This window comes from Pseudomonas sp. 22189 (assembly GCF_052045635.1).
In the GTDB taxonomy this organism is placed as follows: domain Bacteria; phylum Pseudomonadota; class Gammaproteobacteria; order Pseudomonadales; family Pseudomonadaceae; genus Aquipseudomonas; species Aquipseudomonas parakoreensis.
Genome location: NZ_JBQEPG010000004.1, coordinates 112,988 through 322,269 on the forward strand (window position 1 = coordinate 112,988; position 209,282 = coordinate 322,269).

Consider the following 209,282-nt stretch of genomic DNA (forward strand, 5'->3'; position numbering starts at 1 on the left):
TCGCCTCTCCTCGGCGCAATGCCACTACGCCCAGGGCGCACGCTCCTACGATTGCCAGCACTAGCCAGGGTAAGTGGCGTAGCAGGCTATTATTATTTTTCATTTTATTATTCCAGCCAGGGTGGACAAGAAAGACAGCCACCCCGAGTTTAGCGCTACTGGCGGTAAAGACCATACCCCGACATTGGTCTAGACGCCTTGTCGATTGGCAGCCACCCGCCGGTCGGGTCTATAGTCAGCGAACGCTTCCGAGGATTGCGCCATGAGCGAACAACCAGCCAATCGCCGTCGCTTCAAACGTATTGCGTTCGATGCCAGAACCGAGCTGAGTCAGGGCCAATTCATCTGGCCGGTGAAACTGATCGATCTGTCCCTCAAGGGGCTGCTGATCGAGCGGCCGGAGCCATGGCTGGGGGATAAGGAGCAGGATTTCTTCGTCGACATTCATCTGAGCGATGACGTGGATATTCAAATGAATGTGCATCTGGCCCATGAGGATCACGGGCAACTGGGGTTTGTCTGCCGGCATATCAGCCTGGAATCGATCCAGCGCTTGCGGCGGTTGATCGAACTGAATCTGGCGGATGAGGCCGAGCTTGAGCGCGAACTGGGCGCTCTGATCGAAATCTAGCCCCCAAATCGACCTGTGGAAACAACCGTGTGGTGAGGGGATTTATCCCCGATGGGNAAATTCGGGTCTGCTGCGCAGCCCATCGGGGATAAATCCCCTCACCACAGGTTTTCATTCAATCAAGGGAATGGCAGCTATTCGAACAGTGCGTCGAGCGCCTGCTCCAACCGGGTCACGGCAATGATCTGCAGCCCCGCCGGCGCCTCTTTCGGCGCATTGCCTTTGGGCACAATCGCGCGTTTGAAGCCATGCTTGGCCGCTTCCTTCAAGCGCTCCTGACCGCTCGGCACCGGGCGTACCTCGCCGGACAAACCGACTTCGCCAAACACCAGCAGATCATGCGGCAGCGGCCGGTTGCGCAGGCTCGACATCACCGCCGCCATCAACGCCAGGTCGGACGCGGTTTCCAGCACCTTCACCCCGCCGACCACGTTGAGGAACACGTCCTGATCGTGGGTCGGGATGCCGCCGTGCCGATGCAATACCGCCAGCAACATCGCCAAACGGTTCTGGTCCAGACCCAGGGTGACCCGGCGCGGGTTGGCCAGATGACTGTCATCGACCAGCGCCTGCACTTCCACCAGCATCGGCCGCGTGCCTTCCCACGTGGCCATGACCACACTGCCCGGGACTTCCTCCTGGGCACGGGTGAGAAAAATCGCCGACGGGTTGGAGACTTCTTTCAGGCCCTTGTCGGTCATGCCGAAGACGCCGAGTTCGTTGACCGCGCCGAAACGGTTTTTCACCGCCCGCAGCAAGCGCAAACGCCCGTCCGATTCGCCTTCGAAATACAGCACGGTATCGACCATGTGCTCCAGGACTCGCGGGCCGGCGAGCGCGCCTTCCTTGGTGACGTGGCCGACGAGGAAAATCGCCGTGCCGCTCTGCTTGGCATACCGCACCAGCAACGCCGCACTCTCACGCACCTGCGAGACGCCACCCGGCGCTGATTGCAGCTGTTCGGTGAAAATGGTCTGGATCGAGTCGATCACCATCACCTTGGGTTTTTCCTGGCGGGCGGTGGCGATGATGGTTTCGATGCAGGTTTCGGTCATCACCCGCAGTTGATCCTGCGGCAGCCCGAGACGGCGGGCACGCATGGCCACTTGTTGCTGGGATTCTTCGCCGGTGACGTACAGCGCCGGCATGCTCTTGGCGAGGTTGCACAGTGTCTGCAACAGGATCGTCGACTTGCCGATGCCCGGGTCACCGCCGATCAACACCACCGAGCCGTCGACCAGACCACCACCCAGGACCCGGTCCAGCTCACCGGACGCGGTAGAGAAACGCGGAATCTCTTCGATGCTGACTTCGGCCAGGGTCTTGATCTGCGCCTGCTGCCCGGCCCAGCCGGTACGCCCGGTGGGCGCCGTGGCGCCGCCGCTCTCGATCATGGTTTCGGTCAGGGTATTCCAGGCGCCGCACTCGCCGCACTGGCCCGCCCATTTGGGAAAGGTTGCGCCGCATTCGGTGCAGCCGTACATGCGCTTGGCCTTGGCCATCTGGATCCCCCGGCAAAAACCGCGATGATAACGCAGCCACCGCTCAGCGCGGCACGGCGGTGCGGATTTCGCCGTTGGCCAGACGCGCGGCGCTATTGCCCAGCGGATCCTCGGCATTGAGGTCGGCGCCCTTGGCCTTGAGCGCGTCGAGCAGCTCGATGCGCTTGAACAACCCGGCGTACATCGCCGCAGTCTGGCCGGCGCCGTTGCGCTGATCGGGGCTGCAATCGGTGGCCATCAACCGTCGGGCAATCTGCATCTCGCCCTTGAAGATCGCGCCCATCAGCGCCGTATTGCCGCGTTGATCCTGCGCACAGGCATCAGCCCCCGCCGCCAGCAGTCGCTCAACTGCCGTCCCCTGGCCGTGATACGCCGCCAGAATCAGTGCGGTGTAGCCCTTGCTGTCGCGGGTATCGAGGGAATAACCGGACTCGATGAAGGTCTCGAGCATCGGCACATCACCACGCCGGGCCGCATCGAAATAGTAATCCTGCAACTGGGCCTTGATCGCCTCGGGGTTCTGTTCGGCCAGCGCTGTACATGACAGGCAACCGAGCAGCAATAACAGACAAAATCGCATCAGCCTTCTCCTTGAGCAGAACGGGGCCTGCATCAGGCCCCGCGTTGCATGGCGTCGAGATCAGTCGACCAGTTTCGCTGCCAGCGCCTTGACCCGGCTCAGGTCACCCTTGGCCACTTTCGTCACGCCAGTGCCGTATTCCGGATCGGCCTTATAAAGGAAGGACAGGATGATGTGCTTGCTCTCGTCATCGGTGGTGGCCAACGAGCCGCCGAAGCTGGCAATCAGGTCCTGACGTTCCTGCTGGCTGAACGAGCGGTACAGATCACCGGCCTGCTTGAAGTTCTGCTCGCGCTGAATCTTCGCCTGCTGGGTGCTGCCGGACAGCGCCAGCTGGCTGTAACGCGCGCTTTGCGGCTCTTCACGCGGTTGCAGGCGGCTTGGCTGATAGTTCACGCCAGACTGCGTGGCTGCGAAGTTCATCGCACCGTCCTGATTGCCATTATTGACGGCAACTTTGGGCGCGTTGATCGGCAACTGCAGAGCATTGGCTCCCAGACGATACATTTGCGTATCGGCATAAGAAAACACTCGGCCTTGCAACAGACGATCTTCCGAAGGTTCGATACCCGGCACAACATTGGCCGGGGCCATCGCAACTTGTTCGGTTTCCTGGAACACGTTGGCCGGATTACGGTTCAACACCATTTGTCCAACTTTTCGCTCAGGAACATTTGGCCAGATCTTGGTAGCGTCCAATGGATCGAAATCAAACTTGGACAAATCTTGCGGATTTAGCACTTGGATGTACAAGTCCCATTTCGGAAAATCGCCCTTGTTAATATGGCTGACCAGATCATTAGTCATATGACTGTAATCCTTGCCCTGAACTTTCTCGACTTGTTCAGGTGTCAGGTTTTTGATGCCCTGCAAACTTTTCCAGTGGAACTTCACATAGTGCACTTCGCCCTTGGCGTTGACCAACTTGTAGGCATGCACGCCATTACCGTCCATCTCCCGATAACTGGCTGGAGTACCCGAATTGGAATACAGCTCGGTCAGCGTGCGAGTGGCTTCCGGCACGTGGGAGAAGAAGTCGAAACGACGCGAGTCATCGTCCAGGTTGGTGCGTGGATCGGGTTTGAAGGCGTGAACCATGTCCGGGAACTTGATCGCATCGCGGATGAAGAAGGTCGGGAAGTTGTTGCCCACCAGATCCCAGTTGCCATCGGCGGTGTAGAACTTGGTGGCAAAACCCCGTGGATCGCGCAGGGTTTCCGGGGAGTGGTTGCCGTGCACCACGGCGGAGAAACGCACGAAGACCGGTGTGACCTGGCCAGCGGCGAATACTTTGGCCTTGCTCAAATCGCTGAGGTCGTTGGTCACGGTGAAGGTCCCGTGAGCCCCGGTGCCGCGGGCATGCACCACGCGCTCGGGAATGCGCTCACGGTCAAAACGCTGAAGCTTCTGGATCAGTTGCACATCCTGCAGCAACACCGGGCCGGTGGCACCGGCGGTCTGCGAATTCTGGTTGTCGCCGACCGCGGCACCGTTATCACGGGTCAGGGGTGCAGCGTGCACGGAGAAAGTCAGCAAGCTGGCGGCCAGCACGCCGAAAGTACGGCGATGGGGAAAAGCCCCCAGTCCAAGAGTGGAGTTCATATCAGGTTCCTCTGGTTTTTTTGGGCGCATCCAGGTGCGCAAACCAGAGGCTAGAGGGCTATGGCGGTGAACATAAATAGAAAGTTCGTAACTCGACGATTGAAAAAAATGGCTTTGTGATCAGCGATTTACGGCGTATTTCGCGCGCGATTAGTGGCACTTTGCAAACTAATCGTTGATTCATGTGTCGATAAAAACGGGCATTGTAAGAAGGTGTTTCGCGCAGGACGCGTTTTGCTGATTTACACTGCGTACACCAACCTCATCTGTAACAAGGAAATAACCTATGGGCGTGCTAAGTGAGTTCAAGGCCTTCGCGGTCAAAGGCAATGTGGTCGACATGGCCGTCGGTATCATCATCGGTGCAGCCTTCGGCAAAATCGTTTCGTCGTTTGTCGGCGACGTGATCATGCCGCCAATCGGCCTGTTGATCGGTGGGGTGGACTTCAGTGATCTGGCCATCACGCTGAAAGCCGCCGAGGGCAACGCCCCAGCCGTGGTACTGGCTTACGGTAAATTCATTCAGAGCATTCTGGACTTCGTGATCGTCGCCTTTGCGATCTTCATGGGTGTAAAAGCCATCAACCGCCTGAAACGCGAAGAAGCCGTGGCCCCTTCCCTGCCGCCGGTTCCAACCAAAGAAGAAGAGTTGCTCGGCGAGATCCGCGATCTGCTCAAGGCGCAGAACAATCGGCCTTGACGGCTTCATGAATGAAAACGGCGCCTGATGGCGCCGTTTTTTTTACCAGTAATTTTCCACCGCCACCTGACCGGGCCGCCGCGCCAGGCTCAGGCTCATGTGGCGTTTCTTCAACAACGCGCGGGTGTCATCGATCATCTGCGGATTGCCGCACAGCATGACGCGCGAGTGCTCGGGGGTCAGTTCCACGCCGGCCTCACGTTCCAGTTCGCCGCTTTCGATCAACGTGGTGATGCGACCGTGCAAGGCGCCAGGCCAGCGTTCGCGGGTAACCGTGGGGATAAACCGTAATTTATGGGCATGCTCTGCCAGGTAATCACGTGTGGAAAGCTCAGCGATCAATGATTGATAGGCCAGCTCCCTTGCCTCGCGCACGCTGTACACCAGAATAATTCGCTCGAAACGCTCCCACACTTCGAAGTCTTGCAGGATCGACAGAAACGGCGCCACGCCGGTCCCTGTGGATAACAACCACAGATCCCGGCCGTCGACAAAACGATCCAGCGTCAGGTAACCAAAGGCCTGGCGCTCCACCAGCACGGTATCGCCGACCTGCAACCGGCTCAGTTCACTGGTGAATTCGCCACCCGGCACCACGATAGAGAAGAACTCGAGAAACTCGTCGAAGGGTGAAGAAACCATCGAGTAGGCACGCCACACCGTGCTGCCATCCGCCTTGGTCACGCCCAGGCGGGCGAATTGTCCTGCGCGGAACCTGAATCCCGTATCGCGCGTGGTGCGCAAAGTGAACAGGCTGGGGGTCAGGGGCTGCACGTCGAGCAAGGTCTGGGCAGTAAACTTTTCTGCACTGACAGTCATGGGCCACTCCACTGTAAAGAACCCAGACAGTTTCGCGCAAACTGACACTGTAAACACCACTGTTTTTGTAATGTCTTTTCATTTAGCGAAGCCAATGAGAAACAAACTCAGATACAACCAATGGAGAAACTTTCATATCTCAATCTGAAATTGAATGACACCTTGAATACAACGCTCTACTTCGGACTAATAACATTCTTGCAATCAAACTTCTTTGCAAAGAGCAAAAAAGTTCAACGCCAACTGTAGGACATGTCCTACACTCGATTGCGTGATGGATTCATTGGATCCAAACAGCCCAGCGCGTAAAACGACTCACGGAGAGTTTGTGATGGAAATGTGGAAGGAGTCGCAATTAAAGCAACTGACTTTCGCAAGAGAAATAGAGACCGCTTATCCGATCCTGCTGAGATTCGCTCAAAACATAGGCTTCAACTTTTGTGCCATCTCTTTGACATCAAACAATCGGACCGCTGACTTTAAAGCCTTGCAAATCAATAACTATCCCAAAGAATGGAATAATCTCTATGAACAGAAAAGCTACAGCAAAGTTGACCCGGTAGTCATACACTGCAACCAGTCAATGCTGCCGATTGTCTGGACCGAAAAGTTGTTTGCGCCGACTCCACAGTTGTGGGACGCGCAACAGGAGCATGGATTGCGCCACGGTTGGTCCCAGTCGTTTCACCATGAAGCCAGCGGGCTGTGCAGCACACTCAGCCTTGTCAGGAAAAATGGTCCTCTGAGCCCGCTCGAGTTGTACGAGCATTTTGGCTACATGTTTTACGCGACCAGTCATCTGAGTGATCTGTTTGCCAGAACCCTGCCCACAGCCCCGAAAAAACCCCAACAACCGCACCTTTCACCACGGGAACTGGAAGTGCTGAAGCTCTCGGCGCTCGGCAAAACAGCCTATGAAATCGCCAGGATCCTCTGCCTGAGCGAACGAACCGTGAATTACCACGTGCAAAACGTGATTATCAAACTGAACGTCTGCAACAAAATCTCCGCCGTCATCGCCGCCAGCCGCTGCGGCCTTCTCGACGCCCCCTCCGCCTAAAAGCCACGGGTATTTCAACAGAAAAAAACGTACCATTTGAGGCCTTCCCGAGTGATGACGTGAGCAGTGACGTCGTATTGCACTCGGACGGTTCCGCCGCACATTCCCTTGGCCGCGGGCCACCCGTTGATTATCCAGAGTCCCCGCCCCATGCCTTTGCTCGACACGCCCTTTGCCCAACTCGACCTGATCCGCCAGCCCGAGCAGCAGAATGAACCTCTGCAAGCCTTCGACGCGGCTGACGAGTACCTGCTCAATCATCTGGCCGCGCAACAGCCGGCCGCAGAAACTCGGGTATTGGTACTCAATGACAGCTTCGGGGCCTTGGCAGCGAGTCTGGCGGGCAAGGTTCAGGTCAGCAGCAGCGGCGATTCGTTTCTCGCGTTCCAGGGTCTGGAAAAGAATCTGGTACGCAACGGACTGCCATTCGATGCGGTGCGCGGCGTTGCGGCGAGTGAGCCGTTGACCGGGCCGTTCGACAAGGTGTTGATCCGCGTCCCCAAGACGCTCGCACTGCTGGAAGAGCAACTGATCCGTCTGCAAGGGCAACTGGCCCCCGGCGCCGAAGTGGTGGCAGCGGCCATGGTCAAACACTTGCCGCGCGCCGCCGGTGATCTGCTGGAGCGTTACATTGGCCCGGTACACGCTTCACTGGCGGTAAAAAAGGCTCGCCTGCTGATCGCGACACCCGAGGCCAAAGCCCCGGCGACCTCGCCCTACCCGTCGCGCTACCAGCTCGACGAGCCGGCCATCGAGTTGCTCAACCACGCCAACGTGTTCTGCCGTGAAGGTCTGGATATCGGCACCCGGGCCTTTCTCCCGCACCTGCCCAAAAACCTCGGCAGCGCCCGGGTCGCCGACCTTGGCTGCGGTAACGGCGTACTGGCCATCGCCAGTGCTCTGCACAACCCTGACGCACACTACACGCTGGTCGACGAATCGTTCATGGCCGTGCAATCGGCTGCGGAAAACTGGCGCGCCGCGCTCGGCGAGCGCGAAGTGATCGTGCGCGCCGGCGATGGTCTGGCCGGGCAGGAGCCGCAATCGCTGGACGTGGTGTTGTGCAATCCGCCGTTCCATCAGCAGCAAGTGGTCGGCGATTTCCTCGCCTGGCGCATGTTCCAGCAGGCCCGCGAGGCGCTGGTGGTGGGCGGTGCGTTGTACATCGTCGGCAACCGTCATCTGGGCTATCACAGCAAACTGGCGCGGCTGTTCCGTGGCGTCGAACAAGTGGCGGCCACACCGAAATTCGTGATTCTCAAAGCCCGCAAGTAAAGCATCAGGCAAAAAAAACCCTCCGCGGTACAGAGGGTCATAAAACCGTGCCCAAGGGCAACGGGACGGGATGTCTCAGTGTGTGGTCAGGCCGGCCGCGCTCATGAACAGGCGCATCAGACTGGCGGCAATGAACAGCGCGCCGACGCTACCGATCCAGATCAGAGCCAACCAGCCGAGCCGCTGCCACAGCGGCTTTTTTTCGGCTTCTTCAATCTCGTGCAGGGAATGTTTGCCGTTCATTGCATCGTTCCTCCATCAGGCGATGGCGTCGCCAGGGACGCCATCGCGAGCAGGTTCGCTCCCACAGGTGTGCGGGGCGGCAGTCTAGTGGTAACCGTCTTCATGGGTGACCTTGCCGCGGAACACGTAGTAGCTCCAGAAGGTGTAACCCAGGATGAACGGGATGATGAACAGCGTACCGACCAGCATGAAGCCCTGGCTTTGCGGCGGTGCGGCGGCGTCCCAGATCGAGATCGACGGCGGCACGATGTTCGGCCACAGGCTGATGCCCAGACCGCTGTAACCGAGGAAAATCAGCACCAGGGTCAGCAGGAACGGCATGTAGTTGGCGTTGCGTGCCACCGCGCGGATCAGCCCGTACAAGGTGACCAGCACCAGAATCGGCACCGGCATGAACCAGAACAGATTCGGCATGCTGAACCAGCGAGTGGCAATTTCCGGATGCGCCAGCGGCGTCCACAGGCTGACGATACCGATCACGGCGAGCAGCACGAACGCCAACGGCCGCGCCAGGTTGTGCATCTGCTCCTGCAACTTGCCTTCGGTCTTCATGATCAACCAGGTACAACCGAGCAAGGCATAGGCCACCACCAGCGCGGCGCCGCAGAACAGGGTGAACGGTGTCAGCCAGTCCAGTGAGCCGCCGGCGTATTGCCGATTGACCACCGGCAAGCCGTCGATGAATGCCCCAAGTGCCACGCCCTGGAAGAACGTCGCCGCCACCGAACCGCCGATGAACGCCTTGTCCCACAGGTGACGTTTGTCGTCCTTGGCCTTGAAGCGGAACTCGAATGCCACGCCGCGGAAAATCAATCCGATCAGCATGAAGATCAGCGGCAGGTACAGCGCCGACAGCACCACCGAATAGGCCAGCGGGAACGCGCCAAACAACGCCGCACCGCCCAGGACCAGCCAGGTTTCGTTGCCGTCCCACACTGGGGCGACAGTGTTCATCATCACGTCACGGTCGGTCTTGCCCGGGATGAACGGGAAGAGAATCCCGATCCCCAGGTCGAAACCGTCCATGACCACGTACATCATGATGCCGAAGATGATGATCACGGCCCAGATCAGCGGAAGATCAATACCCATGAGTCAAATCTCCTTTTCCAGGCTGCGCGGCGAGTCAGCGTCGGCGCCTTCGTCATCGGCGGCGGACAACGGCCGCGCCGGGGTGCGTTTCTGGCCGGGACCCCCTTCGTTGGTCTCCTTGCCTTCGTCGGTTTTCGGCCCTTTGCGCACCAGGCGCATCATGTAGCCGAGCCCCGCACCGAACAGCGCGAAATACACCACGACGAACATGATCAGGGTGATGCTCATCTGCATGAAGCTGTGATTGGAGGACGCATCCGCCGTGCGCATCAGCCCGTAGACCACCCACGGTTGACGACCGATTTCGGTGGTGAACCAGCCGGCGAGGATCGCGATCAGGCCGGACGGCCCCATCCACAACGCCAGATACAGGAACGGGCGTGAGGTGTAGAGCGTGTCGCGCTTGCGCAGCCACAGACTCCACAGACCGGTAAAGATCATCAGGAAACCGAGGCCGACCATGACCCGGAACGACCAGAACACGATGGTCGAGTTCGGCCGGTCTTCTGGCGGGAACTCCTTGAGCGCCGGCACCTGCTTGTCCAGCGAGTGGGTCAGGATCAGGCTGCCGAGGTACGGGATTTCCACGGCGAATTTGGTTTTCTCTTCTTTCATGTCCGGCCAGCCGAACAGGATCAACGGCGTCGCTTCGTTGCCTTTGTTTTCCCAATGGCCTTCGATTGCGGCGATTTTCGCCGGCTGGTGCTCAAGGGTGTTGAGGCCGTGGAAGTCGCCGATCACGGCCTGGATCGGCGCGACGATCAGTGCCATCCACATCGCCATCGACAGCATGGTGCGGATCGCCGGGTTGTCCCTGCCGCGCAGCAAGTGCCAGGCCGCTGACGAGCCGACGAAGAACGCCGTGGCGACGAACGCCGCCGTCGCCATGTGCATCAGGCGATACGGGAACGACGGGTTGAACACGATGGCCAGCCAGTCGGTCGGGATCACTTGACCGTTGACGATCTCGAAGCCTTGCGGCGTCTGCATCCAGCTGTTGGACGCGAGAATCCAGAACGTCGAGATCAGCGTGCCGATCGCCACCATCACCGTGGAGAAAAAGTGCAGTTTTCGTCCGACCTTGTTCCAGCCGAACAGCATCACCCCGAGGAAACCGGCCTCGAGGAAGAACGCCGTGAGCACCTCGTAGGTCAGCAACGGTCCGGTGACGGAACCGGCGAAGTCCGAGAAACGGCTCCAGTTGGTACCAAACTGGTAGGCCATGACCAGACCAGAGACCACACCCATGCCGAAGTTGACGGCAAAGATCTTCGACCAGAAGTGGTACAGGTCTCGGTAAGTGTCGTTATGGGTTTTCAACCACAGCCCTTCGAGCACCGCCAGGTAGCTCGCCAGACCAATGGTGATGGCCGGGAACAGGATGTGGAACGAGATGGTGAATGCGAACTGAATTCGGGCGAGATCGAGCGCCTCTAAACCGAACATAAGTCTTCCTCTGTCAGGTAATACCGGCGATGGGGCTTGTGGCCCCTGCACCTACTGCCCCCACGGATATCGAGTGCGGCGAATTCTGATTCGTTCTTTTTTAATAACCATCGCAACGCAGGGAGTCTGGCCGTCGGGCCACCAGACCATGGCCCGGGAGGGTCTTGATCTGGATCAAGCAACGTTAAAAGAGTAGTCCCATTTCCGACGAAGAACGGCGTGGTCGTTTGCCGCGTGACAAGTTGCCTCAGCGCCTGAGTAACGCTCTGAAATACATCCCCCAGAGCGGCACGACCTGTAGCGAGGGGATTCATCCCCGATGGGCGGCGAAGCAGCCCCATAGACATCGTGCCTTTGGTGGCATCGTCAATGTTTTACGCCTGCTGCGCAGCCGATCGGGGATGAATCCCCTCGCCACAATGGAATGAGGAGTGCAGGGAACAATAGATGTTTGGCTAACTAAATTTTTCCTCATGGCAACTTCCTGTTACAGACTGGTGATAACCTCACCGTTCCGCCCCGAGCCAGACCTGCCTTCAGATGCCCAGCCAAGAGCCCCTGCTGTTACGTCACCATCGTCCTTTTCTTGCGTTCTGGTTCGCCCGGATCTTCACCGCCAGTGGCTTTCAGATGCTCACGGTGGCGATCGGCTGGAATCTGTATCAGTTGACCGGCAACGTGCTCGACCTGGGTCTGGTCGGTCTGGTGGAATTCGCGCCACGGGTGCTGTTCATGCTGCACACCGGTCACGTCGCCGACCGCTATGACCGGCGCCGGGTCGCGGCCATCTGCCAGTCGTTGCAGGCGTTGATTGCCCTGGCGCTGGCCATCGGCAGTGCGACCGATCACGTGACCCGGGAAATGATCTTCGTCCTCGCCTTCCTGCTCGGTGCGGCGCGCTCCTTCGAAATGCCGACCACCCAGGCGCTCCTGCCAAGCATCGTGCCCAGCGCCCTGTTTCCCCGCGCGGTCGCCGCAGCGCAATCGGCTCAACAGTCAGCCACCATCGTCGCCCCGGCCCTCGGTGGCTTGCTTTACGCGTTTGGCAGTGTCTGGGTCTACGGCCCGACGGTGTTGCTTTACGTCATCGCCTGCACCTTGATGCTCAACCTGCCCGCGCGACAGACGCCATTGAACAAAGGCAAAGCCACGCTCGACTCGTTGCTGGCGGGCATCCGTTTCATTCGCAGCCGCCCGGACATTCTCGGGGCGATCTCGCTGGACCTGTTCGCCGTGCTGCTCGGCGGCGCCACCGCGTTGCTGCCGGTGTTCGCCAAGGACATTCTGCTCACCGGGCCGTGGGGCCTGGGCCTGCTGCGTTCGGCGCCGGCGGTCGGCGCGCTGGGGATGTCGCTGTTTCTGGCGCGATTCGCCGTCGAGCGCAACGTCGGGCGCGTAATGTTCACCGCCGTCGGCGTATTCGGCGTGGCGACCATCGCCTTCGGCCTGTCGACCTCGTTCTGGTTCTCACTGGCGGTGCTGGTGGTGCTCGGCGCGGCGGACATGATCAGCATGGTGATCCGCGCCTCCTTCGTGCAACTGGAAACCCCGGACGAAATGCGCGGCCGGGTCAGCGCGGTGAACGGCCTGTTCATCGGCGCCTCGAATCAGCTGGGCGAATTCGAATCCGGCCTCACCGCACACTGGTTCGGCACCGTCCCAGCCGTGGTGATGGGCGGGATCGGCACACTGGTGGTCACCGGGACGTGGATCAAACTGTTCCCGACCCTGGCCAAACGCGACCGGATGCATGTGCCGGTGGAAGAGGTGAAGGTCTGAGGCACATCAGCCAAATCAACACGCCAAGCACAAATTGATCGAAAAGGTGCGGTACATAGTTACCGCACAAAGTGTAATGTATCGCCTTACACTCGCCGCCATGATCAAATCCTTTCAGCACAAAGGCCTTCGTGGTTTCTATGAAACAGGTTCGACCCGCGGAATTCGCGCCGATCACGCAAAACGGCTGGCGCGTATGCTGCAGTTCATGGATCGCGCAGCACTTCCCGCAGACCTTGATCTGCCGGGTTGGCGCCTGCATCCACTGAAGGGTGAACTGTCCGAATATTGGTCGCTCAGTGTTTCAGGCAACTGGCGGGTTATCTTTCGTTTTGTCGGTTCGGACATCGAATTGGTCGATTATCTGGACTACCACTGACAGGAGGCAGGCTCATGCCCATGCACAACCCGCCACACCCCGGTGAAACGCTGCTCATGGATGTCTTGCCAGAGTTAGGCATCAGCGTGAGTGAGTTGGCCAGACATCTGGGCTTCGCCCGCCCTCACCTTTCCCGCGTATTGCACGGCCATGCACCGATCAGCCCGGATCTGGCAGTAAGGCTGGAGCGAGCAGGTATCGGCAAGGCGCGTGTGTGGCTAGGCGTTCAAACCGATTACGATCTGTGGCAAGCAGAGCATCGGGAGCAACCAGCCATTACGCCTATCGCTGCCCACGCCTAAAGCCATCACACCTACATCTCCCCCGCCACTTTCGCCCGCAATGCCTTGCCACCAAGCTGCTCCACCAACATCAGGGCAAAGTCCAGTGCGGCGCCGGAGCCCTGGGCGGTGATGCAATTGCCGTCGACCACCACCGGTTGATCAACAAACGTACAGCCCGACAGTTGATGACTGACACTTGGCAGGCAGGTCATGCGTCGCTGGCGCAATACGCCAGCGGCTTGCAGGGCGATGGCCGGGGCTTCGGCGATGGCGGCGAACAGACGTCCGGCGCTGGCCTGATCCTTGAGCAATTGTTGCAGCGGCTGATGCGCCGCCAGATGTTGAGAACCGACAGCCCCGCCGGGCAGGACGATCAGGTCAAACGTCTGCGCCAGCACATCGACCAGCATGCCGTCCGCCGTCAGGCGCGTACCGCGTGCACAGGTCAGCATGCGCCGGCCTTCGATGCTGGCCGCCACCACTTCAATGCCGGCACGGCGCAGCACGTCGATCAGGGTCACGCTGTGCAGATCATCGATGCCCTCGGCGAGGGTAATCAGGGCTCTAAAGGTCATGGGCGCCATCCGCTGAGTGATCTTTAAAGCGTAGTCAGCTTTGCCTTGCCCTGTTCGATGACAGCCGTTACTTGATGTAAAGCTGGGTCGACATCGTATTGCGTGGCGCGTTGATCGAGGTGTTGCTGAAGCTGAACGTACCTTCCTGCTTGCCCGCCAGATCGAAGGTATACAGCGAGCCGACCGTTTTGCTGCCGGGGGTGCATTCGGTCAGATTGCCGGTATCGAAAGCGCACACCGGGGCGCGGGTGCCATTCACTTCAAAACCGTCCAGCGTGGCGTGCGGCTGGTTCTGGCCATAGCCGATTTCCAGCACATACACCTTGATGCTCGGGCCGCTGTGATTACATTGGGTTTGCGGCTGGTTATCGCCAATGTCTTCCAGGCCACAGGCCGGCGACTGGACCTTGATCACTTTCACCTCAGTCAACGGTGGCGCCGAGGCTGCCAGCACCGCCGTCGACCCGGCCATCAGCCCTGCCATTAACCCGAAAGCCTGCATCCAGCGCTTGCCCATGTGATCGCGTTTCCCTGAAAAATTCAGCGCGCAGTATGGCGCAGATAACCCTGCTACAAAACTTCGACGACGTTCGGCACCAACAACCGCCATATTCCTCACGCTGCTGGTATGATGCGCGGCTTTTTCCGGCCCACCACAAATTCCCAGGCGCTTGCGACGGTCTGTGCTTTGCTGTTGAGGTCGATACATTCACGGCGCCACGCGCGCCACGGGGAGCAGACATGCTGGAAAGGCTGTTTCAACTCAAGGCACACAACACCAACGTGCGGACCGAGATTCTGGCGGGCGTCACGACTTTCCTGGCCATGGCCTACATTCTGTTCGTCAACCCGAGCATTCTCGGCGAGACCGGCATGGACAAAGGCGCGGTGTTCGTCGCCACCTGTCTGGCAGCCGCCATCGGCTCGACCATCATGGGCCTGATCGCCAACTACCCGATCGCCCTCGCCCCGGGCATGGGCCTGAACGCCTTCTTCACTTACACCGTGGTGCTGCACATGGGCCACACCTGGCAAGTGGCGCTGGGCGCGGTGTTCATCTCGGCGGTGTGCTTCTTCCTGCTGTCGATCTTCCGCATCCGCGAATGGATCATCAACAGCATCCCGCTGCCCCTGCGCTCGGCGATTGCCGCCGGTATCGGCCTGTTCCTGGCGCTGATCGCCCTGCACAACGCCGGTATCGTGGTCAGCAACCCGGCGACCATGGTCGGCCTCGGTGATCTGAAAGCCCCGGCCCCGATCCTCGCCACCCTAGGCTTCGCCCTGATCGTCGCCCTCGAAGCGCTGAAAGTGCGCGGCGCGGTACTGATCGGCATTCTGGCGGTGACCATCATTTCCATCGCCATGGGCTTCACCCCGTTCGGCGGCGTGACCTCGATGCCACCTTCGCTGGCCCCGACCTTCATGCAACTGGATATCAAGGGCGCCCTGGACATCGGTCTGGTCAGCGTGATCTTCGCCTTCCTGTTCGTCGACCTGTTCGACAACTCCGGCACCCTGATCGGCGTCGCCAAGCGCGCCGGCCTGATGGGCAAGGACGGCCACATGCCAAAAATGGGTCGTGCACTGATCGCCGACAGCACCGCGGCGATGGCCGGCTCGCTGCTGGGTACTTCGACCACCACCAGCTACATCGAATCCGCTGCGGGCGTGAGTGCCGGCGGCCGTACCGGTCTGACAGCGATCGTCGTGGCGATCCTGTTCCTGTTGGCGCTGTTCTTCTCGCCACTGGCGGCCAGCGTTCCGGCATTCGCCACCGCACCGGCGCTGCTGTTCGTCGCCGTGCTGATGACCTCGGGCCTGGCGGAAATAGACTGGGAAGACATCACCGTTGCCGCACCGGTCGTGGTCACCGCGCTGGCGATGCCGTTCACTTACTCGATCGCCAATGGCATTGCCTTCGGTTTCATCGCCTGGACCGTGATCAAGCTGCTGTCGGGCCGCGCCCGTGAGCTGAACCCGGCGCTGGTGATTCTGTCGATTCTGTTCGTGATCAAGTTGGGTTGGTTCAACGCATGACTTTCGATTCCCAGGCCTACGCCACTCAGCTCGAAGACAAGGTCACGCGTTTGCGTGACCTGCTGGCCCCGTTCGATGCGCCAGAGCCGACCGTGTTCGACTCGCCGCTGCAGAACTTCCGCCTGCGCGCGGAATTTCGCCTGTGGCGCGAGGCCGGCGAACGGCACTACGCGATGTTCTCCCAGGACGACAAACGCACGCCGATCCTGATCGAAGAGTTCCCGATTGCCAGCCTGCGCATCAACCAGTTGATGCCGCAGCTCAAGGCCGCGTGGCAGGCCAGCGCGGCGCTGAGCCACAAGCTGTTCCAGGTGGAATTCCTGACCACCCTGGCCGGCGACGCGATGATCACCCTGTGCTACCACCGTCCGCTGGATGAGCACTGGCATGCGGCCGCGTCGAAGTTGGCGGCTGATCTCAACGTCAGCGTCATCGGGCGTTCCAAGGGCAAGCGCGAAGTCATCGGCCACGATTACGTGGTGGAGAAACTCGACGTCGGCGGTCGCACCTTCAGCTACCGTCAGCCGGAAGGCGCGTTCACCCAGCCCAACGGCACGGTGAACCAGAAAATGCTCAACTGGGCCTACGAAGCACTGGGCGATCGTCCTGACGATCTGCTGGAGCTGTATTGCGGCAACGGCAACTTCACCCTGCCGCTCGCCACCCGCGTGCGCAACGTGCTGGCCACCGAGATCAGCAAGACCTCGGTCAACGCCGCACTGAGCAACCTCAGCGAAAACGCTGTGGATAACGTCACGCTGGTACGTCTGTCCGCCGAAGAGCTGACCGAAGCACTCAACGAAGTGCGCCCGTTCCGTCGCCTGCAGGGCATCGACCTGAAGAGCTACGAGTTCGGCAGTGTGTTTGTCGACCCGCCGCGCGCCGGCATGGACCCGGACACCTGCGAGCTGACCCGGCGCTTCGACAACATCCTGTACATCTCCTGCAACCCGGAAACCCTGGCGGCCAACATCGCCCAGCTGCACGACACGCACCGCATCAGCCGCTGCGCGATGTTCGATCAGTTCCCGTGGACGCATCACATGGAGTCCGGGGTGTTGCTGACTCGGCGTTGATGGCGAATGCCGGATACGAGAAAGCCGTCGTGATGACGGCTTTTTTGTGGCTGCGATTTCTTGATCTGTGCGATCACCGAACATAAAACGTCGGAGGCAACGCCGTTCAATTGACCATGGTAACCATCTGGTACATTTTACCTCCACAGGCTGAAACCCTCAGCCCAAGCCAAAAACAATAAGTGGAGTTTGCCCCCATGCCCCCTATCGTTCTGGTGCTCAACGGCCCGAACCTGAACCTGCTCGGCACCCGTGAACCGGCAACCTACGGTCACGAAACCCTGGCTGATATTTCTGCTCTGTGCGGCCGCGCTGCCGAAGAATTCGGCCTGGCCGTGGAGTTTCGCCAGACCAATCACGAAGGCGAACTGCTCGACTGGATTCATGCGGCACGCGGCCGTTGCGCCGGAATCGTGATCAACCCGGCAGCCTGGACGCACACCTCGGTGGCGATCCGCGACGCCTTGGTCGCCAGTGAGTTGCCAGTGATCGAAGTGCATCTGTCCAACGTGCATGCCCGCGAGCCATTCCGCCATCACTCGTTCGTCTCGGCCATCGCCACGGCGGTAATGTGCGGCTTCGGCAGCCATGGCTATCGCCTGGCTCTGGAGCATTTCAGTCAGCGACTGAAGGGGCGCGCAGCATGACCCGTAAACCGGTAATACTGGCTGGCCTGATCGGCGCGGGCATTCAAGCCTCGCGCACGCCAGCCCTGCATGAACACGAAGGCGATGCCCAAGGCTTGCGCTATCTGTATCGGCTGATCGACCTCGATCAGTTGCATCTCGACAGCAATGCCCTGCCCGACTTGCTGCAGGCCGCCGAACGGATGAACTACACCGGCCTGAACATCACCTTCCCGTGCAAGCAGGCAATCATCCCGCTGCTCGACGAACTGTCGCCGGAAGCCCGGGGCATCGGCGCGGTCAACACCGTGGTGCTCAAGGACGGCAAACGCATCGGCCACAACACCGACTGCCTGGGTTTTGCCGAAGGTTTTCGCCGTGGCCTGAAAGACGCTGCGCGTGCACGTGTCGTACAGATGGGTGCCGGTGGCGCAGGGGCGGCGGTGGCCCATGCGCTGTTGACCGAAGGCGTGCAGCAACTGAGTATTTTCGACGTCGATCGCGAGCGCGCCGAGAGTCTGGCGAACAACCTCAACCAGCATTTCGGCTCAGGTCGCGCGGTGGCCGGGCGCGATCTGCCGAGTACGCTGAATCAGGCCGATGGTCTGGTGAACACCACGCCGATGGGCATGGCCAAACTGCCGGGCATGCCCGTGCCGGTGGAGTTGCTGCGCAAGGAATTGTGGGTGGCGGAGATCGTGTACTTCCCGCTGGAAACCGAACTGCTGCGCAACGCCCGCGCCTTGGGCTGCCGCACGCTGGACGGCGGCAACATGGCGGTGTTTCAAGCGGTGAAGGCGTTTGAGCTGTTCAGCGGCGTGGTGCCGGATGCGCAGCGCATGCTGGCGCATTTTCAAAGCATGAACGTTTAAAAGATCAAAAGATCGCAGCCTTCGGCAGCTCCTACAGGGCCTTGTGTAGGAGCTGCCGAAGGCTGCGATCTTTTGCTTGTCACGGCTGCAAGTAGCGCAACACCGACTCGCAGATCATCTCGCGATGACGCTGCTTGATGCTTTCGTCCGGCAGGTCGATCTGAAAGATCTCACCGAAGGTGTGGCGGTTCGAGACGCGGTAGAAGCAGAACGAGCTGATCAGCAAGTGCACATCCAGCGCGTCGAGCCCGGCGCGGAACACCCCTTCTTCAGCACCGCGGCGCAAAATCTCGCCCAGCGAATCGAGGATCGTATTGTTCATCGCCTTGATCGCGTCCGAACGCTTCACGAATTCGGCGTTGTGGATGTTTTCGATGCAGACGATGCGCACGAAATCGACGTTGCGGTCATGGTGGTCGAAGGTGAACTCCACCAGTCGGCGGATCGCCACCACCGGCGGCAACTCGGCCAGGTGCAGGCGGTTTTCGGTGCTGCGGATATCGCCGTAAAGCTTCTCCAGCACCTCGACGTACAACTGCTCCTTACTGCCGAAGTAGTAATAGATCATGCGTTTGGAGGTATGGATACGCTCGGCGATCGCGTCAACTCGGGCACCGGACAAACCCTGCTGGACGAACTCGACGATCGCCTCCTGCAGGATGTTCTCGCGGGTCTTTTCCGGGTTGTTCTTGCGACTCTTGCGCGGCTCGATGCCGGATACGACGGAGGCGGCGGGGAGTTCTGAAGTCATTGTCATTGCGGGCTCACGGCCATCACTGCACAGGTGGGCGATTATGGGCCGCGCTGCACAGTGAAGGAAGCCACGCGGCCCGTGTTTAATCCCGCGTTTACGAAATTCCTACAACTTCGCCTGGCGCACCGCGCCGCTGCGTGATTTGGCCATCGCCGCCAGACGTACCGCGACGTTCGCCGCACCATAACCGGCATAGCCGCTTTTACGCTGGATGATCTCGAAGAAGAAGCGTCCCTCGAACGGCTCGGTATAGACGTGGAACAACTCACCGCCCTGGGCATCGCGGTCGTAGAGCACGTTGTAGTACGCCAGTTCGCTGAGGAATTCGTCGTCGAAATCGAAGCGCGCAGCGAGGTCGTCGTAATAGTTGAGCGGAATATCCAGCAACGGCACGCCAGCCTCTTTGGCGCGGCTGACTTCAGCGAAGATGTCGTCACAATCGAAGGCGATGTGATGCACACCGGAACCGCGATAACTCGACAGTGCGTGAGAAATCGCGGTGTTGCGGTTCTCCGAGATATTCAGCGGCAAGCGGATCGAACTGTCGCGGCTGCGCAACGCGCGGCTCTTCACCAGCCCGTACGGATCGGGCAGCACCACTTCATCGTCGGCCTCGAAATCCAGCAGGCTCTTGTAGAACAGCACCCAACTGTCGAGGCTGTCGGCCGGCAACGCCATGGCCATGTGATCGATGCGCTTGAGGCCGCCACGGGCCTGAGCGTTCGGCAGCAGATTGAAGTCGGTGCCATAGACATCCGCCGCTTCATCCACCAGATAAATCAGGCTGCCGTCCGGTGCACGCACCGCGGCCAGTTCCAGTTCGTTGGGGCCGACCAGGCCGCGATAGGGCTGGCCCTTGTAGGCGACGGCGCGGGCCAGGGCGCTAGCGCTGTCCTTGACCCGCACGGCGGTGGCGCACAGCGACGGGCCGTGCGCCTCAAAGAAACTGTGGCCGAACGAATACGGTTCGGCGTTGAGGATCAGGTTGATATCGCCCTGACGCAGCAGGCTCACGCTCTTGGAGCGATGCTGCCCGGCCTTGACGAAGCCCAGGCGCTCCAGCCAATTGCTCAGTTTGGCGCCGAGGCTTTCGTCGACGGCGAACTCGAGAAACTCGATGCCGTTGTACTCGCTGGCCGGCGGCGTTTCGAAGAGGATCTCGCGGTTGGCCACCGGCGTCGGTTGCTGCTCCAGCCGCTGACGGGTCTTCTCTTCCAGGTACAACAGCGAACGCAGACCATCGGCGGCATTCGCTCGTGGTGGCGCGGCACGGAAGCCGTCGTTGAAAATTTCCAGCGACAACGGACCGGTGTAACCGCTCTGGATGATCGGTGCGAGGAAGCCGGGCAGATCGAACTCACCCTGCCCCGGGAAGCAGCGGAAATGCCGGCTCCACTCCAGCACATCCATGGCGAGGATCGGCGCGTCGGCCATTTGCACGAAGAAGATCTTGTCGCCGGGAATGTCGGCGATCGCGCTTGGATCGCCTTTCAACGACAAGGTGTGAAAGCTGTCGAGCAGCACGCCAAGCGCCGGATGATCGGCCTGACGGACGATGTCCCAGACCTGTTGATACGTATTGACGTGCCTGCCCCAGGCCAGCGCTTCATAGCCGATACGCACCCCGCGCGCGCCGGCCCGTTCGGCCAGCAGGCGCAGGTCATCGACCAGAATCTGCCGGTCGCCGACGCTGTCTGCCGAGGCGTTGCTGCAGACCAGCACCAGGTCGGTGCCCAGTTCCTGCATCAGGTCGAATTTGCGCTCGGCCCGCTCCAGATTGCGCGCCAGCCGATCACGCCGGCAACCTTCGAAATCGCGGAACGGCTGGAACAGCGTGATGGCGATCCCCAGGTCAGCGCACATCTGCCTGATTTCCCGCGGACTGCCGTCGTAATACAGAAGATCGTTCTCGAAAATCTCGACGCCGTCGAACCCGGCGGCGGCAATGGCTTCGAGCTTTTCCGGCAGGGTGCCGCTCAGGGAAACGGTGGCAATGGAACGCTGCATGTTTCTACTCCCGGACTTCGCCGCGCTTATCTTTAAGGTAGGAGCTGCCGAAGGCTGCGATCTTTTGATCCTGGTCCTGAAAAGCAAATTCAAAAGATCGCAGCCTTCGGCAGCTCCTACACAGGATGTTTTTTATCGTTGGGAAATTATTGGCTGCATGACTGCGCACAGCAATTTAAAGTGTACCAGCCGGTTAGTTTTGCGTGCGATTATCGAACACTATGGCGTTTCGACGAATTGACGATTTTTCGTCCACTGCCCACCATCGACTCCACATTGAGTCCGGATATGAACCTTCGGTCGCAGTGCGTGCAAACAACACCACATAACAAATTCAAAAACGGGTGGAACAATGATTCCTTCACAGACTTCCCGCATGGCTCCGGCCATGAGCACTGCCACGGGTGGCATCGGCGACAAGATCCGCGGCGCCATGGCCGTCGGCAAGACCCGTTGGGGCATGCTGGCGCTGGTGTTTTTCGCCACGACCCTGAACTACATCGACCGCGCCGCCCTCGGCGTCATGCAGCCCATTCTTGCCAAAGAAATGAGCTGGACGGCGATGGATTACGCCAACATCAACTTCTGGTTTCAGGTCGGCTACGCGATCGGCTTCGTCCTGCAGGGACGCCTGATCGACCGGGTCGGCGTGAAGCGCGTGTTCTTCTGCGCGGTGCTGCTCTGGAGCCTCGCCACCGGCGCCCACGGCCTGGCGACGTCGGCCGTCGGCTTCATGGTCTGCCGGTTTATCCTCGGCCTGACCGAAGCGGCCAACTACCCGGCCTGCGTGAAAACCACGCGCCTGTGGTTCCCGGCCGGCGAACGCGCGGTGGCCACCGGCATCTTCAACGCCGGGACCAACGTCGGCGCCATGTTCACGCCGATGCTGCTGCCGCTGATTCTCCACGTCTGGGGCTGGCAGGCAGCGTTCCTGTGCATGTCGGCACTGGGCGGGATCTGGCTGCTGTTCTGGGGCTTGAAATACTTCAACCCGGAAGACCATCCGAGCGTCAAACAGTCGGAGCTGGAATACATCCAGAAAGAAGTCGAACCGGAACAGGCCCGCGTCCCGTTCTCACGCATCCTGCGCATGCGCGGCACCTGGGCGTTCGCCCTCGCCTATTCGCTGACCGCGCCGGTGTTCTGGTTCTACCTGTATTGGTTGCCGCCGTTTCTCAACCAGCAATACAACCTGGGCATCAACGTGACCCAGATGGGTATTCCGCTGATCATCATCTACGTGACGGCCGACTTCGGCAGCATCGGTGGCGGCATTCTGTCTTCGTTCCTGATCGGTCGCGGCATGAACTCGATCAAGGCGCGACTGCTGTCGATGTTCCTGTTCGCCTGCTGCATCATCGGCGTGATCATGGCCGCCGGTTCGAGCAATCTGTGGGTCGCCGTCGCGGCAATCTCCCTGGCGATCGGCGCGCATCAGGCCTGGACCGCGAATATCTGGAGCCTGGTGATGGACTACACGCCCAAGCACATGATGAGCACGGTGTTCGGTTTCGGCGGCATGTGCGCAGCGATTGGCGGGATGTTCATGACCCAGATCGTCGGCCACATTCTGACCGTCACCAACAACAACTACACGGTGCTGTTCACGCTGATCCCGGCGATGTACTTCATTGCGCTGACCTGGATGTACTTCATGGCCCCGCGCAAGATTCCTGACGTCACCGAGTAACCGGCCTACCCTGTAGGAGCTGCGGCACGCTGCGATCTTTTGNTTTTAAAGATCAAAAGATCGCAGCGTGCCGCAGCTCCTACAGGGTTTTGTGTTCGGCAAAAAGCTGAGTTCTTTTCACCTACGGCTCTGCTGCCACGCCGCCGCCAGGCCGCTGCAACAGATCACCACAATGCCGATCACCGTCAACAGGCTTGGCGTGTGATTGAACACCACCCAGCCCAACAGCCCGGCAAACACGATCTGACAGTAACCGAACGGCGCCAGCAATGCCGGCGCGGCGTGCCGAAACGCCTGGGTCAGAAACAGGTGCGCGGTCATCCCGCAACTGCCCAGCGCCAGCATCAGTGCGGCGTGCGTCAACGTCGGCACCTGCCAGAAGAACGGCACCAGTGCACTCATCACCAGCGTGTTGCACAGACCGGCGAAGAAGTTGCTGGTGGTCGGGCTATCGACCTCACTGAGCTTGCGCGTCAGCAGTTGATAGAAGCAGAAAAACAACGCCGAGCAGAACGGCAGCAGCACCGCTGGAGTGAACAATTCACCGCCCGGGTGAACGATGATCAGCACGCCGATGAATCCACAGATCACCGCAATCCATTGCCCGCGCGTTACCCGTTCCTTGAGCAACGGCACCGACAATGCCGTCACCAGCACCGGCGCGAGAAAGTTGACCGCCGTGGCCTCGGCCAGCGGGATATACAGCAGCGCCGTGGTGAAAAACAGACTGGTGCCGAGCAGACACAGCGCCCGCGCCAACTGCCACAACGGCCGTTTGGTACGCAACACCCGAAGCCCCGATTGTGGCAGGAAGATCCCCGCCATCAGCAAGGTGTGCACCAGATACCGCGCCCATACCACCATGACGATCGGGTAGAAACCCGAGAGGTATTTCGACAGCGCATCGTGGCTGGAAAACAGGAAGGTCGCCACGACAATCAGCAAGATCCCCTTGAAGGGTTGGTTGACACCGGAGAGCGGGGTGCTGACGGTCATTGGATATCTCTGAAGGAAAAATAAACAGTGGTGGGGACGCTGGCGCCCCGCCACCCACACTGACTTACAACTGCGCCAACAATTCCCGCGTCCTGTCGAGCGCCATCTGCGCTCGTTGCAATCCGCTGACGCCCTGCTCCAGCAGTTTTACCGTGGGGATCTCCAGGCTCAGGGGAATATTAGCTGGCAGACTGCGCAACAAACCGTGCAGGTCGCAATCGCCCTCGCCGGGAAACCGCCGCTCGTTGCGAGCCTGACGCAAGATCTCGGCCATGTCCGCCGGTCTCGGCCCCGCCACATCGCACAATTGCGCATAACGCAGGCGCGCCGGTGCGACGCTGGCCAGATCCTCCAGCCGTGAGCCGGAGCGATCGAAATGAAAGGCATCGACCAGCACCGCGGCATTTTCCCGGTCGGCATTGGCAACGATGCGCAACGCCTGTTCGAGGTTGCACGCATCGGTCCAGGGCATGAACTCCAGATGCGGATGCAAACCGTAAGGCGCCGCCAGATCACACAGCGCGGCAAAGTTGTCGGTGAGCCGTTGCTCGTCAGGATCATTGCCGGCGATGAGTAATTCACTGGCGCCAAACTCCGCGCCGACGGCCAGCAGCTTCTCGAAATCGGCGACCACGGTGTGCGGTTTCAGGCGCAGGATTTCCACATCGAGCACCGCGATGCCAGTGTCGCGCAAACGCCTCAACGTCTGACGCCGCAGATCACCATCAGCCACCAGCGGAAAGTGATATTCCTCCGCCGTCGCCGGTTCCAGGCGCAGGCCGACATGGCTGTAACCGGCACGCGCCGCGACCTCGACCATTTGCGGTGGCGACAATTCGAGCACGGTGAGACTGGCCAGGGACAGGATTCGTTCGTTCATGCTCAAGCCTCGACCGCTGCCGGGGAACAGGCACGGCCGCTGGCCGCCGCTTCACGAATCGCCTCGACCAGTGCCAGGGTTCGCGCGGCATCGGCGGCACTGACTAAGGGTTCGACTTCACGCCGCGCGACCTGCACAAAATGTTGCAGCTGCAAACGCAACGCGTCCCCGCCCTCACACGGTTCTTGCAGCGCGATCAGCGGTTCGTGCCAACCGGCATCGACTTGATCGGCAGCGTAATGCCAACGCTTGAGTTGCGGAATGCTTAACGCTCCGGCAGTGCCCGCCAGCAAATAACACGGCTGATCGGCCTGACGCGGGTAAACCGGGTTCTCTGCGGAATTCAGCTCCCAGCTCCATGGCGCGGCGACCGCATCGGAACCGCTCAGCGTGCCCAGTGCACCGCCGGCAAATTGCAGTAACACCGCGACGCTGTCTTCGTTGGCAAAACCCCGCACCGCGTTGTCGGTGACGGCCTGTACCGACTGCACCTCCCCGCACAGGTGACGCAGCAGATCGAGGTCGTGAATCAGGTTGGTCAGCAACAGGCCCGCGCCCGGCTCACGGCGCCACGGGACCTCGAAATAACGGTCGGGTTTGCGTAACTGGAACAGCGCAGTAACCATGGTCAGCCGCCCGAGCGCGCCGCTGCGCAGCAATTGGTGGGCACGCACGATCAACGGATTGTGCCGCCGATGATGGCCGACCAGCACCGGCACGCCGCTGCGTTTGACCGCCGCCACCAGTTTGCGCACCTCATCCCTGTTCACGCCCACCGGTTTCTCCAACAGCACCGGCACGCCAGCGGCGAGGCAATCCAGCGCCGTGCTGACGTGCTGATTATTCGGGTTGGCCACGATCACCGCGTCGGGCCTCACCTGCTCCAGCATCTGCCGGTGATCGGCGAAATTCGCCACGCCCCACTGCGCCGCCAGCGCGGGAGCCTGCGGGCCGGGATCGGCCACTGCACACAACCGGGCTTCATCGAGGGTTTGCAAGTGCTGGTAATGCTGCTGGCCCATGTTGCCGGCGCCGATCAGGGCGATACGAAGGGGCGGAGTCAAGGCGCGATCCTCTTGTGATTGTTGTTGGAAATGTCACTCCAGTAACAATTTAGAATCGAGTTCCATAATCAAACACCCGCTAATGGAAAATCCGTGCGAACACCGCACAACTTCGTACACGACGCTCAACCTGTAGGAGCTGCCGCCGGCTGCGATCTTTTGCTCTTGATCTGAAAAACAACGTCAAAAGATCGCAGCCTTCGGCAGCTCCTACAAAGATCGGCGCGGGTCAGACAAACAATTCGGACGCCAGACTCGCCGCCGACAACTCCTCGGTGAACTTCATCAGCAACGGCGCCAATTCATGCAGCCGCGCGCCGGGCATCCGTGCGCTTGGCCCGGCGATGCTCAGTACGCCGATCACCCGTCCGTCAACGGGATGCTTGACCACCGCGGCAATCGCCGAAGTGCCCACCGCCGAACTTTCCTCGACGCAGGCATAACCCTGCTCCCGCGCCAGCCGCAGGCGCTCGAGCAACTCGATATTGGAGCGCGGCGCATTCGGCCCAATGCCCACCGGCACTTCCGCGCCCTGGCGCTCGACCAGCGACAACGCCTCGGCATCGCTCATGCAGGCCAGCCACGCGTGCCCGGAAGCGGTGTAGAACAACGGCGCGTCGCGGCCCATGTCCGGGTCATAACGCAGGCCCGTCCGGGCGCCCTGCGCCTTGGCGATCCAGGTCTGGCGCTCGCCATCGATCACCCCCAGACGCACCAGCTCACCGGTTTCCTGAGCCAGTCGATCCAGCACCGGTTGCACGATGTCGGCACCGCTGCTCGACAGGTACTGAAACCCCATCGCCACCAGTTTGGTCGACAGGTGATAGCGCAAAGTCTCGGCATTCTGTCGCACGTAGCCCAGCCGAATCAGCTCCGCGAGCATGCGGTGGGTGGCACTTTTCGGGATGTCCAGTTGCTCGGCCAGGGTCTGCATCGGCAGCCCGCGCGGCTCACTGGTGAGGCTTTCCAGCACACTGAAAACCCGTTCGATCTGACTGCCGGCCATGGGAAGATCCAAATGAAATTTCGCCGATTCTAAAAGACATCCGAGACAAAGCGAAATCCGGAACTGGCCGTGCGATAACCGCCCACTTTACTGAACCATGCCTTGTTGCAGCTGCACTTCATTGGTTAATTTCTGGAATCTAATTCCAATAAACCCAGTTGCGGAGCTTTGCCTGATGCCTGCCGAACTTCCCGAAATCGACTGCGACGTTCTGGTCGTCGGCTCCGGTGCCGCCGGTTTATCCACAGCGGTCACTGCCGCATGGCACGGTCTGAAGGTCATCGTGGTTGAAAAAGATCCGGTGTTCGGCGGTGCTACCGCGTGGTCCGGCGGCTGGGCATGGGTACCGTGCAATCCGCTGGCCCGACGCGCCGGCATCGTCGAAGACGTCGAGCGACCGCGCACTTACCTGCGCCACGAACTCGGTGAGCATTACGACCCGGCCATGGTCGACGCCTTCCTCACTGCCGGACCACACATGGTCGCGTTTTTCGAACAGCACAGTGCTTTGCAATTTGCCGACGGCAACGCCATCGCCGACATCCATGGCGATACGCCGGGCGCTGGCACGGGCGGGCGCTCGGTCATCGCGGCGCCTTACGACGGACGACAAGTCGGACGCCTGCTCAAGCGCCTGCGTACAACGATGCGCGAAACGTCCTTCATGGGCATGCCGATCATGGCCGGCGCCGACCTTTCGGCGTTCCTCAATCTCACCCGTTCGCTGAAAGCGGCTTGGCATGTAACCCGTCGTTTTACCCGACACTTGCTGGATCTGGCGGTACACGGCCGGGCCATGCAACTGGTCAACGGGGTGGCGCTGGTCGCAAGGCTGGCGAAATCCGCCGAGGACCTTGGCGTCCTGTTATGGGAGTCGGCGCCGGTGAGCGAACTGCTGCGCGATGAATCAAGGGTTTGCGGCGCCGTGGTCAACAGCGCAAAAGGCCCGATCCGCGTCCATGCACGCAAAGCCGTGGTGCTGGCCGCCGGCGGGTTCGCCAATGACATCGAGCGGCGCAAGGCCTTGTTTCCGCGCACGCCCACAGGTCATGAACACTGGGCACTGCCACCGCTGGCGGTCAACGGCGATGGCCTGCGTCTGGGCGAAAGCGTCGGTGCCACGGTCAACACCGACGTGGCGTCGCCCGTGGCCTGGGCGCCGGTCTCGCAAGTGCCCCATGCCGACGGCAGCATCGGCCATTTCCCGCACATCATCGAACGCGGCAAACCGGGAATCATCGGCGTACTGCGCAACGGCCAGCGTTTCGTCAATGAAGCCAATGGTTACTTCGACTACGTCAGCGCCATGGTTGCCGCCACCCTGGAAGGCGAGGAAGTCGCCTCGTGGCTGATCTGCAGCCGCGCCTTTCAACGGCGTTATGGCCTGGGCATGTCGCGGCCCTTTCCCGTTCCGCTGTCAGGATTTATCCGCAGCGGCTATCTGAAAACCGGCAACACCCTTGAAGAATTGGCCAGCGCCTGCGGTATCGATCCTGGCGGGTTGCGCCGCACTGTTGATCACTACAACTCGCATGCGCGCCTTGGCGAAGACCCGTTGTTCGGTCGCGGTGCAACGCCCTACAACCGCAAACAGGGCGATCCGGCGAACCTTCCCAACCCCTGCGTTGCCCCAATAGAGGCCGGCCCCTTCTATGCCGTGAAAGTGCAACCGGGCTGCTTCGGCACCTTTGCCGGGCTCAAGGTCAACCCGCAGGCGCAAGTGCTCGACGCCCATGCCCGGCCCATCGCCGGGCTCTACGCCGCCGGTGGCGACATGGCCAGCATCATGGGCGGGCACTATCCGGCAGGCGGGATCAACCTCGGCCCGGCGCTGACGTTCGGCTACATCGCCGCCCGGCATATCGCCGGCATCACTGCTTTCGAACAGGAGATCGACCATGCAGCACATCGTTAACGCCCAAGGTTTGAACATGCCGAAACTCGGCCTCGGCACCTGGCCGATGCTCGGCGACGAATGCACCCGTGCCGTCGAGCAAGCACTGGAACTCGGCTACCGGCACATCGACACGGCAGCGGCCTACAACAACGAAGACGCGGTCGGACAAGCATTGGCGAATACACCGACACCCCGCGAGCAGATTCATGTCACCACCAAGGTCTGGTGGGACCAGTTGCAACCCGACGCCATGCGCCACTCGATGGAACGAAGCCTCAAGGCTTTGCGCAGTGAGTATGTCGACCTGTTCATGATCCATTGGCCGAGCATTGACTGGGACTTGCCGCGCACGATTGAAACCCTCGCATCCTTCAAGGAGCAAGGTCTGGCTCGCAACATCGGCGTGGCGAATTTTCCGCTGCCGCTGCTGCGCAAAGTCGTCGAGGAATACGCCATCCCTCTGTCAGCGATCCAGGTCGAGTACCACGTCTTGCTCGGACAAAACGCCCTGCTCGACTATGCCCGCCAACACGATTTGGCACTGACGGCCTACACGCCATTGGCGCGCAACAAGGTCTCGGAGATTCCACAGATTCAGCAGATTGCCGAAAAACACGGCGTGCTGCCGACTCAGGTGGCGTTGAAATGGCTGCTGGATCAGAACAACGTGGCAGCGATTCCCAAAGCCAGCAGCCGGGCCAATCAACTGGCGAACCTGGCTTCACTGCAGGTTGAACTGGACGCTGAAGACCGCGCACTGATCGCCGCACTGCCGAAAAATCAGCGTCAGGTCAGCCCGGATTTCGCCCCGGTGTGGGACGCCTTCGATCGCTGACGCACAGTGCGAAAGGAGAAATCCGCCAACGGATTGAATTAGTCGCGCACACGCTCGTCAATAACAGGCCCGCCCTCGTCACCCGAGGCCGGGCCTGCTTGCGTGTGCGCCAATGGACGGACGACCGGACTGGCGCCACACTCACACACCAGCAACACTCATCACCACGTACAGATAGAGGATTCCCACATGCTATGGAAAAAAGGCCGACGCAGTGACAACGTCGTCGATGCCCGTGGCGATGATAGCGGCGGTGGCGGCGGCATGCGTTTCGGTGGTGGCAAAGGCCTGAGCCTCGGAGCGATCCTGCTGATCGTCGGCATCGGCTGGATCACCGGGCAGGACCCGCTGCAGATCCTCGGCCAGCTCACCGGGCAAATGACCGAACAATCGGCACCGGCCTCGACGCAAACCCGTCAGGCGCCACCGGCCAACGACCAGCAGGCCGAATTCGTGCGTTCGATCCTCGGCGATACCGAAGACACCTGGGGCGCGATTTTCCAGCAGGCCGGCCGCCAATATAAGGACCCGACTTTGGTGCTGTTCAGCAACCGGGTGAATTCCGCCTGCGGTCTGGCGACTTCGGCGACCGGCCCGTTCTATTGCCCGGCGGATCAGAAAGTCTATCTGGACATGGCCTTCTTCCAGGAAATGGCCCAGCGCTTCAAGGCTGCCGGCGACTTCGCCCAGGCCTACGTGATCGCGCACGAAGTCGGCCACCATGTGCAGACGCTGCTCGGCGTCTCGGCGAAAATTCAGGCAGCCCGGCAGCAGGGGCGGCAGATGCAGGGCGACGGCGGTTTGCTGGTGCGTCAGGAATTGCAGGCTGACTGCCTGGCTGGCGTCTGGGCCTACCATGCGCAGCAGCGCCTGAACTGGCTGGAACCGGGTGACGTCGAAGAGGCCTTGAACGCGGCCAACGCCATCGGTGATGATCGCCTGCAACAACAGGGTCAGGGTCGAGTGGTGCCGGACTCGTTTACCCATGGCACGTCAGCGCAAAGGGTGCGCTGGTTCAAAACCGGATTCGCCCAGGGCCAGGTCGGCCAGTGCGATACCTTCGCGGCGAAAAACCTGTAAATGCACAAATGGCTTTTGGCGTTACTGATCATCGGCGGCAGCGCACACGCGGCGGGCGTCGATGCCATCAGCTCCGGGCGTCTGCAACTCAAGGCCGGCGAAATGGCCGTGGGCATCAGCCCCGCACCGGAAAAAATCGAGCGGGTGCTGATCGTCATTCACGGCCGTCTGCGCAACGCCGAAACCTACCGCAAGAGTGCCGAGCACGCCACGGAATTGGCCGGACAAACTGCGCACACGCTGGTGATCGCGCCGCAGTTTCTCAATGAAAGCGACGTCGCCCTGTACTCGCTGCCCAACACGTTGCTGCGCTGGAAAGGCAACGAGTGGATGGGCGGCGGGTTATCCACAGGGCCGAATCCGCTGAGTTCCTACGCCGCGCTGGATGAAATCGTCGCCCGGGTCAGCGACCGCAAGCAGTTTCCGGATGTGAAACAGATTGTGATTTTCGGCCACTCGGGTGGTGGCCAAGTGGTGCAGCGTTATGCCCTGCTGGCAAAGGATCAACCGGCGCTGAAGGCCAACGGCATTCGCCTGCGGTACGTGGTGGCCAACCCGTCGTCATACGCGTATTTCAACGAACAGCGGCCAGTGGCCTTCGATCACGCACAGTGCCTTGGGTTTAATCGCTGGAAGTACGGCCTGAGCGACATGCCGGTGTACGCCGGCGGGCAAACGCCGTTGCAGCTTGAAAGCAGTTACATCAAGCGCGAGGTGATTTATCTGCTCGGTCAGCAGGACACCGACCCGCAGCATCCGGCGCTGGACAAGAGCTGCGCCGCCGAAGCCCAGGGCGCGTATCGACTGGAACGCGGCAAACTGTTTTTCGGCTACCTGCTGCGCCGGCATCCGGAAGGGGTGAATCAGCGGCTGGTTGAAGTGCCAGGGGTCGGGCATAACGGCGATGGGATGTTGACGTCGCCGGAGGGGCAGAAAGCGCTGTTTGATCAGTAATTCTTGCGCTGGCCGTTCTGGCCTCATCGCGGGCAAGCCCGCTCCCACAGGGGAATGCATTTCAAATNGCTTGCCCGCGATGGGGCCCTTTCAGGCGCTAAAGAACTCAGGCCAAAAGCATCCGCCGCAACTCGACACAATCCTGCGCATGCCAGTCGGTCAGCTCCGGCCACGGGTTGTCCGGCAGATTCACCAGCACCGTCCGCGCCCCGGCCGCCCGCCCGCAATCCAGATCAAAGCGGTAATCCCCGACCATCACCATCTCGCGCGCCGGCACGTTCCAGGCCTCGGCCAGTTTCAGCAACCCGCCGGGATGCGGCTTCGGCGGTGCTTCATCGCGGCCCAGCACATCGTCCACAGCGAAGCAGTCGGCCAGACCGATGGCTTCGAGCGTCACATGCGCCAGCTCCCGCGCGTTGCGCGTCAGGATGCCCAGGCGATAGCCCCGCCCGTGCAGATCGCGCACCAACTCCACCGCACCGGCAGCCGGTTTCGAACCCAGCGCCAGATCGCGCTCATGCTCCAGCAGCCAGGCATGTTTCGCCGCCGCTTCGTCGGCCGGCAGCGCCGCGAGGTGGGTGAGAATGTCGTCCTCGGGCGGAATCGCCAGCGCCACGCGGATCGCCGCAAAGTCATGCACGGCGACGGTCAGCGTGCCGTCCATGTCGAACACCCAGTGCTTCACATCGCTCAGGCTCATGCCCAGTCCTTGCGGTGACGAATCAGGCCTTCCTGGGTCACCGACGCCACCAGTTGCCCGGCGCGGTTGTACACGCTGCCACGGGAGAACCCACGGGAATTACCGGCCCACGGGCTGTCCATCGCGTAGAGCAGCCAGTCATCGGCGCGCAGATCATTGTGGAACCACAGTGCGTGATCGAGGCTGGCGACCTGCATGTCTTTCTGCCAGACCGACTTGCCGTGGGGCAGCATCGAAGTGGTCAGCAGACCGAAGTCCGAGGCGTAGGCCAGCAGGTATTTGTGCAGCGCCGGAATATCCGCCAGCGCGCCATCAGCACGGAACCACACGTACTTCACCGGATCGGCCGGCTGCGGGTTGTACGGGTCCTTTTCGGTGACCGGGCGTACTTCGATCGGTTTCGGGCACAGCAGTTTTTCGCGCATGTGTTCCGGGATCAGGTGCGCGCGCTGCTGGGTCAGTTCCAGCTCCGACGGCAGGTTTTCCGGACCGACCACCACCGGCATCTGGCTCTGGTGCTCGAAGCCTGCCTCGTCGTACTGAAACGACGCGCTGCAGGTAAAAATCGGGTGGCCCTTCTGGATCGCGGTGACCCGCCGGGTGCTGAAGCTGCCGCCATCACGCACGCGATCCACCGAGTACACCACTGGCAATTTGGCGTCGCCGGGGCGCAGGAAATAACCGTGCATCGAATGCACATGGCGCGCCTCTTCAACCGTCTGACTGGCCGCCGACAGCGACTGGCCGAGCACCTGCCCACCGAACAACTGACGGAAACCCAGGTCCTGGCTGCGGCCACGGAACAAATTTTCCTCGATCGGCTCCAGGGTCAGCAGGTCGACCAGATCTTCCAACACTTGGCTCATTCAGACTCTCCTCACACAACGCTATGCCGCGCAGTCTTGGCTGCGGCGGCCCATTCAGGTTCTGGCGCGAGCCATTGTCGCGCCATTGTAAACGTCCGTGTCGGCTTAGCCATGCAGGGTTTGCAGCCATTGCTCCCTGGTAATCCGGTACAACACATGCCGGCGCAACGGGTGATCGACGGCAACTTTGGGGTGATCGAAATCATCGGCCGGATCGTGCTGCATGCCAATCGCTTGCATGACTTTCTCCGAGGGCAGATTGCTTTGGGCGGTGAAGGACACGATTTCCTTCAGCGACAACCGGTCAAAGCCGCAACGCAGAGCGGTCCATGCCGCTTCACTGGCGTAGCCCAGCCCCCAATGCTCGCGGGCCAGGCGCCAGCCAATTTCCACCGCTGGCGTGAACGGGGCATCGAAACCGACCACACCCAGACCGGTGAAACCGATGAACTCGCCGCTGTCCTTGCGCTCCAGCGCCCATAATCCGAAGCCGTGTTCGGCAAAATGGCCGCGCACCCGACCAATGAGCGAAGCACTTTCCAGGCGGCTCAAGGGCTGTGGAAAGTAACGCATGACCTGCGGATCGGCACACATCGCCGCAAATGCCGGCAAATCCTCGTCCTGCCATTGGCGCATCAGCAATCGCGCACTTTCCAGTTGCAGTATCGGCTCCATCATGCCCCTCCGTTTCCATGCCGCAAGTCTACATCGCTGGTAGGATCGTTCACTCTTTCCATCGTTCCTACATGAAGTCGCCATGCCACTGCCGTTGATCTACCACGAAGACTACAGTCCCGAGTTTCCGGCGGATCACCGCTTTCCGATGGACAAGTTCCGTTTGCTGCGCGACCACCTGGTCGACAGCGGCCTGACCCGCGACGCCGACCTGCTGCGCCCCGAGATCTGCCCCAACGACATCCTCGCCCTGGCCCATGACCGTCGCTATATCGAACGCTACATGAGCGGCGAGTTGTCCCGCGAAGACCAGCGGCGCCTTGGCTTGCCCTGGAACGAAGCGCTGGCGCGGCGTACGGTGCGGGCGGTCGGCGGTTCAATTCTGGCGGCAGAAAAAGCCCTGGAGCATGGTCTGGCCTGTCACCTCGCCGGCGGCACCCATCATGCCCACTACGATTACCCGGCCGGCTTCTGCATTTTCAATGACCTGGCGATCATCAGCCATTACCTGCTGCAAAGCGGCCGGGTGAACCGGGTGCTGATCTTTGATTGCGACGTGCATCAGGGTGATGGCACCGCACGCATCCTCCACGACACGCCGGAGGCGATCACCGTTTCCCTGCACTGTGAAAAGAATTTTCCGGCACGCAAGGCCGAAAGCGATTGGGACATTCCGCTGCCTAAAGGCATGGGCGATGGCGACTACCTGAAGGTGGTGGATGACACACTCAACTACCTGCTGCCGCTGTATCAACCGGACCTGGTGCTGTACGACGCCGGGGTCGATGTGCACAAGGACGACGCCCTCGGTTATCTGCAGCTGACAGACGAAGGCGTCGCCGCCCGCGATGAAAGCGTGATGCGCCATTGCCTGGGCCGCGACATCCCGGTGGTTGGCGTGATCGGCGGTGGCTACAGCAAGGATCGCCACGCCCTCGCCCGCCGCCACGGCATCCTGCATCACAGCGCGCAACGGGTCTGGACGTCACACGGTTGTCACTGAGCTGTGCTGCGTTACCCACAATGGCTGTGGAACGGCCTGTGGATAACCTGAGCGAAAGGGACTACAGCCCGCAGCGAACACGGTGTACAGCGCGATGGTTGTTTTTTAACCAGGCCACCAGATTTACCGTCGATCCCCCTGTAGGAGCTGCCGCAGGCTGCGATCTTTTGATCTTTGTTTTCTCAAGGCCAAGATCAAAAGATCGCAGCCTGCGGCAGCTCCTACACGGATCCCGGCTGTTAGAATGCGCGCCTTATCCCGCCATACCGCAGCGCACGCCATGACCCAGACCTCCGCCCCCCTCCCCGCTCACGTCGCCATCATTGGCGGTGGCCCCGCCGGCCTGATGGCCGCCGAAGTGCTGAGCCAGGCCGGCGTGCGCGTCGATTTGTACGACGGCATGCCCTCGGTGGGGCGCAAATTCCTGCTGGCCGGGGTCGGCGGCATGAACATCACTCACTCCGAGCCTTACCCGGCGTTCCTCGCGCGCTACGCCGACCGCGCACCGCAGGTCGCGCCGTTGCTGCGCGGCTTCGACGCCGACGCGTTGTGCCGCTGGATTCATGAGCTGGGCATCGAGACCTTTATCGGCAGCTCCGGCCGGGTATTCCCCACCGACATGAAAGCCGCGCCGTTGCTGCGCGCCTGGCTCAAGCGCCTGCGCGACAGTGGCGTGGTTATCCACACCCGCCATCGCTGGCTCGGCTGGGATGCACACGGCGCTCTGCGCATTGCCAGCCCCGATGGCGAAATCACCGTCAAACCCGACGCCACCCTGCTCGCCCTCGGCGGTGGCAGCTGGTCGCGGCTGGGTTCGGATGGCGCGTGGATGCTGCCGCTGGAACAAAAAGGCGTAGGACTGGCTCCGTTACAGCCGAGCAATTGTGGTTTCGAAGTGCAGGCCTGGAGCGAGTTCCTTGTCAGCAAATTCGCCGGCGCACCGCTGAAAAATGTCGCCATCGGTTTGAACGACGATGTGCCGCGCCTGGGCGAATGCGTGATCACTGCAACGGGCGTTGAAGGCAGCCTGATCTACGCGTTGTCAGCGCCGATCCGCGAGGCGATCAACGCCCACGGCTCAGCCACGGTGCACATTGATCTGCTGCCCGGCCGGCCTGTGGATAAATTGCAGGCAGCGTTGAGCAAACCGCGCGGCTCGCGCTCGATGGCCAAGCATCTGCATAGTCAGGTCGGGATTGATGGGGTGAAAGCGGCGTTGTTGCGCGAGCTGAGTGACGCGGCAACCTTCAATGATCCGGCGCTGCTGGCGCGGGCGATCAAGGCGTTGCCGTTGACCCTGGTGAAAACCCGTCCGCTGGACGAAGCGATCAGCAGTGCCGGTGGCGTGACGTTCGAGGCGCTGGATGAGCGCTTGATGCTCAAGGCCTTGCCGGGGGTGTTTTGCGCGGGGGAGATGCTGGATTGGGAAGCGCCGACGGGCGGCTATCTGCTGACCGGGTGTTTTGCCAGCGGGCGGGCGGCGGGGTTCGGCTTGCTCGAGTGGCTTCAGCACAAATCCCTGTAGGAGCTGCCGAGTGAAACGAGGCTGCGATCTTTTGACCGTTAAAAACAAGATCAAAAGATCGCAGCGTGCCGCAGCTCCTACAGGGAAATGCATTCCCGACGTACCAGCGAAGGTGTCCTTAGCGATGCCACATCATCAAGGCTTGCGCTTGCGCGGCCCGGTATTGAACACCGGCACTTTACGCACAGGCTTGATCGACGGCTCCGGCGCCTGGGTGTCGCCACTGTCGACCCACTTGCCCAGATTGCGTTTGCCGCCACCGCCACCGGAGGTCTTCGGCTTTTTCGGTTTCTTCGGCTTCTTGATCACCTGACCGCTGGCATCGGTCTCCGGCACACGGTGCTCAGGTTCGAAGTCCGGCTCGTTCTGGCGCTTCAAGGTCTGACGGGTGAGCATCTCGATTGCCGAGAGCATGTTCACTTCATCGGCACACACCAGCGAGATCGCCTCGCCCGTTGCACCGGCACGGCCGGTACGACCGATGCGATGGATGTAATCCTCGGCCACGATCGGCAGGTCGAAGTTGACCACCAGCGGCAAATCTTCGATATCCAGACCCCGAGCCGCGACGTCGGTCGCCACCAGAATCTGCACTTCACTGAGTTTGAAACGATCCAGCGCGCGCTGACGGGTCGCCTGCGGTTTGTCGCCGTGAATACCGTCGGCGTTCACACCGAGGCCCTGGAGTTTTTCCACCAACGCGTCCACGCCGTTGCGGGTCTTGGCGAACACCAGCACCTGCTTCCACTTGTTCTTGCGCATCAGGTGCACGAACAGTTCCGGCTTGCGCTTCTTGTCCACCGTCACCACCCACTGCTTGACGGTGTTGGCCGCGACGTTGCGCGGGCTGACTTCGATGCTCAGCGGATCGTTGAGCATCTGCCCGGCCAGCAGGCGGATGTCATCGGAGAAGGTCGCGGAGAACAGCAACGTCTGGCGCTTCTTCGGCAGCGCGCGATAGATGTTCGCCAGCTCTTCGGAAAAGCCCAGGTCGAGCATGCGGTCGGCTTCGTCGAGCACCAGGGTTTGCAGCTGATTGAATTTCAACGCGTTCTGGCGGAACAGGTCGAGCAGACGGCCCGGGGTTGCCACCAGCAGGTCGACGCCGCCGCGCAGTTTCATCATCTGCGGGTTAATGCTGACACCTCCATACACCGCGTAAGTGCGCAGCGGCAGGTTTTCAGCGTACTGGCGTACGGATTCGTGAACCTGCTCGGCCAGTTCGCGGGTCGGTACCAGAATCAGCGCACGCACCGAGTTGGCGGTGACTTTCGGCCCTTCCATGGCCAGCAACTGCAGCAGCGGCAAAGCGAAACCGGCGGTCTTGCCGGTACCGGTCTGGGCCGCAGCCATCAGGTCGCGACCGGCCAGCACGGCCGGAATGGCTTGCGCCTGGACCGGCGTCGGGGTCTGGTAGCCGAGCTTCTCAAGGGAGCGCAGCAAGGGTTCGATCAGGCCAAGGGTGGCGAAAGTCATGGGAGTACCGTAGGAAAAATCAGCGCGGTTGCGCAAAACAAGGGTGCAATGGCGCGCAGTTTACCCTAATTCACACGCGGTTCTGCTGGAACGGCGGTCTTCGGCGGCTCCGCGACCAGCGGCTGCGCCGGCCGCCGCCATTGCGGCAGACCGATCAGCACCACGGCACTGATGATCACCAGCATCGCCAGCGCTTCTTCCATGCCGATGGTCTCGCCGACAAACACGATCCCCAGCAACACCGCCACCGCCGGGTTGACGTAGGCATAGCTGGTGGCCGCCGCCGGACGCACGTGTTTGAGCAGGTACATGTAGGAATTGAAGGCGATGATCGAGCCGAAGAAGATCAGATACCCCAAGGCCAGCCAGCCTTCCACCGGTGGCAAGGCTTGCAGGTGTTCGCCGCTGACCGCGCTGCCGATCAGCAGGACCACGCCGCCCACCAGCATTTCCACGGCACTGGCCATCGCCCCTTGCGGCAGCGGCAGATGCTTGCTCCACACAGAGCCGAAGGCCCAGGTCGCCGCCGCAAAAATCAGCAACGCCGCGCCCAGCGGACTCGATTGCAGGTTGGAACCCATGTTGAGCATGGCAATGCCGACGATCCCCAACGCCACCCCGGCCCACTCCAGCCGCGTATTGCGCGCGCCCCAGAAATACCCGAAGAGCAACGTGAACAACGGCACGGTCGCCACCGCCAGTGCCGCCACGCCGGACGCCACACCCGTGTGCTCGGCGACACTGACCGCGCCGTTACCGAAGCTGAGCAACAGAATCCCGATGATCCCCGCCGCTTTCCACTGCACCCAGGTCGGCGCCGGCGCGCCACGCCAGCGCAGGAAGGCGTACATCAGGCTGCCGGCAATCACGAAGCGCACCCCGCCGAGCATCAGCGGCGGCCAGTATTCGACGCCGAGGCGGATTACCAGATAGGTCGATCCCCAAATCACATACAGCGCGAAAAACGCGGCGATCAACGGCAAGGAAAAACGGCGCAAGGCAGGCATGGGCAGCTCGACAGTCAGAGACAGGGTGAGGATTATTCTAGAAAGGCCCGTGAGCAAAAATAAGTTACAAAACCTGTTTATCGCGCCGGTACACTTTTGAAACAACGGAGATCGACGGGATAAGCCGTGATTTCGAAAGTCTGGCATTTTCAGGAGTCCGGCCTTGGACAAATACGACCGCATGCTGCTCAGCGCCCTGTTGGAAAACGGTCGCGCGTCCTACGCCGATCTGGCACGCAAGGTGAACCTGTCCGCCCCGGCAGTGGCCGAACGGGTGGCCAAGCTTGAGGCGTCCGGCGTGATCACCGGGTATCAGGCGAACATCGACCTGTCGAAAATCGGTTTGCCGATCCAGTGCATGATCGAATTGCGCCTGCACCAGAACGGCAGCCAGAAGGTCTACGACGAACTGGTGAAAATCCCGCAACTGACCGAATGCTTCCGTGTGACCGGCGATCCATGCGTGATGATGAAGGGCGCGGTGGGCTCGATGACCGAACTGGAGGAACTGATCAATCACGTGGCGAAGTTTGGCTTCAGCAAGACCTCGATCGTGTTGTCCAGCGCAATCGAGAAGCGCGTGCCGCTGAGCCATATAGAAGCCAACGGCAAATAGTTCGGGCCAACCACAAATCCACTGTAGGAGCTGCCGAAGGTTCGGGCCGCGTTCGGACGATCTTTTGACTTTGACTTTTAAAAGCAAGATCAAAAGATCGCAGCCTTCGGCAGCTCCTACAAAGGTTCTGTGTTGGTCTCGGGATCAGCGGTAGCGCTGCAGGTGTTCGCTGACTTTGGCCGCCGGGACTTTCTGCAGTTTGCACAGCAAGTCATGGTTCAGCTCACGCACGCCATGCTTGTGCCGCAGCTCTTGCGCCAGATGCGCCATCAGATTGGCCGCCATCTCGGCATCCGCCATGGCCCGGTGCGCCTGGCCGGTGTGCGGCAGGCGCGCAAATGCGGTGAGCGTACCGAGCTTGTGATTGGGTGCCGCGGGCATCAGGCGGCGGGCCAGCAGCAGTGAACAGGCGAAGTTCTGCAGACGGGTGCGTTTGATCCGTCCCAGTTCAAAGTCCCAGAATTTCTGGTCGAACGAAGCGTTGTGCGCCACCAGCGGCGTGCAGCCGACGAATTCGTTGACCTCTTCCATTACCCGCTCCGCCGCAGGCGCGGTACGCAGCATGGCGTTGCTGATGCCGGTCAGTTGTTCGATGAAGGCCGGGACGCGCACGCCGGCATTCATAAGGCTCTGGTAACGCTCGACGATACGGCCGTTTTCCAGCATGACCACGGCGATTTCCGTGGCGCGACAGCTGCTGTTCGGCGACAGGCCGGTGGTTTCAAAGTCGATGACTGCAATGCGTTCCAAACCGGGTTCAACTCCGTTCAAATCAATTTTTCAGCTTAATTCTTCAGCAACAACGCGCCTTCGATCGGCACGTAACGGCTGGCGGCGCGGATCAGCGAGTTGGCGGTCAAGCCGGGCACGCCGTAGGCGACTGCCTGTACGCCGTGCTTGCTGATGATGCGTTCGAGCAGCATGTCGAAGTCGCCGTCACCGGAGGCCAGGACGATTTCGTCGACGTGGTCGGCGGCGTCCATGATGTCGAGGGTGATGCCCACGTCCCAGTCGCCCTTGGCCGAGCCGTCGCTGCGCTGGATGTAGGGTTTGAGTTTCACGGTGAAGCCGAGGTTGCGCAGGATCTGCTGAAACTGCTGCTGCTTGCTGTCGCCACGGTCGATGGCATAGGCATAGGCCTCGACGATCTGCCCCTGTTTGCTGATGTCAGCCCACAGCGCGGCGTAGTTGAAATGGCAACCATAGGCCTGACGCACGGTGTAGTAGAGGTTCTGCACGTCGGCGAACACTGCGATTTTTTTCACCGGGATTCCTGTGAGCGCATAGCGCACGAAGCGGGATCAGGCGCCTGGCCCGAAAAAGGCGCTCAGTATGCCAGTCCACAGGAAGGTGGCGCGAATAATCGACCCACCACTCCAGACGGATGGTGGACTGTGGCGAGGGGATTTATCCCCGATGGGCAGCGCAGCGGCCCCGAAAATGGGACTGCTGCGCACTCCATCGGGGATAAATCCCCTCACCACAGGTTTGATACTGGCGGGCTGATCAGTCAGACAAACGAATCGTCGTCATCGAAAAACGACGAGCTGTCATCGCTGTAGTCCGTGTCGGTAAACCCGCCCTGGTCATTGCCAGAGAAACCGTTATCGGCCACACGCTGGTCATTGCCCCAGTCATTGCCGCTCTGGTCGGCCACCTGCGCCGGCTCTTCCTTGATCACTTCAACGATTTCTTCAGGCTGCTGGTTGTGATGGAACAGGCTGCTGATGCCCTGTGCCAGCATCACTCCACCGGCCACGCCAGCGGCGGTTTTCAGGGCGCCGCCGAGGAAGCTGCTGCCCGCAGCCGGGGCGGCTTGCTGCGCGTAATTGGGCGGTGGTGCGGCATAGTTCTGTTGTGGCGCTGGCGCCGCATAGTTCTGTTGCGGTGCCGGTTCACGCCAGCCGCCGGTGGAGGCCGGAGCGCTCTGGGTCGGCGCCGGACGCGAGCTGCTGCCGCCGAAGATGCTCGACAGGAAACCGCCACCGCCGCTTGGCGCCGGGGCCGCACTCTGAGCCTTGGCCGCTTGCAGTTCAGCCTGCAATTGCTGGACTTGCTGGGTCAGCAGCTTGTTCTGTTCGTCGAGGCTCTTGATGGCCGCCTCTTGCACCAGAATCGCCTGGGTCATGAAATAACCTGCCGCCGGCTGGCGGGTCAGGTGTTCCTTGATCCGCGCCTCGGCCTGGGCGTCGCGCGGGGCTGCCTCCGTTTCGGCCTGTTGCAGCCGGGAAAACAGTCCATCGATCAGGGTTTGCTCTTCGCTGTTCATGGCGACCTCGTAGATTGCCGGGGATAACGTTGCCCGTGCCCACTGCGGACATGGCGCACCTCTGTAATGGAGGCAGTGACAGGATGTTTCAACGACCTTTACCGAATGTTTACGTTTGTGTCGGCCCACGCATCATCGGTTAAAGTGAGCCACTGTTTTCCACCTGCGATACCGACTGATGAATGCCTTCGATGTACTGCGCGACTCTCTGTATTTTTTCAAACGCCACCTGAGCAGCATCGTGCAGCTGTGCCTGCCGCTGGTGATCTTCGAGGCGGCGCTGCAGCAAGTGGTGGACCATGTCACCGACCCGGACAGTTTCTCCGCCGCCAGCGTGGTGGTCGGTCTGCTGGTGTATCCGTTGTACACCGCCGCGCTGATCCTGTTCCTCGACGCCCGCACCCGCGGCGAAGCTCCGCGCAATCTCGATCTGCTGGCGATGTCCGCGCGCCTGTGGCCGCGTTTCGCCCTGCTCACGGCGCTCAATACCTTGCTGATTCTGCTGGGGCTGTCGTTGTATTTCCTGCCAGGCTTGATGCTGATGGTCATGCTCGCATTTGGTGAGTACCTGCTGGTGTTGCGCGGTATGGGGCCGTTGCAGGCGATGAAGGAAAGCCTGCGCCTGACCCGCGGGCATTTCTGGCGGATCCTGCTGTGCATTCTGTGTGTGATGGGGCCGTTGTGGCTGCTCAAGGGCGCGACCCTGGCGGCCTACCCCGACCCGCAGAATCCGCTGATCGCGGTAATGATCGACAGTGCGCACAGCTTCCTGCAGCTGTTCACCAGCGTGGTGCTGTTCCGTCTGTTCATGCTGATCAGCGAATTGCCTGACAAACGTAGCGGAGCAGTCTGACTTCAGGAGACTTGGGCCAAGCGTCTGCGGTCGGGTATGCTCGCAAGCACTTTTGTAACGCGATAAGCCGAGCCATGCCCCGTCTGCTGCGCTACTCCCTATTGTTGATCGTGCTCGCCATCGCCCTGATCGGCGGGCTGATCTACAGCCTGACCTGGCGCCCCGGCGCGCGCGAAACCTTGCCGGTCACCTGCACCGGCACCCCACCGACACTGGTGCCCGGGCAGGCACTGAAAGTCATGACCTGGAACGTGCAGTACCTGGCGGGCAAGCGCTACGTGTTCTGGAACGACCTCGCCCAAGGCACCGACGAAGCGCCAACCCCGGAAGACATGGCCTTCAGCCTCGACGAGGTGGCGCGGGTGATCCGGGACGAGCAGCCCGACGTGGTGCTGCTGCAGGAACTGGATGACGGCGCCAAGGCCAGTGATTACCAGAACCAGCTCAAGTTGCTGCAGGAACGGGTCACCGACCTCTACCCGTGCAGCGCTCACGCGTTCGACTGGAAGGCCGATTTCGTTCCCGACCCGCACATTTTCGGCAGCGTTGGCCGGCAATTGGCGACCCTCAGCCGCTACCGCATCGAACACGCCGAACGCCTGCAATTACCGGTGCCGCCGGCGAATATCATCGCTCGACAGTTCGCACCCAAGGATGCGTTGCTCGCCACCAAGCTGCCGCTGAGTGACGGCGGGCAACTGACGGTATTCAACACCCATCTGGATCGCGCCAGCCAACCCGACGAGACCTTGCAGGCGCAAGTGACGGCGGTGGCCAAGGTGCTCGACAAGTATGAGAGCCAAGGCCTGGCGTGGCTGATCGGCGGCGATTTCAACCTGTTGCCGCTGGGCCAGTATCAACGCCTGCCCGCTGAACAGCGCACGCCCTACTCCGTCGACAGCGCCCTGCATCTGTTGTGGGACAAGTACCCGATGATCCCGACCAACAACGAGGCCAGCGGCGTCGACCGCGCCCACTGGCTGACCCACTACCCCAACGACCCCGGCCTCAACGGTCCGGATCGCACCGTCGACTACCTGTTCTACAGCCCGAAAATCAAACGGGTCGAAGCGAACGTGCGCCAGGACGATACCTTGCGCATTTCCGATCATCTGCCGGTGATTGCGCGGTTCCTGCTGCCCGCGGCTCCCTGATCACCAATGACCCCTGTAGGAGCTGTCGAGTGAAACGAGGCTGCGATCTGTTGATCTTCAAAAAACAAGATCAAAAGATCGCAGCCTGCGGCAGCTCCTACAGGGGACTCATGTGATCAATGGACTTCTTCCAGGTCGTCATGCAGCAAGCCGAAAATCTCCCGCTTCATGTCGATAAACGAGCGCTCCATCACCATGTCCAGTGAGCGCGGACGCTCGATCGGCACGTCGAGGATCTGCTTGATCCGCCCCGGTTTGGCGCCCATGACATAGACCCGGTCGCCCAGCAGGATCGCCTCGTCGATATCGTGGGTGACGAACAACACGGTCTTCTTGCTGTTGCCCCACACCCGCAACAATAACTGCTGCATTTGCAGGCGGGTCTGGCTGTCGAGGGCGCCGAACGGTTCGTCCATCAGCAGAATCTGCGGGTCGTTGGCCAGCGCCCGGGCAATCGCCACGCGCTGCATCATCCCGCCCGAGAGCTGCTTGGCGTAATTGTCAGCAAACCCGGCAAGCCCGACTTCGTTGACGTAGTAATCGACAATTTCCTTGCGCCGCGCCGCCGGCATGCCACGCCGCTTGAGGCCGAACTCGACGTTCTGCCGCACCGTCAGCCACGGAAACAGTGTGTAGCTCTGGAACACCATGCCGCGATCGGCACCGGGGCCCTGCACTTGCTGGCCGCCGACGTAGATCTCGCCGGAGGTTGGCTCGGCGAGGCCGGCGGTCAGGTACAACAGGCTCGATTTGCCGCAACCCGACGGCCCGACCAGCACCGCGAACTGCTGATCCGGCACCTCGAACGACACCTGTTCCAGCGCCGTGAACGTACCGCCATCAGGCTTTTTGTAGCGCAGGCTGACCTTGTCCACTTGCAGGCGCGGGGCGGCTTGCGGCGCCGCAGCGCGCGATTCGGTAAAGCGATGATTGGCGGCAGTTACTGAGCCCATGCGGCAACCCTCAGGCGGAGAAAGCGGAACAGTTGATCGGTGACCAGCCCCAGCAGGCCGATGATCGCGATGGCGAGGAAAATCACGTCGACCTGAAAACCGCGCATGGCTTTCAGGCTCAGGTAACCGAGGCCACTCGACGCGGCGACCAGTTCGGCCACCACCAGATAGGTCCAGGCCCAGCCCATCGTCACGCGCAAGGTGTCGAGCACGCCGGGCACCGAGGCCGGGGCGATCACATGCAGCACCGCGTCGCGGCGGTTGGAACCGAGCGTGTAAGAGGCGTTGATCAGGTCCTTGGAGATGCCCTTGGACACATCCGCGATCATCACCAGTTGCTGAAAGAACACGCCGAAGATGATCACCGATACCCGCTGCTCCAGACCGATGCCAATCCACAGGATGAACAGTGGCACGAACGAGGTCACCGGCAGGTAACGGATGAAGTTGACCAGCGGTTCGAGAAACGCCTGGACGATGCGAAAGCTGCCCATCAGCAACCCCAGCGGTACCGCCACCAGCGACGAGACGATGAACCCGACCATCACCACTTCGACACTGGCCCACACATGGGTGCCAAGGGTGCCGTCGCGGCTCAGGCGCACGGCGGCTTCAACCACCGCGCCGGGCGTCGGCAGAAACATCCCCGGGACGATGCCGCCGTAGGACAGCCCGGCCCACAGTCCGACCAGCAACACCCAGGCCAGACCACTGGCGCTCCATACCACCGGGACCGGCAAGCCGGTCTTCGGTGTGATGCAGCGACTCAGCCATGAATTGCGCTTGAACATGACCAGTCTCCTAGAGCGGGCTGACGAAACGGTTATCCACCAGATCATCGTTACTGACGTTGTAGGGTTTGCCCTGCAATTCACTGGCGGTTTCGTTGGCCAGTTTGATCAGCGGTGCACTGTCACCCGGCGCGCCCGGTTTGCCCAGCAGCTTCTCGCTCATGGCCTGATCGTAGAAACGCACGCCTTGTGCTGCAGCAGCCAGTTCCTTCGGATCGGACAGATAACCGCCGACGCCCTTGGCCATGATTTCGTAGGCTTGCTGTGGATGGTCCTTGGTGTATTGCACCGCCTTGTAGAGACCGGCGACCAGCGCCTTGACGTCTTCGGGCTGCTTCTCGATCACCGTGCAGTTGAGCGCCACGACATCGACAATCACCCCGGGCGTGCTGCTGCTGTCGATCAGCACTTTGCCCTGCTGCTTGTCGCGCACCATCGACAGGTGCGGTTCCCAAGTCACGGCCGCCGGCACGCGACCGGCAATGAACGCGGTGGCAGCATCGTCGGCAGTCATGTTCTGCACGGTGATGTCGCTCATTTTCATGCCGTTCTTTTTCAGCAGATAGGAGAGCCAGAACTGCGAGGTCGAACCTTCGTTGACGGCCACGGCCTGGCCCTTGAGTTCCTGCAACGACTTCACGTCCTTGCCCACCAGCACGCCGTCGCCACCATGGCTGTCATCCAGTGCCGCCACAGCCTTGAAGCAGAACTGCGGACGGTATTTGAGCACTTCGTCGATGGTCGAGGCCGAACCGGAGAGTTGTCCGGAAGCCTGTGCGGCCATGTACATCGAAGCTTCCTCTACCACCGGCAACTCGACGGTCAGGCCGTTTTCCTTGAAGTAGCCCAGGTCCTGAGCCAGATACAGCGTGCCATAACCCACCCAGGTGGTATGGCCGATGGACAAGGTACCGGCCTGCGCGCCGGTCGCGACCGTGGCCGCCAGGGCGGTGATCGCCAGTGGAAGGGTGAGACGGAGACACAAGGACTTGATCATGGAGCACTCCCGACGCTGTTGATTTAGTTTTGTCATGGGCAGTACGGCCAGCACCAATGATGTGAATCCACGCTGCGGTCTCTGCTGGACTCTGGCGTGAACCACCGGGCTGGCAAGATCGATGGTGGCCCATGTGCGGGCTGAGGAAAATCAGGAAATTGTTGGCAGCAAATGATGAAAAAACTGCTTAGCGTGCACCGCAAAAGCGCGACCTGAGCAGGGATGGTGCACAGTCCTGAAAAGCAAAAGATCGCAGCCTTCGGTGTAGCCTACAGGGTTCAGGTTCGCCCGGTGTAGGAGCTGCCGAAGGCTGCGATCTTTGCTTTTGAATCAACCGCAATCAGCGCAACTGAAACCAGGTGGTTTTCAGTTGGGTGTATTTGTCGAACGAGTGCAGCGACAGGTCACGGCCGAAGCCCGATTGCCTGCCGCCGCCGAACGGCACGGTCACGTCCAGCGCATCGACGGTATTGACCGATACCGTGCCCGCCCGCAGCCTTCGCGCCACGCGGTGCGCGCGATGCAGATCATCGGTCCACAGCGACGCCGCCAGCCCATACACACTGTCGTTGGCCAGGCGCACCGCCTCGTCTTCATCATCGAACGGCACCACCGCCAGCACCGGGCCGAACACCTCTTCGCGAAACAACGCCATGTCGGCACTCACGCCGGCGAAAATCGTCGGTTCGATGAAGTTGTCCGAGCCGTTGAAGCGCCGTTGCTGACCGCCACACACCAGGCTCGCACCCGCCTGCCCGGCCTCACGGATGGCGCGCATGATGCTCACTGTCTGCCGCTGATCGACGATCGCTCCGGCACGGCTTTGCGGGTCGAGCGGATCGCCCGGCAGCCAGCGTTCGGCCTGGGCTTTGAGGCGTTCGACAAACGCATCATGAATCGAACGCTCGACCAACAGTCGCGAGTTGGCCGAACACACTTCGCCCTGATTGAAGAAGATCCCGAACGCGGCTTTTTCCGCCGCCAGGTCCAGATCCCGGCAATCGGCGAACAGCAGATTGGCACTCTTGCCGCCGCACTCCAGCCACACCTGTTTGAGGTTGGATTGCGCCGAGTACTGCATGAAATACTTGCCGACCTGCGTCGAGCCGGTGAACACCAGACAATCGACATCCGGGTGCAGGCCCAAGGCTTTGCCGGTCTGCTCGCCCAGCCCCGGCAACACGTTGAGCACGCCCGGTGGCAGGCCCGCTTCCAGTGCCAGCTCGGCCAGACGCAATGCCGAAAACGGTGATTGCTCGGCCGGTTTGAGGATCACCGAATTACCCGCCGCCAGCGCTGGCGCAAGCTTCCACGCGGCCATGTCCAACGGAAAATTCCACGGCACCACGGCAGCCACCACGCCCAGTGCTTCACGGGTGATGGTCGCCAGTACATTGGCGGCGCCGGGGGCGATCTGGTCGTAGAGTTTGTCGAGGCTTTCGGCGTACCAGCGAAACACCCCGGCGGCGCCCGGCACATCAATGTTGTAGGCGTCCATCACCGGTTTGCCCATGTTCAGCGAGTCGAGCAGGGCCAGCTCCTGACGATGTTCCATCAACAGCTCGGCCAGGCGCAGCAGCACCTGCTTGCGTTCGGCGGGCGGACGTTGCGCCCAGATGCCAGCCTCGAACACGTGTCGCGCGTTCCGCACCGCCGCGTCCACATCCGCCTCGCCACACGCTGCGACATTGGCCAGCAACTGGCCGGTGGCGGGATTGATCGCGGCGAACGTCTGCCCCGATTGCGCGGCGCAGTGCTGGCCGTTGATCACGGCCCGATCGGGAAACTTCAAGGCACCGGCCTGGCGCTGCCACTCTGCAAGTTCGAACACGTCGAATGCTCCTTGGACGTTATTGTGCAGTCGATGGTGGCGCAGGCCCGGACGGGCGAAAATTAGTAAAAATGTCTTCGCAGGCAATGAAAAAACTGCTCAATCGGTTTCCCCAAAACCGCTGTGGATGACTAAGGTTCAAGGATAAAAACAACGTCGCGCAGCGGACGCGGCGGCGCACAAATTGCTTGGAAGTCGAGTCCGCTCGTCCTGAGGTTTGCCGTGGCCGCCTACAATTTGCGTCAGTTGAAATACTTCATCACCACCGTCGAATGCGGCAGCGTTGCCGAAGCCTCGCGCAAGCTGTACATCGCACAACCAGCGATCTCTACGGCGATCAAAGGTCTGGAAGACAGCTTCGCGGTGCAGCTGCTGATCCGCCATCACGCTCAGGGCGTATCCCTGACGCCGAGCGGTGCACGGTTCTTTCGCAAGGCGCAGGAGCTGTTGCGCATGGCCCGGGAGTTCGAGCAGAACGCCCTCGCCGATAACGACATCGTCGCCGGACAGATCGACATCGGCTGCTTCGAAACCGTCGCGCCGCTGTACCTGCCGCAATTGATCGCCGGGTTTTCTGCGCTGTATCCGGGCGTGAAAATCCGTATTCGCGACGGCGAGCAACAGGAACTGGTGCAAGGCCTGACCTCGGGCAGTTTCGACCTGGTGATCCTCTATGAACACGAACTCGATGCCACCATCCAGACCGAGCCGCTGATGCCGGCGCAACGGCCGTATGCGCTATTACCGGTCGACCACCGTTTCGCCCAGTACAAGCAAGTGTCGCTGCGCGATCTGTGTCTGGAGCCGATGATTCTGCTCGACGTGCAGCCGAGCCGAACCTACTTCGTCAGCCTGTTCGAAGAACTGGGCCTGACCCCGCGCATCGAGTTCAGCTCGCCGTCGATCGAGATGGTCAGGGGCATGGTCGGTCAGGGTTTCGGTTTCTCGATCCTGGTGACCCGGCCCCACTCGGAATGCACCTATGACGGCAAGAAAGTGGTGTGCGTGGACATCGTCGAAGACGTCACCGGCTCAGGTCTGGTCGCCGCGTGGCTCAAGCGCGGGCAACTGACCAAACCGGCACAGCTGTTCGCCGACTATTGTCGCGAACAGTTGACCGCCAAGACCGCTGCCTGCCGCACCGAGCCATCAGGAAACCGGGACTGACCGCTGTTCCACATCGATGCCGATCAACGGGCGTTTGAGCGCAATCGATACCCAGGCGCCCACGGCGGCGATGACGCAGGCGGCAAACCCCAACAGAAACGACATGAAGCTCAGCTCGTTGGCCACTGCCAGCAGGCCGAGCACGGCGGCGGTAGCCTCGGCAGCGCCCCAGACACAGGTCTGTACGGCCATCGCTACGGAACTGCGCCCGCGCCAGATCTTCACGGCCTGAGCCTGGTACAGCGGGCCGCAGATCATCTCGCCGATCACGATAAACACCACCACGACAAACAGGATCGCCTGCGCCTGTGACGAAATGATCAACAACAGGCAGCCCGCGCCGATCAACAGGTTGGAAACGATGACCCGCCACAATCGTGAGACACGCTGCGCGAATGAGGTCACGTAAACCTGGCTGAAGATGATGATCCCGCTGGCCACCAGAAACAGCACGCCGACCAGTTCACTGGAAAAGCGCTCGGTGGCATAGGTAGGGAACACGTAATAAAACTGCGCATAGCCGATCATGGTCAGAAAGTTGATCGCCATGAACGCCACCACCTTGGGCGATGCCTCGGTTTCGCCCGGCGCGGAAGCACGCGCGGTAAACGCCACGCCTGCACTACGCGCCACCTGCGGAATCAGCCGCGTGGAAGCCGTGGCCAGCACGCCCAACAACAGCGGCAGGGCCACAAACCAGTAACCGGTGCCGGCAAGAATCAACGACGCCACGAACGGCGCGACCCCGGCCCCTGCGTTCGCCGCAACATTCTCGTAAGAGAGCACGCGTTCGTGCTCGCCCTCGCGAAAGTACTGCACGATGTAGGAAATCTGCGAGATCGTGGCGATCGAATTGGAGACACCGAACACCACAACCAGTACGACCCAGATCAACACGTTGGTAATGCCCATCGCGGCGGTGACCAGCATCAATAGCGCCGCCACCGCTACACAGAACAAGGCGAGGGCTATTTCCCGGCGTCGCTCGACCTTGTCCAGCATGCCCTGAAAAGCCAATGCGCCGATGCGGTTGGAGACAATCGCGAACCCGACAACGACCCCCGCCGCACTGGTACTGAGGCCCACGGACGCATTGAGCCAAATGGCCATGAACGGATAGAAACAGCTCCAGGCCGCGGACGAAAGAAACCGGACGAAGTAAATCATTTGAAGACCGGGCTTCTAGGGCCGCGATCGGTCAGGACACGTACCTGGCCAATCTCGCGCGCAACGACATCGGCATAGCCGGTGAGCATGCCGACCCAGGCGTAGTCGGACGTGCCGATGGGCTGGATCACGCTGCCGACGTTGGCAATGGGCGTGTGAATGGAAGCCATCGGCGGAATCTCCCAGTCATGCACGACGGCTTCGTGATCCAGGCAGTACCAGTAGCTCAGGGTCTGGCGGCAAGATTCGACCGGCTGGTATTGAAGCGCAGCCTCCAGCAAGCCCAGTGGCAGCAGCGCCACGTGCTGCAGGACAGTCGCTGGCGCCAGATCGTAGGCCAGCGCAATCTGTTCAACGATGCTCGCGCCGCCCAGGCGCCCCATGTTGGCATCGATCAGATAAGCCGTGGCGTCGTTCGCAATGAACTCGCAATGGAAGAAGCCATTGTCGAACCCTGAACGGGCAATCAGATCGCGGACCGCCTTTTCGATTTTCGCACGCACGGGCAAGGCCATGCGGGCGTCGGCCGGGAACTGGTTGGCGACCTCCGTGAAACCCACTCGGTCGCGCCTGGACAGTCCGAGGAAGACCACCCGCCCCTCCTGGGCAAAGCCTTCCAGGCTGACGAGATCACCCGTGCAATGCGCCTGGACAATCCAGGCAGTGTCTTGCGGGTCGTCGATTCCGCTGTTCAGGATGGCGGCGCGGATCACTGCGCCAGGGTCAGCGTCCGGTGCAATCGAGAGCAGGGTGGTGGCCACCGCGCCAGAGCCGACCGAGGGTTTGAGCACCACATCGTTTTGTTGCCCGGGTGTCAGCCAGGGAATGACCACGTCGCCATCGCTCAGCGACACACAGGTCTCGGCGGGCACATGTTCCGGGATCAAGCGGCCGACGAAGCCCTTGGAGGACAGCCGGGCAAACACCTCAGGCGGCGCCTTGAAGCCGAATTCTTCGGCAATCGCGGATACGACCGGGAACAACTCGTCAAAGAATGTCGTGATGCTGCGAATCACGCCAACCAGTGCGGGATGGGCGTTCAGGTAAGCGGACAGCGCGACCCTGTCGGTAAAGGCAGGAATGCAGGTGACCCCTTCGAACACGTTTTTCGCCGCGCCATGAAAACCCGAGGGATCAACGGACAGTATCGGTTCGAAGCCCGCACCGCGGATCGCCTCGCACACGTACTTGATGGAGACCTTGTTGATGCCCACTATCAAAATATGATCCATACCTTTCACATCCATCCTTAAAAACAAAAATTCGACAGTTATCGAGCGTCAACCCGTAACGATTGATACATCTTGCCGGGGTTGAACACGTTGTCCGGATCCAGGGCCGATTTGATGGCCCTCATGAACTGCAGCGCTGCGCCGTGTTGCGCCGACATCCACTTCAGTTTTCCCTGCCCTACCCCATGCTCGCCGCTGACGGTGCCGCCGAACGACAACGCGCGACTCGACAGCCGGCTGAGGAACGCCTGAATGTCCGCACTTTCGTCTTCACCTTCATCGAGCATGATCAGCAGGTGAAAATTACCGTCACCGACATGGCCGATAAGCGGCGCATCAAGACCGGAGGCAGCAATGTCGGCGGCCGTGGCGCTGATGCAGGCACTCAGACAGGACAACGGGACACAGACATCGGTGGCCAGCCCCTTGCGGCCTTTGTAGAAAGCGTGAAAGGCCCACCAGGCGTCATGTCGGGCTTTCCACAGGGCCGTGCGTTCTTCAAGGCGCTCGGAGATCCTGACCTGCCCGCCGTACTCACCGGCGCAATCCTTGAACAGCTCGACACTGCTGGCGACCGTCGACCGGTCGCCGTGGAACTCCAGAAACAGATGCGGCGTTTCCACCAGCCCCAGTGCCGCAGAATAGGCATTGCACGCACGCACCGCCGTGGCATCCAGCAGCTCGATCCGGGCGATCGAGAGTCCTTGGCCCAGGGCACTGGCCACCGTCTGTACCGCGTTATCCACCGAATCGAACGAACAGACACCGGCAACGATGGCCTCGGGCACCGGATGCAGGCGCACTTGCAGTTCGCTGAAGATGCCCAGAGTGCCCTCTGAACCGATGGCAATCGCCAGCAGATCCAGACCCATGGCCGATTTGGGCGCGCGGGAACCAATGGCGGCGACCGAGCCGTCCGCCATGATCCAGCGTGCGGCTTTGACATTCCCGGCCATGGTCCCGTAGCGCACCGAGTTGGTCCCCGATGCACGGGTCGCCGCCATCCCGCCCATGGAAGCGTTGGCGCCAGGATCGACGGAAAAGAACAGTCCGGTCTCACGCAAGTGGCTGTTGAGTTGCTCGCGGGTAACGCCCGGCTGAACCGTGGCGGTCATGTCGGTGACGTTCACATCGACAATCGCGTTCATTTCCGAGCAGTCGACGCAGACGCCACCCTGTGGCGCATTGATCTGCCCTTCGAGAGACGAACGCGCACCCGACGGGATCAGCGCCACACCGTACTCACGGCAAAGCTTCACGACCTGAATGATTTCGTCTTCGCTGCGAACGGTCACTACCGCATCGGGGGGACTCAGCTCGATGCCGGGAGGCGCCTGGCAGAACTGTTGCCGGATTCCCTGTTCGACCCTCAAGCGTTCGCCGAACAACTGACGGAGTTTTTCTACGACTGGAGCATTCATTCATCTCATCCCTGTTCTGACTGATGACGGCCGGGTTGCGGTTCTGCGCCCCGTTTTCTGTACTGTCCGCACACTCCTGTGAACGGTTGGTTCTTGCCGGGCCATGCCACACAGAAGCGGCGAAGCGCCCGGCAGTTGTTCACTCCTCGTCTTTTTCACCGACGCGGGCCGCGCGCCCGTCGTACTCCGGACGCCCGGAAACCACCAGCCCGAAGAAATAAGGCTGTGCGCCTGAATCCTCCAGCTGACGACCAGACTTGTTATGCACTTCGATGACCGAGAACAGGTCCACCAGACGGTCCTGAATCTGTTCTATTTCGGCGTCCTTGAGTGTCACCATCGAGCTGTATTTAAAAGAGCCTGAAACATCGAAGTATTCGCTCTTCTCCGGCTTGAGCAGCGACCGGTCCACTTCATGGCGCAGGAACTGATCCTTCAACTTCAACGCATCCACCGTCCTGGGCATCCTCAACGTGGGTGCATGCCGGACAAACGGGTCATCCGGCGTTGCGCGCGGCTTGGACACCAGGTTCAGGAACGCTTCAGTGTCCCGGTCATAAGCCAGACCGATCTGCTGGCACACCAGCTGAATCTCCGCCACTGAGGCGCTGTCGACCATGTACAGATACGTCATCAATGGCAGCAGTTCGAATTGCGCCTCGAACGCGGCGATCACCGCTTCGGTGACAATGAACTCACGCTCGTAGCGACTCAGGCTCAGGGCCCGGCGCAAGATTCTGGAGTCGTGTTCACGCAGTTCCAGGCGCGAAGAGAGATCGGTCACCTCGACGCCTTTGCCGAACAACATTTCGTGGACGTCCGCCGGCAACAAATCCCTGAAGTAGTGCCAGAAATAATCAAAACTGGCTTTGCTGGCCGCATCGATGCCAAGGTGATCATGCAGTTCGACGGCAGCATCGATACTCAGGTATTTCCTTCCGGCCTCGACGTCGCGGTAGTAATTGGCCGAGAACGGAATATTGACCTCGTCGAGAAACGTGGAGATCTTCAGATGCCCCGCGTCGATTCGAAACTGCATGAGAAATGCGCCAAACGCACGTTTGCTATCCAAGCTCTTCCGCCTCTGCCGACAGAGTGACAAGCACTCTGGTCGTGTTTTTCTTGATCTTCATACTGGAAGTCACCACGCCTATTTCTTGCGTATTACGCACATGAACGCCCCCACAGGGGATTGACCAGTCTTCGCATTGCCACCAACGAAATCCCTGTCCCTGGCGGGTATCCGCTTCCGTACGAATCTCATGACTTGCAGAGCAAAACTCGTTCAAGGCATCTGTTGCGCGCCTCAGACTGTCTTCGTCGAACTCACCGACAAACTCGTATTGGTTCTCGCCACCCTCGTCGCTCAACGGCGAACGAACCGGATGCGCAATCGCTCGCCCGAGCGTCCGCTCGAGCATGCAATGAATCAAATGCATCGCCGAATGAACCCGCATCTGATGATATCGCAATGGCCAATCCAGCGTGGCGGTCGCCTGCTGGTCGCTGACCCGCGTCTGCAGCTCAGCGAACGTTTCGTCGTCAATGCTCAGGTAATGCCTGATCTGATCGTCCCGTTTTTTCGTCGCGACGATCTCCAGCGTGCGCAGTGCCTCACCCTCCCCCGCGAGCGGAATGTTCAATACCCCCCGATCGCCCAGTTGCCCGCCTCCCTGGGGGTAGAACACGGTTTCGCCGAGGAGTGCGAAAGGCAGGCCGGCGTCGTCGCGCTCCAGTCGATCAACTCGGCAGTCCAGTTGCTTCAAGTAGGGTTCAGCGTGAAACAACGTCAGCGTCTGGCTCATTTTTACCTCAGTCAAGGTTTCACTGATCTTGCCCTGGAAGCCCTGGGCAATCGCCGAAGGCTCCCTGCCCTGCTGGCCTCAGGCAAGTTCCATGGTTTGCAGTTTTTGCTTCAGTACAGCGCGCAACCGAGTCATCTGCGCCTGGTTGCCGAAGGAGATTCGCAGACACGTCTCAAGACCATAGTCGGTCAACCGGGACGTCAGGAAACCTTCCCTCTCCAGATACTGATGCAAATCCTGGCAGCGTGGCGCGGTGACGCATTCGACGAAAACAAAATTGACGTAGCGGCTTCTGGCTTCAATGCCGTGAGACTTGAACAGGCTCACGAGCTCCTGCCCCCACGCCTGACAATACGCCGCCGTGTTGTCCAGATGATCGCCGTCCTGCAGGACGTATTCGCCTGCCAGGGCGGAAAACGAACTGACGTTGTACGGCGCACGCCGCGCTTGCAGCGCCGGCACCTGATCGCCGCTCGCATAAGCCCAGCCAAGGCGCAGGCCGGCAATACCGTAGGCCTTGGAAAACGTGCGCAGGCATATCGCGTTTTCCCGGCTGTTGACGATCTGAATGCCTGCCGTGTTTTCCCGATCCGGCGCAAACTCTGCGTACGCTTCGTCGATGATCACGGTCGTACCGGGTGGAATCAGCGCCACCAGCGATAACAACTGCGAGGGCAACAGATAGTCGCCCAATGGATTGGACGGATTGACCAGCACCACGACGTCGGGCTTTTGCTCAAGAGCCAGTTGCAATGCCGCCTCATAGTCGCCGCTGGCATCCGGGGTCATCTCGCTGTAGTCGGCCCCCAGCAACGCGGCCCGGATTTTGTACATCTTGAAGCAGTGCTGCTGCGTCACGATGCGACTGCCGGGCTTCAACAGGCTACGCAACGCAATGTCGATCAGTTCGTCCGAACCGGCGCCCACCACGACGCGCTCGGGATCAACGCGCCAGCGCTCGCCGATTGCCAGGCGCAGAGACTTGTAAGTGACTTCGGGGTATTCGCTGAGGAGCGTCGGCATCGAGGCGCACAGCTGCAGGGCCAGGCCCGATGCCCCCAGCGGATTTTCGTTGGCATGCAGCCGGACCGGCTCAGTGATTGCCGTTGCCAACAGGTCACTCTTTCCCGACGAACTCATCGGCCGTGCCCTCCCAGTACCTGGGTAACGAGCGCTTCCAGGTAAGCGGTCAACGCCACATCCCGATCCAGATACGGAATGTGTTCACGCACCCGCGCATGCCAGGCGCGGCCCTTCGGCCCGAGTCTGGCGTTGCCACGAATATCGGCGGCCTGGGCTGCACAGATCAGTTCAAACGCGAGGACGTAACGCGTGTTCTGCAGCACTTCGGTCACCCGGCGCGCGGCGACAAGACCGAAGGAAACCACGTCCTGGAAATCGCCGGTGGTGGTCAGGGTCTGGATCGAGACAGGGGTGGCCAGCGAACGGTTTTCCGCCGTCAGCGACGCCGACATGAATTGCCCGCCCATTAGGCCGAAACGCAGGCCACCGTTTTCCGCGCACAGGAATGACGGCAGGCCATTGCTGTTGGCTTTGGTCAGAAAGCGATCGATCCGCCGATCCGAAAGATTGCACAGGGTGATGATGGAGATCGTCAGGTAGTCCATGGCCGAAGCGATGTATTGCCCATGAAAATGGCCATTGTGAAAAACCTCGCCGTTTTCAGGGGTGATCAACGGGTTGTCGTTGGACGAGTTCAGTTCGTTGCCGACCACGCGCTCGACAAATTCGATGGTCTCCAGCACTGGCCCGAGGATTTGCGGCGTGCAGCGAATGGAATAGGCATCTTCGATGGGCATGTCTTCCTGGCGTACCTGGTCGGTGCGCAGGGCGCTCAATTGCGAAGAGAGTTCAAGATCGTCAATCGCCAGTTCCGAGCCTTGCAGATCGGCCCAGATGGCCTCGGCAATTTTTTGCTGGCCCAGGTGCGGTTTCAACTGGTGAACATCCGGATGAAAAGGACGCACCCGAGCCTGCAGCGCTTCAAACGAGAAGGCTGAAATCGACGTGTATTGCTCGAGCAGTTCCCGGGCTTCAACCACATTCATCGCTGCCACCGCGACCATGCAGGAGGTGCCATTGATCAGCGCCAGCCCTTCCTTGTAACTCAGGTGCAGCGGCGCCAGACCCAATTGCTCGAGCGCTTGCGCCGCCGGAATCCGGGCACCGTCGAGGTAGGCATGACCGTCCCCGGTCAGCATCCGCGCAACCGCCGCCAGCGGCCCCAGGTCGCCACTGGTCCCCAACGAACCCTTGCTCGGGATTTCCGGGATCAGGCCGGCGTTGTAAATGGCGATATAGCGGTCGAAATTTTCCAGCGAGAGTGCCGAGTTGCCACGGGACAGCGATACGATCCGCGCAAACATGGTGGCTCGCGCCACACTGTCCGGGAACCGCTCGGCAACGTTGGTCGAGACGCCCTGAATCAGGTTCGATTGAAGCTCGTGGGCTTTGTCGATGGGCACCAGATGGTCAACGAAACCACCCATCCCGGTGTTCACCCCATAAATCACCGCGCCTTGTGCAACGAGATTTTCCAAGGCGTCTCGCGATGCCTGAACCCGTTGCCGGGTGGCTTGCGAAGCGACCACCTTTGCCCCGGGCCGGGAATACCTGATCAAGTCCTTGAGACTGACATCCACGCCGGGGGTCAGTACAAACGTGCTATCCGACGTGAGGTTTCTTTCCTGAATCGTCATCTTTTCATCCCTGAGCTGCGTGTGGCTGATCATCCGCCCAATTGGCGATGATCACGTTGATGGTCCTGTTGCCGGAAAAGGCGCGCCGGCCGTGGGCATACTGGAAATTGTCGAGCAGCAAAATATCGCCCGCTCGCAGATCGACATCCTGTTCCAGACGTCTGACGGTGTGGAACAACTCCAGAGTCAGGTCTTGCGGCAGTGGTTCGCCGTCACCGAAACACATGGCCTCCAACAGTTGCGGCGTGTTGCGCTGCGCCTCGGCCAAATCACTGGCGTCTTGTTCACGACCGTCGATACGCGCCCATTCGATCATCGCGGCCGCGCCCCAGAAGTGCGCCTGATTGCACCAGATGTCCGCCGCTTTGCGCGGGTGTCGGCGCATCGGGGCGATACAGTCCTGCCAGAGGATCAGGTCGCCGCCACTCCACTCGAAGTCCCAACCGCGCGCCCGGCACAGCACTTCTGCCTCGGCGGTGCTGGAAGTGGAGAACGTCTCCTGCCAGCTTTTTTTCACCCCTGGCTTGAGATTCACCCGCGCCTCGCCGGGCAGCGTGCGGCGCAACTTGAGCCCGCGATCGGTCAGTTGCTGCAGGGTGGCGCGATCAATCAACTGCTCCAGTTTGCGCATGTCCCCGACCACGGATTCACCGCCGCGCTCCGCAGGCTCGACACACACGAAAGCGATGATTTCGGGCGGATGTTTTACATAGGCCATTTCCTGATGAAGGATCACCGACCAGTCGGGCGGGGTGCGCGTCGCCTCCATGACCTTGCCCTGGATCGTCGAGCGTGGAGAGCTGCCGCCGACGTAATCGCGCGTGTGAAAACCCAGCGCACCGATGGCCCGTTCAAACACCTCGGGATCCCTGCACGGCGTGGCACCGCGAATGAGCACCGCGCCTTCACTCAGCAGCTGTGCCCGAATGTCCTGCGCCGCCGCTGAAAAATAGCCCGCCGGATCGGCCTCGGCGCCGACCACAAAATCGAATGTCCCTAGTGCATTGCAGCCCGTCACCGTCATCACTCCTCAGTCCCTGGAATCGTTGGCATGTCCCTGTGCGATGCATTAGATACCATCCCCCATTTACAAATTCAACAGATAGAAATATGTTTCTTCCAATAGATTTTTCCAAGCAGCGCGCACGAAATCGCGCGTAACCAAGCTGAAAACTCGATCTAACTGATTGATAAAAATAGAAATAATCTGAAGGAACAGAATCCGTATGACTGTGGAGAATTACCTGTCCCCCACTGTTGGCACCGTCGCATCACTGCATCGGCCCGCCTCGCCCCGCGCAAGTGTCTTGCAAACACTCAAGCAACCTTGCGAGTACCCTTTCTCATGAGCGGACTCCATGCGCACTCAGGTCAACTGCAACGCAGCCTGAAAAATCGACACATCCAATTGATCGCACTGGGAGGCGCCGTTGGCACGGGGTTATTCCTGGGCTCGGCGGGCGCACTCAAGTCTGCCGGGCCCTCGATGATCCTCGGTTACGCCATTTGCGGCTTCATCGCCTTCATGATCATGCGACAACTGGGCGAGATGATCGTTGAAGAGCCGGTTGCCGGCTCTTTCAGCCATTTCGCCCACAAGTATTGGGGCGCATTCGCCGGTTTCCTCTCGGGATGGAACTGCTGGATGCTGTACACCCTGGTCGGCATGTCCGAACTGACAGCCGTCGGCAAATACGTGCATTACTGGTGGCCCGAGATACCGATCTGGGTATCGGCTGCGGTGTTTTTTGTGCTGATCAATGCGCTCAACCTGATCAACGTCAAAGTGTTCGGCGAGGCGGAATTCTGGTTCGCCATCATCAAGGTGTTGGCGGTGATCGGGATGATCGCCATGGGCAGCTACCTGCTGGTCAGCGGTAACGGAGGGCCGCAGGCATCGCTGAGTAACCTGTGGCAGCACGGCGGCTTTTTCCCCCACGGAATGGCCGGCCTGGCCATGTCCATGGCGGTTATCATGCTGTCCTTTGGCGGGCTGGAGATGCTCGGTTTTACCGCCGCCGAAGCGCAAAACCCTCGTCGCGTGATCCCCAAGGCAATCAATCAGGTGATCTACCGTATCCTGATTTTCTACATCGGCGTACTCGTTGTGCTGTTGTCATTGATGCCGTGGGACAGCCTGCTGACGTCGCTCAATGCCTCTGGCGATACCTACAGCGGCAGCCCGTTCGTACGTGTGTGGTCAATGCTCGACAGCAATACCGCCGCGCACATTCTCAACTTCGTGGTCCTTACCGCGGCGTTGTCGGTCTATAACAGCGGCACCTATTGCAACAGCCGGATCCTGCTCGGTCTGGCCCGGCAGGGTGACGCGCCACAAAGCCTGGTCAAGATCGACTCGCGCGGGGTTCCTGTGCGCTCGATCCTCGCAACGGCTGCAGTGACTTTGATGGCGGTGGTGCTGAACTACGTGATCCCGCAGCAGGCCCTCGAAATACTGCTATCGCTGGTGGTGGCGACGCTGCTGATCAACTGGGCGATGATCAGCCTGGCCCACGGCAAATTTCGCCGGCACCTGAACGAGACCCGGCAGACACCACGGTTCAAGGCGCTGTGGTACCCCTACGGTAACTATGTCTGTCTGGCCTTCATGGTGTTCATCATCGCGGTCATGCTGATGGACCCCGTCAACCGGATGGCGGTCTACGCGATTCCGCTGTGGATCACGCTGGTGTGGGTCTGCCACAACATCAAGCACCGCCGCCGTGCTGCGCAAAGCCTCTACGGCGAGGCCTGATCAACCCCGGGCAAAGGCTCACTTGCGCGGTTTGATCCGCGCCGTGGCCTCGGCCACCAGCGGATCATCCGGCCAATAATGCTTCGGATACCGCCCCTTGAGATCCTTTTTCACCTCGGCATAGGTGCTGCGCCAGAAGTTGGCCAGGTCCTGCGTCACCTGCACCGGCCGCCGCGCCGGCGACAGCAGGTGGAGCTTGACCACTTGCCGCCCGCCAGCAATTCGCGGCGTCTCGGCGAGGCCGAACAGCTCTTGCAAACGCACCGCGAGAATCGGTGGAAACTCGCTGTAGTCCAGACGAATCGATGACCCCGACGGCACACTGATGTGATGCGGCGCCAGCTCATCAAGCTTCTGCGGCAATGGCCACGGCAGCAGACTGCGCACGATGCTCGACAGGTCCAGATTGGCGAAATGACTCAGTCGCGAGACTTTGCCCAGATAGGGCATGAGCCATGCCTCCAGGGTTTTGAGCAACGTCGCGTCGCTGACATCCGGCCATTGGCTGTCGGCCTGTGTCGCCAGATCCAATTGCCGCAACAACGCGACTCGCGCCTGCCACTGACGCAGTTCCGGCGTCCACGGCAGCAACTCCAGACCTTTGCGCCGTACCAGATTGACCAGCGCCTGACTGCGCGCCGCTTCGTCAAGCCCGGTCAACGGTTCGCGGCTGAGGATCAGTTCGCCAACCTTGCGCTGACGCTCGGCGCGCAGCACGCCTTCGCGCTCGTCCCAGTCCAGTTGATCGACGGCACGCACTTGCTCGGCGAGCACCGAGTCGAACAGCGTCGGATCGAAATCCGCCGCCAGGTAAATCCGCTCCTCGCGCTGCCCCTGACGACTGCCGAGGTCGGCGATCACGATCCACGCCTCCTTCATCAGGCTGTCGGCTTCGGCGAACAGCGCAGCGCGACCATTGGCCAGCCGATATTCGGCGCCACCGGCACGCCGCTGTTGGGCGACGCGATCCGGATAGGCCAGCGCCAGCAATGCGCCAAGCCAGCGCGGATGATCGGGATCGCTGACGGGCTCGCTGGCCTTGCCGCGCAGGTAACCGCGATATTGCCGCGCCAGTTGCCGCGCACGTTGTACACCGCCCTGAGCACCACGCGATGCGCGCTCCTCGCCAGAGAGCAGCACCAGGCGGCTGTGCAGATCCGCCCCGGCGCCGCGCAAAATATCGCGTTCGCCGAGCAGTGCCGCGACATCGCACGCCATCTGCGCCAGCCCCAGTGCCTGGCCGCGCAGCAACAGATGAGCGATGCGCGGATGTGCCGGCAATTCAGCCATGGCCTGACCGTGGGCAGTCAGCGCCTCGCCTTCAAGTGCGCCCAGGCGCTGCAATAAATCCTGCGCCTGTGCATAGGCTGCTGCCGGCGGCACATCGAGCCAGACCAGTTCGCCCGGGGTGACGCCCCAACGTCCGAGTTGCAGCGCCAGACCCGCCAGATCCGCCGACAGAATTTCCGCACTGCCGTAAGCGGCGAGTTGCTCGTGCTGATCCTGCGACCACAGGCGATAACACACGCCCGGTTCCAGACGTCCGGCCCGGCCCGCACGCTGGGTGGCGCTGGCCCTGGAAATACGCTGCGTATCGAGACGGGTCATGCCGCTGCCCGGGTCGAAACGCGGCACCCGTGCCAGCCCGGCGTCGATCACCACCCGCACGCCGTTGATGGTCAGACTGGTTTCGGCAATGTTGGTCGCCAGCACCACCTTGCGTTGGCCGGCCGGCGCCGGGTCGATGGCGGCGCGTTGGGCATTCAGGTCGAGTTCGCCGTGCAGCGGGCAGAGCAAGACATCTTTACGCTCGCCGATGGCATCGCTCAGTTGCTGATGCACGCGACGGATTTCCGCCTGCCCCGGAAGGAACACCAGCAGGCTGCCGGTTTCATCGTGCAGGGCTTCGAGGACGGTCTGGGTCACGCGCTGGTCGATGTATTCGCCAGGCTGGAACGACCGCCCCCAGCGCATTGTCACCGGGAACATGCGCCCTTCGCTGCGCAGGATCGGCGCGTCATCCAGCAACCCGGCCAGGCGCTCGCCTTCCAGCGTGGCGGACATCAGCAGAATCTTCAGCGGCTGTTCAGCGCGGAACAGTTCACGACCGTTCAAACTCAGAGCCAAAGCCAGATCGGCATCAAGGCTGCGTTCGTGAAATTCGTCGAAGATCAGCAGACCGACGCCTTCCAGCGCCGGATCATCCTGCAGACGCCGGGTGAGAATACCTTCGGTGACCACTTCGATGCGGGTATCGGGGCCGACCTTGCTGTCGAGACGGATGCGATAGCCGACGGTTTCGCCCACCTTCTCGCCCAGTTCGCTGGCCAGACGTTCTGCGGCTGCACGCGCGGCGAGACGCCGTGGTTCGAGCATCAGAATGGTCTGCCCGGCCAGCCAGACTTCATTGAGCAAGGCCAAAGGCACGCGGGTGGTTTTACCGGCGCCGGGCGGTGCTTCGAGCACGGCTTCGTGGCGTGTCGCCAAGGCTTCACGCAGGGCGGGTAAAACTTCATCGATCGGCAAAGAAATCATGCTGGCTCCCAAACAGAGGCGCGAGTATAACGGCGAACTGCCAGGCGTTTGTCAGGGTCTTAATTCCACACAACGCTGCTTCGTTTTTAGATGACTCAGGAGATCCATCACATGCGCTTACCTTCTCGCCTGATCGGCGGTGTACTGGTCGCCACCCTGCTCACTCAACTCACGGCCTGCGGTTCGATTTTCTATCCGGATCGTCGCGGTCAGATCGACGGCAAGATCGACCCGGCGATTGCTGTACTGGACGCCGTCGGCCTGCTGTTCTACGTCATTCCCGGGCTGATCGCTTTCGCGGTCGACTTCACCACGGGCGCGATCTATTTCGAACCGGGCCACACGGCGCAGGTCGATCCGGCGAAACTCAAACAAGCGATCGGCCCGGACGGCCAGGTCGATAACCTCAAGTTGCAGGCTATTCTCGAAACTGAACTGGGCCGCAACCTGCCGCTGGACGATCCACGCCTGATCCAGCACAAGGGCAGCACCCAGCAACTGGCCATGTTCGGCCTGCAACCCGCCGCCTGATCCATAAGGAATTTCTGCACTCATGACCACCAGCCCCGAACACGCCCGCCTGCTGCGGCTGGCAACCCGCGCCTCGGTGGCGGTGGCCTGCACGCTGATCATCGCCAAAGCCATCGCCTGGTGGCTGAGCGGTTCGGTGAGCATGCTCGCCGGCCTCACCGACTCGGCGCTGGATGGCGTCACTTCGCTGCTCAATCTGCTGGCGGTGCATTACGCACTGCGCCCGGCCGATGAAGATCACCGTTACGGCCACGGCAAGGCTGAATCGCTGGCGGGCATGGCGCAGGCGCTGTTCATCGGTGGCAGTGCGGTGCTGATTGCGTTTCAGGCGTATGAGCGCATCAAGCAACCGGAGCCGCTGGGCGCTCCGTGGCTGAGTATCGGCGTGATCGTTTTCTCGCTGTTGCTGACCGCGGCGTTGCTGACGCTGCAACATCGGGTGATCAAGCAGACCGGCTCCAACGCCGTGCGCGCCGACTCGCTGCACTACCGCTCGGACATGCTGCTCAACGGCAGCATTCTGATCGCGCTGGTTCTCGCCGGCATGGGCTTTCATCAGCTCGATGCATGGTTCGGTCTGGGGATTGCCGGGTACATTTTGTGGAGCGCGATCCAGATCGCCCGGGAAAGTTTTTCGGTGCTGATGGATGAAGAGCTGCCGGCGGACGTCAGTCAGCACATGCTCGAACTGGCCTGCGGCGTACCCGGCGTGTTGGGCGCACATGATTTGCGCACGCGGATTTCGGGCAATCACTGGTTCGTGCAGTTGCATCTGGAGTTGCCGGGAGAGCTGACGTTGTCAGTGGCCCACGGCATCAGCGATCAGGCGGCGGATGCGATTCACGCCGCCTACCCGCGAGCCGAAGTGCTGGTGCACGCCGACCCGCAGGAAGTGGTCAGGGCTGAACGGGCGCAGACCCGGCTTCAGTAAGACACCTGATAACCGCGACTGCTCAGGCAATTGCCCTGAGCCTGGCGGTAGGCCTGCACCACTTCGGGCGCCGGTTGGTACGTCGCGGTACGTGGATCGAAACCGCTTTGCTGCACCGCGTACTGGTAGCACTGGTAACCGTCCTGCTGCACCTGTTCCGGCGACTGACCGTTGGCGGGATACGCCTCGACGTCATACCCCTGGGATTGCGGCTGCGGCGGTTGCTGCACCGGTGGCTCGACCACGACGTAATCCTGGGTGGCTTCCTGATACGCATAGTAGGAACCGGCCGCAAGAAACAGCAGCGCACCGCCGATCCACACTTCACGGGCGTAGTCCGGCAGGTACTGAATACGAATCCCGCGTGGCGGCTGCACGACGATGTAGCGCGGGCCTTGCGGGCGATACCAGTAGCCGCCGGAATAGAAGTAATCCTGACCGCGATACGGCACGCGATATTCACGATCCGGGAAGCGGTCGATCACATGCCCCGGGCGATATTGCGGGCCAGGGCCCCAACCGTTGCCATGCCCGTCCGGGCGACCCGGCCAGCGATTGTCATCGGGCCGGTTGCCGGTTTGCCATTGCTGGTTGTGGTAACCATTCTGCGGACGCTCGTCGCGGTAGTAGCCCTGACGCGGTTCCTGAGTCTGGCGCACGGTGTCGGGACGTGGCTGGATCGGCAGGTTGTTCGCCGGTGGCGCCTGATGAACCGGTGCAGGCTGATTGGGTGCGCGGTTCTGGTTCTGCCATTGGCCGTTATTGTGCGGCTGGCCGTTGTGCTCGAATTGGCGGCTGTTGTCGCCGCGAATGATGTCGCTGTTCTGCGGCCGCGGCGGATTTTGCGGCGGCGGATTGTTTTGCCCATGGGGCTGACGCTCACCGCCATGCCCCTGATTGCCCTGATGCTCACCGCCGTGCCCGTTATTCTCGGGGCCACGATTCTGTGGCTCGTCGGCCAACGCTTGGGCTCCGACGCTCACACACAGCAAACCAACACCGGCCAGACGCCAGATGCGCGACTTCATGCTTTTCCTCACTGCGGGTATTAAGAGGGCTTGTAGCTAAGACCGGGAATACGCACACCGGGTTCTGCGACAGGTTATCAGTCACGAAACTTATTTATTGAGGGAAGCCGTACATCGAGGCACAAAAATCGCAGACAAGAAAAAGGGAGACCCGTCGGCCTCCCTTTAGAGAACTTCGTCCTGGCTCGACGCTTTTGACGTCGGCTCACCTCACGCCGTCTTCTGGACAGTGTGCAGCTCGGGGGCCGGCACATCCCCGGTGGGGGTGGCGGCCGCGGCGGGCCTGATTGGGCGGGCCGCAGTGGACTGTGTTACCGAGCAGTGATTCTGGTGATAAGAATAGGCCGCAACGCGCGACAGATGATTGCGAAGATTGCTCAAATAAACACCGCTTGCGCAATTTTTAACCCTGGATAGATAATCCGCCGCAATAGTTACAACCAAGGACTGATTCATGAGCAAACTCGACCGTTACGACCTGAATATTTTGGCGGAATTGCAGCGCGACGCCCGCATCTCCAACCAGGAACTGGCCGAGCGCATCGGTCTGTCGCCCTCGCCCTGCTCGCGCCGGGTCAAACAACTGGAGGATGACGGCTACATCTCGCGCCAGGTCGCCCTGCTCGATCGCAAGATGCTCGGCCTGAGCCTGACCGCCTACGTGCTGATCGGCATGGACCGGCACACCCCGGAACGTTTCGAGAACTTCGAAGCAGCGATCCGCACCTTGCCGCAAGTGCTGGAATGCAGCCTGGTGACGGGCGTGGATGCCGACTATCAGTTGAAAGTGGTGGTGCCGGACATGGATCACTATCAGAAGCTGCTGCTGGGACACCTGACCCGGATTGAAGGGGTGACCAGCGTGCGTTCGAGCTTTGTGCTGAATCAGGTGCTCAACAGCACCGAGTTGCCGCTGACTCATCTGCGCAGCTAATCTGCACTCCCCCTGTAGGAGCTGCCGAAGGCTGCGATCTTTTGATTTTGCTTTTCAAGATCAAAAGATCGCAGCCTTCGGCAGCTCCTACACGGGACGCATGATAGAGGTTCGGCACACCGACGCAGATCAATGCGTCCTCAGCCGCCCCAGGCGTATAATCGCCGAGCCCTTTTTCAGCCCTGTGCGCGCCGGAGATGCCCGATGGATCCTGCAGTATTCGAAGAGTGGATGATGACTGGCCTGGTCAGCATCCTGATCATTTTCATGGGTTTCATCGTCTGGGATCTGGCGAAGAAGTCCAAGGCCGGGCGCTTCGGCTCGTTCATTCTGTTCTTCGTGCTGGGTCTGGGCGTAGCCGCGTTCATCATCAAGAGTGTGGTGATCGGCCTGATCGAATCCGGCGCTCTATAACCGCGCCGGCACTTCCTTCCACTGGCCCTGATCGAGCCCTTCAAGCGTCCAGTCGCCAATCCGCACCCGCACCAGCCGCAACGTCGGCAGCCCCACCGCGGCAGTCATCCGTCGCACCTGACGGTTGCGTCCCTCTCGAATCACCAACTCCAGCCAACGGGTCGGCACGCTTTTGCGAAAGCGTACCGGCGGATTGCGTGGCCACAGTTCAGGCTCATCCAGTTGCCGCGCCTCGGCGGGCAGAGTCATGCCGTCGTTCAGCTCGACACCGTCGCGCAGACGCTGCAGTTGTTCAGCCGTCGGCTCGCCTTCGACCTGCACCCAGTACGTCTTCGGCAACTTGTGTTTCGGGTCGGCGATCCGCGCCTGCAACTGACCGTCATTGGTCAGCAACAACAAACCTTCACTGTCGCGATCCAGGCGCCCCGCCGGATAAATGCCCGGCACATCGATGAAATCCTTGAGCGTCGCCCGCCCGCCTTCATCGCTGAATTGCGTGAGGACATCGAACGGTTTGTTGAACAGGATCAGCTTCGGCTCGGCCGGCGGCGCCTTGGCGACACGACGTGGCGCTGAGGGGGAAGGCTTCGCGCCAGGGCGGCGGGAAGGAGGACGCGGGGGACGGGACATGGCGAAAAGAACATCTGACGGTCAGGGCTGCTAATGCTAGTGCCCCGACCGCCAAATGACCACGACTAACCGTTAACGGAACGGCGGCTCGTCGAAGCTGCGCAGTTTGCGCGAGTGCAGCGAATTGAGTTCGGTGCGCAGCAGATCCACCGCCTCGATGCCGATCTTCAAGTGCTGACTGACCGCACGCTCGTAGAACGCGTTGGCCGAACCCGGCAGCTTGATTTCGCTGTGCAGCGGTTTGTCCGAGACGCACAGCAACGTGCCGTAAGGCACCCGCAGGCGATAGCCCTGGGCGGCGATGGTGCCGCTTTCCATGTCCACCGCCACGGCGCGGGACAGGTTGATCAACGGACGTTCCTGCGCCCAGCGCAATTCCCAGTTACGGTCATCGTAGGTCAGCACGGTGCCGGTGCGCAGACGCTTTTTCAGCTCCTCGCCCTTCTCGCCGGTGATATTGGCCGCGGCTTGTTGCAGCGCCAGTTGCACTTCGGCCAGCGCCGGGATCGGAATATTCGGCGGCACCACACGGTCGAGAATCCCGTCGCGACGCATGTAGGCGTGCGCCAGCACGTAGTCGCCGATGGTCTGCGACTGGCGCAGGCCGCCGCAGTGGCCAATCATCAGCCAGCAATGCGGACGCAGCACCGCCAGGTGGTCGGTGATGTTCTTGGCGTTGGACGGGCCGACGCCGATGTTGACCAGGGTTACGCCATGGCCGTCGTTGGCGATCAGGTGATAGGCCGGCATCTGGTAGCGGTGCCAGACCACGCCAGCGGCAATCGCCGAGGCTTCGCCGTGATCCATGCCCTTCTCGATGATCACATTGCCCGGCAGGACCATACGCACGAAACGCGGGTCTTTGCGCAGTTGTTCCAGGCCATGGACGATGAACTGGTCGACGTAGCGATGGTAGTTGGTCAGCAGTATCCACGGCTGCACATGGCGCCAGTCGCTGCCGGTGTAGTGCACCAGACGACGCAGCGAGAAGTCGACCCGCGCGGCGTCGAACAGCGCCAGTGGCAGCGGATCGGTGTTTTCCCAGTCGTAGAGACCGTCGGCGATGCCATCGGTGGCGGCGGACAGGTCGGTACTCGGAAACACTCGCGCCAGCACCGCAGCGGTGACGCCGGAGCCGGCCAGCTCATCGCCCTGCTCGACCACGTACGGGTACGGAATGTTCTGCTGACTGACGCCGACTTCCACGGTCACGGTGAAGTCGTGCATCAACGGCACCAGTTGTTCCAGCAGGTATTTGCGGAACGCCTTGGGGTGGGTGACGGTGACGCTGTAAGTGCCCGGCAGTTGCACCTTGGCATAGGCGCGGGTGGTCTGCGGGACTTCGCCCTGACACAGGTAGGTCAGACGCAGTTCGGGATAACGAAACAGAGCGCGCTGTTCGGCGTCGGGCTCGACGCGATCCTTGAGGTAACGCTTGAGCGCCGAGTTCAGCGCAGTGGTGGCCCGCTCATGCAGCTCGGCCAGACGATCCACGGCTTGCTCGGCGGTTTGAACGACAATAAACGCTTCGGTCACGATCAGCTTCCTGTGTTCTGACTTGCAGAGCTTCATCTTGCCTGCATCGTGGTCTCACGGGAACAGTGGCATGTTGGCAACCGCACAATATGTCGGTCACACACGGTCTCTTGTAGGAGCTGCCGCAGGCTGCGATCTCTTGATCTTGCTTTTAAAAAGATCAGGATCAAAAGATCGCAGCCTGCGGCAGCTCCTACAGGGGATTTGTGTGGGGTCAGAACCCTTGGGGGGTTGAGCGGGTGACGATGGCTTCGACGTCCAGGCCCCGCGGCAATGCGCCATAGACCCGGCCGCCACCGTTCAGACGGCTGGCAATAAACGCATCACTGACCGCCGCATTACCCGCCTCCAGCAACAACTTGGCTTGCAACCCCAGCGCTATATCTTCAGTCAGTTGCCGCGCGCGGTATTGAATATCGCCGGTGTCCTTGAACTGCGCCTGCAACTGTTGGATATGCGTGGCCAGACGCTTGTCGCCATGGCCGTTGCCCAACTCGCTGAACAGCACATCGAGCACACCCGGCTCTTTCGACAGTGCGCGCAACACGTCGAGGCACTGCACATTCCCCGAGCCTTCCCACGTCGAGTTGACCGGCGCTTCGCGATACAGCCGTGGCAGGATGCTCTCCTCGACATACCCGGCACCGCCCATGCACTCGGCGGCTTCGTTGATCATTGCGGGGGCACGTTTGCAGATCCAGTACTTGCCCACTGCCGTCACCAGCCGGGCGAATTGTGCTTCGTGGCGGTCATCCAGATGATCCAGCGCCTTGCCCATGCGCAGGCTCAGCGCCAGTGCGGCCTCGCTTTCCAGCGCCAGATCGGCCAGCACGTTCTGCATCAACGGTTGCTCGCTGAGCAGCTTGCCGCCGACCGAACGGTGCGCGCAGTGATGGCTGGCCTGAGTCAGCGCCTGACGCATCAGCGAGCTGGAGCCGACCATGCAATCGAAACGGGTCATCGCCACCATCTCGATGATGGTTGGTACGCCGCGCCCCTCCTCGCCGACCATCCATGCCAGCGCGCCGCGAAACTCCACTTCGCTGGAGGCGTTGGACTGGTTGCCGAGTTTGTTTTTCAGGCGCTGGATGTAGAACTGATTGCGCGTGTCGTCCGGACGATGGCGCGGCAGCAGGAAACAGGTCAGACCCTTGTCGGTTTGCGCCAGGGTCAGAAACGCATCGCACATCGGCGCCGAGCAGAACCACTTGTGCCCGACCAGTTCATAGGCCTGGCCCGGGCCACTGGCACCCACCGGGTAAGCCTTGGTGGTATTGGCCCGCACGTCGGTGCCGCCCTGTTTCTCGGTCATCGCCATACCGATGGTCACGCCGGCCTTGTGCGCCATACCGACATTGCGCGGGTCGTACTCGGTGGCAAGGATTTTCGGCAGCCACTGTTCGGCCAGATCCGGCTGCAAACGCAGGGCCGGGACGCTGGCGAACGTCATGGTCAACGGGCAACCGCTACCCGCCTCGGCCTGGCTGTGCAGATAGCTCATCGAGGCGCGGGCAACATGCGCGCCGTCCTGCGGATGAGTCCAGGGTGACGAGGTCAGGCCATGTTCGATCGCGGTGCGCATCAGCTCATGATAGGCCGGATGAAATTCCACCAGATCAATGCGATGGCCGTACCGGTCATGGCTGACGAACACCGGTTTGTTCTGATTGGCGAGGAACCCGGCGGCCATCAGCGGTCCGCCGGCCAGCGCACCGTAGGCATCGATCCGCGACTCGGCCCAACCGGCGCCAAAGCGGCGCGACCACTCCTGCAATGGCAGGTCGATGCGGTACAGGTTGGCGCCATCCAGCGATGGCGGCTGGTTGGTGACTTCGTGGGTTTCGGCGAACTGATGCAGGTTCATGACGCGGCTCCTTTGGTCAGCCAAGGAATCCAGTTAAGCACTGGCCCGTGACTGATCAAAGTGTCATATGCGCCGAACTGTCGGCGCTTTCACCCTGTTACGCGCTGAGCACCCGACGCTCCAGCGCCGTCTGCAGGTCTTCGAATTTCACCGGTTTGTTCAGGTAATCGATGCGCGTACCCGGCGCGCAATGCTCGCGATCCGTGCCCTGCGCCAGCATGAACACCGGCAGACTGGCGCAGCCGGGCAACGCATGAATCTGGCAGCACAGCGACGCGCCTTCGTGGGAGGGCAACTGGCAATCGATCAGCACCGCATCGAAGTTTTCCCGTTGCAGGCAATCGAGTGCCGCCGCGCCGTTGTCCGCCGTGCGCACGCGGAAACCGAGCTTGAGCAGCATGCCGCGCATCACCAGTTGATTGACGCTGTTGTCGTCGACCAGCAATACCGTGCAGTCCTGCGGCGCACGGATCCGCTCCTGCAGCGGGGCCGGGTTCGGCGCCGCTTCGACCGCCGGCAGTTCGAACTCGACGTCCAGCTGAAAACGGCTGCCACGCCCGGGTTCGGAACGATGGGTGAGCTTGCCGCCGAGCAACTCCACCAGTTGCCGACAGATCGCCAGCCCCACGCCCAGGCCACCGTATTCGCGGGTCATCGAGCCGTCGAGCTGGAAGAAGCGCTGATACAGCGTCGCCTCGCCCAGATCGGTGAAACCGATGCCGGTGTCGATCACCGCAAACGACAGCGCCAAGCGGTTTTCCGCCGCCGGCTTGCCGGTGACGCGCAGCGCCAGGCCACCGACCCGGGTGAACTTGATCGCGTTGTCCAGCAGGCACTCCAGGCACTGCGCCAGTTTTGCACTGTCGCCGTGCAAGCGATCCGGCAGGGTCGGCAGCACCTCGACCTTGAAGTCCAGCGACTTGCTCGCCGCGTTGCCGTCGAACTGCACGCGCAAGGCCTCGACCACCGCACGCAGGCTGAAGCTGCCCGGCGTCGCTTTCAGCTTGCCGGCCTGCAATTCGGTGAGGGTGAGGATGCCATTGACCATGCGCATCATGTCCCGCGCAGAACCGGCGGCGGTTTGCTGGTATTGCTCCAGTTCAGGCTCCAGTTCGACGGTCTGCATCAGTTCCAGCGAACCGATCACGCCGTTCATCGGCGTGCGCAATTCGTGGGTCAGGGTCGCGAGGAATTCATCCTTGAGCTTGTTGCTGTGCGCCAGTTGCTGGTTGAGCACTTCGAGTTTCTGCCCGGCATCGAACAGGGTCTGCGCCTGTTGCTCGCGCATCGCGTTGATGCGGTCGGCCAGCGCCAACGACAGCAGCGCAACTTCGATCGCCGAGCCGATCTGACTGGCGTACATGGTCAGGAATACGTTTGGCAGCAAGCCGAGCACCATCAGCGTGTTGACGATACCGCCGAGCAAAAACGCCGACCAGGCAATAATGAAGTAACGCGCTACCCGCAAGCCGCGCCACCAAGCGAGGATCCCGGCAGCGAAAATCACCACGGTGAACACCAGCGCCAACAGGGTCGCCAGGCGCAACGACAGCGCATAGCTGGTCATCAGCGACAGCCCGACCACCAGCGCACCGAACGCGATCAGGGCGATCAGCAAATGGTCGAGCCAGCGGCTGTGGGTTCTGGTCTGCAGGAAACTGCGGGCGAACTGGCTGCCGAACAGCCCGGCGCAACCGATGAAGAACGGCGTGGCGGCGTTGGCCCACCACGGATTGTCCGGCCAGAAATACTCGACCGCCGCGCCGTTCACCGACAGTTGATAGAGGCCGAACGAGGCGATGTAGAAGATGTAGTAAAGGTAGCTGGTGTCGCGCACGCTCAAGTAGATGAACAGGTTGTAGACCAGCATCCCCAGCAGCACGCCATAGATGATCCCCAGCACATACAGGCGCACCGGTTGATCTTCGAGGTACGCGGTGCTCGACCATAACGTCACCGGCGCCTGAATCGAACCTTCACTGGCCAGGCGCAGGTACACGGTTTTTTGCTGGTCAGGGGCGAAGGTCAGGTCGAACAGGTAATTGTTCTGACGGATTTCGCGGCTGGCGAACGGCAAGGCGTCACCGGTTTGCCGGATCAGCCGATAGTCGCCATTGGCATCGGCCATATAAAGGTCGAGGTGATCCAGCGGCGGATACGCCAGCTCCAGCAGCCAGGTGCGCTGCGCGGCCGGATTGTTCGGACGGTAATGCAGATCGATCTTCAGCCAGAACGCCGAGCGCGAGTAACCGGCATTGAGCGTGGCTTTGTCGTGGGGTTTGAAATTGCCCGCCGCCGCTTGAGCGCGAACGTCGGCGATGTTCGCCTGACCGCTTGGGTCTTCGAACACCTGCAAGGAGCGGCCCAGCGGGAGGCTCTGGGTATTTTCGTCGAACTCGACGGCGCTTGCGAGGAGGGGCAAGCAGAACAGCAACATCAGCAAATAGCGCATTGAAGCCCCAGCGTGGCTCGTCCGGTTGTGTCAGGAAGCCCCCCATTCCCTTTGAGTAGACGTAAAACCGGTATTACCTGTTATTGGTTTGGATCCAGACTAGCATAGCCGTTGATGGCCATTGAGCACCATCGAAATTTTTCCTGCAAAGGCTCTAGAACGGGCGTTTCAGAGCAAAGCTGCGGACTAGAGCTGTTGAGTTGGTCAACTCGCTACAACGGCGCATGTTGTGCATACCTCTGTGGCGAGGGGATTTATCCCCGATGGGTCGCGAAGCGGCCCCAAACCATGCAACCAGATTCTTTCAGACACGATTCGTAGAATGGATTTGCGACTGCTTCGCAGCGCATCGGGGATAAATCCCCTCGCCACCATTGCTACCCGACTAATGGCCGCAATGTGTCAGACAATCTCTAGCCAAACGCTTTCAGGACTGAACCCCAAAATCAGGTTTGGTGGTAAGCTCGCGCACCATGAATATCTACAGCTCCCGCCCCGTTGTCCTCTGTCTCTCCGGCCACGACCCCAGTGGTGGCGCCGGCTTGCAGGCAGATATCGAAGCCTTGCTTGCGCAGGGTTGCCATGCGGCTCCGGCCGTCACCGCCCTGACCGTGCAAGACACCGTCAATGTCACTGACTTCCGCGTCCTCGACCGTGAGTGGGTACTGGCCCAGGCCAATGCCGTGCTCAACGACTCCGAAGTCGCAGCGGTCAAACTGGGCATGCTCGGTTCGCTGGAAATGGTCGACACTGTGGTCGAACTGCTTTCTGCGCACCCGCACCTGCCGGTGGTCTGTGACCCGGTGCTGCGTGCCGGCGGCGGCGGACGACTGGGCAAGGATGAAGTCGGTTACGCGATGCGCGAGCGTCTGCTGCCGCTGTCGATCATTGCCACCCCCAACCTTCCCGAAGCGCGGATTCTTGCCGAACTGCCCGAAGGCACCGCGGACGAATGCGCGGAAAAACTCCTGCCGTTCGTCAAAAACCTGCTGATCACCGGCGGCCACGGCGACGAAACTGAAATCCACAATCGCCTGTACGGCCGTGACGGCCTGCGTGAAACCTTCTATTGCCAGCGTCTGCCAGGCAGCTATCACGGCTCCGGTTGTACCCTGGCCAGCGCTATCGCCGGTCGTCTGGCCCAGGGCGAACACCTCGCCAGCGCCGTGCGTACCGCGCTGGATTACACTTGGCGCACCCTGCGCGATGCCGAACAACTGGGCAAAGGCCAGTTTGTGCCGCGTCGTCTGCCGCTGGATTTTTGCTCGTAACGCCGTGAGGTCTGCCTGATGAAACTACGTGGCCTGTACGCCATCACCGACAGCCAGTTGCTGGCGGGCAAGTTTCTGTCGTACGTGGAGGCGGCGCTGGAAGGCGGCGTCACCCTGCTGCAATACCGCGACAAAAGCAGCGACGAGGCCCGCCGCCTGCGCGAGGCCGAAGCTTTGCGTGATCTGTGCGAGCGTTACAAGACGCAGTTGATCATCAACGATGACGCCGAACTGGCCGCGCGCCTGAACGTCGGCGTGCACCTGGGGCAGACCGACGGCCCGCTGTCGCCGACCCGCGCCCTGCTCGGCTCCAAAGCCATCATCGGTTCGACCTGCCACGCGCAACTCGAACTGGCCGAGCAAGCCGCCAAAGAAGGCGCGAGTTATGTCGCCTTCGGTCGCTTCTTCAATTCCAGCACCAAACCCGGCGCGCCAAGCTGCAGCCTCGATCTGCTCGACGAGGCCAAACGCAAGCTGCATCTGCCGGTCTGCGCGATTGGCGGCATCACCCTCGACAACGCCGCGCCGCTGGTGGCCCACGGTGTCGACCTGCTGGCGGTGGTCCACGGCTTGTTCGGTGCCCAGAGCACCGCCGAAGTGACCCGCCGCGCCCGCGCCTTCAACGAACTTCTGAAAATCTGATTTGAGAACCCGAACATGTCTCGTTCCGAAACCCTGTTTGCCAATGCCCAGAAACACATTCCCGGTGGCGTGAACTCGCCGGTTCGCGCGTTCAAGAGCGTGGGCGGCACACCGCTGTTCTTCAAGCATGCCGAAGGCGCCTACGTCACTGACGAAGACGACAAGCGTTATGTGGATTACGTCGGTTCGTGGGGGCCGATGATCCTCGGCCACAGTCACCCGGATGTGCTCGACGCGGTGCGCAATCAACTGCAACACGGCCTGTCCTACGGTGCGCCGACCGCGATGGAAACCGAGATGGCCGATCTGGTCTGCTCGCTGGTGCCGTCGATGGACATGGTGCGCATGGTCAGCTCCGGCACCGAAGCGACCATGAGCGCAATCCGTCTGGCCCGTGGTTACACCGGTCGTGACAGCATCATCAAGTTCGAAGGTTGCTACCACGGTCACTCCGACAGCCTGCTGGTCAAGGCCGGTTCCGGCGCACTGACTCAAGGCGTGCCGAGCTCCGCCGGTGTACCGGCAGCATTTGCCAAACACACCTTGACCCTGCCGTTCAACGACATCGACGCGGTTGAGAAGATGCTCGCCGAAGTCGGTCAGGATGTCGCCTGCATCATCGTCGAGCCAGTGGCGGGCAACATGAACTGCGTACCGCCGGCACCGGGTTTTCTCGAAGGCCTGCGTTCGCTGTGCGACAAGCATGGCGTGGTGCTGATTTTCGACGAAGTGATGACCGGTTTCCGTGTGGCCCTCGGTGGCGCTCAGGCGTACTACGGCGTAACCCCGGATCTGACCACGTTCGGCAAGATCATCGGCGGCGGCATGCCGGTCGGCTGCTTCGGCGGCAAGCGTGAAATCATGCAGCGCATCGCGCCGCTGGGCCCGGTGTATCAGGCCGGCACCCTGTCGGGTAACCCGCTGGCGATGGCCGCCGGTCTGACCACCCTGCGCCTGATCAGCCGTCCGGGCTTCCACGCCGAGCTGACCGATTACACCACGCGCCTGCTCGATGGCCTGCAACAACGCGCCGATGCGGCGGGCATTCCGTTCGTCACCACGCAAGCGGGTGGCATGTTCGGCCTGTACTTCAGCGGTGCCGACGACATCGTCACTTTTGAAGACGTGATGGCCAGCGACGCTGCGCTGTTCGGTCGCTTCTTCCACCTGATGCTCGAAGGTGGCGTGTACCTGGCGCCGAGCGCATTCGAAGCCGGTTTCACCTCGATCGCCCACGGCGAAGCCGAGCTGAAAATCACTCTGGACGCTGCCGAGCGCGCCTTCGCCGCACTGAAGTAATCGCCGTGCCGCTGACGTTGGCCATCGCCAGCGTCAGCTTTTACCTACACCCAAGCCGTTTTTCCCACGCCTCTGCTAAAAATCGGCAAGAAAGTGGGCGATATATTCCCCGCGCAGCAGAAAAACGAGTAAAGACTTTGTAAGGTTGGCCCTGCTTATTTCATAATGCGCGCTTATTGGATCCCTCGATGGGTCCGCGTGCCCTTCAGAGGTAAGTCGATTCCCATGAACCGCACCGGCCGCACCCTTGCCTTGGGCTGCCTGTTGCTCCTTCAGCCCCTGCTCGCGCATGCACAAGCAGGCGGCAACTCGTTGTTGATCCCGGCGATGGGTCGTTGCACCCTCAATACCCAGCCGCAAGACGTCACGCAGGCACTGGCCGCCTGCCAGAAAGCGGCGGACGAAGGGGATGCACAAGCGCAATACGAGTTGGGTGAGTTCTACTACGACGGCAAGAATGCGCCACGCGATCTCAATCAAGCCCTGAGCTATTTCGAAAAGGCCTCGTTGCAAGGCCACGCTCAGGCGCAGTTCAAGCTCGGCACCATGTTCTTCCACGGTGAAGGCGTGCAGGCCAACAACATTCAGGCGTACATCGTGCTGAAGATGGCCGCGGTCAACGGCGCCGAAGATGCGCTGGACACCGCCGACGAAGTCTCCGAAAAAATGTCCCGCGAAGACCTCGAAACCGCGACCCAGGTGCTGGGGCAAATTTTCCGTAAATACCTGATGGAACTGCAGAACGCCGATGGGCGTACGCCGTTTTCGCCATTGCCATAAGAGCTTTCGTGGCGAGGGGATTTATCCCCGATGGGTTGCGTAGCAGCCCCAAAACCCTGCAATCAAGTTCCTTCTGACATACCTTGCTGAATGGACTTGCGACTGCTTCGCAGTCGATCGGGGATAAATCCCCTCGCCACAAATCATTTCAAATCCAGATCCGGGCTTACTTCTCAGGCATCGGCATCGGAAACGGCATCACATTGCCGACCGCGCCGCGGGCTTCGCTGATTTTCGGGGTGCCCAGACGTTCCACCTCGTCGATGCGCACGATCGAATGCATCGGCACAAAGCTGCGCACCACGCCTTCGAACTGCGCCTTGAGCTTCTCTTCGCTCGGATCGACCACCACTTGCGTGCGCTCGCCAAAGACGAACTCTTCCACTTCCAGAAAACCCCACAAATCACTTTGATAGATCTGCTTGGCGTACATTTCGAACACCTGGCCCTGGTTGAGGAAAATCACCTTATAGATTGGAGCTTCGCGTTTGGTCATGGCGGGGGGATAACATCGGGGATAAAAATGAGGGCGCAAACTATAGCATAGCCACCGGACGCGCAGCGGTAGGAACCTGAGGGCTTGTTCCCTATAATGCCGGGTTCTTTGAATCACGTGACGACCCTACTCCATGGCCAAGAAGCTTTACATCGAAACCCACGGTTGCCAGATGAACGAGTACGACAGCTCGCGCATGGTCGATCTGCTGGGCGAACATCAGGCCCTGGAAGTCACCGCGCGCGCTGAAGATGCCGACGTGATTCTGCTCAATACCTGCTCGATCCGCGAGCGCGCCCAGGATCGGGTGTACTCGCAGCTCGGCCGCTGGCGCGAACTGAAACTGGCCAACCCGGACATGGTGATCGCCGTCGGCGGTTGCGTGGCCAGCCAGGAAGGCGCGGCGATCCGTGATCGCGCCCCGTACGTCGACGTGGTGTTCGGCCCGCAGACCTTGCACCGCCTGCCAGAAATGATCGACGCCGCGCGCAGCAGCAAGCTGCCGCAAGTCGACGTCTCGTTTCCGGAAATCGAGAAATTCGACCACTTGCCCGAGCCGCGCATCGATGGCCCGAGCGCCTACGTGTCGGTGATGGAAGGCTGCAGCAAATACTGCACGTTCTGCGTGGTGCCTTACACCCGTGGTGAAGAAGTCAGCCGGCCGTTCGATGACGTGATCGCCGAGATCATCCACCTCGCCGAACACGGCGTGCGTGAAGTGACCCTGTTGGGGCAAAACGTCAACGGCTATCGCGGCCTGACCCACGATGGGCGTCTGGCCGATCTGGCCGAGCTGATCCGCGTGGTCGCCGCCGTCGACGGTATCGACCGTATCCGCTACACCACCTCGCACCCGCTGGAGTTCTCCGACAGCCTGATCCAGGCCCACGCCGAAGTGCCGGAACTGGTCAAACACCTGCACTTGCCGGTGCAGTCGGGCTCGGATCGAATTCTGGCCGCAATGAAGCGCAACCACACCGCACTGGAGTACAAGTCCAAGCTGCGCAAATTGCGCGCTGCCGTGCCGGGCATCTGCATCAGTTCGGATTTCATCGTTGGTTTCCCGGGCGAGACCGAAAAAGACTTCGAACAAACCATGAAGCTGATTGCCGATGTCGGCTTCGACTTCTCCTATTCGTTCGTCTACAGCCAGCGTCCGGGCACGCCGGCGGCCGATCTGGCCGATGACACCCCGGAAGAGCTGAAGAAAGAACGCCTGAACGCCTTGCAGCATCGCTTGAATCAGCAAGGGTTCGAGATCAGCCGACAAATGGTCGGTTCGATCCAGCGCATTCTGGTTACTGACTATTCGAAGAAAGACCCGGGCGAGCTGCAAGGGCGCACCGAGAATAATCGTATCGTCAACTTCCGCTGCGATAATCCGACCCTGATCGGCCAGTTCGCCGACGTGCACATCGACGCGGCGCAACCGCACTCGCTGCGCGGCTCGCTGGTCCAATAACATCGCGCGCCTTCTGTAGTAGGACTGTTGTGGTGAGGGGATTTATCCCCGATGGTTGGCGCAGCCGACCCAACGCTGAAGTTGCGGTGAATCTGCCATACCAAGAGCTCTGGCTTTGGGGCCGCTCCGCGGCCCATCGGGGATGAATCCCCTCGCCACAGAGAACTCCACCCGCCACAGAAAGGCGCTCCAAACTCGCATCGATATTTAAGAGCTTTCGCACCCACGCCACTGGCGTTATCCTTGATTTCATCTTAATTGCCCCAGGGCGGCTAAATACGACCTTGAACGCACCCATAGAACCACATCGTTTTATCCTCGAGCCCTTTGAGGCTCGCCGCTTCGCCAATCTGTGCGGGCAGTTCGACGAGCATCTGCGCTTGATCGAACAGCGCCTGGCCATCGAGATCCGCAATCGCGGAAACCAGTTCGAATTGATCGGCGACCCTAAGCACACCACGTCTGCGGAAAACCTGCTGCGCCGCCTGTACCGCGAAACCAAGGGTACCGAGCTGTCGCCGGACATGGTGCACCTGTTCCTCCAGGAATCGGCCGTCGTCGAACTGGACAATCACGCTCCCGCTGAAGCCTCCGTCGCCCTGCGCACCAAGAAAGGCATGATTCGCCCCCGTGGCTTGAATCAGCTGCGCTACGTGAAGGAAATCCTCGGCAACGACATCAACTTCGGCATCGGCCCGGCCGGTACCGGCAAGACTTATCTGGCTGTGGCTTGCGCCGTTGATGCCTTGGAGCGCGAGCAGATCCGCCGCATCCTGCTGGTACGTCCGGCGGTTGAAGCCGGTGAGAAGCTCGGCTTCCTGCCCGGTGACCTGGCGCAGAAGATCGACCCGTACCTGCGCCCGCTCTATGACGCGCTCTACGAGATGCTCGGCTTCGAATACGTGGCCAAGCTGATCGAGCGTCAGGTGATCGAAGTCGCGCCACTGGCGTACATGCGCGGTCGTACGTTGAACAACAGCTTCATCATTCTCGACGAAAGCCAGAACACCACCGTCGAGCAGATGAAAATGTTCCTGACCCGGATCGGCTTTGGCTCCACCGCCGTGATCACCGGTGACATCACCCAGGTCGACCTGCCGCGCGGCACCAAGTCCGGCCTGCATCATGTGATCGAAGTACTCAAGGATGTTCCGGGCATCAGCTTCACCCACTTCCAGCCCAAAGACGTCGTGCGCCACCCGTTGGTGCAGCGGATCGTCGAGGCCTACGAACGCTTCGAGACCCGTGCCGAAGCCGCCAGGGAAACCTCGCGCGATGCTTGAGCTGGATCTGCAAATCGCCACCGAAGCGAGCGCCCCGAGTGAAACCGAGTTCCGCCAATGGTGCGAACTGGCTCTGCGCCAGCGCAGCGCCGACTCGGAAATGACCATTCGCCTGGTCGACGAGGAAGAAGGCCGCGAACTCAATCACACCTGGCGCCACAAGGATTACGCGACCAACGTCCTGTCGTTCCCGGCGGAAGTCCCGGACGAATTCCTCGACATACCGCTGCTCGGCGATCTGGTGATCTGCGTGGCGGTGGTCGAACGCGAAGCTGCCGAACAAGGCAAGGAACTCAAGGCCCATTGGGCACATCTAGTCATTCACGGCTGCTTGCATCTGCTCGGTTACGACCATATAGATGACGACGAAGCTGAAGAAATGGAAGCACTGGAACGCGAGTTGCTTGCCGAACTGGGCTACCCCGATCCGTACGCGGACGACGAAACCGAAACATCCCCTATCGTTACAACAAAGGATTCAGAGTAATCGCTATGAGCGAAGATCGATCGAGCAACGGGCAGAAGTCATGGCTGGGTAAACTGACCCAGGCTTTTGCCCACGAGCCGAAGAACCGTCAGGAGCTGCTTGAGCTGCTGCGTGATGCACATCAGAACAAACTGCTGGACAGCGAAGCGCTGGCCATCGTCGAAGGCGCCATTCAGGTGGCTGACCTGCAAGTACGCGACATCATGGTCCCGCGTTCGCAGATGATCAGCATCAAGGCGACCCAGACCCCTCGTGAATTCCTTCCGGCCGTGCTCGACTCGGCGCACTCTCGCTACCCGGTCATTGGCGAAAGCCACGACGACGTGATGGGCGTGTTGCTGGCCAAGGACCTGCTGCCGCTGATCCTCAAGGAGAACGGCGACAGCTTCAACATCAAGGACCTGCTGCGCCCGGCCACCTTCGTACCGGAGTCCAAGCGTCTGAACGTGTTGCTGCGTGAATTCCGCGCCAATCACAACCACATGGCTATCGTCATTGACGAATACGGCGGCGTGGCTGGTCTGGTCACGATCGAAGACGTGCTGGAACAGATCGTCGGCGACATCGAAGACGAGCACGACGTCGAAGAAGACAGCTACATCAAGCCGCTGCCCAGCGGTGACTTCCTGATCAAGGCCCTGACGCCGATCGAGAACTTCAACGAGTTCTTCGACAGCGAATTCTCCGACGACGAGTTCGACACCGTCGGCGGTCTGGTGATGAGCGCGTTCGGGCACTTGCCAAAACGTAACGAAATCACTGAAATCGGCGCCTATCGTTTCCGCATCCTGAACGCCGACAGCCGTCGGATTCATTTGCTGCGACTTACGCCAATCGCTCGTTAAATCTAAGGACTGAAATGCGCTGGACAACCCGCCCCGGCTGGCCCGGTAACCTGCTGGCCGTGGCGGCCGGTGCAATCACTACCTTCGCCCTGGCCCCGTTCAACATCTGGCCGCTGGCTTTGCTCGCGGTCGGCCTGTTTTACGCCGGCCTGCGTGAGCTGAAACCGCGTCAGGCGCTGGGGCGTGGCTGGTGCTTCGGTTTCGGCCTGTTCGGTGCCGGCACCAGCTGGATCTACTACAGCATCCACCATTTCGGTGGCGCATCGGTGCTGCTGGCCGGGTTCCTGATGCTGCTGTTCACCGCAGCGATCGCGTTCTTCTTCGCCCTGCCCGCCTGGGTCTGGGCGCGCTGGTTGCGCCGCAATGAAGCACCGCTGGCCGATGCCTTGGCGTTTGCTGCGTTGTGGGTCGGCCAGGAAGCCTTTCGCGGCTGGTTCCTCACCGGTTTCCCGTGGCTCTACTCCGGCTACAGCCAACTCGAAGGCCCGTTGGCCGGGCTCGCGCCGGTCGGCGGCATGTGGCTGGTATCGTTCGCTCTGGCGCTGACTGCAGCGCTGATCTACAACACGCCCCGTTTGTTGCAATCCGGTCGCAAGGGCTTTATCGCGGCTGGCCTGGTGTTGCTGGTCGGGCCATGGGTGGCGGGCATTGCGCTCAAGGGCCACGCCTGGACCAGTCCGTCCGGTCCGGCACTGAGCGTTGCTGCGATTCAGGGCAACGTCGAACAAAGCATGAAGTGGGACCCGGCGCAGCTCAATGCGCAACTGGCGCTGTACCGCGACCTGAGTTTCCGCTCCAAACCGGTGGACCTGCTGATCTGGCCGGAAACCGCAGTGCCGGTGCTCAAGGAGTCCGCCGAGGGCTACCTGAACATGATGGGTAACTTCGCCGCCGAGCGTAAATCGGCGTTGATCACCGGCGTACCGATCCGCGAGACGGTTCGTCACGAAAAACGCTTCTTCAACGGCATTACCGTGGTCGGCGAAGGCGATGGTACCTACCTCAAGCAGAAATTGGTGCCGTTCGGCGAATACGTGCCGTTGCAGGATCTGCTGCGCGGCTTGATCGCGTTCTTTGACTTGCCGATGTCCGACTTCGCTCGCGGTCCGGCGGATCAGCCGCTGCTGCAGGCCAAGGGTTATCAGATTGCGCCATTCATCTGCTACGAAGTGGTGTACCCGGAGTTCGCTGCAGGTCTGTCGGCACGCAGCGACTTGCTGCTGACGATCAGCAACGACACCTGGTTCGGCACCTCGATTGGGCCGTTGCAGCACCTGCAAATGGCGCAGATGCGCGCACTTGAAGCGGGCCGTTGGATGATCCGTGCTACGAACAATGGCGTGACCGGACTGATCAACCCGTTCGGGCAGATCACCGAGCAGATCCCGCAGTTCGAGCAGGGCATTTTGTATGGCGAAGTGGTGCCGATGCACAACCTGACGCCGTACCTGCAATGGCGCTCGTGGCCGCTGATCATCGTCTGTGTGCTGCTGTTTGGCTGGGCGCTGATGGCAAGCCGGATGTCGAAAACCCTTTAAAAGCAGTCCATAAACACTGTGGTGAGGGGATTTATCCCCGATCGATGACGCAGTCATCGCAAATCCATTGCACTCGATTTACCTGAAAGACCGAGATGCAGGTTTTGGGGCGGCTTCGCCACCCATCGGGGATAAATCCCCTCGCCACGGAAGCCCTCTCAAAACAGTGCTCTTAGCGGTAAAACAACGAATACCCCACCTGCCCCACCGCCTCATTCAGCAACTGTCCGCTCTGCCAGATCGACTTGAATTCCGGCAGCCAGCCACCAAACGGTCGCGCATTATCGGTCCCGAGAAACCCTACGGGCGCCGGCACCACCTCAAATCCTGCCTGCTGAAAACACCACACGGCGCGCGGCATATGCCAGGCCTGGGTGACCACGACCACGCGTTTTATGCCTTGGGGCAGCAAGATGTCGGCGCTGAATTTGGCGTTTTCCCAGGTTGTGCGACTCTCACCTTCCTGCCAGCGCGTGGTCACGCCGAAATCATCGCGCAGTGAATCGGCCATCAGCTTCGCCTCGGTCGGCGGCGTGCCGTAATGCAGGCCACCGCTGGTCAGAATCGGCAGCCCGGAGGCCTTGGCCAGTCGCGCCGCATAGCGCTGACGCTCCAGCCCCACGCCAGTCGGCTGATCCTCACCCCAGGCCAGATCACCGCGCTCGCGCCCGGAACCCAGCACCACAATGGCATCGGCCCGCTGCGCCAGGATTGACCAGGCATCACGGGGCAGCGGCGGCTCACGTTCCAGTGCCTTGGCGCCCCACTGCACGACCACCGGCAGGCTCATCAGCCAGAAACCACCCAACCCCAGGGCAAAGCACAGGCCGGCCAGTCGCGGCCGGGAACGGCGCAGCCACCAGGCGACCAGCAACAGCAGCAAAAGAATGCCGGGCGGCAACAGAAGTTGTTTGATGAAGTAACGAAAAGGCATCGGGGCATCTCCAGAGATGCCCGAAGCCTAAGAGTGTTAATGATGCGTTACAACCGACAGGCAGGATCCTGTTGGAAAAGATCCGTTATTTGACCTGCCATGCGTTTACTTGGCCTGTACAGAACGAACCTTGACGGTGTCTCTGCCGGGCGCCTTGTCCTTGAGCCAGATGACCTTGGCTGAATGTGCTGTATCGAGCTGTTTCACTGCCTGCGACAGGTATCCATGCGCTTCACGCTCACTGCGATCCAGATAGGCCTTGACCAGTTTGAACTCGGCGGGGCTCAAGCCACGCAATTCCAGTTCCACGGGGCGCTCGTCGCGCAGCCGGCCAGCGGTTTTGGCAGCGTCGAGCGCCATGCCCAGACGATCCATCAACCGTTCGTACAACTCGGGTTTCGTCACGTTTTTTTGCCGTTGCTCCACCATCCCTCACCTCATTGAAGATAAGACTCACTCCCCAATAAGAGCTTAGCTTCGCTGCACAAACCGGCTGAACGCCGCGACCAACGGCCCTCGCCACGGTTTTCGGGGGCCAGACAGCTGTAATCAGGGTTTCCCTAGGCCAAGCGCGGTCATGTATGCTACGGCGCTTCCTGTCATTCCACTTCCAGCCTGTCCGGAGCATCCCCCGGAGGGCGCGTTGAAGAGGATTAGGCCACCCCTATCCAGTACAAAAGTAGCCATGCACGAACAATATCAGCCCCGTGAAATCGAAGCCGCCGCCCAGTCGTTCTGGGACGAGCAAAAGTCCTTTGAAGTCAGTGAACAGCCAGGCAAGGAAACCTACTACTGCCTGTCGATGTTCCCTTACCCCAGCGGCAAGCTACACATGGGGCATGTGCGCAACTACACCATCGGCGACGTGATCTCCCGCTACCAGCGCATGCAAGGCAAGAACGTTCTGCAACCGATGGGTTGGGACGCCTTCGGCATGCCGGCGGAAAACGCCGCGATGAAGAACAACGTGGCGCCCGCCAAGTGGACCTACGAAAACATCGCCTACATGAAATCCCAGCTGCGCAGCCTGGGCCTGGCGGTGGACTGGTCCCGTGAAGTGACCACCTGCAAGCCGGACTACTACCGCTGGGAACAATGGCTGTTCACTCGCCTGTTCGAAAAAGGCGTGATCTACCGCAAGAACGGCACCGTGAACTGGGACCCGGTCGACCAGACCGTGCTGGCCAACGAACAGGTGATCGACGGTCGCGGCTGGCGCTCCGGCGCGCTGATCGAAAAGCGCGAAATCCCGATGTACTACTTCAAGATCACCGCTTACGCGGATGAGCTGCTGGAGAGCCTCGACGAACTGACGGGCTGGCCGGAACAGGTCAAGACAATGCAGCGCAACTGGATCGGCAAATCCCGCGGCATGGAAGTGCAGTTCCCGTACAACGTCGACTCGATCGGCGAAGCCGGCACCCTCAAGGTCTTCACCACCCGTCCGGACACCCTGATGGGCGCGACCTACGTTGCCGTGGCTGCCGAGCACCCGCTGGCCACCCAGGCCGCGCAGAACAATCCTGAGCTGCAAGCGTTCATCGCCGAATGCAAGGGCGGCAGCGTCGCTGAAGCCGACGTCGCCACTCAAGAGAAGAAAGGCCTGCCGACCGGCCTGTTCGTCGAGCACCCGCTGACCGGTGAAAAACTCCCGGTATGGGTCGCCAACTACGTGCTGATGCATTACGGCGACGGCGCCGTGATGGCGGTCCCGGCGCACGACGAGCGCGATTTCGAATTCGCCCACAAGTACAACCTGCCGGTGAAATCGGTGGTGCGCACCAGCTCCGGCGACACCAACCCGGCTCCGTGGCAAGACGCCTACGGTGAGCACGGCACGCTGATCAACTCCGGCGAGTTCGACGGTCTGGACTTCACCGGCGCCTTCGACGCCATGGAAGTCGCCCTGATCAAGAAAAACCTCGGCGCCTCGCGTACCCAGTTCCGCCTGCGCGACTGGGGCATCAGCCGTCAGCGCTATTGGGGCTGCCCAATCCCGATCATCCACTGCGCCACCTGCGGTGACGTGCCGGTGCCGGAAGACCAGTTGCCGGTGGTGCTGCCGGAAGACGTGGTGCCGGACGGCGCCGGTTCGCCGCTGGCGCGCATGCCGGAATTCTACGAGTGCAGCTGCCCGAAATGCGGCCAGCCTGCCAAGCGTGAAACCGACACCATGGACACCTTCGTCGAGTCCTCGTGGTACTACGCCCGTTACGCCTCGCCGCACTTTGAAGGTGGCCTGGTGGAAAAATCCGCGGCCGACCACTGGTTGCCGGTGGATCAGTACATCGGCGGTATCGAACACGCCATTCTTCACCTGCTGTACGCGCGCTTCTTCCACAAGCTGATGCGTGACGAAGGTCTGGTCAGCTCCAACGAGCCGTTCAAGAACCTGCTGACCCAGGGCATGGTAATCGCCGAGACTTACTATCGTCGCGAAGCCAACGGTGCCTACACCTGGTTCAACCCGGCGGACGTGGAACTGGAGCGCGACAGCAAAGCCAAGGTCATCAGCGCCAAACTGAAATCCGACGGCTTGCCGGTGGAAATCGGTGGCACCGAGAAAATGGCCAAGTCGAAGAACAACGGCGTCGACCCACAGTCGATGATCGATCAGTTCGGCGCCGACACCTGCCGCCTGTTCATGATGTTCGCTTCGCCGCCGGACATGAGCGCCGAATGGTCGGACTCCGGCGTTGAAGGCTCGCACCGCTTCCTCAAGCGCGTCTGGCGTCTGGCGCAGGCCCATGTGACCCAGGGCCTGCCGGGCAAGCTGGACATCGCCGGCCTGAACGACGAGCAGAAAGCCGTGCGCCGCGCCATCCACCTGGCCATCAAGCAGGCCAGTCACGACGTCGGCCAAAACCACAAATTCAACACCGCCATCGCTCAGGTGATGACGCTGATGAACGTGCTGGAAAAAGCCGCGCAAGGCACCGAACAGGACCGCGCGCTGATTCACGAAGGTCTGGAAGCCGTGACGTTGTTGCTGGCTCCGATCACGCCGCACATCAGCCATGAGCTGTGGAATCAACTGGGCCACGCTGACCCGGTGATCGATGCCGGCTGGCCTGCGGTCGATGAAAGCGCACTGGTGCAGGACAGCCTGCAACTGGTCATTCAAGTGAACGGCAAGCTGCGTGGCCAGATCGAAATGCCGGCCAGCGCCACCCGCGAAGAAGTTGAAGCGGCGGCCCGCGCCAACGAAAACGTGCTGCGTTTCGTCGACGGTCTGACCATTCGCAAAGTGATCGTTGTACCAGGGAAACTGGTTAACATCGTCGCCAGCTAAATTGGATTGGGCGTCAGGCTCGCCTGACGCACTGTAAAACCTTTCGGGCCGCAGGGTCGGCCCACATGGTTTCAAGGGGAGCAACACAATGATCAAACGCAATCTGCTGGTGATGGGCCTCGCCGTTCTGCTGAGCGCCTGCGGTTTCCAGCTGCGTGGCACCGGCACCAACGAACTGTCGATCAAGGAGCTCGATCTGAGCGCCCGTAACGCTTATGGCGAGACCGTCACCCAGCTGCGTCAGGTGCTCGAGTCCAGCGGCGTCAAGGTCTACAGCGGCGCACCGTACAAGCTGTATCTGGCTGACGAACAGGAAAACCAGCGCATCCTCAGCTACGCCGGGGCCGGCCGTACGGGCGAATACCAGGTCAGCACCGTGCTGAACTACGACATCGTTGGCGAACACAATCTGAACCTGCTGAGCGACAAGCTCGAAGTGCAGAAAGTGTTCATTCACGACGGCAACAACCTCGTCGGCTCCGATCAGGAAGCCAACGACGCCCGTCGCGAAACCCGTCGCGAATTGGTTCAGCGCATGATGCTGCGCCTGCAACAGCTGACGCCGGGCCAACTGCAGCAATTGCAGCAAGCGGCCAACGACCGTGCCCGGGCTGAAGCCGATGCACTGAAGGCGGCACAGAAGGCTGAAGCGGAAACCCCGCGTCAGTCGCCGCTCGAACTGCCGCAGCAGTAAGACGTACGGGGCGCTGAGGCGCCCCGTTCGCCCTCTCTTATGAAGCTCGCTCCCGCTCAACTCGGCAAACACCTGCAAGGCGCGCTCGCGCCCGTCTATATCATCAGCGGCGATGACCCGCTGTTGTGTCAGGAAGCCGCCGACGCCATCCGCAGTGCTGCCCGCCAACAAGGTTTCGACGAACGCCAGGTGTTCGCCGCCGACGCCAATTTCGATTGGGGGAGCTTGTTGCAGGCCGGCGCCAGCATGTCGCTGTTCGCCGAAAAACGCCTGCTGGAACTGCGCCTGCCTTCGGGCAAGCCCGGTGACAAGGGCGCTGCCGCACTGATCGAATACTGCTCACGCCCCGCTGAAGACACCGTGCTGCTGATCAGCTTGCCCAAGCTCGACGGCAGTGCGCAGAAGACCAAGTGGGGCAAGGCGCTGGTCGAAGGTCAGCAGACCCAGTTCATTCAGATCTGGCCGGTGGATGCCAATCAGCTGCCGAGCTGGATTCGCCAGCGTCTGTCGCAAGCCGGTTTGTCGGCCAGTCAGGACGCGGTCGAACTGATTGCCGCACGCGTGGAGGGCAACCTGCTCGCCGCCGCGCAGGAAATCGAAAAGCTCAAGCTGATGGCCGAAGGTGGGCAGATCACCGTCGAAACCGTGCAGGCCGCGGTGGCCGACAGTGCGCGCTTCGACGTGTTCGGCCTGACCGATGCCGTACTCAACGGCGAACCGGCCCACGCCCTGCGCATGCTCGAAGGCCTGCGCGGTGAAGGCGTCGAGCCACCGGTGATTCTCTGGGCGCTGGCACGGGAGTTGCGCCTGCTGGCCAATATCTCGCTGCAGTACAGCCAGGGCACGCCGCTGGACAAGTGTTTCAGTCAGGCGAAACCGCCGGTCTGGGACAAACGCAAACCGCTGATGAGCAAAGCCCTGCAACGCTACTCGGCGCCACGCTGGGCGCAGTTGCTGCTGGAGGCCCAGCGCATTGACGCGCAAATCAAGGGTCAGGCCGCTGGTTCGCCATGGATGAGCCTGAGCCGATTGGCGTTGTTGATGGCGGGCCAACGCCTTTCGCTGCCCGCCGAATAATCTGTCATACCGCAAACGACCCTTCGCGAGCAGGCTCGCTCCCACATTGAAAATCATTCCAAATGTGGGAGCGAGCCTGCTCGCGAAAGCGTGAGAACACTCCTACCTATCAGGGACTGGACAGACGTCCAACATCGGCAGATTATTTGCTCTGCAAAACCACTCACTCGAGAGAACCCTCATGAGCAAAAAGCCATCGAAACATGGCCCGAACAAGGCCAAATCCATTATTGCCCAACCCCTGTTCCGCAGCCGCCAGGAACGACCGACCAAGGGCAAAGGCAGCTACCGCCGCGAAGCCTTCCAGTCTGACAGCTGGGAGGCTTCTTACTTTCTGGCTGCCTGAAGCGCAGTGCCCCCCGGTCATGTTAAGGTCTGTACCTGAATCGTATCCCCTGGAACCGTGCATGCCCTTTCGTCTTTCCCGTCGTTGGCCCGTTCGCCAACTGATCGCTGCCTCCAGCTTCATTCTGCTTGTCGCCTGCGCGGAAAAACCTACCGCCGCCGATGCGCAACCTCTCCAAGCCGCCCCTGTCGCAACAGCCCCGGCAATCATTCCGCCGGTAGTGCCGTCCGCCGACCCTCTTGATCTTCAGCCCACTCAGACCTTTGCCGAATGGCAGGCCGGTTTCCGCAAGGATGCCCTGGCGGCCGGGATCCGCGCCGAGCTGTTCGATCGCGCGTTTGCCAATGTCAGCTTCGATGCCAGCGTGATCAAGGCCGACCGCAGCCAGCCGGAATTCTCACGTCCGGTGTGGGAATACCTCGATGGCGCCCTCTCGCCACTGCGAGTGCGCAAGGGCCAGGCGCTGATCAGTCAGTACGCCGACATCCTGCAAAGCATCGAACAGCGATATGGCGTCGATCGTCAGGCACTGGTGTCGGTGTGGGGCATGGAAAGCAATTTCGGCCAGTTCCAGGGCACCAAGTCAGTGATCAACTCGCTGGCGACCCTGGCCTACGAAGGTCGTCGTCCGGGCTTTGCCCATGCGCAACTGATTGCGGCGCTGCAGATCCTGCAACAGGGCGATATCACTCCAGAGAAGATGTTGGGCTCGTGGGCCGGTGCGATGGGCCAGACCCAGTTCATTCCGACCACCTACAATACCCACGCGGTGGATTTCGACGGTGACGGTCGCCGCGACATCTGGGGCAGCCCGGCCGATGCGCTGGCCTCCACCGCGCACTACCTGCAAAGCTCCGGCTGGCAGCGTGGTCAACCGTGGGGCTTCGAAGTGCAATTGCCGAACAGCTTCAACTACACCCTGGCCGATGGCGCGATTCGCAAAACTGTCGCTGAATGGCGTCAACTGGGCGTGAGCCTGCCCAATGGCATTCAGGCACCGGCCGGCTCGGAACAGTTGTCCGCCGCCCTGCTGCTACCCGCCGGTTATCGTGGCCCGGCGTTTCTGATCCTCGACAACTTCCGGGCGATCCTCAAGTACAACAACTCGTCATCCTATGCACTGGCGGTGAGCCTGTTGTCCGAGCGCTTCAATGGCGCTGGCCTGATCAACGGCACGTGGCCGAAAGATGACCTGCCACTGAGCCGCACCGAGCGTATCGAATTGCAGACCCTGCTGAGCGCGCGTAATTACGATGCAGGCACGGCTGACGGGATTATCGGCGCCAATACGCGCAAGGCGATCCGCAGTGCCCAGCAGGCGTTTGGCTGGCCGGCGGACGGGTATCCGACGCATAAGTTGCTTGAGAGCCTGCGTACTCAATAAAGCAAAATCAAAAGATCGCAGCCTTCGGCAGCTCCTACAGGGTAAACACTAATCCAATGTAGGAGCTGCCGAAGGCTGCGATCTTTTTGCGTCACCCGAGCATTATCGGGTGACCACATCCTGCTCCAGCATCAATTCCTTCTTCCCTGCGTCCAAGCGAACCAGCGCCCCCATCGGCAGCGTCAGGTTCGGATCACAATGCCCGCTGCGCCACCCCGACAGCACCGGAATCCGTAGCGGTTCGAAGGTCTGCTTGAGCAAGCGATTCAGCGCCTCGACATCGACACCAGCGACATCACCGACCAGCACCCCGCGCAATCGGGCCAGCTTCCCGGCCAGGCGCATCTGCGTGAGCAAGCGGTCGATCCTGTACAGCGGCTCGTTGACGTCCTCGATCAGCAGAATCACCCCTTCCACGTCGATTTCATAAGGCGTCCCCAGCGTCGAGGCAATCATCGCCAGATTGCCGCCGAGCAAGCGCCCGTGAGCGAGGCCCGGTTCGACCGTGGTCAACGGATAAGCCACTGGATGGCTCAGCACACTGCCCGCCTTCAACTGACCGCGCAGCATGGCGAAGAATGAGGTGACGGTCGGTGGTTCCTTGTCGCCCAACAGATCGGCGTTGAGCAGCGGGCCGTGGAAGGTCACGAACCCGGCGTAGCGACTGATTGCCAGATGCAGCGCGGTGATGTCGCTGTAGCCGACAAACGGCTTGGCGTGACGACTCAGCAGATCGTAATCGATCCGGTCCAGCAGGCGCGGCGTACCGTAGCCGCCGCGCAGGCAGATGATCGCGTCGACTTCGGGATCGGCGAAAGCGGCATGCAGGTCGTTGAGGCGTACGTCATCGCTGCCGGCCAGATAGCCATCCTTTTCGTAGACACCGGGGAACACCTTCAGCGCATAACCGCGGGTGCGCATCCACTGCATAGCCTTTTGCGTGTCCAGCGCGCCGGGGCCGGCGGGGGCAATCACGCCGATCAGCCCTTCGGATGGCAGCGCCGGTACGGGTGTATGCGGAAAAAGGCTGTGGGTCGGTCGAACGGTCATCCATGGTCTCCCTGTGAACTCATGCACACACAGTAGTCAGGTCCAGAGACAAACAAAAGGGTGCGTGGCAGGCGCAAACAAAAATACCCGCCGAGGCGGGTATTTTCGCAAAGCGCTCAGCGCCGGATCAGGAACCGAGCAGCTCGGCCTTGACCAGTTTCGCCTGCTCGTCGGCGTGATACGAGGAACGTACCAGCGGGCCGGAAGCAACGTTCTTGAAGCCCATTTTGTAGCCTTCTTCGGCGAACCAGGCAAAGGTGTCCGGGTGCACGAAACGCTGCACCGGCAAGTGGCTGCGCGACGGTTGCAGGTACTGCCCGAGGGTCAGCATGTCGATGTCGTGTTCGCGCATGCGCTTCATGACTTCGATGACTTCTTCGTCGGTCTCGCCCAGACCCAGCATCAGGCCGGATTTGGTCGGAATGTGCGGCATCATCTGCTTGAAACGCTGCAGCAGGGTCAACGACCACTGGTAGTCCGAACCCGGACGCGCGGCCTTGTACAGGCGCGGCACGGTTTCCAGGTTGTGGTTGAACACATCCGGCGGCTCGGCAGCGGTGATTTCCAGGGCGATGTCCATGCGACCACGGTAGTCCGGGACCAGGGTTTCCAGCTGCACGTTCGGCGACAGCTTGCGGATTTCGCGGATGCAGTCGGCAAAGTGCTGGGCACCGCCGTCACGCAGGTCGTCGCGGTCAACCGAGGTGATCACCACGTACTTGAGTTTCAGGTCGGCGATGGCGATGGCCAGGCTTTCCGGCTCGTTGACGTCCAGTGGCTTCGGACGACCATGACCCACGTCGCAGAACGGGCAGCGACGGGTGCAGATGTCACCCATGATCATGAAGGTCGCAGTGCCGCCGGAGAAGCACTCGCCCAGGTTCGGGCAGGACGCTTCTTCACAGACGCTGTGCAATTTGTGTTTGCGCAGCAGGCTCTTGATCCGGTCGACTTCCGGCGAAACCGGGATGCGTACGCGAATCCAGTCGGGCTTCTTCGGCAGTTCGGTGGTCGGAATGATCTTTACCGGGATGCGTGCAACCTTCTCGGCGCCGCGCAGCTTGACGCCGGCTTCAACCTTGGGACGCGGGGCCGGGCGCTCGGTCACGTCGAGCGTCGGGATCATGGTTTGCACTGCATCAGTAGTCATATCAGTCGATTCCGCCCGTCAGGGTCGTCTGCTCAGCATAGTCGAGGTGTTTGACGAGCTGCGCGCGCAGCCGGACACTTACCTCGGCAAATTCAATCGATCCTGCGTGATCGCTCAGCTGGGTCATCGCCAGCCCGGCATAGCCGCAGGGATTAATCCGTCGAAACGGTTCCAGGTTCATATCCACGTTCAAGGCCAGGCCATGAAAGGAGCAACCGTGGCGAATCCGCAAACCCAGAGAAGCGATTTTCGCTCCGTCGACGTAGACGCCGGGAGCATCTGGCTTGGCGGCGGCGGTGACGCCGTAGCTGGCCAGCAGTTCGATCAGGCACTGTTCCATGCGCGTGACCAGATCACGTACGCCGAAACCCAGCTTGCGCACATCCAGCAACAGGTAGGCAACCAACTGGCCCGGGCCATGATAAGTCACCTGCCCGCCGCGATCGACCTGTACTACCGGGATATCACCCGGCAGCAGCAGGTGTTCGGCCTTGCCGGCCTGGCCCTGGGTGAACACCGGTGGGTGCTCGACCAGCCAGATTTCGTCGGCGGCATTGCTGCCGCGTTCGTTGGTGAAGCGTTGCATGGCATGCCAGACCGGCTCGTAAGCCATCTGGCCAAGTTCGCGAAAGCCCAGCGTGCCCGGCATCACAACACCATGTGCACGAAACCGGAAGCCCGCAGCTCGCTGTTGATGTTGTACAGCTGATCCTGGTCTGTCGCGACGATGTGCAACTGGATGGTGGTGTACTTGCCGTTGCTGCTTTGACGCTCGTCGATGCGCTCATCATTGATGGTCGCGTGTTTCTTGACGATGTCGATGATCTTGTCTTTGTTGCCGACGCCCGTATCGCTGATCACCTTAATCGGATAATCAGTTTGCGGAAATTCGATCTTTGGCGCCTTTACTTCGGTATCGGTCATGGCGTAACGGCCTCTAGAGCGCAAGCCGTGGTAACGCACATGGCCCCGCACCGGATCGGGGCGGGGCCATGCAGGTCAACACAAATCAGTTGAACAAGCCGTAGAAGAATAGACGGATGCTATCCCACATGCGGCGGAAGATACCACCCTCCTCGACAGCGTCCAGAGCGATCAGGTCGGCGCTGTGCACCACCTTGTCGTCCAGTTTCACTTCGACTTTACCGATCACGTCGCCCTTGGCGATTGGCGCGGTCAGTTGCGGGTTCATGGTCATGCTGGCAGCGAGTTTTTTCAGCTGGCCTTTTGGCAGGGTCATGGTCAGGTCTTCAGCCAGGCCGGCCTTGACCTGGCTGGTGGTGCCTTTCCACACCGGGGCCTGAGCCAGTTCGGTGCCCTTCTGATAGAAGGTCTGGGTTTCGAAGAAGCGGAAGCCGTAGGTCAGCAGCTTCTGGGTTTCAGCAGCACGAGCCACTTCGCTGTTGGTGCCGAACACCACAGCAATCAGACGCTGGCCGTCACGTACAGCCGAGGACACCATGCAGTAACCGGCTTCGTCGGTGTGACCGGTTTTCAGACCGTCAACGGTCTTGTCGCGCCACAGCAGCAGGTTGCGGTTAGGCTGCTTGATGCCGTTCCAGAAGAACTCTTTCTGCGAGTAGATCGCGTAGTGAGCTGGGTCTTCGTGGATGATCGCGCGCGCCAGGATCGCCATGTCGTGAGCCGACGAGTAGTGCTCAGGGTTCGGCAGACCGGTCGGGTTCATGAAGTGCGAGTTGGTCATGCCCAGATCGGCGACCGTCTTGTTCATCAGGTCGGCGAACGCGTCTTCGCTGCCGGCGATGTGCTCGGACAGCGCAACGCTGGCGTCGTTGCCGGACTGGATGATGATGCCGTGCAGCAGGTCGCTGACGGTCACTTGCGAGCCGACTTTGATGAACATCCGCGAACCGCCGGTACGCCAGGCGTTTTCGCTGACGGTCACCGGGTCGTTCTCACCGATCTGGCCACGACGGATTTCCAGCGTAGCGATGTACGCGGTCATCAGTTTGGTCAGGCTGGCTGGCGGCAGACGCTGGTCACCGTTGTTCTCCACCAGCACGTTGCCGCTGCTGGCGTCCATGAGCACGTAGGCTTTTGCAGCCAGTTGAGGTGGCGACGGCATCATCTCGGCCGCGAAGGCGGCTGGCGAGAGGAGCAGCGGGACTAGCAGACACAGGCGTTTGGCAAAGGTGGTGATGTTCATCCGTCTCTCGAAATCGCTAATGGAAACTTGCCCGAAGGCAAAACTATTCAGACAGCCTTCTAACGGGCCATCGCGTGTTCAGTTGCTCACTCCAGTCACCCTTGCCGGGCTTTTGTTCTTCGACGAGCCAACAACCTGGTCCACCCCCCAAAACCGCAAGTGAACCGTCAATCAAGTGCTACGTTTCTTACTCGGTGACCACGCTCGGCGAACCGAGGTTGGCCAGGCGCACACTGTTCTGCACCTGAGCGATTTCACCCGGCGATCCGATCGGCCCTAGGCGTACCCGGTGCAGGGTCTGCTGATTGCGCACGATCGAGCTGATGAACACCGGAGCGCTCACCATCCCGCTGAGCTTCGACCTCAGGAGTTCTGCAGCGTCCGGGTTGGCGAACGCGCCCACCTGCAGATACTGGCCAGACGCTGGTGCAGAAGCGTTTTTTTTTGCGCTGATCTGTACAGGGACAGTATCAGAGGCATGTTGCTGCGGCGGCGGGGTCCACTGCTCGATGGTACCGGCCGAAGCCGTGATCACCGGGGCGCTATTCTGCGCGACTTGCGGTTCGTTAAGCATCAGCGGCGCCGGACGGCCCTTCGCGGCCCACCATTGCTGCGGATCGATACCCTCGACCTTGACCCGCGCGGTGCCGATTTCGGCATAACCGAGCTTCTTCGCGGCTGCGTAGGACAAGTCGATGATCCGGTCCGAATAGAACGGCCCGCGATCGTTGACCCGCAGGATCACGCTCCGGTTGTTGTCCAGGTTGGTCACCCGCACGTAACTGGGCAGTGGCAGAGTCTTGTGGGCGGCACTCATGCCGTACAGGTCATACACTTCGCCGTTGGCGGTGTTCTGCCCGTGAAACTTGGTGCCGTACCAGGAAGCGGTACCCGAGGCGACGTAGGTCTTGGATTCCTGCAACGGGAAATAGGTCTTGCCCAGCACGGTGTACGGGTTGGCCTTGTACGGACCGGTGTGCAGGGTCGGCGTGGCGTCCGGGATGCGCGAAACATCGACATCCCACCACGGCGCGCCGTCTTTGTGCGCGCGGTTGATGTCCAGCCCCGGCTGTGCACGCACGGCGGTGGACGAGGTCTTCTGGGTTGGCGCGCGGCTGGTCGAACAGCTGGCGACCAGCACCGCCAACGCGGCGAATGCCACCAGCTTCAGGGGTTTATTGATAGGCAATGCCCGCATTACTTGACGCCCCGTGCTTTTACCAGCTCTTCAGACAGTTGATGTACGGCCATGGCGTACATCACGCTGCGGTTATAACGCGTGATCGCGTAGAAATTCTTCAGGCCCATCCAGTATTCAGGGCCGTTGTCGCCTTCGAGGCGAAATGCAGTAACCGGCATATCATCGCGCAGCGCATCATGACTTGACCAGCCCAGCGCCCGCAACTCTCCGACGGTTTTCGTCGGCTCGATGCCGGTGGTCAGACCTTCGTCGACCTGCTCGCCGCGCACGTCAGCGCGGCTCACCACCGGTTCCCCGGCGACCCAGCCGTGACGCTTGAAATAGCTGGCCACACTGCCGATCGCATCGTCCGGATTGGTCCAGATATTGATGTGACCGTCACCGTCAAAATCCACCGCGTAGGCGCGAAAGCTGCTCGGCATGAATTGCGGCAAGCCCATCGCTCCGGCGTACGAGCCCTTGAGGGTCAATGGATCGACCTGCTCTTCACGGGCCAGCAGCAGGAACTCACGCAATTCCTTGCGGAAAAATTCGGCACGGGGAGGATAGTCGAATCCGAGCGTGGACAACGCATCAATCACCCGGTAATTGCCGGTATTACGTCCGAAAAAGGTCTCGACGCCGATGATCGACACGATGACTTGTGCCGGTACGCCGTATTCCTGCTCGGCACGGGCCAGCACGGCTTCGTGCTGGCGCCAGAAGTCCACACCACGGGCGATGCGCGCGTCGGTGATGAACATCGGGCGATATTCTTTCCACTGCTTGACCCGCTCGGCGGGCTTGGAGATGGCGTCGAGAATCGCCTGTTTGCGCTGAGCCTCGCGAAACACGGCCATCAGTTGCTCGCCGGCAAAACCGTAGTCGCGGGTCATTTCGCCGACGAATTCGGCCACCTGTGGCGAGCCTTCGTAATCGCCGGCCAGCGCTTGCTGCACGCCGCCAAGGATGCCGACCAGGCCGACCCACGGCGCGTAACGAGTCGCCCAGCTGCGCATGACTTGCATTGAACTCTTCACCTTATTCAAACCTGTGCGATCCACTTGCGATGCGTATGAATCGACATCAAAACCCCAAACGCTGACAGCAGTGTCACCAGCGAAGTTCCTCCGTAGCTAATGAAGGGCAACGGCACCCCCACCACCGGCAACAGGCCACTGACCATACCGATGTTGACGAAAACATAAACAAAAAACGTCATGGTCAACGCACCGGCGAGCAATTTGCCGAACAGCGTCTGCGCCTGGGCGGTAATCACCAGGCCGCGACCGATCAGCAACAGATAGATCAGCAGCAGCGCGCAGATGCCGACCAGACCGAACTCTTCGCCGAGTACCGCGATGATGAAGTCGGTGTGGCTCTCCGGCAGAAAGTCCAGATGCGACTGGGTACCCAGCAGCCAACCCTTGCCGAACACGCCGCCGGAACCGATCGCGGCTTTCGACTGGATGATGTTCCAGCCAGTGCCCAGCGGATCGCTTTCCGGGTCGAGGAACGTGAGGATCCGCTGCTTCTGGTAGTCGTGCATGATGAAGAACCACATGGCGATCGCCACCGGCACCGCCGCAGCCAGCACGCTGAGGATCCAGCGCCAGCGCAGCCCGCCCATGAACAGCACGAACGCGCCGCCGGCCAGAATCAGCAGCGACGTCCCGAGGTCAGGCTGGCGCACGATCAGAATGAACGGCACACCGATCAGCATCAGACTGATACCAACGTGCTTGAGCTGCGGCGGCAGCGTGCGCTTGGACAGATACCAGGCAATCGTCGCCGGCATCAGGATCTTCATGAACTCCGAGGGCTGGAAGCGGATCACCCCGGGGATGTTGATCCAGCGCGTCGCGCCCATGGCGTTGTGGCCCATGATGTCCACCACCATCAGCAGCACCACGCCGACCACATAACCGAGTGGTACCCAACGCGCCATGAACCGCGGTTCGAACTGGGCGATGACGATCATCGACACCAGGCCGATACCGAACGAAGTGGCTTGTTTGCCCAGCAGATCCCAGCTCTTGCCGCTCGCCGAATACAGCACGAACAGACTGCCCGCGGCGAGAATCAGCAGCAGGATCAACAGCGGGCCATCGATATGCAGACGTTGCAGCAGCGTCGCACGACGACGCATCACATCCTCACTGGAGAGCATGCGATCAAAATTATTCATCACGGGCCGTAGCCTCCGCACTGATAGGACCGGCGTATTCGGCCTTCAATCGACCCTCCTGATCCAGAAGCCAGGCATCCATGACCTGACGCACGACGGGCGCGGCGACACCGGAGCCGGACTCACCGTTCTCGACCATCACCGAAACAACGATTTTCGGGTTGTCGGCCGGGGCGAAACCGACGAACAAGGCGTGGTCGCGGTGGCGTTCCTGAACCTTGGAACGGTCGTACTTTTCACCTTGTTTGATCGCGACGACCTGAGCGGTACCGGACTTGCCGGCGATGCGGTATTGCGCACCGATTGCCGCCTTGCGCGCGGTCCCTCTGGCGCCGTGCATCACTTGCTGCATGCCGTGATTGACCTTGGTCCAGTCCGACGGATCGCGCAGGACGATGTCCGGCATCGGGTTTTCATCTACCGGTTTGGCACCTTCGATGGTCTTGGCCAGGTGCGGCCGGTTCCAGATGCCTTTGTTGGCCACCAGCGCCGTGGCCTGCGCCAGTTGCAAGGGTGTGGACTGCATGTAGCCCTGGCCGATCCCCAGAATCAGGGTTTCGCCCGGGAACCACGCCTGTTTGCGCGTCGCACGCTTCCACTCGCGGGACGGCATCAGGCCGGGAGATTCTTCGAACATGTCCAGCGAGACCTTCTGGCCGATGCCGAATTTGTTCATGTAGGCCGACAACCGATCAATGCCCAGCTTGTGCGCCAGGTCATAGAAGTAGGTGTCGTTGGAACGCATGATCGCCGTGTCGAGGTCGACGAAGCCGTCACCGGTGCGGTTCCAGTTGCGGTACTTGTGATCGTAGTTGGGCAGCATGTAGTAACCGGGGTCGAACACCCGGCTCGACGCCGTCACCACACCGGCATCGAGACCGGCAATCGCCACCGCTGGCTTGATCGTCGAACCCGGCGGGTACAGACCGCGCAGCACCCGGTTGAACAGCGGCCGGTCGATGGAGTCGCGCAGCTCGGCATAAGCCTTGAAGCTGATGCCGGTGACGAACAGGTTCGGGTCGAAACTCGGCTGACTGACCATTGCCAATACTTCGCCCGTGTTCGGATCGAGCGCCACCACTGCGCCGCGCCGCCCGCCCAGTGCAGCTTCCGCCGCTTCCTGCAGTTTGATGTCCAGACTCAGGACGATGTCCTTGCCGGGAATCGGATCGGTCCGCTTGAGCACGCGCAGCACGCGGCCGCGGGCGTTGGTCTCGACTTCCTCGTAACCCACCTGCCCGTGCAGCTCCGGCTCGTAGAAACGCTCGATGCCGGTCTTGCCGATGTGGTGGGTGCCGCTGTAGTTGACCGGGTCGAGGGTCTTCAGCTCTTTCTCGTTGATCCGCCCCATGTAACCCACCGAGTGCGCAAAATGCGCGCCCTGCGGGTAATGACGCACCAACTGCGCGACCACTTCCACCCCGGGCAGGCGGAACTGGTTCACCGCGATCCGGGCGATCTGCTCTTCGGTCAGCTCGAACAGAATCGGCACCGGCTCGAACGGCCGGCGCCCCTGGCGCATGCGTTTTTCGAAGATCACCCGGTCCTCGGGCGTCAGCTGCAGCACTTCGACGATCACGTCGAGCACTTGCTGCCAGTCGCCGGAGCGCTCGCGGGTCATGCTCAGGCTGAAGCTCGGACGGTTGTCCGCCACCACCACGCCGTTGCGGTCGAAGATCAACCCACGGGTCGGCGGAATCGGCTGCACATGGACGCGGTTGTTTTCCGAGAGTGTCGAGTGATACTCGTACTGGATCACCTGCAAGTAGTACAGCCGCGCAATCAATACGCCGATCAACAGCATGACCGCAACAGCCCCGAACACGACGCGGCTACGCACCAGGCGGGCGTCCTTTTCGTGGTCCTTGATGCGGATCGGCTGAGACATGAGGGCAGGACTACTTGTGGTAAGGGTGACCGGACAGCACGGTCCAGGCACGGTACAGCTGTTCGCCGATCAGGATCCGCACCAGCGGGTGCGGCAAGGTCAGCGGCGACAACGACCAGCGCTGGTCGGCGCGGGCGCAGACTTCCGGCGCCAGCCCTTCGGGGCCACCGACCATGAAGTTGACCGTGCGCGAATCCAGCCGCCAACGGTCGAGTTCGACCGCCAGTTGCTCGGTGCTCCAGGGCTTGCCGTGCACTTCCAGCGTGACGATCCGCTCGTTCGGCCCGACCTTGGCCAGCATGGCTTCGCCTTCCTGGCGGATGAAACGGGCCACGTCGGCGTTCTTGCCACGGGTATTGAGCGGAATTTCCACCAGTTCCAGCGCCAGTTCGGACGGAAGACGCTTGGCATACTCATGCCAGCCTTCTTCCACCCACTTGGGCATGCGTGAACCGACGGCGATCAGTCGCAGTCGCACAGCAATCCCTTACAGCTGGTCTTTGTTGAGCTTGGTGAAATGCTCGTGGGTGTTTTCCGGGCTGTGGTGCTTGGCATCTGCCGCACGGCTTTGCTCGGCACCGGCCCACAGGCGCTCCAGGTCGTAGAACTGACGCGCCGAGGCAGTCATCATGTGCACGATCACCAGGTCGAGGTCGAGCAGCACCCAGTCGCTGTCGCCCTTGCCTTCTTCGCCCAGCGGCCTGGCGCCCTGCTTTTTGACTTCTTCACGGACCTTGTCCAGCATCGCGTTGATCTGGCGATTGGACGTACCAGTGGCGATGATCATGTAGTCGGTGATGCTCTGCTTGTCGCGCACATCGATGATCTGGATGTCTTGTGCCTTGACGTCTTCCAGAGCTGCCACGGCAACCTTGACCAGCTCGTCGCCCTTGAGCGGCTCGTTGGTGTTGGCGACTTCCGGCAGCGGTGCGCTCTTGAACGTGCCTTTGCGCTTAACTTTGCTTACGTCTTTGTCAGTCATATAAAACTCGTTTTGCTCGTATATTCGGCGGCTTGGCGATACGTGGATTCGTATCAGTGAAGCACGCCTTGTTCAGTTCGACGCACGGTAAAGACCGTGCGCATCGATGTAGGCCAGGACCGCGTCGGGCACCAGGAAACGTACCGACTTACCGCTGGCCAGCAGTTGACGGATCTGGGTGGCGGAAACCGCGAGCGGTGTCTGCCAGACGAATGCAATCTGTCCGCTCGGCCCTTTCAGGGCCAGCGGGTCGCTCACCGAACGCGCTGCCAGCAGGTTGCGCAAGGCATCCGGCGGTTCGCTGTCGGCGTCCGGGCGCTGTAGCACCAGGATGTGGCAATGCTGGAGCAACTCCTCCCAGCGGTGCCAAGTGGGCAGGCCGCAAAATGCGTCCCAGCCCAAAAGCAGAAAAACCTGGGTCTCGGCGGCCATTTCGGCACGCATCAACTCCAGGGTATCGATGGTCCAGGACGGTTTGTCCCGCTGCAATTCGCGGGCGTCCACCACCAGCGGCGGCACTCCGGCCACCGCGCACTCAACCATGGCCAGCCGATCCTGCGCCGACACTTGCGGCGTATCACGATGCGGCGGCCGGGCGCTGGGCATCATGCGCAGCTCGTCGAGCCCAAGCGCTTCAGCGACTTCCAGCGCACCGCGCAAATGGCCGATGTGCACCGGGTCGAACGTGCCGCCCAGTACGCCAATGCGTTGCGGGCGAGACTCGCTGCCGGTTTGCGGCGCTGTCAGGTCGAGGTCGGTCAAGTCAGACCGTCGCCTGGCCGCGCAACTGGCCATCACCGACCACGATGTACTTCTCGCAGGTCAGCCCTTCGAGACCCACCGGGCCGCGGGCGTGCAGCTTATCAGTAGAAATGCCGATCTCGGCACCCAATCCGTATTCGAATCCATCGGCGAAGCACGTCGGGGTGTTGATCATCACCGACGCCGAGTCGACTTCCGCGACGAAACGCCGGGTGTCGGCGAGGTTTTCGCTGACGATCGAGTCGGTGTGGTGCGAGCCGTAATGGTTGATGTGTTCGATGGCCTGGTCCAGCCCGTCGACCACGCGGATCGACAGGATCGGTGCCAGATACTCGGTGTTCCAGTCGTCTTCACTGGCCGCTATCGCGTCGATGATCGCCCGGGTGCGTTCGCAGCCACGCAGCTCGACGCCTTTCTGGCGGAACTGGGCAGCCATCGCCGGCAGGAAATCCTTCGCAACACTTTGATCGACGAGCAGCGTCTCCATCGCGCCACAGATGCCATAACGGTAAGTCTTGGCATTGAAGGCGATGCGCTGGGCTTTGGCCAGATCGGCGTGGGCACTGACATAAACGTGGCAGATGCCGTCCAGGTGCTTGATCACCGGCACGCGGGCGTCACGGCTGATGCGCTCGATCAGGCCACGGCCACCGCGCGGCACGATCACGTCGACGTACTCGGGCATGGTGATCATCGCGCCGACGGCAGCGCGGTCGGTGGTTTCGACCACTTGCACCACGGCTGCCGGCAATTCGGCCTCGGCCAGACCGCGCTGGATGCACGCGGCAATCGCCCGGTTGGAATGAATCGCCTCGGAACCACCGCGCAGGATGGTTGCGTTACCGGACTTCAGGCACAGGCTGGCGGCATCGATGGTCACGTTGGGCCGGGATTCGTAGATGATCCCGATCACACCCAGCGGCACGCGCATCTTGCCGACTTGAATGCCGGACGGGCGGAAGCTCATGTCACGGATCGCACCGACCGGATCCGGCAGTGCTGCCACTTGGCGCAGGCCGACGATCATCCCGTCGATGCGCGCGGGAGTCAGTTCCAGACGTTCCAGCAAGGCTGGCTCCAGACCATTGGCGCGACCGGCGGCCAGATCCTGTTCATTGGCTGCGGCCAGCTCGGCGCGAGCAGCGTCCAGCGCATTGGCAGCAGCCTGCAAGGCGCGGTTTTTCTGCGCGGTGCTGGCACGGCCGATGACCCGGGAAGCTTCGCGGGCGGCGCGACCCAATCGGGTCATGTAGTCAAGAACGGACTCAGTCATGGTCTGTTGGGGTCTTGGCAAAGAGGAAAGCGGCAGATTATAGCTGTCGCGTCCCGGGACTAACAGCGGTGACAGGCGGATGGTCGAAATGGACTGCAATTTGCCGACGTTCAGCCGTAATTAAGCCGCGGATTGTTATCATCACGACCTCCTTCGCCTGGATAAACACCGTTTGCCATGTCCAACCTGACCGTTCGCGCCACCGCCGAGCGCCTGCCACTGGGCCTTCCGGACAATTTTTTCGACCGTGACGCGCAAGTGCTGGCCCGCGATCTGCTCGGCAAAGTCATCCGCCACCGGGTCGGCGATCTGTGGCTCAGCGCCCGGATCATCGAAACCGAAGCCTATTACTGCGCGGAAAAAGGCAGTCACGCGTCTCTCGGCTACACGGAAAAGCGTAAGGCTTTGTTTCTGGATGGTGGACACATTTATATGTATTACGCCCGTGGCGGCGATTCGCTGAACTTCAGCGCTCAGGGGCCCGGCAATGCGGTGTTGATCAAATCCGCCTACCCGTGGGTCGATGAAATCAGCGGACCGGCGAGCCTGGCGCAAATGCTGCTGAACAATCCCGATGCCCAAGGCCGGCCGCGTCCTTCGCAAAAGCTGTGCGCCGGGCAGACACTGCTGTGCAAGGCGCTTGGGCTGAAAGTGCCGATGTGGGACGCCAAGCGTTTCGACCATGAACTGCTGCTGGTGGAAGACACCGGCCCGGCGCCGACGCAGATCATTCAGACCACCCGCCTGGGCATCCCCCATGGCCGCGACGAACACCTGATGTACCGCTTCGTCGACGCCGCGTATGCCCAGTGGTGCACGCGGAACCCGTTGCGCCGGGGTCAGGTCGAAGGGCGCGATTATTTCCTGTTGTAAACACGTAACCCTGTAGGAGCTGCCGCAGGCTGCGATCTTTNAAAAGATCGCAGCCTGCGGCAGCTCCTACAGGGATCATCAATGGTTTGGAGTTTTTTGGTATGGGCCCATGGCTCGATAGCGTAACCGGATGGCTGGCGGCCAATCCGCAGTGGCTGGCCGCTGCGGTGTTTATCGTCGCATTCGTGGAGTGTCTGGCCATTGCCGGAATAATCGTGCCCGGCACCGTGCTGTTGTTTGCCGTGGCCGTACTGGCCGGCAGCGGTGCACTGTCATTGAGTGAAACCCTGCTGCTGGGCTTTCTGGGCGGGCTTCTGGGCGATGCGGTGTCGTATTACCTGGGCCGCCATTTCCACCAGAACATCCGCCGCCTGCCGGGTCTGCGCCACCATCCGGAATGGATGGCCGGGGCCGAAACCTACTTCCAGCGTTACGGCATCGCCAGCCTGCTGGTCGGGCGCTTCATTGGCCCGCTGCGGCCGATGTTGCCGATGGTCGCCGGGATGTGCGACATGCCCTTCCCGCGTTTCGCCGCCGTCAGCCTGCTGGCCGCCGCTGGCTGGAGCGTCGCCTACCTGCTGCCGGGTTGGGCCACCGGCGCGGCGATCCGCTTGCCGCTGCCGGAAGGTTTCTGGCTGCAGGCCGGCATTGTTGCGGCCAGTATCGCAGTGATGGTCGGCCTGAGCGTCAACAGCAGCTTGCGCCAGCATCGCCGGGCGACAATCTGGATCAGCAGCATGAGCCTGTTGATTCTGATCGGCCTGTTTATTGGCTATCCGTATCTGCACGCCCTCGACCAGGGCGTGATGACCTTGGTGCAGGAACATCGGCAGCCGATGCTCGATGAAATCGCGGTGACCTTCACCCTGATCGGTGAATTCCGCAATATGTTGATGTTCAGCGCCCTGCTCACCGGTCTGTTGCTGCTGTGCCGGCAATGGCGCCAGGCAATCTTTGCCGGTGGCGTGCTGCTGTGCACCGCGCTCCTCAATACCGTCACCAAACAGTTTTTCGCCCGGGTCCGCCCGGAAGTGCTGACCGATCCGTTGACCAGCTACAGCATGCCCAGCGGTCATGCCTCCGGTTCGTTCGCGCTGTTTCTGGTGCTGGCGGTCCTCGCCGGTCGCGGCCAACCGCCGCGCATGCGCTTGACCTGGCTGCTGCTCGGCTGTATTCCGGCGCTGTCGATTGCTTTGTCACGAGTCTATCTGGGCGCGCATTGGCCGACAGATATTCTGGCGGGTGCGATGCTGGCGGCATGCGTGTGTGCAGCGGGCCTGTGGCTGAGTCAGCGCAAGGCGCCGCTCAACGCCATGCCGTTCAAGGTCTGGTGGCTGATTCTGCCGGCACTGCTGGTGCTGTTCAGCCTGTTCGTTCTGCGGCATCTACCGGACACGATGTTGCGTTACGCTTATTGAGAAGCAAAAGATCGCAGCCTGCGGCAGCTCCTACAGGGTTTTGATTTCACATGCGCACGATGGCGCGGGTATGAAATGAATCTCATGTAGGAGCTGCCGCAGGCTGCGATCTTTTTCGCTCAGGCGAACAGCTCGCCCTGCAGCTCATCGAGCAGCGCCTGGATCGCATCCAGTCGCTGCTGCGGATCGTCGAGTTGCAGCAGGTCGATCTTGTCTTCTTCGGCGAACGGCAACAGATACGCCAGTTGATTGGCCAGCGACTGCTGCCCCAGCGCTTCGGTGCCCATGTTCAGCGCCTCGACCATCGGGTGCTCGGCCAAGGCCTTGAGCAGCGCCACCAGATCGGCGTCTTCGTCCTGCAGCGGTTGCTCCGGTTCATCGTCCAGCCATTCGACGTCGGCGAGGATCAACTGATCGCGCTGCACTTCCGTGCGCAACACCTGAAAACGCCGCCCGCCCTGCACCCGGATCCCGAGCAGACCGTTGTCCTGTTGCTGAAAATCGGTGATCCGCGCCTCGCAGCCGACCAGGGCAAAGCCTTCGGGCGCGACGCCGACTTCGTGGCCGTCGAGGATGCACACTACGCCAAAGCCGCCACCCTGTTTCATGCAGCGGCCGATCATGTCCAGGTAGCGCGCCTCGAAGATCTGCAAGTCAAGGTTGCAGCCGGGAAACAGCACTGTGTTCAGCGGGAAAAGCGGCAGACTCATAGACATTTCCTTAGACCACCATCGACACCGCCAACGGCAGGAACACTGCCGTGGCCACGCCCATCAGACTCATCGCCAGCGCCGCGAAGGCGCCGCACTCATCGCTTTCCTGCAGCGCCACCGAGGTGCCGACCGCGTGTGCGGTCATGCCCAGCGCCATGCCCCGCGCTTCAGGACTGTGCACGCCGAGCCGGGTCAGCAACGCCGGGCCGAAGATCGCGCCAATCACCCCGGTGATCAACACGAACACCGCCGCCAGCGCCGCCACGCCACCGATCTGCTCGGCCACCAGCATCGCAATCGGCGAAGTCACCGACTTTGGCGCCATGGTCATCAAAATCATGTGCTCGGCGCCGAACCACCAGCCGAGCAACACGCCCATGCCCGTGGCGACTACCCCGCCTATCACCAGCGTAGTAAAAATCGGCCAGAACAATTGGCGGATGCGCTTGAGGTTCAGATACAACGGCACCGCCAACGCCACCGTCGCCGGGCCCAGCAGAATGCTGAGGATCTCGGTGCTCTTGCGGTACTCGGCATACGTCAGGCCGCAGCCGACCAGCACGCCGATCACCAACAGCATCGAGACCAGCACCGGTTGCAGAAAGATCCAGCGGGTTTTCTCGAACGCCGCCAGCACCAGTTGATAGGCACCGAGGGTGATGCCGATGCCGAACAGCGGATGATGAATCACCGAAGCCCAGGCACCTTGCCAATCGAAGAGCATCAAGCGTCCTCCGAGTTCGGTGCGTGACGCTTGACCAGCCGTTGCATCAGCACCCCGGCGAAGGCCATCGACAGGATCAACGACAGCACCAGCGCGCCGACAATCGCCCAGAAGTCCGCGGCAATGTCGCTCGCATACACCATCACGCCCACCGCCGGCGGCACCAGCAGCAACGGCAGATAACGTAACAGGCTGCCGGCGGCGAGGTTCAGCGGCTCGCCGACTTCACCACGCATGATCAGGAACACCAGCAACAGCAGCAGACCGATGATCGGCCCCGGCAGCACCGGCAACAGCAAATGGTTGAGTGCCGTGCCGAGCAGTTGAAACAGCACCAGCATGGTCAGGCCACGTAACAACATCAGACATCTCCCCCCGCAAGTCCTCGGCATTATAAGCACGGCGGCGCTATGGATCGGCATTCGCCAAAAGCATGGTCGGTTGACCGGAGCAAAACGCCATGATGATCTACAGTGGTTCGCAGGGCGGTCAAATCCCCCACCTGAAAAACTATAAAACCGATGAACCCAAGGAGAGTCTCAATGCCCTATGTTCCCGTTGCAGAGCTCAAAGATTATGTCGGCAAGGAACTCGGACGTTCCGAATGGCTCACCATCGATCAGGAGCGCATCAACCTGTTCGCCGAAGCCACCGGGGATTATCAGTTCATCCATGTCGACCCGGTCAAAGCCGCGCAAACGCCATTTGGCAGCACCATTGCACACGGTTTCCTGTCGTTGTCGCTGATCCCGAAACTGATGGAAGACATCCTCGTGCTGCCGCAAGGCCTGAAGATGGTGGTCAATTACGGTCTGGACAGCGTGCGTTTCATCCAGCCGGTGAAGGTCAATTCAAGAGTGCGCCTGAAAGTCGACCTGGCCGAAGTGACCGAGAAAAAACCCGGTCAATGGCTGCTCAAGGCCACCGCGACGCTTGAGATAGAAGGCTCGGACAAACCGGCCTATATCGCCGAACCGCTGTCGCTCTGCTTCGTTTGAGTCACCGGATGCGAAACAGCGCACGCTGTTTCGCATCCGCGCTGTTTTCCCGGCTGTATAAGGTCACATGGCTGCGGCATACTCGGTCGCCTAATTGCCCGGATCCCGCTATGCGCCCACTCGCTTCTCTTGCACCCCTTGCCCTGACCCTGATGCTCACCGCGTGCGGCGACGGCGAATCGCTGCTGCCCCCGGATGCACGCCTGCCGGACGGCGGACGCTATCGCGGTGAACTGGTCAACGGCTTGCTGCAAGGCCAGGGCCGCGTCGACTATCCCAACGGCAGTTGGTACGCCGGGCAGTTCGACAAGGGCCAATGGCATGGCCAGGGCGAATGGCACGGCAGCAACGGCGAGGTTTATCGCGGCCAGTTCCAGCAGGGCCTGTTCGACGGCCAAGGCAGTCTGACCACCAATGCCAGCAGTTACACCGGCGGTTTCAAGCAGGGCCGACGCGATGGCGAAGGCACGCTGAAAGAAAACGGCATGACCTACCGTGGCGAGTTCAAGGCTGACCAGTATTCCGGGCTGGGGCGTCTGGAAATGGACGACGGCAGCGCCTATCAGGGCCAATTCGCCCACGGCAAACCCAACGGCGAAGGCCAGCGCGGCGATGCCAGCGGCAACACCTTCAGCGGCCATTTCGTCAACGGCCAGCTCGAAGGCAATGGCACGTTCAACAGTGCCGATGGCGACATCTATGTCGGCGGTTTCAAGAACAGCCAACTGCACGGCAAAGGCCGCTATGAAAACGCCGACGGCGACGTGTGGCTCGGCCAGTTCAAGGAAGGCGCGCTGACCGGCAAGGGCGAATTGATCGGCGCCGACGGCAGCCACTACATCGGCTATTTCAATGACTGGCGCTTCAGCGGCCAGGGCCGTTTGAACCTGTCTGACGGCAGCTTCTACATCGGTGAGTTCGACAGCGACAGCTACGCCGGGCGCGGCACCCTGGTGCTGACCGACGGCACCGTGCTCAGCGGCACCTGGATCAACGGTCAGCGCGTGCGTGACGCCGACGGCAAGCTGCTGCCCGACACCCTCGAACTCGGTCTGCTGGCCCAGGGCCGCCTGCTCGAAAACGCGCTGGCCGCCGTGCCCGCCTCGACCCCGGCGGTGGAGCTGTACACCCTGACCCTCGGTGGCGACGGCAAGCAAAGCGTGTTCCTGCGCGAGTCCGACTACGTCGCCAACATGCTCACCACACGTTTCGGCGCTTTCGGCCAGATTCGTCTGGTCAACCACCGTGACCACCTCACCGACCGGCCAATGGCCACCCGCGAAAACCTGCGCCGCGCCGCGCAGACCCTCGCAGAGCGCAGCGGCCCGGAAGACCTGGTGTTCATCTACCTGACCAGCCACGGCACCGCCGAACACGAGCTGGTGCTCGACCAGCCGCGCATGGAGCTCGCCGACCTGCCCGCCGACGAACTCGCCACGGTGCTGGCGCCGCTGAAGAATCGCGACAAGGTGATCGTGATTTCATCGTGCTATTCCGGTGGTTTCATCCCCGCGCTGAAAGATGAGCGCACCCTGATCATGACCGCCTCGCGAGCCGACCGCGTGTCGTTCGGTTGCTCGGAAGAAGCCAACTTCACCTACTTCGGCGACGCCTTGTTCGCTCAGGCGCTGAACCAGACCGACGACCTCGAGCAAGCCTTCAAACTGGCCAAGGCCACCGTCGCAGAGCGCGAACTGGCGGACAACTTCGAAGCCTCGGAGCCGCAGATCTGGGCACCGAAAACCGTGCTGGCGCACTGGCAACTGCTGCGTAAGCAGCAGGCCAGAAAAGCGTTGCAGAGTGCTGCGTTGAACGACGGAGCCACAAACAGCAACTAAGCTGAACAGTATCAAGGGAGAAACACTATGTACTTGACGCCTCAGCACGTATTGCTTGCCGGAGCCACCGGACTGACCGGTGAGCACCTGCTCGACCGTTTGCTCAACGAGCCGACGATCACCCGCGTGCTCGCCCCGTCCCGCCGGCCACTGGCGGAACATCCGCACCTGGAAAACCCGGTGGGCGACCCGCAGGCGTTTCTGCCGCAACTCAGTGGTCGCGTCGATATCGCCTATTGCTGCCTCGGCACCACGATCAAACAGGCGGGTTCCGAAGCCGCGTTCCGCGCGGTGGATCTGGACATGGTCGTGGCGTTCGCCAAACGTGCGCGGGAGATGGGCGCGCGGCACCTGATCGTGATCAGCGCACTGGGCGCCGATCCGAAATCGTCGATTTTCTACAACCGGGTCAAAGGTGAGATGGAGCAGGCGTTGCGCGCGCAGGACTGGCCGCAACTGACCATCTGCCGACCATCGCTGTTGCTGGGCGATCGCACCGAGCCGCGCCTGGGCGAACAACTGGCCGCGCCGTTTTCCAAATTGATTCCCGGCAAATACCGCGGCATCGAAGCCTGCCAACTGGCCCGGGCGATGTGGCGTCTGGCGCTGGAAGAACAGGATGGGGTGCGGATCGTCGAGTCGGATGAGCTGCGCAAGCTCGGCAAATAATTCATAGCGCCTGGACGAAAGCTTTCGCGAGCAGGCTCGCTCCCACATGGGGACGCGGTGCAAATGTGGGAGCGAGCCTGCTCGCGAATGGAGTGCGCAGCACTCCCCTACAACCCACCAGTCGCCTGAAAGCTCACGCCAATCACGGTCAGCAAAGACAACGGCAACAGCAACGTATCGAGCAACGCACTCGCCGGCAGGTCCACCCCCGGATAGCTCGGCGCCTCGGCCCCGAAGCGATCCATCGCACAGCACCCGCCATTCATCGCATACAAATCCAGGCGCGTCCCGGAATACACCACTGGCGCGCCCGGTTTGGCTGCATCCAGCGTACGCGCGGTGGCGCAGCCGGCCAGTTGCAGCGCCAGCACAATCGTCAGCAGCTTATTCATCGCTGCTCAGATGATGCTCGCCCCAACGCGGCAGCATGTCCTGAGGAATGCCCAACAGATTGAGAATCCGCGCGACAACGAAATCGATCAGGTCGTCGATGGTCTGCGGCTGATGATAGAAGCCTGGCGACGCTGGCAGGATGGTCACGCCCATGTTCGACAGCTTGAGCATGTGTTCCAGATGAATGCTAGAATACGGCGCCTCGCGCGGCACCAGAATCAACTGGCGACGCTCCTTCAAGGTGACGTCCGCTGCGCGTTCGATCAGATTGTTGCAGGCACCGGTGGCAATCGCCGACAGGGTACCGGTGGAACACGGCACCACAACCATCGCCGCTGGCGCGCCGGAGCCCGAGGCCACCGGCGACATCCAGTCTTCCTTGCCGTACACGCGGATCTGCCCGGCGGCCGCCCCGGTGTATTCGGTAAGGAACGCCTGCATCATCTGCGGCTTGGGCGGCAGCGTGACATCGGTCTCGGTGGCCATCACCAGCTGCGCAGCCTTGGAGATCAGGAAGTGCACTTCACGATCTTCGCGCACCAGGCAATCGAGCAGGCGCAAACCGTACTGCGCGCCGGACGCGCCGGTCATCGCCAGCGTGATGCGCTCCGGACCGCCGCTCTGGGCGAACGTGTTCATTGCAGTGCCTCGGCGAGCTTGCCGTGCAGGCCGCCGAAGCCGCCGTTGCTCATGATCACCACGTGGGTGCCGGGTTGCGCCTGGCTCTTCACGCGTTCGATGATGCCTTCGAGCGAATCGCTGACAATCGACGGCACGCTGCACAGCGCCGCGGTGGCTGCCAGATCCCAACCGAGGTTGGCCGGGGCATACCAGATCACCTGATCGGCATCGACCACGCTGTCCGGCAGACCGTCACGGTGCGCGCCGAGCTTCATCGAGTTGGAGCGCGGTTCGATGATCGCGATCAGCGGTGCGTCGCCGATGCGCTTGCGCAAACCATCGAGGGTGGTGGCGATGGCCGTCGGGTGGTGGGCGAAGTCGTCGTAGATGGTGATGCCGCGCACTTCGGCGACCTTCTCCATTCGGCGTTTGACGTTCTTGAACGCGCTCAAGCCGGCGATGCCCATCGCAGGCACCACACCGACATGCCGCGCCGCTGCAAGAGCAGCCAAGGCGTTGGCCACGTTGTGCTGACCGGTCAATTCCCATTCAACGGTGCCTTGGGACTCACCTTCGAACAGCACTTCGAACGCCGAGCCATCGTCCTTGAGCAACTTGACCTGCCACTGACCGCCGGCACCGGTGGTTTGCACTGGAGTCCAGCAGCCCATTTCGATCACGCGCTGCAAGGCCGGTTCGGTGGTAGGGTGAATCACCAGACCTTCACTCGGAATAGTGCGCACCAAGTGGTGGAACTGCCGCTCGATGGCCGGCAGATCGGGGAAGATGTCGGCGTGATCGAACTCAAGGTTGTTAAGGATCGCAGTGCGCGGACGGTAGTGGACAAACTTCGAACGCTTGTCGAAGAAGGCGCTGTCGTACTCGTCAGCCTCGATCACGAAGAACGGCGTACCGCCTAGACGGGCCGACACCGAAAAATTCTGCGGCACGCCGCCAATCAGGAACCCCGGGCTCATGCCGGCGTGTTCCAGCACCCAGGCGAGCATGCTGCTGGTGGTGGTCTTGCCGTGCGTACCGGCGACCGCCAGCACCCAGCGCCCTTGCAGCACGTGATCGGCCAGCCATTGCGGGCCGGAGACGTACGGCAGGCCTTTGTTCAGCACATATTCCACCGCCGGGTTGCCGCGGGACATGGCGTTGCCGATCACCACCAGATCCGGCGCCGGATCGAGCTGGGCCGGGTCGTAGCCCTGGGTCAGTTGAATGCCCTGGGCCTCAAGCTGCGTGCTCATCGGCGGATAGACGTTGGCGTCGGAGCCGGTCACGTGATGGCCCAACTCTTTGGCCAGAACCGCCATCGAGCCCATGAAAGTCCCGCAGATACCCAGAATATGAATGTGCATAGTCGACCTCGTAAAACATGGCCGCAGGTTAGCGCAGGGAGGGGGAAATCGCACTCTTTAGCTGATCACCATCACTCCACCTGTAGGAGCTGACGAGTGCAACGAGGCTGCGATCTTTTGATCCTGTAAAGAACAAGATCAAAAGATCGCAGCCTTCGGCAGCTCCTGCGGGGGGATTTATGCGGTTCGGGCGATACCGTGTTTACGCAGCTTTCTGTAGAGGGTATTGCGGCTGACCCCGAGCTGCTGCGCGGTCTGGGTCATGTGCCAGCGCGTTTGCTCCAGCGCATCGAGCAACGCCAGACGTTCAGCGTCCTCCAGCGGATGCTCAGACTCAACCGACTTCAGCTCCAGCGGCGGCCGTACCTGCCGAATCATCGCCGGCAAATCGTCCAGCCCGATCCGCCCTTCATCGCACAACGCCGCCAGCGTGCGCAGAACATTGCGCAACTGCCGCACGTTGCCCGGCCAGTTGAACGCCAGCAACGCCTGACGGGCCGCCTCGTCAATCACGATTGTCTCGCCGCCGGCCTCCTCGGCCAGCAGGAAATCCAGCAACTGCGATTTATCACTGCGTTCGCGCAGCGCCGGCAGCGCAACTTCGAGGCCATTGAGCCGGTAATACAGATCTTCACGAAAACTGCCGTCTTCGACCCGCTCCAGCAAATTACGGTGGGTGGCGCTGATGATCCGCACGTTGACCGCTTCCGGCTCGCCGCCAATCGGCACCACCTGCCGGTCTTCCAGCACCCGCAACAACCGGGTTTGCAGCGCCAACGGCATGTCACCTATCTCATCGAGAAACAGCGTGCCGCCATCGGCCTGCTGCAGCTTGCCGCGCATGCCATCCTTGCGTGCGCCGGTGAAACTGCCGCCGCGATAACCGAACAGTTCGCTCTCGATCAGGCTTTCCGGGATCGCCGCGCAATTGAGGGCGACGAAGGCTTTGTTGGCGCGCTGGCTGGCGTGATGCACAGCCTTGGCGAAGGCTTCTTTGCCGGAGCCGGTTTCGCCATTGATGAGCAGCGGCACGTCGCGCTCGAACACCCGCAGCGCCTTGCGAAAATCCGCTTGCAGCGCGGCGTCACCGAGGCAGATGCCCGCCAGTGGCTGAGCTTTGGCCACGACCGGGGCCGGCATGATCTTCTCCGGTTTACGCGACTCGCCACGCAGCAAGGCAAACAGATGCCGCCCATCGCGGGTGCGCAGCGGCCAACTGGCGCTGGCATTGGCGCTGGCACGACCGAGCAGTTCATCCAGCGAGCAATCGAAAAACGCTTCCACCGGCTTGCCGAGCAAACCACCGCGAATATGCCCCAACAGGTTCAGCGCACTCTGGTTGACCGCGCTGATCCGCCCTTCGCCGTCAAACGCCAGCAGCCCTTCGCTGAACAAACCGACGGATTCGGCCTGAAGATGGAAACGCAGCAGCCACTGGTTATCGAAGCAGCGCAGGAAATAGCAGCTCTCGATCATCTTCGCCGACAGATTGACCAGCGCCATGGTGTGGAACTGGCTCTGGCGCGAAACGTCGTGGCGCGCCGAGGAGACGTCGAGCACCGCCAGCAATTCGCCGTGCGGGTCGAACACCGGGCTCGCCGAGCAGGTCAGGCCGGTGTGGCGACCGCGAAAGTGTTCGTCCTGGTGGATGGTCAGCGCCTGGCGCTCGACCAGGCAAGTGCCGATGCCGTTGGTGCCTTCGCAGGCTTCGCTCCAGTCGGCGCCGAGCCACAGGCCGGCACGTTCGAATATCTTGCGCTCGGCGGGTGCGGTGACGCAGTTGAGGATCACTCCTCGCGCATCGGTCAACAGCACCGCATGACCGGCGCCGGACAGTTGTTGATGCAGGCTGCTCATTTCGTTGCCGGCAATCTGCAACACCTGTTGCAGACGCTCGCGGCTTTCAAGCACGCGCCCGTGTTCGAGCACCGTAGGCGCCATGGTCAGGGCCGGATCGAGGTGGTAGTCCTCAAGACAGCGCAGCCACGAGCGGGCAATCGACGGATCGGCACCCGGCCCGTGCAGGTGCGGCTTGCCCTGACTGACGGTGAGAACCTGCTGGGCATGGCGACTCAAATGGTTGTCGTGCATTTCTTATTATTCTCCCCGAGATCAGTGCCGCCTCTTTATTGGCTGGCACATACCTTGTGGTGAGGGGATTTATCCCCGATCGGCTGCGCAGCAGTCGTAAATCCGGCATACGCGGTGAATCTGAGTCGCCACAATTTTTTTTGGGGCTGCTTCGCAACCCATCGGGGATAAATCCCCTCACCACAAGGGTGCATCTGGGCGATTGGCAGTCAGCATCCTCCAGCCATCGACGCATTGCAATGCTGGCAAGACCAGCCGGTCACAGGCTGTGCCAAAAGCGGTACAAACTGTCACCCCCTCTGTACCGAAACCAGCACAGGCTCCGTCCGCCCGTCCGACACAAACCACGCAAGGCCTTGATTTGCCTGCCCGGCGCGGCAATGGCCCGACCTTTGCTCTACGCTTATAGCAAGCGCACTTGCGCGTTTCTCTAATAAGTACAAAGCCAAGGAGAACAACATCATGCGTTACGCTCACCCCGGTACTGAAGGCGCCAAAGTCTCGTTCAAGAGCAAGTACGGTAACTACATCGGCGGCGAGTTCGTCGCGCCTGTCAAAGGTCAGTACTTCACCAATACCTCGCCAGTGAATGGCCAGCCGATTGCCGAATTCCCCCGCTCCACTGCCGAAGACATCGACAAGGCACTGGACGCCGCCCACGCTGCTGCCGATGCGTGGGGCGCGACCTCGGTGCAGGCGCGCTCGCTGATCCTGCTGAAAATCGCCGACCGCATCGAGCAGAACCTCGAAACCCTGGCGATCACCGAAACCTGGGACAACGGCAAAGCCATCCGCGAAACCCTCAACGCCGACATCCCGCTGGCGGCCGACCACTTCCGCTACTTCGCCGGGTGCCTGCGCGCTCAGGAAGGCAGCGCGGCCGAAATCGACGGCAACACCGTGGCCTATCACATCCACGAACCGCTGGGCGTGGTCGGCCAGATCATCCCGTGGAACTTCCCGCTGCTGATGGCCGCGTGGAAACTCGCTCCGGCACTGGCCGCCGGCAACTGCGTGGTACTCAAGCCTGCCGAGCAAACCCCGCTGGGCATCTGCGTGCTGATGGAGTTGATCGGTGATCTGCTGCCACCGGGCGTGCTCAACGTGGTGCAAGGCTTCGGCAAAGAAGCCGGCGAAGCACTGGCCACCAGCAAACGCATCGCCAAGATCGCCTTCACCGGCTCGACCCCGGTCGGCTCGCACATCATGAAATGCGCCGCCGAGAACATCATTCCTTCCACCGTGGAACTGGGCGGCAAGTCGCCGAACATCTTCTTCGAAGACATCATGCAGGCCGAGCCGAGCTTCATCGAGAAGGCTGCCGAAGGTCTGGTGCTGGCGTTCTTCAACCAGGGCGAAGTCTGCACCTGCCCGTCCCGTGCCCTGGTGCAGGAATCGATCTATGACGAATTCATGCAAGCGGTGATGAAGAAAGTCAGCCAGATCAAACGCGGCGACCCGCTGGACACCGACACCATGGTTGGCGCTCAGGCGTCCGAACAGCAATTCGACAAGATCCTCTCGTATCTGGAAATCGCCAAGGGCGAAGGCGCCGAGCTGCTGACCGGCGGCCAGGTGGAAAAACTCGAGGGCAATCTGGCGACCGGCTATTACATCCAGCCAACCTTGCTCAAGGGCACCAACAAAATGCGCGTGTTCCAGGAAGAAATCTTCGGCCCGGTGGTGAGCATCACCACATTCAAGGACGAAGCCGAAGCCCTGGCGATCGCCAACGACACCGAGTTCGGCCTCGGCGCCGGCCTGTGGACCCGCGACATCAACCGCGCCTATCGCATGGGCCGCGCGATCAAGGCCGGTCGCGTGTGGACCAACTGCTACCACCTGTACCCGGCGCACGCCGCGTTCGGCGGGTACAAGAAGTCTGGCGTCGGCCGTGAAACCCACAAGATGATGCTCGATCACTATCAGCAGACCAAAAACCTGCTGGTGAGCTACGACATCAATCCGTTGGGCTTCTTCTAAAACCCGGGGCAACACAGATGTTTCTGTGTTGCCCTCCCAATAGCTATCGCTGGCAAGCCAGCTCCCACAGGGATCTTTGCAGATCTCGATAACGGGCACACCACAGATACCTGTGGGAGCTGGCTTGCCAGCGATGGCGTCCTAAATGACACGACAAAAGGCCTGGCCGCTCTGGCACGGCCCTTGCGTACCCGTCATTCAGGTTTTGCAAAAAAACTGCCGCTGCGTGAACAGCTTCCATCCACCGCAACCGCTGCACCCGAAAGTCCAACAGATCGAACAATAAAAAACAGAGAGGACTTATGACTTCCACCACACAGCTCAAACCCACACTCGGCACCCTGCACCTCTGGGGCATTGCCGTCGGCCTGGTGATTTCCGGCGAATACTTCGGCTGGAGTTACGGCTGGGGCACGGCCGGCACCCTCGGATTTCTGGTCACGGCGCTGATGGTCGCGACCATGTACACCTGCTTTATCTTCAGCTTTACCGAACTGACCACCGCGATTCCCCACGCAGGCGGGCCGTTTGCCTACAGCCGCCGAGCGTTTGGCGAAAAAGGCGGACTGATCGCCGGCATCGCCACGCTGATCGAATTCGTCTTTGCCCCACCGGCGATTGCCATGGCCATCGGCGCCTACCTCAACGTGCAATATCCGGGACTCGACCCGAAAATCGCGGCGGTCGGCGCGTATTTCGTGTTCATGACCCTGAACATCCTCGGTGTCAGCATTGCCGCCACCTTTGAACTGGTGGTCACGGTGCTGGCGGTCGCTGAATTGCTGGTGTTCATGGGCGTGGTTGCGCCGGGCTTCAGCTTCAGTAACTTCGTGCTCAACGGCTGGTCGGGCGCCAACGAGTTCACACTGGGTTCGATCCCCGGGATCTTCGCAGCGATCCCGTTCGCCATCTGGTTCTTCCTCGCCATCGAAGGCGCGGCCATGGCCGCCGAAGAAGCCAAGGATCCGAAACGCACGATTCCCAGGGCTTATGTCAGCGGCATTCTGACTCTGGTATTCCTCGCCATCGGCGTGATGGTGATGGCCGGCGGTGTCGGCGACTGGCGCCAGCTGTCGAACATCAACGATCCACTGCCGCAGGCAATGAAAGCGGTAGTCGGCAACAACTCCTCGTGGATGCACATGCTGGTGTGGATCGGCCTGTTCGGCCTGGTGGCGAGTTTCCACGGGATCATCCTCGGCTACTCGCGACAGTTCTTTGCCCTCGCCCGCGCCGCTTACCTGCCGAAAAGCCTGGCCAAGCTGTCGCGCTTTCAGACCCCGCATCGGGCGATTCTGGCTGGCGGCGTGATCGGCATCGCGGCGATCTACAGCGACGGACTGGTCAACCTGCAAGGCATGACCCTGACCGCCGCGATGATCACCATGTCGGTGTTCGGCGCAATCGTGATGTACATCATCAGCATGCTCAGCCTGTTCAAACTGCGCAAAACCGAACCGAACCTGGAACGCACCTTCCGCGCCCCGGGCTACCCGGTGGTGCCGGCGATTGCGTTGTTTCTGGCGGTGGTGTGCCTGGTGGCGATGGCGTGGTTCAACACGCTGATCGGCTGCGTGTTCCTCGGCTTCATGGCCGCTGGCTACCTGTACTTCCAGCTGACCGCCAAACAACGCGCCGACGCCCCGGCAGACGCTATGCTCGAAGGTATCTGACTGCCATATAAAAGTGCACAGCGCCCATCCAGGCACTGTGCCGGAACCCTGTAAGAGCTGCCGGAGGCTGCGATCTTTTGATCTTGTTTTTAGAAAATCAAAGTCAAAAGATCGCAGCCTCCGGCAGCTCCTACAGGGGGTGTATCAATTACAGGAGGACAGCATGGCCGCATTTGCCCATTCCGTCGGCGCCCAGACCTATCGCTTCGACAGCCTCAAGGACGTCATGGCCAAAGCCAGCCCGGCGCGCTCGGGAGACTTCCTGGCTGGCGTTGCCGCGCTCAACGACGGTGAACGCGTGGCCGCGCAGATGGCGCTGGCCGACATCCCGCTCACGCATTTTCTGCAGGAAGCGTTGATTCCCTACGAAGCCGATGAAGTCACCCGACTGATCATCGACACCCACGACAAACAAGCATTCGCCGTGGTCAGCCACCTCACCGTCGGTGGTTTCCGTGACTGGCTGCTCAGCGATGCGGCGGACGAAACCAGCCTGCGCAAGCTCGCCCCCGGCCTGACCCCGGAAATGGTCGCCGCCGTGTCGAAAATCATGCGCGTGCAGGATCTGGTGCTGGTGGCGCAGAAGATCCGCGTGGTCACAAAATTTCGCGGCACCCTCGGCCTGCGCGGGCGCCTGTCGACCCGCCTGCAACCGAACCATCCGACCGACGAGCCGTCTGGCATCGCCGCGAGCATTCTCGACGGCCTGCTTTATGGCAACGGCGACGCGATGATCGGCATCAACCCGGCCACCGACAGCATCGCCTCGATCTGCGCGATGCTGGAGATGCTCGACGCGATCATCCAGCGCTACGACATCCCGACTCAGGCCTGTGTGCTGACCCACGTCACCACCTCGATCGAAGCGATCAATCGTGGTGTGCCGCTGGATCTGGTGTTCCAGTCGATCGCCGGCACCGAAGCGGCCAACGCCAGTTTCGGCATCAACCTCAATGTATTGCAGGAAGGCTATGACGCCGGGCTGAGCCTCAAACGCGGCACCCTCGGACAGAACCTGATGTATTTCGAGACCGGTCAGGGCAGCGCACTATCGGCCAACGCCCACCACGGTGTCGACCAGCAGACCTGCGAAACCCGGGCCTACGCCGTCGCGCGGCACTTCAAGCCGTTTCTGGTGAACACCGTGGTCGGCTTTATCGGCCCGGAATATCTGTACAACGGCAAGCAGATCATCCGCGCCGGCCTCGAAGATCATTTCTGCGGCAAGTTGCTCGGCGTGCCGATGGGTTGCGACATCTGCTACACCAACCACGCCGAAGCCGATCAGGATGATATGGACACCTTGCTGACGTTGCTCGGTGTCGCCGGGATCAACTTCATCATGGGCATTCCCGGTTCCGACGACATCATGCTCAACTACCAGACCACCTCGTTCCACGACGCGCTCTACGCCCGTCAGACTTTGGGCCTGAAACCGGCGCCGGAGTTCGAGCAATGGCTGGCGAACATGGGTATTTTCACCCAGGCGGACGGCAAGGTTCGCTTTGGCAACAACCTGCCGCCGGCCTTCCGCCAGGCGCTGGCGCAACTGGGATGAGTATGATGGAAAAACCGCCTGTGGACCCGCAAAACCCGTGGCTGGAGCTGCGTCGCCTGACCCCGGCGCGCATCGCTCTGGGCCGCACCGGTACCAGCCTGCCAACCCGTGCCCAGCTGGATTTCCAGTTCGCCCACGCTCAGGCGCGAGATGCGGTGCATCTGCCGTTCGATCATGCCGGGCTCAGCGCGCAACTGCGCGAACGCGGGCGCGACAGTTTGTTGCTGCACAGCGCGGCGACCGATCGCAACAGCTACCTGCAACGTCCGGATCTGGGGCGCAAGCTCAGCGACACCTCGGCTCAGGCCCTGCGTGAGCACGCGCAGGCCAATCCCGGCGGGGTCGACGTGGCGATTGTGGTGGCGGACGGTTTGTCGGCGCTGGCGGTGCATCGCCATACCTTGCCGTTTCTGACCCGTCTGGAGGAGCTGATGAGTACCGACGGCTGGTCACTTGCCCCCGTGGTGCTGGTGGAACAGGGTCGAGTGGCCATCGGTGACGAGATCGGTCAGTTGCTGGGCGCAAAAATGGTCGTGATGCTGATCGGCGAGCGTCCGGGCCTCAGCTCGCCCGACAGCCTCGGTGTGTATTTCACCTACAATCCAAAAGTCGGGCTGACCGATGCTTATCGCAATTGCATCTCCAACGTGCGGCTTGAGGGCTTGAGCTATGGCATGGCGGCGCATCGCTTGTTGTATCTGATGCGCGAAGCCTGTCGGCGGCAGCTGTCGGGGGTCAATCTGAAGGACGAGGCGCAAGTGCAGACGCTGGAGTCGGACACCGGTGCGGACATGAAGGGAAACTTCCTGCTTGATCCACCCGCAACCTGAACCGTTTCCGCATTGCGTTTCTGCGCTGCTTTAAGGCAGGATCGAAGCACGGCCGCAGGGTTTCCCATCGCCGTCAGAGCAGTTGAAGACAGCCACTTGAAGACGAGACCTATCATGCGGATTATTCAAGCGACCCTCGAACACCTGGATTTGCTGACCCCGTTGTTCGTCAAATATCGCGAGTTCTACGGTTCCCTGCCTTACCCGGATTCCTCCCGCGCGTTTCTCGAAAAACGCCTGCGACGCAAGGAATCGGTGATTTATCTGGCCCTGGCCGATGATGACGACAAGAAGTTGATGGGTTTCTGCCAGCTGTATCCGAGCTTTTCCTCGCTGTCGCTCAAGCGCGTGTGGATTCTCAACGATATCTACGTCGCCGAAGACGCCCGCCGCCAACTGGTGGCCGACAACCTGATCCGCACCGCGAAGAAAATGGCCAAGGAAACCCAGGCCGTGCGCATGCGCGTGTCCACCAGTGCGGACAATGAGGTGGCGCAGAAGACCTACGAATCCATTGGCTTCAAGGAAGACACCGAGTTCAAGAACTACGTGTTGCCGATCAGCGACGAGCTCTGAAATCAAAAGATCGCAGCCTTCGGCAGCTCCTACAGGGATAACGCATTCCAAAGGTAGGAGCTGCCGAAGGCTGCGATCTTTTTAGCCCCTCCCGTCATTCCTGACAATTCATCACACCCCGACATCCCTCGCTACAAAACCAACGCGCTTTTCACCTCTCAGACCGTATAATCCCGAGCTTTCCGGCTTGTAAGAAAAACTACACCCCGCTGTAGGCTTACACCCGAATCATCCGCACAGGCCTGCCGAGTCGGGCCGTCACCACAGGTGCCCCCATGGATTTCAACCCGCTTGACCTTATCCTGCATCTCGATGTGTACCTCGATTTGCTGGTCACCAACTACGGGCCGTGGATCTACGCGATTCTGTTCGCTGTCATCTTCTGTGAAACCGGTCTGGTGGTGATGCCGTTCCTGCCGGGTGATTCGCTGTTGTTCATCGCCGGTGCGGTGGCGGCGGGCGGTGGCATGGATCCGGTCCTGTTGGGCGGTCTGTTGATGCTCGCGGCGATCCTCGGCGACAGCACCAACTATGTGATCGGACGAACGGCGGGCGAAAAACTCTTCAGCAACCCGAATTCGAAAATCTTCCGTCGCGATTACCTGCAAAAAACCCACGATTTCTACGACAGGCACGGCGGCAAAACCGTTACCCTGGCGCGCTTCCTGCCGATCATCCGCACGTTTGCACCGTTCGTCGCCGGCGTCGGGAAAATGCCTTATCCGCGTTTCTTCGCGTTCAGCGTGTTCGGCACCGTGCTGTGGGTCGGCGGTCTGGTGACCCTGGGTTATTTCTTCGGCAACGTACCGTTCATCAAAAAGAACCTGTCGCTGCTGGTGGTCGCCATCATCCTGCTGTCGCTGGTACCGATGATCATCGGTGTGGTGCGCAGCCGTTTCGGCGGCGCCAAAGTCGAAACCCACTGATCCGATGTGGTCACTGAGCGCCTGGCGTCGCCGGCGCATTCTGGCCAGGCACCCGATTGCCGACGACCTGTGGCAACGGGTGCGCCATCACCTGAGTTTTCTCGACGGCATCAGCGCCGCCGAAGACCAGTGGCTGCGTGAAGCCTGCGTGCTGTTCCTCGAAGAAAAACACCTGACCGCTCTGCCCGGCGTCGAACTGCATCAGGAACAACGCCTGCTGCTCGCCGCCCAGGCCCAGTTGCCGCTGCTCAATCTCGGCGACTTGAACTGGTATCAGGGTTTCCACGAAATCGTCCTTTATCCCGATGACTTTCTCAGCCCGCAACGGCATCGCGATGCCAGCGGTGTCGAGCACGAGTGGGACGGTGAACACAGCGGCGAAGCCTGGCAACAGGGCCCGATCATCCTCGCCTGGCCGGGGGTGATGGCCAGTGGTGGCTGGGAAGGCTACAACCTGGTGATCCACGAACTGGCGCACAAACTCGACATGCTCAATGGCGACGCCAACGGTCTGCCACCGCTGCACGCCGACATGCGCGTCAGCGACTGGGCCGAGGTCATGCAACACGCCTACGATGACCTCAACCGCCAGCTCGACCGCAACCCCGACGCCGAAACCGCCATCGACCCGTACGCCGCCGAAAACCCGGCGGAGTTCTTCGCGGTCACCAGCGAATACTTTTTCAGCGCCCCGGATCTGCTGCACGCGGCTTATCCACAGGTCTACTTGCAACTGCAGCTTTTCTACCGGCAGGATCCGTTGGGCAGGCTGCGGCAACTTCAGGCCACAGACCCGGTCTATCAGGCGCACGCGTAAGCGCTGCACGACTTCTGGTACGTGGCGTCGGCGTAGGAATATGCCTATAATCGCCGCCACTTTTTGGTCAATCCGGCCAAGTGTTTTTGGTCAACTACGGGGGCAACGCCCAATGAGCTACAGCAAGATTCCGGCTGGCAAAGACCTGCCGAACGACATCTACGTCGCGATCGAGATCCCGGCCAACCACGCGCCGATCAAATACGAAATCGACAAAGACAGCGATTGCCTGTTCGTTGACCGTTTCATGGCCACCCCAATGTTCTACCCGGCCAACTACGGTTACATCCCGAACACCCTGGCTGACGACGGTGATCCCCTCGACGTACTGGTTGTGACCCCTTACCCGGTTGCTCCAGGCTCGGTGATCCGCGCGCGTCCAGTCGGCATCCTGAACATGACCGACGACGGCGGCGGCGATGCCAAAGTCATCGCAGTGCCACACGACAAGCTGTCCCAGCTGTACGTCGACGTGAAGGAATACACCGACCTGCCACCGCTGCTGATCCAGCAGATCGAGCACTTCTTCGCGAACTACAAAGATCTCGAAAAAGGCAAGTGGGTCAAGATCGAAGGCTGGGCTGGCGCTGACGCCGCTCGCGATGCGATCACCAAGTCGGTTGCTGCCTACAAGGGCTAAGCACCGTCTGCTGGACGCCTGAAGAAAACCCCGGTTGATCCGGGGTTTTTTGTGCCTGAGAAAAGGCGATTTAAACAGCATGTTTATTGCGGACTACAGAAAAGTTTCGAAGTGAGTGTTTTCCCACAAGCACGTCTTACATCCAGTCGCAAAATACAGCCTTTTTTTGAACACCCGGTTTATTCAAACCGCTCTGGCACGGCCGTAGACTCGGTGTTTATGAGAAAGAACACTAGCGGTCCAAGATTCAAGGCACTCCTGGAAGCAGCGAACATCACCACCACGGGATTCGCAAAGTTCTGGGGCACGGAAGCCCAAAACATTCATAACTGGTACACCCGGGGCGTCCCGGCGTATCGCATGGAGGAAGTCTCACGCCTGCTTTCGGTCAACAGCGAGTGGCTGAAGACCGGTGAAGGCAGCAAAGAGTCACCGCGCCTGCAAACGCCTGCCAGCAACGGCGACACCTTTGATGCCGAGGCCATCCGCGGCGTCTACACCGTCATCGACCCCAGGGACATCGAACTGCCGTTTTTCAAGGAAACGCCGATCACCAACGGTGCTGGCAAAACTCACGTCATCCTCGACCCCGAACAAACCATCCGCCTGCCCCGCGCCCACCTCGACCAACTGGAAATCCGCCACACCGACGCCATCTGCGCACACATGATCGGCAACAGCATGGCCGAGCGCATCGAAGATGGCTCCATCGTCGGCATCGACCGCGGCCTGACCCAAGTGGTCGACGGCGAAATCTACGCCATCGAACACGACGGCATGCTGCGCATCAAATACCTGCACCGCATGCCCGGCAACGCCCTGCGCTTGCGCAGCCACAACAGCGCCGAACACCCGGACGAAATCTTTCGCGCCGCGCAAATCGATGAGCAGCGAATCCATATCCTGGGCTGGGTATTCTGGTGGTCGACTTTGGGCAAACGCCGGCCGGTGGTGCCGTTTCTCTGATCGGATACGGACCTTCGACCCTGCACCAACCCCTGTGGGAGCGAGCCTGCTCGCGAAGAGGCCCCGAAAATCAGTACAAAATACGAATTTTGCCCCCCCGCAGTGGCTCTATTCCGCACTTGAGACTGGGAATCCCCGACAAAACTCAGTATCCTGCGCCCCACATTTGCGCATCGACCCGCTCCCGCGGCCCAGATGACGCCCGACGCGGCAGACCAACGTCTGACCAAGTCCCACAGCCGGACGCAGATCCGGGTGTACGTTTTGAAGGCTGACGCGGTTTACCAAAAATAAACCAAGCCAGTCCCCGAGAAGCCGGCCACAAGCCGGCTTTTTAATGCCTGCTAAAAAATGTCCTATTCAGCCTTTCGGCATATAAATGAGCCGAGACACAGCGACTTACGCTTTTACCGCACCAGCGCTAACTCGTGAAGGCATCCTCAGCGAGCGTTAATTTATACTCGCCCGCCAGTCAGTTCAAAAACACCCCATCAGCACAGGGATGCGCCCATGTCCGTTCCAACCTACGATCAGTTCATTGAGCCGATCCTGCGTTTTCTCGCCACAAAGCCCGAGGGCGCTATTGCTCGGGACGCACACGAAGCGGCAGCCAAAATGCTGCAACTAACAGAAGCTCAGCGTGAAGAGCTGATCGCGAGTGGTCAGGCCACCTACAAGAACCGATCAGGCTGGGCGCACGACCGTCTCAAGCGTGCCGGTCTTTCCAGCAGTGCCAAACGCGGCTACTGGAAATTGACCGATGCAGGCGTGCAGTACGCCAAGGAGCATGCATTTCCGCTGTCGGCCAAGGATGTGGAGCATTTAGCAATCGGCTACATGAATGTGAAGCTGAAAGTCGCGCCTGATGCCGAGCCACTGGATGACCAACCAAATGTCGAGCCAGATCTGGCCTCCGCTACCGAAAGCCCCGACGACCGACTGGAACGAGCGCTTAAGGAGTTGCGCGATGCCACGGCGGCCGACCTTTTGGACAACTTGCTACAGGTCAGCCCCAACCGCTTTGAAGTGATCGTGCTGGATGTACTTCATCGACTGGGTTACGGCGCCAGTCGCAATGATTTGCAACGTGTAGGCGGCTCCGGTGACGCCGGCATCGACGGCATTATCTCGCTCGATAAATTGGGGCTGGAGAAGGTTTACGTTCAGGCCAAGCGCTGGCAGAACACGGTTGGCCGGCCTGAACTGCAGGCGTTCTATGGAGCACTCGCCGGGCAAAAAGCAAAGCGCGGCGTTTTCATCACTACCTCTGGCTTTACGGCGAACGCTGTCGACTTCGCCAAATCGGTGGACGGTATTGTGTTGGTAGACGGCACGCGGCTTGTGCACCTGATGATGGATCATGAGGTGGGCGTGACATCCCGTTTGTTACGGTTGCCGACGCTGGATCGCGATTACTTTGATGAGGAATGAGTTCAGTGGTGAGTCAATTTGGCCCGGCTATTCGATTCCTATATTGGGCTTGCCGTGAAAAGTGATGGCACACTAGAATCACGACAACTGTTCTACCAACCCCCACGGATCGAGGGTTACATCAGCACGGGGCAAGGCCGGGACTGAATTCAGTTTAGGTTGATGTGCAGGTCAAGGAGACCACTATGTCGGACGTTAAAAGCATCAAGGATCAGAAGCTTCTCTACCATCTCACTTCAGTTGAAAACCTGGATGGGATTTTCAGGGATGGCTTGAAACCTCGCGCCGGCCTCTCGGGTTTCAAAGACGTCGCAGATGCTGAAATCCTGAAAAAGCGGCAGGCTCTGCAGCTCGACAACTACGTCCCCTTCCACTGGTTTGCGAAGAATCCATTTGACGGAAGCGTTCAGCGCAATAGGCCAGAGGCACAATTTGTGTTGATCTCGGTCTACAGATCAACAGCCAAGCAATACGGCTGGAAAGTCATTCCACGCCACCCGTTAGCGGGCGACTCAATACAGCTACTTGATTACGAACAGGGTTTCGAAGCCATCGAGTGGGATGTCATGAGCAGTCGCGATTACCTGGACCCTCATTGCAAAAGCATCTGCATGGCAGAGTGTCTCGCACCGGGGATTGTTAAACCTGATGCCTTCTTCAAAATCTTCACCCCCAGCGAAGAAGTTGATGCACTTTGCGTAGCTAAATTACAGGCAGCCGATGTTAATGTGCAGACCAGCGTGAACCAGAGAATGTTTTATCAATGATCTATACCAACCTGAATCCAGAGAAAGCTCTGATTTGGCGTATCGTCCATCGCGATAACCTGCCCTGGATTCTGGACAACGGTCTGCATTGTGCAAACTCGGAGGTACAGGCACCTCAGTACGTGAATATCGGCAACGTCGAATTGATCGACAAGCGACGTACCCGTCAGGTACCTATTGCGCCCGAAGGCGTTCTGGCCGACTACGTGCCCTTCTATTTCACACCTTTCTCGGTGATGATGCAGAACATTCACTCTGGGTGGAGTGTTCAGCAACGCAGTAACGATGAGATCGTGATTCTGGTCTCAAGCCTCTATCGCGTTGAAGAGCTCGGCCTACCATTTGTGTTCACAAACGCACATGCCTACCCGAGTTGGACAAACTACTACAGCGATCTGGCGAATCTCGACCAGATCGATTGGTCTATCCTTCAACGGCGCGACTTCAAGCGCGATCCTGACGACCCTCGCAAAATGGAGCGTTATCAGGCTGAGGCGCTGATCCACCATCACTTACCGATTACGGGACTACTGGGCATCATGTGCCACACCGATGCAATGAAAGTACGCATAGAAGCAGACGTCGCCGCCAGAGGCCTGACGTTGCCGGTTCATGCGCGCCCCACATGGTATTTCCAATGATCAGATTCACCCAAGGCAACCTGCTGGAAGCCAAAACCGAAGCCCTCGTCAACACGGTGAATACCGTTGGCGTGATGGGTAAGGGCATCGCGCTGATGTTCAAAGAGCGCTTTGCGCAGAATTACCGCGTGTATGCAGCGGCATGTAAGGCCGGGGAAGTAGAAACCGGCAAGATGCATGTGACGGCCACCAACGAACTCGATGGGCCGCGCTGGATTGTGAATTTCCCCACCAAGCGCCACTGGCGGTATCCGTCGCAAATGGCGTGGATAACCGAAGGTTTGCATGATCTGCGACGGTTTCTGCTTGAAAACGATGTGAAGTCCGTTGCTGTTCCTCCGCTGGGCGCGGGTAACGGTGGTTTGAAGTGGCCTGAAGTGCGCGAGCAGATTGTAGAAGTGCTGGGTGACCTGGATGTCGATGTATTAGTGTTCGAACCCTCCAATCAGTATCTGAATGTCGCTAAGCGCGATGGCGTTGAGCAACTCACTCCGGCGCGCGCACTGATTGCTGAACTGGTCCGGCGTTATTGGGTTCTGGGCATGGAGTGCAGCCTGCTCGAAATTCAGAAACTGGCTTGGTTTCTTGAACGTGCAATCGAGAAAATTCCAGGTGCGGAGAATCCGCTAAACCTCAAATTTGTCGCTCATAAATTCGGCCCGTATGCCAATCGATTGGAGCATCTGCTCAACAATCTGGATGGCAGCTATCTACATTGCGACAAGCGCATCAGTGATGCAGGAATCACCGATGTCATTTGGTTTGATCAAGATCGCAAAGCCTTTTTGCAAACCTACCTCAAGACTGAAGCCAAGGAATACTCCCAAGCGTTAGAGCGAACGGCTGAATTGATCGACGGTTTTGAGTCACCTTTCGGCATGGAGTTGCTGGCGACCGTTGATTGGTTGCTGATTCGGGAAAGGATTGCTCCAACCGTTCCTGCGGTACGTAAAGCACTGATGAACTGGGACGGTGGGTCCAGAGCTGCGGTGCGTAAAAACAAATTATTCGATGATCAGGCACTAGGAATTGCGATCACGCGTCTGACATCCAGCAGTTTCCGCCCGGAAATAGCGGCCTGACATCGTTATGAAATGGGGCAAGAAGCACTTGCCCCCTTACCAGGCCCTGACTGAAACGGGCATCGCAATAAGCCATTAGCACATCCGCCCTAATTGCCCCGCGCCCAACCTCACCACTAAATTTCCATTCTGTTTTTGTGCATTACAAAAGCGCCAAGGAATGGAGCAACACCATGTCGTCGTTTTTCAAACTCAATCAATCCGTTGTTCTGCTGACCGCACTCCTGACCGCTACCACTTCAGCCTTGGCGGACGAGCCGAAGCTTGTTGGTGACTGGTGGATCATTTACGGCAACGGTATTCCCCACAAGAACATCATGTATGTCGCCGACAGCACGTCAGTCATGCCGTCGAAGCAGACCAAAGGGGCCAAGTTGGTCGCCGTGACACTGGTGTATGAGGAACCCGGCAAACCGATGATCGATGCCTACAACCTCGAGGTTCAGTGTTCAACGAACAAGGTCCGAGTGCTCAATGGCCAGTCGGTTGATCGCATCGCCTACATGATGCGCAACCTCAAAGTTAATGACCAATGGCAGCAGCCGAAGGAGTTCTGGGTGCAGCGCACCAGCGAGTTCGTTTGCTCACCTGCCAAAAAGGACATGATCGCGCTGGGCAAGATGGAGTACCTGCAGATGATTCAGGGTATGCAGCAGATGTTCTTCAAACTGGCGCCGATTCAGGAGAAAGGCCAGATGATGGACAACCTCGACTCGATCCTGGGCAACAAGTAAGCGGCGGGAATCACGATGAACCCATGGACTAAAACGTTATTGGCGCTGCTGATAACGCCCGCGGTTTTACTGACCAATGGTTGCCACCTGATTGCGCAGTCGCGCTGGGAAGGACGCGATGTACAGGAAGCGCTGGACCTGTTCGGCAAACCCGACTCGATGAAAAAGCAGACCGGCGCCAATGGCGAGAACCTCGCGGTGCTCACCTGGTATAAATCGTCCAGTTGGACCACCACGGAAGCGGCCGGTACTTCAATGAATCACACCGGTAACGGCATGGTTTACACAGAGTATTACCAGACGGTCGGCCACAGTTCCGATTGCAAACTCGAAGCCACCGTCAATAAGGCGAAAAAGATCGTGCTGTTCAGGATCGAGGACGGAAAGATCATTCACGGCAAGTGCATCAACGTGCCGTTCGTGCCTGGTTACATTCCGCCTGGTTTCTAGTGCAACCCTGAGCAGGCTGCTGCTCAGGGATAGCTGAACGACTTCACCAGCGTCAGTTCACCCACCGCTCGCATCGGCACCACAAACGTCTCCATCTTCTCGCTCGGCGTCCCCTCTTCGGTAATCACCGTCACCTGCGCCGTGGTCAGCGGCTGCACCGCCTCTTCCCCGCCCTCATCATCCCCGCGATAACCACCACCGAAGTAGTTCACATACACCAGATACTGGCCCTTGATCGGCGCCGGCATGGCGAAGATTTCCGGGCCATAGCCGGTGGTGACGTCGACGTCGAGCGCGGCGCCGTTGGGTGCGACGCGGTCGCCGTACCAGATGTGCGCGCCGTCGGGGGTGATCAGGTGCAGGTCGAGGTCGGTACCGTCGCTGTCCCACGACAGCAACACGCGCAGTTTGGCCGGGGTGGCGCCGCCGCTGGCGTTGAGGAACTGCGTGCGGTGGCGTTGCTGGCCGTCGGGGCTGCGCACTTCGACGCTGTTGCTGCCGTTGGGGAAGGAAAACGGGCGGTCGAAGCGGCCGCTGTCGTCGATTTTCAGCGGCATGCTGACGCCGTTGACGATCAGTCGCCCAGGCTCCTTGCTCTTGGGGGTGGCTTTGATTTCGCCGCTGATGCGTGCGGTGTTGGCCTGGCCGACAGGGGTGTTGACCGACGAGGCCGGGTAGTTGACGGTCTGGCGGAAGTTCTCGCCTTCGCCCTCGGGCGCGCCGGTGCGCCAGCCGCCGACCGGGGTATCGAGTTTGACGCTGTCAGCGGCCATTGCCATCGGCCATGCATTGAACGCGCAGAGCAACAGCAAGACCTGTGGATAACGGAGTGTCATGGTCTATTCCAGCAAGAGGTGACGGGCGAGCCCTTCGATGTAGGTTTCATCCTGGCCGTTGGGATGTGCTTCAAAGGCCAGGTGCAGGTATTCGTGAGTCAGGTCGAGGCGATCCTGTAGCGTGAGCACGCCGCGCACATAAATGCGCTGGCGTTCGCGATCGACAAACGGGCGGCCGAACGCCAGTTTGCACACGGCGAAGGTGCTGACTTCGTTGTAGCCGGTTTCGCTTTCCAGCGTGGGACGCCAGCCGCGACGCTGCTTTTGCAGCCAGTCTTGCGCGGCGGGCAACGCTTCGCAGGAGGCCACCGGGTTGTCCCAACGGCTGAGGCTGGCGCGCGGATAGGCGTGCAGCAGAATCGCGTCGTAGCGCTGACCGGCATTGGCCTGCTCGACGGCCTGTTGCCAGGCCAGTCTGTCCGGGCCGGGCTGGTCGGAGTGATAGGTGACGGTGCTGCCGGCCAGCACCAGATCCGCTGTCCATGCGGCGATGTTGCGCGACTCGGCGGAGGCCGGACGCGGAGCGACGCGCTGACGGTTGCTGCTGTCGTCGATGCTCAGGCAATCGCCGTTGCGCGTGGCGTTTTGCAACAGATAGGTGCGGATCGCCACGGCCAGCGCTTTGGCGGCTTCGGCGGGTTCCGGTTTGGCTTCACGCTCAAGGACGCGGGCGACGTATTCTTCGCTATCAAGTCTGGCGACCAGTTTGTCGTTGAGCAGAAACAGTTCGCCGGCACTGTGGATATCCAGCGCATTGCCGTTGGCGAATTCGACACGGTAGTCGCCCTGCAAAGGCCCAGAGCCAGCGACGCGCTCACCCGACAGGACTCGCGAAAGCGGATAACGCGAGAACAGTCCGACCTCAACACAACGCCCTGCTTCCGCCGGCCAGGAAGCAGGCAACAGCGTCGCCAACGCCTGCCCGTAATGGCGCAAAACCATCTGACTGGTGCCACGCCCACCGGCCCAGATCGGCGAGCCGTCCGCCGTCCAACCGGCGAAACCACCCTGGCGCGATTGCGGATCCTGATCGCCGAGCCAGCTCCAGGTTTTCACCCGCAGGCGCCCGCCCAGCTCACCGACGACATTGCCGTCCGCCGCGTTCAGCACGACGTCGAGCAGCACGCGGCGCATCTGCTCCTGTGCCGGCAGCAACGACAACACTTTCAGCAAATCAGCCACGGAAACCCGGGTAGCCGGTTGCACGCCTGGCAAATCCAGCAACCACGCCGGCGCCTGCCGCGCCTGCCAATACGTGCGCCAATCGGCAGCTGCGATGCCCAACCGCGCAGGCTCGAAGTACAAGCCGCAGGATTTCACCAACGCCTGATCACGCTCGATCCTGCCGCCCGCCGAACAGCAATAAACCTCGTCCTTCGACTGCCCGCGACATTCATACGCCGGCTCGCGCGCACCGGTATCCACCAGCCACGCGTAGACGAACAATTTCCACAGGCTGCCCAGCGGCGTATCCAGCGTCGGCGGCAACGGCTCGCGAGCGATCAGTTGCGTCTGATTCAACGCCAGCAACTCACCCTTGTACGCCAGACGCAGCGGCTCATCCTGCGCCGTCGCCAGCGCAGGCATCACACACATCAGCAGCCACAGCAGCGGCCGGTTCATGTCAGTTGACCGTGACCTGACCGAGGGCGGCTTTCGCTTCCTGGGCCTGATGCTGCGGCGCGTAGACCTGAGTGAAACGCACCGGCGGCAGGTTGAACTGGCCCTTCTGCGAGAACCGCACCAGATGGCGCAAACGCAATTCGCCGCTCAGCGCATCCACCGGCACCGCGTAGGCCAGTTGCCCCGGTTCGAAACGTGCTTTCTCCAGCGCGGTCGGTTCGGTACCGTCCTTGCCCTGCAACTTGATGCCCCAGGTAGTGCGCTCGACATCGGCACCCGGTGGCAGCGGCACTTCAAGCATGCCGTAGCGCAGCGGTTTCGGCGCCTTGCTGGTGAGGATCACTTCGTCCAGGTACAGGCTGTCGCTGGACAGCGGTTTAGCGCCGACCGGCTCCAGTTTGAAGGTGAACGCTTCGTCGCCCGGCACCAGTCGCGACAGACGCCGGGTGATGGTCACGGCCATTGGATCGACCGGCGGTTGCGCAGTCTGGAAGCTCAACGCCGCGCGCAGCGGACGCTCCTGAGTGCCGGACACCGACAACACGCTCGGCACCGGCGTCGCACCCTGCCAGGTCCAGTACATCTCGCCGGTGGTGCCGTAGTTTTTCTTCCAGCCTTCACCCGGCAGCAGCGCGATGGTCGGCGAGGCCTGCGCGATGCTGCGTTGCAACCAGCTCAGCGCCAGGGCGCGTTCGAGGGTCGATTGCTGCGGCAACAGACGTTGCAGCAACGCCGTCGCGCGGGCCTGATCGAACGCTTGCAGCGACAAATTCAGCGCTTCGGCAAACGGCTGCGAACTGACCGCCAGACGCTGTTGCGCCGCACCGACCTGTCGATTGAACGCCTCCGGCAACGCGACTTTCGACTGGGTCGCCAGCGCCGCAGTCAATACCCGCGCCGCCGCCAGCCCTAGCGCCGAATCCGGATCGCTCATCACCAGGCTCTCTTCACCGTCGTCCATCAGAGTTTCGGCGTTGCCCTCACCGGCCTTGGCCAGATCGTCCATCAAACCGCTGAGCAAGGTGTTCACCGGCAGGTGCATCTGCTTGGCGAACGACAGGATCAGCGCCCGCTGCAGCAATGGCGTGTTCGGCGCTTGCTTGGCGTAGACCTCCAGCACCCGCTGCCAATGCTCCGGCGGCAAGGTCAGTTCCAGCACCTGACTGGCGTTCCAGTCGGCGTAGTAGGCATACGCGGTGAGGAACGCGTCCGGCTCGCCGTCAAAGCCCCACCAGGTAAAGCTCGCCGACGGTCCGGCCATCTGCACCAGACGCAGACGGCTGTTCTGCATGATCAGGCGCAGGCGATCGCGGATCTGCGGGCTCGACGCCAGCGACGGATAAGCGATGCTCAGCGGCAGCAAGCGGCTGGCGGTCTGCTCGACGCCGCCGTACGGGTAGCTCAGCAGATCGTCGAGCGCGGAACGGAACAGCGCTTGCGGACTGTCATCCAGACGCAGGCGAATATCGGTGGCATCTGCTGGCAAACTCAACGGTGTGTCGCCGCTGGCCACGTCGAGGCTCTGGGTTTGCGTGACCTGCCAGCCGTCACCGGTCGCGCTCAGGCGCACGGCGAGGGCGTCAGCGGTTTTGCCGTCCTGCACCAACTCGGCGGTCCACTCACCCGAGGCCAGTGCGAACGCTGGCAGCGGCACGTAGTTGATGCCGTTGTTCAGGGTTACCGGCAGGCGTTGTTCGGCGCCAGCGTAATGGGTGACCAGCTCAGCCTTGACCGGTTTTTCGGCCTGGCTGAAGGCGAACACACCGAGTTGCGGCTGATCGCCTTTGCGGAATTTGCTCGGCCCGCTCCACTTCAGGTACAGCGGTTTTTCCGAACGGACAAACTGCTTCTTCTGCCCGACCTGGCCGTCATCGGCAATGGCCCGCGCGGTGATGCGCCAGCGGGTCAACGAGTCCGGCATCTTGAAGGTGAAACGGGCTTTGCCGTCGGCACCGGTCAACAACTCTGGCTGCCATGCGGCGGTGTCGACGTCTTCACGACGCGGACGCTCCAGCACTTTCACCCCGCGCTCACTGCGGTTGGCCTTGCCCGGTGCGCCGGGGCTGCCCGGCAGCGCGACGTCGTAACTGATGAACGACAGGCTGGCGCTGGTGCGCACGTTGTTGCGCCGTGGGTGATAGAAGAACTGGTCGATGGTCGGCGCGACTTCCGGTTGCAGCGCGTAGACCATTTCATCGACCACGCTGACGGTCAGGTGCGCCGGTACCGCTTTGCCGGCGAACTGCGTGGTCAGATCGACGGTGACGGTGTCGCCCGGCTGATACAGCGCTTTGTCGGTGCTGATCGCCACGTCGATTTGCGGTGCGACCACCTTGATCCCGGCGTTCTGGAAGCTGTACTGCCCGCCCTTGGTGTACAGCACCGAGAAGGTCAGGTTCGGCGCGAAATTGTCTTTCACCGGAATCCGCGCGCGGTATTGGGTGTCGCTGAGTTTTTCCAGCTTCAGCCAGTCGCCGCCCTTGGCCAGCAGCGCGGTGGCTTCGACTTTGTCGCGTTCCAGCGACAGCAGGGCGTCGCTGACCGGCTCCGGGAAGGTGATCAGCGCCAGTGCTTCATCGCCAGCCTTGTACTCAGGCTTGTCGAGGACGATTTCCACAGTGCCCGGCACCGCTTTGACGCCCTCCCCCGTAACCGAATGGCCGGTGGCGCCGAGGACACGACCGTGCTGATCTTTCAGCGTCAGGTTGTAAGTACCCGGACGTTCGAAGGCAATGCTGAAGCCCTTGTCGGTGGCCGCCAGTTTGCCTTCACCGGTGCTCTGGTCTTCCAGGCGCACCCAGTTGTAGCTGCTCGGGGTGACCGCTTTGCTCTGCTCGCTGCCGCCATCGTTGACGTAGCGGAACGCAACTTTGTCGTTGACCGCGCTGAAGCGTTGCGGCGCGCTCAGGCGGAAGCTCGCGGCGCCACGGTCGATGAGGATTTCCTTGGTGGTTTTGACCCGATACGCCGCGCCATCACTGGCAAACACGGTGAGCATGTAGCGGCTCGGTTTGTCGGCGGCCGGCAGGTCGAGGGTCGCGTTGCCCTTGCTGTCGGTGGTCAGTTCGGTGCTGGTCAGTTCCACCGGGAATTGCCCGAGGTATTGCAGCTCGTTGTCGACCATCGACAGTTGTTGGGCACGCAGGCTCAGGCTCAGTTTGGCGTTGGCCACCGGTTTGCCGTCCGGGTAGAGCAACACCAGACTGCCCTTCACTGGCTCACCAGTGCGGTAATCCTGCTTGGCCAGGTTCAGCGAGATTTCGAAGTGCGGCTTGATGTATTCGGCCACTCGGAAAGCGCTGCTGTAGGCCTGATCCTTGTAGTTGAAGCGGATCTCGTAACCACCGGCCACGGCGTTGTCCGGCAACTGGAACCGGCCTTGTGTACCGGCCTTGGAATCGAGTTTCAGGTCGAGGTGTTGCAGCTCGGTGCCAGTGGCATCAAGCACACTGACGTTGACGTCAGCCGCACCCGGCAATACCGAATCCCGCGCATTCTTGAACTCGCGACCGACGATTTTCAGCGACACCCAATCCCCCGGGCGATACAGCGGCCGGTCGGTGAACGCGTAGAGTTTGGTGTCGTAGATTTCGCTGTCGTAGTAGAAGTTTTCCGAGACGAACACCCCGCCCTCTTCATCCTCGCCAATGACGAACGAGCGCTCGGGGCTGACGTGTTTCAGGCGCAGCAAACCATCGGCATCGGTGGCACCGCTGCTCATCACGCCGAGGCCGTCAGTCCACAGCACATTGACCTTCGGCACCGAACTGCCTTCGTGTTTGCGCGCGGCCCAGACCAGCAATTCATCGCCGGCAATCTTGCTCACCGCCACGGTGTTGGAAACGAAGACCATGGTGGTCGCGCGGTACTTGCCGATCAGCGCCTCGACCAGGTACAGGCCCGGTTTCAGGTTGCCTAGCGGGATGTACACGTTACCCGGCGCAACGCTGACGAACTCGCTGGAAGACCCGGCCAGATTGACACCGGCCGGCGGCTGGATCGGTTTGGCCTGCCACAGCGGATAACGGAACTGGCTGACCACCGGCAGACCCGGAATCAGCGCGAATTGCGGCTGCGCGTCGTACGGGGTCGGCGCGGCGATGGCGTTGCCCATCTTCAATTCCGGCACTTCTTCGGTGACCTGCTTGCGCGACTCATAGGAGAACGCACGCTGCATCACCCGCCGCGACTTGCGGTACCAGTTGTCCCACAGGTACGCGAGGGTGTTGGACAGGCCTTCGCCCTTGAACTGACCGTCGCTGACCACGCGGTGCAGGTTCTTCTGGCGCTTGAGGAAATCCAGCGGTTTCTCGATGCGGTACACGCGAATGTCGGCGCCGCCATACGGCTCCATGCGGAAACGGCGGTAGTCGCGACCGGGTGCTTCGAGACGCACCATCGCCTGCTCGTCGGCGGCGAAACTGCTGTCGGCCAGCAGGAAGAAGCTTTCACCGGCGACCGGCGTGTAGCCACTCGGCTCCACCGAATCTTCAGCGTTGACGGTCGCCAATGGCAGCAACAGCGCCAGCAGCAGGGGAATTCGAGCGCAGAGTCGCAGCATGCGGGCACCGGTCATTGGGAGAGAAAGTTCAGTCGATAGACGCCGATGAAGTTGGGGTTGGCTGCGTCGGGTATCCATCGGGTGTCCTTCCATGTCATGAGTTGCTGCAGGCTTGCCGAACGCATGCCGTTGTCAGTGGGGGTGGTCGTGCCGGTGTGATAGGCGATGTAGCGGCCCATCCAGATCATCAGGTGCTGGTCGTCGCCCTGATCGAAAAACATCAGGTCGCCGGGGCGTGCCTGGGACACGTCGCGGCTGACCAGATGGCTGTTGAACTGAATCAGTTTGATCGCGTTGACGTACGGCCCGACCTTGCCGCCGCCCTGCTGCCATTGCTGGGCGAGCTTGCGCTGCTCGTCGCTGAGCGACAGTTCCGGCGGCAGGTAGCGATTGGACAGGCCATTGCTGCGCAGCCATTTGTCGTCGTGGACCTTCAGCGCTTCGTTGGCGGCAAAACGCACGAGGCCTGCGCAGTCCTGCTGATACCAGCGCGGGCTCGGGCCCTGGCTCAGTTGCTCCTGAGCGATGCGCACGAACCAGGCGCGGAACACCTGGGACTGCGCCGGATCCAGCGCCGGCGTTTCGACGGCTCGGGCGCCCGCGCTGAGCAGTAGCGCGAGCAGGCCGAGGCTGCGGATCAATGCCGTCACAGCGCTTTCCATTCCAGCGGCAACCATTGCCAGTGGCCATCCGGCTCACTGCCTTCAGGCAAGGTCAACGCGTATTTGCCGTAGCCGCCGAGGGTGCGCAGTTTAGGGATCAGGTAGGTTTGCGCGGCGTTGTAGAACACCGGTTCCATGTCCTGCGGCAGGCTGTCGAGGGTTTCCTGCTGCATCAGTTGCGCCATCGAATCCGGACCGAAGTAGATCGGCATCAGCACATCTTTCGGCAGCACGTCGGCCATTGGCGGGAAGCGCTTGTCGAGGGTGCCGAGGGCCTTGTCGACCAGTTTGTCGTCGAGGGAGAACAGCAGCGTCGAACCGTGACGCGCGAGGCTGACTTTCATGAAAGCGCGGCCGCTGATCGCGTCCGGGTTCTCGGCAGTCTTGGCGGCGTACGGGCCGAAATTGGAACTGACCTGACGCTGCCAGACATGACTCTGACCTTCCTGTTTCTCGACCACCGGGAATGCGTGTTCATCGACATTCGTCTCGTAGGCGCCGACCATCGAACCGAACAACGTGCCCAGGTCGCCATCGAGCTTGCTGCTGTCCTCGTCCTTCAGGCTCGCGACCAGCAACGGCGTGTACAACCGTGAATCGGCGTACCAGCACAGGCCCGCCGCACCGGCCACATGCTCGGTGAGTTTCTGCGCCACCGCCTCGTCGGCGCCGAGTTTCACCAGCAGCGGTTTCTGCGGTTCAGCCGCCACCGGCAAGGTCACGCAGGCACTGGCGCCCAGCGGCATGGCTTGCCACACCGGTTTGAAATCGAAGTCCGGCTGGTTATCCAGCTCATCCATGGCGAGATAGCTGTGCCAGCCTTTGTCGTCCATGTCGAAACGCAGCCCGGCAAAGTTCGGGATGAAGCGCTGATAGCCCATGGCAAGGACGCTGGAATTGACCGACAGACGCTGTTTGATCTCCGGCGCCTTGGCCGGCAGACCGAAGGCTTCGGGGAACAGTTTGTCGCCATTGAGCAAGGCTGCCAGCGCTTGCGGCGAGACATGTCCCGACTCCTCGGACTCGCCGTTGGCCGGGTCGTAATATTTGTTCGGGTTGGACAGCACCACCAGTTTGTCGCCGCGCGAAGCGAACAGCAGCGATTTACTGGCGTTGTAGCTGAGCTGGTAAAGCGGCACTTCGTCGCTGCCGACCTTGAGGCTGCCGAAGACGCTGAGCTGCGAATCGTCCAGCGCCACTTTCGCCAGCGGCTCGAGCAGCTTCGCCAAGCCGCCGCGATCCATCACCAACAGAAAATCCTTGAGCCGGCCATCGGCGCCACGCCACAGCGCGACGTCGGCCGGTTGATCGAAAAGCTGCTCGATCAGGCTGTCCTGCAGCTTCAGGTCGTGTTCGTAAATGATCCGGCGCAGGCTGCCGATCAACCCCAGGCGGTCGGCGTGGGTTTCGTAATAGAAGACGAAATCTTCGGTGAGCGTGGCCTTGAGGAACGGCACCGCCAGCAGGTCCTTGGGCAACTGGCTCAGGGAGCGGGTTTCCAGCAGTGCATCCGGACGACTCAGGCCGAGCTTGTCGCTGGCCAATGCCGCCGCCGGCACCTTGGGCTTGTGCAGCAGCCAGCCAAGACCACCGGCTGCTCCAGCCACCAGGGCCAGGCCGATCAGCAGCGCCGGCCAGCGCCGGGAAGGTTGGCCGGCAGGAGTCGGGACGGCCGGAGAAGCAGCGTTATCACTCATGTTCACAAAACCCGAAGTTCATCCGTGGAGCGGGATGCTTAATAGTTGAAAGTCTTGACCAGCAGCAGGTCACCGATCGCCCGCAGGGGCACGATGAATGTTTCGCGTTTTTCGTCGACCGTGTTTTCGTTGAGCACCAGCGTGATTTGCGAGGTGATGACCTCGTTCTGATTGCTGGCCTCCTCGAAGTTATAGCCGCCGTCGCCGAAGTTGCCCCAATAGTTGACGTAAACCAGATAGGTGCCATGCAGCGGCGCGGTCATGGTGAACATTTCCGGACCGGGGCCATCGACGCCATCCGGGTCCAGACCGCCACCATTGGTCAGCGCCGTGTGAGCGAAGAACGCATGCTGGCCGTCCGGGGTAATGATGTGCAGGTCGAGTTCGGCCTTGGGATCGTCCCAGCCGAGCACCACGCGAATCTTCGCCGGGGTACGCAGGTTGTTCGCTTCATAAAACTGCACGCGCTTGAGCGACTGGCCCTCGGCGCTGCGCACTTCGACACTGTTGGAACCGGCGCCGAACGCATAGGGCCGGGCGAATCGCCCGTCATCGTCGGTGTACAGATTCAATGGATTGCCGTTGACCGCCAGCGTGTGCGGCCCGCGCTGATTGCCGATGGCCTTGAGCTGACCCTGGATCATCGTGCGATTGCGCTGAATGCCGCGATCGATCGGCGGCGTGGGATAGGCGACTTGCGGGTTTTCACTGCGATCAAGCAGGCCGTGATAACGCCAGCCACCGGACGGTTCTGACAGCTCGGCAGTCGGCGCCGCCAGCAGCGCAGGCGCGCAAGCCCAACCGATCAGCAGCCAAAGAAATGAACGCATGTAATGCCTCCTGCCATGCCTGAACGAAACCTTGCACCCGATCCTCGGTACTTCACAGCGGTGAAAACTGCGTTTCGTCTGAAAGACCCCGTGACTAGCGGGTCGTAGAAGGCGCGAAGATTAGCGATTCGGCAGTTTTTTAACAATCGGATACATCTGGATTTGCGGTAAGAATCACGTCCGCTTGGTGGACGATGAGCCGAATAGGCGTCATATTCGGCTCACGAAATGAGCCGAATAGCGTTTCTATTCGGCTCACGCACTCAGGAATGGCATTTCATGGCAACTCACTGGATCTGGCAGCAGCCCGACTGGCCCGACTTCAACTGGCAGGCAGAGCGTCTCACTGCGCTGTTGCGCGAATGCGTTCAGGCGCAGGGACAATTGATGGGCATGGCGGGATCAGTGGGCAATTCATTGAGCGCTCAGACTGAACTGGACGCGTTGCTGCAAAACATCGTGACCTCCTCGGCCATCGAGGGGGAACAATTGAATGTTGAATCCGTGCGTTCTTCACTGGCACGACGCCTGGGGCTGGAATCGCCTGATGGCGACAACGTCAGCAAGCGCAGCGAAGGGCTCGCGCAACTGATGCTCGATGCCACTCAACGCTTTGCCGAACCGCTGACACTGCAACGATTGCTGGAATGGCATTCATGGCTGTTTCCAGAACAGGAGAGTGGTTTCCTTTCGCGTGCAATCAATGTCGGCGCATTACGCGGCGATGAGCCGATGCAGGTGGTTTCAGGGCGAATCGACCGTCCGACCGTGCACTTCGAGGCGCCACCGCGACAAGGCCTTGAGCGGCAACTCGACAGTTTTCTCAAGTGGTTCGACGCCAGTCGGCAACAGGCAGGCCTCGATCCATTCTTGCGAGCTGGCATCGCACATTTCTGGTTCGTCACCTTGCATCCGTTCGACGACGGCAATGGACGCCTGACTCGCACCCTTACCGATCTGGCACTGGCTCAGAGCGAAGCGCAGGCGATTCGTTTTTATGCGATGTCCGCCAGCATCCTCGATGATCGTGCGGGCTATTACCGGATTCTCGAATCCAGTCAGAAAGCCACGCTGGACATTACCGACTGGCTCACATGGTTCCTGCAAACCTTACTGCGCAGTCTGCAACAGGCCATCGCGCGGATTGAAAGTGTGTTGGGAAAATCACGCTTCTGGCAGGCGCACCGCGAATCCGGGCTGTCGGCGGAGCAGATCAAAGTGCTCAATCGTTTGCTCGACGGTGGTGAGCGCGGTTTCGAGCACGGTATCAGTGCAGCGCAATACCAGAGTGTGGCCAAGGTCTCCAAAGCCACGGCCACCCGACATCTGGCGGAACTGCTGGAAAAAGGCTGCCTGCAACGTCTTCCGGGCGGGGGGCGGAGCACTCGGTATCAGATTCAATATCCGGGTGACTCGACCGACTGACACCCTTGTCCGTCGGCCCACTCATTTGCCCATAAACCCCCTATCTGCTAGTGTCGCGCCGGTTTAACGTCAACCGGAAATCGCCGCCATGGCCCGCAAAAAAGCTGCACTGGATTTCGAACAGTCCCTCGCCGACCTGCAAACACTGGTCGAGCGTCTGGAGAACGGTGAATTGTCGCTGGAAGACTCGCTGACCGCTTTCGAGCAGGGCATCGGTCTGACCCGTGACTGCCAGGCAGCGCTGGCCCAGGCCGAGCAGAAGGTGCAAGTGCTGCTGGAGCGCGATGGCGAACTCGCCGAGGAACCCTTCGACGCGGAACAGCCAGAATGATTGCGGCGTATTCGGCGACCAGCCAGGCGCGGGTCAATGCAGCACTGGAAATCCTCTTCAAGGCACCGCTGCCGGAGCTGTCGCGCCTGTATGAGGCAATGCACTACAGCGTGATGATCGGCGGTAAACGCGTGCGCCCGCTGCTGGCCTACGCCGCGTGCGAAGCGCTGGGCGGCAAGGCTGAACAAGCCAACGGCGCGGCCTGCGCAGTTGAGCTGATCCACGCTTATTCGCTGGTTCACGACGATTTGCCGGCGATGGACGACGACGATCTGCGTCGCGGCCAGCCCACCACCCACAAGAAATTCGACGAAGCCTGCGCGATCCTCGCCGGCGACGGCTTGCAGAGCCTGGCCTTCAGCGCCCTGCTCGATCCGCGCCTGAGCAATCTGGATGCCGACATCCGCCTGCAACAGGTCACGGCGCTGGCGCACGCGGCCGGCCCGGCAGGTATGGTCGGCGGTCAGGCCATCGACCTCGGTTCGGTCGGCCTGAAGCTCGATCAGCAAGCGCTGGAGCAGATGCACCGGCACAAGACCGGCGCGCTGATCGAAGTCAGCGTCAAGCTCGGCGCTCTGGCCAGCGGCCGTGCCGAGCCGGACGAACTCAAGGCTCTGCAGACTTATGCACAGGCCATCGGTCTGGCCTTTCAGGTGCAGGACGACATTCTCGACGTCGAAAGCGATACCGAAACCCTCGGCAAACGCCAGGGCGCCGACATCGCTCGCGACAAACCGACCTACCCGGCCCTGCTGGGACTGGACGTGGCCAAGGCCTATGCCCTTGAGCTGCGCGATCAAGCCCTGCACGCGCTGCGACCGTTTGACGCGGCCGCCGAGCCTTTGCGCGACCTGGCCCGGTATATCGTCGAGCGGCGCAACTGAACGCCAACTTGCCAAAAAAGACCAACGCGTGGGCAGGGGGCGATGCATCAGGTAAACTGCCGCATCTTTTATACCTATAACGATTCGCCTGATGCCCACGACGTTTCATGAGATTCCCCGCAAGCGCCCGACCACGCCCCTGCTCGATCGCGCGAACACGCCGGACGGCCTGCGCCGGTTAGGCGAAGCCGAGCTGGAAACCCTGGCCGATGAGTTGCGCCTGGAATTGCTCTACACGGTCGGCCAGACCGGTGGGCATTTCGGTGCCGGCCTGGGCGTCATCGAGCTGACCATCGCGTTGCATTACGTCTTCGACACCCCGGATGACCGGCTGGTATGGGACGTCGGTCATCAGGCGTATCCGCACAAGATCCTCACCGGTCGTCGCCAGCGCATGGAAACCTTGCGCCAGAAGGACGGCATCGCCGCCTTCCCGCGTCGCGCCGAGAGCGAGTACGACACCTTTGGCGTCGGCCACTCCAGCACCTCGATCAGCGCAGCGCTGGGCATGGCGATTGCCGCCCGCCTGCAAAACAGCGATCGCAAGGCGATTGCGGTGATCGGTGACGGCGCGCTGACCGCCGGCATGGCTTTCGAGGCGCTGAACCACGCGCCGGAAGTCAACGCCAACATGCTGGTGATCCTCAACGACAACGACATGTCGATCTCGCGCAACGTCGGTGGCCTGTCCAATTATCTGGCAAAGATTCTTTCCAGCCGTACTTACGCGAGCATGCGTGAAGGCAGCAAGAAAGTCCTGTCGCGCCTGCCCGGCGCCTGGGAAATCGCCCGTCGCACCGAAGAATACGCCAAAGGCATGCTGGTTCCCGGCACTCTGTTCGAAGAGCTGGGCTGGAACTACATCGGCCCGATCGACGGCCACGACCTGCCAACCCTGATCGCCACCCTGCGCAACATGCGCGATCTGAAAGGCCCGCAGTTCCTGCACATCGTCACCAAGAAAGGCAAAGGCTTCGCTCCGGCGGAAGTCGACCCGATCGGTTACCACGCGATCACCAAGCTCGAACCGCTCGACGCCCCGGCCGCTGCGCCGAAAAAGGCCGGCGGGCCGAAGTATTCGGCGGTGTTCGGCGAATGGCTGTGCGACATGGCCGCGGCTGACCCGCGTCTGGTCGGGATCACCCCGGCGATGAAGGAAGGCTCGGACCTGGTGGCGTTCAGCGAACGTTTCCCGCTGCGCTACTTCGACGTGGCGATTGCCGAACAGCACGCGGTGACGTTCGCCGCCGGCATGGCCTGCGAAGGCGCCAAACCGGTGGTGGCGATCTACTCGACGTTCCTGCAACGCGGCTACGACCAGTTGGTGCACGACGTCGCGGTGCAGAACCTCGACGTGCTGTTCGCCATCGACCGCGCCGGTCTGGTGGGCGAAGACGGCCCGACCCACGCCGGCAGCTTCGACCTGTCTTACCTGCGCTGCATTCCGGGCATGGTCATCATGACCCCGAGCGATGAAAACGAACTGCGCAAGATGCTCACCACCGGCCACCTGTACAACGGCCCGGCGGCAGTGCGTTATCCGCGCGGCACCGGCCCGAATGCGACCATCGACAAGGATCTCGAACTGATCGAAATCGGCAAGGGCATCGTCCGCCGCCAGGGCAGCAAAGTCGCCCTGCTGGTGTTCGGCGTGCAACTGACCGAAGCGCTGAAAATCGCCGAGAAGCTGGATGCGACCGTGGTCGACATGCGCTTCGTCAAGCCGCTGGATGAAGCGCTGGTACGCGAGATTGCCGGCAGCCACGAGTTGCTGGTGACCATTGAAGAGAACGCGATCATGGGCGGCGCCGGTGGTGCGGTCAGCGAATTCCTGGCGCGGGAGAACATCCTCAGGTCGATGCTGCACCTGGGCTTGCCGGACATTTACGTCGAGCACGCGAAACCGGCGCAGATGCTGGCCGAGTGCGGGCTGGATGAAGCGGGGATCGAAGCGGCGGTGCGTGAGCGCCTGTCTCTGCTCAACAAGTAATCACCATCCCTGTGGGAGCGGGCTTGCCCGCGATGAGGTCGGCNGTCAACATTGATGTTGGATGTACCGACGCCATCGCGGGCAAGCCCGCTCCCACAGTGTTTTGTGTCGCTAGAAATTTTGTGCAAACCAGAAACACCAACGGAACACCGATGAAACTCGCGCGCCTCGCCCTGCCCCTCTTCCTGCTTCCCACCGCCAACACCCTCGCCGACACCTTCGAACGCGATCAGGCCCTGAAACTGCCGGACACGCTGATCAGCGCCAACCGCCAGGTCGAAGCGCGCAACGACAGCAGCGCCGCCAACACCGTGTTCACCCGCGAAGACATCGACCGCCTGCAACCGGGCAGCGTTACCGACCTGCTGCAACGGGTGCCGGGTGTGCAAGTGGCGCAGGCCGGCGGACGCGGCAGTCTGCCGGGGATCTATATTCGCGGCACCCAGTCAGCGCAGAGTCTGGTGCTGGTCGATGGCCAGCGCATCGGCAGCTCGACCTCTGGCGACAGCAATCTGCAGCACCTGAACATCGACCAGATCGAGCGCGTGGAAGTGTTGCGCGGTTCGCGCTCGGTGATTTACGGCAGCGATGCGATTGGCGGGGTGATTCAGATCTTCACCCGGCGCGGCAACGAGCAGGGCCTGCAACCACGTCTGCACGTCGGCTTCGGCAGCAACCAGACCTGGGAACGCAGCCTCGGCCTGTCCGGTGGCGATGACAAGACCCGCTTCAACCTGGGCGCCAGCCTCGATGACACCGCCGGTATCGACCGTACCCACGAGTCCTACCCGAGCGACAGCGATCATGATGCCTATCGCAATCAATCCGTCAGCCTGAGCCTCAGCCATGCGCTGACCGATGACATCGAAGTCGGCGCCAACCTGCTGGATAACCGTGGCAAGAGCGAGTTCGACAATCCGTTTGGCCGCTTTGACACGAGCACCTTCGAGTCGGTGCAGCAACAGCCCTACAGCGACTTCAACGTCAGCAGTGTCAGCAGCTACGTCGACGCGCGGGTCAACGACATCTGGAAAACCCGCGTCGAGTTCGGCCACAGCGAGAACCGCGAGAAAACCCTCGACAAGCTCAGTGACGAGCGCACGGTGTTCAATACCTATCGCGACTCGGTGAACTGGCAGAACGACCTGACGCTGGATGCGCGCAACAGCCTGATCCTCGGCGGCGACTGGTACGAGGACCGGGTCAACAGCAGCACCGCATTCAACGAAGACAGCCGTTGGAACCGCGCCGCATTCATCCAGCATCGCTATCAGGCCGACAGCTTCTCCACGGAGCTGGGTCTGCGTCACGACGACAATCAGCAGTTCGGCAGCCAGAACACCTGGAGCGGCACCTTTACCCTGCCGCTGAACCCGGACAACGACCTGCTGCTGAGCTACAGCGAAGGCTTCCGCGCGCCGACCTTCAACGACCTGTACTACCCGGACTTCAGCAACCCGGACCTGAAACCGGAAACCTCGAAAAGCTACGAACTGCAATGGCGCAGTCAGTTGAGCGATAGCAGCCGTCTGGAAGCGTCGATCTACCGCACGGATCTGCAAGACGCGATTATCTTCGGCAGCAACTCACGCCCGGAGAACGTGGCCGCGGCGCGGATCAATGGTTTCGAAGCCGCGCTGAAACAGGAACTGTTCGGCTGGCAGAGCAATCTCGGTGTGGCGATTATCGACCCGCGCGATCGTGATACCGGGCACACATTGGCGCGCCGTGCGCGGCGTACATTGAGCTGGGATTTGGATCGGCAGTTTGACCAGATCGGCGTCGGAGCGAGTTTGCAGGCTGTCAGCAGCAGTTATGACGACCTGAAAAATGAAAACCCGCTGGGTGGCTACGCCTTGTTCGGCTTGCGCAGCAGTTGGGCGCTGAACCGCGAGATCAAGCTGGATCTGAAGGTCGATAACGTTTTCGACAATGGCTACAGCCGGGCGAACTACAGCTATGACGGCAGCCAGTATGGCTATCGCGAGGAGGGTCGAGTCTGGATGTTTGGGGTCACCTGGACTCCAGGACTTAACTGAACTCCCTGTAGGAGCTGCCGAAGGCTGCGATCTTTTGATCTTGCTTGTGGCTGACTAGGAGTCGCCGAAGATCAAAAGATCGCAGCCTTCGGCAGCTCCTACAGAGGTCAGCGGTGGGGCTGAATGAGTTGGCAGAGTTTGGCGGTCGCTTCGATCATCTGGCCGCTTGGGCGCTCCAGGCCTTTATCCGTGACCAATAGCAATTGTCCTCTCCTCACCGCCGCCACTTGCGGCCAGGCTTTCCACGCATCAAGCTGCGCCTGATCGCCAGCCAGAATCACCTGCGGATCGCGCTGTAACACCGCCTCGATACTCACCTGTGGCGCCGGCAAACTCAGGTCGGCAAACACGTTGCGAGCGCCACACACCTCAAGCGCATCGCTGATGATCTGCTCGCCACCGACGGTGTACAGCGGCTTGTCCCAGACTTGATAAAACACGTTCAGCGGCGTGTCCCGGCGGTAACGCTGGCGCAGGTCATCGAGTTTCTTGCGCAGGCCTGCCGCCAGTTTCACTCCGCGCTCAGGCCGGCCTAGTTGCGCGGCAATAGCTTCGATCTGTGCAGAAAGTTGTTCGAGACTGTGCGGCTCGGCGACGTAAGTCGGGATATTCAGGCGTTTGAGTTGATCGCGTTGCGCGGGGCCGACGCTGCCGGGCCACAGCAACAACAAATCAGGCTTCAGGCTGAGCAGGCGTTCCATGTCCAGCTGACCGTAGTGGCCCACTGACGGGATATCCTTGAGTTCCTCCGGACGCTCGCCAGCATCGAGTACGCCAACCAGCAAATCAGCCGACCCCAGCTCGATAACGATTTCTGACAAAGAAGGCGCGAGGCTGACCACCCGCAGACTCGCCAGCACCGGGCCGGCGCAGGCCAGCAGCAGAACCGCCAGCCACAGACGACGCATCAGCCGAGTTGACGCGGGATGCGATAGAGGTAGAACAGCACCGCCGTGGACAACGCCAGCAGCATCAGCGGTACGGCTTCGAGGCCGACGAACACCGCCAGCGCACCGATCCATGCCGGCAACGATGCCGCGAGCAATGCAATACGGCGCTGAGTGGCCAAAGCAATCCAGGCCGCCGGTTCATCAGGGGTATCGAGGGCTTTCTGCGTGGCGATCAACGCGTGTTTGTAGCGCCCGAAGAACTTCAGGCTGACAAACATCGACGCAACGCCGGCGATGAACAATGGCATGGTCAGCACCGGCAGAATGCCTTCGCCCTGGCCGAACAGGCCATTGAGGACAAACAGCGGCAGCAGCGCCAACGCCAGGTATTTCCACCAGTCGACCGCCAGGCGGCGGCGCACCTGACCGCGGGTCACGCGCGGTCGACCTCGCCCTGATGCTCGTTGCCCATCATGTGGTCGAGCTTGCTGGCCTTGGTCGCCAGGTACAGTTTGTTGTGCGGATTATGGCCGGTGTGCAGCGGCACGCGCTCGGCGACGACGATGCCCATGTCGGTCAGGGCTTTGACCTTGCGCGGGTTGTTGGTCATCAGGCGCAGCGACTTCACACCCAGATGCTCGAGCATCGGCAGGCACATCGCGTAGTCACGCTGATCGGCGGCAAAGCCCAGACGCTCGTTGGCTTCAACGGTGTCGGCGCCGCCGTCCTGCAACTCGTAGGCGCGGATCTTGTTCAGCAGACCGATGCCGCGACCTTCCTGACGCAGGTACAGCAGCACGCCACGGCCTTCACGGGCGATGGCCTTGAGCGCCGCTTCGAGTTGCGAGCCGCAGTCGCAGCGCTGACTGAACAGCGCGTCACCGGTCAGGCACTCGGAGTGCAACCGGCCGAGCACCGGGGCACCGTCGGCGAAATCACCCAGGCTCAGCACAACGTGCTCGCGGCCGGTGGCTTCATCGAGAAAACCGTGCATGGTGAATTGTGCAAAAGGCGTTGGCAGCTTGGAAGCGGCGACAAAAACGACAGGCACCGGTGTGCTCCTGATCTAAAAGTCTGAAGATTCGCAGGCCGGCATTGTAACAGCAGGTTCCTGCAGACGCTTAGGCTGAATTATCGGGCATAACGATCAAAAAGTTTGATAACACCCGGCCATTGCAGATCCCTGTGGGAGCGAGCCTGCTCGCGAAGGCGTCGGTAGATTCAATCTCTATGTTGCCTGACCCAGCGCTTTCGCGAGCAGGCTCGCTCCCACAGGGGGGGGGGGCAGTGCTGCACACAAGATCTGCACTCAGTTCGACTCAAATGGATACGGCTGCTTCCACTGCTCGAAAACCGGCTTCAGTTCCCCGCTCTTGACCAATTGCTCCATGCGCCTGTCGAACAGCGCCATCAGTGTGCGCGCTTGCGGCGTGTCGGCGAAGCACAGGTACAGCGGCAATTCGGCGATATGCGTCTTGCGAAACTGCGTCGGATCCTTGGCCCGGCCGATCACATAATCGATTTCGGTCTGCGCATCGATGTAATAGTCCGCGCGGTTGTGGGTGAGCATCGACAGGATGCCGGTGCGCCGCACGACCTCATTGTAGTTGCGCACATTGGGCAAATAATCCTGATAGTCGTAACCGCGTACCCACGCCAGGCGATAGTTGCCGAGGGTCTCCGGGGTCGGTGACGGATTGCTCGCCAGGCCCAGGGCGTAGATGTGATCGGTGTCGAAGTTCCAGCGCGGGTATAGCAGGTCGCTGGCCTCGTTTTTATACGAACCGACGCAGGCATCGACTTCGCCGCGCTCGGCCAGACCGACGGAGCGCGTATAGGGTTCAGTGCGGATATCGAGCTTCACCCCGGCCGGTTCGAACACCTTGCGCAGCACGTCCCAGCCCAGGCCATGGCCGTCGGCGGCGGTGTAATCTTCCCAGTCTTCGCTGGCCAGATGGATGACCGCAGGCGTCGGCGCAGCTTCCTGCGCACTGGCAACAGTGCCCAGCAAGGTCGAAAACACAAGCGCCAGCCAGCGTCGAGCCATCCCTCGTTTCCTCACTTAACCCTGACGATCCGGATCAGGCGAAAATCCACACCAGCCCCTGCATCGCCAGCCAGGCAAACACGCCGGCCAGCACGTCGTCGAGCATGATGCCGACGCCGCCGTGGACATGCCGGTCGATCCAGCGAATCGGCCATGGCTTGAGAATGTCGAAGAAGCGGAACACCAGGAACCCCGCGAGCAACCAGTACCAGCCTTCCGGCACCAGCCACAGGGTGATCCACATCCCGACCATTTCATCCCAGACGATGCCTTCGTGGTCGTGCACCCGCAGATCGTCGGCGACCTTGCCGCACAGCCAGAAGCCGAACAGCATGGTGATCCCGAGCATCAGCCAGTAACCCCAGTCGGGCAGCATCTGCCACAACGGGATAAAGGGTAGCGCAACTAACGAACCCCACGTGCCCGGCGCTTTCGGCAAGGTGCCGGAGCCAAAGCCGAACGCGAGGAAATGCCAGGGATTGCGCCAGACCGACGGCGGAACGAATTCGGCCGGAACCTGTTTCGGGTGATCTGTCACGGTGTCTCCTGAAAATGTTGATAACCGCGGATTTGCGGGGTGATGTCGTGTCCTTCGCGATCCAGCAGCACCACACCCTGGCCCTGCGCCACACGCCCAATCACATGGATCGGCCAACCATCGGCCAGCAGTGCCGGCAACTCGACGGACGGTAGCGTGAAGGCCAGCACATAGTCGTCGCCGCCGCTCAACGCTGCTCGTTCGGCACCGCGCTGGCCGAGAAACGCCACTAAAGCATCGGACAACGGTACGCGCTCGCGTTCAACTTCGAGTCGAACCCCCGAGGCCAGAGCGATATGCCCGCAATCGGCGAGCAGGCCGTCAGAGATGTCGAGGGCCGATGTGGCCTTGCCACGCAAGGCCTGACCGAGCGCCAGTTGCGGTTGCGGCGACCAGTAATGATCGAGCAACGGCTGGGCGATATCTGCTTCGGCCTCACGCTGACCAAGCACCAGCGGCAACGCCCCGGCGGCATTGCCCAGCTCGCCGCCGACGCAGAGCAGATCGCCCGGTTGTGCGCCGCTACGGGTCAAGGCCTGCCCGGCCGGAACGCGACCGAATACGGTCACCGTCAGGCTCAACGGCCCGCGCGTGGTGTCACCGCCGACCAGCGCGATGCCGCAGCTCTGCGCCATGCGGTTCAAACCGCGGGCGTAGGCTCGCAGCCAATCGGCAGTCACCGTCGGCACAGTCAGGGCAAGGGTAAAGGCAACGGGCGTAGCGCCCATGGCGGCCAGGTCGCTGACCGCAACGGCCAGCGAGCGCTGACCGAGCAGAAACGGATCGCAGGGATCGGCGAAATGCACGCCGGCCACCAGCGTATCGGTGGAAATCGCCAGCTGTTCCCCGGGGGGAACCGTCAGCAAGGCGCAGTCGTCGCCGATCCCCAAGGCAACGCCCTCGCCGCCCTGCGCACAAGGCGCGGCGGCGAAGAAATTGCGGATCAGCTCAAACTCGCCCATGAGGTCTCAAGCGCGTATCAGCGCTTGAATGCCTTCACTTCAGCTTCACGCAGGCGCGGAGCCAGCTTGTCGAGTACGCCGTTGACGAACTTGTGGCCATCGGTCGAACCGAAGACTTTCGCCAGCTCGATACCTTCGTTGATCACCACGCGGTACGGCACATCGACACGCTTGAGCAGTTCCCAGGTGGACAGGCGCAGAACCGCCAGTTCAACCGGGTCCAGCTCTTCGATTTCGATGTCCAGGCATGGCTTGAGCGCGGTGTCGATTTCGCTCTTGAACTGCGGAACCCCGTGCAGGATCTCGCGGAAGTAGGCGCCATCGACATCGGTGAAATCGTTATCAACGCGAAACTGCGCTTCGATCTCGTTCAGCGATTGCCGGGCCATGTGCCACTGATACAGGGCCTGAGTCGCGAGCTGACGGGCTTCGCGGCGCTTGGCGCTCTTCGATGGCTTGCCGGCATCCGCAGGTTTCGGATCGCGCGGGTTGAAACGATCGCTATCGTCGCTAATCACTTGGCCTCCAACTGCGCCAGCAGGCTGACCATTTCCAGAGCGGACAGGGCAGCTTCAGCACCTTTGTTGCCGGCCTTGGTGCCGGAACGTTCGATGGCTTGCTCGATGGAGTCAACGGTCAGGACGCCGAACGCGACCGGTACGCCGAATTCCATGGACACCTGGGCCAGACCCTTGGTGCACTCGCCTGCCACGTATTCGAAGTGCGGAGTGCCGCCACGAATGACCGCACCGAGGGCGATGATGGCTGCGAACTCGCCTTTCTGGGCGACTTTCTGCGCAACCAGCGGGATTTCGAAGGCGCCAGGTGCGCGGATGATGGTGATGTCGCTTTCGCTCACGCCGTGGCGAACCAGGGCATCAACTGCACCGCTGACCAGGCTTTCAACCACGAAGCTGTTGAAACGGCCCACTACCAGAGCGTAGCGGCCTTTAGGGGCGATGAAGGTACCTTCGATGGTCTTCAGGGTCATTCGTCAGATCTCTTAAAGAGCCGGGACGCGTCTCGTACGCATCCCTCAGTGATATTAGCTGTGGCGAGGGGATTTATCCCCGATGGACTGCGTAGCAGTCCCAAAACAGGGGCCGCTGCGCAGCCCGTCGGGGATGAATCCCCTCACCACAAGAATCCATGTCAACAATGCCGGAAAAACCGGGTCATTATTCGGAGGGCACGTATTCTACAACTTCCAGATCGAAACCGGATATCGCATTAAATTTCATTGGCGCCGACATCAGGCGCATTTTGCGCACACCGAGGTCACGCAGGATCTGCGAACCGGCACCGACGATGCTGTAGGTGGTCGGTTTTTTCACCGCCGCCTGATCAGCAGTTTCACGGATGTGCGCCAGCAACACGTCGCCATCAAGCGGGTGGCCGAGCAACAGCACCACACCGCTGCCGGCCTCGGCCACCGCAGCCATCGCGGCGCGCAGGCTCCAACGGCCCGGTTGCTTGACCATCAGCAGGTCGCGCAGCGGGTCCATGTTGTGCACGCGCACCAGGGTCGGCTCTTCGGCGCAGACGGTGCCCAAAGTGAGGGCCATGTGCACGTCGCCTTCCACCGAATCACGATAGGTCACCAGGTTGAATTGGCCCAGTTCGCTGTCCAGTGGCTGCTCGGCAATCCGCTGAACGGTACGTTCGTGGATCATCCGGTAGTGAATCAGGTCGGCGATGGTGCCGATCTTGATGTTGTGTTCAGCCGCGAAAGCTTCCAGTTCGGCGCGACGGGACATGGTGCCGTCGTCGTTCATCACTTCGCAGATCACCCCGCTCGGCTCGAAACCGGCCATGCGCGCCAGGTCGCAGGCGGCTTCGGTGTGGCCGGCACGCGCCAGCGTACCGCCGGCCTGGGCCATCAGCGGGAAGATGTGGCCCGGGCTGACGATGTCTTCAGCCTTGGCATCTTTGGCCGCAGCCGCTTGCACGGTACGCGCACGGTCGGCGGCGGAGATACCGGTGGTGACGCCTTCGGCGGCTTCGATCGATACGGTGAACTTGGTGCCGAAACCGGAACCGTTGCGCGGCGCCATCAATGGCAGCTTCAACAGCTCGCAGCGCTCGCGGCTCATTGGCATGCAGATCAGGCCACGGGCGTGCTTGGCCATGAAGTTGATGTGCTCGGCCTTGCAGCATTCGGCGGCCATGATCAGGTCACCTTCGTTCTCGCGGTCTTCGTCATCCATGAGGATGACCATCTTGCCTTGGCGGATGTCTTCAACCAGTTCTTCGATGCTATTGAGCGCCACAAGGCACCCCCTTCAGTCAGGATTTGAGGTAGCCGTTGGCGGCCAGAAAGCTTTCAGTGATACCACCGGACGTCGGCTCTGCAGCCTTGTCGCCCAACAGCAAACGCTCCAGATAACGCGCCAGCAAATCGACTTCCAGGTTCACCCGGCGGCCTGGCTTGTAGGAGGCCATGATGGTTTCGCTCAGGGTGTGCGGAATGATCGTCAGCAGGAATTCAGCGCCATCCACCGCGTTCACGGTCAGGCTGGTGCCGTCGACGGTGATCGAGCCTTTATGGGCGATGTACTTGGCCAGCTCTTTCGGCGCGCGAATGCGAAATTCCACGGCGCGGGCATTGTCGCTGCGCGACACCACTTCGCCGACACCGTCGACGTGACCGCTGACCAGATGCCCGCCGAGACGGGTGGTCGGGGTCAGGGCTTTTTCCAGATTGACCGGGCTGCCGCTTTTCAGGTCGTTCATCGCGGTGCAATCGAGGGTTTCGCGGCTGACGTCAGCAGCAAAACCGTTGCCCGGCAATTCAACCGCCGTCAGGCACACGCCGTTGACGGCGATGCTGTCGCCGAGTTTGACGTCGCTCAGGTCGAGCTTGCCGGTTTCGACATGCACCCGCACATCACCGCCCTTGGGGGTCAGTGCACGGATACTGCCGATGGATTCGATGATGCCGGTAAACATGGGGTTCTCCTTGAGAACGAAGCCAGCGCTAAGGCGATGGCCGGGAATTATACGCTCGCCGAAACGACTGGCGTCGCAATGACTCGCCAGTCATCGCCAACCGCGCGGATTTCAGTGATTTTCAACTCCGGAGCGTCCTTCATATAGGCCAGCGGCCAGTCCAGCAGCGGACGCGCCGTGGAGCCAAGAAACTTGCCGGCGATGAAGATCACGAACTCGTCGACCAGACCGCGCTGGGCAAACGCGCCGGCCAGACGCGGGCCGGCCTCGACCAGCACTTCGTTGACGCCACGATTGGCCAGCTCGATCAGCAATTGATGCAGATCGACCTGACCGTCATCGCCCGGCACGATCAGGCATTCCGGGCCATGGGCGTACTGTTCTTCGATGGCCACGCAGGTGGCGACCAGCGCCGGGCCGGCCTTGAAGAACGGTGCATCCAGCGGCACTCGCAGACGTCCATCGATCAGCACCCGCAGCGGCGGACGGCTCAAGGCCAGCGCGGTTTGTTCGGCATCCAGCCCCAGCTCATCGCCGCGCACGGTCAGGCGCGCACCGTCGGCCAGCACGGTGTCGGCCCCGGTCAGCACCACTGCAGCCTGCGCGCGCAGACGCTGCACGGCGGAACGCGCCGCTGGGCCGGTGATCCATTGGCTTTCGCCGCTTTCCATCGCCGTACGACCGTCGAGACTCATGGCCAACTTGACCCGCACGAACGGCAAGCCGTGTTCCATGCGTTTCAGAAAACCTTGATTGAGTTGACGTGCTTCGGCTTCCAGCACGCCGCTTTCGGTGGCGATGCCGGCATCGGCCAGGCGCTGCAAGCCACGTCCGGCGACCTGCGGATTCGGATCGCGCATCGCGGCGACCACCCGGGCAACTCCGGCATTTACCAGCGCATCGGCGCACGGCGGCGTGCGGCCATGGTGGCTGCACGGCTCAAGGGTCACGTAAGCCGTGGCGCCTCGGGCCAGCTCACCGGCTGCGCGCAAGGCGTGGACTTCAGCGTGGGGTTCGCCGGCACGCTCGTGAAAGCCTTCGCCGACAATCTGCCCGTCCTTGACGATCACGCAGCCAACCCGAGGATTGGGATGGGTGGTGTAGTGGCCCTTGCGCGCCAGCTCCAGCGCGCGTGCCATGAAACGGGCGTCGAGGATCGCCTGCTCGGCGGCGCTGGTCATTCTTTCACCGGTTCGCGGGCGAGGCGGTCGATCTCTTCGCGGAACTCGTTGAGGTCCTGGAAGCGGCGGTACACGGAAGCGAAACGGATATAGGCGACTTCATCGAGCTTTTGCAGCTCGGCCATCACCAGTTCGCCGACCACGAGGGATTTGACCTCGCGCTCGCCGGTGGCGCGCAGCTTGTGCTTGATGTGGACCAGGGAGGATTCGAGACGCTCGACGCTCACCGGACGTTTCTCCAGGGCGCGTTGCATGCCGGCGCGGAGTTTTTCTTCGTCGAACGGTTGGCGGCTGCCGTCGGTTTTGATCAGGCGCGGCAACACCAGTTCGGCCGTCTCGAATGTCGTGAAACGTTCGCCGCAGGCCAGGCATTCACGCCGGCGGCGCACCTGTTCGCCCTCGGCGACCAGACGCGAGTCGATGACCTTGGTGTCGTTGGCACCGCAGAAGGGACAGTGCATGGTGGCTGGCAACAAAAAAAGGGAGGGCCATGGTAGCGCATCCCGGTGGCAAGACAAGCCATAGGGTTTGCGGTATACAGACTGCCATGATCGTTTGATCCACGGATTTCATTTTCTGGAGCTGCCAATGTCGCTACGACCGCTCGTTTTGCTCAGTCTTTTCGCCCTGCTGGTGGCCTGCGGTAGCGATAAACCCAAACCGCAACCGCCAACACCGGGCCCGGCACCACAACAGGCGCAGAAAAAAGCCAAGGAAGCCGCCGACCTGGGTCCGCTGCCTGCCTATCAACGGGAACTGAGCGGCACCCTGCAAGGCGTGCCGGCCGGGGCCGAAGTCGAACTGGCGCTGCTGGTGATCGATGAAAAATCGCGTCCGCAACAACTGCTCGCCAGTTCCAGCCTGATCGGCAACAACCAGATTCTGCCGTTTCGCCTGCGCTTCAATCCGGAGTCATTTCCGGCCGGCGCACGGGTTGAGCTGCGAGGTCGTGCCACGCAATCGGGCCAGTTGATCCTGCACCTGCCGTCACAAACCATCACCCAGCCGACCACACAGGCGCTGGGCCAGCTGCAATTTGTCAAAGCACCATGACCGTACCGCTCGACCTGCAACAGGCGCTGGGTGAATTGCTCGGTGATGCGCGGCTCAAGTCCTGCACATTGCCCGGCACCGATTTGCAGCTGTGGCTGATCGACGGCGAGAACATGGATCGTGAATTCAGCCCGGACGAAACCCGGCGCATCCTTCACGAGCCGCCCTATTGGAGTTTCTGCTGGGCCAGCGGCCTGGCGGTGGCGCGCTATCTCGCGGAGTTCCCCGAGTGGGTGCGCGGCAAGCGGGTGCTGGATTTCGGCGCCGGTTCCGGGATCGCCGCGATTGCTGCGGTGAAGGCCGGGGCGTTGGAGGTGGTGGTCTGTGATCTGGATCCGCTGGCGATTGCTGCGTGTCGGGCCAACGCTGAACTCAATGATGTGCAGATGAGTTATTCGACGGACTTCTTTGCCGAGGCTGATCGTTTCGATCTGATTCTGGTGGCGGACGTGCTCTACGACCGCGAGAACCTGCCGCTGCTCGATGCGTTTCTCAGCCGTGGCCGCGAGGCGCTGGTAGCAGATTCGCGGGTTCGGGATTTTCGTCATCCGTTGTATGAGCGCATTGAAATGCTTGAGGCGATGACGTTGCCGGATCTGGCGGAGCCGGAAGAGTTCAGACATGTCAGTCTTTACCATGCGCGGCGCTAACCAAAAGCATCGCGGGCAAGCCCGCTCCCACAGTGACCGAGTCGAACCAACATTTCTTCTACGACACAGAATCCTGTGGGAGCTGGCTTGCCAGCGATGGCGTCCTGCCTAGCGGTACACCTCTCAAATCTGCCCCGCTTCCGGCCACACCCCGCCAAGCCGTATAGTTGCCCCATCCACGCTTTTACGAGATCCCCCATGAGTCAGCAAACGCCGTACATCTTCGACGCCACGACTGCCGATTTCGACCAGTCGGTGATCGAAGCCTCCTTCAACAAACCGGTGCTGGTGGATTTCTGGGCCGAATGGTGTGCGCCGTGCAAGGCGCTGATGCCGATGCTGCAAGGCATTGCCGAGAGCTATCAGGGCGAACTGCTGCTGGCCAAGGTCAACTGCGACATCGAACAGGACATCGTCGCCCGCTTCGGCATTCGCAGCCTGCCGACCGTGGTGCTGTTCAAGGACGGCCAACCGGTCGACGGTTTTGCCGGTGCGCAGCCGGAGTCCGCCGTGCGCGCCCTGCTCGAACCGCATGTACAGATGCCACCGCCGGCCGCTGCCGATCCGTTCGAACAGGCGCAGGCACTGTTCGATGAAGGTCGTTACGCGGAAGCAGAAGCCGCGCTGGTAGTGATGCTCACCGAAGACAACAGCAACGCCAAAGCGCTGATCCTCTACGCCCGCTGCCTGACCGAACGCGGCGAACTGGGTGAGGCGCAAACCGTGCTCGACGCAGTCAAGAGCGATGAGCACAAGGCTGCACTGGCCGGCGCCAAAGCGCAGATCAAATTCCTTGGCCTGGCCCGCGATCTGCCGGATGCCGCCGACCTCAAGGCGCGTCTGGCCAAAGATCCGCAGGACGACGAAGCGGTGTATCAACTGGCGATCCAGCAACTGGCGCGTCAGCAATACGAAGCGGCGCTGGAAGCCTTGCTCAAGCTGTTCATCCGTAACCGCAGCTACGGTGAAGGCCTGCCGCACAAGACCTTGCTGCAGGTGTTCGAACTGTTGGGCAACGATCATCCGCTGGTGACCGCTTACCGCCGTAAGGTATTTGCTGCGCTTTATTAAGATCAAAAGATCGCAGCCTACGGCAGCTCCTACATTTGATCGTGTTCTTCCATATTTTGCGGATGAACCTGTAGGAGCTGCCGCAGGCTGCGATCTTTTGCGGCCTACTCGATCCAGCTATAGAGCGGCGTATCCCCGCCGCTCGCTACTTTCACCTGTGAACTGTGGCGTAGACGTACCAACAGCCGTTTGCCTGCAGCCGCGCTGCCAGTCAATCCCTCAAACTGCTCCAGCAAATCCGGCCCGCTGAGCTGCCCGGCCTTGCGCAACAGATCCTGCGCGACCTGCCACAACGCATCGTCCTGGTTAAGTGGTTTCGCTGCCGACGCGCTCAATGCCGCTTCAGGCTGATCACCCTGCGGCTGCGCGCCAAGGGCTGCGCCGAGCCTCACCCAATCGCTGTCATCCAGCTCCACCGTCAAATCCACCGGCGTCGCGCCAACGGTTCCGCGTATCCGCAACATCTGCTTCGCTCCTGCACATTTCTGACCTGCATGCTCCCACGGGACTTGTGCAACGCCAAGCGCACGGGCAAACTCTGCGCACTTTCGTTATAAGATTACATAACAATCTCTTCACTTTACTTTCCGGAGACCGCCATGCGTCGTCTGCTGCTCGCTTTGCCGTTTGCCCTGTTGCCGCTGGCCATCGCCCATGCCGCCGATGAGCACGATCATGATCACGACCACGAGCACGGCAGCCTCGGTGCCCACGAACATGGCGTCGGCCGACTGAACGCCGCACTCGACGGCCAGACTCTGGAGCTGGAACTGGAAAGCCCGGCGATGAACCTGGTGGGCTTCGAACATGCCGCCACCAGCGACGCCGACAAGGCCAAGGTCGCCGCCGCCCGCGCCAAACTGGAAAACCCGCTGGCGCTGTTCAGCCTGCCGGCCGCCGCCGGTTGCAAGGTCACCAGCCAGGAACTGGAAAGCCCGCTGTTCGGCGACAAGCCGGCTGCCGACGAGCATGACGATGATGACCACGACGAAGATGCCAAGGGTGGTGAAGCGCATCACCACGATCACAGCGAAATCCACGCACACTACCAATTCAGTTGCGCTGCACCAGGTGCCTTGAAGACCCTGGATCTGGCGAACCTCTTCAATACCTTCCCGGCCACACAGAAAATTCAGGTACAACTGATCGGCCCGAGCGGCCAGCAAGGCACCGAAGTGACCGCCAAGGCTGCCGCCCTGAAATTCTGATTGCCTGAAAAATCCCCTGTAGGAGCTGCCGAAGGCTGCGATCTTTTGATCTTGCCTTTAAAAACTGGATCAAAAGATCGCAGCCTCCGGCAGCTCCTGCACGGGCCCGTGATCAAACATGAAACTGGTGCCATGACCCAAGCACTCATCGAACTGTCCGACCTGGGCTTCAACTGGCCCGGCCACCCGCCGCTGCTGGACATCCCGACGTTTCGCCTGGAGCCCGGCGAAACCCTGTTCCTCAAAGGCCCCAGCGGCAGTGGCAAGACCACCCTGCTCGGCCTGCTCGGTGGCGTGCAGAAGCCCGGACGCGGCAGCATTCGCCTGCTCGGCCAGGAACTGACCGAACTGGGTGCCGGCGCCCGCGACCGCTTTCGCGTCGATCACACTGGCTACATCTTCCAGCAATTCAACCTGCTGCCGTTTCTTTCGGTACGCGAGAATGTCGAGTTGCCCTGCCACTTCTCCAAACTGCGTGCCGAGCGGGCGAAACAGCGCCACGGCAGCGTCGACCAGGCCGCCGCCACCCTGCTCGCTCACCTGGGTTTGAAGGACGAAAGCATCCTCGGCCGTCGCGCCGATTCGCTGTCGATCGGTCAGCAGCAACGGGTCGCCGCCGCCCGGGCCTTGATCGGCCAGCCGGAACTGGTGATCGCCGACGAACCGACCTCGGCGCTGGATTACGACGCCCGGGAAAACTTCATTCGTCTGTTGTTCGCCGAATGCCGCGAGGCCGGTTCCAGCCTGTTGTTCGTCAGTCACGACCAGAGCCTGGCGCCGCTGTTCGACCGTCACCTGTCCCTGGCCGAACTCAATCGCGCCGCCACGTCTGCCGAGGTCTGAGATGTATCTGTTTCGTCTGGCCATGGCCAGCCTGGCCAACCGCCGCTTCACCGCCCTGCTCACCGCGTTCGCCATTGCCCTTTCGGTGTGCCTGTTGCTCGCGGTCGAGCGCGTGCGCACCGAGGCCAAAGCCAGTTTCGCCAGCACCATCAGCGGCACCGACCTGATCGTCGGCGCTCGCTCCGGTTCGGTGAACCTGCTGCTGTACTCGGTGTTCCGCATCGGCAACGCGACCAACAACATTCGTTGGGACAGCTTCGAACACTTCGCCAGCAACCCGAAAGTGAAATGGGCAATCCCGATGTCCCTCGGCGACTCCCATCGCGGCTACCGGGTGATGGGCACCACCGAAGCCTATTTCGAGCATTACCAGTACGGTCGTCAGCAACATCTGGAACTGGCCGACGGCCGTGCCTTCGCCACCGATCCGTTCGAAGTGGTGCTCGGCGCCGAAGTCGCCGAGGCGCTGCATTACAAGCTCGGCGACCAACTGGTGCTGGCCCATGGTGTGGCGGCTATCAGTCTGGTCAAACACGACGACAAGCCGTTCACCGTGGTCGGCATTCTCAAGCGCACCGGCACGCCGGTAGATCGCACGTTGCACATCAGCCTCGGCGGCATGGAGGCGATTCACATCGACTGGCACAACGGCGTGCCGGCCCGGGGCAACGGCCGGATCACCGCAGATCAGGCACGCAACATGGACCTGACGCCACAGGCGATCACTGCGTTCATGCTCGGCCTCAACAGCAAGATTTCCACCTTCGCCCTGCAACGCGAGATCAATGAATACCGGGGCGAGCCAATGCTGGCGATCCTCCCGGGCGTGGCCTTGCAGGAGCTGTGGAGCCTGATGAGCACCGCTGAAAAGGCGCTGTTTGTGGTCTCGCTGTTTGTGGTGCTGACCGGGTTGATCGGCATGCTCACGGCGATTCTCACCAGCCTTAACGAGCGCCGCCGGGAGATGGCGATTTTGCGCTCGGTCGGCGCACGACCGTGGCACATCGCGAGTCTGCTGGTGCTGGAAGCTTTCGCGCTGGCACTGACCGGCGTAATCGCCGGACTGGCGTTGCTGTACCTCGGCATCGCCGCCGCGCAGGGTTACGTGCAGGCCAATTACGGGCTGTATCTGCCGCTGGCGTGGCCGAGCGAGTATGAATGGACGCTGCTCGGTGGCATTCTGGCGGCCGCGCTGCTGATGGGCAGCGTGCCGGCCTGGCGCGCGTATCGCCAATCCCTGGCCGATGGCCTGTCGATCCGTTTATGAGGATGTTCACCATGCCCCGCGCCGTGCTTGCGCTGCTGTTGCTGGTTGCCCTGCCTGTGTGGGCAGCGGCGCCGAAAGACCTGACCTGGTCGGAGATGATCCCGCCGGACGCCGCGCCGGAAGTGCCGAACATGACGCCGTTGCACGACCTGTCGAAGATGGGCGACGCGCTGTCCGCCGAGTCGGCGCCGGCGGCGAAACAGGACATGCCCAACGCGCCGGTGGTGCAGAGCCTGGACGGGCAGAACATCCGCCTGCCGGGCTACATCGTGCCGCTGGAAGTCAATGAAGAAGGACGCACTACGGAGTTTCTGCTGGTGCCTTACTTCGGCGCCTGCATCCACGTGCCGCCACCGCCGTCGAACCAGATCGTGCATGTGAAAAGCGAGCTGGGCGTGAAGCTCGACGAGCTGTATCAGCCGTACTGGGTCGAGGGACCGCTGCAGGTCAAGGCGTCCACCAGCGAACTGGCCGATGCCGGGTATCAGATGGCGGCGGACAAGATTTATGTGTATGAGCTGCCGGAGTAATTCCGGCACTTCTGTGATGTTTTTAATGGCCCCTTCGCTGGCAAGCCAGCTCCCACAGTGATCGAGTCGTTCACCCATTTTGTGAACACCAACGAAACCTGTGAGAGCGGGCTTGCCAGCGAAGGGGTCGGCAAAGGTTCCACAAAAAACCGGGCCATCACTGTTTCATTGAGCTGAGTCAAAAGACCGTATCAGTTGGCTTCATACCATAGGACATCAGACATTTTTAACGTCCTTTTGGAGCCCCCATGAACAAGTCCTTGCTCAGCGCCTCGCTGTTTGCCCTCGCGCTCGCAGCCCCGCTCGCCCACGCTCACGAAGCCGGCGACATCATCGTTCGCGCCGGTGCGATCACCGTCAACCCGAAGGCCGACAGCTCCAGCGTCAAAGTCGATCAGGGTCCTTTGAGCGGCACCAACCTGGGCGGCAAGGCGACCATGAGCAGCGACACCCAACTGGGTCTGAACTTCGCCTACATGCTGACCAACAACATCGGGATCGAGTTGCTGGCGGCCTCGCCGTTCGAGCATGACGTGAAGATCAAAGGCACCGCGCTGCCAGCGGCCAACGGCAAACTCGGCACCCTGAAACACCTGCCGCCCACCCTCAGCGTCGTGTACTACCCGCTGGATGCGAAATCGCCGTTCCAGCCTTACATCGGTGGCGGCATCAACTACACCTGGATCTACGACGAGCACGTCGGCAGCGAAGCCCAGTCCAACGGCTTCAGCAACTTCAAGGCGAAAAACTCCTGGGGCCTGGCCTGGCAGGTCGGCGCCGACTACATGCTGACCGACAACATCATGCTCAACGCCCAGGTGCGCTACATCGACATCGATACTCGTGCCACCGTCGAGAACAACGCCGTGGCACCGGGTACCCGTGCCAAGGTGAATGTTGATGTCGATCCGTTTGTGTACATGGTGGGTCTGGGCTACAAGTTCTAAGGCAGATTCAACCAGGAACGTTCACGTGGTGGTGAATGAGGCTTTGGGTGAGCAGGCTTAGAACTGACGACGATCACTTCGTGATCGATCGGGGATAAATCCCCTCGCCACAGGATTAGCGACACATTCCGGCCGTGAAAAAGGCGCCTGTCAAAAGGCGCCTTTTTCATGTCTGCGATAAACCTATTTGCCCAGCAACCGCGCCAGCCCCACACGCATCGGCGTCGGCTCTGGCAGCTTGAAACGTTGCAGCAAACGCGTGTTGTTCGCCCGCGAATGACGGATGTCGCCGGCGCGCGCCGGGCCATAGCTGACCGGTGGCAGTTCACCGACCACTTCCTGCAGCGTTTGCAACATCTGCTTGAGGTTCATCGCCTGATTCCAGCCGACGTTCATCGCGCCCACTTCCACTTCAGGCTTGTCGATTGCCTGCACCAGCACGTCGACCAGATCCTCGACATAGAGGAAATCGCGGGTCTGCTCACCATCGCCGAACACGGTGATCGGCAGACCTTTCTGCGCCCGCTCGCTGAAAATGCTGATGACCCCGGAATACGGCGAGGACGGATCCTGGCGTGGGCCGAAGATGTTGAAGAAGCGGAAGATCACCGGCTCCAGACCGTGCTGGCGACGGTAGAAATCGAAGTAGTGCTCGCCGGCCAGTTTGTCCGAGGCATACGGGGTCAGCGGGGCCTTTGGCGTGTCTTCGTCAATCGACTCGCCTTCGCCATTGTTGCCGTACACCGCTGCGCTCGACGCGTAGAGCACACGCTTGACCCCGGCCTGGCGCATGGCTTCGCAGACATTCAGGGTGCCGATGAAATTGCTCTGGTGCGTCTTCACCGGATCGTCCACCGACGCCTGCACCGAAGCGACTGCCGCCAAATGCGCAACGGCGCTGCAGCCTTGCATGGCCTGCGCGACCAGCGCGGCATCGGCGACGTCACCGACGATCAGTTCGACCTGTGGATTATCCAGCGGCAGATTGCTGCGTTTGCCAGTCGACAGATCATCGAGAATCCGCACCGAATGGCCGGTGGCGAGCAATGCATCCGTCAGGTGCGAGCCGATGAAACCGGCGCCGCCGGTGATTAAAACAGGGCCTTCAGCCATGACGATAAAACCTATCCAGTAAAGCCGGGAGTGCGGCGCGCCAGGCGCGGGGCTTGATCCCGAAAGTGTGCAGAATTTTCTTGCAGGCGAGGACCGCGTGCTGCGGTTCCTCGGCGGCATCCGGCCGCGCGGCATGGGCCTGGGCGGTCGGCGCTTCGATCGCCAGCGGATGCAGGCTGCGTGCTTCGGTCAGAATCGCCTGACCGAGCGCCAGCGGCGTGGTCGCCTCATGGCCGGCGTAATGGTAAGTGCCCCACAGCGGCGCCGCGCAATCGAGTTGCTTGAGCACCGAAATGATCACTCGCGCCGCATCGTCCACCGGGGTCGGATTGCCCCGGCGGTCATCGGCCATGAGCAATTCATCCGGCTGTTCGGCGCGGGCGAGGAAACGTCCGAGGGTGCCTTCAGGGCTGTCATCGAGCAGCCAGCCGAAGCGCAGCAACACGTGTTGCGGGCAGGTCGCGCGGACACTTTGCTCGATGCGCCACAGCGCCTGGCCGCGCAGGCCCAGCGGCACCGGCTCGTCTTTTTCGCTGTAGGCAGTCGCCCGCGAACCGTCGAATACCCGGTAACTGGACGGTTGCACAAGAATGATGTTGTGGTGCTGGCACAGTTCCGCCAGCCGTTCGATGGCGCGCTCCTGGCCGGCCAGACGGCTTTCGCTGACGGTCTCGGCCTGGAACCAGTCGAAATAGTAGGCGAGGTTGATCAACGCATCCGGACGGGTATCGTCGAGCAGTTGCGTCAGGCTCGCGGCATCCCAGCCGTCTTCTGGCGGGCGGGGGGCGAGGAAACCGATGTCTTCTTCCGCACCGAGGCGAATCAGCGCCTGCCCAAGGGCATTTCCGCCGCCCAGTAACATAAGGCGCATTCGCATAGAGTCAGCAGGCCCAGTCTGATTGGAACGATGGCTTTAGCGACGGTGCGGGTGACACCGTCATCGATAATTGCCGGAATCGTTGCATTTTGCGGGTTTAGTGCGCAACCGTCACCCGTAAAGTGTAGATCGCCGGGAATTGTGCTGAATCAACTGGCCCCATCGCTGGCAAGCCAGCGCCCACAGGGTTCAGTGTTGATTGCCAAACTGTTGAACAACAACAATCACTGTGGGAGCTGGCTTGCCAGCGATGAGGCCCTGATGAACAGCGCAGATCCCCAGCGGTACTTGCATCTTGCCGCCCCCACCCGCATAACTTGAGCATGAATCTGCCCATCCCCAAGGACGCCGCCCTGGCTGGCTTTCACCCCGCCGTCAGCGCCTGGTTCAGCAGCACCTTCCCGTCGGTCACCGCCGCCCAGGCCCGCGCATGGCCGTTGATCCGCCAGCGCCGCTCGACGCTGATCGCCGCGCCCACCGGCTCCGGCAAAACCCTCACCGCGTTTCTCGCGGTGCTCGACGACCTCGTCCACCGTGGCCTGGAAAACCCCGACGGCCTGCCCGACGAAACCCTGGTGGTCTACGTTTCACCGCTCAAGGCTTTATCCAACGACATCCGCATCAACCTGCAAAATCCGCTGGCCGGAATCACTGAGCAGCTGCGCCAGATGGGCCTGGCCGAATTACACATCACCACCGCCGTACGTACCGGCGACACGCCACAGAAAGACCGCGCCGCCATGCGCAAAAGTGCGCCGCACATTCTGGTGACCACGCCAGAATCGCTGTACGTGCTGCTCGGCTCCGAGTCCGGGCGCAAAATGCTCGGCAGCACGCGCACGGTGATCATCGACGAGATTCACTCCATCGCTGCCGGCAAACGTGGCAGTCATCTGGCGCTGAGCCTCGAACGCCTGCAGGCGCTGTGTGCCGAACCCTTGACCCGCATCGGCTTGTCCGCCACGCAAAAGCCGATTGATGCCGTGGCACGATTTCTGGTCGGCACCGATCGCCCCTGCGAGATCATCGACATCGGCCACGCCCGGCCACGGGATCTGGGCATCGAAGTGCCGCCAGTGCCGTTGTCGGCAGTGATGGCCAACGACGTTTGGGAACTGGTTTATGACCGGCTCGCCGAATTGGCCCGCGAACACCGCACCACGCTGATTTTCGTCAATACCCGGCGCCTCGCCGAACGCCTGAGCCGACACCTCAGCGAACGCCTGGGCAAGCACGCAGTGGCCGCGCACCACGGCAGCCTGGCCAAGGAATTCCGCCTCGACGCCGAACAGCGGCTCAAGCGCGGCGAGTTGCAAGTGCTGGTCGCCACCGCTTCGCTGGAATTGGGCATCGATATCGGCGAAGTCGATCTGGTCTGCCAAATATCCTCGCCACGTTCGATTGCCGGGTTTCTGCAAAGAGTCGGACGCTCCGGGCACCAGGTCGGCGGCACGCCCAAGGGCCGCTTGTTCGCCACCACCCGCGACGACCTGATCGAGTGCGCCGCCCTGCTCGACTGCGTGCGCCGTGGCGAACTCGACACCCTGCACATCCCCGAAGCGCCGCTCGATGTACTGGCGCAGCAGATCATCGCCGAAGTCAGTTGCCGGGAATGGGCGGAAGATGCGCTGCTCGCGCTGTTCCGCCAAGCATCGCCGTACCGCGGTCTCGACGAAAAACACTATCAGGCGCTGCTGACCATGCTCGCCGAAGGCTACAACGGCCGCCAAGGCATCCGCAGCGCCTACCTGCACCGCGACGCCGTCAGCCGCACGCTGCGCGGCCGCCGTGGCGCGCAGCTGACCGCCGTGACCAGTGGCGGCACCATTCCCGACAATGCCGACTACAGCGTGTTGCTCGAACCGCAGGGCCTGAACATCGGCAGCGTCAATGAAGACTTCGCCGTGGAAAGCATCGCCGGTGATGTGTTCCAGCTCGGCAATACCTCCTACCGCATCCTGCGGGTGGAAACCGGCAAGGTGCGCGTCGAGGATGCCCAGGGCCAGCCGCCGACCATTCCATTCTGGCTCGGCGAAGCCCCGGGGCGCAGCGATGAATTGTCTGCGGCGGTGGCGCGGCTGCAAGCGACTCTCGACCTGTTGCTCGGCGCCAGCCCCGGCGATCTGCAACCGGCGCTCGACTGGTTGACCGCAACCCTCGGCCTGAACCGTGCCAGCGCCGAACAACTGGTGGAGTATCTCGCCCGCGCTCGCCTGACCCTCGGCGCCCTGCCCTCGCAGGACACGCTGCTGATGGAGCGGTTTTTCGATGAGTCCGGCGGTACTCAGTTGATCATCCATTCACCGTTCGGCAGCCGCATCAACCGCGCCTGGGGCCTGGCCTTGCGCAAGCGTTTCTGCCGCACGTTCAACTTCGAGTTGCAGGCAGCTGCCAGCGAAGACGCGATCGTCCTGTCGCTGTCCACCAGCCACAGTTTCGAACTGGATGATGTCTGGCGGTACCTGCACAGCAACAGCGCCGAGCACATCCTGATTCAGGCGATTCTCGACGCGCCGCTGTTCGGCGTGCGCTGGCGCTGGAATGCCGGCGTGGCCCTGGCGTTGCCGCGTTTTACCGGCGGGCGCAAAGTCGCGCCGCAGTTGCAGCGGATGAAAAGCGAAGACCTGATCGCCAGCGTGTTCCCCGATCAGATCGCCTGCCTGGAAAACCTCGCCGGCGAGCGGGAGGTTCCCGAGCATCCGCTGGTGGAGCAGACCCTCGACGATTGCCTGCACGAGGCCATGGACAGCGACGGCTGGCTCACGCTGCTGCGGCGCATGGAGCGTGGCGAGGTGCGGTTGATCAGCCGCGATCTGCCGGCACCCTCGCCGCTGGCGGCGGAAATTCTCAGCGCGCGGCCGTACAGTTTTCTCGACGATGCGCCGCTGGAAGAACGCCGCACCCAAGCGGTGATCAACCGGCGCTGGAGCGATCCGCAATCCACCGATGATCTCGGTGCACTCGACGCCGACGCCATCAACGCGGTGCGCGAGCAAGCGTGGCCGACGCCGGCCAACGTCGATGAAATGCACGAGGCGCTGATGAGCCTGGCGTGCGTCAGCGACCTTGAAGTTCAGGCTGGCGAACACTGGCGCGAATGGCTTGACGCGCTGACTGCGAGCGGTCGCGCCTGCCGCTTGGCCGTTCCGCCAGTAACGGCAAAAGAAAAGCTTCGCGAGCAGGCTCGCTCCCACATTCAACCGGGTTCCGCCCNGCCCGTTGGAACACCGTCAACTGTGGGAGCGAGCCTGCTCGCGAAGACGGCCTCACAGTCACTACACATCCACAGCCTGGCTCGTTGTGGCTGGCGCGAGAACGCCTGAAGTGTCTGCAAGCGCTTTATCCACAGGCCACGTTGCAACCGCCGCAAGCAGCGCTGCCCGGGTTCGATGATATCTGGACGGTCGATGACGCATTGATCGAAGTGATCCGCGCCCGACTCGGCGCCTTCGGTCCGCTGCCGTTAGCCGCCATTGCCGAACCACTCGCGTTACCGATACCGCAGGTCAATCAGGCCCTCGCGCAACTGGAGCGAGAAGGCTATGTGCTGCGCGGGCATTTCACTCCGGGTGTAGCCGTTGAAGAATGGTGCGAACGGCATCTGCTGGCGCGCATTCATCGCTACACCGTCAAGCGTTTGCGTCGGGAAATCGAGCCGGTAGCACTGCAGGATTTCATGCGTTTTCTGTTCGACTGGCAGCACCTGTCCCCTGCTACGCGCGGTCAGGGCCACGCGGTGCTGCCGGCAATTATCGGCCAGTTCGAAGGCTACCCGGCAGCGGCTTCGGCGTGGGACAGCGACCTTCTCCCGGCGCGCCTGAAAGACTATTCGCCGAGCTGGCTGGATGACCTGTGCCGCAACGGCAAGCTGGTGTGGACGCGCCTCAGCGCCCGACAAAAAGTCAGCGGCACGGCGTTGCGCAGTACGCCGATTGTGCTGCTGCCGCGCAGTCAGGTCGGGCTGTGGAGTGGACTGGCCGAGCAGACGCCGGCCAGCGAACTGTCGCCGAAAACGCAAAAGGTTTATGAGGCGCTGAGTCAGCACGGCGCGCTGTTTTTCGATGAGCTGATTCACGAGGCGCATCTGCTGCGCACCGAGCTGGAAATCGCCTTGCAGGAACTGGTCGGCGCCGGCCTGGTAAACGCCGACAGCTTCGCCGGGTTGCGCGCCTTGATCACCCCGGCGAGCAAGCGCCAGCAACGCAGCAGTCGTCGTGGGCGCGGTGCATTTGTCGGTGGCATGGACGATGCCGGACGCTGGGCATTGTTGCGCCGCGGGCCACGGCAGGAAAGCGCTGAGATAGCGTCACCGGAAACCCTCGAACATGTCGCCATGACGTTGCTGCGCCGCTATGGCGTGGTGTTCTGGCGCCTGCTGGAGCGCGAAGCGGAATGGCTGCCGAGCTGGCGCGAATTGCTGCGCACGTTTCATCGGCTGGAGGCCCGTGGCGAGATTCGTGGCGGGCGCTTTGTCAGTGGTCTGGCGGGGGAGCAGTTTGCCTTGCCCGAGGCGATTCCATTACTGCGCGAGGTTCGGCGCCGGGCGCATGACGGCAGTCTGGTTGCGGTGTGCGGGGTTGATCCGCTGAACCTGGCCGGGACGTTGTTGCCAGGGGCGAAAGTACCGGCGTTGGTGAGTAATCGGCTGGTGTATCGCGATGGGATGCCGGTTGCTGCCGAGATTGCTGGCAAGCAGGTTTTCTGGACTGAGCTGGATCAGGTGGCCATGGAGCAAGTGCGCAGCAAGCTGATCCAGCATTGATGTCGACAGTTCCGGCCCTTTCGCGAGCAAGCTCGCTCCCACAGTGATTTTTGGTGTGCCTACTATTTCAACATCACCCAGAACCCTGTGGGAGCGGGCTTGCCCGCGAAGAGGCCAGAAACCCCACTACACAATCCGCCCATCAAGTACTCGACTTTTGTGGCACCTCGCTCGCTACCCATTCCCCCTCACCCTGCCGCCTGGGCAACAAAACCTGCTGTGGATAAGTCTGCGCGAAATGCACCTCGGCGCTGTTATCCACAAGCTTTTTCAAACGCTGATTGAACGCCCGGCTCACCGCATATTGCCCGCCCGACACGGTACGGAATTGCGCGGTCAGCACCACGCCGTTCAAGTCCATCCTGTCCACGCCGAATACATCCAGCGGCCCTTGCAGGTTGTACTTGAGGAACGGGTCTTCGCGAATTGAATCACCGGTCTGGCGGATCAGTTCGATGGCCTTGTCGACATCGGTGTCGTAGGTGAACTGCACCGAGAAAAACGCGAAGGCAAACTGGCGTGACTGGTTGGTGACTGCCTTGATCTGACCGAACGGTACCGAGTGCACAAACCCCTTGCCGTCGCGCAGGCGCAGGGTGCGAATGGTCAGGCCTTCTACCGTGCCGGCATGCCCGGAATCGAGCACCACCCAGTCGCCGATCGACAGCGTGTCTTCGATGATGATGAACAGCCCGGTGATTACATCCTGCACCAGTTGTTGCGAGCCGAAACCGATGGCCAGACCGACCACCCCGGCACCCGCCAACAGTGGTGCGACGTTGATGCCGAGGTTAGCCATGGTGGTGATCGCGCAGATCACCACCAGGATGATTTTGATTGCGTTGCGCAGCAGCGGCAGGATGGTTTTCACCCGGGTGCTGGGCTGGCGCGACGAGCGTTTGCTGACCGGTGGTTTCAGCGCTTCCTGAATCGCCGTGTCGAGCACCACCCACAACAGCCAGGTGACGAGGAAGATCAGGCCGATGCTGCTCAACGCATTGCTGATCGCCCGGCCGACGGTGCTGCTCTGGGCAAAATCGAGCAGCGAAACGCCCCAGATCCGCCCGAGAATATCGATGAAGGCGATCGCAATGACGATCCGCAGCAAGGCGTGCAACAGGCTGAGAAAGCGTTCCTTGTAAGCGCTGCTGCGCTGGATCGCTTCGGCTTTGCGCGACTTGAACAGGTGCTGGAGGATGGTGCTGAGGAACACCGTGCCGATCAGCAAAACCGTGGTGAACAACGCGCAGCGCAGAGCCTTTTGATTGTCCTCGCCGATACCGATCAGATTGACCGCCGAGACCAGCACCATCAACACAATCGGCCAGTACCAGAGCCCGGAAAAAATCCGCAGTGACTCCTGCATCGACGGCTGCTTCAGGCGCTGGGCCAGCGGCCGGTTGCGAATCAGATGTGCCACCGGCCGGCGCAGGCGAATCACCAGCAGACCGAAGATGACCGAGGCGATCAGCCCGGTGAACACCGCGACGCTGCTGGTGATGTTGCCGCCCAACTGACGGGCGATCTGCGGGCTGGTCAACGCGTCACTGAGGGCCGCGAGGAAGCCGATCAGGAACAGCGGTTTCGGGCAGTAGTCGCGGATGATCCGCGCGGCAGGCCGTTTGTGCCCGACGTTGAACATCACCACCACGCACAACAACATTGAAGTGGAGAAAATACCGCTGCTGGTGGCGTACGCCAGACACAGCGCCAGCGCCCGTCCCACCGAGGCTTGCAGAAAGTGGCTGACGTACAGCGTCAGCGGCAGACAGATCAGCGCCGGCAGCGTGTACGGCAGCAGGTAGCCGACCAGGTCCTGACTGCGCTGGCGGGTCCGCAGCCAACGGCCCTGACTCAGCCGCTTGGCCAGCAGGCTGCCGAGCACGGTCAGCAGCGCAAACGCGCCGAGCCAGACGCCGGACAACATCAGGAAATCCCCGGCGACGCTCCAGCCGGACCGGTTCGACGGCTGGTTGACCAGTTTGTCGACTTCGTCCGCCGCGCGGTCGGCACGCAGGCGCCAGGCATCGACCAGATGTTCATTGAGGTCGAGTTTGTCCTGCACGTCGTCGATGCTCGAACTGATCGCGCCGAGCAGACCGCCCTGCACAATCGGCTCGGGTTTGGCCGGCTCTTCAGCGGCAGCCGGAACCCCCGGCAGCGCGGCGGCTTCGAGTTCGCTGGCGCCGAGAAACAGTAGCGCTCCCAGCAGAATGGCGATCCTGAACTTGATCAAAACTGCGATCCCTCTTGGCTGAACCTATAAGGAACTGATCGGTAATTGTCAGGCAAGTTCAAGAGCACCCTCACCCCAGCCCTCTCCCCGAGGGAGAGGGAGCCGACCGAGTTGTGCTCTCGAGCTACATCGACCTGAAATATCCAGCCGAACTCAATATTGAGTGCAACCGAGATCAGCTCCCTTCCCCCTCGCCCCTTTGGGGGAGAGGTTTGGGGTGAGGGGGAGCGCTTTTGACCTTTGCGTCCAAGGCAAATATCAAATGCCCAATCCCGTATTTTTCCGCACACATCAAACCCCGACACTGCGCTCCATTCAAACCTCTACCGGAGTGCTGTCATGCCCATTGCCTTGCTCGCGCTGACCCTCAGCGCCTTCGCCATCGGGACGACCGAGTTCGTCATCGTTGGCCTGCTACCCACCATCGGCGCCGACCTCGGCGTCAGCCTGCCGTCCGCCGGCCTGCTGGTCAGTCTGTATGCCCTGGGCGTTGCCATAGGCGCGCCGGTGCTGACCGCCCTGACCGGCAAAGTCCCGCGCAAACTGTTGCTGTTGTCGCTGATGGTGCTGTTCACCCTCGGCAACCTGCTGGCCTGGCTGGCGCCCAGTTATGAATCACTGGTGCTGGCGCGGATCGTCACGGGCCTGGCGCACGGGGTGTTCTTTTCCATCGGCTCGACCATCGCCACCAGCCTGGTGCCCAAGGAAAAAGCCGCCAGCGCGATTGCGATCATGTTCACCGGCCTCACCGTGGCGCTGGTCACCGGCGTACCGCTGGGCACGTTCATCGGCCAGCATTTCGGCTGGCGTGAAACCTTCCTCGCGGTCTCGGCGCTGGGTGTGATCGCCTTCATCGGCAGCCTGCTGTATGTGCCGAACAACATCGCCCACAGCAAACCGGCGTCGCTGTTGCAACAACTGCAAGTGCTGAAACAACCGCGCCTGCTGCTGGTGTACGCCATGACCGCGATCGGTTACGGCGGCTCGTTCATCGCCTTCACCTTCCTGGCGCCGATCCTGCAGGACATCTCCGGTTTCAGCGCCGGTACCGTCAGCCTGGTGCTGCTGGTGTACGGCGTCTCGGTGGCGGCCGGCAACATCTGGGGCGGCAAAATGGCGGACAAGCGTGGGCCGATCAGCGCCCTGAAAATCATCTTCGCCCTGCTCGCCGCCGTGCTGTTCGTACTGACCTTTACCGCCAGCAACCCATGGCTGGCGCTGGCCACGGTGCTGGTGTGGGGCGCGGTGGCGTTCGGCAATGTGCCGGGGCTGCAAGTGTACGTGGTGCGTCAGGCTGAACATCACACGCCGCAGGCGGTGGACGTGGCATCGGGGCTGAACATCGCGGCGTTCAACCTGGGGATTGCCGGTGGCGCATGGGGCGGCGGGCTGATCGTCGAACACCTTGGCCTGATTCACACAGCGTGGATCGGCGGGCTGGTGGTGTTGGTGGCGCTCGCGCTGACGGCCTGGAGCGGGCGACTGGATCGCCTTGGTCCGACCTATGCCGAAAGCACTACACGAGTCGTCACCGGTCACTGATCCCATGATCCCCTGTAGGAGCTGCCGCAGGCTNCTTTTCAAGATCAAAAGATCGCAGCCTGCGGCAGCTCCTACAGGGATGATGTTGTCTCCAGGCTACCGTCCGTAACGCCGTCGAAACTTTCCCGAACCGCCCACAGTCATCAACAAACACAGGCTGTATGAGGACTGACGACGGGAGGGGCGGCATGGCAACGATTCACATCGGTATTTCCGGCTGGCGCTACGCTCCGTGGCGCGGGGATTTCTACCCGAAGGGACTGACCCAGAAGCGCGAACTGCAATTCGCATCACGGGCGGTCAACAGCATCGAAATCAATGGATCGTTCTACGCCCTGCAACGGCCCGAACGTTATGCGCAGTGGTACAGCGAAACGCCGGACGACTTCGTCTTCAGCGTCAAGGCGCCGCGTTTCATCACTCACGTGCGCCGCTTGCGCGAGATCGAAAAACCGCTGGCGAATTTCTTCGCCTCCGGGGTGCTGGAGCTCAAGGAAAAGCTCGGGCCGATCCTCTGGCAGTTTCCGCCGAACTTCAAATTCGACCCCGAGCGCTTCGAACACTTCCTCTCATTGTTGCCCCACGATACCGAGGCGGCCGCCGCCCTCGCCCGTCAGCACGACGCGCACCTGCACGGCCACGCCAGCCTGAAAGCCTGGCGCAAAAAACCGCTGCGCCATGCCGTCGAAATTCGCAACGACAGCTTCATCGATCCCGACTTCGTGCGCTTGTTGAAACGCTACAACACCGCCCTGGTGATCGCCGACACCGCCGGCAAATGGCCGTATCGCGAAGACCTCACCAGCGACTTCATCTACCTGCGCCTGCACGGTGCCGAAGAACTCTACGCCAGCGGCTACAGCGAATCGGCGCTGCAGAACTGGGCCAAACGCATCGACGCCTGGCACCACGGTCAACAGCCCGGCGATGCGCACCTGATCGCGCCACGCCTCAAGCCCCGGGCGCGCAAGTCCCGCGAAGTGTTCTGCTATTTCGACAACGACATCAAAGTCCGCGCGCCCTACGACGCGCGCCGGTTGCTCCACTGTTTTGAGCTGGATAAAACACTCGCCACCGCCCCCGGCGAACCCGCTGCCGAAGGGGTGCTGACATGAGTATTCCAGAGCCGGTCGGGTTCACCGACGAGCAGACCAGCGTTGAAGTGTCGGTGCGTCGTTTCACCGTGCTGACGGTCAACACCCACAAGGGCTTCACTGCGCTCAACCGACGTTTCATCCTTCCGGAGTTGCGCGAAGCCGTGCGCAGCGTGGCCGCCGACGTGGTGTTTCTGCAGGAAGTCCACGGCACCCATGAGCATCATCCCAAGCGCTACAGCAACTGGCCGACGATGCCGCAGTACGAGTTCCTCGCCGACAGCCTGTGGCCGCAATTCGCCTATGGACGCAACGCGGTGTACCCGGAGGGCGATCACGGCAATGCGCTGCTGTCGAAATTCCAGATCATCCGCCACGACAACCTCGACGTTTCGATCAGCGGCCATGAGAACCGTGGCGTGTTGCATTGCGTGCTGCGCCTGCCGGGCGAAGGCGTCGAGGTGCATGCGATTTGCGTGCATCTGGGCCTGCGCGAAAGCCATCGCAATGCGCAACTGAAGCTGCTCGGCGAGCGCATCGCGCAACTGCCGGCTGATGCCCCCGTGATCGTCGCCGGTGACTTCAATGACTGGCGCCAGCGCGCCGATGCGCTGCTCGAACCCTGCGGCCTGCGCGAAGTGTTCGCCGAACATCACGGCAACCCGGCGCGCAGTTTTCCGGCACGTCTGCCGATCCTGCGTCTGGACCGCATCTACGTACGTAACCTCAAGGCCAGCCAGCCAAACGTGTTGACAACACGGCCCTGGTCGCACCTTTCCGACCACGCCCCGTTATCGGTGGAGATCGAACTATGAGCAGCGCACCGCTGGAGAAATCCGCCGTGGAACCGATCAGCATCAACCCGCCGGTACGCGAGCCCGGACCTGTCGATGTCGAGTACAACTGGCAGGGCAACAACCGTGTCGAGTTGCTGGAAAACGGCGAGGAATATTTCCCTCGGGTGTTCGACGCCATGCGTGCGGCGAAGAGTGAAATCCTGCTGGAGACCTTCATCGTTTTCGAAGACAAGGTCGGCGCAGAGTTACAGCAGATCCTGATCGACGCCGCCCGGCGCGGCGTGCGCACCACCGTCAGCCTCGACGGTTTCGGCTGTGGTGAGTTGACCACCGGTTATCTCGCGGCATTGAGCGACGCCGGCGTGCACTTGCAGATGTTTGACCCGGCGCCCAAGCACCTGGGTTTTCGCACCAACTGGTTCCGCCGTCTGCACCGCAAGATCGTGGTGGTCGACGGACTGATCGCGTTCATTGGCGGGATCAACTTTTCCGGCGATCACCTGGCCGACTTCGGCCCCGAAGCGAAACAGGATTACGCGGTGCAGGTTCAAGGGCCGGCGGTCGCTGACATCCATCATTTCGCCCTGCTGCAAAGTGGTCGGCCGGGCCGCGCACGCTTCTGGTGGCAACGTCGGCGCCAGCGTCGGGCAGACATGGCTTTCAACGATCACGACGGTCAGGTGCGCCTGGTGTTTCGTGATAACGATCAGCACCACACCGACATCGAAGACGTGTACTTGCACGCATTGCGCCGGGCCAAACGCCGGGTGGTGATCGCCAACGCCTACTTCTTCCCCGGCTACCGCCTGCTGCGCGAGCTCCGCAACGCGGCGCGCCGTGGCGTCGAGGTGCGCCTGATCCTGCAAGGTCAACCGGACATGCTGGTGGCCAAACTGGCGGCGCGCATGACCTACGACTATCTGCTCAAGGCCGGGGTGCAGATCCACGAATATTGCCAGCGCCCGCTGCACGGCAAAGTCGCCTTGGTGGATGAGGAATGGAGCACGGTCGGTTCGAGCAATCTCGACCCGCTGAGCCTGTCACTGAACCTGGAAGCCAACGTGCTGATCCGCGATCGCACGTTCAATCAGCACTTGTTCCAGCGTCTCGAAGACCTGAGCCACAACCACTGCAAGGCGATGGACCCGAGCAAGGTGCCACGCGGACGGATCTGGCACATGACCGTGGGGTTTCTGGTGTTCCACTTCCTGCGGCATTTTCCGGCGATGGCCGGTTGGCTGCCGGCGCACAAACCACGGCTCAAGCCGTTTCGGGGGCGCATGTCATGAGCCATTCCCCAGCGCAAGCAGCGCCCGCCGTGCATTCTCGATGGAGTCGCTGGAAACGCCCACTGACGCTGCTGTTCTTCCTCGCGTTGATCGTGTTGCTGACAATGTTTGCCACCCGCATCGAATGGGCGGAAGTGCTGCAGACCCTGGCCGACTTCAAGGTGCGCACACTGCTCATCGCCGCCGGCGTGACCCTGTTGAGCTTTCTCACCTACGCCAGCTTCGACCTGATCGGGCGCACCTACATCCGCCAGGACCTGACCTGGAAACAGATCCTCCCGGTGGGGATCATCAGCTATGCGTTCAACCTCAATCTCAGCGCCTGGGTCGGCGGGATCGCCATGCGCTATCGGCTGTATTCACGCCTGGGGGTGAGCAAAAGCAACATCGCCAAAATTCTCGGTCTGAGCCTGGCCACCAACTGGTTCGGCTACATGACGATTGCCGGCGTGGTGTTCAGCAGCGGCCTGGTGAGCATGCCGCCGGGCTGGAAAATCAGCAGCGATGCGTTGCAGGGCATTGGCGTGCTGTTGCTGCTGCTGAGTGCCGGTTACCTCGCCGCGTGCCAGTTCTCCAAGCGCCGCGAATGGTCGATTCGCGGGGTGGAAATCAACCTGCCGTCCCTGCGCATGGCCGTCCTGCAACTGCTGCTGGGTGCGCTGAACTGGTCGTTGATGGCGGCGGTGATTTTCACCTTGCTGCCGGGCAAGCTGGATTATCCGCTGGTGCTTGGCGTGCTGTTGATCAGTGCGATTGCCGGGGTCATCACCCACATTCCGGCGGGGCTCGGGGTTCTGGAAGCGGTATTCGTCGCGCTGCTGCAACACGAAATTTCGCGGGGCAGTCTGGTGGCGGGATTGCTGGCGTATCGGGCGATTTATTTTCTTTTGCCGTTGTTGATCACGGTGGTGATGTATCTGCTGGTCGAGGCCAAGGCGAAGGCGTTGCGGATCGAGAAGAAGCCCTAGTCATCCTTCGCCACAGGGGGATGTGTTCAAGTGGACTGAATAATGCTCAACCGCTCCCCGACCACCATCTCGGTAATCCAGTCCACCAGAATCGAGGTATAGGCCTGCTGCGAAACCGGGTCGCTCAGCGCATGGTCAGCACCGTCGATGATCCGGTGCGTCAGCGAATGCGTCTGCTGACACGCGGCGCGATAACTCATGATCGTGGCGTGGGGCACGTAGTCATCGGTTTCCGATTCCACCAACAACACATCCCCGGTGAACTGCGAACAGGCGTGCAAGGCGCGGTTACTGTCGGCACGCACCAGCGTCGCCCGATAGTCACGCAGATCAGCCTTGTCCAGATCACGCTTGGGCGTATGCCATTGCTCGTCGCGATACAGCGCCGGCACCCGCAACGCCAGCCAGCGCACCGGGCGCAGCGAGGTGAGAATCGACGCGAGATAGCCGCCATAACTGGTGCCGACTACCGCAATCGCCGAGGTGTCGAGCGCCGGATGCGCCAACAGGCGATCGTAGGCCGCGAGCAAGTCACGCAAGTTGTCTTCGCGCGTGACCCGGGTCAGCGGAATGCCGGTGCCACCGGTGTGTCCGCGCAGGTCGAAGGTCAGGCACACACAACCCAGCCCGGCGATGCCCTTGGCGCGTTCCAGATCACGCTCCTGGCTGCCACCCCAGCCGTGCACAAACAACACGCCGGGGACTTTCGATTTGGGACTGAGAAACGTCCCGCTCATCTGTTCGTCATCAATGTCGATCTGAATGCTTTCGCTTCTAGCCGTCATAGGATTTGACCGTTACGTATTTGAGGAGAAAGTCGCTGTTCTCGGCCGGGCCGCGATAGATTTCGATGGCGTCCGCCGGCAGGCTTTGATCACCGTAGGTTTCTACGGTCGACACACGGATCGCCCGCATCTGCGGAGCGTTGACGAAGCTCTGCAGCGCGGCCAGTTCAGCGCTGCTGGCACCGCCCATGCGCCAGGATTGTTCGAGCACACCGCTGCGCGGTTTGCCATCGCTGTCCAGGCCTTGAGCGATGTCGTAGTTGCGCCGCGAGGCATAGAAACCCGGGTAGGCTTCGTCTGCCGCCCGGTCAAACATTCGCGCCTGCTCGATGGCCAGCCGCACGTCATCCGCTAAATCCAGCGCCAGCAACTGATCGTAACCGCCCTGCACCACCAGCAGATTCGAACCGCCGTAGACGTCCTCGCCATGGGCGTCCTGAGTCAAGTATTGATCACCGCAGTAGCTCAGCACCTTGCCGCCGATGAATGACTGACCGACGCTGTGGGTGACGACCTTGCTCAAGTCCTGCTCCAGCACCACGCCATCGCGGAACAACGCTGCTGCATCCACTCGAGCGAGGACCTCGTCGAACGCGTCGAGGCTGTTGATAACTTCCTGACCGCGACCGGCACAAGCGTGAATCGGCTTGAGGCGAATGGGGCCGCTGTACAGCAAGTGCTCGGCGGCGGGCCGCGCGTCTTCCAGGGCAAACACGGTCAAGCCATCGAGCACCACGTCGCGCACACGCTCACAGAACTGCGGCGCCCAGCCTTGCGGCGCGTGGGCCAGATGGCTGCGCAGGCCGTGACTGATGGCTTTGGTGCAGATGAAATCGTGTTCGACGAATCCGCCCCATAAATCATCCGCGCTTTTGATGCCCAAGGCCTGTGCCTGTCCGGCGCCGACAATGGTTTGCGTCGGCAGCCAGTACAGATCACGACCGCGGTGTTGTTCCGGGACGTAGCTGCCAGCAAATCTGAGCCCGAGAATCTGCGCCAGCCAACGGGCCAGCGCCTTGTTGGTCTGCACTTCATGGTGTGGCGCGCCAGCGCGCACCGAGTGCGCGACGACGATTTTTCTGCCTGGCGTCGGGGTCATGCGTCCCCCTTGCAGCGGATGGGTGAATGGAGTGATGAGCGGTGCAGAGATCAGGCCAATCGGGGGGCTGTGGAAAACTTCGGCAAATCAAATGCTTGCCGAAAACGTGATGGCATCAAGCCCGTTTCAATCTGCACGACCGGGCGCCAGGGCCCGGTAATTTGCACGATTTCAGCAGCCCCAGATTTCAATGTGGGTGGGGGCTTGCTCCCACAGGTCATGGCGTGTCTGGACTATCCCGAGACACCAAACCGCGCCCGATAATCACTTGGCGTCAGCCCGGTGATTTTCTTGAAGATCGCGCGAAACGCTCCCGGGTCCTGATAGCCCACCGTCCATGCAATGTGGTCGATGGTGCCATTGGTGAATTCGAGCAGTTCTCGCGCCTTGCCAACCCGCAGATGCTGGCAATATTCGGTGGGTTTCAACCCGGTCGCCGCACGGAAACGACGCAGAAACGTGCGCTCCTCCAGCCCCGCCCGCTCTGCCATCGAGGTCAGCGAAACATCAGTGGCGCCAGTGCTTTGCAGCCAATGCTGAACCTTGAGAATCGCCGCGTCGCCATGACTGAGGATCGGTGCAAAATTGCTCCCGCAGGCACTGGCGCTGTCGCTGTGTTCCATCACCAGAAAGCGCGCGGTGCCGCTGGCGATGCTCGGCCCGAGCAGCCGGTCGACCAGGCGCAAACCCAGCTCCGACCAAGCCATCAGCCCGGCAGTGGTGATCAAGTCGCCGTCATCGACAATCGGCGTATCCGCCTTGAGCCGGATGTTCGGATAACGCTCGGCAAACGCCTTGGCCGAGGTCCAGTGCGTGGTGGCGCTACGCCCGTCGAGCAGGCCGCTTTCGGCCAGCAGCATCGACCCCACACAGACACCGCCGAGGGTTGCACCACGGGCATGCTGATCACGCAGCCATTGCAACCATTGCGCTGAAACGCTGGCCGCAGAAAAACTGCCGAGGGACGGTGGAATCAGCACTGCCAGCAAATGACTGTCAGCGCCGGGATGACTGTCGTACACCCGCTGCGGCGTCTGCGCGGCGTCGGCTTTCCAGTGACTGACGCGCAGCACCGGTAACTGCGCCGCCTGACGCTCGGCAGCTATCCGGTTGGCGACCGCAAACAGATCGTTCAGCCCATGCACCGCCGCCAGTTGTACGCCGGGGTACATCAGTACGCCCAGTTCCACCGTGGCGGCCCTTTCTGCGCCCATGTCAGTTTTCCCCTGCTTATTGTCGGTCCGGCCAATCCTCGAAACGTCGGCCAGCGCCAATACTGAATCCACTTCCAGCCCATGCATCGAGGACACACCATGACCAGACAAGCGCTCATCGTAGTCGATATCCAGAACGACTACTTCCCCCAAGGCAAGTGGCCGCTGGTGGGGGCTGAAGCCGCCGCCGACAACGCCGCACGGCTGCTCGCCGCGTTCCGCGAAGCGGGCGATCCGGTGGTGCACATTCGCCACGAATTCACTTCGGCCGACGCACCGTTTTTCACCCCGGGCTCGGACGGCGCAAAACTGCATCCCAAAGTACTCAATCGTCCGGACGAACCGGTGGTGCTCAAGCACTTCGTCAATTCGTTCCGGGAGACCGAGCTGCAATCGATTCTCGATGAACAAGGCATCAGGGATCTGGTGATTGTCGGCAGCATGAGCCACATGTGCATCGACGGCATCAGCCGTGCGGCGGCCGACCTGGGCTACGGCGTCACGGTAATCCACGACGCCTGCGCCTGCCGTGACCTGGAGTTCAACGGGGTCACGGTGCCTGCCGCTCAGGTCCACGCGGCATTCATGTCGGCACTGGGTTTCGCTTACGCCAGCGTGGTCTCGGCCGAGGAGTTTCTGGGGCGCTGATCCATCACGACACACCCGGTAAAAACTTGCGCCCGCCACGTTGCGGGCGTTTTTTCGTCTGTCATGAAAATCTCACGCGTGAGCCATTGATGGCACTTTGAATTGGTTGTAGTGTGGCTCACGCGTGAGATGTTCATAACGGAGTCATTGCCATGAAAAGCCGCTCCCCCACTGTTGCGTCAGAGAGCCCAAAGGGAGAGCGCTCGAAACCGTCCGCGAAAAAACCGTCGAGCTTCTACATGAAGCAGATGCGCGCGGGCCTGGCTGCCGCCGGTTATGTGAAACACGAAACTTGGGTGCTTCCGGAAAACCGAAGCTTGCTCAAGCAGATGGAGCAACAGCTACGCCAACCGATTCTGGCTGGCTCATTCATGTCGGAGAATTACATGAGCGCAGGCAACAACTGGAACATCGATAGCCTCTTCAACGCCCTCAAGGCACTGGACGAGGTGGCTTCGCACGAGATCACGCTGTCTCTGATCCAGAGCTCCGAACCCAGCATCAAGCTGGAAATGAACGAATTCGGCGGTCTGCCGATTCACATCGCCGTGGCCGGTCAGCAGATCATCGTCGACACCGTGCTGGTGGACATCGATTCGATCACTGACGTGCGCGCCTTCAACGATGCCGTGCTGCGCAGCCGGGAAATGTTCCCGCTGTCGTCGATCGGCATCGAGTCGATGCCCAACGGTCAGACCGTTTACAACATGTTTGGCGCTCTCAGCGCCGACTCGAGCCTGACCAACGTCGTCACCGAGGTGAAAACTCTGGTCGACAACGTGCAACGCGCGAGCGAAGCCTTCGAACACTTCTTCAAGTAATCAACAGGGAATATCCAATGACTCAGTCCATCTGGAGCAAGTTGTTCACCGCTCTGCGCGGCGGCGCCAATGAAGTCGGCGAAGCGATCGTCGACCAGCAGGCCCTGCGCATCCTCGATCAGGAAATCCGCGACGCCGACACCGCGCTGTCGAACGCCCGCCGCGAGCTGGTCACCATCATGGCCAAGCACAAGCTGGCCGCCGACCGCGTGAGCGAGTACGACGCGAAGATCAAGGACCTGGAAGCCAAGGCGGTTGCCGCGCTGAACGCCGGCCGCGAAGACCTGGCCATGGAAGTGGCCGAAGCGATTTCGACCCTGACCAACGACCTGACCGCCGAGAAAGCCCAGAGCGACGAGTTCGGCACCTACGCCGAAAACATGCGCAAGGACATCACCAAGGCCGAGTCGCGAATCAAGAGCCTGCGCCAGCAGGTGGACATGGCCAAGGCCCGTGAAAGCGTGCAGAAGGCGCAGGTCAGCGCGTCCATCGCCAGCGGCGGCGCCAACGGCAAACTGGAAACCGCCGTCGGCACCCTGAACCGTCTGCAGGCCAAGCAGCAGCAACGCGCTGCCGAGCTGAGCGCCGCCGACGAACTGGCCGACGCTTCGACCGGCAACGACCTGGAACGCAAACTGCGCGACGCCGGCATCACGCCGAACGAAGGCAGCGCCAATGCGATTCTTGAGCGTCTGAAACAGAAGTCCGCGCAGTAAAATCGCTCTCCTGTAGGAGCTGCCGCAGGCTGCGATCTTTTGATCTTCAATCCAGNAAAAGATCGCAGCCTGCGGCAGCTCTTACAGGTTTTTTGCACCCAGAATATTTGCATTTTGCCTGCTCGTTCGCCGCCCGGCCCGGTACACTAGCGACGTTTTTTTTACCAACGAACACCTCCACCCGGCTCAAGGAATGTACCCATGGGATGGTTAAAAGATTTGCTGGGCACCAGCAACTGGCAGCCGGCTGCGCCCGCTCCGGTAGCCGGCGGCCCACTCGGAATGGCACAGGGCAAAGGCGTGCGATTCGATTCGACCCTGGCCTTACTGCTTGATGGCAGCACCTCGGTGCAGGTTCCGGCGGCAGAGGCAATCTGGAGCGCTGGCTGGATCGACCTTGGCCAATCCAACAAACTGCATCGCTACTACCTCAACAACGAGGATTTCTGGCTGCAGATCCACGTCACCGGTGACGACCAGATCGAGTCGGTCACCCTGTTCAACTATCTCAACTACGTGACCGTCAACAGTGACGCCGAGCTCCAGCGCCTGGCTGGTCCTGCAAGCCCGATCGGCCTGCCGACCTACACTCACGACGGCGTCCAGTACAGCCGCGAATGGGGCACCGAACTGGGCCAGACCGAACTGGTCCCGCTGACCGAACACGTGGTCAATCCGGACGAGAGTTACACCATCGAACACCACTCCATGCTTTATGCGCGCGAGACCGGTCTGACCGATCGCCGCGAATTGCTGCTGTTCTCCGTCGAACAAGACGAAGAAGGCACCGTCAGCCTGAGCACCTCGCTGGGTATTTCGCTGTACACGACTGATCTGAGCACCATTTAAAAAGGACGTTTTCCATGCTGGAAGTGCTGGCCGTTTCCCTGAACAAGACCGCGCTGGTCGGTTTCGTCGTCTACCTGATCGGCGCTGTGCTGCTGTTCATGCTGTTTCAGTTCGTCTACACGCGCATCACGCCCCACAAAGAATTTGAGCTGATCCGCTCCGGCAACATCGCTGCCGCGATCGCTTTGTCCGGCGCGATCATCGGTTTTGCGATTCCGGCCAGCAATGTCATCGCGTTTTCGGTCAACGTCCTCGATTTCGTGCTGTGGGCAGTGATTGCGGCGGTGGTGCAATTGCTCGCGTTCCTCGCCACCGGCCTGGTTCTCAAAGGCACCTCCAAGCGGATCGCCAACGGTGAAATCGCTTCGGGTATCTACGTGGCCGCAGTGGCTATCAGTGTCGGCATGCTCAATGCCGCGTGCATGACCCCGTCCAACTGATCGGCAGGAAGCCTTCGATGAAACGCAGCAAGTACGTTCAACTGTCCCTCGCCGCTTCGGTGGCGCTGGGGATTTCCGGCGAGGTTGCCGCGCAGGATCAGCAACGCTTCCAATCGGTCGAGGAGTGCGTCGGCGCCGAAGTGGCCGCCGATGTCTGCTCCAACGCCTACGTCGCGGCATTGACCGAGCACCGACGCATTGCCCCGGCCTACGCCGACAAGGCCACGTGCGACGCTGACTTCGCCGCCGACTGGTGCCAGAAGAACTCCGACGGCCGCTTCGTGCCCAAACTCGGCGGTTTCAAGGTACCGCAGAACGGCGAGTCCCCGCAGGACCTGAATGCGCTTGCCAACGCGCAGATGCCTGCCGGTGAAACAGCGGCTGCGCAGAACGCGCAAAGCACTTCCCACGCCTCTGGTGGCGGCAACGGTTGGCTCACGGGCTGGCTGATCGGCAATGCGATGAGCAACAACGCCAACCGCACGGTCTATCGCGATCGCGATACGCGCCAGACCTACAACACTTCGACGCAGTACCGCAGAATCGAATCGGCGCCGCGCAGTCAACCGGACTACGAGAGCAGCAAAAGCAAACCGGTGAACGTCGCCTCGTCGACCTCCCGTGGCGGCTTCGGCAGCCAGTCTTCCGCTCGCAGCGGTTGGGGTGGCTGGGGCAGCAGTTCCGGACGCTCGAGCAGCTGACCATGAAAAAGATCCACTGCGCCGAGCGCCCAGACTGGAAACAGACAGCCGAGAGCCTCGGCTTTCTGTTCCACACCATCGACGACGAGCCGTACTGGGACGAAAGCGCCTACTACCAGTTCACGCTCGCGCAGATCGAAAACGATCTGGAGGACCCGACCACCGAACTGCATGAGATGTGCATGGATCTGGTCGACCGCGTGGTGCACAGCGAAGAGCTGCTGGATCGCCTGAGCATCCCGGCGTCGTACTACGACATGATTCGTACTTCCTGGCTGGAAGGTCATCCGCATCTGTACGGACGCATGGACTTTTCCTACAGCGGCAATGGCCCTGCCAAACTGCTGGAGCTCAACTACGACACGCCGACCAGCCTCTATGAGGCGGCGGCGTTTCAGTGGGGTTGGCTGGAACAATGCATCGAGCGCGGAATGTTGCCGCGCCACGCCGACCAGTTCAACAGCATCGATACCAGGCTGCATCAGGCGTTTGCCGAGTTGCAACTCAAGCGTCCGTTCTACTTCGCCTCGATGAAAGACTCGGTCGAGGACAAAGGCACGACCGACTACCTGCGCCTGATCGCGGAAAAGGTCGGCATCGAATCCCGGCACATCGACATCGAAGACATCGGCCTGACCGCCGAGGGTCGCTTCGTTGACCTTGAGGATCGCTGGATCCCGCACCTGTTCAAACTGCACGCCTGGGAATTCATCTTCCACGAGCCGTTCGGTGCGGCGATTGCCAAGTGCGATACACAGTTTTTCGAACCGGCATGGAAATCCATTCTCTCCAACAAGGGCGCCCTGCCCCTGCTATGGGAGTTTCATAAAGGCCACCCGAATCTGCTCGCCGCGCACCTCGACCCGAATCCGGGCAGCGCGGTGCCCAAGGGCTGGGTACGCAAACCGTACTTCTCCCGGGAAGGCGCCAATATCGAACTGCACACGGCAGAAGGTCTGATCGTCAAAGAAGACGGGCCCTACACCGATGCGCCATTCATCCTGCAGGAATTTGCGCCATTGCCGAAGTTCGACGACAGCTACGCGCTGATCGGCTCTTGGGTGATTGGTGATCAGGCGGCTGGGATCGGCGTGCGGGAGGACAATAGTCTGATTACCAAGGATTCGAGCCGGTTTCTGCCGCACCTGATCCTCGACTGAGGCATGCATCCGCTCCCACAAAAAAGGCCCATCGTTTTGAACGACGGGCCTTTTTTATTCAGCGTGGATGCAGCATCCAATCAGAACGGGATGTCGTCATCGAAGCTGTCGAAATCCGGAGCCGGTTGCGGTGCGGCCTGCTGTGGAGCCGGGGCCGGACGCTGTTGCGGAGCCGATTGCTGCGGACGCGGAGCCTGTTGACGTGGCGCCTGCTGCTGGTAGTTGTTGCCACCGCCTTGTTGGTCGCCCTGTTGTGGACGGCCGCCGAGCAGTTGCATGGTGCCTTGCATGTCGACCACGATTTCAGTGGTGTAACGCTTGATACCGTCTTTTTCCCACTCGCGGGTCTGCAGCTTGCCTTCGATGTACACCTGCGAACCTTTACGCAGGTACTCGCCGGCGATTTCCGCAACCTTGCCGAACATCGAAACACGGTGCCATTCGGTCTTCTCGACCTTCTGACCGGTTTGCTTGTCGGTCCACTGTTCGCTGGTTGCCAGACTCAGGTTGGTCACGGCGTTACCGTTAGGCAGGTAGCGAACTTCGGGATCCTGGCCGCAAGTGCCGACCAATATGACTTTGTTAACCCCACGGGCCATAACGTTCTCCTAGGCTTCGCAAGCAGCCTCGGCCGGGTTGTTCACCAGGCGTTCGAGGGTGTCGCGATCCACTAATTCTTTGTCCAGTTTGATGTAAACAGCTGCTTCATCAGCAACTATCACTGCATCTGTTACCCCTACGAGGGCCTTGAGGCGCTCGACCAGACCCGCTTCGCGGATCGCCTCGGGCGATAACGGCAAGCGCAGGCTCGTCACATAGGGTGGTTCGCGCATGGTAACAGCAAAGGCCAGCCAGATGGCAGCCAGCCCGGCACATCCGAGGAAGACAACCGACAGACCGCCATGCTGAAACAGCCAGCCGCCGAGTATCCCGCCGAGTGCCGAACCGAGGAATTGGCTGGTGGAATACACGCCCATCGCCGTGCCCTTCCCGCCTGCCGGTGAAACCTTGCTGATCAGCGACGGCAACGAAGCCTCCAGCAGATTGAACGCGGTGAAGAATACCACCGTGCCGATCACCAGCGCCCGCAAGCTGTCACCGAACTGCCAGAAGAATAGCTCAGTGAGCATCAGCGTCAGGACGGCGCCAAGCAAAATTCGTTTCATTTTGCGTTTCTTCTCGCCGTAGATGATGAACGGAATCATGGCGAAGAAAGAGATCAGCAGCGCGGTGAGATAGACCCACCAGTGCTGCTCCTTGGGCAACCCGGCTTTTTCCACCAGTGCCAGCGGCAAGGCAACGAAGCTGGACATCAACATGGCATGTAACACAAAGATGCCGAGGTCCAGGCGCAACAGATCCGGATGCTTGAGTGTCGGCATCAAGGCCTGACGCGCCACGCCGGATTCACGATGGCTCAGCGGCCCGGTGGATTTCGGCACCATGAACATAATGATCAGGATGCCGACCAGCGCCATGCCGCCGGTGGCGAGAAACAGTCCGGACAGGCCGAAGGCCCGGGTCAACAACGGCCCGACCACCATCGCCACGGCGAACGACAGACCGATGGTCATGCCAATCATGGCCATGGCTTTGGTGCGGTGTTGTTCACGGGTCAGGTCGGAAAGCAACGCCATCACCGCCGCAGAAATCGCCCCGGCGCCCTGCAGGATGCGTCCGGCAATCACGCCCCAGATCGAATCGGCCTGAGCCGCCAGCACACTGCCGAGGGCGAAGACCACCAGCCCGAGGAAAATCACCGGACGCCGGCCGATGCGGTCGGAAATGATCCCGAACGGAATCTGGAAAATCGCCTGGGTCAGGCCGTAAGCGCCAATCGCCAGCCCGATCAGGGCCGGGGTCGCTCCCGCCAGGTCCATGCCGTAGGTCGCCAGGACCGGCAACACCATGAACATGCCAAGCATACGGAAGGCGAACACCAGGGCCAGACCGCTCGCTGCGCGGGTCTCGCTGCCACTCATGCGTTCGCTGTGGGGATCGTGCATGGAAAAACCTCGTGTGAACCGGCGGCGATTCTACCAGTCCCATCGAAAGACGGGGTATATCGCGACGCTATGACGCGTATAGATGAAACTCTCTTCATGCAAGGCAAAAAACCCTTCGTTTGATAGTGTGCATCCATCCAGTATTTGCCCGTATACTCCTACGTTTTCGACGCCCGCCGAGCGAGGCCACTTTGGACAAGATCCTGATACGTGGGGCCCGTACCCACAACCTGAAGAACATCGACCTGACCCTGCCACGGGACAAACTGATCGTCATCACCGGCCTGTCCGGATCCGGCAAGTCGTCCCTGGCCTTCGACACGCTGTACGCCGAAGGTCAGCGCCGCTATGTCGAATCCCTGTCGGCCTACGCCCGACAGTTCCTGTCGATGATGGAAAAACCCGACGTCGACACCATTGAAGGTTTGTCGCCGGCCATCTCCATCGAGCAGAAGTCGACCTCGCACAACCCGCGCTCCACGGTCGGCACCATCACCGAAATCTACGACTACCTGCGTTTGCTGTATGCACGCGTCGGTACGCCACGCTGCCCGGATCATGACATTCCGCTGGAAGCGCAGACCGTCAGCCAGATGGTTGACCTGGTGCTGGCGCAGCCGGAAGGCAGCAAGCTGATGTTGCTGGCGCCGGTTATTCGCGAACGCAAGGGCGAGCACCTGTCGGTTTTCGAAGAGCTGCGCGCCCAAGGCTTCGTTCGGGCGCGGGTCAATGGCCGCATCTGCGAGCTCGACGAGCTGCCGAAACTGGACAAACAGAAGAAGCACTCGATCGATGTCATCGTCGACCGTTTCAAGGTCCGTGCCGACCTGCAGCAGCGCCTGGCCGAATCGTTCGAAACCGCTCTAAAGCTGGCGGACGGCATTGCCTTGGTAGCGCCGATGGACGATGAACCGGGTGAAGAGATGATCTTCTCCGCGCGTTTTGCCTGCCCGATCTGCGGCCACGCGATCAGCGAACTGGAACCGAAGCTGTTCTCCTTCAACAACCCCGCCGGCGCCTGCCCGACCTGCGATGGTCTGGGCGTGAAGCAGTTCTTCGACATCAAGCGCCTGGTCAATGGTGAACTGACCCTGGCCGAGGGCGCGATTCGCGGCTGGGACCGGCGCAACGTCTACTACTTCCAGATGCTCGGCTCACTGGCCTCGCACTACAAGTTCAGCCTGGAGAAGCCATTCAACGAACTGACCGCCGAACAGCAGAAGCACATCCTGCACGGCAGCGGCTCACAGAATGTCGACTTCAAGTACCTCAACGACCGCGGCGACATCGTCAAACGTTCGCACCCGTTCGAAGGCATCGTGCCGAACCTTGAGCGTCGCTACCGCGAAACCGAATCGGCCAGCGTCCGCGAAGAGCTGGCCAAGTTTCTCAGCACCCAGGCTTGCCCGGATTGCCGAGGTACCCGTCTGCGTCGTGAAGCGCGGCACGTTTGGGTCGGCGAGAAAACCCTGCCGGCGGTGACCAACCTGCCGATCGGCGATGCCTGCGAGTACTTCGGCGAGCTGAAAATGACCGGGCGGCGTGGCGAGATCGCCGACAAGATCCTCAAGGAAATCCGCGAACGTCTGCAGTTTCTGGTCAACGTCGGCCTGGACTATCTGTCTCTCGACCGCAGCGCTGACACTTTGTCCGGCGGCGAGGCACAGCGGATTCGTCTGGCCAGCCAGATCGGCGCCGGGCTGGTCGGGGTGCTGTACATCCTCGACGAACCGTCCATTGGCCTGCACCAGCGCGATAACGACCGCTTGCTCGGCACCCTCAAGCACCTGCGCGATATCGGCAACACGGTGATTGTGGTCGAGCACGATGAAGACGCGATTCGCCTGGCCGACTATGTAGTGGATATCGGCCCGGGTGCCGGCGTGCATGGCGGGCAGATCGTGGCGGAAGGAACGCCCGCCGAAGTCATGGCGCACCCGGACTCGCTGACCGGTAAATACCTGTCGGGCCGGGTGAAGATCGAAGTGCCGGCCAAACGCACGCCGCGCAACAAGAAGCTGACGCTGTCGCTCAAAGGCGCGCGCGGCAACAACCTGCGCAATGTCGATCTGGAAATCCCGATCGGCCTGCTGACCTGCGTGACCGGCGTTTCCGGTTCCGGCAAATCCACGCTGATCAACAACACGCTGTTCCCGTTGAGCGCTACTGCGCTCAACGGTGCCACCACGCTGGAAGCGGCCGCGCATGACAGCATCAAGGGCCTGGAGCATCTCGACAAGGTCGTCGATATTGACCAGAGCCCGATCGGCCGCACGCCGCGCTCCAACCCGGCGACCTACACCGGGCTGTTCACCCCCATCCGCGAACTGTTTGCCGGTGTGCCCGAATCGCGCTCCCGTGGTTACGGCCCTGGGCGTTTCTCGTTCAACGTCAAGGGCGGGCGCTGCGAGGCCTGTCAGGGCGATGGTCTGATCAAGGTCGAAATGCACTTTCTGCCGGATATCTACGTGCCGTGCGATGTGTGCAAGAGCAAGCGCTACAACCGCGAAACCCTTGAGATCAAATACAAGGGCAAGAGCATCCACGAAACCCTCGAGATGACTATCGAGGAGGCACGGGAGTTCTTCGACGCGGTGCCTGCGCTGGCGCGCAAGCTGCAGACGTTGATGGATGTGGGCCTGTCGTACATCAAGCTCGGGCAGTCTGCGACCACGCTGTCCGGTGGTGAAGCGCAGCGGGTCAAGCTGTCTCGCGAGCTGTCCAAGCGTGACACCGGCAAGACCCTGTATATCCTCGACGAGCCGACCACCGGCCTGCATTTCGCGGATATCCAGCAATTGCTCGATGTGTTGCATCGCCTGCGCGACCACGGCAACACGGTGGTGGTGATCGAACACAACCTGGACGTGATCAAGACCGCCGACTGGCTGGTGGACCTGGGGCCGGAAGGCGGCTCCAAGGGTGGGCAGATCATCGCCACCGGCACGCCGGAGGAAGTGGCCGAGATGAAGCAATCTCACACCGGTCACTACCTCAAGCCATTGTTGATTCGCGATCGGGCCTGATCTGAGGGCATGAAAAAGCCCCTGTCACTTGTACAGTGACAGGGGCTTTATTTGTGTCTGCGCAATCAGGTGTGCGATTGCAGGTAATTCTCGAGACCGATGAGTTTGATCAGGCCCAACTGCTTTTCCAGCCAGTAGGTGTGATCTTCTTCGGTGTCGTTGAGCTGAACACGCAGGATCTCGCGACTGACGTAATCCTTGTGCTGCTCGCACAACTCAATGCCTTTGCATAGAGCGGCGCGAACTTTGTACTCGAGACGCAGATCGGCTTCGAGCATCTCCGGCACGGTGGTACCGACGTCGAGATCGTCCGGACGCATGCGCGGCGTGCCTTCGAGCATCAGGATCCGGCGCATCAGTGCGTCGGCGTGACCGGCTTCTTCTTCCATCTCATGGTTGATTCGTTCGTAGAGCTTGGTGAAACCCCAGTCCTCATACATCCGCGAGTGCACAAAATATTGGTCACGCGCGGCCAGTTCGCCGGTCAGCAACGTGTTGAGGTAATCGATAACGTCTGGGTGGCCTTGCATCGCCCTACATCTCCCTGCTTGAAAGTCTGTAGTTTGAACCAAGCTGACCGGAAGGTCACCCGTTTCGCGCAATAAAAGCGAAGAAGTTCTGAGAAAAGTTGGCTAAATAACGCAAAAACCGCCCTCAATGAGGGCGGTTCTGCTTCTCGTTTAGACTTCGTTAAGCTGTACGTCCAGCAGCTTTGCGATTGCTTCTCCATACGCCGGATCGGCTTTGAAGAAATGCTGCAACTGACGGTCAACCACGTCGGGTGAAACACCGCTCATGGCGCCGGCGATATTGCTGACCAGAAGCGCTTTCTGTTCGTCATTCATCAATCGGAACAACGCACCGGCGTGGCTGTAGTAATCGCTGTCCTCGCGATGATCGTAACGATCTGCCGGACCGCTCAAGGCCAACGAAGGCTCAGCATAACGCGGCGCCTGCTTCGGTGATTCCACGTAGCTGTTGGGCTCATAGTTAGGCGCTGCACCACCGTTGCTGCCGAACGCCATCGAGCCGTCGCGCTGGTACGTATTGACCGGGCTGCGCGGCGCATTGACCGGCAATTGCTGGTGGTTGGTGCCGACGCGGTAGCGGTGTGCATCGGCGTAAGCGAATACGCGACCTTGCAGCATGCGATCCGGCGACAGACCAACACCTGGCACCATATTGCTTGGACCGAATGCGGCTTGCTCGACTTCGGCGAAATAGTTGAGCGGGTTGCGGTTCAGCTCCAGTTCGCCGACTTCGATCAGCGGGAACTCCTTCTGCGACCAGGTCTTGGTCACGTCGAACGGGTTCTCATAGTGCGCTGCAGCCTGAGCCTCAGTCATGATCTGAATGCACACGCGCCATTTCGGGAAGTCACCACGCTCGATGGCCTCGAACAGGTCACGCTGAGCGTAATCCGGATCGGTACCCGCGAGACGCGCAGCCTCGGCCGGCGCGAGGTTCTTGATCCCTTGCTGGGTCTTGTAGTGCCATTTCACCCAGTGACGCTCGCCTCGAGCGTTGATCAGGCTGTAGGTGTGGCTGCCAAAGCCATGCATATGACGATAGCCGTCGGGAATCCCACGATCCGAAAACAGAATGGTCACCTGATGCAGCGCTTCAGGCGAATGCGACCAGAAGTCCCACATCATTTGCGCGCTTTTCAGGTTGCTCTGCGGCAGACGCTTCTGGGTGTGGATAAAGTCAGGAAACTTCAACGGATCACGGATGAAGAACACCGGAGTGTTGTTGCCAACGATGTCCCAGTTGCCTTCCTCGGTGTAGAACTTCAGGGCGAAACCACGTGGATCACGCTCGGTGTCGGCCGAGCCGCGCTCACCGCCTACAGTGGAGAAGCGCAGGAACGTCGGGGTTTGCTTGCCCACGGACTCAAACAGTCTGGCGCTGGTGTACTCAGTGATATCGCAGGTCACGGTGAATGTACCGTAAGCACCTGAACCCTTGGCGTGCACACGACGCTCAGGAATGTTTTCACGGTTGAAATGGGCAAGCTTCTCGATCAGGTGAAAATCGTCGAGCAGCAGCGGGCCACGAGGGCCGGCGGAGCGAGAATTCTGGTTATCAGCAACAGGTGCGCCACTGGCGGTCGTAAGCGTTTTGATCTGGCTCATACGGTCTTCTTCCTCTGTCAGTCTTGAAACTGCCGGCTAATCGGCTTGCTGGGAAGTATTGATCATCGGTGTAACACCTACAAATTCATTAACTTGTAGTCATCGATAGATAATTACTAATTATGTTTCCCAACACATAGTGACAACAGAACAATGTCAGAAGCTTGTACGAACAGCGCATTTTCTTGCGGGCACAAAAAACCGGGCACTAGGCCCGGTTTTTCGTTTCAGACTGACGTCTTACTCGGCGGATACAGCTTCGCCAGCAGTAGCACGATCAACCAACTCGACGTACGCCATAGGCGCGTTGTCGCCAGCGCGGAAACCGCACTTGAGGATGCGCAGGTAGCCACCCTCACGGGTAGCGTAACGCTTGCCCAGGTCGTTGAAGAGCTTACCAACGATAGCTTTCGAACGAGTACGGTCGAAAGCCAGACGGCGGTTAGCCAGGCTGTCTGTCTTGGCCAGAGTGATCAGCGGCTCGGCAACGCGGCGCAGTTCTTTGGCTTTTGGCAGAGTAGTCTTGATCAGCTCGTGCTCGAACAACGACACCGCCATGTTCTGGAACATGGCCTTGCGGTGCGAGCTGGTGCGGCTCAGGTGACGCCCACTTTTACGATGACGCATGGTTCATTCCTTACCAAACACTACGTTCGGTGATTACGACGATCAGGCAGTCGCCTTGTCGTCCTTCTTAAGACTTGCAGGCGGCCAGTTGTCGAGGCGCATGCCGAGGGACAGACCGCGGGAGGCCAGAACGTCCTTGATTTCAGTCAAGGATTTCTTACCCAGGTTCGGAGTCTTCAACAGCTCTACTTCGGTACGCTGAATCAGGTCGCCGATGTAGTAGATGTTTTCCGCCTTAAGGCAGTTAGCCGAACGTACAGTCAGTTCCAGATCGTCAACCGGGCGAAGCAGGATCGGATCGATCTCGTCTTCCTGCTCGACAACCACTGGCTCACTGTCACCTTTGAGGTCGACGAACGCAGCCAACTGCTGTTGCAGGATGGTTGCAGCGCGGCGGATAGCCTCTTCAGGATCCAGAGTACCGTTGGTTTCCAGATCAATAACCAGCTTGTCCAGGTTGGTACGCTGCTCGACACGGGCGTTTTCCACCACGTATGCGATACGGCGAACCGGGCTGAACGAAGAGTCGAGCTGCAAGCGACCAATGCTGCGGCTTTCGTCTTCATCGCTCTGACGCGAGTCGGCTGGTTCATAACCACGACCACGAGCTACGGTGAGCTTCATGTTCAGGGCGCCGTTAGACGCCAGGTTAGCGATTACGTGATCGGGGTTAACGATCTCGACATCATGATCCAGCTGAATATCGGCAGCGGTAACCACCCCCGAACCCTTCTTCGACAAGGTCAGCGTAACTTCGTCACGACCGTGCAGCTTGATGGCCAGACCTTTAAGGTTCAACAGGATTTCAATTACGTCTTCCTGTACACCTTCGATGGCGCTGTACTCGTGGAGCACACCGTCAATCTCGGCCTCGACTACTGCGCAGCCGGGCATTGAGGACAACAGGATGCGGCGCAGCGCGTTGCCCAGGGTGTGGCCAAAACCACGCTCGAGAGGCTCGAGAGTGATCTTGGCGCGGGTTGGACTGACAACCTGCACATCAATGTGGCGGGGTGTCAGGAACTCATTTACCGAAATCTGCATGGATGCACCTATTTTCTAGCCCTTACTTGGAGTAGAGCTCGACAATCAGGCTTTCGTTGATGTCGGCGGACAGATCACTGCGAGCAGGAACGTTCTTGAAAACGCCCGACTTCTTCTCAGTGTCTACTTCTACCCATTCTACGCGGCCACGTTGGGCACACAGATCGAGAGCTTGGACAATGCGAAGTTGGTTTTTTGCTTTCTCGCGAACTGCGACCACGTCACCAGCACGAACCTGATACGACGGAACGTTTACGGTCTGACCGTTAACGCTGATCGACTTGTGCGATACCAGCTGACGGGATTCGGCACGAGTCGAACCAAAGCCCATACGGTATACAACGTTGTCCAGACGGCATTCGAGCAGTTGCAGCAGGTTTTCACCGGTTGCACCTTTCTTGCCAGCAGCTTCTTTGTAGTAGCCGCTGAACTGACGCTCGAGAACGCCGTAGATACGACGGACCTTCTGCTTTTCACGCAGTTGGGTGCCGTAGTCGGACTGGCGACCGCGGCGTTGGCCGTGGATACCAGGTGCTGCTTCAATGTTGCACTTCGATTCGATCGCGCGCACGCCGCTCTTCAGGAAGAGATCGGTGCCTTCGCGACGAGCGAGTTTGCATTTTGGACCAATGTAACGAGCCATTCTTTACAATCTCCTGGATTACACGCGGCGCTTCTTCGGCGGACGGCACCCGTTGTGCGGGATTGGCGTCACGTCGGTGATGCTGGCGATCTTGTAGCCACAGCCGTTCAAAGCGCGGACTGCGGATTCACGACCTGGACCTGGACCCTTGACGTTAACGTCGAGGTTTTTCAGGCCGTATTCCAGCGCAGCTTGACCAGCACGCTCAGCGGCTACTTGAGCAGCGAACGGGGTGGACTTGCGGGAACCGCGGAAACCCGAACCACCGGAGGTAGCCCAGGAAAGAGCGTTACCTTGACGGTCGGTAATGGTCACGATGGTGTTGTTAAAAGAAGCATGGATGTGGGCGATGCCATCAACCACTGTCTTTTTAACTTTTTTACGAGGACGAGCAGCAGGTTTTGCCATGATTAAATTCCTGTCGATTCGCTGGGGCGATTACTTGCGGATCGGCTTACGCGGACCTTTACGGGTACGCGCGTTGGTCTTGGTACGCTGACCGCGTACTGGAAGACCGCGACGATGACGCAGACCGCGATAGCAACCGAGGTCCATCAAGCGCTTGATTTTCATGTTGATTTCGCGACGCAGGTCACCTTCAGTGGTGAACTTCGCCACTTCGCCACGCAGCTGTTCAATTTGCTCGTCGCTCAGATCTTTGATCTTTGCTGCTGGGTTTACCCCAGTGTCTGCACAGATTTTCTGCGCAGTAGTGCGACCGACACCATAGATGTAGGTCAGCGAGATAACAGTATGCTTGTTATCTGGAATGTTAACGCCTGCAATACGGGCCATTCAGTGGGACTCCAATTGACAGCTACCTACGCCCCGGAAGCCAAGAAATAGGGCGCGAGATAATATCGCTGTAATAACAAATAATCAACCCGGCAGCGCACTAGCTGCCGGGCTTGAAGCACAATCACACTCAGCCTTGGCGCTGTTTGTGACGCGGTTCCGCGCTGCAAATTACTCGAACAACACCTTCGCGGCGAATAATCTTGCAGTTACGGCACAGCTTTTTCACCGATGCACGAACTTTCATCACCAACTCCTCGAACCTTATGGGTACTCAGCGCAACATGCCGCTGCCGTAACCCTTCAGGTTGGCTTTCTTCATCAGGGATTCGTACTGGTGCGAAACGAGGTGCGATTGTACTTGGGACATGAAGTCCATCACAACCACGACCACGATCAGCAACGAGGTCCCGCCAAGGTAGAACGGAACGTTTGCTGCAACCACCAGGAACTGGGGCAACAGGCACACGGCCGTCATGTAAAGAGCACCGAACATGGTCAAGCGAGTCAGAACGCCATCAATATAGCGTGCAGACTGCTCACCTGGACGGATGCCCGGAATAAAGGCACCGGACTTCTTCAGGTTTTCCGCTACGTCTTTCGGATTGAACATCAACGCCGTATAGAAGAAGCAGAAGAAAATAATCCCTGCACTAAACAGCAGAATATTCAACGGCTGACCAGGAGCGATCGACTGCGAGATGTCCTGCAACCAGCCCATACCTTCAGACTGACCAAACCAGGCACCCAACGAAGCCGGGAACAGCAGAATGCTGCTCGCGAAAATAGCCGGAATAACACCGGCCATGTTCACCTTCAGCGGCAAGTGGCTTGTCTGCGCAGCAAAAACCTTGCGGCCCTGCTGACGCTTGGCGTAGTGAACAGCGATACGACGCTGACCACGCTCAATGAACACCACGAAACCGATAATCGCTACTGCCAGCAAACCGATGGCAACCAGGGCGAAGATATTGATATCACCCTGACGCGCAGACTCGAAAGACTGCCCGATTGCTCTCGGAAGACCGGCGACGATACCCGAAAAAATCAACATCGAGATACCGTTGCCTACACCACGCTCAGTAATCTGCTCACCCAGCCACATCATGAACATCGCACCAGCCACAAAAGTGGATACCGCGACGAAATGGAAGCCAAAGTCACCAGTGAACGCAACGCCCTGCCCCGCCAAGCCAATGGACATGCCAATAGCCTGAACGAGAGCGAGAACGACGGTGCCGTAGCGGGTGTACTGGCTGATCTTGCGACGGCCAGCTTCACCTTCCTTCTTCAACTGCTCCAGCTGCGGGCTGACGGCGGTCATCAGTTGCATGATGATCGATGCCGAAATGTACGGCATGATCCCCAGTGCAAAGATGCTCATCCGTTCCAGCGCGCCGCCGGAGAACATGTTGAACAAGCTAAGAATGGTCCCCTCATTCTGTCGAAACAGGTCTGCGAGTCGGTCCGGGTTGATACCTGGAACCGGGATGTGTGCGCCTATTCGGTAGACGATAATCGCCAGGAACAGAAAACGCAGACGAGCCCAGAGTTCAGACATACCGCCTTTGCCGAGCGCAGAGAGAGCACCTTGCTTAGCCATTTATTCCTCGAACTTGCCGCCAGCTGCTTCGATAGCCGCACGCGCACCTTTGGTGGCGCCGATTCCCTTGCCGATAGTGACAGCGCGAGTCACTTCACCGGACAGCATGATTTTCACACGCTGTACGTTGACGTTGATCACGTTGGCATCTTTCAGGGACTGCACGGTGACGATGTCGCCTTCCACTTTGGCCAGCTCGGACAGACGCACTTCTGCGCGGTCCATGGCTTTCAGGGAAACGAAACCGAACTTCGGCAGGCGACGATGCAGCGGCTGTTGACCGCCTTCAAAGCCTGGAGCAATAGTGCCACCGGAGCGGGAGGTTTGACCTTTGTGGCCACGGCCACCAGTCTTACCCAAACCGCTACCGATACCACGGCCCGGACGATGCTTTTCGCGACGGGAACCCGGCGCTGGACTCAGATCATTGAGTTTCATCGATTAACCCTCGACACGCAGCATGTAGTAAGCCTTGTTGATCATCCCGCGATTCTCGGGAGTATCCTGGACTTCTACAGTGTGACCGATGCGACGCAGACCCAGACCCTTAACGCACAGTTTGTGGTTAGGGATGCGGCCGGTCATGCTTTTGATCAGCGTAACTTTAACGGTAGCCATGATCAGAAGATCTCCTTGACAGTCAGGCCACGCTTGGCAGCAATGGACTCAGGAGATTGCATAGCCTTCAGACCCTTGAAAGTGGCGTGAACCACGTTTACCGGGTTAGTCGAGCCGTAGCACTTGGCCAGAACGTTCTGAACGCCAGCAACTTCGAGGACAGCACGCATAGCGCCGCCAGCGATGATACCGGTACCTTCAGAAGCAGGCTGCATGTACACCTTCGAAGCGCCGTGAGCGGACTTCATTGCGTACTGCAGGGTGGTGCCGTTCAGGTCAACTTGAATCATGTTGCGGCGAGCAGCTTCCATTGCCTTCTGGATCGCAGCAGGCACTTCACGCGACTTGCCACGGCCGAAGCCAACACGCCCTTTACCATCACCAACCACGGTCAACGCGGTGAAAGTGAAGATACGGCCGCCTTTAACGGTTTTGGCTACGCGGTTAACTTGAACCAGCTTCTCGATGTAGCCTTCGTCGCGCTTTTGGTCGTTATTTGACATAACTTAGAACTCCAGCCCAGCTTCACGAGCAGCATCAGCCAGCGCTTTAACGCGGCCATGGTACTTGAAGCCAGAGCGGTCGAAAGCCACTTGCGAGACGCCAGCGGCCTTAGCACGCGTAGCGACCAGCTGGCCAACCTTTGTGGCCGCGTCGATGTTGCCAGTGGCGCCATCACGCAGTTCTTTATCCAAAGTCGAGGCACTTGCCAGGACTTTGTTGCCGTCGGCCGAGATGACCTGGGCGTAGATGTGCTGCGACGAGCGGAACACGCAGAGACGCACGACTTCGAGTTCGTGCATTTTCAGGCGTGCTTTGCGAGCGCGACGCAGTCGAGTAACTTTTTTGTCGGTCATTTGCTATGCCCTACTTCTTCTTGGCTTCTTTACGACGGACGACTTCGTCCGCGTAGCGCACACCTTTGCCTTTGTACGGCTCTGGTGGACGGAAGTCGCGGATCTCAGCGGCCACTTGACCTACCAGCTGCTTGTCGATGCCCTTGATCAGGATATCGGTCTGGCTAGGAGTCTCAGCGGTGATGCCTTGCGGCAGTTCGTAATCCACTGGGTGCGAGAAGCCAAGAGCCAGGTTCAGCACCTGACCTTTTGCTTGCGCCTTGTAACCAACACCGACCAGCTGGAGCTTGCGCTCGAAGCCTTGGCTTACGCCTTGGACCATGTTGTTTACCAACGCACGCGTGGTACCGGCCATTGCGCGAGTCTGTTGATCGCCATTGCGAGCAGCGAAACGCAGCTCACCAGCTTCTTCAACGATCTCAACGGACGAATGGATGTTCAGTTCAAGAGTACCCTTGGCACCCTTCACCGAAAGCTGTTGGCCTGCGAATTTGACTTCGACACCGGCTGGCAGCTTAACGGGGTTCTTAGCGACGCGAGACATGCTTATCCCCCCTTAGAACACAGTGCAAAGAACTTCGCCGCCGACACCGGCAGCGCGCGCAGCACGATCCGTCATCACACCTTTGTTGGTGGAGACGATAGACACGCCAAGACCGCCACGAACTTTCGGCAGATCTTCAACGGACTTGTACTGACGCAGGCCTGGACGACTAACGCGCTTGACTTCCTCGATGACCGGACGGCCTTCGAAGTATTTCAGCGAGATGGACAACGACGGCTTAGCGTCGGTGGTGATCTGAAAATCCGCGATGTAACCTTCGTCCTTCAGGACTTTTGCTACAGCCACCTTCAACGTGGAAGACGGCATGCTTACGACAGACTTTTCAGCCATCTGGGCATTACGGATTCGAGTTAGCATGTCCGCTAACGGGTCCTGCATACTCATGGGCTAGACGCTCCTAATACAGAAAAATTAGCCTTGCGGCTACTACTTGTCGCCGAGAAATTCCGGGCACGAAAAACACGGGCTCAGGCGAGCCGGTCATTCTAGACACACCCCAGAAATGAATCAAGCCCCAAAAGGGGCTTGATTCAAATTCAAGGCCACCGATGGTCAGGTTCTTGCGACCCCGACCATCAAGGCTTTGACAGCGATTACCAGCTGGCTTTAACCAGACCTGGAACGTCACCGCGCATTGCCGCTTCACGCAGTTTGTTACGGCCCAGGCCGAACTTGCGGTAAACGCCGTGCGGACGACCAGTCAGGCGGCAACGGTTACGCATGCGCGAAGCGCTTGCGTCACGTGGTTGCTTCTGCAGAGCTACGGTCGCTTCCCAACGCGCTTCTGGACTTGCGTTCAGATCAACGATGATAGCTTTCAGCGCTGCACGCTTGACGGCGTACTTGGCAACAGTGAGCTGACGCTTCAGCTCACGGTTTTTCATGCTCTTCTTGGCCATTTTCCTACTCCAATCAGTTGCGGAACGGGAATTTGAAAGCACGCAGCAAAGCGCGGCCTTCATCATCGTTCTTGGCAGTGGTGGTCAGGGTAATGTCCAGACCGCGGAGAGCATCGATCTTGTCGTAGTCGATTTCCGGGAAAATGATCTGCTCTTTCACGCCCATGCTGTAGTTGCCACGACCATCGAAGGACTTGGCATTCAGGCCGCGGAAGTCGCGAACCCGAGGCAGGGAGATCGACAGCAGACGATCCAGGAACTCGTACATACGCTCACGGCGCAGAGTCACTTTGACGCCGATCGGCCATCCTTCACGGACTTTAAAGCCAGCGATGGATTTACGAGCGTAGGTCACAACGACTTTTTGGCCGGTGATCTTTTCCAGGTCAGCAACAGCGTGCTCGATGACTTTTTTGTCGCCGATCGCTTCGCCCAGACCCATGTTCAGGGTGATTTTGGTAACGCGCGGAACTTCCATCACGTTCGAAAGCTTAAGTTCTTCCTTAAGTTTCGGAGCGATTTCCTTCCGGTAAATCTCTTTTAGTCGTGCCATGGTCTTCTACCTAGCAGTGTTCAAGCATCAACCGCTTTTTGGGTCGACTTGAAGACACGAATTTTCTTACCGTCTTCTACTTTGAAACCAACGCGGTCAGCCTTGTTGGTTTCGCCGTTGAAGATGGCGACGTTGGAAGCGTGCAGTGGCGCTTCTTTCTCGACGATACCGCCCTGTACGCCCGACATCGGGTTAGGCTTGGTATGACGCTTGACCAGGTTCAGACCACCAACAACCAGACGGTTGTCAGCAAGAACCTTCAGCACCTTACCGCGCTTACCTTTGTCTTTGCCGGCGATCACGATGATCTCGTCGTCACGACGAATCTTTTGCATGTCGGATCTCCTTACAGCACTTCTGGGGCGAGCGAGACGATCTTCATGAACTTCTCAGTACGAAGTTCACGGGTCACTGGCCCAAAGATACGGGTGCCGATCGGCTCTTGCTTGTTGTTCAGAAGAACAGCAGCGTTGCCATCAAAGCGGATAATGGAGCCATCAGCACGACGTACGCCGTGACGAGTGCGGACTACAACAGCAGTCATCACTTGGCCTTTTTTCACTTTACCGCGAGGAATTGCTTCCTTCACGGTAACTTTGATGATGTCACCGATACCAGCGTAACGACGATGGGAGCCACCCAGCACCTTGATGCACATAACACGGCGAGCGCCGCTGTTATCGGCCACATCGAGCATGGATTGAGTCTGAATCATATAATTTCTCCGACCCCTAGCCCTTAGACTTCCACAGCGCGTTCGAGAACATCAACCAGCGCCCAAGACTTGGTCTTGGCCATCGGACGAGTTTCACGAATAGTGACTTTGTCGCCGATGTGGCACTGATTGGTTTCGTCGTGCGCGTGCAGCTTAGTCGAACGCTTAACGTATTTACCGTAGATCGGGTGCTTAACGCGACGCTCGATCAGAACGGTGATGGTTTTGTCCATCTTGTCGCTGACAACACGGCCAGTCAGCGTACGGACAGTTTTTTCGGCTTCAGCCATGATCACTTACCTGCCTGCTGGTTGAGCACAGTCTTCACGCGAGCGATGTCACGCTTAACTTGCGAGAGCAGATGAGACTGCCCCAACTGGCCAGTTGCTTTCTGCATGCGCAGATTGAACTGGTCGCGCAGCAAGCCGAGCAGTTGCTCGTTCAGCTGCTGTGCGGATTTTTCACGAAGTTCATTCGCTTTCATCACATCACCGTCCGTTTAACAAAGGAGGTGGCGAGCGGCAGCTTTGCAGCAGCCAGGGCGAAAGCCTCACGCGCCAGCTCTTCAGAAACACCCTCGATTTCATACAGGACTTTGCCTGGCTGAATCTGGGCAACCCAGTATTCCACGTTACCCTTACCTTTACCCATACGAACCTCGAGAGGCTTTTTGGAGATCGGCTTGTCCGGGAATACACGGATCCAGATCTTGCCGCCACGTTTTACGTGACGGGTCAGAGCACGACGCGCTGACTCGATCTGACGAGCGGTGAGACGACCACGAGCAACAGACTTCAGCGCGAACTCGCCGAAGCTGACTTTGCTACCGCGCAGTGCCAGACCACGGTTGTGGCCGGTCATCTGCTTGCGGAACTTCGTACGCTTAGGTTGCAACATTTGGCGTACCCCTTACTTAGCAGCTTTTTTACGAGGCGCTGGTGCTTGTGGCTTCAGCTCTTCTTGGCGACCACCAATTACTTCGCCTTTGAAGATCCAAACCTTTACACCGATCACACCGTAAGTGGTGTGAGCTTCGTAGTTGGCATAGTCGATGTCGGCACGCAGGGTGTGCAGTGGCACACGACCTTCGCGATACCATTCAGTACGTGCGATTTCAGCACCGCCGAGACGACCGCTCACTTGGATTTTGATGCCTTTGGCACCAATGCGCATGGCGTTCTGTACTGCGCGCTTCATAGCACGACGGAACATTACACGACGCTCCAGCTGCTGAGCTACGCTCTGCGCAACCAGCATACCGTCGAGCTCCGGCTTGCGGATCTCTTCGATATTGATGTGCACAGGCACACCCATTTGCTTGGTCAGGTCCTGACGCAGTTTCTCAACATCTTCACCCTTCTTCCCGATAACGATACCTGGACGAGCGGTGTGGATGGTGATGCGTGCAGTTTGAGCCGGACGATGGATATCGATACGGCTTACGGACGCGCTTTTTAGTTTGTCTTGGAGATACTCACGCACCTTCAGATCTGCGAACAAGTAGTCCGCATAAGTCCGACCGTCTGCGTACCAGACGGAGGTGTGCTCCTTGACGATTCCCAGGCGAATGCCAATGGGATGTACTTTCTGACCCATCTCTTCGACTCCGTTACTTGTCAGCAACCTTGACAGTGATATGGCAAGACCGCTTGACGATGCGATCAGCACGGCCTTTGGCACGTGGCATGATGCGCTTCAGCGAACGCCCTTCGTTGACGAAAACGGTGCTGACCTTCAGGTCATCAACGTCTGCGCCTTCGTTATGCTCGGCGTTGGCTACGGCCGACTCCAGCACTTTTTTCATGATCTCGGCGGCTTTCTTACTGCTGAAAGCCAACAGGTTGAGCGCTTCGCCCACCTTCTTCCCGCGGATCTGGTCGGCGACCAAGCGGGCTTTCTGGGCGGAGATTCGAGCGCCCGACAACTTAGCGGCTACTTCCATTTCCTTACCCCTTAACGCTTGGCTTTCTTGTCAGCCACGTGCCCACGATAAGTGCGGGTACCGGCGAACTCGCCCAGTTTATGGCCAACCATGTCTTCGTTCACGAGAACTGGGACGTGCTGACGGCCGTTGTGTACAGCAATGGTCAGACCGACCATTTGTGGCAGGATCATCGAACGACGCGACCAAGTCTTAATTGGTTTGCGATCGTTCTTTTCCGCCGCCACTTCGATCTTCTTCAGTAGGTGAAGATCAATAAAAGGACCTTTTTTCAGAGAACGTGGCACTGTCGTATCCCTCTATTTACTTGCGACGACGGACGATCATTTTGTCGGTACGCTTATTACCACGAGTCTTCGCGCCCTTAGTCGGGAAGCCCCATGGCGATACCGGATGACGACCACCAGAGGTACGACCTTCACCACCACCATGTGGGTGGTCAACCGGGTTCATGGCAACACCACGAACGGTTGGGCGAACGCCACGCCAGCGCTTGGCACCAGCTTTACCCAGCGAACGCAGGCTGTGCTCGGAGTTCGAGACTTCGCCCAGGGTCGCACGGCATTCAGCCAGGACTTTACGCATTTCACCGGAACGCAGACGCAGGGTAACGTACACGCCTTCACGAGCGATCAGCTGAGCCGAAGCACCAGCGGAACGAGCGATCTGTGCGCCTTTACCTGGCTTCAGTTCGATGCCGTGTACGGTAGAACCGACTGGAATGTTGCGCAGTTGCAGAGCATTGCCTGGCTTGATTGGAGCCAGAGCGCCTGCGATCAGCTGGTCGCCAGCACTCACGCCTTTAGGGGCGATAATGTAGCGACGCTCGCCGTCTGCGTAGCAGAGCAGTGCGATGTGAGCGGTACGGTTTGGATCGTATTCGATACGCTCGACAGTGGCGACGATGCCATCTTTGTCGTTGCGACGGAAATCGACCATACGGTAATGCTGCTTATGACCACCACCGATGTGACGAGTGGTAATACGGCCATTGTTGTTACGACCACCAGTCTTCGATTTTTTCTCGAGCAGCGGTGCGTGAGGAGCGCCTTTATGCAGCTCCTGGTTGACCACCTTGACCACAAAACGGCGGCCAGGGGAAGTCGGTTTGCATTTAACGATTGCCATGATGCACCCCTTCCTTACTCAGCACTGCTGCTGAAATCGAGATCTTGGCCTGGCTGAAGGGAGATAACTGCCTTCTTCCAGTCATTACGCTTGCCCAGACCGCGAGCAGTGCGCTTGCTCTTACCCAGAACGTTCAGGGTAGTGACGCGCTCTACTTTCACGCTGAACAGGCTTTCGACGGCCTTCTTGATTTCCAGCTTGGTTGCATCAGTAGCAACCTTGAAAACGAACTGGCCTTTCTTGTCTGCCAGAACCGTAGCCTTCTCGGAAACGTGCGGGCCAAGCAGAACTTTAAATACGCGTTCCTGGTTCATCCCAGCAGCTCCTCGAATTTCTTCACGGCCGACACGGTGATCAACACCTTGTCGTATGCGATCAGACTAACTGGATCGGAACCTTGCACGTCACGTACATCTACGTGTGGCAGGTTACGAGCAGCCAGGTACAGGTTCTGATCAACAGCGTCCGACACGATCAGAACGTCGGTCAGGCTCATGTTGTTCAGTTTGCCCAGCAGATCTTTGGTTTTCGGAGTTTCAACAGCGAAATCCTGAACCACGACCAGACGATCAGTACGCACCAGCTCAGCAAGGATGGAACGCATTGCTGCGCGATACATCTTCTTGTTCAGCTTCTGGGAGTGATCTTGTGGACGAGCTGCGAAAGTGGTACCGCCGCCACGCCAGATTGGGCTACGGATAGTACCGGCACGAGCACGGCCAGTACCTTTCTGACGCCATGGGCGCTTGCCGCCACCACGAACGTCGGAACGGGTCTTCTGCTGCTTGCTACCTTGACGGCCGCCGGCCATGTAGGCCACGACTGCTTGGTGAACCAGCGTCTCGTTGAATTCGCCGCCAAATGTCAGTTCGGAAACTTCGATCGCTTGAGCGTCATTTACATTTAATTGCATGTCAGCTTCCCCTTAACCGCGAGCCTTGGCTGCTGGACGTACAACCAGGTTGCCGCCAGTAGCGCCAGGAACAGCGCCCTTGACCAACAACAGATTGCGTTCAGCGTCCACGCGCACTACTTCCAGGGACTGCACGGTCACGCGCTCAGCGCCCATATGACCGGACATTTTTTTGCCCTTGAATACACGACCAGGAGTCTGGCACTGGCCGATAGAGCCTGGGACGCGGTGGGATACGGAGTTACCGTGGGTGTTATCTTGCCCGCGGAAATTCCAACGCTTGATCGTACCCTGGAAGCCTTTACCCTTGGACTGACCGGTTACATCAACCAGTTGACCAGCGGCGAAGATTTCAGCGTTGATCAGATCGCCAGCCTGGTACTCGCCTTCTTCAAGGCGGAATTCCATGGTGGTGCGACCAGCGGCAACGTTCGCTTTAGCGAAGTGGCCAGCCTGAGCTGCTGTTACACGCGAAGCGCGACGCTCGCCGACAGTGACTTGCACTGCACGATAGCCATCGGTCTCTTCAGTTTTGAACTGGGTGACGCGATTCGGCTCGATCTCAATGACCGTGACCGGAATGGAGACACCTTCTTCGGTGAAAATACGGGTCATACCGCATTTACGACCGACTACACCAATAGTCATGTTGTAAACCTCATGAGTGTACGGGGCTTTCACCCGCTATGGCCGCCCATTTCAGAGCGTTACACGACCAAGACCGAGTCTTAGCCGAGGCTGATCTGCACTTCCACACCGGCCGCAAGATCAAGCTTCATAAGTGCATCAACGGTTTTATCCGTTGGCTGGACGATGTCCAGAACGCGCTTATGAGTGCGGATTTCGTACTGGTCACGCGCGTCTTTGTTGACGTGCGGGGAAACCAGAACGGTGAACCGCTCTTTACGGGTAGGCAGTGGAATTGGACCACGCACTTGAGCACCAGTACGTTTCGCGGTTTCCACGATTTCCTGGGTTGATTGGTCGATCAGGCGATGGTCGAAAGCCTTCAACCTGATACGGATTTGCTGATTTTGCATTGGATTTCAGACTCCGGCTGCTATTCCCACCGGGCGCAATACGCCCGTTAAAAGGAGGCGCAATTCTATAGACGCCCCAGATAGGTGTCAACCCAATAAAAAAGCCCCCGCTGAGCGGGGGCTTTTTCAATTCATCAAGCAGACTCTATAAAAGAGAATTACTCGATGATTTTAGCTACGACGCCAGCGCCGACGGTACGACCGCCTTCACGGATAGCGAAACGCAGACCGTCTTCCATCGCGATGGTTTTGATCAGGGTAACAGTCATCTGAATGTTGTCACCTGGCATTACCATTTCAACGCCTTCTGGCAGCTCGCAGTTACCAGTCACGTCAGTAGTACGGAAGTAGAACTGTGGACGGTAGCCTTTGAAGAACGGAGTGTGACGACCGCCTTCTTCCTTGCTCAGAACGTAAACTTCTGCAGTGAACTTGGTGTGCGGCTTAACCGAACCTGGCTTGACCAGAACCTGACCACGCTCAACGTCGTCACGCTTGGTACCACGCAGCAGAACGCCGCAGTTCTCACCAGCACGACCTTCGTCGAGCAGCTTGCGGAACATCTCAACACCGGTGCAGGTGGTGGTGGTGGTGTCACGCAGACCAACGATTTCCAGTGCATCTTGAACGCGAACGATACCGCGCTCGATACGACCAGTCACAACAGTACCGCGACCCGAGATCGAGAACACGTCTTCGATTGGCATCAGGAATGGCTTGTCGATCATACGAACTGGTTCTGGGATGTAGCTGTCCAGAGTTTCAACCAGCTTCTTGACGGCAGTGGTGCCCATCTCGTTGTCGTCTTTGCCTTCCAGCGCCATACGAGCCGAACCGATGATGATTGGAGTGTCATCGCCCGGGAAGTCGTAGGTGGACAGCAGGTCGCGAACTTCCATCTCAACCAGTTCCAGCAGCTCAGCGTCGTCTACCAGGTCAGCCTTGTTCAGGAAAACCACGATGTACGGAACGCCTACCTGACGGGACAGCAGGATGTGCTCACGGGTTTGTGGCATCGGACCATCAGCGGCCGAGCAAACCAGGATAGCGCCGTCCATTTGAGCAGCACCGGTGATCATGTTCTTCACATAGTCAGCGTGACCTGGGCAGTCAACGTGAGCGTAGTGACGAATGTTCGAGTTGTACTCAACGTGCGCGGTGTTGATGGTGATACCGCGAGCTTTTTCTTCTGGAGCGCTGTCGATCTTGTCGAATTCAACTAC

210 protein-coding genes, 1 tRNA gene and 2 pseudogenes (1 of these 213 cut by a window edge) are annotated in these 209,282 nt (G+C 60.7%); 90 read left to right on the forward strand and 123 right to left on the reverse strand.

The genetic code is table 11. The features are described 5' to 3' along the window. Window positions 1-103: the 5' end (the start) of a carbon starvation CstA family protein gene (locus ACTJKS_RS05330; RefSeq protein WP_262948105.1), read on the reverse strand. Its footprint begins 1,964 nt before the window's first position; only the first 103 of its 2,067 coding nucleotides appear in the window; it begins with the start codon at window positions 101-103; the stop codon falls past the left edge of the window. A 159-nt stretch (window positions 104-262) separates the two neighbouring features. On the opposite strand from ACTJKS_RS05330, the gene ACTJKS_RS05335 reads away from it, so the two are divergent. After that, window positions 263-631, forward strand: coding sequence for a PilZ domain-containing protein (locus ACTJKS_RS05335; RefSeq protein WP_108183860.1), 369 nt, complete (start codon window positions 263-265; stop codon window positions 629-631). A 134-nt stretch (window positions 632-765) separates the two neighbouring features. Here ACTJKS_RS05335 and radA read toward each other — a convergent pair whose 3' ends face one another. Genes radA through katB form a run of 3 tightly spaced genes read right to left on the reverse strand, consistent with a single transcriptional unit; the run spans window position 766 to window position 4,315 of the window. Next, window positions 766-2,133 (reverse strand): DNA repair protein RadA, encoded by a 1,368-nt coding sequence (gene radA / locus ACTJKS_RS05340; RefSeq protein ID WP_003228407.1) that lies wholly within the window; start codon window positions 2,131-2,133, stop codon window positions 766-768. A gap of 43 nt (window positions 2,134-2,176) precedes the next feature. Further along, on the reverse strand, window positions 2,177-2,713 hold the full coding sequence (locus tag ACTJKS_RS05345) for an ankyrin repeat domain-containing protein (protein WP_108183861.1): 537 nt from the start codon (window positions 2,711-2,713) through the stop codon (window positions 2,177-2,179). Window positions 2,714-2,773: 60 nt separating this feature from the next. Then, window positions 2,774-4,315: a catalase KatB gene (katB, locus tag ACTJKS_RS05350; protein ID WP_198758317.1), complete on the reverse strand. Its 1,542-nt coding sequence runs from the start codon at window positions 4,313-4,315 to the stop codon at window positions 2,774-2,776. Between the two features lie 286 nt (window positions 4,316-4,601). On the opposite strand from katB, the gene mscL reads away from it, so the two are divergent. After that, entirely contained in the window at window positions 4,602-5,015 is a 414-nt protein-coding gene (gene mscL, locus ACTJKS_RS05355) for a large-conductance mechanosensitive channel protein MscL (protein WP_007963760.1), read from the forward strand. 42 nt (window positions 5,016-5,057) lie between these two features. Here mscL and ACTJKS_RS05360 read toward each other — a convergent pair whose 3' ends face one another. Next, window positions 5,058-5,834: a ferredoxin--NADP reductase gene (locus tag ACTJKS_RS05360; RefSeq protein ID WP_041065214.1), complete on the reverse strand. Its 777-nt coding sequence runs from the start codon at window positions 5,832-5,834 to the stop codon at window positions 5,058-5,060. A 331-nt stretch (window positions 5,835-6,165) separates the two neighbouring features. On the opposite strand from ACTJKS_RS05360, the gene ACTJKS_RS05365 reads away from it, so the two are divergent. Both ACTJKS_RS05365 and ACTJKS_RS05370 read left to right on the forward strand, forming a co-directional pair. Then, window positions 6,166-6,894 carry a helix-turn-helix transcriptional regulator gene (locus ACTJKS_RS05365; RefSeq protein ID WP_108183863.1) on the forward strand — a complete coding sequence of 243 codons (729 nt, stop codon included), beginning with the start codon at window positions 6,166-6,168 and terminating at the stop codon, window positions 6,892-6,894. Between the two features lie 150 nt (window positions 6,895-7,044). Further along, complete coding sequence (locus ACTJKS_RS05370; protein WP_262948106.1) at window positions 7,045-8,169, forward strand: methyltransferase; 1,125 nt, start codon at window positions 7,045-7,047, stop codon at window positions 8,167-8,169. 75 nt (window positions 8,170-8,244) lie between these two features. Here the strand turns inward: ACTJKS_RS05370 and ACTJKS_RS05375 are convergent, their stop codons facing one another. From ACTJKS_RS05375 to ACTJKS_RS05385, 3 genes are all read right to left on the reverse strand, one after another. Further along, window positions 8,245-8,412, reverse strand: a complete 168-nt coding sequence (locus ACTJKS_RS05375; protein WP_080963309.1) for a DUF2474 domain-containing protein — start codon at window positions 8,410-8,412, stop codon at window positions 8,245-8,247. An 84-nt stretch (window positions 8,413-8,496) separates the two neighbouring features. Then, window positions 8,497-9,504: a cytochrome d ubiquinol oxidase subunit II gene (cydB, locus tag ACTJKS_RS05380; protein ID WP_007963753.1), complete on the reverse strand. Its 1,008-nt coding sequence runs from the start codon at window positions 9,502-9,504 to the stop codon at window positions 8,497-8,499. Between the two features lie 3 nt (window positions 9,505-9,507). Next, window positions 9,508-10,950: a cytochrome ubiquinol oxidase subunit I gene (locus ACTJKS_RS05385; RefSeq protein ID WP_041065206.1), complete on the reverse strand. Its 1,443-nt coding sequence runs from the start codon at window positions 10,948-10,950 to the stop codon at window positions 9,508-9,510. A 540-nt stretch (window positions 10,951-11,490) separates the two neighbouring features. Here ACTJKS_RS05385 and ACTJKS_RS05390 point away from each other — a divergent pair. From ACTJKS_RS05390 to ACTJKS_RS05400, 3 genes are all read left to right on the forward strand, one after another. Next, complete coding sequence (locus ACTJKS_RS05390; RefSeq protein WP_108183865.1) at window positions 11,491-12,729, forward strand: MFS transporter; 1,239 nt, start codon at window positions 11,491-11,493, stop codon at window positions 12,727-12,729. 100 nt (window positions 12,730-12,829) lie between these two features. Beyond that, window positions 12,830-13,108, forward strand: coding sequence for a type II toxin-antitoxin system RelE/ParE family toxin (locus ACTJKS_RS05395; protein WP_027612847.1), 279 nt, complete (start codon window positions 12,830-12,832; stop codon window positions 13,106-13,108). Window positions 13,109-13,122: 14 nt separating this feature from the next. Continuing rightward, a complete protein-coding gene (locus ACTJKS_RS05400) occupies window positions 13,123-13,410 on the forward strand; it encodes a HigA family addiction module antitoxin (protein ID WP_108183866.1) in 288 nt (95 codons plus the stop codon). An 11-nt stretch (window positions 13,411-13,421) separates the two neighbouring features. Here the strand turns inward: ACTJKS_RS05400 and ACTJKS_RS05405 are convergent, their stop codons facing one another. Then, window positions 13,422-13,967 (reverse strand): DJ-1 family glyoxalase III, encoded by a 546-nt coding sequence (locus tag ACTJKS_RS05405; RefSeq protein ID WP_108184435.1) that lies wholly within the window; start codon window positions 13,965-13,967, stop codon window positions 13,422-13,424. A gap of 67 nt (window positions 13,968-14,034) precedes the next feature. Continuing rightward, window positions 14,035-14,484 carry a DUF4879 domain-containing protein gene (locus ACTJKS_RS05410; protein WP_108183867.1) on the reverse strand — a complete coding sequence of 150 codons (450 nt, stop codon included), beginning with the start codon at window positions 14,482-14,484 and terminating at the stop codon, window positions 14,035-14,037. A gap of 224 nt (window positions 14,485-14,708) precedes the next feature. Between ACTJKS_RS05410 and ACTJKS_RS05415 the strand changes: the two genes are divergently transcribed. The 4 genes from ACTJKS_RS05415 to ACTJKS_RS05430 all read left to right on the forward strand — a co-directional run bounded on the left by ACTJKS_RS05415 (window position 14,709) and on the right by ACTJKS_RS05430 (window position 18,578). Then, window positions 14,709-16,004, forward strand: a complete 1,296-nt coding sequence (locus ACTJKS_RS05415; protein ID WP_047296708.1) for an NCS2 family permease — start codon at window positions 14,709-14,711, stop codon at window positions 16,002-16,004. Next, the gene (gene trmA / locus ACTJKS_RS05420; protein ID WP_041065191.1) at window positions 16,001-17,080 is read left to right on the forward strand and encodes a tRNA (uridine(54)-C5)-methyltransferase TrmA; all 1,080 of its coding nucleotides are present in this window, start codon (window positions 16,001-16,003) and stop codon (window positions 17,078-17,080) included. Before ACTJKS_RS05415 ends, trmA begins: the two co-directional genes overlap by 4 nt. Before the next feature lie 197 nt (window positions 17,081-17,277). Beyond that, window positions 17,278-17,727, forward strand: coding sequence for a type II 3-dehydroquinate dehydratase (gene aroQ / locus ACTJKS_RS05425; RefSeq protein ID WP_025108744.1), 450 nt, complete (start codon window positions 17,278-17,280; stop codon window positions 17,725-17,727). Next, complete coding sequence (locus ACTJKS_RS05430; protein WP_262948107.1) at window positions 17,724-18,578, forward strand: shikimate dehydrogenase; 855 nt, start codon at window positions 17,724-17,726, stop codon at window positions 18,576-18,578. Before aroQ ends, ACTJKS_RS05430 begins: the two co-directional genes overlap by 4 nt. A 79-nt stretch (window positions 18,579-18,657) precedes the next feature. On the opposite strand, the gene ACTJKS_RS05435 is transcribed toward ACTJKS_RS05430, so the two are convergent. After that, window positions 18,658-19,335, reverse strand: a complete 678-nt coding sequence (locus tag ACTJKS_RS05435; RefSeq protein ID WP_041065184.1) for a TetR family transcriptional regulator — start codon at window positions 19,333-19,335, stop codon at window positions 18,658-18,660. Between the two features lie 102 nt (window positions 19,336-19,437). Next, the gene (gene quiC, locus ACTJKS_RS05440; RefSeq protein WP_262948108.1) at window positions 19,438-21,339 is read right to left on the reverse strand and encodes a 3-dehydroshikimate dehydratase QuiC; all 1,902 of its coding nucleotides are present in this window, start codon (window positions 21,337-21,339) and stop codon (window positions 19,438-19,440) included. A gap of 352 nt (window positions 21,340-21,691) precedes the next feature. Here quiC and ACTJKS_RS05445 point away from each other — a divergent pair, with 352 nt between their 5' ends. After that, window positions 21,692-23,029, forward strand: coding sequence for an MFS transporter (locus ACTJKS_RS05445; protein WP_108183870.1), 1,338 nt, complete (start codon window positions 21,692-21,694; stop codon window positions 23,027-23,029). 117 nt (window positions 23,030-23,146) lie between these two features. On the opposite strand, the gene ACTJKS_RS05450 is transcribed toward ACTJKS_RS05445, so the two are convergent. The 4 genes from ACTJKS_RS05450 to ACTJKS_RS05465 form a co-directional block, all read right to left on the reverse strand. After that, window positions 23,147-24,025 carry a DMT family transporter gene (locus ACTJKS_RS05450; protein WP_047296716.1) on the reverse strand — a complete coding sequence of 293 codons (879 nt, stop codon included), beginning with the start codon at window positions 24,023-24,025 and terminating at the stop codon, window positions 23,147-23,149. Window positions 24,026-24,089: 64 nt separating this feature from the next. Beyond that, window positions 24,090-24,905 carry a sugar phosphate isomerase/epimerase family protein gene (locus tag ACTJKS_RS05455; protein ID WP_108183871.1) on the reverse strand — a complete coding sequence of 272 codons (816 nt, stop codon included), beginning with the start codon at window positions 24,903-24,905 and terminating at the stop codon, window positions 24,090-24,092. Between the two features lie 2 nt (window positions 24,906-24,907). Continuing rightward, on the reverse strand, window positions 24,908-25,969 hold the full coding sequence (locus ACTJKS_RS05460; RefSeq protein ID WP_108183872.1) for a Gfo/Idh/MocA family protein: 1,062 nt from the start codon (window positions 25,967-25,969) through the stop codon (window positions 24,908-24,910). Between the two features lie 229 nt (window positions 25,970-26,198). Beyond that, on the reverse strand, window positions 26,199-26,975 hold the full coding sequence (locus ACTJKS_RS05465) for an IclR family transcriptional regulator (RefSeq protein ID WP_262948109.1): 777 nt from the start codon (window positions 26,973-26,975) through the stop codon (window positions 26,199-26,201). Window positions 26,976-27,150: 175 nt separating this feature from the next. Here ACTJKS_RS05465 and ACTJKS_RS05470 point away from each other — a divergent pair, with 175 nt between their 5' ends. The 4 genes from ACTJKS_RS05470 to ACTJKS_RS05485 all read left to right on the forward strand — a co-directional run bounded on the left by ACTJKS_RS05470 (window position 27,151) and on the right by ACTJKS_RS05485 (window position 31,741). After that, the gene (locus ACTJKS_RS05470; RefSeq protein WP_262948110.1) at window positions 27,151-28,890 is read left to right on the forward strand and encodes an FAD-dependent oxidoreductase; all 1,740 of its coding nucleotides are present in this window, start codon (window positions 27,151-27,153) and stop codon (window positions 28,888-28,890) included. Further along, window positions 28,874-29,707: an aldo/keto reductase gene (locus tag ACTJKS_RS05475; protein WP_262948111.1), complete on the forward strand. Its 834-nt coding sequence runs from the start codon at window positions 28,874-28,876 to the stop codon at window positions 29,705-29,707. The genes ACTJKS_RS05470 and ACTJKS_RS05475 overlap by 17 nt, the downstream gene beginning before the upstream one ends. Before the next feature lie 189 nt (window positions 29,708-29,896). After that, window positions 29,897-30,787, forward strand: coding sequence for a KPN_02809 family neutral zinc metallopeptidase (gene ypfJ / locus ACTJKS_RS05480; RefSeq protein ID WP_047296725.1), 891 nt, complete (start codon window positions 29,897-29,899; stop codon window positions 30,785-30,787). After that, complete coding sequence (locus ACTJKS_RS05485; protein ID WP_041065155.1) at window positions 30,788-31,741, forward strand: alpha/beta fold hydrolase; 954 nt, start codon at window positions 30,788-30,790, stop codon at window positions 31,739-31,741. A gap of 106 nt (window positions 31,742-31,847) precedes the next feature. Here ACTJKS_RS05485 and ACTJKS_RS05490 read toward each other — a convergent pair whose 3' ends face one another. The 3 genes from ACTJKS_RS05490 to ACTJKS_RS05500 form a co-directional block, all read right to left on the reverse strand. Beyond that, complete coding sequence (locus tag ACTJKS_RS05490) at window positions 31,848-32,441, reverse strand: HAD family hydrolase (protein WP_262948112.1); 594 nt, start codon at window positions 32,439-32,441, stop codon at window positions 31,848-31,850. Beyond that, window positions 32,438-33,307, reverse strand: coding sequence for an acyl-CoA thioesterase II (gene tesB / locus ACTJKS_RS05495; protein ID WP_003228466.1), 870 nt, complete (start codon window positions 33,305-33,307; stop codon window positions 32,438-32,440). The genes ACTJKS_RS05490 and tesB overlap by 4 nt, the downstream gene beginning before the upstream one ends. Before the next feature lie 105 nt (window positions 33,308-33,412). Continuing rightward, window positions 33,413-33,982 carry a GNAT family N-acetyltransferase gene (locus ACTJKS_RS05500; protein WP_041065149.1) on the reverse strand — a complete coding sequence of 190 codons (570 nt, stop codon included), beginning with the start codon at window positions 33,980-33,982 and terminating at the stop codon, window positions 33,413-33,415. Window positions 33,983-34,064: 82 nt separating this feature from the next. Between ACTJKS_RS05500 and ACTJKS_RS05505 the strand changes: the two genes are divergently transcribed. Both ACTJKS_RS05505 and ACTJKS_RS05510 read left to right on the forward strand, forming a co-directional pair. Then, window positions 34,065-34,985 carry a histone deacetylase family protein gene (locus ACTJKS_RS05505; protein ID WP_047296732.1) on the forward strand — a complete coding sequence of 307 codons (921 nt, stop codon included), beginning with the start codon at window positions 34,065-34,067 and terminating at the stop codon, window positions 34,983-34,985. Window positions 34,986-35,265: 280 nt separating this feature from the next. Continuing rightward, window positions 35,266-36,510, forward strand: a complete 1,245-nt coding sequence (locus ACTJKS_RS05510; RefSeq protein ID WP_108184436.1) for a TIGR03862 family flavoprotein — start codon at window positions 35,266-35,268, stop codon at window positions 36,508-36,510. Between the two features lie 135 nt (window positions 36,511-36,645). On the opposite strand, the gene ACTJKS_RS05515 is transcribed toward ACTJKS_RS05510, so the two are convergent. Next, window positions 36,646-37,986 carry a DEAD/DEAH box helicase gene (locus ACTJKS_RS05515; RefSeq protein ID WP_041065140.1) on the reverse strand — a complete coding sequence of 447 codons (1,341 nt, stop codon included), beginning with the start codon at window positions 37,984-37,986 and terminating at the stop codon, window positions 36,646-36,648. Window positions 37,987-38,051: 65 nt separating this feature from the next. Beyond that, the gene (gene yedA, locus ACTJKS_RS05520; protein WP_198760371.1) at window positions 38,052-38,993 is read right to left on the reverse strand and encodes a drug/metabolite exporter YedA; all 942 of its coding nucleotides are present in this window, start codon (window positions 38,991-38,993) and stop codon (window positions 38,052-38,054) included. 163 nt (window positions 38,994-39,156) lie between these two features. Between yedA and ACTJKS_RS05525 the strand changes: the two genes are divergently transcribed. Continuing rightward, window positions 39,157-39,609: an Lrp/AsnC family transcriptional regulator gene (locus tag ACTJKS_RS05525; protein WP_041065134.1), complete on the forward strand. Its 453-nt coding sequence runs from the start codon at window positions 39,157-39,159 to the stop codon at window positions 39,607-39,609. A gap of 144 nt (window positions 39,610-39,753) precedes the next feature. Here the strand turns inward: ACTJKS_RS05525 and ACTJKS_RS05530 are convergent, their stop codons facing one another. From ACTJKS_RS05530 to ACTJKS_RS05540, 3 genes are all read right to left on the reverse strand, one after another. Then, window positions 39,754-40,359, reverse strand: a complete 606-nt coding sequence (locus ACTJKS_RS05530) for a 3'-5' exonuclease (protein WP_041065131.1) — start codon at window positions 40,357-40,359, stop codon at window positions 39,754-39,756. A 35-nt stretch (window positions 40,360-40,394) separates the two neighbouring features. Beyond that, window positions 40,395-40,874: a LabA-like NYN domain-containing protein gene (locus ACTJKS_RS05535; protein WP_007963710.1), complete on the reverse strand. Its 480-nt coding sequence runs from the start codon at window positions 40,872-40,874 to the stop codon at window positions 40,395-40,397. 245 nt (window positions 40,875-41,119) lie between these two features. Continuing rightward, window positions 41,120-41,878, reverse strand: coding sequence for a DUF2076 domain-containing protein (locus ACTJKS_RS05540; RefSeq protein ID WP_145598324.1), 759 nt, complete (start codon window positions 41,876-41,878; stop codon window positions 41,120-41,122). A gap of 178 nt (window positions 41,879-42,056) precedes the next feature. On the opposite strand from ACTJKS_RS05540, the gene ACTJKS_RS05545 reads away from it, so the two are divergent. Further along, window positions 42,057-42,731: a YciC family protein gene (locus ACTJKS_RS05545; protein WP_262948113.1), complete on the forward strand. Its 675-nt coding sequence runs from the start codon at window positions 42,057-42,059 to the stop codon at window positions 42,729-42,731. Between the two features lie 74 nt (window positions 42,732-42,805). Next, window positions 42,806-43,885 (forward strand): endonuclease/exonuclease/phosphatase family protein, encoded by a 1,080-nt coding sequence (locus ACTJKS_RS05550; RefSeq protein ID WP_108183882.1) that lies wholly within the window; start codon window positions 42,806-42,808, stop codon window positions 43,883-43,885. A 116-nt stretch (window positions 43,886-44,001) separates the two neighbouring features. Here the strand turns inward: ACTJKS_RS05550 and ACTJKS_RS05555 are convergent, their stop codons facing one another. The 4 genes from ACTJKS_RS05555 to ACTJKS_RS05570 form a co-directional block, all read right to left on the reverse strand. Further along, window positions 44,002-44,838, reverse strand: a complete 837-nt coding sequence (locus ACTJKS_RS05555) for an ABC transporter ATP-binding protein (protein WP_041065116.1) — start codon at window positions 44,836-44,838, stop codon at window positions 44,002-44,004. Continuing rightward, complete coding sequence (locus ACTJKS_RS05560; RefSeq protein WP_041065113.1) at window positions 44,826-45,629, reverse strand: ABC transporter permease; 804 nt, start codon at window positions 45,627-45,629, stop codon at window positions 44,826-44,828. The genes ACTJKS_RS05555 and ACTJKS_RS05560 overlap by 13 nt, the downstream gene beginning before the upstream one ends. 10 nt (window positions 45,630-45,639) lie before the next feature. After that, the gene (locus tag ACTJKS_RS05565; protein WP_108183883.1) at window positions 45,640-46,626 is read right to left on the reverse strand and encodes an ABC transporter substrate-binding protein; all 987 of its coding nucleotides are present in this window, start codon (window positions 46,624-46,626) and stop codon (window positions 45,640-45,642) included. A gap of 340 nt (window positions 46,627-46,966) precedes the next feature. Then, window positions 46,967-48,457, reverse strand: a complete 1,491-nt coding sequence (locus ACTJKS_RS05570; RefSeq protein WP_108183884.1) for an aldehyde dehydrogenase — start codon at window positions 48,455-48,457, stop codon at window positions 46,967-46,969. Window positions 48,458-48,679: 222 nt separating this feature from the next. Between ACTJKS_RS05570 and ACTJKS_RS05575 the strand changes: the two genes are divergently transcribed. After that, window positions 48,680-49,624: a LysR family transcriptional regulator gene (locus ACTJKS_RS05575; RefSeq protein WP_108183885.1), complete on the forward strand. Its 945-nt coding sequence runs from the start codon at window positions 48,680-48,682 to the stop codon at window positions 49,622-49,624. On the opposite strand, the gene ACTJKS_RS05580 is transcribed toward ACTJKS_RS05575, so the two are convergent. From ACTJKS_RS05580 to ACTJKS_RS05615, 8 genes are all read right to left on the reverse strand, one after another. After that, complete coding sequence (locus ACTJKS_RS05580) at window positions 49,607-50,791, reverse strand: MFS transporter (protein WP_108183886.1); 1,185 nt, start codon at window positions 50,789-50,791, stop codon at window positions 49,607-49,609. The genes ACTJKS_RS05575 and ACTJKS_RS05580 overlap by 18 nt on opposite strands. Then, on the reverse strand, window positions 50,788-52,023 hold the full coding sequence (locus ACTJKS_RS05585) for an ATP-grasp domain-containing protein (RefSeq protein ID WP_262948115.1): 1,236 nt from the start codon (window positions 52,021-52,023) through the stop codon (window positions 50,788-50,790). The genes ACTJKS_RS05580 and ACTJKS_RS05585 overlap by 4 nt, the downstream gene beginning before the upstream one ends. 38 nt (window positions 52,024-52,061) lie before the next feature. Further along, window positions 52,062-53,444: an FAD-binding oxidoreductase gene (locus ACTJKS_RS05590; RefSeq protein ID WP_262948116.1), complete on the reverse strand. Its 1,383-nt coding sequence runs from the start codon at window positions 53,442-53,444 to the stop codon at window positions 52,062-52,064. Between the two features lie 139 nt (window positions 53,445-53,583). Further along, window positions 53,584-54,483, reverse strand: a complete 900-nt coding sequence (locus ACTJKS_RS05595) for a hypothetical protein (RefSeq protein ID WP_232966955.1) — start codon at window positions 54,481-54,483, stop codon at window positions 53,584-53,586. A gap of 25 nt (window positions 54,484-54,508) precedes the next feature. After that, on the reverse strand, window positions 54,509-55,249 hold the full coding sequence (locus ACTJKS_RS05600; RefSeq protein ID WP_198759983.1) for an alanyl-tRNA editing protein: 741 nt from the start codon (window positions 55,247-55,249) through the stop codon (window positions 54,509-54,511). Between the two features lie 78 nt (window positions 55,250-55,327). Further along, entirely contained in the window at window positions 55,328-56,389 is a 1,062-nt protein-coding gene (locus tag ACTJKS_RS05605) for a pyridoxal phosphate-dependent aminotransferase (protein WP_198759984.1), read from the reverse strand. Next, on the reverse strand, window positions 56,386-58,002 hold the full coding sequence (locus ACTJKS_RS05610) for a phenylalanine aminomutase (D-beta-phenylalanine forming) (protein WP_317453242.1): 1,617 nt from the start codon (window positions 58,000-58,002) through the stop codon (window positions 56,386-56,388). Before ACTJKS_RS05610 ends, ACTJKS_RS05605 begins: the two co-directional genes overlap by 4 nt. Continuing rightward, on the reverse strand, window positions 57,974-58,987 hold the full coding sequence (locus ACTJKS_RS05615) for a TauD/TfdA family dioxygenase (protein ID WP_262948119.1): 1,014 nt from the start codon (window positions 58,985-58,987) through the stop codon (window positions 57,974-57,976). Before ACTJKS_RS05615 ends, ACTJKS_RS05610 begins: the two co-directional genes overlap by 29 nt. Before the next feature lie 327 nt (window positions 58,988-59,314). On the opposite strand from ACTJKS_RS05615, the gene ACTJKS_RS05620 reads away from it, so the two are divergent. Beyond that, window positions 59,315-60,724, forward strand: a complete 1,410-nt coding sequence (locus tag ACTJKS_RS05620) for an amino acid permease (RefSeq protein ID WP_108183890.1) — start codon at window positions 59,315-59,317, stop codon at window positions 60,722-60,724. A gap of 18 nt (window positions 60,725-60,742) precedes the next feature. Here ACTJKS_RS05620 and hrpB read toward each other — a convergent pair whose 3' ends face one another. Beyond that, window positions 60,743-63,259, reverse strand: coding sequence for an ATP-dependent helicase HrpB (gene hrpB, locus ACTJKS_RS05625; protein WP_262948120.1), 2,517 nt, complete (start codon window positions 63,257-63,259; stop codon window positions 60,743-60,745). 111 nt (window positions 63,260-63,370) lie between these two features. Here hrpB and ACTJKS_RS05630 point away from each other — a divergent pair, with 111 nt between their 5' ends. Together ACTJKS_RS05630 and ACTJKS_RS05635 are read left to right on the forward strand one after the other, a co-directional pair. Beyond that, complete coding sequence (locus ACTJKS_RS05630; RefSeq protein ID WP_025108718.1) at window positions 63,371-63,790, forward strand: hypothetical protein; 420 nt, start codon at window positions 63,371-63,373, stop codon at window positions 63,788-63,790. 22 nt (window positions 63,791-63,812) lie between these two features. Next, window positions 63,813-64,721, forward strand: coding sequence for a cation diffusion facilitator family transporter (locus ACTJKS_RS05635; RefSeq protein ID WP_108183895.1), 909 nt, complete (start codon window positions 63,813-63,815; stop codon window positions 64,719-64,721). Here the strand turns inward: ACTJKS_RS05635 and ACTJKS_RS05640 are convergent. Continuing rightward, the gene (locus ACTJKS_RS05640; RefSeq protein ID WP_108183896.1) at window positions 64,715-65,749 is read right to left on the reverse strand and encodes a DUF6515 family protein; all 1,035 of its coding nucleotides are present in this window, start codon (window positions 65,747-65,749) and stop codon (window positions 64,715-64,717) included. The two genes, ACTJKS_RS05635 and ACTJKS_RS05640, sit on opposite strands and share 7 nt — an antisense overlap. Window positions 65,750-66,203: 454 nt before the next feature. Here ACTJKS_RS05640 and ACTJKS_RS05645 point away from each other — a divergent pair, with 454 nt between their 5' ends. Together ACTJKS_RS05645 and ACTJKS_RS05650 are read left to right on the forward strand one after the other, a co-directional pair. After that, the gene (locus ACTJKS_RS05645; protein WP_440828802.1) at window positions 66,204-66,683 is read left to right on the forward strand and encodes an Lrp/AsnC family transcriptional regulator; all 480 of its coding nucleotides are present in this window, start codon (window positions 66,204-66,206) and stop codon (window positions 66,681-66,683) included. A gap of 204 nt (window positions 66,684-66,887) precedes the next feature. Further along, a complete protein-coding gene (locus ACTJKS_RS05650; RefSeq protein ID WP_003228500.1) occupies window positions 66,888-67,097 on the forward strand; it encodes a DUF2788 domain-containing protein in 210 nt (69 codons plus the stop codon). Here the strand turns inward: ACTJKS_RS05650 and ACTJKS_RS05655 are convergent. From ACTJKS_RS05655 to ACTJKS_RS05670, 4 genes are all read right to left on the reverse strand, one after another. Further along, a complete protein-coding gene (locus ACTJKS_RS05655) occupies window positions 67,092-67,727 on the reverse strand; it encodes a pseudouridine synthase (protein ID WP_041065061.1) in 636 nt (211 codons plus the stop codon). The genes ACTJKS_RS05650 and ACTJKS_RS05655 overlap by 6 nt on opposite strands. 72 nt (window positions 67,728-67,799) lie before the next feature. Continuing rightward, a complete protein-coding gene (amn, locus tag ACTJKS_RS05660) occupies window positions 67,800-69,299 on the reverse strand; it encodes an AMP nucleosidase (RefSeq protein WP_161794895.1) in 1,500 nt (499 codons plus the stop codon). A gap of 178 nt (window positions 69,300-69,477) precedes the next feature. Continuing rightward, window positions 69,478-71,127 (reverse strand): acyl-CoA dehydrogenase family protein, encoded by a 1,650-nt coding sequence (locus ACTJKS_RS05665; RefSeq protein ID WP_108183897.1) that lies wholly within the window; start codon window positions 71,125-71,127, stop codon window positions 69,478-69,480. A 97-nt stretch (window positions 71,128-71,224) separates the two neighbouring features. Next, on the reverse strand, window positions 71,225-73,579 hold the full coding sequence (locus ACTJKS_RS05670; RefSeq protein WP_142579974.1) for a hybrid sensor histidine kinase/response regulator: 2,355 nt from the start codon (window positions 73,577-73,579) through the stop codon (window positions 71,225-71,227). A gap of 473 nt (window positions 73,580-74,052) precedes the next feature. On the opposite strand from ACTJKS_RS05670, the gene ACTJKS_RS05675 reads away from it, so the two are divergent. The 4 genes from ACTJKS_RS05675 to ACTJKS_RS05690 all read left to right on the forward strand — a co-directional run bounded on the left by ACTJKS_RS05675 (window position 74,053) and on the right by ACTJKS_RS05690 (window position 77,571). Then, on the forward strand, window positions 74,053-74,850 hold the full coding sequence (locus tag ACTJKS_RS05675; protein WP_108183899.1) for a hydroxymethylpyrimidine/phosphomethylpyrimidine kinase: 798 nt from the start codon (window positions 74,053-74,055) through the stop codon (window positions 74,848-74,850). Between the two features lie 18 nt (window positions 74,851-74,868). Further along, window positions 74,869-75,492, forward strand: a complete 624-nt coding sequence (gene thiE / locus ACTJKS_RS05680) for a thiamine phosphate synthase (RefSeq protein WP_041065048.1) — start codon at window positions 74,869-74,871, stop codon at window positions 75,490-75,492. A gap of 15 nt (window positions 75,493-75,507) precedes the next feature. Next, on the forward strand, window positions 75,508-76,791 hold the full coding sequence (gene hemL / locus ACTJKS_RS05685; protein ID WP_086793045.1) for a glutamate-1-semialdehyde 2,1-aminomutase: 1,284 nt from the start codon (window positions 75,508-75,510) through the stop codon (window positions 76,789-76,791). 225 nt (window positions 76,792-77,016) lie between these two features. Then, window positions 77,017-77,571 carry a tetratricopeptide repeat protein gene (locus ACTJKS_RS05690; protein ID WP_047296791.1) on the forward strand — a complete coding sequence of 185 codons (555 nt, stop codon included), beginning with the start codon at window positions 77,017-77,019 and terminating at the stop codon, window positions 77,569-77,571. 166 nt (window positions 77,572-77,737) lie between these two features. Here ACTJKS_RS05690 and ACTJKS_RS05695 read toward each other — a convergent pair whose 3' ends face one another. Beyond that, window positions 77,738-78,067, reverse strand: a complete 330-nt coding sequence (locus ACTJKS_RS05695; protein WP_003185742.1) for a DUF1820 family protein — start codon at window positions 78,065-78,067, stop codon at window positions 77,738-77,740. A gap of 133 nt (window positions 78,068-78,200) precedes the next feature. Between ACTJKS_RS05695 and miaB the strand changes: the two genes are divergently transcribed. From miaB to lnt, 5 genes are all read left to right on the forward strand, one after another. Further along, the gene (gene miaB / locus ACTJKS_RS05700) at window positions 78,201-79,529 is read left to right on the forward strand and encodes a tRNA (N6-isopentenyl adenosine(37)-C2)-methylthiotransferase MiaB (RefSeq protein ID WP_108183900.1); all 1,329 of its coding nucleotides are present in this window, start codon (window positions 78,201-78,203) and stop codon (window positions 79,527-79,529) included. A 284-nt stretch (window positions 79,530-79,813) separates the two neighbouring features. Next, a complete protein-coding gene (locus tag ACTJKS_RS05705) occupies window positions 79,814-80,812 on the forward strand; it encodes a PhoH family protein (protein WP_097089326.1) in 999 nt (332 codons plus the stop codon). Then, window positions 80,805-81,299 carry an rRNA maturation RNase YbeY gene (gene ybeY, locus ACTJKS_RS05710; RefSeq protein WP_041065031.1) on the forward strand — a complete coding sequence of 165 codons (495 nt, stop codon included), beginning with the start codon at window positions 80,805-80,807 and terminating at the stop codon, window positions 81,297-81,299. Before ACTJKS_RS05705 ends, ybeY begins: the two co-directional genes overlap by 8 nt. A 5-nt stretch (window positions 81,300-81,304) precedes the next feature. Continuing rightward, complete coding sequence (locus ACTJKS_RS05715; protein ID WP_003228526.1) at window positions 81,305-82,144, forward strand: HlyC/CorC family transporter; 840 nt, start codon at window positions 81,305-81,307, stop codon at window positions 82,142-82,144. A 14-nt stretch (window positions 82,145-82,158) separates the two neighbouring features. Then, window positions 82,159-83,682 carry an apolipoprotein N-acyltransferase gene (gene lnt, locus ACTJKS_RS05720; protein WP_108183901.1) on the forward strand — a complete coding sequence of 508 codons (1,524 nt, stop codon included), beginning with the start codon at window positions 82,159-82,161 and terminating at the stop codon, window positions 83,680-83,682. 172 nt (window positions 83,683-83,854) lie between these two features. Here lnt and ACTJKS_RS05725 read toward each other — a convergent pair whose 3' ends face one another. Together ACTJKS_RS05725 and ACTJKS_RS05730 are read right to left on the reverse strand one after the other, a co-directional pair. Next, window positions 83,855-84,616 (reverse strand): YdcF family protein, encoded by a 762-nt coding sequence (locus ACTJKS_RS05725; protein ID WP_108183902.1) that lies wholly within the window; start codon window positions 84,614-84,616, stop codon window positions 83,855-83,857. A 105-nt stretch (window positions 84,617-84,721) separates the two neighbouring features. After that, window positions 84,722-85,045 carry a hypothetical protein gene (locus tag ACTJKS_RS05730; RefSeq protein WP_047296802.1) on the reverse strand — a complete coding sequence of 108 codons (324 nt, stop codon included), beginning with the start codon at window positions 85,043-85,045 and terminating at the stop codon, window positions 84,722-84,724. Between the two features lie 256 nt (window positions 85,046-85,301). Between ACTJKS_RS05730 and leuS the strand changes: the two genes are divergently transcribed. From leuS to ACTJKS_RS05755, 5 genes are all read left to right on the forward strand, one after another. Continuing rightward, window positions 85,302-87,908, forward strand: a complete 2,607-nt coding sequence (gene leuS / locus ACTJKS_RS05735; RefSeq protein WP_108183903.1) for a leucine--tRNA ligase — start codon at window positions 85,302-85,304, stop codon at window positions 87,906-87,908. Window positions 87,909-87,996: 88 nt separating this feature from the next. Continuing rightward, entirely contained in the window at window positions 87,997-88,602 is a 606-nt protein-coding gene (locus ACTJKS_RS05740; RefSeq protein ID WP_108183904.1) for an LPS-assembly lipoprotein LptE, read from the forward strand. A gap of 39 nt (window positions 88,603-88,641) precedes the next feature. Next, a complete protein-coding gene (gene holA, locus ACTJKS_RS05745) occupies window positions 88,642-89,679 on the forward strand; it encodes a DNA polymerase III subunit delta (RefSeq protein ID WP_108183905.1) in 1,038 nt (345 codons plus the stop codon). 181 nt (window positions 89,680-89,860) lie between these two features. Then, window positions 89,861-90,025, forward strand: a complete 165-nt coding sequence (arfA, locus tag ACTJKS_RS05750; protein WP_003228536.1) for an alternative ribosome rescue factor ArfA — start codon at window positions 89,861-89,863, stop codon at window positions 90,023-90,025. 61 nt (window positions 90,026-90,086) lie between these two features. After that, window positions 90,087-91,409, forward strand: a complete 1,323-nt coding sequence (locus ACTJKS_RS05755; RefSeq protein WP_108183906.1) for a lytic murein transglycosylase — start codon at window positions 90,087-90,089, stop codon at window positions 91,407-91,409. A gap of 102 nt (window positions 91,410-91,511) precedes the next feature. Here the strand turns inward: ACTJKS_RS05755 and ACTJKS_RS05760 are convergent, their stop codons facing one another. From ACTJKS_RS05760 to ACTJKS_RS05820, 13 genes are all read right to left on the reverse strand, one after another. Then, the gene (locus tag ACTJKS_RS05760; protein ID WP_108183907.1) at window positions 91,512-92,459 is read right to left on the reverse strand and encodes a S66 peptidase family protein; all 948 of its coding nucleotides are present in this window, start codon (window positions 92,457-92,459) and stop codon (window positions 91,512-91,514) included. Window positions 92,460-92,586: 127 nt separating this feature from the next. Beyond that, entirely contained in the window at window positions 92,587-93,585 is a 999-nt protein-coding gene (lipA, locus tag ACTJKS_RS05765; RefSeq protein WP_160768663.1) for a lipoyl synthase, read from the reverse strand. A 25-nt stretch (window positions 93,586-93,610) separates the two neighbouring features. Next, entirely contained in the window at window positions 93,611-94,258 is a 648-nt protein-coding gene (gene lipB / locus ACTJKS_RS05770; RefSeq protein WP_440828803.1) for a lipoyl(octanoyl) transferase LipB, read from the reverse strand. Further along, window positions 94,258-94,533: a DUF493 domain-containing protein gene (locus ACTJKS_RS05775; protein ID WP_027612895.1), complete on the reverse strand. Its 276-nt coding sequence runs from the start codon at window positions 94,531-94,533 to the stop codon at window positions 94,258-94,260. The genes lipB and ACTJKS_RS05775 overlap by 1 nt, the downstream gene beginning before the upstream one ends. A gap of 85 nt (window positions 94,534-94,618) precedes the next feature. Then, a complete protein-coding gene (locus tag ACTJKS_RS05780; RefSeq protein WP_003228546.1) occupies window positions 94,619-95,776 on the reverse strand; it encodes a D-alanyl-D-alanine carboxypeptidase family protein in 1,158 nt (385 codons plus the stop codon). A 187-nt stretch (window positions 95,777-95,963) separates the two neighbouring features. Continuing rightward, the gene (locus tag ACTJKS_RS05785; RefSeq protein WP_041065003.1) at window positions 95,964-96,974 is read right to left on the reverse strand and encodes a septal ring lytic transglycosylase RlpA family protein; all 1,011 of its coding nucleotides are present in this window, start codon (window positions 96,972-96,974) and stop codon (window positions 95,964-95,966) included. After that, a complete protein-coding gene (gene mltB, locus ACTJKS_RS05790) occupies window positions 96,974-97,984 on the reverse strand; it encodes a lytic murein transglycosylase B (RefSeq protein ID WP_041064999.1) in 1,011 nt (336 codons plus the stop codon). Before mltB ends, ACTJKS_RS05785 begins: the two co-directional genes overlap by 1 nt. A 17-nt stretch (window positions 97,985-98,001) precedes the next feature. Further along, on the reverse strand, window positions 98,002-99,105 hold the full coding sequence (gene rodA, locus ACTJKS_RS05795; protein ID WP_047296919.1) for a rod shape-determining protein RodA: 1,104 nt from the start codon (window positions 99,103-99,105) through the stop codon (window positions 98,002-98,004). Window positions 99,106-99,136: 31 nt separating this feature from the next. Then, complete coding sequence (gene mrdA / locus ACTJKS_RS05800) at window positions 99,137-101,032, reverse strand: penicillin-binding protein 2 (RefSeq protein WP_041064994.1); 1,896 nt, start codon at window positions 101,030-101,032, stop codon at window positions 99,137-99,139. Window positions 101,033-101,042: 10 nt separating this feature from the next. Next, entirely contained in the window at window positions 101,043-101,510 is a 468-nt protein-coding gene (rlmH, locus tag ACTJKS_RS05805) for a 23S rRNA (pseudouridine(1915)-N(3))-methyltransferase RlmH (protein WP_003185785.1), read from the reverse strand. A 9-nt stretch (window positions 101,511-101,519) separates the two neighbouring features. After that, window positions 101,520-102,014 carry a ribosome silencing factor gene (gene rsfS, locus ACTJKS_RS05810; RefSeq protein WP_047296815.1) on the reverse strand — a complete coding sequence of 165 codons (495 nt, stop codon included), beginning with the start codon at window positions 102,012-102,014 and terminating at the stop codon, window positions 101,520-101,522. A gap of 72 nt (window positions 102,015-102,086) precedes the next feature. Beyond that, window positions 102,087-102,809, reverse strand: coding sequence for a nicotinate-nucleotide adenylyltransferase (gene nadD, locus ACTJKS_RS05815; RefSeq protein WP_108183909.1), 723 nt, complete (start codon window positions 102,807-102,809; stop codon window positions 102,087-102,089). After that, on the reverse strand, window positions 102,778-104,049 hold the full coding sequence (locus ACTJKS_RS05820) for a glutamate-5-semialdehyde dehydrogenase (protein WP_108183910.1): 1,272 nt from the start codon (window positions 104,047-104,049) through the stop codon (window positions 102,778-102,780). The genes nadD and ACTJKS_RS05820 overlap by 32 nt, the downstream gene beginning before the upstream one ends. 177 nt (window positions 104,050-104,226) lie before the next feature. Here ACTJKS_RS05820 and ACTJKS_RS05825 point away from each other — a divergent pair, with 177 nt between their 5' ends. Continuing rightward, window positions 104,227-104,922 (forward strand): DNA-3-methyladenine glycosylase, encoded by a 696-nt coding sequence (locus tag ACTJKS_RS05825; RefSeq protein ID WP_108183911.1) that lies wholly within the window; start codon window positions 104,227-104,229, stop codon window positions 104,920-104,922. Between the two features lie 101 nt (window positions 104,923-105,023). Next, a complete protein-coding gene (locus tag ACTJKS_RS05830; protein WP_108183912.1) occupies window positions 105,024-106,340 on the forward strand; it encodes a bifunctional DedA family/phosphatase PAP2 family protein in 1,317 nt (438 codons plus the stop codon). Between the two features lie 119 nt (window positions 106,341-106,459). On the opposite strand, the gene ACTJKS_RS05835 is transcribed toward ACTJKS_RS05830, so the two are convergent. From ACTJKS_RS05835 to ACTJKS_RS05845, 3 genes are read right to left on the reverse strand one after another with little or no spacing between them, the layout of a single operon-like run. Then, window positions 106,460-107,050: an LON peptidase substrate-binding domain-containing protein gene (locus ACTJKS_RS05835; protein WP_007960613.1), complete on the reverse strand. Its 591-nt coding sequence runs from the start codon at window positions 107,048-107,050 to the stop codon at window positions 106,460-106,462. Window positions 107,051-107,060: 10 nt separating this feature from the next. Next, a complete protein-coding gene (locus tag ACTJKS_RS05840) occupies window positions 107,061-107,777 on the reverse strand; it encodes an LrgB family protein (protein ID WP_007960614.1) in 717 nt (238 codons plus the stop codon). Further along, window positions 107,777-108,139: a CidA/LrgA family protein gene (locus ACTJKS_RS05845; protein WP_047296821.1), complete on the reverse strand. Its 363-nt coding sequence runs from the start codon at window positions 108,137-108,139 to the stop codon at window positions 107,777-107,779. The genes ACTJKS_RS05840 and ACTJKS_RS05845 overlap by 1 nt, the downstream gene beginning before the upstream one ends. A 180-nt stretch (window positions 108,140-108,319) precedes the next feature. On the opposite strand from ACTJKS_RS05845, the gene ACTJKS_RS05850 reads away from it, so the two are divergent. The 3 genes from ACTJKS_RS05850 (at window position 108,320) to ACTJKS_RS05860 (ending at window position 111,282) form a co-directional block, all read left to right on the forward strand. Further along, window positions 108,320-108,775 (forward strand): MaoC family dehydratase, encoded by a 456-nt coding sequence (locus ACTJKS_RS05850; RefSeq protein WP_108183913.1) that lies wholly within the window; start codon window positions 108,320-108,322, stop codon window positions 108,773-108,775. Window positions 108,776-108,885: 110 nt separating this feature from the next. Beyond that, on the forward strand, window positions 108,886-110,613 hold the full coding sequence (locus tag ACTJKS_RS05855) for a C13 family peptidase (protein WP_108183914.1): 1,728 nt from the start codon (window positions 108,886-108,888) through the stop codon (window positions 110,611-110,613). A gap of 27 nt (window positions 110,614-110,640) precedes the next feature. Beyond that, window positions 110,641-111,282, forward strand: coding sequence for an oxidoreductase (locus ACTJKS_RS05860; protein ID WP_007968134.1), 642 nt, complete (start codon window positions 110,641-110,643; stop codon window positions 111,280-111,282). A 107-nt stretch (window positions 111,283-111,389) separates the two neighbouring features. On the opposite strand, the gene ACTJKS_RS05865 is transcribed toward ACTJKS_RS05860, so the two are convergent. The 4 genes from ACTJKS_RS05865 to ACTJKS_RS05880 form a co-directional block, all read right to left on the reverse strand. Further along, window positions 111,390-111,674, reverse strand: a complete 285-nt coding sequence (locus ACTJKS_RS05865; protein ID WP_090325509.1) for a YceK/YidQ family lipoprotein — start codon at window positions 111,672-111,674, stop codon at window positions 111,390-111,392. Further along, on the reverse strand, window positions 111,667-112,314 hold the full coding sequence (gene ubiX, locus ACTJKS_RS05870; RefSeq protein WP_007968137.1) for a flavin prenyltransferase UbiX: 648 nt from the start codon (window positions 112,312-112,314) through the stop codon (window positions 111,667-111,669). Before ubiX ends, ACTJKS_RS05865 begins: the two co-directional genes overlap by 8 nt. Beyond that, window positions 112,311-113,660: a UDP-N-acetylmuramate:L-alanyl-gamma-D-glutamyl-meso-diaminopimelate ligase gene (mpl, locus tag ACTJKS_RS05875; protein ID WP_047296827.1), complete on the reverse strand. Its 1,350-nt coding sequence runs from the start codon at window positions 113,658-113,660 to the stop codon at window positions 112,311-112,313. The genes ubiX and mpl overlap by 4 nt, the downstream gene beginning before the upstream one ends. Window positions 113,661-113,837: 177 nt before the next feature. Next, entirely contained in the window at window positions 113,838-115,751 is a 1,914-nt protein-coding gene (locus ACTJKS_RS05880) for a sigma-54-dependent Fis family transcriptional regulator (protein WP_108183915.1), read from the reverse strand. Between the two features lie 462 nt (window positions 115,752-116,213). Here ACTJKS_RS05880 and exaC point away from each other — a divergent pair, with 462 nt between their 5' ends. The 15 genes from exaC (at window position 116,214) to ACTJKS_RS05955 (ending at window position 130,825) form a co-directional block, all read left to right on the forward strand. Further along, entirely contained in the window at window positions 116,214-117,734 is a 1,521-nt protein-coding gene (gene exaC, locus ACTJKS_RS05885) for an acetaldehyde dehydrogenase ExaC (protein ID WP_047296830.1), read from the forward strand. A 302-nt stretch (window positions 117,735-118,036) separates the two neighbouring features. Next, complete coding sequence (gene eat / locus ACTJKS_RS05890) at window positions 118,037-119,407, forward strand: ethanolamine permease (RefSeq protein ID WP_142579879.1); 1,371 nt, start codon at window positions 118,037-118,039, stop codon at window positions 119,405-119,407. A 163-nt stretch (window positions 119,408-119,570) separates the two neighbouring features. Further along, window positions 119,571-120,965 carry an ethanolamine ammonia-lyase subunit EutB gene (locus ACTJKS_RS05895; RefSeq protein WP_095668214.1) on the forward strand — a complete coding sequence of 465 codons (1,395 nt, stop codon included), beginning with the start codon at window positions 119,571-119,573 and terminating at the stop codon, window positions 120,963-120,965. Between the two features lie 5 nt (window positions 120,966-120,970). After that, window positions 120,971-121,795, forward strand: coding sequence for an ethanolamine ammonia-lyase subunit EutC (gene eutC, locus ACTJKS_RS05900; protein WP_142579878.1), 825 nt, complete (start codon window positions 120,971-120,973; stop codon window positions 121,793-121,795). 114 nt (window positions 121,796-121,909) lie between these two features. Then, window positions 121,910-122,371 (forward strand): GNAT family N-acetyltransferase, encoded by a 462-nt coding sequence (locus ACTJKS_RS05905; RefSeq protein ID WP_007958617.1) that lies wholly within the window; start codon window positions 121,910-121,912, stop codon window positions 122,369-122,371. Window positions 122,372-122,646: 275 nt separating this feature from the next. Next, window positions 122,647-123,297: a DedA family protein gene (locus ACTJKS_RS05910; protein ID WP_041064947.1), complete on the forward strand. Its 651-nt coding sequence runs from the start codon at window positions 122,647-122,649 to the stop codon at window positions 123,295-123,297. Between the two features lie 4 nt (window positions 123,298-123,301). Continuing rightward, complete coding sequence (locus ACTJKS_RS05915; RefSeq protein WP_108183917.1) at window positions 123,302-124,114, forward strand: zinc-dependent peptidase; 813 nt, start codon at window positions 123,302-123,304, stop codon at window positions 124,112-124,114. A gap of 112 nt (window positions 124,115-124,226) precedes the next feature. Continuing rightward, a complete protein-coding gene (ppa, locus tag ACTJKS_RS05920; RefSeq protein WP_008052339.1) occupies window positions 124,227-124,754 on the forward strand; it encodes an inorganic diphosphatase in 528 nt (175 codons plus the stop codon). 219 nt (window positions 124,755-124,973) lie between these two features. Then, the gene (locus ACTJKS_RS05925) at window positions 124,974-125,720 is read left to right on the forward strand and encodes a S24 family peptidase (protein WP_108183918.1); all 747 of its coding nucleotides are present in this window, start codon (window positions 124,974-124,976) and stop codon (window positions 125,718-125,720) included. 510 nt (window positions 125,721-126,230) lie between these two features. Next, window positions 126,231-127,151: a restriction endonuclease gene (locus tag ACTJKS_RS05930; protein ID WP_108183919.1), complete on the forward strand. Its 921-nt coding sequence runs from the start codon at window positions 126,231-126,233 to the stop codon at window positions 127,149-127,151. 185 nt (window positions 127,152-127,336) lie between these two features. Further along, window positions 127,337-127,918 (forward strand): DarT ssDNA thymidine ADP-ribosyltransferase family protein, encoded by a 582-nt coding sequence (locus ACTJKS_RS05935; protein ID WP_098965796.1) that lies wholly within the window; start codon window positions 127,337-127,339, stop codon window positions 127,916-127,918. Then, window positions 127,915-128,559, forward strand: a complete 645-nt coding sequence (gene darT / locus ACTJKS_RS05940; RefSeq protein ID WP_108183920.1) for a type II toxin-antitoxin system toxin DNA ADP-ribosyl transferase DarT — start codon at window positions 127,915-127,917, stop codon at window positions 128,557-128,559. The genes ACTJKS_RS05935 and darT overlap by 4 nt, the downstream gene beginning before the upstream one ends. After that, window positions 128,556-129,641, forward strand: coding sequence for a type II toxin-antitoxin system antitoxin DNA ADP-ribosyl glycohydrolase DarG (gene darG, locus ACTJKS_RS05945; RefSeq protein WP_108183921.1), 1,086 nt, complete (start codon window positions 128,556-128,558; stop codon window positions 129,639-129,641). The genes darT and darG overlap by 4 nt, the downstream gene beginning before the upstream one ends. A gap of 173 nt (window positions 129,642-129,814) precedes the next feature. Next, window positions 129,815-130,375 carry a hypothetical protein gene (locus ACTJKS_RS05950; RefSeq protein ID WP_108183922.1) on the forward strand — a complete coding sequence of 187 codons (561 nt, stop codon included), beginning with the start codon at window positions 129,815-129,817 and terminating at the stop codon, window positions 130,373-130,375. A gap of 15 nt (window positions 130,376-130,390) precedes the next feature. Further along, on the forward strand, window positions 130,391-130,825 hold the full coding sequence (locus ACTJKS_RS05955; protein ID WP_108183923.1) for a hypothetical protein: 435 nt from the start codon (window positions 130,391-130,393) through the stop codon (window positions 130,823-130,825). Between the two features lie 23 nt (window positions 130,826-130,848). On the opposite strand, the gene ACTJKS_RS05960 is transcribed toward ACTJKS_RS05955, so the two are convergent. Genes ACTJKS_RS05960 through ACTJKS_RS05980 form a run of 5 tightly spaced genes read right to left on the reverse strand, consistent with a single transcriptional unit; the run spans window position 130,849 to window position 139,646 of the window. Continuing rightward, on the reverse strand, window positions 130,849-131,661 hold the full coding sequence (locus ACTJKS_RS05960; RefSeq protein WP_108183924.1) for a YfaP family protein: 813 nt from the start codon (window positions 131,659-131,661) through the stop codon (window positions 130,849-130,851). Window positions 131,662-131,664: 3 nt separating this feature from the next. Next, window positions 131,665-133,284 (reverse strand): DUF2300 domain-containing protein, encoded by a 1,620-nt coding sequence (locus ACTJKS_RS05965; protein ID WP_108183925.1) that lies wholly within the window; start codon window positions 133,282-133,284, stop codon window positions 131,665-131,667. Between the two features lies 1 nt (window position 133,285). Then, complete coding sequence (locus ACTJKS_RS05970) at window positions 133,286-137,860, reverse strand: alpha-2-macroglobulin family protein (protein ID WP_108183926.1); 4,575 nt, start codon at window positions 137,858-137,860, stop codon at window positions 133,286-133,288. After that, the gene (locus tag ACTJKS_RS05975; protein WP_108183927.1) at window positions 137,857-138,507 is read right to left on the reverse strand and encodes a DUF1175 domain-containing protein; all 651 of its coding nucleotides are present in this window, start codon (window positions 138,505-138,507) and stop codon (window positions 137,857-137,859) included. The genes ACTJKS_RS05970 and ACTJKS_RS05975 overlap by 4 nt, the downstream gene beginning before the upstream one ends. After that, window positions 138,492-139,646, reverse strand: coding sequence for a DUF2138 domain-containing protein (locus ACTJKS_RS05980; RefSeq protein WP_262948141.1), 1,155 nt, complete (start codon window positions 139,644-139,646; stop codon window positions 138,492-138,494). Before ACTJKS_RS05980 ends, ACTJKS_RS05975 begins: the two co-directional genes overlap by 16 nt. On the opposite strand from ACTJKS_RS05980, the gene ACTJKS_RS05985 reads away from it, so the two are divergent. Continuing rightward, a tRNA-OTHER gene (locus ACTJKS_RS05985) sits at window positions 139,617-139,705 on the forward strand. The genes ACTJKS_RS05980 and ACTJKS_RS05985 overlap by 30 nt on opposite strands. 537 nt (window positions 139,706-140,242) lie before the next feature. On the opposite strand, the gene ACTJKS_RS05990 is transcribed toward ACTJKS_RS05985, so the two are convergent. Then, entirely contained in the window at window positions 140,243-141,034 is a 792-nt protein-coding gene (locus ACTJKS_RS05990) for a YfaP family protein (RefSeq protein WP_086793070.1), read from the reverse strand. Window positions 141,035-141,313: 279 nt separating this feature from the next. Between ACTJKS_RS05990 and ACTJKS_RS05995 the strand changes: the two genes are divergently transcribed. The 5 genes from ACTJKS_RS05995 to ACTJKS_RS06015 all read left to right on the forward strand — a co-directional run bounded on the left by ACTJKS_RS05995 (window position 141,314) and on the right by ACTJKS_RS06015 (window position 147,703). After that, entirely contained in the window at window positions 141,314-142,459 is a 1,146-nt protein-coding gene (locus tag ACTJKS_RS05995) for a Fic family protein (RefSeq protein WP_027612924.1), read from the forward strand. An 88-nt stretch (window positions 142,460-142,547) separates the two neighbouring features. Further along, on the forward strand, window positions 142,548-142,790 hold the full coding sequence (locus ACTJKS_RS06000; protein ID WP_003228627.1) for an exodeoxyribonuclease VII small subunit: 243 nt from the start codon (window positions 142,548-142,550) through the stop codon (window positions 142,788-142,790). After that, window positions 142,787-143,674, forward strand: coding sequence for a (2E,6E)-farnesyl diphosphate synthase (gene ispA, locus ACTJKS_RS06005; protein ID WP_108183929.1), 888 nt, complete (start codon window positions 142,787-142,789; stop codon window positions 143,672-143,674). Before ACTJKS_RS06000 ends, ispA begins: the two co-directional genes overlap by 4 nt. A gap of 91 nt (window positions 143,675-143,765) precedes the next feature. Beyond that, on the forward strand, window positions 143,766-145,664 hold the full coding sequence (dxs, locus tag ACTJKS_RS06010) for a 1-deoxy-D-xylulose-5-phosphate synthase (RefSeq protein WP_108183930.1): 1,899 nt from the start codon (window positions 143,766-143,768) through the stop codon (window positions 145,662-145,664). 152 nt (window positions 145,665-145,816) lie between these two features. Then, on the forward strand, window positions 145,817-147,703 hold the full coding sequence (locus tag ACTJKS_RS06015; protein WP_262948142.1) for a TonB-dependent receptor domain-containing protein: 1,887 nt from the start codon (window positions 145,817-145,819) through the stop codon (window positions 147,701-147,703). Between the two features lie 107 nt (window positions 147,704-147,810). On the opposite strand, the gene ACTJKS_RS06020 is transcribed toward ACTJKS_RS06015, so the two are convergent. From ACTJKS_RS06020 to nrdR, 12 genes are all read right to left on the reverse strand, one after another. After that, window positions 147,811-148,611: a cobalamin-binding protein gene (locus ACTJKS_RS06020; protein WP_108183932.1), complete on the reverse strand. Its 801-nt coding sequence runs from the start codon at window positions 148,609-148,611 to the stop codon at window positions 147,811-147,813. Next, entirely contained in the window at window positions 148,611-149,030 is a 420-nt protein-coding gene (locus ACTJKS_RS06025) for an MFS transporter (protein WP_108183933.1), read from the reverse strand. Before ACTJKS_RS06025 ends, ACTJKS_RS06020 begins: the two co-directional genes overlap by 1 nt. Beyond that, the gene (ribA, locus tag ACTJKS_RS06030) at window positions 149,027-149,644 is read right to left on the reverse strand and encodes a GTP cyclohydrolase II (RefSeq protein ID WP_027612931.1); all 618 of its coding nucleotides are present in this window, start codon (window positions 149,642-149,644) and stop codon (window positions 149,027-149,029) included. Before ribA ends, ACTJKS_RS06025 begins: the two co-directional genes overlap by 4 nt. Window positions 149,645-149,902: 258 nt before the next feature. Continuing rightward, window positions 149,903-150,640, reverse strand: a complete 738-nt coding sequence (locus ACTJKS_RS06035) for a substrate-binding periplasmic protein (protein WP_108183935.1) — start codon at window positions 150,638-150,640, stop codon at window positions 149,903-149,905. Between the two features lie 34 nt (window positions 150,641-150,674). Beyond that, the gene (locus tag ACTJKS_RS06040; protein WP_007910933.1) at window positions 150,675-151,178 is read right to left on the reverse strand and encodes a phosphatidylglycerophosphatase A family protein; all 504 of its coding nucleotides are present in this window, start codon (window positions 151,176-151,178) and stop codon (window positions 150,675-150,677) included. After that, window positions 151,175-152,140, reverse strand: a complete 966-nt coding sequence (gene thiL / locus ACTJKS_RS06045; RefSeq protein WP_108183936.1) for a thiamine-phosphate kinase — start codon at window positions 152,138-152,140, stop codon at window positions 151,175-151,177. The genes ACTJKS_RS06040 and thiL overlap by 4 nt, the downstream gene beginning before the upstream one ends. Before the next feature lie 17 nt (window positions 152,141-152,157). Beyond that, the gene (nusB, locus tag ACTJKS_RS06050) at window positions 152,158-152,658 is read right to left on the reverse strand and encodes a transcription antitermination factor NusB (protein ID WP_041074513.1); all 501 of its coding nucleotides are present in this window, start codon (window positions 152,656-152,658) and stop codon (window positions 152,158-152,160) included. After that, entirely contained in the window at window positions 152,655-153,131 is a 477-nt protein-coding gene (gene ribH / locus ACTJKS_RS06055; protein ID WP_003228649.1) for a 6,7-dimethyl-8-ribityllumazine synthase, read from the reverse strand. The genes nusB and ribH overlap by 4 nt, the downstream gene beginning before the upstream one ends. Before the next feature lie 187 nt (window positions 153,132-153,318). Continuing rightward, window positions 153,319-154,410: a bifunctional 3,4-dihydroxy-2-butanone-4-phosphate synthase/GTP cyclohydrolase II gene (ribBA, locus tag ACTJKS_RS06060; RefSeq protein ID WP_007966103.1), complete on the reverse strand. Its 1,092-nt coding sequence runs from the start codon at window positions 154,408-154,410 to the stop codon at window positions 153,319-153,321. Between the two features lie 16 nt (window positions 154,411-154,426). Continuing rightward, entirely contained in the window at window positions 154,427-155,089 is a 663-nt protein-coding gene (locus ACTJKS_RS06065; protein WP_007955571.1) for a riboflavin synthase, read from the reverse strand. Between the two features lie 47 nt (window positions 155,090-155,136). After that, on the reverse strand, window positions 155,137-156,270 hold the full coding sequence (gene ribD / locus ACTJKS_RS06070; protein ID WP_108183937.1) for a bifunctional diaminohydroxyphosphoribosylaminopyrimidine deaminase/5-amino-6-(5-phosphoribosylamino)uracil reductase RibD: 1,134 nt from the start codon (window positions 156,268-156,270) through the stop codon (window positions 155,137-155,139). Continuing rightward, window positions 156,267-156,731: a transcriptional regulator NrdR gene (gene nrdR / locus ACTJKS_RS06075; RefSeq protein WP_003228656.1), complete on the reverse strand. Its 465-nt coding sequence runs from the start codon at window positions 156,729-156,731 to the stop codon at window positions 156,267-156,269. Before nrdR ends, ribD begins: the two co-directional genes overlap by 4 nt. A 127-nt stretch (window positions 156,732-156,858) precedes the next feature. Between nrdR and ACTJKS_RS06080 the strand changes: the two genes are divergently transcribed. The 3 genes from ACTJKS_RS06080 to trxA all read left to right on the forward strand — a co-directional run bounded on the left by ACTJKS_RS06080 (window position 156,859) and on the right by trxA (window position 159,044). After that, window positions 156,859-157,323, forward strand: a complete 465-nt coding sequence (locus ACTJKS_RS06080; RefSeq protein WP_108183938.1) for a YbaY family lipoprotein — start codon at window positions 156,859-156,861, stop codon at window positions 157,321-157,323. Further along, a complete protein-coding gene (locus ACTJKS_RS06085; RefSeq protein ID WP_108183939.1) occupies window positions 157,320-157,973 on the forward strand; it encodes a class I SAM-dependent methyltransferase in 654 nt (217 codons plus the stop codon). Before ACTJKS_RS06080 ends, ACTJKS_RS06085 begins: the two co-directional genes overlap by 4 nt. Window positions 157,974-158,171: 198 nt before the next feature. After that, window positions 158,172-159,044, forward strand: coding sequence for a thioredoxin (gene trxA, locus ACTJKS_RS06090; RefSeq protein ID WP_047602506.1), 873 nt, complete (start codon window positions 158,172-158,174; stop codon window positions 159,042-159,044). A 104-nt stretch (window positions 159,045-159,148) separates the two neighbouring features. Here trxA and ACTJKS_RS06095 read toward each other — a convergent pair whose 3' ends face one another. Continuing rightward, window positions 159,149-159,508: a hypothetical protein gene (locus ACTJKS_RS06095; RefSeq protein ID WP_108183940.1), complete on the reverse strand. Its 360-nt coding sequence runs from the start codon at window positions 159,506-159,508 to the stop codon at window positions 159,149-159,151. A 135-nt stretch (window positions 159,509-159,643) separates the two neighbouring features. Between ACTJKS_RS06095 and ACTJKS_RS06100 the strand changes: the two genes are divergently transcribed. The 5 genes from ACTJKS_RS06100 (at window position 159,644) to ACTJKS_RS06120 (ending at window position 163,839) form a co-directional block, all read left to right on the forward strand. Further along, entirely contained in the window at window positions 159,644-160,252 is a 609-nt protein-coding gene (locus tag ACTJKS_RS06100) for a DUF2796 domain-containing protein (RefSeq protein WP_108183941.1), read from the forward strand. A gap of 132 nt (window positions 160,253-160,384) precedes the next feature. Next, window positions 160,385-161,095, forward strand: coding sequence for an ABC transporter ATP-binding protein (locus ACTJKS_RS06105; protein WP_108183942.1), 711 nt, complete (start codon window positions 160,385-160,387; stop codon window positions 161,093-161,095). A 1-nt stretch (window position 161,096) separates the two neighbouring features. Continuing rightward, complete coding sequence (locus ACTJKS_RS06110) at window positions 161,097-162,362, forward strand: ABC transporter permease (protein ID WP_108183943.1); 1,266 nt, start codon at window positions 161,097-161,099, stop codon at window positions 162,360-162,362. Between the two features lie 11 nt (window positions 162,363-162,373). Further along, complete coding sequence (locus tag ACTJKS_RS06115) at window positions 162,374-162,892, forward strand: DUF3299 domain-containing protein (protein ID WP_123588906.1); 519 nt, start codon at window positions 162,374-162,376, stop codon at window positions 162,890-162,892. Window positions 162,893-163,140: 248 nt separating this feature from the next. Continuing rightward, window positions 163,141-163,839 carry an OmpW/AlkL family protein gene (locus ACTJKS_RS06120; RefSeq protein ID WP_096796335.1) on the forward strand — a complete coding sequence of 233 codons (699 nt, stop codon included), beginning with the start codon at window positions 163,141-163,143 and terminating at the stop codon, window positions 163,837-163,839. A 183-nt stretch (window positions 163,840-164,022) separates the two neighbouring features. On the opposite strand, the gene ACTJKS_RS06125 is transcribed toward ACTJKS_RS06120, so the two are convergent. Both ACTJKS_RS06125 and ACTJKS_RS06130 read right to left on the reverse strand, forming a co-directional pair. Beyond that, complete coding sequence (locus ACTJKS_RS06125; RefSeq protein WP_108183944.1) at window positions 164,023-164,952, reverse strand: NAD-dependent epimerase/dehydratase family protein; 930 nt, start codon at window positions 164,950-164,952, stop codon at window positions 164,023-164,025. Beyond that, window positions 164,945-165,829: a sugar nucleotide-binding protein gene (locus tag ACTJKS_RS06130; RefSeq protein WP_041074483.1), complete on the reverse strand. Its 885-nt coding sequence runs from the start codon at window positions 165,827-165,829 to the stop codon at window positions 164,945-164,947. The genes ACTJKS_RS06125 and ACTJKS_RS06130 overlap by 8 nt, the downstream gene beginning before the upstream one ends. A gap of 323 nt (window positions 165,830-166,152) precedes the next feature. Between ACTJKS_RS06130 and ACTJKS_RS06135 the strand changes: the two are divergent. Together ACTJKS_RS06135 and ACTJKS_RS06140 are read left to right on the forward strand one after the other, a co-directional pair. Beyond that, a pseudogene (locus ACTJKS_RS06135) lies at window positions 166,153-168,983 on the forward strand (DEAD/DEAH box helicase); the annotation flags it as partial. Window positions 168,984-169,124: 141 nt separating this feature from the next. After that, window positions 169,125-170,591 (forward strand): annotated as a pseudogene (locus tag ACTJKS_RS06140) (Lhr family helicase); the annotation flags it as partial. A gap of 142 nt (window positions 170,592-170,733) precedes the next feature. On the opposite strand, the gene ACTJKS_RS06145 reads toward ACTJKS_RS06140, so the two are convergent. After that, on the reverse strand, window positions 170,734-172,827 hold the full coding sequence (locus ACTJKS_RS06145; protein WP_108183947.1) for a mechanosensitive ion channel family protein: 2,094 nt from the start codon (window positions 172,825-172,827) through the stop codon (window positions 170,734-170,736). Window positions 172,828-173,166: 339 nt separating this feature from the next. Here ACTJKS_RS06145 and ACTJKS_RS06150 point away from each other — a divergent pair, with 339 nt between their 5' ends. The 5 genes from ACTJKS_RS06150 (at window position 173,167) to ACTJKS_RS06170 (ending at window position 178,517) form a co-directional block, all read left to right on the forward strand. Continuing rightward, on the forward strand, window positions 173,167-174,369 hold the full coding sequence (locus ACTJKS_RS06150) for an MFS transporter (RefSeq protein WP_108183948.1): 1,203 nt from the start codon (window positions 173,167-173,169) through the stop codon (window positions 174,367-174,369). 188 nt (window positions 174,370-174,557) lie between these two features. Then, window positions 174,558-175,484, forward strand: coding sequence for a DUF72 domain-containing protein (locus ACTJKS_RS06155; RefSeq protein ID WP_108183950.1), 927 nt, complete (start codon window positions 174,558-174,560; stop codon window positions 175,482-175,484). Then, on the forward strand, window positions 175,481-176,278 hold the full coding sequence (locus tag ACTJKS_RS06160) for an endonuclease/exonuclease/phosphatase family protein (protein ID WP_108183951.1): 798 nt from the start codon (window positions 175,481-175,483) through the stop codon (window positions 176,276-176,278). Before ACTJKS_RS06155 ends, ACTJKS_RS06160 begins: the two co-directional genes overlap by 4 nt. After that, window positions 176,275-177,549: a cardiolipin synthase ClsB gene (gene clsB / locus ACTJKS_RS06165; RefSeq protein WP_108183952.1), complete on the forward strand. Its 1,275-nt coding sequence runs from the start codon at window positions 176,275-176,277 to the stop codon at window positions 177,547-177,549. Before ACTJKS_RS06160 ends, clsB begins: the two co-directional genes overlap by 4 nt. Beyond that, window positions 177,546-178,517 (forward strand): lysylphosphatidylglycerol synthase domain-containing protein, encoded by a 972-nt coding sequence (locus ACTJKS_RS06170; RefSeq protein ID WP_108183953.1) that lies wholly within the window; start codon window positions 177,546-177,548, stop codon window positions 178,515-178,517. The genes clsB and ACTJKS_RS06170 overlap by 4 nt, the downstream gene beginning before the upstream one ends. 26 nt (window positions 178,518-178,543) lie before the next feature. On the opposite strand, the gene ACTJKS_RS06175 is transcribed toward ACTJKS_RS06170, so the two are convergent. From ACTJKS_RS06175 to ACTJKS_RS06185, 3 genes are all read right to left on the reverse strand, one after another. Further along, complete coding sequence (locus ACTJKS_RS06175; RefSeq protein ID WP_047296890.1) at window positions 178,544-179,302, reverse strand: alpha/beta hydrolase family protein; 759 nt, start codon at window positions 179,300-179,302, stop codon at window positions 178,544-178,546. Next, window positions 179,292-180,401 (reverse strand): DUF3182 family protein, encoded by a 1,110-nt coding sequence (locus tag ACTJKS_RS06180; protein WP_198760327.1) that lies wholly within the window; start codon window positions 180,399-180,401, stop codon window positions 179,292-179,294. Before ACTJKS_RS06180 ends, ACTJKS_RS06175 begins: the two co-directional genes overlap by 11 nt. A 233-nt stretch (window positions 180,402-180,634) precedes the next feature. Beyond that, window positions 180,635-181,615: a GlxA family transcriptional regulator gene (locus ACTJKS_RS06185; RefSeq protein WP_108184440.1), complete on the reverse strand. Its 981-nt coding sequence runs from the start codon at window positions 181,613-181,615 to the stop codon at window positions 180,635-180,637. Window positions 181,616-181,714: 99 nt separating this feature from the next. Between ACTJKS_RS06185 and ACTJKS_RS06190 the strand changes: the two genes are divergently transcribed. The 7 genes from ACTJKS_RS06190 (at window position 181,715) to ACTJKS_RS06220 (ending at window position 186,950) form a co-directional block, all read left to right on the forward strand. Next, window positions 181,715-182,263, forward strand: a complete 549-nt coding sequence (locus ACTJKS_RS06190; protein WP_108183955.1) for a cysteine hydrolase family protein — start codon at window positions 181,715-181,717, stop codon at window positions 182,261-182,263. A gap of 152 nt (window positions 182,264-182,415) precedes the next feature. After that, window positions 182,416-183,084: a YjfI family protein gene (locus ACTJKS_RS06195; protein WP_041074461.1), complete on the forward strand. Its 669-nt coding sequence runs from the start codon at window positions 182,416-182,418 to the stop codon at window positions 183,082-183,084. Between the two features lie 17 nt (window positions 183,085-183,101). Continuing rightward, complete coding sequence (locus ACTJKS_RS06200; RefSeq protein WP_041074459.1) at window positions 183,102-183,800, forward strand: PspA/IM30 family protein; 699 nt, start codon at window positions 183,102-183,104, stop codon at window positions 183,798-183,800. 201 nt (window positions 183,801-184,001) lie between these two features. After that, on the forward strand, window positions 184,002-184,649 hold the full coding sequence (locus ACTJKS_RS06205) for a DUF2491 family protein (protein ID WP_041074457.1): 648 nt from the start codon (window positions 184,002-184,004) through the stop codon (window positions 184,647-184,649). A gap of 14 nt (window positions 184,650-184,663) precedes the next feature. After that, window positions 184,664-185,089: a DUF350 domain-containing protein gene (locus ACTJKS_RS06210; RefSeq protein ID WP_041074455.1), complete on the forward strand. Its 426-nt coding sequence runs from the start codon at window positions 184,664-184,666 to the stop codon at window positions 185,087-185,089. A gap of 17 nt (window positions 185,090-185,106) precedes the next feature. Next, a complete protein-coding gene (locus ACTJKS_RS06215) occupies window positions 185,107-185,790 on the forward strand; it encodes a DUF1190 domain-containing protein (protein ID WP_108183956.1) in 684 nt (227 codons plus the stop codon). Between the two features lie 2 nt (window positions 185,791-185,792). Next, window positions 185,793-186,950, forward strand: coding sequence for a glutathionylspermidine synthase family protein (locus tag ACTJKS_RS06220; protein ID WP_108183957.1), 1,158 nt, complete (start codon window positions 185,793-185,795; stop codon window positions 186,948-186,950). An 80-nt stretch (window positions 186,951-187,030) separates the two neighbouring features. Here ACTJKS_RS06220 and ACTJKS_RS06225 read toward each other — a convergent pair whose 3' ends face one another. After that, window positions 187,031-187,549, reverse strand: a complete 519-nt coding sequence (locus tag ACTJKS_RS06225; protein WP_007966163.1) for a single-stranded DNA-binding protein — start codon at window positions 187,547-187,549, stop codon at window positions 187,031-187,033. Between the two features lie 9 nt (window positions 187,550-187,558). After that, a complete protein-coding gene (locus tag ACTJKS_RS06230) occupies window positions 187,559-188,956 on the reverse strand; it encodes an MFS transporter (RefSeq protein WP_086794949.1) in 1,398 nt (465 codons plus the stop codon). A 191-nt stretch (window positions 188,957-189,147) separates the two neighbouring features. On the opposite strand from ACTJKS_RS06230, the gene uvrA reads away from it, so the two are divergent. Next, window positions 189,148-191,982: an excinuclease ABC subunit UvrA gene (gene uvrA / locus ACTJKS_RS06235; protein WP_003228713.1), complete on the forward strand. Its 2,835-nt coding sequence runs from the start codon at window positions 189,148-189,150 to the stop codon at window positions 191,980-191,982. Window positions 191,983-192,047: 65 nt separating this feature from the next. Here the strand turns inward: uvrA and bfr are convergent, their stop codons facing one another. The 31 genes from bfr to tuf all read right to left on the reverse strand — a co-directional run. Beyond that, entirely contained in the window at window positions 192,048-192,512 is a 465-nt protein-coding gene (gene bfr / locus ACTJKS_RS06240) for a bacterioferritin (RefSeq protein WP_003228714.1), read from the reverse strand. A gap of 150 nt (window positions 192,513-192,662) precedes the next feature. Further along, window positions 192,663-194,117, reverse strand: a complete 1,455-nt coding sequence (locus ACTJKS_RS06245; RefSeq protein ID WP_108183963.1) for a catalase — start codon at window positions 194,115-194,117, stop codon at window positions 192,663-192,665. A 240-nt stretch (window positions 194,118-194,357) separates the two neighbouring features. Then, on the reverse strand, window positions 194,358-194,744 hold the full coding sequence (gene rplQ, locus ACTJKS_RS06250) for a 50S ribosomal protein L17 (RefSeq protein WP_003176402.1): 387 nt from the start codon (window positions 194,742-194,744) through the stop codon (window positions 194,358-194,360). Window positions 194,745-194,786: 42 nt separating this feature from the next. After that, a complete protein-coding gene (locus tag ACTJKS_RS06255; RefSeq protein WP_003186012.1) occupies window positions 194,787-195,788 on the reverse strand; it encodes a DNA-directed RNA polymerase subunit alpha in 1,002 nt (333 codons plus the stop codon). Between the two features lie 22 nt (window positions 195,789-195,810). Continuing rightward, window positions 195,811-196,431, reverse strand: coding sequence for a 30S ribosomal protein S4 (rpsD, locus tag ACTJKS_RS06260; RefSeq protein WP_003176404.1), 621 nt, complete (start codon window positions 196,429-196,431; stop codon window positions 195,811-195,813). Window positions 196,432-196,449: 18 nt separating this feature from the next. Next, window positions 196,450-196,839, reverse strand: coding sequence for a 30S ribosomal protein S11 (rpsK, locus tag ACTJKS_RS06265; protein ID WP_002555466.1), 390 nt, complete (start codon window positions 196,837-196,839; stop codon window positions 196,450-196,452). Window positions 196,840-196,869: 30 nt separating this feature from the next. Continuing rightward, on the reverse strand, window positions 196,870-197,226 hold the full coding sequence (rpsM, locus tag ACTJKS_RS06270) for a 30S ribosomal protein S13 (protein WP_008374135.1): 357 nt from the start codon (window positions 197,224-197,226) through the stop codon (window positions 196,870-196,872). A gap of 130 nt (window positions 197,227-197,356) precedes the next feature. Continuing rightward, window positions 197,357-197,473, reverse strand: a complete 117-nt coding sequence (gene rpmJ, locus ACTJKS_RS06275) for a 50S ribosomal protein L36 (RefSeq protein WP_002555468.1) — start codon at window positions 197,471-197,473, stop codon at window positions 197,357-197,359. 27 nt (window positions 197,474-197,500) lie between these two features. Further along, complete coding sequence (gene secY / locus ACTJKS_RS06280) at window positions 197,501-198,829, reverse strand: preprotein translocase subunit SecY (RefSeq protein WP_003228718.1); 1,329 nt, start codon at window positions 198,827-198,829, stop codon at window positions 197,501-197,503. Then, window positions 198,830-199,267 carry a 50S ribosomal protein L15 gene (gene rplO / locus ACTJKS_RS06285; RefSeq protein WP_003228720.1) on the reverse strand — a complete coding sequence of 146 codons (438 nt, stop codon included), beginning with the start codon at window positions 199,265-199,267 and terminating at the stop codon, window positions 198,830-198,832. Window positions 199,268-199,270: 3 nt separating this feature from the next. Beyond that, a complete protein-coding gene (gene rpmD / locus ACTJKS_RS06290) occupies window positions 199,271-199,447 on the reverse strand; it encodes a 50S ribosomal protein L30 (RefSeq protein WP_003176408.1) in 177 nt (58 codons plus the stop codon). Window positions 199,448-199,449: 2 nt separating this feature from the next. Next, window positions 199,450-199,950 (reverse strand): 30S ribosomal protein S5, encoded by a 501-nt coding sequence (rpsE, locus tag ACTJKS_RS06295; protein ID WP_003176409.1) that lies wholly within the window; start codon window positions 199,948-199,950, stop codon window positions 199,450-199,452. Window positions 199,951-199,953: 3 nt separating this feature from the next. Continuing rightward, window positions 199,954-200,304, reverse strand: coding sequence for a 50S ribosomal protein L18 (rplR, locus tag ACTJKS_RS06300; RefSeq protein WP_003186037.1), 351 nt, complete (start codon window positions 200,302-200,304; stop codon window positions 199,954-199,956). A 10-nt stretch (window positions 200,305-200,314) separates the two neighbouring features. After that, entirely contained in the window at window positions 200,315-200,848 is a 534-nt protein-coding gene (rplF, locus tag ACTJKS_RS06305; protein ID WP_007966176.1) for a 50S ribosomal protein L6, read from the reverse strand. 12 nt (window positions 200,849-200,860) lie between these two features. Continuing rightward, window positions 200,861-201,253: a 30S ribosomal protein S8 gene (gene rpsH / locus ACTJKS_RS06310; protein ID WP_007966178.1), complete on the reverse strand. Its 393-nt coding sequence runs from the start codon at window positions 201,251-201,253 to the stop codon at window positions 200,861-200,863. Between the two features lie 209 nt (window positions 201,254-201,462). Next, window positions 201,463-201,768 carry a 30S ribosomal protein S14 gene (rpsN, locus tag ACTJKS_RS06315; protein WP_007955639.1) on the reverse strand — a complete coding sequence of 102 codons (306 nt, stop codon included), beginning with the start codon at window positions 201,766-201,768 and terminating at the stop codon, window positions 201,463-201,465. A gap of 13 nt (window positions 201,769-201,781) precedes the next feature. Continuing rightward, the gene (gene rplE / locus ACTJKS_RS06320) at window positions 201,782-202,321 is read right to left on the reverse strand and encodes a 50S ribosomal protein L5 (protein WP_003210069.1); all 540 of its coding nucleotides are present in this window, start codon (window positions 202,319-202,321) and stop codon (window positions 201,782-201,784) included. Window positions 202,322-202,341: 20 nt separating this feature from the next. Beyond that, complete coding sequence (gene rplX / locus ACTJKS_RS06325) at window positions 202,342-202,656, reverse strand: 50S ribosomal protein L24 (RefSeq protein ID WP_003186046.1); 315 nt, start codon at window positions 202,654-202,656, stop codon at window positions 202,342-202,344. Window positions 202,657-202,667: 11 nt separating this feature from the next. Further along, window positions 202,668-203,036: a 50S ribosomal protein L14 gene (rplN, locus tag ACTJKS_RS06330; RefSeq protein ID WP_002555479.1), complete on the reverse strand. Its 369-nt coding sequence runs from the start codon at window positions 203,034-203,036 to the stop codon at window positions 202,668-202,670. A gap of 23 nt (window positions 203,037-203,059) precedes the next feature. Next, window positions 203,060-203,326: a 30S ribosomal protein S17 gene (rpsQ, locus tag ACTJKS_RS06335; protein ID WP_003194644.1), complete on the reverse strand. Its 267-nt coding sequence runs from the start codon at window positions 203,324-203,326 to the stop codon at window positions 203,060-203,062. A gap of 2 nt (window positions 203,327-203,328) precedes the next feature. Continuing rightward, window positions 203,329-203,520: a 50S ribosomal protein L29 gene (rpmC, locus tag ACTJKS_RS06340; protein ID WP_002555481.1), complete on the reverse strand. Its 192-nt coding sequence runs from the start codon at window positions 203,518-203,520 to the stop codon at window positions 203,329-203,331. After that, window positions 203,520-203,933, reverse strand: coding sequence for a 50S ribosomal protein L16 (rplP, locus tag ACTJKS_RS06345; protein WP_003228729.1), 414 nt, complete (start codon window positions 203,931-203,933; stop codon window positions 203,520-203,522). Before rplP ends, rpmC begins: the two co-directional genes overlap by 1 nt. Before the next feature lie 12 nt (window positions 203,934-203,945). After that, window positions 203,946-204,632 (reverse strand): 30S ribosomal protein S3, encoded by a 687-nt coding sequence (gene rpsC, locus ACTJKS_RS06350; RefSeq protein ID WP_003176422.1) that lies wholly within the window; start codon window positions 204,630-204,632, stop codon window positions 203,946-203,948. Window positions 204,633-204,645: 13 nt separating this feature from the next. After that, the gene (gene rplV / locus ACTJKS_RS06355; RefSeq protein ID WP_003103908.1) at window positions 204,646-204,978 is read right to left on the reverse strand and encodes a 50S ribosomal protein L22; all 333 of its coding nucleotides are present in this window, start codon (window positions 204,976-204,978) and stop codon (window positions 204,646-204,648) included. Between the two features lie 11 nt (window positions 204,979-204,989). Continuing rightward, window positions 204,990-205,265, reverse strand: coding sequence for a 30S ribosomal protein S19 (gene rpsS, locus ACTJKS_RS06360; RefSeq protein WP_003228731.1), 276 nt, complete (start codon window positions 205,263-205,265; stop codon window positions 204,990-204,992). Between the two features lie 16 nt (window positions 205,266-205,281). Beyond that, the gene (gene rplB, locus ACTJKS_RS06365; protein WP_003228734.1) at window positions 205,282-206,106 is read right to left on the reverse strand and encodes a 50S ribosomal protein L2; all 825 of its coding nucleotides are present in this window, start codon (window positions 206,104-206,106) and stop codon (window positions 205,282-205,284) included. A gap of 14 nt (window positions 206,107-206,120) precedes the next feature. Next, window positions 206,121-206,420: a 50S ribosomal protein L23 gene (gene rplW, locus ACTJKS_RS06370; RefSeq protein WP_002555488.1), complete on the reverse strand. Its 300-nt coding sequence runs from the start codon at window positions 206,418-206,420 to the stop codon at window positions 206,121-206,123. After that, entirely contained in the window at window positions 206,417-207,019 is a 603-nt protein-coding gene (rplD, locus tag ACTJKS_RS06375) for a 50S ribosomal protein L4 (protein ID WP_003228735.1), read from the reverse strand. The genes rplW and rplD overlap by 4 nt, the downstream gene beginning before the upstream one ends. Window positions 207,020-207,031: 12 nt before the next feature. Next, window positions 207,032-207,667: a 50S ribosomal protein L3 gene (gene rplC / locus ACTJKS_RS06380; RefSeq protein ID WP_003228738.1), complete on the reverse strand. Its 636-nt coding sequence runs from the start codon at window positions 207,665-207,667 to the stop codon at window positions 207,032-207,034. Between the two features lie 80 nt (window positions 207,668-207,747). Further along, entirely contained in the window at window positions 207,748-208,059 is a 312-nt protein-coding gene (gene rpsJ, locus ACTJKS_RS06385; protein ID WP_003186070.1) for a 30S ribosomal protein S10, read from the reverse strand. Window positions 208,060-208,217: 158 nt separating this feature from the next. Then, window positions 208,218-209,282, reverse strand: a 1,065-nt coding sequence (gene tuf, locus ACTJKS_RS06390; protein ID WP_440828804.1) for an elongation factor Tu, incomplete at its 5' end; no start/stop codon positions are given.

Excerpts from the sequence above, each read along its gene's own strand:
- ACTJKS_RS05335 (WP_108183860.1), top strand. The coding sequence starts at position 263 with ATGAGCGAACAACCAGCCAATCGCCGTCGCTTCAAACGTATTGCGTTC.
- radA (WP_003228407.1), bottom strand. The coding sequence starts at position 2,133 with ATGGCCAAGGCCAAGCGCATGTACGGCTGCACCGAATGCGGCGCAACC.
- ACTJKS_RS05345 (WP_108183861.1), bottom strand. The coding sequence starts at position 2,713 with ATGCGATTTTGTCTGTTATTGCTGCTCGGTTGCCTGTCATGTACAGCG.
- katB (WP_198758317.1), bottom strand. The coding sequence starts at position 4,315 with ATGAACTCCACTCTTGGACTGGGGGCTTTTCCCCATCGCCGTACTTTC.
- mscL (WP_007963760.1), top strand. The coding sequence starts at position 4,602 with ATGGGCGTGCTAAGTGAGTTCAAGGCCTTCGCGGTCAAAGGCAATGTG.
- ACTJKS_RS05360 (WP_041065214.1), bottom strand. The coding sequence starts at position 5,834 with ATGACTGTCAGTGCAGAAAAGTTTACTGCCCAGACCTTGCTCGACGTG.
- ACTJKS_RS05365 (WP_108183863.1), top strand. The coding sequence starts at position 6,166 with ATGGAAATGTGGAAGGAGTCGCAATTAAAGCAACTGACTTTCGCAAGA.
- ACTJKS_RS05370 (WP_262948106.1), top strand. The coding sequence starts at position 7,045 with ATGCCTTTGCTCGACACGCCCTTTGCCCAACTCGACCTGATCCGCCAG.
- ACTJKS_RS05375 (WP_080963309.1), bottom strand. The coding sequence starts at position 8,412 with ATGAACGGCAAACATTCCCTGCACGAGATTGAAGAAGCCGAAAAAAAG.
- cydB (WP_007963753.1), bottom strand. The coding sequence starts at position 9,504 with ATGGGTATTGATCTTCCGCTGATCTGGGCCGTGATCATCATCTTCGGC.
- ACTJKS_RS05385 (WP_041065206.1), bottom strand. The coding sequence starts at position 10,950 with ATGTTCGGTTTAGAGGCGCTCGATCTCGCCCGAATTCAGTTCGCATTC.
- ACTJKS_RS05390 (WP_108183865.1), top strand. The coding sequence starts at position 11,491 with ATGCCCAGCCAAGAGCCCCTGCTGTTACGTCACCATCGTCCTTTTCTT.
- ACTJKS_RS05395 (WP_027612847.1), top strand. The coding sequence starts at position 12,830 with ATGATCAAATCCTTTCAGCACAAAGGCCTTCGTGGTTTCTATGAAACA.
- ACTJKS_RS05400 (WP_108183866.1), top strand. The coding sequence starts at position 13,123 with ATGCCCATGCACAACCCGCCACACCCCGGTGAAACGCTGCTCATGGAT.
- ACTJKS_RS05405 (WP_108184435.1), bottom strand. The coding sequence starts at position 13,967 with ATGACCTTTAGAGCCCTGATTACCCTCGCCGAGGGCATCGATGATCTG.
- ACTJKS_RS05410 (WP_108183867.1), bottom strand. The coding sequence starts at position 14,484 with ATGGGCAAGCGCTGGATGCAGGCTTTCGGGTTAATGGCAGGGCTGATG.
- ACTJKS_RS05415 (WP_047296708.1), top strand. The coding sequence starts at position 14,709 with ATGCTGGAAAGGCTGTTTCAACTCAAGGCACACAACACCAACGTGCGG.
- trmA (WP_041065191.1), top strand. The coding sequence starts at position 16,001 with ATGACTTTCGATTCCCAGGCCTACGCCACTCAGCTCGAAGACAAGGTC.
- aroQ (WP_025108744.1), top strand. The coding sequence starts at position 17,278 with ATGCCCCCTATCGTTCTGGTGCTCAACGGCCCGAACCTGAACCTGCTC.
- ACTJKS_RS05430 (WP_262948107.1), top strand. The coding sequence starts at position 17,724 with ATGACCCGTAAACCGGTAATACTGGCTGGCCTGATCGGCGCGGGCATT.
- ACTJKS_RS05435 (WP_041065184.1), bottom strand. The coding sequence starts at position 19,335 with ATGACAATGACTTCAGAACTCCCCGCCGCCTCCGTCGTATCCGGCATC.
- quiC (WP_262948108.1), bottom strand. The coding sequence starts at position 21,339 with ATGCAGCGTTCCATTGCCACCGTTTCCCTGAGCGGCACCCTGCCGGAA.
- ACTJKS_RS05445 (WP_108183870.1), top strand. The coding sequence starts at position 21,692 with ATGATTCCTTCACAGACTTCCCGCATGGCTCCGGCCATGAGCACTGCC.
- ACTJKS_RS05450 (WP_047296716.1), bottom strand. The coding sequence starts at position 24,025 with ATGACCGTCAGCACCCCGCTCTCCGGTGTCAACCAACCCTTCAAGGGG.
- ACTJKS_RS05455 (WP_108183871.1), bottom strand. The coding sequence starts at position 24,905 with ATGAACGAACGAATCCTGTCCCTGGCCAGTCTCACCGTGCTCGAATTG.
- ACTJKS_RS05465 (WP_262948109.1), bottom strand. The coding sequence starts at position 26,975 with ATGGCCGGCAGTCAGATCGAACGGGTTTTCAGTGTGCTGGAAAGCCTC.
- ACTJKS_RS05470 (WP_262948110.1), top strand. The coding sequence starts at position 27,151 with ATGCCTGCCGAACTTCCCGAAATCGACTGCGACGTTCTGGTCGTCGGC.
- ACTJKS_RS05475 (WP_262948111.1), top strand. The coding sequence starts at position 28,874 with ATGCAGCACATCGTTAACGCCCAAGGTTTGAACATGCCGAAACTCGGC.
- ypfJ (WP_047296725.1), top strand. The coding sequence starts at position 29,897 with ATGCTATGGAAAAAAGGCCGACGCAGTGACAACGTCGTCGATGCCCGT.
- ACTJKS_RS05485 (WP_041065155.1), top strand. The coding sequence starts at position 30,788 with ATGCACAAATGGCTTTTGGCGTTACTGATCATCGGCGGCAGCGCACAC.
- ACTJKS_RS05490 (WP_262948112.1), bottom strand. The coding sequence starts at position 32,441 with ATGAGCCTGAGCGATGTGAAGCACTGGGTGTTCGACATGGACGGCACG.
- tesB (WP_003228466.1), bottom strand. The coding sequence starts at position 33,307 with ATGAGCCAAGTGTTGGAAGATCTGGTCGACCTGCTGACCCTGGAGCCG.
- ACTJKS_RS05500 (WP_041065149.1), bottom strand. The coding sequence starts at position 33,982 with ATGGAGCCGATACTGCAACTGGAAAGTGCGCGATTGCTGATGCGCCAA.
- ACTJKS_RS05505 (WP_047296732.1), top strand. The coding sequence starts at position 34,065 with ATGCCACTGCCGTTGATCTACCACGAAGACTACAGTCCCGAGTTTCCG.
- ACTJKS_RS05510 (WP_108184436.1), top strand. The coding sequence starts at position 35,266 with ATGACCCAGACCTCCGCCCCCCTCCCCGCTCACGTCGCCATCATTGGC.
- ACTJKS_RS05515 (WP_041065140.1), bottom strand. The coding sequence starts at position 37,986 with ATGACTTTCGCCACCCTTGGCCTGATCGAACCCTTGCTGCGCTCCCTT.
- yedA (WP_198760371.1), bottom strand. The coding sequence starts at position 38,993 with ATGCCTGCCTTGCGCCGTTTTTCCTTGCCGTTGATCGCCGCGTTTTTC.
- ACTJKS_RS05540 (WP_145598324.1), bottom strand. The coding sequence starts at position 41,878 with ATGAACAGCGAAGAGCAAACCCTGATCGATGGACTGTTTTCCCGGCTG.
- ACTJKS_RS05545 (WP_262948113.1), top strand. The coding sequence starts at position 42,057 with ATGAATGCCTTCGATGTACTGCGCGACTCTCTGTATTTTTTCAAACGC.
- ACTJKS_RS05550 (WP_108183882.1), top strand. The coding sequence starts at position 42,806 with ATGCCCCGTCTGCTGCGCTACTCCCTATTGTTGATCGTGCTCGCCATC.
- ACTJKS_RS05555 (WP_041065116.1), bottom strand. The coding sequence starts at position 44,838 with ATGGGCTCAGTAACTGCCGCCAATCATCGCTTTACCGAATCGCGCGCT.
- ACTJKS_RS05560 (WP_041065113.1), bottom strand. The coding sequence starts at position 45,629 with ATGTTCAAGCGCAATTCATGGCTGAGTCGCTGCATCACACCGAAGACC.
- ACTJKS_RS05565 (WP_108183883.1), bottom strand. The coding sequence starts at position 46,626 with ATGATCAAGTCCTTGTGTCTCCGTCTCACCCTTCCACTGGCGATCACC.
- ACTJKS_RS05580 (WP_108183886.1), bottom strand. The coding sequence starts at position 50,791 with ATGATTTACTTCGTCCGGTTTCTTTCGTCCGCGGCCTGGAGCTGTTTC.
- ACTJKS_RS05585 (WP_262948115.1), bottom strand. The coding sequence starts at position 52,023 with ATGGATCATATTTTGATAGTGGGCATCAACAAGGTCTCCATCAAGTAC.
- ACTJKS_RS05590 (WP_262948116.1), bottom strand. The coding sequence starts at position 53,444 with ATGAATGCTCCAGTCGTAGAAAAACTCCGTCAGTTGTTCGGCGAACGC.
- ACTJKS_RS05595 (WP_232966955.1), bottom strand. The coding sequence starts at position 54,483 with ATGCAGTTTCGAATCGACGCGGGGCATCTGAAGATCTCCACGTTTCTC.
- ACTJKS_RS05600 (WP_198759983.1), bottom strand. The coding sequence starts at position 55,249 with ATGAGCCAGACGCTGACGTTGTTTCACGCTGAACCCTACTTGAAGCAA.
- ACTJKS_RS05605 (WP_198759984.1), bottom strand. The coding sequence starts at position 56,389 with ATGAGTTCGTCGGGAAAGAGTGACCTGTTGGCAACGGCAATCACTGAG.
- ACTJKS_RS05610 (WP_317453242.1), bottom strand. The coding sequence starts at position 58,002 with ATGATCAGCCACACGCAGCTCAGGGATGAAAAGATGACGATTCAGGAA.
- ACTJKS_RS05620 (WP_108183890.1), top strand. The coding sequence starts at position 59,315 with ATGAGCGGACTCCATGCGCACTCAGGTCAACTGCAACGCAGCCTGAAA.
- hrpB (WP_262948120.1), bottom strand. The coding sequence starts at position 63,259 with ATGATTTCTTTGCCGATCGATGAAGTTTTACCCGCCCTGCGTGAAGCC.
- ACTJKS_RS05630 (WP_025108718.1), top strand. The coding sequence starts at position 63,371 with ATGCGCTTACCTTCTCGCCTGATCGGCGGTGTACTGGTCGCCACCCTG.
- ACTJKS_RS05635 (WP_108183895.1), top strand. The coding sequence starts at position 63,813 with ATGACCACCAGCCCCGAACACGCCCGCCTGCTGCGGCTGGCAACCCGC.
- ACTJKS_RS05640 (WP_108183896.1), bottom strand. The coding sequence starts at position 65,749 with ATGAAGTCGCGCATCTGGCGTCTGGCCGGTGTTGGTTTGCTGTGTGTG.
- ACTJKS_RS05645 (WP_440828802.1), top strand. The coding sequence starts at position 66,204 with ATGAGCAAACTCGACCGTTACGACCTGAATATTTTGGCGGAATTGCAG.
- ACTJKS_RS05650 (WP_003228500.1), top strand. The coding sequence starts at position 66,888 with ATGGATCCTGCAGTATTCGAAGAGTGGATGATGACTGGCCTGGTCAGC.
- ACTJKS_RS05655 (WP_041065061.1), bottom strand. The coding sequence starts at position 67,727 with ATGTCCCGTCCCCCGCGTCCTCCTTCCCGCCGCCCTGGCGCGAAGCCT.
- amn (WP_161794895.1), bottom strand. The coding sequence starts at position 69,299 with ATGAAGCTCTGCAAGTCAGAACACAGGAAGCTGATCGTGACCGAAGCG.
- ACTJKS_RS05665 (WP_108183897.1), bottom strand. The coding sequence starts at position 71,127 with ATGAACCTGCATCAGTTCGCCGAAACCCACGAAGTCACCAACCAGCCG.
- ACTJKS_RS05670 (WP_142579974.1), bottom strand. The coding sequence starts at position 73,579 with ATGCGCTATTTGCTGATGTTGCTGTTCTGCTTGCCCCTCCTCGCAAGC.
- ACTJKS_RS05675 (WP_108183899.1), top strand. The coding sequence starts at position 74,053 with ATGAATATCTACAGCTCCCGCCCCGTTGTCCTCTGTCTCTCCGGCCAC.
- thiE (WP_041065048.1), top strand. The coding sequence starts at position 74,869 with ATGAAACTACGTGGCCTGTACGCCATCACCGACAGCCAGTTGCTGGCG.
- hemL (WP_086793045.1), top strand. The coding sequence starts at position 75,508 with ATGTCTCGTTCCGAAACCCTGTTTGCCAATGCCCAGAAACACATTCCC.
- ACTJKS_RS05690 (WP_047296791.1), top strand. The coding sequence starts at position 77,017 with ATGAACCGCACCGGCCGCACCCTTGCCTTGGGCTGCCTGTTGCTCCTT.
- ACTJKS_RS05695 (WP_003185742.1), bottom strand. The coding sequence starts at position 78,067 with ATGACCAAACGCGAAGCTCCAATCTATAAGGTGATTTTCCTCAACCAG.
- miaB (WP_108183900.1), top strand. The coding sequence starts at position 78,201 with ATGGCCAAGAAGCTTTACATCGAAACCCACGGTTGCCAGATGAACGAG.
- ybeY (WP_041065031.1), top strand. The coding sequence starts at position 80,805 with ATGCTTGAGCTGGATCTGCAAATCGCCACCGAAGCGAGCGCCCCGAGT.
- ACTJKS_RS05715 (WP_003228526.1), top strand. The coding sequence starts at position 81,305 with ATGAGCGAAGATCGATCGAGCAACGGGCAGAAGTCATGGCTGGGTAAA.
- lnt (WP_108183901.1), top strand. The coding sequence starts at position 82,159 with ATGCGCTGGACAACCCGCCCCGGCTGGCCCGGTAACCTGCTGGCCGTG.
- ACTJKS_RS05725 (WP_108183902.1), bottom strand. The coding sequence starts at position 84,616 with ATGCCTTTTCGTTACTTCATCAAACAACTTCTGTTGCCGCCCGGCATT.
- ACTJKS_RS05730 (WP_047296802.1), bottom strand. The coding sequence starts at position 85,045 with ATGGTGGAGCAACGGCAAAAAAACGTGACGAAACCCGAGTTGTACGAA.
- leuS (WP_108183903.1), top strand. The coding sequence starts at position 85,302 with ATGCACGAACAATATCAGCCCCGTGAAATCGAAGCCGCCGCCCAGTCG.
- ACTJKS_RS05740 (WP_108183904.1), top strand. The coding sequence starts at position 87,997 with ATGATCAAACGCAATCTGCTGGTGATGGGCCTCGCCGTTCTGCTGAGC.
- holA (WP_108183905.1), top strand. The coding sequence starts at position 88,642 with ATGAAGCTCGCTCCCGCTCAACTCGGCAAACACCTGCAAGGCGCGCTC.
- arfA (WP_003228536.1), top strand. The coding sequence starts at position 89,861 with ATGAGCAAAAAGCCATCGAAACATGGCCCGAACAAGGCCAAATCCATT.
- ACTJKS_RS05755 (WP_108183906.1), top strand. The coding sequence starts at position 90,087 with ATGCCCTTTCGTCTTTCCCGTCGTTGGCCCGTTCGCCAACTGATCGCT.
- ACTJKS_RS05760 (WP_108183907.1), bottom strand. The coding sequence starts at position 92,459 with ATGACCGTTCGACCGACCCACAGCCTTTTTCCGCATACACCCGTACCG.
- lipA (WP_160768663.1), bottom strand. The coding sequence starts at position 93,585 with ATGATCCCGACGCTCGACGTGACCGAGCGCCCGGCCCCGCGTCCCAAG.
- lipB (WP_440828803.1), bottom strand. The coding sequence starts at position 94,258 with ATGCCGGGCACGCTGGGCTTTCGCGAACTTGGCCAGATGGCTTACGAG.
- ACTJKS_RS05775 (WP_027612895.1), bottom strand. The coding sequence starts at position 94,533 with ATGACCGATACCGAAGTAAAGGCGCCAAAGATCGAATTTCCGCAAACT.
- ACTJKS_RS05780 (WP_003228546.1), bottom strand. The coding sequence starts at position 95,776 with ATGAACATCACCACCTTTGCCAAACGCCTGTGTCTGCTAGTCCCGCTG.
- ACTJKS_RS05785 (WP_041065003.1), bottom strand. The coding sequence starts at position 96,974 with ATGCGGGCATTGCCTATCAATAAACCCCTGAAGCTGGTGGCATTCGCC.
- mltB (WP_041064999.1), bottom strand. The coding sequence starts at position 97,984 with ATGCAAGTCATGCGCAGCTGGGCGACTCGTTACGCGCCGTGGGTCGGC.
- rodA (WP_047296919.1), bottom strand. The coding sequence starts at position 99,105 with ATGCGTCGTCGTGCGACGCTGCTGCAACGTCTGCATATCGATGGCCCG.
- mrdA (WP_041064994.1), bottom strand. The coding sequence starts at position 101,032 with ATGTCTCAGCCGATCCGCATCAAGGACCACGAAAAGGACGCCCGCCTG.
- rsfS (WP_047296815.1), bottom strand. The coding sequence starts at position 102,014 with ATGACTGACAAAGACGTAAGCAAAGTTAAGCGCAAAGGCACGTTCAAG.
- nadD (WP_108183909.1), bottom strand. The coding sequence starts at position 102,809 with ATGGCCAGTTGCGCGGCCAGGCGACGGTCTGACTTGACCGACCTCGAC.
- ACTJKS_RS05820 (WP_108183910.1), bottom strand. The coding sequence starts at position 104,049 with ATGACTGAGTCCGTTCTTGACTACATGACCCGATTGGGTCGCGCCGCC.
- ACTJKS_RS05825 (WP_108183911.1), top strand. The coding sequence starts at position 104,227 with ATGTCCAACCTGACCGTTCGCGCCACCGCCGAGCGCCTGCCACTGGGC.
- ACTJKS_RS05830 (WP_108183912.1), top strand. The coding sequence starts at position 105,024 with ATGGGCCCATGGCTCGATAGCGTAACCGGATGGCTGGCGGCCAATCCG.
- ACTJKS_RS05835 (WP_007960613.1), bottom strand. The coding sequence starts at position 107,050 with ATGAGTCTGCCGCTTTTCCCGCTGAACACAGTGCTGTTTCCCGGCTGC.
- ACTJKS_RS05840 (WP_007960614.1), bottom strand. The coding sequence starts at position 107,777 with ATGCTCTTCGATTGGCAAGGTGCCTGGGCTTCGGTGATTCATCATCCG.
- ACTJKS_RS05845 (WP_047296821.1), bottom strand. The coding sequence starts at position 108,139 with ATGTTGTTACGTGGCCTGACCATGCTGGTGCTGTTTCAACTGCTCGGC.
- ACTJKS_RS05850 (WP_108183913.1), top strand. The coding sequence starts at position 108,320 with ATGCCCTATGTTCCCGTTGCAGAGCTCAAAGATTATGTCGGCAAGGAA.
- ACTJKS_RS05855 (WP_108183914.1), top strand. The coding sequence starts at position 108,886 with ATGCGCCCACTCGCTTCTCTTGCACCCCTTGCCCTGACCCTGATGCTC.
- ACTJKS_RS05860 (WP_007968134.1), top strand. The coding sequence starts at position 110,641 with ATGTACTTGACGCCTCAGCACGTATTGCTTGCCGGAGCCACCGGACTG.
- ACTJKS_RS05865 (WP_090325509.1), bottom strand. The coding sequence starts at position 111,674 with ATGAATAAGCTGCTGACGATTGTGCTGGCGCTGCAACTGGCCGGCTGC.
- ubiX (WP_007968137.1), bottom strand. The coding sequence starts at position 112,314 with ATGAACACGTTCGCCCAGAGCGGCGGTCCGGAGCGCATCACGCTGGCG.
- mpl (WP_047296827.1), bottom strand. The coding sequence starts at position 113,660 with ATGCACATTCATATTCTGGGTATCTGCGGGACTTTCATGGGCTCGATG.
- ACTJKS_RS05880 (WP_108183915.1), bottom strand. The coding sequence starts at position 115,751 with ATGCACGACAACCATTTGAGTCGCCATGCCCAGCAGGTTCTCACCGTC.
- exaC (WP_047296830.1), top strand. The coding sequence starts at position 116,214 with ATGCGTTACGCTCACCCCGGTACTGAAGGCGCCAAAGTCTCGTTCAAG.
- eat (WP_142579879.1), top strand. The coding sequence starts at position 118,037 with ATGACTTCCACCACACAGCTCAAACCCACACTCGGCACCCTGCACCTC.
- ACTJKS_RS05895 (WP_095668214.1), top strand. The coding sequence starts at position 119,571 with ATGGCCGCATTTGCCCATTCCGTCGGCGCCCAGACCTATCGCTTCGAC.
- eutC (WP_142579878.1), top strand. The coding sequence starts at position 120,971 with ATGGAAAAACCGCCTGTGGACCCGCAAAACCCGTGGCTGGAGCTGCGT.
- ACTJKS_RS05905 (WP_007958617.1), top strand. The coding sequence starts at position 121,910 with ATGCGGATTATTCAAGCGACCCTCGAACACCTGGATTTGCTGACCCCG.
- ACTJKS_RS05910 (WP_041064947.1), top strand. The coding sequence starts at position 122,647 with ATGGATTTCAACCCGCTTGACCTTATCCTGCATCTCGATGTGTACCTC.
- ACTJKS_RS05915 (WP_108183917.1), top strand. The coding sequence starts at position 123,302 with ATGTGGTCACTGAGCGCCTGGCGTCGCCGGCGCATTCTGGCCAGGCAC.
- ppa (WP_008052339.1), top strand. The coding sequence starts at position 124,227 with ATGAGCTACAGCAAGATTCCGGCTGGCAAAGACCTGCCGAACGACATC.
- ACTJKS_RS05925 (WP_108183918.1), top strand. The coding sequence starts at position 124,974 with ATGAGAAAGAACACTAGCGGTCCAAGATTCAAGGCACTCCTGGAAGCA.
- ACTJKS_RS05930 (WP_108183919.1), top strand. The coding sequence starts at position 126,231 with ATGTCCGTTCCAACCTACGATCAGTTCATTGAGCCGATCCTGCGTTTT.
- ACTJKS_RS05935 (WP_098965796.1), top strand. The coding sequence starts at position 127,337 with ATGTCGGACGTTAAAAGCATCAAGGATCAGAAGCTTCTCTACCATCTC.
- darT (WP_108183920.1), top strand. The coding sequence starts at position 127,915 with ATGATCTATACCAACCTGAATCCAGAGAAAGCTCTGATTTGGCGTATC.
- darG (WP_108183921.1), top strand. The coding sequence starts at position 128,556 with ATGATCAGATTCACCCAAGGCAACCTGCTGGAAGCCAAAACCGAAGCC.
- ACTJKS_RS05950 (WP_108183922.1), top strand. The coding sequence starts at position 129,815 with ATGTCGTCGTTTTTCAAACTCAATCAATCCGTTGTTCTGCTGACCGCA.
- ACTJKS_RS05955 (WP_108183923.1), top strand. The coding sequence starts at position 130,391 with ATGAACCCATGGACTAAAACGTTATTGGCGCTGCTGATAACGCCCGCG.
- ACTJKS_RS05960 (WP_108183924.1), bottom strand. The coding sequence starts at position 131,661 with ATGACACTCCGTTATCCACAGGTCTTGCTGTTGCTCTGCGCGTTCAAT.
- ACTJKS_RS05965 (WP_108183925.1), bottom strand. The coding sequence starts at position 133,284 with ATGAACCGGCCGCTGCTGTGGCTGCTGATGTGTGTGATGCCTGCGCTG.
- ACTJKS_RS05970 (WP_108183926.1), bottom strand. The coding sequence starts at position 137,860 with ATGACCGGTGCCCGCATGCTGCGACTCTGCGCTCGAATTCCCCTGCTG.
- ACTJKS_RS05975 (WP_108183927.1), bottom strand. The coding sequence starts at position 138,507 with ATGGAAAGCGCTGTGACGGCATTGATCCGCAGCCTCGGCCTGCTCGCG.
- ACTJKS_RS05990 (WP_086793070.1), bottom strand. The coding sequence starts at position 141,034 with ATGCGTTCATTTCTTTGGCTGCTGATCGGTTGGGCTTGCGCGCCTGCG.
- ACTJKS_RS05995 (WP_027612924.1), top strand. The coding sequence starts at position 141,314 with ATGGCAACTCACTGGATCTGGCAGCAGCCCGACTGGCCCGACTTCAAC.
- ACTJKS_RS06000 (WP_003228627.1), top strand. The coding sequence starts at position 142,548 with ATGGCCCGCAAAAAAGCTGCACTGGATTTCGAACAGTCCCTCGCCGAC.
- ispA (WP_108183929.1), top strand. The coding sequence starts at position 142,787 with ATGATTGCGGCGTATTCGGCGACCAGCCAGGCGCGGGTCAATGCAGCA.
- dxs (WP_108183930.1), top strand. The coding sequence starts at position 143,766 with ATGCCCACGACGTTTCATGAGATTCCCCGCAAGCGCCCGACCACGCCC.
- ACTJKS_RS06015 (WP_262948142.1), top strand. The coding sequence starts at position 145,817 with ATGAAACTCGCGCGCCTCGCCCTGCCCCTCTTCCTGCTTCCCACCGCC.
- ACTJKS_RS06020 (WP_108183932.1), bottom strand. The coding sequence starts at position 148,611 with ATGCGTCGTCTGTGGCTGGCGGTTCTGCTGCTGGCCTGCGCCGGCCCG.
- ACTJKS_RS06035 (WP_108183935.1), bottom strand. The coding sequence starts at position 150,640 with ATGGCTCGACGCTGGCTGGCGCTTGTGTTTTCGACCTTGCTGGGCACT.
- thiL (WP_108183936.1), bottom strand. The coding sequence starts at position 152,140 with ATGGGCGAGTTTGAGCTGATCCGCAATTTCTTCGCCGCCGCGCCTTGT.
- ribH (WP_003228649.1), bottom strand. The coding sequence starts at position 153,131 with ATGACCCTGAAGACCATCGAAGGTACCTTCATCGCCCCTAAAGGCCGC.
- ACTJKS_RS06065 (WP_007955571.1), bottom strand. The coding sequence starts at position 155,089 with ATGTTTACCGGCATCATCGAATCCATCGGCAGTATCCGTGCACTGACC.
- ribD (WP_108183937.1), bottom strand. The coding sequence starts at position 156,270 with ATGACCAGCGCCGCCGAGCAGGCGATCCTCGACGCCCGTTTCATGGCA.
- nrdR (WP_003228656.1), bottom strand. The coding sequence starts at position 156,731 with ATGCACTGTCCCTTCTGCGGTGCCAACGACACCAAGGTCATCGACTCG.
- ACTJKS_RS06080 (WP_108183938.1), top strand. The coding sequence starts at position 156,859 with ATGTCGCTACGACCGCTCGTTTTGCTCAGTCTTTTCGCCCTGCTGGTG.
- ACTJKS_RS06085 (WP_108183939.1), top strand. The coding sequence starts at position 157,320 with ATGACCGTACCGCTCGACCTGCAACAGGCGCTGGGTGAATTGCTCGGT.
- trxA (WP_047602506.1), top strand. The coding sequence starts at position 158,172 with ATGAGTCAGCAAACGCCGTACATCTTCGACGCCACGACTGCCGATTTC.
- ACTJKS_RS06095 (WP_108183940.1), bottom strand. The coding sequence starts at position 159,508 with ATGTTGCGGATACGCGGAACCGTTGGCGCGACGCCGGTGGATTTGACG.
- ACTJKS_RS06100 (WP_108183941.1), top strand. The coding sequence starts at position 159,644 with ATGCGTCGTCTGCTGCTCGCTTTGCCGTTTGCCCTGTTGCCGCTGGCC.
- ACTJKS_RS06105 (WP_108183942.1), top strand. The coding sequence starts at position 160,385 with ATGACCCAAGCACTCATCGAACTGTCCGACCTGGGCTTCAACTGGCCC.
- ACTJKS_RS06110 (WP_108183943.1), top strand. The coding sequence starts at position 161,097 with ATGTATCTGTTTCGTCTGGCCATGGCCAGCCTGGCCAACCGCCGCTTC.
- ACTJKS_RS06115 (WP_123588906.1), top strand. The coding sequence starts at position 162,374 with ATGCCCCGCGCCGTGCTTGCGCTGCTGTTGCTGGTTGCCCTGCCTGTG.
- ACTJKS_RS06120 (WP_096796335.1), top strand. The coding sequence starts at position 163,141 with ATGAACAAGTCCTTGCTCAGCGCCTCGCTGTTTGCCCTCGCGCTCGCA.
- ACTJKS_RS06125 (WP_108183944.1), bottom strand. The coding sequence starts at position 164,952 with ATGGCTGAAGGCCCTGTTTTAATCACCGGCGGCGCCGGTTTCATCGGC.
- ACTJKS_RS06130 (WP_041074483.1), bottom strand. The coding sequence starts at position 165,829 with ATGCGAATGCGCCTTATGTTACTGGGCGGCGGAAATGCCCTTGGGCAG.
- ACTJKS_RS06150 (WP_108183948.1), top strand. The coding sequence starts at position 173,167 with ATGCCCATTGCCTTGCTCGCGCTGACCCTCAGCGCCTTCGCCATCGGG.
- ACTJKS_RS06155 (WP_108183950.1), top strand. The coding sequence starts at position 174,558 with ATGGCAACGATTCACATCGGTATTTCCGGCTGGCGCTACGCTCCGTGG.
- ACTJKS_RS06160 (WP_108183951.1), top strand. The coding sequence starts at position 175,481 with ATGAGTATTCCAGAGCCGGTCGGGTTCACCGACGAGCAGACCAGCGTT.
- clsB (WP_108183952.1), top strand. The coding sequence starts at position 176,275 with ATGAGCAGCGCACCGCTGGAGAAATCCGCCGTGGAACCGATCAGCATC.
- ACTJKS_RS06170 (WP_108183953.1), top strand. The coding sequence starts at position 177,546 with ATGAGCCATTCCCCAGCGCAAGCAGCGCCCGCCGTGCATTCTCGATGG.
- ACTJKS_RS06175 (WP_047296890.1), bottom strand. The coding sequence starts at position 179,302 with ATGACGGCTAGAAGCGAAAGCATTCAGATCGACATTGATGACGAACAG.
- ACTJKS_RS06180 (WP_198760327.1), bottom strand. The coding sequence starts at position 180,401 with ATGACCCCGACGCCAGGCAGAAAAATCGTCGTCGCGCACTCGGTGCGC.
- ACTJKS_RS06185 (WP_108184440.1), bottom strand. The coding sequence starts at position 181,615 with ATGGGCGCAGAAAGGGCCGCCACGGTGGAACTGGGCGTACTGATGTAC.
- ACTJKS_RS06190 (WP_108183955.1), top strand. The coding sequence starts at position 181,715 with ATGACCAGACAAGCGCTCATCGTAGTCGATATCCAGAACGACTACTTC.
- ACTJKS_RS06195 (WP_041074461.1), top strand. The coding sequence starts at position 182,416 with ATGAAAAGCCGCTCCCCCACTGTTGCGTCAGAGAGCCCAAAGGGAGAG.
- ACTJKS_RS06200 (WP_041074459.1), top strand. The coding sequence starts at position 183,102 with ATGACTCAGTCCATCTGGAGCAAGTTGTTCACCGCTCTGCGCGGCGGC.
- ACTJKS_RS06205 (WP_041074457.1), top strand. The coding sequence starts at position 184,002 with ATGGGATGGTTAAAAGATTTGCTGGGCACCAGCAACTGGCAGCCGGCT.
- ACTJKS_RS06210 (WP_041074455.1), top strand. The coding sequence starts at position 184,664 with ATGCTGGAAGTGCTGGCCGTTTCCCTGAACAAGACCGCGCTGGTCGGT.
- ACTJKS_RS06215 (WP_108183956.1), top strand. The coding sequence starts at position 185,107 with ATGAAACGCAGCAAGTACGTTCAACTGTCCCTCGCCGCTTCGGTGGCG.
- ACTJKS_RS06220 (WP_108183957.1), top strand. The coding sequence starts at position 185,793 with ATGAAAAAGATCCACTGCGCCGAGCGCCCAGACTGGAAACAGACAGCC.
- ACTJKS_RS06225 (WP_007966163.1), bottom strand. The coding sequence starts at position 187,549 with ATGGCCCGTGGGGTTAACAAAGTCATATTGGTCGGCACTTGCGGCCAG.
- ACTJKS_RS06230 (WP_086794949.1), bottom strand. The coding sequence starts at position 188,956 with ATGCACGATCCCCACAGCGAACGCATGAGTGGCAGCGAGACCCGCGCA.
- bfr (WP_003228714.1), bottom strand. The coding sequence starts at position 192,512 with ATGCAAGGCCACCCAGACGTTATCGATTACCTCAACACGTTGCTGACC.
- ACTJKS_RS06245 (WP_108183963.1), bottom strand. The coding sequence starts at position 194,117 with ATGAGCCAGATCAAAACGCTTACGACCGCCAGTGGCGCACCTGTTGCT.
- rplQ (WP_003176402.1), bottom strand. The coding sequence starts at position 194,744 with ATGCGTCATCGTAAAAGTGGGCGTCACCTGAGCCGCACCAGCTCGCAC.
- ACTJKS_RS06255 (WP_003186012.1), bottom strand. The coding sequence starts at position 195,788 with ATGCAGATTTCGGTAAATGAGTTCCTGACACCCCGCCACATTGATGTG.
- rpsD (WP_003176404.1), bottom strand. The coding sequence starts at position 196,431 with ATGGCTCGTTACATTGGTCCAAAATGCAAACTCGCTCGTCGCGAAGGC.
- rpsK (WP_002555466.1), bottom strand. The coding sequence starts at position 196,839 with ATGGCAAAACCTGCTGCTCGTCCTCGTAAAAAAGTTAAAAAGACAGTG.
- rpsM (WP_008374135.1), bottom strand. The coding sequence starts at position 197,226 with ATGGCCCGTATTGCAGGCGTTAACATTCCAGATAACAAGCATACTGTT.
- rpmJ (WP_002555468.1), bottom strand. The coding sequence starts at position 197,473 with ATGAAAGTTCGTGCATCGGTGAAAAAGCTGTGCCGTAACTGCAAGATT.
- secY (WP_003228718.1), bottom strand. The coding sequence starts at position 198,829 with ATGGCTAAGCAAGGTGCTCTCTCTGCGCTCGGCAAAGGCGGTATGTCT.
- rplO (WP_003228720.1), bottom strand. The coding sequence starts at position 199,267 with ATGAAACTCAATGATCTGAGTCCAGCGCCGGGTTCCCGTCGCGAAAAG.
- rpmD (WP_003176408.1), bottom strand. The coding sequence starts at position 199,447 with ATGGCTACCGTTAAAGTTACGCTGATCAAAAGCATGACCGGCCGCATC.
- rpsE (WP_003176409.1), bottom strand. The coding sequence starts at position 199,950 with ATGTCAAATAACGACCAAAAGCGCGACGAAGGCTACATCGAGAAGCTG.
- rplR (WP_003186037.1), bottom strand. The coding sequence starts at position 200,304 with ATGACCGACAAAAAAGTTACTCGACTGCGTCGCGCTCGCAAAGCACGC.
- rplF (WP_007966176.1), bottom strand. The coding sequence starts at position 200,848 with ATGTCTCGCGTCGCTAAGAACCCCGTTAAGCTGCCAGCCGGTGTCGAA.
- rpsH (WP_007966178.1), bottom strand. The coding sequence starts at position 201,253 with ATGAGTATGCAGGACCCGTTAGCGGACATGCTAACTCGAATCCGTAAT.
- rpsN (WP_007955639.1), bottom strand. The coding sequence starts at position 201,768 with ATGGCCAAGAAGAGCATGAAAAACCGTGAGCTGAAGCGTCAGCTCACT.
- rplE (WP_003210069.1), bottom strand. The coding sequence starts at position 202,321 with ATGGCACGACTAAAAGAGATTTACCGGAAGGAAATCGCTCCGAAACTT.
- rplX (WP_003186046.1), bottom strand. The coding sequence starts at position 202,656 with ATGCAAAAGATTCGTCGTGACGACGAGATCATCGTGATCGCCGGCAAA.
- rplN (WP_002555479.1), bottom strand. The coding sequence starts at position 203,036 with ATGATTCAGACTCAATCCATGCTCGATGTGGCCGATAACAGCGGCGCT.
- rpsQ (WP_003194644.1), bottom strand. The coding sequence starts at position 203,326 with ATGGCTGAAGCCGAAAAAACTGTCCGTACGCTGACTGGCCGTGTTGTC.
- rpmC (WP_002555481.1), bottom strand. The coding sequence starts at position 203,520 with ATGAAAGCGAATGAACTTCGTGAAAAATCCGCACAGCAGCTGAACGAG.
- rplP (WP_003228729.1), bottom strand. The coding sequence starts at position 203,933 with ATGTTGCAACCTAAGCGTACGAAGTTCCGCAAGCAGATGACCGGCCAC.
- rpsC (WP_003176422.1), bottom strand. The coding sequence starts at position 204,632 with ATGGGTCAGAAAGTACATCCCATTGGCATTCGCCTGGGAATCGTCAAG.
- rplV (WP_003103908.1), bottom strand. The coding sequence starts at position 204,978 with ATGGAAGTAGCCGCTAAGTTGTCGGGCGCTCGAATCTCCGCCCAGAAA.
- rplB (WP_003228734.1), bottom strand. The coding sequence starts at position 206,106 with ATGGCAATCGTTAAATGCAAACCGACTTCCCCTGGCCGCCGTTTTGTG.
- rplW (WP_002555488.1), bottom strand. The coding sequence starts at position 206,420 with ATGAACCAGGAACGCGTATTTAAAGTTCTGCTTGGCCCGCACGTTTCC.
- rplD (WP_003228735.1), bottom strand. The coding sequence starts at position 207,019 with ATGCAATTAAATGTAAATGACGCTCAAGCGATCGAAGTTTCCGAACTG.
- rplC (WP_003228738.1), bottom strand. The coding sequence starts at position 207,667 with ATGACTATTGGTGTAGTCGGTCGTAAATGCGGTATGACCCGTATTTTC.
- rpsJ (WP_003186070.1), bottom strand. The coding sequence starts at position 208,059 with ATGCAAAATCAGCAAATCCGTATCAGGTTGAAGGCTTTCGACCATCGC.